This is a genomic window from Delftia sp. CH05, assembly GCF_009827015.1.
In the GTDB taxonomy this organism is placed as follows: Bacteria; Pseudomonadota; Gammaproteobacteria; order Burkholderiales; family Burkholderiaceae_C; genus Comamonas; species Comamonas tsuruhatensis.
Map to the genome: position 1 here is coordinate 55,519 of NZ_WUMG01000002.1, position 227,449 is coordinate 282,967.

205 protein-coding genes and 5 tRNA genes (2 of these 210 running past the window's edge) are annotated in these 227,449 nt (G+C 66.1%); 90 read left to right on the forward strand and 120 right to left on the reverse strand.

Features of this window, described 5'->3' with window-relative positions; translation table 11 throughout:
* Positions 1–1,014, reverse strand: partial view of an aminotransferase-like domain-containing protein gene (locus GRX31_RS02105; protein ID WP_016451100.1) — the 5' portion only. It extends 471 nt beyond the left edge of the window; only the first 1,014 of its 1,485 coding nucleotides appear in the window; its start codon is at positions 1,012–1,014; its stop codon lies beyond the left edge, outside the window.
* A gap of 211 nt (positions 1,015–1,225) precedes the next feature.
* Here GRX31_RS02105 and GRX31_RS02110 point away from each other — a divergent pair, with 211 nt between their 5' ends.
* Complete coding sequence (locus GRX31_RS02110; RefSeq protein ID WP_016445761.1) at positions 1,226–1,594, forward strand: hypothetical protein; 369 nt, start codon at positions 1,226–1,228, stop codon at positions 1,592–1,594.
* Here GRX31_RS02110 and GRX31_RS02115 read toward each other — a convergent pair.
* Both GRX31_RS02115 and GRX31_RS02120 read right to left on the reverse strand, forming a co-directional pair.
* The gene (locus GRX31_RS02115; protein ID WP_016451099.1) at positions 1,569–2,792 is read right to left on the reverse strand and encodes a DesA family fatty acid desaturase; all 1,224 of its coding nucleotides are present in this window, start codon (positions 2,790–2,792) and stop codon (positions 1,569–1,571) included. The two genes, GRX31_RS02110 and GRX31_RS02115, sit on opposite strands and share 26 nt — an antisense overlap.
* Positions 2,793–2,908: 116 nt before the next feature.
* Positions 2,909–4,237 (reverse strand): RsmB/NOP family class I SAM-dependent RNA methyltransferase, encoded by a 1,329-nt coding sequence (locus tag GRX31_RS02120; RefSeq protein ID WP_047472756.1) that lies wholly within the window; start codon positions 4,235–4,237, stop codon positions 2,909–2,911.
* A 92-nt stretch (positions 4,238–4,329) separates the two neighbouring features.
* On the opposite strand from GRX31_RS02120, the gene GRX31_RS02125 reads away from it, so the two are divergent.
* Positions 4,330–4,602 (forward strand): DUF1653 domain-containing protein, encoded by a 273-nt coding sequence (locus tag GRX31_RS02125; RefSeq protein ID WP_016445758.1) that lies wholly within the window; start codon positions 4,330–4,332, stop codon positions 4,600–4,602.
* Between the two features lie 7 nt (positions 4,603–4,609).
* On the opposite strand, the gene purN is transcribed toward GRX31_RS02125, so the two are convergent.
* The gene (purN, locus tag GRX31_RS02130; protein ID WP_016445757.1) at positions 4,610–5,188 is read right to left on the reverse strand and encodes a phosphoribosylglycinamide formyltransferase; all 579 of its coding nucleotides are present in this window, start codon (positions 5,186–5,188) and stop codon (positions 4,610–4,612) included.
* A 96-nt stretch (positions 5,189–5,284) separates the two neighbouring features.
* Here purN and GRX31_RS02135 point away from each other — a divergent pair, with 96 nt between their 5' ends.
* From GRX31_RS02135 to GRX31_RS02145, 3 genes are all read left to right on the forward strand, one after another.
* Entirely contained in the window at positions 5,285–5,965 is a 681-nt protein-coding gene (locus GRX31_RS02135) for a YceH family protein (RefSeq protein ID WP_016445756.1), read from the forward strand.
* Positions 5,966–6,074: 109 nt separating this feature from the next.
* Positions 6,075–7,256: an acyl-CoA dehydrogenase family protein gene (locus tag GRX31_RS02140; RefSeq protein ID WP_017405188.1), complete on the forward strand. Its 1,182-nt coding sequence runs from the start codon at positions 6,075–6,077 to the stop codon at positions 7,254–7,256.
* Between the two features lie 69 nt (positions 7,257–7,325).
* Positions 7,326–8,441, forward strand: coding sequence for an acyl-CoA dehydrogenase family protein (locus GRX31_RS02145; protein ID WP_160851298.1), 1,116 nt, complete (start codon positions 7,326–7,328; stop codon positions 8,439–8,441).
* 102 nt (positions 8,442–8,543) lie between these two features.
* Here the strand turns inward: GRX31_RS02145 and GRX31_RS02150 are convergent, their stop codons facing one another.
* The 3 genes from GRX31_RS02150 to GRX31_RS02160 form a co-directional block, all read right to left on the reverse strand.
* Entirely contained in the window at positions 8,544–9,491 is a 948-nt protein-coding gene (locus GRX31_RS02150) for a bestrophin family protein (protein ID WP_016445753.1), read from the reverse strand.
* 123 nt (positions 9,492–9,614) lie between these two features.
* On the reverse strand, positions 9,615–11,870 hold the full coding sequence (locus tag GRX31_RS02155) for an IPTL-CTERM sorting domain-containing protein (protein ID WP_237426601.1): 2,256 nt from the start codon (positions 11,868–11,870) through the stop codon (positions 9,615–9,617).
* Between the two features lie 407 nt (positions 11,871–12,277).
* Positions 12,278–12,979 carry a response regulator transcription factor gene (locus tag GRX31_RS02160; RefSeq protein WP_016445751.1) on the reverse strand — a complete coding sequence of 234 codons (702 nt, stop codon included), beginning with the start codon at positions 12,977–12,979 and terminating at the stop codon, positions 12,278–12,280.
* A 168-nt stretch (positions 12,980–13,147) separates the two neighbouring features.
* Between GRX31_RS02160 and GRX31_RS02165 the strand changes: the two genes are divergently transcribed.
* The 3 genes from GRX31_RS02165 (at position 13,148) to GRX31_RS02175 (ending at position 18,603) form a co-directional block, all read left to right on the forward strand.
* Complete coding sequence (locus GRX31_RS02165) at positions 13,148–15,127, forward strand: sensor histidine kinase (RefSeq protein ID WP_160851302.1); 1,980 nt, start codon at positions 13,148–13,150, stop codon at positions 15,125–15,127.
* Positions 15,115–17,166 (forward strand): sensor histidine kinase, encoded by a 2,052-nt coding sequence (locus GRX31_RS02170; RefSeq protein ID WP_160851304.1) that lies wholly within the window; start codon positions 15,115–15,117, stop codon positions 17,164–17,166. The genes GRX31_RS02165 and GRX31_RS02170 overlap by 13 nt, the downstream gene beginning before the upstream one ends.
* Before the next feature lie 123 nt (positions 17,167–17,289).
* Positions 17,290–18,603 carry a methyltransferase gene (locus tag GRX31_RS02175; protein WP_160851306.1) on the forward strand — a complete coding sequence of 438 codons (1,314 nt, stop codon included), beginning with the start codon at positions 17,290–17,292 and terminating at the stop codon, positions 18,601–18,603.
* A gap of 114 nt (positions 18,604–18,717) precedes the next feature.
* Here the strand turns inward: GRX31_RS02175 and GRX31_RS02180 are convergent, their stop codons facing one another.
* Positions 18,718–19,275 (reverse strand): HNH endonuclease, encoded by a 558-nt coding sequence (locus GRX31_RS02180; RefSeq protein WP_160851308.1) that lies wholly within the window; start codon positions 19,273–19,275, stop codon positions 18,718–18,720.
* Between the two features lie 157 nt (positions 19,276–19,432).
* On the opposite strand from GRX31_RS02180, the gene GRX31_RS02185 reads away from it, so the two are divergent.
* The 4 genes from GRX31_RS02185 to GRX31_RS02200 all read left to right on the forward strand — a co-directional run bounded on the left by GRX31_RS02185 (position 19,433) and on the right by GRX31_RS02200 (position 25,898).
* Positions 19,433–20,482: a bifunctional riboflavin kinase/FAD synthetase gene (locus GRX31_RS02185; RefSeq protein WP_160851311.1), complete on the forward strand. Its 1,050-nt coding sequence runs from the start codon at positions 19,433–19,435 to the stop codon at positions 20,480–20,482.
* Positions 20,483–20,587: 105 nt separating this feature from the next.
* The gene (gene ileS / locus GRX31_RS02190) at positions 20,588–23,443 is read left to right on the forward strand and encodes an isoleucine--tRNA ligase (RefSeq protein WP_160851313.1); all 2,856 of its coding nucleotides are present in this window, start codon (positions 20,588–20,590) and stop codon (positions 23,441–23,443) included.
* 18 nt (positions 23,444–23,461) lie between these two features.
* Positions 23,462–23,977 (forward strand): signal peptidase II, encoded by a 516-nt coding sequence (lspA, locus tag GRX31_RS02195; protein ID WP_016445744.1) that lies wholly within the window; start codon positions 23,462–23,464, stop codon positions 23,975–23,977.
* A gap of 256 nt (positions 23,978–24,233) precedes the next feature.
* The gene (locus GRX31_RS02200; protein ID WP_016445743.1) at positions 24,234–25,898 is read left to right on the forward strand and encodes a Na/Pi cotransporter family protein; all 1,665 of its coding nucleotides are present in this window, start codon (positions 24,234–24,236) and stop codon (positions 25,896–25,898) included.
* A gap of 21 nt (positions 25,899–25,919) precedes the next feature.
* Here the strand turns inward: GRX31_RS02200 and GRX31_RS02205 are convergent, their stop codons facing one another.
* Positions 25,920–26,744: an NUDIX hydrolase gene (locus GRX31_RS02205; RefSeq protein ID WP_016445742.1), complete on the reverse strand. Its 825-nt coding sequence runs from the start codon at positions 26,742–26,744 to the stop codon at positions 25,920–25,922.
* On the reverse strand, positions 26,741–27,721 hold the full coding sequence (locus tag GRX31_RS02210) for a quinone oxidoreductase family protein (protein ID WP_016445741.1): 981 nt from the start codon (positions 27,719–27,721) through the stop codon (positions 26,741–26,743). The genes GRX31_RS02205 and GRX31_RS02210 overlap by 4 nt, the downstream gene beginning before the upstream one ends.
* A 141-nt stretch (positions 27,722–27,862) precedes the next feature.
* On the opposite strand from GRX31_RS02210, the gene GRX31_RS02215 reads away from it, so the two are divergent.
* The gene (locus GRX31_RS02215) at positions 27,863–28,774 is read left to right on the forward strand and encodes a DMT family transporter (RefSeq protein ID WP_016445740.1); all 912 of its coding nucleotides are present in this window, start codon (positions 27,863–27,865) and stop codon (positions 28,772–28,774) included.
* On the opposite strand, the gene GRX31_RS02220 is transcribed toward GRX31_RS02215, so the two are convergent.
* From GRX31_RS02220 to GRX31_RS02260, 9 genes are all read right to left on the reverse strand, one after another.
* On the reverse strand, positions 28,749–31,499 hold the full coding sequence (locus GRX31_RS02220) for a bifunctional diguanylate cyclase/phosphodiesterase (protein WP_046984437.1): 2,751 nt from the start codon (positions 31,497–31,499) through the stop codon (positions 28,749–28,751). The genes GRX31_RS02215 and GRX31_RS02220 overlap by 26 nt on opposite strands.
* A gap of 183 nt (positions 31,500–31,682) precedes the next feature.
* Positions 31,683–32,480 carry an SDR family oxidoreductase gene (locus GRX31_RS02225; RefSeq protein WP_016445738.1) on the reverse strand — a complete coding sequence of 266 codons (798 nt, stop codon included), beginning with the start codon at positions 32,478–32,480 and terminating at the stop codon, positions 31,683–31,685.
* 140 nt (positions 32,481–32,620) lie between these two features.
* Positions 32,621–33,937: a DUF3422 family protein gene (locus GRX31_RS02230; RefSeq protein WP_016445737.1), complete on the reverse strand. Its 1,317-nt coding sequence runs from the start codon at positions 33,935–33,937 to the stop codon at positions 32,621–32,623.
* Between the two features lie 153 nt (positions 33,938–34,090).
* Positions 34,091–35,602, reverse strand: coding sequence for a tripartite tricarboxylate transporter permease (locus GRX31_RS02235; protein WP_160851315.1), 1,512 nt, complete (start codon positions 35,600–35,602; stop codon positions 34,091–34,093).
* Between the two features lie 15 nt (positions 35,603–35,617).
* Positions 35,618–36,106 carry a tripartite tricarboxylate transporter TctB family protein gene (locus GRX31_RS02240; protein ID WP_160851317.1) on the reverse strand — a complete coding sequence of 163 codons (489 nt, stop codon included), beginning with the start codon at positions 36,104–36,106 and terminating at the stop codon, positions 35,618–35,620.
* 196 nt (positions 36,107–36,302) lie between these two features.
* Positions 36,303–38,105 (reverse strand): GspE/PulE family protein, encoded by a 1,803-nt coding sequence (locus GRX31_RS02245; RefSeq protein ID WP_016445734.1) that lies wholly within the window; start codon positions 38,103–38,105, stop codon positions 36,303–36,305.
* A 69-nt stretch (positions 38,106–38,174) separates the two neighbouring features.
* Positions 38,175–38,975 carry a hypothetical protein gene (locus GRX31_RS02250; protein WP_016445733.1) on the reverse strand — a complete coding sequence of 267 codons (801 nt, stop codon included), beginning with the start codon at positions 38,973–38,975 and terminating at the stop codon, positions 38,175–38,177.
* A gap of 20 nt (positions 38,976–38,995) precedes the next feature.
* A complete protein-coding gene (locus GRX31_RS02255; RefSeq protein ID WP_160851517.1) occupies positions 38,996–39,541 on the reverse strand; it encodes a DNA-deoxyinosine glycosylase in 546 nt (181 codons plus the stop codon).
* Positions 39,542–39,611: 70 nt separating this feature from the next.
* Positions 39,612–40,433 carry a TatD family hydrolase gene (locus GRX31_RS02260; RefSeq protein WP_160851319.1) on the reverse strand — a complete coding sequence of 274 codons (822 nt, stop codon included), beginning with the start codon at positions 40,431–40,433 and terminating at the stop codon, positions 39,612–39,614.
* A gap of 214 nt (positions 40,434–40,647) precedes the next feature.
* On the opposite strand from GRX31_RS02260, the gene GRX31_RS02265 reads away from it, so the two are divergent.
* Positions 40,648–42,114, forward strand: coding sequence for a methyl-accepting chemotaxis protein (locus tag GRX31_RS02265; protein ID WP_133072223.1), 1,467 nt, complete (start codon positions 40,648–40,650; stop codon positions 42,112–42,114).
* 43 nt (positions 42,115–42,157) lie between these two features.
* On the opposite strand, the gene lolD is transcribed toward GRX31_RS02265, so the two are convergent.
* From lolD to GRX31_RS02280, 3 genes are all read right to left on the reverse strand, one after another.
* Positions 42,158–42,874, reverse strand: coding sequence for a lipoprotein-releasing ABC transporter ATP-binding protein LolD (lolD, locus tag GRX31_RS02270; RefSeq protein WP_013800885.1), 717 nt, complete (start codon positions 42,872–42,874; stop codon positions 42,158–42,160).
* On the reverse strand, positions 42,867–44,120 hold the full coding sequence (locus GRX31_RS02275; RefSeq protein WP_026062761.1) for a lipoprotein-releasing ABC transporter permease subunit: 1,254 nt from the start codon (positions 44,118–44,120) through the stop codon (positions 42,867–42,869). Before GRX31_RS02275 ends, lolD begins: the two co-directional genes overlap by 8 nt.
* Positions 44,121–44,181: 61 nt before the next feature.
* Positions 44,182–44,652, reverse strand: coding sequence for a MarR family winged helix-turn-helix transcriptional regulator (locus tag GRX31_RS02280; RefSeq protein WP_016445728.1), 471 nt, complete (start codon positions 44,650–44,652; stop codon positions 44,182–44,184).
* A gap of 179 nt (positions 44,653–44,831) precedes the next feature.
* Here GRX31_RS02280 and GRX31_RS02285 point away from each other — a divergent pair, with 179 nt between their 5' ends.
* From GRX31_RS02285 to GRX31_RS02315, 7 genes are all read left to right on the forward strand, one after another.
* A complete protein-coding gene (locus tag GRX31_RS02285) occupies positions 44,832–45,854 on the forward strand; it encodes a tripartite tricarboxylate transporter substrate binding protein (RefSeq protein ID WP_016451085.1) in 1,023 nt (340 codons plus the stop codon).
* A 44-nt stretch (positions 45,855–45,898) separates the two neighbouring features.
* Positions 45,899–47,224 (forward strand): sulfatase family protein, encoded by a 1,326-nt coding sequence (locus GRX31_RS02290; RefSeq protein WP_133072225.1) that lies wholly within the window; start codon positions 45,899–45,901, stop codon positions 47,222–47,224.
* A 66-nt stretch (positions 47,225–47,290) separates the two neighbouring features.
* Positions 47,291–48,289 (forward strand): hypothetical protein, encoded by a 999-nt coding sequence (locus tag GRX31_RS02295; protein WP_017406863.1) that lies wholly within the window; start codon positions 47,291–47,293, stop codon positions 48,287–48,289.
* A gap of 10 nt (positions 48,290–48,299) precedes the next feature.
* Positions 48,300–50,018: a single-stranded-DNA-specific exonuclease RecJ gene (gene recJ / locus GRX31_RS02300; protein WP_160851321.1), complete on the forward strand. Its 1,719-nt coding sequence runs from the start codon at positions 48,300–48,302 to the stop codon at positions 50,016–50,018.
* A gap of 98 nt (positions 50,019–50,116) precedes the next feature.
* Positions 50,117–50,797 carry a CsgG/HfaB family protein gene (locus GRX31_RS02305; RefSeq protein WP_016445723.1) on the forward strand — a complete coding sequence of 227 codons (681 nt, stop codon included), beginning with the start codon at positions 50,117–50,119 and terminating at the stop codon, positions 50,795–50,797.
* Complete coding sequence (locus tag GRX31_RS02310; protein WP_016445722.1) at positions 50,794–51,168, forward strand: DUF4810 domain-containing protein; 375 nt, start codon at positions 50,794–50,796, stop codon at positions 51,166–51,168. The genes GRX31_RS02305 and GRX31_RS02310 overlap by 4 nt, the downstream gene beginning before the upstream one ends.
* A 1-nt stretch (position 51,169) precedes the next feature.
* Positions 51,170–51,832 (forward strand): DUF799 domain-containing protein, encoded by a 663-nt coding sequence (locus tag GRX31_RS02315; RefSeq protein WP_017407772.1) that lies wholly within the window; start codon positions 51,170–51,172, stop codon positions 51,830–51,832.
* A 57-nt stretch (positions 51,833–51,889) separates the two neighbouring features.
* On the opposite strand, the gene GRX31_RS02320 is transcribed toward GRX31_RS02315, so the two are convergent.
* Positions 51,890–53,662, reverse strand: coding sequence for a methyl-accepting chemotaxis protein (locus GRX31_RS02320; RefSeq protein ID WP_046984442.1), 1,773 nt, complete (start codon positions 53,660–53,662; stop codon positions 51,890–51,892).
* 211 nt (positions 53,663–53,873) lie between these two features.
* Between GRX31_RS02320 and GRX31_RS02325 the strand changes: the two genes are divergently transcribed.
* Complete coding sequence (locus GRX31_RS02325; RefSeq protein WP_034364087.1) at positions 53,874–54,737, forward strand: 3',5'-nucleoside bisphosphate phosphatase; 864 nt, start codon at positions 53,874–53,876, stop codon at positions 54,735–54,737.
* A gap of 25 nt (positions 54,738–54,762) precedes the next feature.
* Positions 54,763–55,407, forward strand: coding sequence for an L-threonylcarbamoyladenylate synthase (locus tag GRX31_RS02330; protein ID WP_016445718.1), 645 nt, complete (start codon positions 54,763–54,765; stop codon positions 55,405–55,407).
* A 77-nt stretch (positions 55,408–55,484) separates the two neighbouring features.
* Here GRX31_RS02330 and GRX31_RS02335 read toward each other — a convergent pair whose 3' ends face one another.
* Entirely contained in the window at positions 55,485–56,810 is a 1,326-nt protein-coding gene (locus GRX31_RS02335; RefSeq protein WP_047217067.1) for a methyl-accepting chemotaxis protein, read from the reverse strand.
* Positions 56,811–56,986: 176 nt separating this feature from the next.
* Here GRX31_RS02335 and GRX31_RS02340 point away from each other — a divergent pair, with 176 nt between their 5' ends.
* From GRX31_RS02340 to GRX31_RS02360, 5 genes are all read left to right on the forward strand, one after another.
* Positions 56,987–57,664, forward strand: coding sequence for a site-2 protease family protein (locus GRX31_RS02340; protein WP_016445716.1), 678 nt, complete (start codon positions 56,987–56,989; stop codon positions 57,662–57,664).
* Between the two features lie 75 nt (positions 57,665–57,739).
* Complete coding sequence (locus tag GRX31_RS02345; protein WP_017404606.1) at positions 57,740–59,032, forward strand: tryptophan--tRNA ligase; 1,293 nt, start codon at positions 57,740–57,742, stop codon at positions 59,030–59,032.
* Between the two features lie 95 nt (positions 59,033–59,127).
* Entirely contained in the window at positions 59,128–59,841 is a 714-nt protein-coding gene (locus GRX31_RS02350) for a response regulator transcription factor (protein ID WP_016445714.1), read from the forward strand.
* Positions 59,838–61,628: a FecR family protein gene (locus tag GRX31_RS02355; RefSeq protein WP_160851323.1), complete on the forward strand. Its 1,791-nt coding sequence runs from the start codon at positions 59,838–59,840 to the stop codon at positions 61,626–61,628. The genes GRX31_RS02350 and GRX31_RS02355 overlap by 4 nt, the downstream gene beginning before the upstream one ends.
* 27 nt (positions 61,629–61,655) lie before the next feature.
* The gene (locus GRX31_RS02360) at positions 61,656–64,034 is read left to right on the forward strand and encodes a CHASE2 domain-containing protein (RefSeq protein ID WP_160851326.1); all 2,379 of its coding nucleotides are present in this window, start codon (positions 61,656–61,658) and stop codon (positions 64,032–64,034) included.
* 89 nt (positions 64,035–64,123) lie between these two features.
* On the opposite strand, the gene GRX31_RS02365 is transcribed toward GRX31_RS02360, so the two are convergent.
* The 3 genes from GRX31_RS02365 to hrcA form a co-directional block, all read right to left on the reverse strand.
* Positions 64,124–64,200 (reverse strand) — tRNA-Arg (locus tag GRX31_RS02365).
* 178 nt (positions 64,201–64,378) lie between these two features.
* Positions 64,379–64,457, reverse strand: a tRNA-Ile gene (locus tag GRX31_RS02370).
* 67 nt (positions 64,458–64,524) lie between these two features.
* Positions 64,525–65,529 (reverse strand): heat-inducible transcriptional repressor HrcA, encoded by a 1,005-nt coding sequence (gene hrcA / locus GRX31_RS02375; RefSeq protein WP_016445711.1) that lies wholly within the window; start codon positions 65,527–65,529, stop codon positions 64,525–64,527.
* A gap of 30 nt (positions 65,530–65,559) precedes the next feature.
* Here hrcA and GRX31_RS02380 point away from each other — a divergent pair, with 30 nt between their 5' ends.
* The 7 genes from GRX31_RS02380 to GRX31_RS02410 all read left to right on the forward strand — a co-directional run bounded on the left by GRX31_RS02380 (position 65,560) and on the right by GRX31_RS02410 (position 73,186).
* Positions 65,560–66,456, forward strand: a complete 897-nt coding sequence (locus GRX31_RS02380; protein WP_160851328.1) for an NAD kinase — start codon at positions 65,560–65,562, stop codon at positions 66,454–66,456.
* A 2-nt stretch (positions 66,457–66,458) separates the two neighbouring features.
* Complete coding sequence (recN, locus tag GRX31_RS02385) at positions 66,459–68,234, forward strand: DNA repair protein RecN (protein WP_046986090.1); 1,776 nt, start codon at positions 66,459–66,461, stop codon at positions 68,232–68,234.
* Between the two features lie 4 nt (positions 68,235–68,238).
* Positions 68,239–69,141: an RNase adapter RapZ gene (gene rapZ / locus GRX31_RS02390; RefSeq protein ID WP_016445709.1), complete on the forward strand. Its 903-nt coding sequence runs from the start codon at positions 68,239–68,241 to the stop codon at positions 69,139–69,141.
* Positions 69,142–69,171: 30 nt separating this feature from the next.
* Positions 69,172–69,894 carry a two-component system response regulator CreB gene (gene creB, locus GRX31_RS02395; RefSeq protein ID WP_016451047.1) on the forward strand — a complete coding sequence of 241 codons (723 nt, stop codon included), beginning with the start codon at positions 69,172–69,174 and terminating at the stop codon, positions 69,892–69,894.
* Positions 69,895–69,910: 16 nt separating this feature from the next.
* A complete protein-coding gene (creC, locus tag GRX31_RS02400; protein WP_160851330.1) occupies positions 69,911–71,371 on the forward strand; it encodes a two-component system sensor histidine kinase CreC in 1,461 nt (486 codons plus the stop codon).
* A gap of 124 nt (positions 71,372–71,495) precedes the next feature.
* Positions 71,496–72,929 (forward strand): cell envelope integrity protein CreD, encoded by a 1,434-nt coding sequence (creD, locus tag GRX31_RS02405; RefSeq protein ID WP_016445706.1) that lies wholly within the window; start codon positions 71,496–71,498, stop codon positions 72,927–72,929.
* Entirely contained in the window at positions 72,926–73,186 is a 261-nt protein-coding gene (locus tag GRX31_RS02410; RefSeq protein ID WP_160851333.1) for a hypothetical protein, read from the forward strand. The genes creD and GRX31_RS02410 overlap by 4 nt, the downstream gene beginning before the upstream one ends.
* A gap of 22 nt (positions 73,187–73,208) precedes the next feature.
* Here GRX31_RS02410 and mutY read toward each other — a convergent pair whose 3' ends face one another.
* The 3 genes from mutY to mutM form a co-directional block, all read right to left on the reverse strand.
* A complete protein-coding gene (gene mutY, locus GRX31_RS02415) occupies positions 73,209–74,279 on the reverse strand; it encodes an A/G-specific adenine glycosylase (protein ID WP_017405123.1) in 1,071 nt (356 codons plus the stop codon).
* Positions 74,280–74,283: 4 nt separating this feature from the next.
* Complete coding sequence (locus tag GRX31_RS02420; protein WP_017405122.1) at positions 74,284–76,281, reverse strand: dynamin family protein; 1,998 nt, start codon at positions 76,279–76,281, stop codon at positions 74,284–74,286.
* 338 nt (positions 76,282–76,619) lie between these two features.
* The gene (gene mutM, locus GRX31_RS02425; protein WP_016445702.1) at positions 76,620–77,447 is read right to left on the reverse strand and encodes a bifunctional DNA-formamidopyrimidine glycosylase/DNA-(apurinic or apyrimidinic site) lyase; all 828 of its coding nucleotides are present in this window, start codon (positions 77,445–77,447) and stop codon (positions 76,620–76,622) included.
* 62 nt (positions 77,448–77,509) lie between these two features.
* On the opposite strand from mutM, the gene GRX31_RS02430 reads away from it, so the two are divergent.
* The 7 genes from GRX31_RS02430 to pth all read left to right on the forward strand — a co-directional run bounded on the left by GRX31_RS02430 (position 77,510) and on the right by pth (position 83,450).
* Positions 77,510–79,297: a tetratricopeptide repeat protein gene (locus GRX31_RS02430; RefSeq protein WP_026062311.1), complete on the forward strand. Its 1,788-nt coding sequence runs from the start codon at positions 77,510–77,512 to the stop codon at positions 79,295–79,297.
* A gap of 44 nt (positions 79,298–79,341) precedes the next feature.
* Entirely contained in the window at positions 79,342–79,854 is a 513-nt protein-coding gene (locus GRX31_RS02435; RefSeq protein WP_047326560.1) for an outer membrane lipoprotein LolB, read from the forward strand.
* 72 nt (positions 79,855–79,926) lie between these two features.
* On the forward strand, positions 79,927–80,790 hold the full coding sequence (gene ispE / locus GRX31_RS02440) for a 4-(cytidine 5'-diphospho)-2-C-methyl-D-erythritol kinase (RefSeq protein ID WP_160851335.1): 864 nt from the start codon (positions 79,927–79,929) through the stop codon (positions 80,788–80,790).
* A 29-nt stretch (positions 80,791–80,819) separates the two neighbouring features.
* A tRNA-Gln gene (locus tag GRX31_RS02445) sits at positions 80,820–80,896 on the forward strand.
* A 44-nt stretch (positions 80,897–80,940) separates the two neighbouring features.
* Positions 80,941–81,900, forward strand: coding sequence for a ribose-phosphate pyrophosphokinase (locus tag GRX31_RS02450; protein ID WP_026063011.1), 960 nt, complete (start codon positions 80,941–80,943; stop codon positions 81,898–81,900).
* 172 nt (positions 81,901–82,072) lie between these two features.
* Positions 82,073–82,702, forward strand: a complete 630-nt coding sequence (locus GRX31_RS02455; protein WP_016445697.1) for a 50S ribosomal protein L25/general stress protein Ctc — start codon at positions 82,073–82,075, stop codon at positions 82,700–82,702.
* 124 nt (positions 82,703–82,826) lie between these two features.
* Entirely contained in the window at positions 82,827–83,450 is a 624-nt protein-coding gene (gene pth / locus GRX31_RS02460) for an aminoacyl-tRNA hydrolase (RefSeq protein WP_016445696.1), read from the forward strand.
* A 4-nt stretch (positions 83,451–83,454) separates the two neighbouring features.
* On the opposite strand, the gene GRX31_RS02465 is transcribed toward pth, so the two are convergent.
* Entirely contained in the window at positions 83,455–83,718 is a 264-nt protein-coding gene (locus GRX31_RS02465) for a YfhL family 4Fe-4S dicluster ferredoxin (protein ID WP_016445695.1), read from the reverse strand.
* Positions 83,719–84,008: 290 nt separating this feature from the next.
* On the opposite strand from GRX31_RS02465, the gene GRX31_RS02470 reads away from it, so the two are divergent.
* The 6 genes from GRX31_RS02470 (at position 84,009) to GRX31_RS02495 (ending at position 90,976) form a co-directional block, all read left to right on the forward strand.
* On the forward strand, positions 84,009–84,971 hold the full coding sequence (locus GRX31_RS02470; protein WP_160851337.1) for an ABC transporter permease: 963 nt from the start codon (positions 84,009–84,011) through the stop codon (positions 84,969–84,971).
* On the forward strand, positions 84,968–85,885 hold the full coding sequence (locus tag GRX31_RS02475) for an ABC transporter permease (RefSeq protein ID WP_016445693.1): 918 nt from the start codon (positions 84,968–84,970) through the stop codon (positions 85,883–85,885). The genes GRX31_RS02470 and GRX31_RS02475 overlap by 4 nt, the downstream gene beginning before the upstream one ends.
* Positions 85,886–85,899: 14 nt before the next feature.
* Positions 85,900–86,955: an ABC transporter ATP-binding protein gene (locus GRX31_RS02480; RefSeq protein ID WP_160851340.1), complete on the forward strand. Its 1,056-nt coding sequence runs from the start codon at positions 85,900–85,902 to the stop codon at positions 86,953–86,955.
* Positions 86,952–87,794 carry an ATP-binding cassette domain-containing protein gene (locus GRX31_RS02485; RefSeq protein ID WP_160851342.1) on the forward strand — a complete coding sequence of 281 codons (843 nt, stop codon included), beginning with the start codon at positions 86,952–86,954 and terminating at the stop codon, positions 87,792–87,794. The genes GRX31_RS02480 and GRX31_RS02485 overlap by 4 nt, the downstream gene beginning before the upstream one ends.
* 136 nt (positions 87,795–87,930) lie before the next feature.
* Positions 87,931–89,424 carry an ABC transporter substrate-binding protein gene (locus GRX31_RS02490; RefSeq protein WP_034364072.1) on the forward strand — a complete coding sequence of 498 codons (1,494 nt, stop codon included), beginning with the start codon at positions 87,931–87,933 and terminating at the stop codon, positions 89,422–89,424.
* Between the two features lie 100 nt (positions 89,425–89,524).
* The gene (locus GRX31_RS02495; protein WP_074921106.1) at positions 89,525–90,976 is read left to right on the forward strand and encodes an amidase; all 1,452 of its coding nucleotides are present in this window, start codon (positions 89,525–89,527) and stop codon (positions 90,974–90,976) included.
* On the opposite strand, the gene GRX31_RS02500 is transcribed toward GRX31_RS02495, so the two are convergent.
* The 21 genes from GRX31_RS02500 to GRX31_RS02600 form a co-directional block, all read right to left on the reverse strand.
* Complete coding sequence (locus tag GRX31_RS02500; RefSeq protein ID WP_160851344.1) at positions 90,963–91,976, reverse strand: Bug family tripartite tricarboxylate transporter substrate binding protein; 1,014 nt, start codon at positions 91,974–91,976, stop codon at positions 90,963–90,965. The two genes, GRX31_RS02495 and GRX31_RS02500, sit on opposite strands and share 14 nt — an antisense overlap.
* Positions 91,977–92,118: 142 nt before the next feature.
* Positions 92,119–93,171, reverse strand: coding sequence for an AraC family transcriptional regulator (locus tag GRX31_RS02505; protein ID WP_160851519.1), 1,053 nt, complete (start codon positions 93,169–93,171; stop codon positions 92,119–92,121).
* Positions 93,172–93,241: 70 nt separating this feature from the next.
* Positions 93,242–93,886, reverse strand: a complete 645-nt coding sequence (locus tag GRX31_RS02510; protein WP_016445686.1) for a LysE family translocator — start codon at positions 93,884–93,886, stop codon at positions 93,242–93,244.
* A 42-nt stretch (positions 93,887–93,928) separates the two neighbouring features.
* Positions 93,929–94,783, reverse strand: coding sequence for a DUF429 domain-containing protein (locus tag GRX31_RS02515; RefSeq protein ID WP_034347629.1), 855 nt, complete (start codon positions 94,781–94,783; stop codon positions 93,929–93,931).
* 14 nt (positions 94,784–94,797) lie between these two features.
* Positions 94,798–95,679 (reverse strand): EamA family transporter, encoded by an 882-nt coding sequence (locus GRX31_RS02520; RefSeq protein WP_016451038.1) that lies wholly within the window; start codon positions 95,677–95,679, stop codon positions 94,798–94,800.
* A gap of 105 nt (positions 95,680–95,784) precedes the next feature.
* Entirely contained in the window at positions 95,785–96,507 is a 723-nt protein-coding gene (gene folE, locus GRX31_RS02525; RefSeq protein ID WP_016445683.1) for a GTP cyclohydrolase I, read from the reverse strand.
* Positions 96,508–96,636: 129 nt separating this feature from the next.
* Complete coding sequence (locus tag GRX31_RS02530) at positions 96,637–97,407, reverse strand: endonuclease/exonuclease/phosphatase family protein (protein WP_016445682.1); 771 nt, start codon at positions 97,405–97,407, stop codon at positions 96,637–96,639.
* Positions 97,408–97,434: 27 nt separating this feature from the next.
* On the reverse strand, positions 97,435–97,911 hold the full coding sequence (gene nudB / locus GRX31_RS02535; protein WP_160851347.1) for a dihydroneopterin triphosphate diphosphatase: 477 nt from the start codon (positions 97,909–97,911) through the stop codon (positions 97,435–97,437).
* Between the two features lie 8 nt (positions 97,912–97,919).
* Positions 97,920–98,735, reverse strand: a complete 816-nt coding sequence (locus GRX31_RS02540) for a CsgG/HfaB family protein (protein ID WP_160851349.1) — start codon at positions 98,733–98,735, stop codon at positions 97,920–97,922.
* Positions 98,736–98,813: 78 nt separating this feature from the next.
* On the reverse strand, positions 98,814–100,616 hold the full coding sequence (aspS, locus tag GRX31_RS02545; protein WP_016445679.1) for an aspartate--tRNA ligase: 1,803 nt from the start codon (positions 100,614–100,616) through the stop codon (positions 98,814–98,816).
* Between the two features lie 41 nt (positions 100,617–100,657).
* The gene (locus GRX31_RS02550) at positions 100,658–101,281 is read right to left on the reverse strand and encodes a DUF502 domain-containing protein (RefSeq protein WP_016445678.1); all 624 of its coding nucleotides are present in this window, start codon (positions 101,279–101,281) and stop codon (positions 100,658–100,660) included.
* A gap of 16 nt (positions 101,282–101,297) precedes the next feature.
* Positions 101,298–101,615, reverse strand: coding sequence for an FmdB family zinc ribbon protein (locus tag GRX31_RS02555; RefSeq protein WP_046983864.1), 318 nt, complete (start codon positions 101,613–101,615; stop codon positions 101,298–101,300).
* A 219-nt stretch (positions 101,616–101,834) separates the two neighbouring features.
* Entirely contained in the window at positions 101,835–104,186 is a 2,352-nt protein-coding gene (locus tag GRX31_RS02560; protein ID WP_237426602.1) for a DUF7933 domain-containing protein, read from the reverse strand.
* 176 nt (positions 104,187–104,362) lie between these two features.
* Positions 104,363–105,811: a sodium:solute symporter family protein gene (locus tag GRX31_RS02565; protein WP_016445675.1), complete on the reverse strand. Its 1,449-nt coding sequence runs from the start codon at positions 105,809–105,811 to the stop codon at positions 104,363–104,365.
* A gap of 58 nt (positions 105,812–105,869) precedes the next feature.
* Positions 105,870–107,435: a ubiquinone biosynthesis regulatory protein kinase UbiB gene (gene ubiB / locus GRX31_RS02570; RefSeq protein ID WP_016445674.1), complete on the reverse strand. Its 1,566-nt coding sequence runs from the start codon at positions 107,433–107,435 to the stop codon at positions 105,870–105,872.
* A complete protein-coding gene (locus GRX31_RS02575) occupies positions 107,432–108,070 on the reverse strand; it encodes a ubiquinone biosynthesis accessory factor UbiJ (protein ID WP_043789765.1) in 639 nt (212 codons plus the stop codon). Before GRX31_RS02575 ends, ubiB begins: the two co-directional genes overlap by 4 nt.
* Before the next feature lie 30 nt (positions 108,071–108,100).
* Positions 108,101–109,123: a Tim44 domain-containing protein gene (locus GRX31_RS02580; RefSeq protein ID WP_016445672.1), complete on the reverse strand. Its 1,023-nt coding sequence runs from the start codon at positions 109,121–109,123 to the stop codon at positions 108,101–108,103.
* A gap of 53 nt (positions 109,124–109,176) precedes the next feature.
* On the reverse strand, positions 109,177–109,908 hold the full coding sequence (gene ubiE, locus GRX31_RS02585) for a bifunctional demethylmenaquinone methyltransferase/2-methoxy-6-polyprenyl-1,4-benzoquinol methylase UbiE (protein ID WP_012207259.1): 732 nt from the start codon (positions 109,906–109,908) through the stop codon (positions 109,177–109,179).
* A 239-nt stretch (positions 109,909–110,147) separates the two neighbouring features.
* Positions 110,148–110,570 (reverse strand): gamma-butyrobetaine hydroxylase-like domain-containing protein, encoded by a 423-nt coding sequence (locus GRX31_RS02590; RefSeq protein ID WP_047217082.1) that lies wholly within the window; start codon positions 110,568–110,570, stop codon positions 110,148–110,150.
* 10 nt (positions 110,571–110,580) lie between these two features.
* Entirely contained in the window at positions 110,581–111,036 is a 456-nt protein-coding gene (locus GRX31_RS02595; RefSeq protein WP_016445669.1) for an HIT family protein, read from the reverse strand.
* Positions 111,036–114,950, reverse strand: coding sequence for a DUF3683 domain-containing protein (locus GRX31_RS02600; RefSeq protein ID WP_016445668.1), 3,915 nt, complete (start codon positions 114,948–114,950; stop codon positions 111,036–111,038). Before GRX31_RS02600 ends, GRX31_RS02595 begins: the two co-directional genes overlap by 1 nt.
* A gap of 421 nt (positions 114,951–115,371) precedes the next feature.
* On the opposite strand from GRX31_RS02600, the gene ugpB reads away from it, so the two are divergent.
* The 6 genes from ugpB (at position 115,372) to GRX31_RS02630 (ending at position 123,061) form a co-directional block, all read left to right on the forward strand.
* Positions 115,372–116,676: a sn-glycerol-3-phosphate ABC transporter substrate-binding protein UgpB gene (gene ugpB / locus GRX31_RS02605; protein WP_012207263.1), complete on the forward strand. Its 1,305-nt coding sequence runs from the start codon at positions 115,372–115,374 to the stop codon at positions 116,674–116,676.
* A gap of 123 nt (positions 116,677–116,799) precedes the next feature.
* A complete protein-coding gene (ugpA, locus tag GRX31_RS02610) occupies positions 116,800–117,681 on the forward strand; it encodes a sn-glycerol-3-phosphate ABC transporter permease UgpA (RefSeq protein ID WP_016445667.1) in 882 nt (293 codons plus the stop codon).
* 2 nt (positions 117,682–117,683) lie between these two features.
* Positions 117,684–118,532, forward strand: coding sequence for a sn-glycerol-3-phosphate ABC transporter permease UgpE (gene ugpE / locus GRX31_RS02615; RefSeq protein ID WP_016445666.1), 849 nt, complete (start codon positions 117,684–117,686; stop codon positions 118,530–118,532).
* Between the two features lie 86 nt (positions 118,533–118,618).
* On the forward strand, positions 118,619–119,629 hold the full coding sequence (gene ugpC, locus GRX31_RS02620) for a sn-glycerol-3-phosphate ABC transporter ATP-binding protein UgpC (RefSeq protein WP_034364052.1): 1,011 nt from the start codon (positions 118,619–118,621) through the stop codon (positions 119,627–119,629).
* Between the two features lie 90 nt (positions 119,630–119,719).
* Positions 119,720–120,484 carry a glycerophosphodiester phosphodiesterase gene (ugpQ, locus tag GRX31_RS02625; RefSeq protein ID WP_034364049.1) on the forward strand — a complete coding sequence of 255 codons (765 nt, stop codon included), beginning with the start codon at positions 119,720–119,722 and terminating at the stop codon, positions 120,482–120,484.
* Between the two features lie 150 nt (positions 120,485–120,634).
* A complete protein-coding gene (locus tag GRX31_RS02630) occupies positions 120,635–123,061 on the forward strand; it encodes a DUF3772 domain-containing protein (protein ID WP_160851351.1) in 2,427 nt (808 codons plus the stop codon).
* Here the strand turns inward: GRX31_RS02630 and GRX31_RS02635 are convergent.
* Positions 123,058–123,963, reverse strand: a complete 906-nt coding sequence (locus GRX31_RS02635) for an N-formylglutamate amidohydrolase (protein WP_160851353.1) — start codon at positions 123,961–123,963, stop codon at positions 123,058–123,060. The two genes, GRX31_RS02630 and GRX31_RS02635, sit on opposite strands and share 4 nt — an antisense overlap.
* A complete protein-coding gene (locus GRX31_RS02640) occupies positions 123,963–124,955 on the reverse strand; it encodes a tripartite tricarboxylate transporter substrate binding protein BugE (RefSeq protein WP_016445661.1) in 993 nt (330 codons plus the stop codon). The genes GRX31_RS02635 and GRX31_RS02640 overlap by 1 nt, the downstream gene beginning before the upstream one ends.
* Before the next feature lie 140 nt (positions 124,956–125,095).
* Between GRX31_RS02640 and GRX31_RS02645 the strand changes: the two genes are divergently transcribed.
* Complete coding sequence (locus GRX31_RS02645) at positions 125,096–126,019, forward strand: LysR substrate-binding domain-containing protein (RefSeq protein WP_133072239.1); 924 nt, start codon at positions 125,096–125,098, stop codon at positions 126,017–126,019.
* Positions 126,020–126,074: 55 nt separating this feature from the next.
* Here the strand turns inward: GRX31_RS02645 and GRX31_RS02650 are convergent, their stop codons facing one another.
* Positions 126,075–126,350 (reverse strand): hypothetical protein, encoded by a 276-nt coding sequence (locus tag GRX31_RS02650; protein ID WP_016445659.1) that lies wholly within the window; start codon positions 126,348–126,350, stop codon positions 126,075–126,077.
* A 72-nt stretch (positions 126,351–126,422) separates the two neighbouring features.
* On the opposite strand from GRX31_RS02650, the gene hemA reads away from it, so the two are divergent.
* From hemA to GRX31_RS02675, 5 genes are all read left to right on the forward strand, one after another.
* Positions 126,423–127,748 carry a glutamyl-tRNA reductase gene (hemA, locus tag GRX31_RS02655; protein ID WP_017405531.1) on the forward strand — a complete coding sequence of 442 codons (1,326 nt, stop codon included), beginning with the start codon at positions 126,423–126,425 and terminating at the stop codon, positions 127,746–127,748.
* A gap of 125 nt (positions 127,749–127,873) precedes the next feature.
* Positions 127,874–128,956 carry a peptide chain release factor 1 gene (gene prfA, locus GRX31_RS02660; protein WP_016445657.1) on the forward strand — a complete coding sequence of 361 codons (1,083 nt, stop codon included), beginning with the start codon at positions 127,874–127,876 and terminating at the stop codon, positions 128,954–128,956.
* Between the two features lie 10 nt (positions 128,957–128,966).
* Positions 128,967–129,824 (forward strand): peptide chain release factor N(5)-glutamine methyltransferase, encoded by an 858-nt coding sequence (prmC, locus tag GRX31_RS02665; protein ID WP_154833623.1) that lies wholly within the window; start codon positions 128,967–128,969, stop codon positions 129,822–129,824.
* A gap of 116 nt (positions 129,825–129,940) precedes the next feature.
* The gene (gene grxD / locus GRX31_RS02670) at positions 129,941–130,264 is read left to right on the forward strand and encodes a Grx4 family monothiol glutaredoxin (RefSeq protein ID WP_012207276.1); all 324 of its coding nucleotides are present in this window, start codon (positions 129,941–129,943) and stop codon (positions 130,262–130,264) included.
* 212 nt (positions 130,265–130,476) lie between these two features.
* Entirely contained in the window at positions 130,477–131,850 is a 1,374-nt protein-coding gene (locus GRX31_RS02675; protein WP_016445655.1) for a hemolysin family protein, read from the forward strand.
* Between the two features lie 52 nt (positions 131,851–131,902).
* Here GRX31_RS02675 and GRX31_RS02680 read toward each other — a convergent pair whose 3' ends face one another.
* Both GRX31_RS02680 and GRX31_RS02685 read right to left on the reverse strand, forming a co-directional pair.
* Complete coding sequence (locus tag GRX31_RS02680) at positions 131,903–132,556, reverse strand: lytic transglycosylase domain-containing protein (RefSeq protein ID WP_016445654.1); 654 nt, start codon at positions 132,554–132,556, stop codon at positions 131,903–131,905.
* Positions 132,553–134,298, reverse strand: a complete 1,746-nt coding sequence (locus tag GRX31_RS02685; protein WP_017405530.1) for a proline--tRNA ligase — start codon at positions 134,296–134,298, stop codon at positions 132,553–132,555. The genes GRX31_RS02680 and GRX31_RS02685 overlap by 4 nt, the downstream gene beginning before the upstream one ends.
* A 93-nt stretch (positions 134,299–134,391) precedes the next feature.
* On the opposite strand from GRX31_RS02685, the gene GRX31_RS02690 reads away from it, so the two are divergent.
* Positions 134,392–135,078, forward strand: a complete 687-nt coding sequence (locus tag GRX31_RS02690; RefSeq protein WP_017405529.1) for an RNA pyrophosphohydrolase — start codon at positions 134,392–134,394, stop codon at positions 135,076–135,078.
* Positions 135,079–135,149: 71 nt separating this feature from the next.
* On the opposite strand, the gene proB is transcribed toward GRX31_RS02690, so the two are convergent.
* The 4 genes from proB to rplU all read right to left on the reverse strand — a co-directional run bounded on the left by proB (position 135,150) and on the right by rplU (position 138,231).
* Positions 135,150–136,298: a glutamate 5-kinase gene (gene proB, locus GRX31_RS02695; RefSeq protein ID WP_016445651.1), complete on the reverse strand. Its 1,149-nt coding sequence runs from the start codon at positions 136,296–136,298 to the stop codon at positions 135,150–135,152.
* 83 nt (positions 136,299–136,381) lie between these two features.
* Complete coding sequence (gene cgtA / locus GRX31_RS02700) at positions 136,382–137,497, reverse strand: Obg family GTPase CgtA (RefSeq protein WP_016451026.1); 1,116 nt, start codon at positions 137,495–137,497, stop codon at positions 136,382–136,384.
* 149 nt (positions 137,498–137,646) lie between these two features.
* Positions 137,647–137,904, reverse strand: a complete 258-nt coding sequence (gene rpmA / locus GRX31_RS02705) for a 50S ribosomal protein L27 (RefSeq protein ID WP_012207283.1) — start codon at positions 137,902–137,904, stop codon at positions 137,647–137,649.
* A gap of 15 nt (positions 137,905–137,919) precedes the next feature.
* On the reverse strand, positions 137,920–138,231 hold the full coding sequence (gene rplU, locus GRX31_RS02710; RefSeq protein ID WP_012207284.1) for a 50S ribosomal protein L21: 312 nt from the start codon (positions 138,229–138,231) through the stop codon (positions 137,920–137,922).
* Positions 138,232–138,461: 230 nt separating this feature from the next.
* Between rplU and GRX31_RS02715 the strand changes: the two genes are divergently transcribed.
* From GRX31_RS02715 to GRX31_RS02750, 8 genes are all read left to right on the forward strand, one after another.
* Entirely contained in the window at positions 138,462–139,391 is a 930-nt protein-coding gene (locus GRX31_RS02715) for a polyprenyl synthetase family protein (protein WP_034364039.1), read from the forward strand.
* A gap of 31 nt (positions 139,392–139,422) precedes the next feature.
* A tRNA-Pro gene (locus GRX31_RS02720) sits at positions 139,423–139,499 on the forward strand.
* 128 nt (positions 139,500–139,627) lie between these two features.
* Positions 139,628–141,370 carry a type IV-A pilus assembly ATPase PilB gene (gene pilB / locus GRX31_RS02725; protein ID WP_034364744.1) on the forward strand — a complete coding sequence of 581 codons (1,743 nt, stop codon included), beginning with the start codon at positions 139,628–139,630 and terminating at the stop codon, positions 141,368–141,370.
* A 38-nt stretch (positions 141,371–141,408) separates the two neighbouring features.
* Complete coding sequence (locus tag GRX31_RS02730; RefSeq protein WP_017405526.1) at positions 141,409–142,626, forward strand: type II secretion system F family protein; 1,218 nt, start codon at positions 141,409–141,411, stop codon at positions 142,624–142,626.
* Positions 142,626–143,519, forward strand: coding sequence for a prepilin peptidase (locus GRX31_RS02735; protein WP_160851355.1), 894 nt, complete (start codon positions 142,626–142,628; stop codon positions 143,517–143,519). Before GRX31_RS02730 ends, GRX31_RS02735 begins: the two co-directional genes overlap by 1 nt.
* A 14-nt stretch (positions 143,520–143,533) precedes the next feature.
* Positions 143,534–144,172 carry a dephospho-CoA kinase gene (gene coaE / locus GRX31_RS02740; protein WP_160851358.1) on the forward strand — a complete coding sequence of 213 codons (639 nt, stop codon included), beginning with the start codon at positions 143,534–143,536 and terminating at the stop codon, positions 144,170–144,172.
* A gap of 89 nt (positions 144,173–144,261) precedes the next feature.
* Positions 144,262–145,017 carry a cell division protein ZapD gene (gene zapD, locus GRX31_RS02745; protein WP_016445607.1) on the forward strand — a complete coding sequence of 252 codons (756 nt, stop codon included), beginning with the start codon at positions 144,262–144,264 and terminating at the stop codon, positions 145,015–145,017.
* The gene (locus GRX31_RS02750) at positions 145,017–145,271 is read left to right on the forward strand and encodes a DNA gyrase inhibitor YacG (RefSeq protein ID WP_016451023.1); all 255 of its coding nucleotides are present in this window, start codon (positions 145,017–145,019) and stop codon (positions 145,269–145,271) included. Before zapD ends, GRX31_RS02750 begins: the two co-directional genes overlap by 1 nt.
* A gap of 10 nt (positions 145,272–145,281) precedes the next feature.
* Here GRX31_RS02750 and GRX31_RS02755 read toward each other — a convergent pair whose 3' ends face one another.
* The 4 genes from GRX31_RS02755 to secA form a co-directional block, all read right to left on the reverse strand.
* Positions 145,282–145,788, reverse strand: a complete 507-nt coding sequence (locus GRX31_RS02755) for an NUDIX domain-containing protein (RefSeq protein ID WP_160851360.1) — start codon at positions 145,786–145,788, stop codon at positions 145,282–145,284.
* Between the two features lie 50 nt (positions 145,789–145,838).
* A complete protein-coding gene (locus tag GRX31_RS02760) occupies positions 145,839–146,795 on the reverse strand; it encodes an ATP-binding protein (protein ID WP_160851362.1) in 957 nt (318 codons plus the stop codon).
* Between the two features lie 164 nt (positions 146,796–146,959).
* Complete coding sequence (gene argJ, locus GRX31_RS02765) at positions 146,960–148,192, reverse strand: bifunctional glutamate N-acetyltransferase/amino-acid acetyltransferase ArgJ (RefSeq protein ID WP_160851364.1); 1,233 nt, start codon at positions 148,190–148,192, stop codon at positions 146,960–146,962.
* 150 nt (positions 148,193–148,342) lie between these two features.
* Positions 148,343–151,090 carry a preprotein translocase subunit SecA gene (gene secA, locus GRX31_RS02770; RefSeq protein ID WP_016451020.1) on the reverse strand — a complete coding sequence of 916 codons (2,748 nt, stop codon included), beginning with the start codon at positions 151,088–151,090 and terminating at the stop codon, positions 148,343–148,345.
* Between the two features lie 310 nt (positions 151,091–151,400).
* Here secA and GRX31_RS02775 point away from each other — a divergent pair, with 310 nt between their 5' ends.
* Entirely contained in the window at positions 151,401–151,706 is a 306-nt protein-coding gene (locus GRX31_RS02775) for a hypothetical protein (protein WP_016445601.1), read from the forward strand.
* A 429-nt stretch (positions 151,707–152,135) separates the two neighbouring features.
* Here GRX31_RS02775 and GRX31_RS02780 read toward each other — a convergent pair whose 3' ends face one another.
* From GRX31_RS02780 to GRX31_RS02825, 10 genes are all read right to left on the reverse strand, one after another.
* The gene (locus GRX31_RS02780; protein WP_237426603.1) at positions 152,136–154,022 is read right to left on the reverse strand and encodes a DUF927 domain-containing protein; all 1,887 of its coding nucleotides are present in this window, start codon (positions 154,020–154,022) and stop codon (positions 152,136–152,138) included.
* On the reverse strand, positions 154,016–154,306 hold the full coding sequence (locus tag GRX31_RS02785; RefSeq protein ID WP_046986118.1) for a hypothetical protein: 291 nt from the start codon (positions 154,304–154,306) through the stop codon (positions 154,016–154,018). Before GRX31_RS02785 ends, GRX31_RS02780 begins: the two co-directional genes overlap by 7 nt.
* On the reverse strand, positions 154,293–155,210 hold the full coding sequence (locus GRX31_RS02790; protein WP_046986117.1) for a toprim domain-containing protein: 918 nt from the start codon (positions 155,208–155,210) through the stop codon (positions 154,293–154,295). Before GRX31_RS02790 ends, GRX31_RS02785 begins: the two co-directional genes overlap by 14 nt.
* Positions 155,207–155,455: a hypothetical protein gene (locus GRX31_RS02795; RefSeq protein ID WP_046986116.1), complete on the reverse strand. Its 249-nt coding sequence runs from the start codon at positions 155,453–155,455 to the stop codon at positions 155,207–155,209. Before GRX31_RS02795 ends, GRX31_RS02790 begins: the two co-directional genes overlap by 4 nt.
* Positions 155,452–155,856 carry a hypothetical protein gene (locus GRX31_RS02800; protein WP_160851366.1) on the reverse strand — a complete coding sequence of 135 codons (405 nt, stop codon included), beginning with the start codon at positions 155,854–155,856 and terminating at the stop codon, positions 155,452–155,454. Before GRX31_RS02800 ends, GRX31_RS02795 begins: the two co-directional genes overlap by 4 nt.
* Positions 155,857–155,859: 3 nt before the next feature.
* Positions 155,860–156,066 carry a hypothetical protein gene (locus GRX31_RS02805; protein WP_154833617.1) on the reverse strand — a complete coding sequence of 69 codons (207 nt, stop codon included), beginning with the start codon at positions 156,064–156,066 and terminating at the stop codon, positions 155,860–155,862.
* A gap of 290 nt (positions 156,067–156,356) precedes the next feature.
* Complete coding sequence (locus tag GRX31_RS02810; RefSeq protein WP_154833616.1) at positions 156,357–156,614, reverse strand: hypothetical protein; 258 nt, start codon at positions 156,612–156,614, stop codon at positions 156,357–156,359.
* Between the two features lie 142 nt (positions 156,615–156,756).
* Positions 156,757–156,999, reverse strand: coding sequence for a hypothetical protein (locus GRX31_RS02815; protein WP_154833615.1), 243 nt, complete (start codon positions 156,997–156,999; stop codon positions 156,757–156,759).
* The gene (locus tag GRX31_RS02820; RefSeq protein ID WP_046986111.1) at positions 156,996–157,208 is read right to left on the reverse strand and encodes a helix-turn-helix transcriptional regulator; all 213 of its coding nucleotides are present in this window, start codon (positions 157,206–157,208) and stop codon (positions 156,996–156,998) included. Before GRX31_RS02820 ends, GRX31_RS02815 begins: the two co-directional genes overlap by 4 nt.
* 86 nt (positions 157,209–157,294) lie before the next feature.
* Positions 157,295–158,080, reverse strand: coding sequence for a hypothetical protein (locus GRX31_RS02825; protein ID WP_160851368.1), 786 nt, complete (start codon positions 158,078–158,080; stop codon positions 157,295–157,297).
* 546 nt (positions 158,081–158,626) lie between these two features.
* Between GRX31_RS02825 and GRX31_RS02830 the strand changes: the two genes are divergently transcribed.
* Entirely contained in the window at positions 158,627–160,702 is a 2,076-nt protein-coding gene (locus tag GRX31_RS02830; protein ID WP_160851370.1) for a DEAD/DEAH box helicase, read from the forward strand.
* Positions 160,699–162,048 carry a DNA-processing protein DprA gene (locus GRX31_RS02835; protein ID WP_160851373.1) on the forward strand — a complete coding sequence of 450 codons (1,350 nt, stop codon included), beginning with the start codon at positions 160,699–160,701 and terminating at the stop codon, positions 162,046–162,048. Before GRX31_RS02830 ends, GRX31_RS02835 begins: the two co-directional genes overlap by 4 nt.
* 636 nt (positions 162,049–162,684) lie before the next feature.
* On the opposite strand, the gene GRX31_RS02840 is transcribed toward GRX31_RS02835, so the two are convergent.
* The 7 genes from GRX31_RS02840 to petA all read right to left on the reverse strand — a co-directional run bounded on the left by GRX31_RS02840 (position 162,685) and on the right by petA (position 168,429).
* Positions 162,685–163,923 carry a tyrosine-type recombinase/integrase gene (locus tag GRX31_RS02840; RefSeq protein WP_160851375.1) on the reverse strand — a complete coding sequence of 413 codons (1,239 nt, stop codon included), beginning with the start codon at positions 163,921–163,923 and terminating at the stop codon, positions 162,685–162,687.
* Between the two features lie 174 nt (positions 163,924–164,097).
* A tRNA-Thr gene (locus GRX31_RS02845) sits at positions 164,098–164,173 on the reverse strand.
* A gap of 99 nt (positions 164,174–164,272) precedes the next feature.
* Positions 164,273–164,803, reverse strand: coding sequence for a ClpXP protease specificity-enhancing factor (locus GRX31_RS02850; RefSeq protein WP_017405520.1), 531 nt, complete (start codon positions 164,801–164,803; stop codon positions 164,273–164,275).
* Positions 164,804–164,913: 110 nt separating this feature from the next.
* Positions 164,914–165,525, reverse strand: a complete 612-nt coding sequence (locus tag GRX31_RS02855) for a glutathione S-transferase N-terminal domain-containing protein (protein ID WP_012207298.1) — start codon at positions 165,523–165,525, stop codon at positions 164,914–164,916.
* A 104-nt stretch (positions 165,526–165,629) separates the two neighbouring features.
* Positions 165,630–166,385, reverse strand: a complete 756-nt coding sequence (locus tag GRX31_RS02860; protein ID WP_016445599.1) for a cytochrome c1 — start codon at positions 166,383–166,385, stop codon at positions 165,630–165,632.
* A 17-nt stretch (positions 166,386–166,402) separates the two neighbouring features.
* Positions 166,403–167,818: a cytochrome b gene (locus tag GRX31_RS02865; RefSeq protein WP_016451018.1), complete on the reverse strand. Its 1,416-nt coding sequence runs from the start codon at positions 167,816–167,818 to the stop codon at positions 166,403–166,405.
* 14 nt (positions 167,819–167,832) lie between these two features.
* A complete protein-coding gene (gene petA, locus GRX31_RS02870) occupies positions 167,833–168,429 on the reverse strand; it encodes a ubiquinol-cytochrome c reductase iron-sulfur subunit (protein WP_016445597.1) in 597 nt (198 codons plus the stop codon).
* 149 nt (positions 168,430–168,578) lie between these two features.
* Here petA and mscL point away from each other — a divergent pair, with 149 nt between their 5' ends.
* Positions 168,579–169,007 carry a large conductance mechanosensitive channel protein MscL gene (mscL, locus tag GRX31_RS02875; RefSeq protein WP_160851523.1) on the forward strand — a complete coding sequence of 143 codons (429 nt, stop codon included), beginning with the start codon at positions 168,579–168,581 and terminating at the stop codon, positions 169,005–169,007.
* Positions 169,008–169,099: 92 nt separating this feature from the next.
* Here the strand turns inward: mscL and pdxA are convergent, their stop codons facing one another.
* The 3 genes from pdxA to GRX31_RS02890 all read right to left on the reverse strand — a co-directional run bounded on the left by pdxA (position 169,100) and on the right by GRX31_RS02890 (position 172,413).
* A complete protein-coding gene (gene pdxA / locus GRX31_RS02880) occupies positions 169,100–170,161 on the reverse strand; it encodes a 4-hydroxythreonine-4-phosphate dehydrogenase PdxA (RefSeq protein ID WP_160851377.1) in 1,062 nt (353 codons plus the stop codon).
* 90 nt (positions 170,162–170,251) lie between these two features.
* Positions 170,252–171,013, reverse strand: a complete 762-nt coding sequence (locus GRX31_RS02885) for a Nif3-like dinuclear metal center hexameric protein (protein WP_016445595.1) — start codon at positions 171,011–171,013, stop codon at positions 170,252–170,254.
* Between the two features lie 74 nt (positions 171,014–171,087).
* Positions 171,088–172,413 carry an MFS transporter gene (locus GRX31_RS02890; protein WP_160851380.1) on the reverse strand — a complete coding sequence of 442 codons (1,326 nt, stop codon included), beginning with the start codon at positions 172,411–172,413 and terminating at the stop codon, positions 171,088–171,090.
* 299 nt (positions 172,414–172,712) lie between these two features.
* Here GRX31_RS02890 and GRX31_RS02895 point away from each other — a divergent pair, with 299 nt between their 5' ends.
* Positions 172,713–173,864 (forward strand): S1C family serine protease, encoded by a 1,152-nt coding sequence (locus GRX31_RS02895; RefSeq protein ID WP_012207313.1) that lies wholly within the window; start codon positions 172,713–172,715, stop codon positions 173,862–173,864.
* Between the two features lie 70 nt (positions 173,865–173,934).
* Here the strand turns inward: GRX31_RS02895 and GRX31_RS02900 are convergent, their stop codons facing one another.
* Positions 173,935–174,837: a D-hexose-6-phosphate mutarotase gene (locus GRX31_RS02900; protein ID WP_237426604.1), complete on the reverse strand. Its 903-nt coding sequence runs from the start codon at positions 174,835–174,837 to the stop codon at positions 173,935–173,937.
* 85 nt (positions 174,838–174,922) lie between these two features.
* Between GRX31_RS02900 and GRX31_RS02905 the strand changes: the two genes are divergently transcribed.
* Entirely contained in the window at positions 174,923–176,107 is a 1,185-nt protein-coding gene (locus GRX31_RS02905; RefSeq protein ID WP_160851384.1) for a spherulation-specific family 4 protein, read from the forward strand.
* Positions 176,108–176,192: 85 nt separating this feature from the next.
* On the opposite strand, the gene hisA is transcribed toward GRX31_RS02905, so the two are convergent.
* From hisA to GRX31_RS03045, 28 genes are all read right to left on the reverse strand, one after another.
* A complete protein-coding gene (gene hisA / locus GRX31_RS02910) occupies positions 176,193–176,933 on the reverse strand; it encodes a 1-(5-phosphoribosyl)-5-[(5-phosphoribosylamino)methylideneamino]imidazole-4-carboxamide isomerase (RefSeq protein ID WP_016445590.1) in 741 nt (246 codons plus the stop codon).
* Between the two features lie 61 nt (positions 176,934–176,994).
* Complete coding sequence (hisH, locus tag GRX31_RS02915) at positions 176,995–177,663, reverse strand: imidazole glycerol phosphate synthase subunit HisH (RefSeq protein WP_017405475.1); 669 nt, start codon at positions 177,661–177,663, stop codon at positions 176,995–176,997.
* 81 nt (positions 177,664–177,744) lie between these two features.
* Positions 177,745–178,350, reverse strand: a complete 606-nt coding sequence (hisB, locus tag GRX31_RS02920; protein ID WP_016445588.1) for an imidazoleglycerol-phosphate dehydratase HisB — start codon at positions 178,348–178,350, stop codon at positions 177,745–177,747.
* On the reverse strand, positions 178,347–179,471 hold the full coding sequence (gene hisC, locus GRX31_RS02925; protein WP_160851386.1) for a histidinol-phosphate transaminase: 1,125 nt from the start codon (positions 179,469–179,471) through the stop codon (positions 178,347–178,349). The genes hisB and hisC overlap by 4 nt, the downstream gene beginning before the upstream one ends.
* Positions 179,472–179,524: 53 nt before the next feature.
* Positions 179,525–179,962 (reverse strand): PIN domain-containing protein, encoded by a 438-nt coding sequence (locus GRX31_RS02930; protein WP_016445586.1) that lies wholly within the window; start codon positions 179,960–179,962, stop codon positions 179,525–179,527.
* On the reverse strand, positions 179,959–180,264 hold the full coding sequence (locus GRX31_RS02935; protein ID WP_174538854.1) for a hypothetical protein: 306 nt from the start codon (positions 180,262–180,264) through the stop codon (positions 179,959–179,961). The genes GRX31_RS02930 and GRX31_RS02935 overlap by 4 nt, the downstream gene beginning before the upstream one ends.
* 77 nt (positions 180,265–180,341) lie before the next feature.
* On the reverse strand, positions 180,342–181,658 hold the full coding sequence (gene hisD, locus GRX31_RS02940) for a histidinol dehydrogenase (RefSeq protein WP_160851389.1): 1,317 nt from the start codon (positions 181,656–181,658) through the stop codon (positions 180,342–180,344).
* 13 nt (positions 181,659–181,671) lie between these two features.
* Positions 181,672–182,316, reverse strand: coding sequence for an ATP phosphoribosyltransferase (gene hisG / locus GRX31_RS02945; protein ID WP_016445583.1), 645 nt, complete (start codon positions 182,314–182,316; stop codon positions 181,672–181,674).
* Positions 182,313–183,581, reverse strand: coding sequence for a UDP-N-acetylglucosamine 1-carboxyvinyltransferase (murA, locus tag GRX31_RS02950; RefSeq protein ID WP_046239371.1), 1,269 nt, complete (start codon positions 183,579–183,581; stop codon positions 182,313–182,315). Before murA ends, hisG begins: the two co-directional genes overlap by 4 nt.
* 104 nt (positions 183,582–183,685) lie before the next feature.
* Entirely contained in the window at positions 183,686–183,934 is a 249-nt protein-coding gene (locus GRX31_RS02955; protein ID WP_012207326.1) for a BolA family protein, read from the reverse strand.
* A 126-nt stretch (positions 183,935–184,060) separates the two neighbouring features.
* The gene (locus tag GRX31_RS02960; protein ID WP_160851391.1) at positions 184,061–184,816 is read right to left on the reverse strand and encodes an ABC transporter permease; all 756 of its coding nucleotides are present in this window, start codon (positions 184,814–184,816) and stop codon (positions 184,061–184,063) included.
* Positions 184,813–185,742, reverse strand: a complete 930-nt coding sequence (locus GRX31_RS02965; RefSeq protein ID WP_013800798.1) for an ABC transporter ATP-binding protein — start codon at positions 185,740–185,742, stop codon at positions 184,813–184,815. Before GRX31_RS02965 ends, GRX31_RS02960 begins: the two co-directional genes overlap by 4 nt.
* Before the next feature lie 73 nt (positions 185,743–185,815).
* The gene (locus GRX31_RS02970; protein ID WP_016445580.1) at positions 185,816–186,103 is read right to left on the reverse strand and encodes an STAS domain-containing protein; all 288 of its coding nucleotides are present in this window, start codon (positions 186,101–186,103) and stop codon (positions 185,816–185,818) included.
* Positions 186,104–186,123: 20 nt separating this feature from the next.
* Positions 186,124–186,765, reverse strand: coding sequence for an MlaC/ttg2D family ABC transporter substrate-binding protein (locus tag GRX31_RS02975; protein ID WP_016445579.1), 642 nt, complete (start codon positions 186,763–186,765; stop codon positions 186,124–186,126).
* A 115-nt stretch (positions 186,766–186,880) separates the two neighbouring features.
* Positions 186,881–187,681 (reverse strand): MlaA family lipoprotein, encoded by an 801-nt coding sequence (locus GRX31_RS02980; protein ID WP_026062402.1) that lies wholly within the window; start codon positions 187,679–187,681, stop codon positions 186,881–186,883.
* Positions 187,678–188,163, reverse strand: a complete 486-nt coding sequence (mlaD, locus tag GRX31_RS02985) for an outer membrane lipid asymmetry maintenance protein MlaD (RefSeq protein WP_016445577.1) — start codon at positions 188,161–188,163, stop codon at positions 187,678–187,680. The genes GRX31_RS02980 and mlaD overlap by 4 nt, the downstream gene beginning before the upstream one ends.
* Positions 188,164–188,206: 43 nt before the next feature.
* Entirely contained in the window at positions 188,207–188,989 is a 783-nt protein-coding gene (gene mlaE, locus GRX31_RS02990) for a lipid asymmetry maintenance ABC transporter permease subunit MlaE (protein WP_016445576.1), read from the reverse strand.
* Positions 188,986–189,825, reverse strand: coding sequence for an ABC transporter ATP-binding protein (locus GRX31_RS02995; RefSeq protein WP_016445575.1), 840 nt, complete (start codon positions 189,823–189,825; stop codon positions 188,986–188,988). Before GRX31_RS02995 ends, mlaE begins: the two co-directional genes overlap by 4 nt.
* Positions 189,826–190,043: 218 nt before the next feature.
* Positions 190,044–190,811 carry an amino acid ABC transporter ATP-binding protein gene (locus tag GRX31_RS03000; protein ID WP_160851394.1) on the reverse strand — a complete coding sequence of 256 codons (768 nt, stop codon included), beginning with the start codon at positions 190,809–190,811 and terminating at the stop codon, positions 190,044–190,046.
* A 147-nt stretch (positions 190,812–190,958) separates the two neighbouring features.
* Positions 190,959–191,612, reverse strand: a complete 654-nt coding sequence (locus GRX31_RS03005; RefSeq protein WP_012207336.1) for an amino acid ABC transporter permease — start codon at positions 191,610–191,612, stop codon at positions 190,959–190,961.
* Between the two features lie 131 nt (positions 191,613–191,743).
* Complete coding sequence (locus tag GRX31_RS03010; RefSeq protein WP_016445573.1) at positions 191,744–192,550, reverse strand: amino acid ABC transporter substrate-binding protein; 807 nt, start codon at positions 192,548–192,550, stop codon at positions 191,744–191,746.
* Between the two features lie 208 nt (positions 192,551–192,758).
* Positions 192,759–194,132, reverse strand: a complete 1,374-nt coding sequence (gene pelG, locus GRX31_RS03015) for an exopolysaccharide Pel transporter PelG (protein WP_016445572.1) — start codon at positions 194,130–194,132, stop codon at positions 192,759–192,761.
* Complete coding sequence (pelF, locus tag GRX31_RS03020; RefSeq protein ID WP_016445571.1) at positions 194,132–195,688, reverse strand: GT4 family glycosyltransferase PelF; 1,557 nt, start codon at positions 195,686–195,688, stop codon at positions 194,132–194,134. The genes pelG and pelF overlap by 1 nt, the downstream gene beginning before the upstream one ends.
* Positions 195,685–196,707 carry a hypothetical protein gene (locus GRX31_RS03025; protein ID WP_160851396.1) on the reverse strand — a complete coding sequence of 341 codons (1,023 nt, stop codon included), beginning with the start codon at positions 196,705–196,707 and terminating at the stop codon, positions 195,685–195,687. The genes pelF and GRX31_RS03025 overlap by 4 nt, the downstream gene beginning before the upstream one ends.
* Complete coding sequence (locus GRX31_RS03030; protein WP_016445569.1) at positions 196,700–198,079, reverse strand: PelD GGDEF domain-containing protein; 1,380 nt, start codon at positions 198,077–198,079, stop codon at positions 196,700–196,702. Before GRX31_RS03030 ends, GRX31_RS03025 begins: the two co-directional genes overlap by 8 nt.
* A 22-nt stretch (positions 198,080–198,101) precedes the next feature.
* Positions 198,102–198,653 carry a hypothetical protein gene (locus tag GRX31_RS03035; RefSeq protein ID WP_016445568.1) on the reverse strand — a complete coding sequence of 184 codons (552 nt, stop codon included), beginning with the start codon at positions 198,651–198,653 and terminating at the stop codon, positions 198,102–198,104.
* A 25-nt stretch (positions 198,654–198,678) separates the two neighbouring features.
* A complete protein-coding gene (locus tag GRX31_RS03040; RefSeq protein ID WP_160851398.1) occupies positions 198,679–202,527 on the reverse strand; it encodes a tetratricopeptide repeat protein in 3,849 nt (1,282 codons plus the stop codon).
* Complete coding sequence (locus tag GRX31_RS03045) at positions 202,493–205,312, reverse strand: bifunctional glycoside hydrolase 114/ polysaccharide deacetylase family protein (protein ID WP_160851401.1); 2,820 nt, start codon at positions 205,310–205,312, stop codon at positions 202,493–202,495. Before GRX31_RS03045 ends, GRX31_RS03040 begins: the two co-directional genes overlap by 35 nt.
* Before the next feature lie 234 nt (positions 205,313–205,546).
* On the opposite strand from GRX31_RS03045, the gene galE reads away from it, so the two are divergent.
* The 10 genes from galE (at position 205,547) to tatC (ending at position 212,221) form a co-directional block, all read left to right on the forward strand.
* The gene (galE, locus tag GRX31_RS03050; protein WP_160851403.1) at positions 205,547–206,557 is read left to right on the forward strand and encodes a UDP-glucose 4-epimerase GalE; all 1,011 of its coding nucleotides are present in this window, start codon (positions 205,547–205,549) and stop codon (positions 206,555–206,557) included.
* 76 nt (positions 206,558–206,633) lie between these two features.
* Positions 206,634–207,434 (forward strand): imidazole glycerol phosphate synthase subunit HisF, encoded by an 801-nt coding sequence (gene hisF / locus GRX31_RS03055; RefSeq protein WP_017406260.1) that lies wholly within the window; start codon positions 206,634–206,636, stop codon positions 207,432–207,434.
* 244 nt (positions 207,435–207,678) lie between these two features.
* Positions 207,679–208,077 (forward strand): phosphoribosyl-AMP cyclohydrolase, encoded by a 399-nt coding sequence (gene hisI / locus GRX31_RS03060; RefSeq protein WP_174538852.1) that lies wholly within the window; start codon positions 207,679–207,681, stop codon positions 208,075–208,077.
* A complete protein-coding gene (locus GRX31_RS03065; RefSeq protein WP_047473622.1) occupies positions 208,074–208,487 on the forward strand; it encodes a phosphoribosyl-ATP diphosphatase in 414 nt (137 codons plus the stop codon). The genes hisI and GRX31_RS03065 overlap by 4 nt, the downstream gene beginning before the upstream one ends.
* Complete coding sequence (locus tag GRX31_RS03070) at positions 208,484–208,876, forward strand: DUF4870 family protein (protein WP_013800783.1); 393 nt, start codon at positions 208,484–208,486, stop codon at positions 208,874–208,876. Before GRX31_RS03065 ends, GRX31_RS03070 begins: the two co-directional genes overlap by 4 nt.
* A 19-nt stretch (positions 208,877–208,895) precedes the next feature.
* Positions 208,896–209,927, forward strand: coding sequence for a patatin-like phospholipase family protein (locus GRX31_RS03075; protein ID WP_046239365.1), 1,032 nt, complete (start codon positions 208,896–208,898; stop codon positions 209,925–209,927).
* A gap of 42 nt (positions 209,928–209,969) precedes the next feature.
* Positions 209,970–210,332, forward strand: a complete 363-nt coding sequence (locus GRX31_RS03080; protein WP_016445561.1) for a histidine triad nucleotide-binding protein — start codon at positions 209,970–209,972, stop codon at positions 210,330–210,332.
* A gap of 155 nt (positions 210,333–210,487) precedes the next feature.
* Complete coding sequence (gene tatA / locus GRX31_RS03085; RefSeq protein ID WP_016445560.1) at positions 210,488–210,727, forward strand: Sec-independent protein translocase subunit TatA; 240 nt, start codon at positions 210,488–210,490, stop codon at positions 210,725–210,727.
* A gap of 21 nt (positions 210,728–210,748) precedes the next feature.
* Entirely contained in the window at positions 210,749–211,246 is a 498-nt protein-coding gene (tatB, locus tag GRX31_RS03090; RefSeq protein ID WP_016445559.1) for a Sec-independent protein translocase protein TatB, read from the forward strand.
* 150 nt (positions 211,247–211,396) lie between these two features.
* Complete coding sequence (gene tatC / locus GRX31_RS03095) at positions 211,397–212,221, forward strand: twin-arginine translocase subunit TatC (RefSeq protein ID WP_017406166.1); 825 nt, start codon at positions 211,397–211,399, stop codon at positions 212,219–212,221.
* A 210-nt stretch (positions 212,222–212,431) separates the two neighbouring features.
* Here the strand turns inward: tatC and GRX31_RS03100 are convergent, their stop codons facing one another.
* The 4 genes from GRX31_RS03100 to GRX31_RS03115 form a co-directional block, all read right to left on the reverse strand.
* The gene (locus tag GRX31_RS03100; RefSeq protein WP_016445557.1) at positions 212,432–213,907 is read right to left on the reverse strand and encodes a glutamate synthase subunit beta; all 1,476 of its coding nucleotides are present in this window, start codon (positions 213,905–213,907) and stop codon (positions 212,432–212,434) included.
* Positions 213,908–213,976: 69 nt separating this feature from the next.
* A complete protein-coding gene (locus GRX31_RS03105) occupies positions 213,977–218,707 on the reverse strand; it encodes a glutamate synthase-related protein (protein ID WP_016445556.1) in 4,731 nt (1,576 codons plus the stop codon).
* A 188-nt stretch (positions 218,708–218,895) separates the two neighbouring features.
* Positions 218,896–219,606, reverse strand: coding sequence for a transposase (locus GRX31_RS03110; RefSeq protein WP_016445555.1), 711 nt, complete (start codon positions 219,604–219,606; stop codon positions 218,896–218,898).
* Between the two features lie 95 nt (positions 219,607–219,701).
* Positions 219,702–220,541, reverse strand: a complete 840-nt coding sequence (locus GRX31_RS03115; protein WP_016445554.1) for an IclR family transcriptional regulator domain-containing protein — start codon at positions 220,539–220,541, stop codon at positions 219,702–219,704.
* Positions 220,542–220,627: 86 nt separating this feature from the next.
* Between GRX31_RS03115 and GRX31_RS03120 the strand changes: the two genes are divergently transcribed.
* The 5 genes from GRX31_RS03120 (at position 220,628) to GRX31_RS03140 (ending at position 225,232) form a co-directional block, all read left to right on the forward strand.
* Positions 220,628–221,329, forward strand: coding sequence for a 3-oxoacid CoA-transferase subunit A (locus GRX31_RS03120; protein ID WP_012207359.1), 702 nt, complete (start codon positions 220,628–220,630; stop codon positions 221,327–221,329).
* A 26-nt stretch (positions 221,330–221,355) separates the two neighbouring features.
* On the forward strand, positions 221,356–222,015 hold the full coding sequence (locus GRX31_RS03125; RefSeq protein WP_026062883.1) for a 3-oxoacid CoA-transferase subunit B: 660 nt from the start codon (positions 221,356–221,358) through the stop codon (positions 222,013–222,015).
* Positions 222,016–222,089: 74 nt separating this feature from the next.
* The gene (gene pcaF, locus GRX31_RS03130) at positions 222,090–223,301 is read left to right on the forward strand and encodes a 3-oxoadipyl-CoA thiolase (RefSeq protein WP_160851405.1); all 1,212 of its coding nucleotides are present in this window, start codon (positions 222,090–222,092) and stop codon (positions 223,299–223,301) included.
* A 7-nt stretch (positions 223,302–223,308) separates the two neighbouring features.
* Entirely contained in the window at positions 223,309–224,049 is a 741-nt protein-coding gene (locus GRX31_RS03135; RefSeq protein WP_016450985.1) for an SDR family NAD(P)-dependent oxidoreductase, read from the forward strand.
* 175 nt (positions 224,050–224,224) lie between these two features.
* A complete protein-coding gene (locus tag GRX31_RS03140) occupies positions 224,225–225,232 on the forward strand; it encodes a Bug family tripartite tricarboxylate transporter substrate binding protein (RefSeq protein WP_016445552.1) in 1,008 nt (335 codons plus the stop codon).
* 231 nt (positions 225,233–225,463) lie between these two features.
* Here GRX31_RS03140 and GRX31_RS03145 read toward each other — a convergent pair whose 3' ends face one another.
* On the reverse strand, positions 225,464–226,258 hold the full coding sequence (locus GRX31_RS03145) for a hypothetical protein (protein WP_160851407.1): 795 nt from the start codon (positions 226,256–226,258) through the stop codon (positions 225,464–225,466).
* A gap of 95 nt (positions 226,259–226,353) precedes the next feature.
* A protein-coding gene (locus GRX31_RS03150; protein WP_047326519.1) for an alkaline phosphatase crosses the window boundary here: on the reverse strand, positions 226,354–227,449 show its 3' portion. Its footprint extends 422 nt past the window's final position; the window shows 1,096 of its 1,518 coding nt (coding positions 423–1,518); its start codon lies off the right edge, out of view — the gene reads right to left on this strand; its stop codon occupies positions 226,354–226,356.

Below are 227,449 nucleotides of genomic sequence, written 5' to 3' on the forward strand. Positions count from 1 at the left end.
GCGCAGGCCTGGCGCCATGCTCTTGTTGAAGGCCTCGCAATAGATCACATGTCCCGGCAGGCGGTCCCAGGCCTTGATGGGGCGCACGGGCTGGCTGCTTTCCACGAACAGGCCGTAGGAGTCGTCCTCGATCAGCGCCACGCCGTGGGCGGCGCACAGCTCGACCAGTCTGGCCTTGTGTTCATCGGGAATGCGCGTGCCCAGCGGCATCTGCAGCTCGGGCACGACCACCACGGCCTTCAGCCGGGGCTGGGTCTGCAGGGCCAGCTCCAGTGCCTCGAGGGACAGGCCGGTGCGCGGGCTGCAGGGAATCTCCAGCGCCTGCATCTGCAGCGACTCCACCACCTGCAGCAGGCCGTAATAGGTCGGCGACTCCACGGCAACCACGTCGCCGGGCGAGGCCACAGCGGCCAGCGCCAGGCTCACGGCCTCGGAATTGCCCGTGGTCGCCAGCACATCGGCCGGTGCGACATGGATGCCCGCCGCCAGCGCGCGCCGCGCCATGGCCCGCTGGAAATCAGGGTGGCTGCCCATCATGGAACGCCCCAGCACCAACAGGTCGGGCTGCTCGCGCAGCAGCCGGGCAGCCGCCTGGTTCAGGTAGCCGCGATCGAACAGTTCCGGCGGCGGCGTGGCACCGCCCAGGTCCACCTGCACATCGGCCTGGCGGCCGCGCTCCAGCATGAGCGAGATGTGCTCATTGATGCCCGCAAAGTGCTGTTGTGGCAACGGCTGCACGGGCTGGCTCAGATCCGGCTCGCTGGCAGGCGCCAGCCCTGCAGGCCGGGCATCGCGCACGAAGTAGCCCACGCGCGGGCGGGCCTCGAGCTGACCCAGATCCTCCAGATGCCGCAGCGTCTGCAGCGCCGTGGACAGGCTGACCTCGTGGCGGCGCATCAGCTCGCGCACGGAAGGCATGCGCTCGCCCGCCTTGAGCGTGCCCATCTCCATGGCCAGGCTGTAGTCGGCCGCCAGGCGGCGGTACAGGGTGGGGGCGGCGCTTGCAGCGGTCATGGGCAGGATGGAAAACGGCTGGGGATGGAAGTGCTTGACCGAGATCTTGTCTCAAAGCGCTGTTACGCAACAGATACAGATCATCAGGTCATGCAGCAGAACAGAACATGGACTGCCTGCACTGCTGCGGCGCAACAAACCACAACCTGTGCCTGTGCCAAAGAGGGCCGAATGCCTACGCTTGGGGCCTGGAACTACAGGACACCGACCCATGCACAACGCCCACACCCGCTCTTTCGAACTGCGCCATCTCGCCCCCGGAAACGACCTGTATCTGTCCATGCAGGAGGGCTGCGAGCTGTTCTGCCGCCAGGGCAGCCTGGAAATCAGCGTCCCGCAGCAGGCCTGGGCCGATGCAGCGCCGGGGCTGACCCTCAGGCTGCAGCCGGGCCAGGGCTGGCGCGCAGGCGCGGACCTGCGGATAAGAGTCCGCTCCGTGTCCCAGGCCACGGCAGGTCTGGAACTGCAGCCGAACCCCGCAGCAAAAAGCCGCATCGCCTCCGAAGAGAAGATGCGGCCCCGGGAATGGACGCTTGCCGGCTGGCTTCGCAGCTTCAGGCGTGGGCAGCGCGCAGCTTGACCGAGAACTCCTTGAGCGCAGCAATGCCGCTGGCCTCGGCGCGATGGCACCAGGCCTGCAGATGGGCCGTCAGCTGCTCGCGCGACAGCGAGGTGTTGAGCCACAGCTGGCGCAGCTCCTCGCGCATGACCAGCATCTGGTCCAGCACGGGATGGGCGGCGCGCGCCTGGGCCAGCTGGTCCTGCGCCTGGGCGGGCACCTTGTCGGCATCGCGGTGCAGCCAGCGGCGCGCCGTCCTGAGCAAGGACAGGTCGGCCTGCTGCGCCTTGCGCTGCTTGAGCGCATCGAGTTCGAACTGCACGGCGGCACGCACGCCGCGCGCATAGCGGGCCATGACCTCGTAGCGGTTAGCGATCACGGCCTCCAGCGTCTTTTCGTCGGCCACAGGCTTGATGGCGCCCATGACCAGCCTGGGCGGCGTTTTCTTGACCTTGGCCCAGCCGACCGCCTGCATCGCCCGGATGTAGGCCCAGCCCACATCGAACTCATAGCGCTTGACCGAGAACTTGGCCGAGGTCGGATAGGTGTGGTGGTTGTTATGCAGTTCCTCACCGCCGATGACCAGGCCCCAGGGCACGAGGTTGGTGCTGGCGTCCTGGGCCTCGAAGTTGCGGTAGCCCCAGAAATGGCCCAGGCCGTTGACCACGCCGGCAGCCCAGAACGGAATCCAGGCCATCTGCACGGCCCAGATGGTCAGTCCGATGGCGCCGAACAGCAGCACGTTGATGACCAGCATCAGAGAAGGACCCCAGATCGAATGCCGGCTGTAGAGATGGCGCTCGATCCAGTCGTCGGGCGTGCCGTGGCCGAACTTCCTGAGCGTCTCGGCGTTCTTGGCCTCTTCGCGGTACAGCTCCGCGCCCTGGCGCATCACGGTATCCAGCCCGCGCGTTTGCGGGCTGTGGGGATCGTCCTCGGTTTCGCACTTGGCGTGGTGCTTGCGGTGGATGGCCACCCACTCCTTGGTGACCATGCCCGTGCCCAACCACAACCAGAACCGGAAGAAATGCGAGGGCACTGGCCCCAGGTCCAGCGAACGATGGGCCTGGCAGCGGTGAAGGAAGATGGTGACGCCCGCAATCGTGACGTGGGTGGTGACCAGGGCATACAGCAGCAGCTGCCACCACGACAGCTGCCACAGGCCATGGGCCATCCAGTCCAGGGCAATATTCCAAACCGACGCGAAATCCACAGACATGACCCAAGCCTTTGCCAAAGCCGGCGCCCAGTGGCACCGATGCCTCAATTTTAGGCGAGCCCCCCGTGAAGGCGTTCGGCAATCTCCCGCGATTTACAGCTTATTGCGTCTGCAAGTTACGGCTTCCGGGTCCAAACGGCGGCGAAAAACCCGTCCGTCTCATGGCGCTGGGGCCACAGGCGCAGGTACTGCGTGCCGGTCTCGCCGCCGCTGCACAGCACATCGCCCCGCTCCACCTTGAGCTGGGCCAGAAGTTCTCCGGCATCCATGGCCACGAAGTCAGAGTGCTCCGATGCAAAGGCGTCGGCGATGGCTTCGTTTTCCTGGGGCAGGACCGAACAGGTGGCATAGACCAGGCGCCCGCCCGGCTTGACCAGCCGCGCAGCACTGGCCAGGATGGCCGCCTGCTTTTGCGTGAGCTCCTCAATGGCCTTGGCCGACTGGCGCCACTTGAGGTCGGGGTTGCGGCGCAGCGTGCCCAGGCCCGAGCAGGGCGCATCGACCAGCACGCGGTCGATCTTTCCGGCCAGGCGCTTGACGCGGTCGTCGCGCTCGTGGGCGATGGCCGCGGGGTGCACGTTCGACAGGCCCGAGCGCGCCAGGCGCGGCTTCAGGGCCTCGAGCCGGTGGCCCGAGACATCGAAGGCGTACAGACGCCCCGTGCTGCGCATCGAAGCACCAATGGCCAGGGTCTTGCCGCCTGCGCCTGCACAGAAATCGACCACCATTTCGCCGCGCTTGGCATCGAGCATCAGCGCCAGCAGTTGCGAGCCTTCGTCCTGCACCTCGATGGCACCGCGCGTGAAAGCGTCCATCCGGGCCAGCGCCGGCTTGCCCTGCACACGCAGGCCCCAGGGCGAGTAAGGCGTGGCCTCGGCGGCGATGCCGGCATCGGCCAGTTCCTTTTGCACATCGGCACGCTTGGCGTTCAGCGCATTGACGCGCAGATCCAGCGGCGCGGCCTGCTCCATGCTCTGGGCAAAGGCCCAGAAGTCATCGCCCAGTTGCTGCTGTAGCGGCGCGACCAGCCATTCGGGAAGGTTGTGGCGGTGCGGCTCCATCAGTTCGTCGGGACGCACGGCCTCGCAGGCGTCCAGCCATTGCAGCTCCTGCGGCGACAGCGCGGCGCGCACGAAGCTGCGTGCGTCCTTGACACCTTGCTCGGTCTTGCCAGCCACGCGGGCCAGTGCCTCCTGGCTGTGGGCAAAGCCCAAAATGGCCAGCCTGCGCTCACGCGAGCCGCTGCCAGAACGCGCCAGGCTCTCAAAAAGCAGCTTCTTGCGCAGCACGGTGTAGGCGGTCTCGGCCAGCGCAGCGCGCTCGCGCGGGCCCAGGTTGCGGTTTTCACGGAAAAAGCGTGACACCACGGCGTCGGCCGGATGTTCGAAAGTCAGGGTGCGCTTGACCAGTTCGGCGCAGGCGTCGAGAAGCTGTTTGGGATGCATGGCCGCGATTGTCCCACTGCCTTGCAAATCCGAGAGGGGCGCAGGTCGGAACCCGGAGCAACGCCGGGCTGGCACGGCTACCATGGCACCCCATGACCGATGACGACCTGCCCCCTCTGATTGCCACGCCCCCGGGCCTGTACCGCCACTACAAGGGCGCTCCCTACGAGGTGCTTGCCACCGTGCGCCACAGCGAAACGCGCGAGTCCATGACCCTGTACCGCGCGCTCTACGGCGAGCGCGGCCTGTGGGTGCGGCCGGCCGCCATGTTCAACGAAACCGTGGTCATCAACGGCGTGGAGCAGCCCCGCTTTGCACGCTGCCCCGAAGTGGAGCAGCAGGCCTTTCAGAGCGAAGGCCTGTGAGCAGACCCTAGCCCCGCATCAACTGCGCCACGGCGCGCGGGTAGATGATGTGCTCCTGCACCAGCACGCGCGCGGCCAGTGCCTGGGCCGTGTCGCCGGGCAGCACGGGCACCACGGCCTGCTCCAGGATGGGGCCCACATCCAGCTCGGCCGTCACGCGGTGCACGGTGCAGCCGGCGAAGCGGCAGCCTGCATCGATGGCCCGCTGGTGCGTGTGCAGGCCCGTGAAGGCGGGCAGCAGCGAGGGGTGGATGTTGATCATGCGACCTTCGTAATGCGCAACGAAGCCCGGCGTGAGGATGCGCATGAAGCCGGCAAGCACGACCAGCGCGGGCGCGTGCCGGTCGATCACCTGGGCCAGCTCGGCGTCGAAGGCCTCGCGGCTGGGGAACGGGCGGTGGTCCAGCACTTCGGTGGCAATGCCCTGCTCGCGCGCGAAAACCAGGCCCGAAGCCTCGGCCTTGTTGCTGACCACGGCGGCCACGCGGGCGCCATAACGCCGCGCCCAGTCCTGTTGCTGCGAAGCACGCACAATGGCAGCCATGTTCGAGCCGCCGCCCGAGATCAGGATCACGATATTTTTCATGGGCGGCGATTGTCGCACCGCGGGCCGCGCGGCCTGCGCCAGCCCCGGCAAGGCCCATGGCCCTGCCGGGCCTTGTCACCTCTTGCCCTCAGACCCATGCCATTCGATCCCCGCTCCACCCCCTTGACCGCCGTCGAAGCCCGCGTGCTGGCCACCCTGATGGAGAAGGCGCGTACCGTGCCCGACAGCTACCCGCTCACGCTCAACGCACTGGTGACGGGCTGCAACCAGAAAAGCAGCCGCGATCCGGTGATGGAAGTCAGCGAGGGCGAAGCCCAGGAAGCGCTGGACAGCCTGCGCCTGCGCACCATGTCCGTGCAGATCAGCAGCGCACGCGCCACGCGCTGGGAACACAACTTCCCGCGCGGCGTGGGTGTGCCCGACCAGAGCGCCGTGCTGCTGTCCCTGCTGATGCTGCGCGGCCCGCAGACGGCTGGCGAGCTGCGCATCAACTCCGAGCGCTGGCACCGCTTTGCCGACATCTCCTCGGTCGAAGCCTTCCTGGAAGAGCTGCGCGAGCGCAGCGAGGAAAAAGGCGGCCCGCTGGTCGTCCTGCTGCCCCGCGCGCCCGGCGCGCGCGAACAACGCTGGGCCCACCTGCTGTGCGGCCCCGTGGACGTGAACGCGATCGCCTCGGCCCCTGCGGCAGCAGGCGCACGCGGCGATGCCCTGGCCCAGCGCGTGGTCGATCTGGAAGCCCAGGTACGCCAGCTGCAGGCACGTCTGGCACATGTCTACGCCCAGCTGGGTCTGGAAGAACCCGATCAGCCTGCCTGATATCCGGCGGCGGTGAAGCCATCAGGGATTGCCATAGGTTGTCACGCCCTGGACAGTTCAAAAAAGAACGCGCGTGCTACAAAAGCCGGGATTGAAGGAGACACAGTCCATGGACCTGGCATTTACCCCTGAAGAACAGTCCTTTCGCGAGGAAGTCCGCGCCTGGGTGCGGGCCAACCTGCCCCAGGACATCGCGCACAAGGTGCGCCATTCGCTGCGCCTGACGCGCGACGACCTGCAGAACTGGGCCAAGATTCTTGGCAAGAAAGGCTGGCTGGGCTACGGCTGGCCCAAGCAGTTCGGCGGACCCGGCTGGAACGCCGTGCAAAAGCACCTGTTCGAGGAGGAATGTGCCCTGGCCTGCGCGCCGCGCATCATTCCCTTCGGCCCCGTGATGGTGGCGCCCGTGATCATGGCCTACGGCACGCCCGAGCAGCAGCAGCGCTTTCTGCCCGGCATTGCCAGCGGCGAAGTGTGGTGGAGCCAGGGCTACTCGGAGCCGGGCTCGGGCTCGGACCTGGCCAGCGTCAAGACCCGCGCCGAGCGCGTGGGCGACAAGTACATCGTCAACGGCCAGAAGACCTGGACCACGCTGGGCCAGTACGGCGAATGGATCTTCTGCCTGGTGCGCACCAGCAACGAGGGCAAGCCCCAGACCGGCATCAGCTTCCTGCTGGTGGACATGAAGAGCCCTGGCGTGACCGTGCGCCCGATCAAGCTGCTGGACGGCGAGTGTGAGGTCAACGAGGTCTTCTTCGACAATGTGGAAGTGCCGGCCGAGAACCTGATCGGCGAGGAGAACAAGGGCTGGACCTACGCCAAGCACCTGCTCAGCCACGAGCGTACCAACATCGCCGACGTGAACCGCGCCAAGCGCGAGCTGGAACGCCTCAAGCGCATCGCCAAGGCCGAAGGCGTCTATGAGGACCAGCGTTTCCGCGACGAGATCGCCAAGCTCGAAGTCGACGTCGTGGCGCTGGAGATGCTGGTGCTGCGCGTGCTGTCGGCCGAGAAATCGGGCAAGAACCCGCTGGACATCGCCGGCCTGCTCAAGATCAAGGGCAGTGAAATCCAGCAGCGCTACTCCGAGCTGATGATGCTGGCCGCAGGCCCCTTCAGCCTGCCCTTCATCGAAGAAGCCATGGAAGCCGGCTGGCAGGGCGACTTCCCCGGCGGCGTGGCGGACAACGCGCCGCTGGCATCGACCTATTTCAACATGCGCAAGACGACGATCTACGGCGGCTCCAACGAGGTCCAGAGAAACATCGTCGCTCAGACGGTGCTGGGCTGATTTTGGCTGGAGTTTCGCTGACCCCAGAAGTGCGCCGGACGCGCTTCGATCAGCTTCGGGAGACAGAAAATGGACTTTGATTTTTCGGATGACCAGCAGCAACTGCGCGACGCGGTGCGCCGCTGGGTGGACAAGGGCTACACCTTCGAGCGCCGCCGCTCCATCGTCGAGGCGGGCGGCTTCTCGCGCGAGGCCTGGGGCGAGCTGGCCGAACTGGGCCTGACGGCACTGACCGTGCCCGAGGAGCACGGCGGCCTGGGCCAGGGCGCCACCGACGTGATGGTGGTGATGGAAGAGCTGGGCCGCGGCCTGGTGATGGAGCCGCTGGCACAGGCCTTCGTGGCATCCAGCGTGCTCGGCCAGCATGCCGACGCCACCGTGGCCGGCCAGTGGCTGCCGCGCGTGGCCAGCGGCGAGGCCCTGGTCGTGCTGGCACACCAGGAGCGCCAGGCCCGTTACCGGCTCGACGTCTGCGCGGCCACGGCCGGCAAGAGCGGCAGCGGCTACACGGTGGATGCCACCAAGAGCGTGGTGCCCGCAGGCGACGCGGCCGATGCCTTCCTGATGCCGGCCCAGCTGGACGGCAAGATCGCCCTCTTCCTGGTGGAACGCAGCGCCAGCGGCGTCAGCACCCAGGGCTACCGGACCCAGGATGGCAGCCGCGCCGCCGAGCTGCGCTGCCAGGCGGCCCCCGCCACGCTGGTGACGACCGATGGCCTGGCCGCCCTGACGCTGGCCCAGGACGTGGCCAACGCCGCCCTGTGCGCCGAAGGCGTGGGCGCCATGGAGCAGACACTGAAGCTCACCACCGAGTACATGAACCAGCGCAAGCAGTTCAACACGGTGATCGCCAGCTTCCAGGCCCTGCGCCACCGCGTGGCGGACATGAAGATGCAGCTGGAGCTGGCCCGCTCCATGAGCTACTACGCCAGCCTCAAGATGAACACGCCCGAGGCGGAGCGCCACGTGGCCATCGCGCGCGCCAAGGTCCAGCTGGGCCAGTCGCTGCGCTATGTGGGCCAGCAGTCGGTGCAGCTGCACGGCGGCATCGGCGTGACCGACGAGTACGCAGGCAGCCACTACTTCAAGCGCCTGACGCAGATGGAGATGACGGGTGGGGACACGCTGCACCATCTGGGCATCGTGTCCGGGAAGATGCAGGACACGGCCGGCGTGTTTGCCTGAGCCTCGGGTCCCGCTTCAGACCACCAGGCCCCGCAGGAAACTGCGGGGCTTTTTCATGGGCTTTTCATGGGCCTTTGCTTTTTCCCATGCTTGCCCGCCGCCTCAGGTCAGCCTGTAGCCCTCGGGCCTGAGCGGCGCGGGCAGATCCGTCTCGCCCAGCGTGCGGCCCAGGCTGATCTCGATGGAGCGGCAGATGGTGTCCAGCGGCAGGTCGTTGCTCTCCAGGCCAAAGGGCTCTTCGAGTTCATCGCCAAGGGCGTCGAGCCCATAGAAGGTGTAGGCCACGATGGCCACGACAAAGGGCGTCATGAACCCGGTCGTGTCCACCAGGCCGAACGGCAGCAGAAAGCAGTACATATAGGCCGTACGGTGCAGCAGCAGCGCATAGGAGAACGGCATGGGCGTGTTGCGTATGCGCTCGCACGAGGCGGCAGCGGCCGTCATGCGTGTGAAGGTCTTGTCCATGGACGCGGCCAGGCAGGGCTCCATCTCGCCACGGCGCACACACTGCGCCAAGTCATGCCCCATGGACATCATCAGTGCGTCGCAGCGCTGCTCCAGCGGCAGGGCCTGGATTTGGCGCCATTCCCTGTCCACGAGCCAGCGGCCGGCTTCGGCATCGTCGTGCAGGCCCCGCAGCTGGGACCGCAGCGAATGCGCGAAGGCAACAGCCCGGTGCACCATGCGCACGCGCACGTCGCTGTCGCGGCGCCGGGGATCGGGCACCGTGTCCAGCGCAATCAGGCTCTGGCACTGGCGCGCCAGCGTGCGCGCGCAGATCACCATCTCGCCCCAGAGCTTGCGGCCTTCCCAGTAGCGGTCATAGGCGGTGTTGTTGCGAAAGCCCAGGAAGATGGCCAGCGGCAGGCCGATCAGCGTGAAAGGGATGGGCGTCACCGTGATCTTCACGTCGAAGAGATTGCCATGCACCAGGGTGATGATGGCGGCAAACACGATGTTCACGAGCAGCGTGACCTGGATGCGCTGGAGCACCGAGCCCCGCAAAATCAGAAACAGCCTGAGGCCGGCGGGGCGATCACGGACGATCATGGGGCGAATGCTAGGTATAAACCCTTATTCGATCACATATTGAGCATGTCAATGGGCTGCGGCCATGCTCCGAACCAAAAAAAAGCGCCCCGAAGGGCGCCCTGCGTCACGACCGGTTGCCGGTCACAGCGCGTTGAAGCGGCGGCGGCGCACCATGCCCCAGCCCATGATGCCCATCAAGACGGACATCAGGATCAGGCCCCATTCGGAGAGGGTGGGGATGGAGGCGGGCGATACGGCCACGGCCACCGCGCGGGAAGCCGTGTTGTTGGCCGGGTTGGCATCTCCGGTCGCACCGGTGCTGCCCGTCAGTGCCACCGCCCCCACGGAGCTGGGCGTTCCGCTGACCGTGCAGGTCACGCTGGCGCCCGCAGGCACGGCATCCCCTGCGGACCAGGCTGCATTGGAGGGGCTGATGCGGCAAGCGCCCTGGCTGACGCCAGGCGGCAGTCCCGTGACTGCGCACGAGGTCCCTGCCGATGCATCGGCCGAGCCCTGGTTCTTGCAGACAAAACTGCCGCTGTAGGGCGTGCCGGCAGTGAACGCGGTCGGCAGACCGCTCAGATCGACGCCCATGTCGGGCACTGCAACGGTGGACACATTCATGGTCGCGGTGTTGTTTGCCGCATTCGAATCATCCGTTGCGCCCGTGGTGCCCGTGACCGTGGACGAACCTGCGGCCGTGGGCGTACCGCTCACCTGGCAGGTGACCGTGGCTCCCACCGGCACCGCATTGCCCGCCACCCACGCGGCATTGCCGGGGCTGATGGAGCATGCGCCTTGCGTCACGCCAGCCGGCAGGCCGGTGACGGCGCAGGAGGTGCCGCTCACGGCGTTGGCCAGGCCCTGGTTGCTGCAGGTGAAGCTGCCGCTATAGGGAATGTTCAGCGGCGAGGTGGAGGGCAGTCCGCTCAGATTGACCTGCATGTCCGGCACTGTGGTGACCGTGATGTTCGATGTGGCCGTGTTGTTGCCCGGGGTCAGGTCGTTGTCGCCGCCCGTGGTCACCGTGACCGTCGAGCTGCCGCCTGGACCCGTCGGTGTGCCGGAGACCTGGCAGACCACCGTCTTGCCCGCAGGCACCACGGCGGGCTGCATCCAGGCCGTGCCGTCTATCGTGCATTGGCCTGCCGTCACGCCAGGGGGCAGACCGGAGGCATCGCAGATGGCCTGGCCTGCGCTGGCTGCACCATCGTTCTTGCAGGAGAAGCTGCCGGTGTAGGGCACGCCGACCACGGCGGTGGGCGGGAGTCCGGAGACCTCAGGCACCATGTCGCTGCTCGCCGCGGGAGCCAGCAATTGGGTCTGCACCATGGCACCGAGCAGGGTCGAGGTCAGGTCGCCTCCGATGGTGTAGTTACCGTTGTTGATCTGGTCTGACGGCGTGCCCGCAGGAACCTTCACGGTCATCGTGAACGTGCCCGACTGCCCGGGAGCCAGGGTCCCAAAGTCGCACTGGGCAGGGTCTGAACTGCCCACGGCCGGGGCCGTGCAAGCGCCGCCGTCGCCGGCCAGCGACACGAACGTGGTCGGACTGATGCCCGCATCCGTGCCCACGGGCATGGCGGGCGTGACCTTCACGTTGTTCACCGGGGTGCTGCCGTTGTTCGTATAGGTGTAGGTGTAGGTGATCTCCGTGCCGTCCGCCTTGGGCGCGCTGACAGGCCCGGACGCGCTGATCCACAGGGTCTTGGGCAGGGTCGTGCCGAAGTTGTCAACGTACAGATGGCCTGCGTGGCCACCGGCACTGCAGGCCGAGGCCACGGCCTGCAGCCTGACCTTGTCGCCTACCCGCAGGTAGGCATTGCCAGGAGCGACATCGTAGGCCTGGGGGTCGGTGTAGTTCTGGATGGCACCGCCCTTGTCGGTAAAGGTCTTCCAGGGTGCTCCCGGCTCGCCGCCGTAGTGGTATTTGAAGAACAACTCCTGGGGTGAGCCCGTCAGATCCGTGGAGGTCTGGGCGTCATAGGTCTTGACCAGCGAGATGGCAAAGTAGGGGCGATCCTCGCCTCCGTGATTGCTGGCGTACTCAAGCACGGGCGCCGCGACAAATCGGATGTGGATCTTGCCGTCCTGGTCGATGTCATCTGCAGTCAGCGTCACTTCCTGGGTGATGGAACTTGCCGTATTGACCTGCTGGGTCCAGCCGGCGAGTCCCCCCGTGACCTTGCTGGACCGAGGTATCACGTTGCTGGCTGGGGTGGCGCTGTTCGCCTTGAGGTTGATGCGGGCAGAGTGGGAGCCTGCCAAAGTCAGTTTGAGGGCGGACTGGCCGGCGTCACCCCGGAACAGGACTTCGTCTGCAGCGCCTTCCGAGCCGCTGGCGATTTCGACCAGATGGGACTTGGTGCCAGGTGGCTGCAGGCGCAACTCGCTCAAGCGCTTCGGATTGGCCTGGGTGCCATTGTTGGTCCAGGCCTGGGGGGTCCAGCCAGTCAGGTCCCCTGCCTCGAAGTCCCCATTCAGAAATGCCGCCTGCGCAACTGCACCCACCATTGCCAGGGTGCCGGCTGCAACCAGACTTCTGGCCTGCCTCCAGGCCTTCATGCGCGGCCCTGTGGGCCGGATATGCAAACTCTGTCTCGCCATACCATTCCTCTCTTCATGTGTGTTTGATCACGGTTGAAAACTCCGACGGCCCACGCCGCCCGCCTGCGCACGCCGCCAGCACCAAGCCGCCCAATCACGCGCACGCGCTTTTGCAGCAAAAAAATGGGCGAACGAATCCCTTCCGCATGCCCGGACGGCAGCGGTTCAAAAAGCTGAAATGGAGAAGAAAAAGGCGCCTAAGGCACGAACACCAGCCCTCGACCGAACACGGCCCTCACCGGCAGGGCCAGCCCGGAGATATCCAGGGTCTTGCGGCGAAGCCGCGTCAACTGCGATTCAATGCGATGAAAACCGTCATCCACATCGGCATAGCCCATGGCCTCGATCAGGGTCTGCTTGGACACCATGGTCCCAGGGGTTGCCATCAGGCAGCCGAGCAATTCCAGCTCGCGGCTGGTCAGGGCAATGATCTGGTGGTTGGGTGCGACCATGCAGGCCGACAGGGGGTCAAGGCGCCAGGTCAGGAATGGGGCGGACGCCCTGCCCGGCTGACCGGTGTTGCGGCGAAGCTGGGAGCGGATGCCGGCCACCAGCTCGTTCATGTCGGTGGGCTTGACGAAGTACTGCAGCGCGCCGGCATTGAGGCCGGCAATGCGGCTGTCCAGATCGCCGCGTGCCGTGAGCACCACCACGGGGATCTCCTGCTCGGCCAGGCGCTTGACCAGGCTCAGCCCGTCCTCGCCGGGCAGACCCAGGTCGACGACGACCAGATCTGCCTTTTCGCGCAGTAGCTTTATGTAGAAGTCTTCTGCAGAATCCGTGCCCCAGGCATGCAGGCCAGACTTTGTTAAAAATCGACACACATTGATACGAATATCCTCGTCGTCCTCTACGACGGCGACGGTGAACTCGATCGATGGCTCTAGTGTCTGCTGCATGATGTTTGCCTATTGGTGCGCGGATTTTCATTGGGGTGAACGTCCGCCGCCATGCACGAACACTCTCGAATGCTCACAGTTCAGAGAAACACACAAAAATTTACTTTTATTGCATGGATCACGGTATCGCTCGGGCTGCTCGCATTTTTCGTGCTGAGCCCGGCAACCATGTCTCCCCCTGACAAGGGACTGCGTCTGGGCAAGGACCTGCCGATGCAGGTGCTTGCCGATGCGGGCCGCAGCATGACCATTGAACAGGTCGCGGCCCTGCCCGATGATGCCTTCGAAACCCGGCGCACGCCTCTGAACGAGGGCTATACCCGCCAGGCTTACTGGGTGAGGGTTGCCATGCCTGCCCTCGCACCCGCCAGTGCGCTGGCCGGCAATGATCCGCTGTGGCTGGAGATCACGCCCACCTATCTGGACAGGGTCACGCTCTACCAGCAGGCGAATGGCCTGTGGCAGGCACGCGAAAGCGGTGACACGGTGCCCATGGCCCAGCGCATCCATGTGCGCCAGCTGGTGTTTCCACTGCGCGCCGGCCAGCCCTTTGTGCTGCGCATCGAGACCAGCAGCGCCATGCAGCTGTACGCCACGGTCTGGCGCAGCACGGGGCTGATGGCCTGGCTGTCCAGCGTGGAGTGGGCCTCGGGGGTGCACCAGGGCGTGAACCTGGTGCTGACCTTGCTGATCGCCGGCGCAGCCCTGGCCCTTCGCATGCGCAGCCTGATGGCCATGACGCTGCTGGCGTTCGTGGTTCTGACCCACAACGCCAATGTGCGCGGCTATGCCCAGCTGTGGCTGCCCGAGCCCTGGGCGCCGCATGCGGATATCTGGGTGAGCGTGGGCGTCTTCCTGCTGCCTGCCGCCTTTGCCTGGCAGGCACGCGAGACCTTGACGCGCGGCACGATCTGGCGCCGCATCGACCGCATGCTGGTGCTGCTGACCTTGGCGCCCCTGCTGGCCTTGCTCAGCATTCCCATGGGGCACTACACGCAATGGGCCTGGCTAGGAGTCAGCGTCCCCTGGATGGCCAGCATGCTGAGCGCTCTGGTGGCCTGGAAGAACCTGCTCCGCCAGGGCCCCAGCATCGTCAACCTGCTGGTGCTGATTCCCTACACGCTGCATGCGGTCATGGGCATCCACGTGGCTGCAGCGTTCACGGGGCTGGTGTCCTCCGACATCGAAGCCGGCATGTACTGGCAACTGGAATCGCTGCTGCTGTACATCCTCATCATCATTGCCGTGGGCGCCAGCCTGGTCGAGAAATTCCAGAACTCCATGGACAGGCAGGCGCAACTGGTGGATTCACTGGCCCGTTCCGAGCACGCGCTCGAAGGCCGGGTACGCACACGCACGGCCGAGCTGCTGCATGCACAGAACGCGCTGCAGGCCGCGCTGCACGGCGAACGCACCCTGCGGCTGGAGCAGCGCCAGTTCTTCAACATGGTCAACCATGAATTCCGCACGCCGCTGGCCGTGGTGGACAGCGCGGCCACGGAGCAGTTGACCTTTCCGTCCACCGACATCGACTCCCAGCTGGAGCGGGCCGCCCAGATCCGGCGTGCCTGCAGGCGCCTCACGGCCCTGGTGGACAACTGCCTGGTCAGCGACCGCCTGGACGCGCCTGCGTTCCGGCTGCAGCTCGACCGGGTTCCGGTGACGGACCTGATCGACGATGCCGTACAGCTCGTGCACTGGTCGCGCCGCCATCATCTGAGACTGGAGACTGCCGGCATCCCCGCCTCCTGGCAGTGCGATCCCACGCTGGTGCGCATCGCCCTGTCCAACCTCGTGGACAACGCCGTGAAATACGCCCAGGCCGGCGAAATCGCCGTGTGTGCCCGCCTGGACGGGCAGGGCCGGCTGGAGCTCACCGTCAGCGACGAGGGCCCTGGCCTGGCGCCCGAGCTGGCGCAGCGCATCTTCGAGCTGCACGAGCGCGGAGAGCGCTCGGACCAGACCCGAGGCTTCGGCCTGGGCCTGTGGGTGGCCCGGCGCGTGGCCCAGATGCATGGCGGCGATGTGCAGGTCACGCCAGCTGCGGGCGGAGGCACCTGCTTCACGCTGACGCTGCCCTGCAGCATTCCCGAAGACAGCGGCCTTGCCACAGCTGCAACACAGCCCGCCTCGCCATGCGTATCCTGAACCTGCTGCGTGTCCTGAACCGTCTGGCGCTGCCGGGCTGGCTGGTGTTTTCGCTGGTGCTGGTGGTCTGCTTCATCCTCAGTCCGGCCTGGCAGTCCCTTCCAGCCAAGCGCCTGCAGCTGGGCACGGACCTGCCCATGCTGGCGCTTGTCGATGCGCAGGGCAGCCTCACCATCGACCAGGTGGCAGCACTGCCCGATACGGACTTCACCGCGCTGGACACACCGCTGAACAAGGGCTACACGCGCGATGTGTATTGGCTCAAGGTGCAGGCTCCCTATATCGCGGCCGGGAAGATCGACCCCGAGCAGGACCCTCTGTGGCTGGAGATCCTGCCCAGCTACCTGGACCAGGTCGCGCTGTACCAGTACATGGACGGTGCCTGGCGCATGCGCAGCAGCGGCGATACGGCAACCGGCGAACCACGGGTCCATGTGCGCCAGCTCGTGTTTCCGCTGTACACGGACCAGCCCTTCATCCTGCGCGTGCAGACCTCAAGCCCCATGCAGCTGGACGCCACGATCTGGCGCAGCAGCGGTCTGATGACGCAGTTCTCGGCCGTGGAATGGGCATCGGGCATCCACCAGGGCATCAACCTCATGCTGGCCCTGCTGATCATCGGGGCAGCCCTGGCCTTGCGGTTGCGCAAACTGGCCGCCATGGCCGTGGCAGCCATCGCCGTACTGATCCATGGCGCCAGCGACCGGGGCTACCTGCAGATCTGGCTGCCCGACCATCTGGCGCACTGGGGCCATCTGTGCGTCAGCCTTGGCACCCTGATGCTTCCCGCCGCCCTGGCCTGGCAGATGCGCGAGCTGCTGACCCGCGACACACGCTGGCGGCGCATGGACCGGGCCCTGCTCGCCCTGGGAATCATCCCGTTGCTGTGCCTGCCAAGCATCCCGCTCGGCCGCTACCAGGACTGGGCCTGGATAGGGGTCGGCGCGCCCTGGGCCATCAGCGCGCTGTTTGCGGTGGTCGCATGGAGCAATCTGCTGCGCGATCGTGCCAGCCTGGTGCATGTGCTGATGGTCGTTCCCAGCACCATGTACGGGCTCATGGGGCTGTATGTGACGGCAGCCTATGTGGGCCTTGCCAGCCTGCCCACCATAGAGACCAGCGTTTTCTGGCAGCTCAACACCTTGCTGGTCAACATCGTGATCACCGTGGCCGTCGGCGCCGGCCTGATCCAGAAATTCCGGGACTCCATGGCGCGCCAGGCACAACTGCTCGAATCCCTGGCCAAATCCGAGCATGCGCTGGAAGAGCGCGTGCGGCTGCGCACGGCCGAGCTGCTGCGAGCGCAGAACGCGCTGCAGGCGGCGCTGCACAGCGAACGCACGCTGCGACTGGAGCAGCGGCAGTTCTTCAACATGGTCAACCATGAGTTCCGCACGCCGCTGGCCGTGGTGGACAGTGCCGCCACCGAGCAACTTTCCTTTCCCTCCCCCGACATCGACTCCCAGCTCGAACGCGCCGCCCAGATCCGGCGCGCCTGCAGACGCCTCACGGCCCTGGTGGACAACTGCCTGATCAGCGACCGCCTGGACGCTCCCGCCTTCAGGCTGCAGTTGCACCGCGCTCCTGTCATGGAGCTGGTCGATGATGCCGCGCAGCTCGTGCACTGGTCTCGCCGCCACCGTCTGCGCCTGGACAGCGCGCAGGCGCCCGCCATCTGGGAGTGCGACTCCACGCTCATCCGCATCGCACTGTCCAACCTCGTGGACAACGCCGTGAAGTACGCCAAGGCCGGAGAAATCACCGTGCGCGCGCGCACCGACGACCGTGGTCAGCTGGAACTCACCGTCAGCGACCAGGGCCCAGGCCTGGCGCCCGAGCTGGCGCTGCGCATCTTCGAGCGCTTCGAGCGCGGCCACCGCTCCGACCAAGCCCGCGGCTTCGGCCTGGGCCTGTGGGTCGCCCGACGCATTGCGCGACTGCATGGCGGCGACATACAGGCGGCACCTTCACCGGAGGGCGGCACGAGCTTCACGCTCACGCTATCGAGCACCTCATACAGGACAGCACCCCTTGTGTAACCCAACCTGGCATAGGGGCGGATGAAGAATCCGCGATAATCGAGAGTTATCTGCTGGCACAGCAACTACGCATGTTGCAGCGCCTGTCCTGCCCCTCTCCGGTCATACACACACCCTTTCGTCATGAGTGCTATCTCCATCCCCGCAGACATAAACCGCAAGCTCTTGGAAATGGCCCGCCAACAGATCATGCAGGGCAACCTGAAGAAGGCTGCACAGACCCTGAACAAAGCTCATCGGCAAGCGCCTCATGACGCCCGTGTTTTCATGCTGGGAGGACTGTTGGCCGACAAGGCAAACAATCCCGCCAAAGCCGAAGAGTCGTTTCAGCGCTGCCTGGAAATGGCCCCGATGTGGGGACCCGGCATGCTGGAGTATGCGATGTACAGCGCACGCAGCGGTGAGACGGACCGAGCCATTGAATTGGCGGAAAAAGTCGCGCGCATCGAGCCCAGAAACCCGCAGGTCCTGGCCGCTGTCGTGGATCTTGCACATGCTGTGGGCAACTTGGATATGGCCATCCACCACCTGCGGCGAGGTCTGGAGTTGTATCCTGGAGATCCTGTCCTGCGCCGCTATCTCGCAGTGGACCTCAGCCTCACGCAACAGCACGCAGAAGCAACAATACTATGGGACGCACTGGTGATAGAGAGGCCCGACGAGGCAGAACTTCGATATGGCCGCATCAAGGCATGCGCGGCCCGCGGCGAGCCTGCGGCAGCCATGCCCGACATTCTTGTGCTGCGGGAAAAATTTCCCGAGGATCCCACCCTGGACTACTACGCCACTCTGGCCAGAGGAGAAGTGCCTTCCAGCCAACCGGTGGAAGTTCACCAATCCATGTTCAACAAGATGGCTGGGCAGTTCGACCAGCATCTGGTCCGCCGCCTCCAATATCAGTTGCCGAAGCTGGTGGCAGATCAATTGATAGAACAGCGCCCGGACAAAGACTTCAATCTGCTGGATCTGGGCTGCGGTACAGGCCTGCTTGGTGCCTGTCTCGGTCCAATGAAAGGCTATCTGATCGGTGTGGACAGCTCTCTTGCAATGCTAGAGCAGGCTGCCCAGCACAATGTCTACGATCGGTTCCATCATGTCGACTTGCTAAAAGCACTGCGCGACACCCCGGCAGAGCAATATGAGGTTCTCACTAGTCTCGACGTATTGATTTATGTGGGCGACCTCCAGCCCGTGATACCCAATGCAGCCCGCATCCTCAAGGCAGGCGGCTCATTTATCTTCTCCTGCGAGGCTGCGCCAGAAGACGGGCCAGATCTGCTGCTTCAAGACTCGCACCGCTATGCCCACAAGCTCAGCCACGTAGAAGAGCTGTGCAGGCAGGCGGGCCTCGACCCCAGTAAACAGGAACTGGTGCTGCGCATGGAAGCAGGAACACCTGTACAGGGCTTTCTGATCACCGCGAACAAGCCGGCATGAACGCAAGGCAGACCAGTGATACGACTTGCAGACCTCACCGCGAGGAAATCGCTTTGTCCGACATAACTTCATCACTGTATGCCAAGGCCACTTGGAGCCATCGGAAATACGGAGCTACACCAGCAGCCGTGACGACTTGGGCACATGGGCGATCAGAAACTCCATCTGGTCCGCCAGAATCCGCCGGTTGCGCAGGATGAAGTCTTCCCAGAGGCTGGGTACATAGGGCGTGTAGAGCAGGGGCATGCGCGCCTGTTCAGGCGTGCGGGCGCCCTTGCGGTGGTTGCAGGAACGGCAGGCAGTCACCAGATTCATCCAGTGATGGCCGCCGCCTGCGGAGATGGGCACGATGTGTTCGCGCGTGAGGTCGTTTTCGTGGAAGACCCGGCCGCAGTAGGCACAGATGCAGCGGTCGCGTGCGAACAGCTTGCCGTTGGTCAGGCCCGGCTGCAGGCTGTGCGGGTTGATGGAGGGCGCACCGCGCGTGCCGATGATGCTGTTGATGTGGATGACCGACTGGCAGCCCGTGACGGCATTGTGGCCACCGCGGAAACAGGCGACTTCCCCGCCGGACTCCCAGCGCACATCGTCCGCCGCGTAATGCAGCGCCGCCTGCTCCAGCGTAATCCAGGATTGGGGCAGCCCTTGGGCCGACAGCTTCAAGACCTTCACGACACGCCTCCTCTGACACCAAGGTGAACGGGAATGCAGCCAGTGCACAGGGCCTGCAAGGCAGGCCTTATCGAGGCAATATACTCTGTTTCCGTGTCGGATTGACAGCCTGCGCTGGCTGCGCGCGTGCCAGCCGCTATTGAAAACAAAGCGTCCCATGAAGATTTTTCGAGGCTTCAACCATCCAGGGCGAGAACCGGCCTGCGCCGTCACCATCGGCAATTTCGATGGTGTTCACCGGGGTCACCAGGCCATGCTGGCCCTGCTGTCGGCTGAAGCTGCCCAGCGTGGCGTGCCCACCTGCGTGCTGACCTTCGAGCCCCATCCGCGCGACTACTTCGCCCAGGCCCTGGGCCGGCCAGAGATCGCGCCGGCGCGCATAGGCACGCTGCGCGACAAGCTGTCGGAGCTGCAGCGCTGCGGCGTGGTCCAGACCGTGGTGCTGCCCTTCAACCGGGCGCTGGCCAGCCAGGCGCCCCAGGCCTTCATCGATGAGGTGCTGGTGGCCGGCCTGGGCGCGAAATACGTGCTGGTCGGCGACGATTTCCGCTTCGGCGCCCAGCGCGCGGGCGACTACGCCATGCTGGACGCGGCAGGCCAGCGCCAGGGCTTTGACGTAGCCCGCATGAACAGCTACGAAGTGCATGGCCTGCGCGTGTCCAGCACCCATGTGCGCTGCGCCCTGGCCGAGGGGCGCATGCAGGATGCGGCGCGGCTGCTGGGTCATCCCTACACCATCTCCGGCCATGTGGTCCACGGGCGCAAGCTGGGCCGCAGCCTGGCCGAAAGCCGCCAGGGCGCGGGCGACGGCTTTCGAACGCTGAACCTGCGCTTCAACCATTGGAAGCCCGCGGCCAGCGGCATCTTCGCGGTACTGGTCCACGGACTGCATGAGCGTCCTCTGCGCGGCGTGGCCAACCTCGGTGTGCGCCCTTCCCTGGACCCGACGGATGTCAACGGCGGGCGCGTCCTGCTGGAAACCCACTGCCTCGATTGGCCCGGCGCGCCGGGTGGCGAAGAGGCCTACGGTAAAATCATCCGCGTGGAACTTCTGCACAAACTGCACGACGAGCTGAAGTACGACAGTCTCGACGCCCTCACCGCCGGCATCGCCAAGGACTGCGATGACGCGCGCGCGTTCTTCGCCACCATCCACACACCCATCTACACCGAGACCCGTCGCCAGACCACGCGCGACCGAATTTGACGATCTCCGTCACCTGCCCGGGCGCGGGTGCGCACCAGGCTTCCTCCCCTTTTCCCCGTGCCTGGACCAGACGGTCCGGGCTCTGGCCTGCTTTCAAGGTTCTCCATGTCTGATTCGAAAGTCTCTCCCAACGCCAATGCGGGCTATCGCGCCACGCTGAACATGCCCGACACGCCCTTCCCCATGCGCGGCGATCTGCCCAAGCGCGAGCCGGGCTGGGTCCAGGAATGGGAGGACAAGGGCATCTACAAGAAGCTGCGCGATGCGCGCCACGGTGCGCCCAAGTTCATCCTGCACGACGGCCCGCCCTACGCCAACGGCAAGATCCACATCGGCCATGCGGTGAACAAGGCGCTCAAGGACATGATCGTCAAGAGCCGCCAGCTCGAGGGCTTCGACGCCATGTACGTGCCGGGCTGGGACTGCCACGGCCTGCCCATCGAGAACGCCATCGAAAAGCTGCATGGCCGCAATCTGCCGCGCGACGAGATGCAGGCCAAGAGCCGTGCATTCGCCACCGAGCAGATCGCCCAGCAGATGGTGGACTTCAAGCGCCTGGGCGTGCTCGGCGACTGGGACCATCCCTACAAGACCATGAACTACGCCAACGAGGCCGCCGAGCTGCGCGCCTTGAAGCGCGTCATGGAGCGCGGCTTCGTCTACCGCGGCCTCAAGCCGGTGTACTGGTGCTTTGACTGCGGCTCCTCGCTGGCCGAGTTCGAGATCGAGTACGCCGACAAGCAAAGCCAGACGCTGGACGTGATGTTCCCCACGGCCGAGCCCGACAGGCTGGCGGCCGCCTTCGGGCTGACCTCGCTGGCCAAGCCCGCCTTCATCGTCATCTGGACGACGACGGCCTGGACCATCCCCGCCAACCAGGCGCTCAACGTCAACCCCGAGCTGGAATACAGCCTGGTGGATACCGAGCGCGGCCTGCTGATCGTGGCCTCCGCCCTGGTCGACAAATGCCTGGCACGCTGGAAGCTCGAAGGCCAGGTCCTTGCCACCGCCGTGGGAAGGAAGCTGGACCACCTGCAGTTCAAGCACCCGCTGGCCCACGTGGACAAGGGCTTTGACCGCGTCTCGCCCGTGTTCCTGGCCGACTACGCCACGGCCGATGACGGCACCGGCATCGTGCACTCGGCCCCCGCCTACGGCGTGGACGACTTCAACAGCTGCATGAACAACGGCATGACGCGCGATGACATCCTGAGCCCCGTGCAGGGCAACGGCGTCTACGCACCCGAGCTGCCGCTGTTCGGCGGCCAGCACATCTGGAAGGCCGTCCCCGTCATCATCGATGCGCTCAAGCTGGGCGACCGCCTGCTGGATACCACGACCATCACCCACAGCTACCCGCACTGCTGGCGCCACAAGACGCCGGTGATCTACCGCGCCGCCGCCCAGTGGTTCATCCGCATGGATGAGGGCGAGGGCGTGTTCACCAAGCCCGGTGACAAGCCCGCGCAGACGCTGCGCCAGATCGCGCTGGAAGCCATCGAGCACACCCAGTTCTACCCGGAGAACGGCAAGACCCGCCTGCGGGACATGATCGCCGGCCGGCCCGACTGGTGCATCTCGCGCCAGCGCAGCTGGGGCGTGCCCCTGCCCTTCTTCCTGCACAAGGACAGCGGCGAACTGCATTCGCGCACCATGGAGATCATCGACCAGGCCGCCGCCATGGTCGAGCAAGGCGGCATCGAGGCCTGGAGCCGCGTGACGGCCGAGGACATCCTGGGCGCCGAGGAAGCCGTGCACTACACCAAGAGCACCGACATCCTCGAAGTCTGGTTCGACTCCGGCTCCACCTTCTGGCATGTGATGCGCGGCACGCACGCCGACATGCACCACGACCAGGGCCCCGAGGCCGACCTTTACCTGGAAGGCCATGACCAGCACCGCGGCTGGTTCCATTCGTCGCTGCTGCTGGCCTCGGCCATCTTCGGGCGCGCGCCCTACCGCGGCCTGCTGACCCACGGCTTCACCGTGGACGGCCAGGGCAAGAAGATGTCCAAGTCGCTGGGCAACACCGTCGCCCCGCAGGACGTGAGCAACAAGATGGGCGCCGAGATCATCCGCCTGTGGGTGGCCTCGACCGACTACTCGGGCGACCTGGGCATCGACGACAAGATCCTGGCCCGCGTGGTGGACGCCTACCGCCGCATCCGCAACACGCTGCGCTTCCTGCTGGCCAACGTCAGCGACTTCGACGCGGCGAAAGACTCGGTTGCCACCGAAGAGCTGCTGGAAATCGACCGCTGGGCCCTGGCCCGCGCGGCCCAGTTCCAGGCCGAGGTGCTGGCCCACTACAAGGTCTATGAATTCCACCCCGTGGTGGCCAAGCTGCAGCTGTTCTGCTCGGAAGACCTGGGCGGCTTCTACCTGGACGTGCTCAAGGACCGCCTGTACACCAGCGCGCCCAAGAGCCTGGCCCGCCGCAGCGCCCAGACCGCGCTGCACCAGATCACGCACGCCATGCTGCGCTGGATGGCGCCCTTCCTGTCCTTCACGGCCGAAGAGGCCTGGAAGGTCTTCGGCGACAGCGAGTCCATCTTCCTGGAGACCTACACCGACCTGCCGGCCGGCGACGAGGCCCTGCTGGCCAAGTGGGCCCGCCTGCGCGAGATCCGCGACGTGGTGAACAAGGACATCGAGGCCGTGCGCGCCGAAGGCCGGGTCGGCTCCTCGCTGCAGGCCGAAGTCCGTGTCTCGGCGCAGCCCGAAGACCTGGCCCTGCTGCAAAGCCTGGGCGACGACCTGAAGTTCGTCTTCATCACCTCGGCCGCCGAGGCCCTGGCGGGCGAGACGCTGCAGGCCGCCGTCGCACCCAGCAGCCATGCCAAGTGCGACCGCTGCTGGCACTACCGTGCCGACGTGGGCATCAATCCCGAGCACCCCAGCCTGTGCGGCCGTTGCGACAGCAACCTGCACGGTGCCGGCGAAGAGCGCCGCAAGGCGTAATCCCACCGAGGCGCTGCCATGACCCCTAGCTTTGCCGCAGTCCCCGAATCCCGCAGCCGCCGCATCTGGCCCTGGCTGGCCTGGTCGCTGGCGATCATCGCCATCGACCAGCTCACCAAGCAGTGGATCCTTGATGCCTACCAGCTGGGCGACTGGACGCCGATCACGGGCTTTTTCAACATCGTGCGGGCCCACAACACGGGGGCTGCCTTCTCGTTTCTGGCTGGAGCCGGTGGCTGGCAGCGCTGGCTGTTCGTGGGCATCGGCGCGGCGGCCACGCTGCTCATCGTCTGGCAGTTGCGCAAGCATCCGGGGCAGAAGCTGTTTTGCTTCTCGCTGGCCAGCATCCTGGGCGGTGCCATCGGCAACGTGGTGGACCGCCTGCAGCACGGCTACGTGGTGGACTTCCTGGACTTCTACTGGGGCCGTTCGCACTTTCCGGCCTTCAATGCGGCCGACATCGCCATCAGCGTGGGCGCGGCCCTGCTGATCCTGGACGAGGTGCTGCGCGCACGGCGGGCCAAGGGCGCCTGATCCCTGCCGCAACCGGAGCCGCCGCCGCCAGCCCCTCTTGCGAGGGGCTTTTTCATTGAGGGGACCACCGGCTGCATGCCGGCGGGTTTTCCTCGGGTTTTCCTGAGTGCGTTTTGGGTCAACCGAAATTCTTTTCGATTCGTTTTATTTCTACAATTTTCCTTATTTCGCACCAAACTGTGCGCTCATGCGGCCGACTCTCCTGCGCGCAAGCCGGGACCGGGGTTATATTGGTCCGCTTCTCCGCTCACAGCACATGAAGCACTTACTCAATCTACTGGCCGCCATCGCCCTGCTGGTCTGGGGCACGCACATGGTCCGCACCGGCGTGCTGCGGGTGTTCGGCGCCAACCTGCGCAACCTGCTCGCCCACAGCATGAGCAACCGCTTCTCGGCCGCGCTGTCCGGCCTGGGCGTGACTGCGCTGGTGCAGTCGAGCACGGCGACCTCGCTGATGACCTCGGCCTTCGTGGGCCAGGGCCTGATCTCGCTGCCGGCCGCGCTGGCCGTGATGCGCGGCGCCGACGTGGGCACGGCGCTGATGGCCGTGCTGTTCTCCACCGACCTGTCCTGGCTGTCGCCGCTGTTCATCTTTGTCGGCGTGGTGCTGTTCATCACGCGCCAGGACACCACGGCCGGGCGCATAGGCCGCGTGCTCATCGGGCTGGGCGTGATGCTGCTGGCCCTGCGCCTGGTGGTCGATGCCACCGAGCCGCTGCTGGAAGCCCCCGCCGTGCGCACCCTGCTGGCCTCTGTCACCAGCGACATCTTCATGGAGCTGCTGCTGGGTGCGCTGCTGGCCGTGATGGCCTATTCCAGCCTGGCCATCGTGCTGCTGATCGCGGCCATGGCCAGCTCGGGCGCGATTCCCATGGAAGTGGCGCTGGGCCTGACGCTGGGCGCCAACATCGGCAGCGGCCTGGTGGCCGTGCTGACCACGGCCAAGTCCAGCGTGGAAGTGCGCCAGGTCACCATCGGCAACATGCTGTTCAAGATCATGGGCGTGGCCATCGTGGCGCCCTTCCTGGGGCTGTGGGCCACCTATGTGATGCCGCTGATCGACGGCAAGGGCCAGAACATCGTGCTGTTCCACCTGGCCTTCAACATCTTCAACAGCCTGTGCTTCATCGGCCTGACGCAGACCGTGGCGCGCTGGGTGACGGCCCTGCTGCCCAAGCCCGAGGCCAGTTCCACCAGCCTGCTGCGGCCCCGCCACCTGGACCCCTCGGCGCTGAGCACGCCGTCGCTGGCCATTTCCTGCGCCGCGCGCGAGGCCCTGCACCAGGCCGACATGGTCGAGTCCATGCTGATCGGCATGCAGCGCGTGCTGGAGACCGACGACCTCAAGCTGTCCCAGGAGCTGCGCGAACTCGAAGGCACGGTGGACGACCTGTACTCGGCCATCAAGTACTACATGACCAAGATCTCGCGCGCCGAACTCGACGAACGCGAGGGCCAGCGCTGGACCGAAATCATCAGCTTCACCATCAACATGGAGCAGATCGGGGACATCATCGAGCGCGTGCTGCTGGACATCGAGGACAAGAAGATCAAGAAGGGCCGCCAGTTTTCCGAGGCCGGCACGCAGGAGATCCGCGAGCTGCTGCACCACCTGCTGGACAATCTGCGCCTGGCCATGAGCGTCTTTCTCAACGGCAATGTGCGCGAAGCCCAGAAGCTGCTGGAGGAAAAGGCGCGCTTTCGCGATCTGGAACTGGCCTACTCGGCCACCCACCTGGCCCGCCTGTCCGACAACACCGTCTCCAGCATAGAGACCAGCTCGCTGCACATCGACCTCATCAGCGACCTCAAGCGCATCAACTCGCTGCTGTGCTCTGTGGCCTATCCCATCCTGGAATCGGCCGGCGCCCTGGCGCCCAGCCGGCTCAAGGAATCGGCGCTGGACAAGGCGGCGCGCTGAGGCGCAGCAAGCCTTGCCCGTTCACCAGCCCAGCCAGGCCGCCAGCACCTGGGCGGCCTCGGGCGTGAAGCGGTCCTGCAGCAGCCATTGCACGAGCTGGTCGCGCTCTATCAGTGCAAAGGCCTGCACCTCGCCATCCTGGTTGCTGGGCTCCAGCGCAGCCGGCACGGTGGCGCTGAACCAGTCGATGCGTTCGCGCATGAAGCCACGGCCCTCGGCCTCGTCGCTGGGGCGCTCGAACAGTACGTGGCCGCCATGGCGCAGGCCCTGCAGCTCGCCCACGCGCAGGCCGGCCTCTTCCCAGGTTTCACGCTGCACGGCTTGTTCCAGGGTATCGTGCGCGGCCACCATGCCGCCCATCAGCGTGTCCCACATGCCGGGGTTGGTGGGCTTGCTGTCGGCGCGCTGCTGCACCCAGATGCGGCCGTCGGCCGTCTCGCCCACCAGGTGCACGGCCAGGGTGGCAATGCCCAGCGGACGCACGGCGCCACGCTCCACGGTGCCAATGCGCTGACCCTGCACGTTGCACACGGCCAGTTGCTCATTGCGCCAGGGGCCGCTGTGGCCGCAGGCTCGCAGCACGCGTGCCAGGGCGTTGAGCAGGGCCGTGGCATCACCTTCGCCCTGCAGGTGCCAGTGGCCGGCCTGCTGCCGCAGCGCCACGCCATGGGCCTGCATCACCCCGTCCGGCAACTGCGCAGCCAGCCCATCTTCCAGCGAACCGATTTCCTCTGCCGCCACCTGAAGCGGCCGGCGCGGCTGCAGCGCAGGCTGGCGGGTTGCGGCGCGCACCCGGTTCAGCCATGCCTGCACGCCTGGGTCGGCTGGGCTCTTTTCCCCGTTCATGGCAGCAAGATGGTGGAGCCCGTGGTCCTGCGTGCCTCCAGGTCCAGATGGGCCTGGCGCACCTCGGCCAGCGGATAGCGCTGGTCGATGTGGATCTTCACGGCACCGCTTTCCACCACGGCGAACAAATCATCGGCCATGGCCTGGGTGGCCTCGCGGCTGGTGATGTGGGAGAACAGGGTCTGGCGCGTCACATACAACGACTTGGCGGCCAGCACGGCGGGTGCGAAAGGCGCCACGGGACCGGATGCGTTGCCGAAGCTGACCATCAGCCCAAAGCGCCGCAGGCAGGCCAGCGAGCCTTCCCAGGTGTCCTTGCCCACGCTGTCGTAGACCACCTTCACGCCCTGGCCGCCCGTGATTTCCTGCACGCGTTCGGCGAAGTTCTCGCTGCGGTAGTTGATGGCATGGGCCGCGCCGTTGGCCAGGGCCAGCGCGCACTTCTCGTCCGAGCCTGCCGTGGCGATGAGCTGCAGGCCCATGGCCCTGGCCCATTGGCAGGCAATCAGGCCCACGCCACCGGCCGCCGCATGGAACAGCACGGCATCACCCGGTGCCAGGCCCTCCACCGGAATGCATTTCTTGAGCAGGTACTGGGCCGTCAGGCCCTTGAGCATCATGGCGGCAGCCGTCTCGAACGCGATGGCGTCGGGCAGGCGGCACACGCACATGGCGGGCATGACACGCACTTCGCTGTAGCTGCCCGGCGGATTGCTGGCATAGGCCACGCGGTCGCCCACGCCCAGATGCTGCACGCCCTCTCCCACGGCCTCGACCACGCCTGCGCCCTCCATGCCCAGGCTCAAGGGCATGGGCAGCGAGTACAGGCCCGAACGCTGGTAGACATCGATGAAGTTCAGGCCCACCGCATGGTGGCGTATGCGCACCTGGCCCGGCCCGGGCTCGCCCACGGCGACCTGCACCAGCTCCAGGACTTCGGGGCCGCCGTTGTGGCGGATCTGCACTGCAATACCCATGGGATGCACTCCTGCAAAAAACCAACAAGAGCGGCATCGTGCCATGTTTCGGGAGGCCACGCGCAAGACGCTGCACCGGGCCCGCACAGGACTGGCGCAAGGCCGGCAAAGAGCGTTCGCAGCACCTATAGTGGCGGGCCTATGAGCCACACGAGCCCGCCGCTGAAGCTGTCCACCGCCGCCATCCTGACGCTGCCGCCCCTGCTGTGGGCCGGCAACGCCATCGTGGGCCGCCTGGTCCATGACCTGATCTCGCCGTTTGCGCTGAACTTCCTGCGCTGGGCCATTGCCTTTGTCCTGCTTGTGCCGCTGGCAGGATGGGCACTGGGCCGCAGCAGCGGCACCTGGAGCCACTGGCGGCAGTTCGCCGTGCTGGGCCTGCTGGGCATCGGCTGCTACAACGCGCTGCTGTATCTGGCGCTCAAGACCTCGACGCCGCTGAACGTCACCCTGGTCAGCTCCAGCATGCCGGTGTGGATGCTGGCCCTGGGCCGCATCGTCTGGGGCATTCCCGTCAGCCGGCGCCAACTGCTGGGCGCACTGCTGTCGATGCTGGGCGTGGCCGTGGTGTTGTCGCGCGGAGATCCCGAGCTGCTGCTGCATCTGCAGCTCGTGCCCGGCGATCTGTTCATGGTGCTGGCCACCATGGTCTGGGCCCTCTACACCTGGCTGCTGTCCAAGGCGCAGGTCCCGCAGCGGCTGCGCTCGGACTGGGCAGGCTTTTTGCTGGCCCAGATGGTCTTCGGCCTGGTCTGGTCCGGCCTGTTCACGGGCGGCGAGATGGCCATGGGCCAGTTCCACATTCAGTGGGGCTGGCCTCTGGGCGGGGCACTGCTGTTCATCGCCCTGGGCCCGGCCATCCTGGCCTACCGTTTCTGGGGGCTGGGCGTGCAGCGCAGCAGCCCGGCCGTGGCGGGCTTTTTCGGCAATCTGATCCCGCTGTTCACCGCCCTGCTGTCGATCGCGCTGCTGGGCGAAGCGCCGCGCCTGTACCACGGCCTGGCGTTCGTACTCATCGTGGGCGGCATCATGGTGTCTTCGCGCCGGGGATAGCCTTGGGCAGGCCGTGTGCCGCGGTGCGCACGGGCACCTTGGCCAGCAGCTGTTCGAACGCGCGGATGGGAACGGGCGGGCTGAACAGATAGCCCTGGAAGTACTCGCAGCCGTAGTGCGCCAGCAGGGCGCGCTGCTCCAGCGTTTCCACGCCTTCGGCGATCACATCCAGGTTGAGGTTGCGAGCCATGCCGATGATGGTCTGCACGATCACATCGTCGGTATGGCGCATGCCCAGGTGGCGCACGAAGGACTGGTCGATCTTGAGCTGGTTCAGCGGCAGCTGGGTGAGGTAGGTCAGCGAGGAATGGCCTGTGCCGAAGTCGTCCATGGAAAAGCACACGCCATGGCTGCGCAGCTGCTTCATCTTGGCGATGGACTCCTGCACGTTCTCGATCACCAGCGACTCGGTCAGCTCCAGCTTGAGCAGATGGGGGGCGATGCCTGCGCTGCGCACCTGCTCGATGACCTGGGAGGCAAAGTCCTGGTGGCGGAACTGGCGGGCACTGACATTCACGGCCACCTGCAGATGGCGCAGCCGCGCATCCTTTTGCCAGGCAGCCAGCTGCTCGCAGGCCGTGCGCACCACCCACATGCCCAGCGGCACGATGATCTCGCTTTCCTCAGCCACGGCGATGAACATGCCGGGCGGCACCAGGCCGCGCTCGGGGTGGCGCCAGCGCAGCAGGGCTTCGGCACCGATGACCTCGCCTGCCAGCGTGAACTGGGGCTGGTAGTGCAGCTCGAACTGGGACTGCGCCAGGGCCTGGCGCAGGTCGCCCTCCATGCGCACGCGCTGGTGGATCTCCACCTGCATCTGCGGATCGAAGAAGCACAGGCCGCTGCCGTTGCGCGCCTTGATCTGGTACATGGCGATGTCCGCCTGCTTGAGCAGCTCGGCCGCCGACTGCGGCTGGCGGCCGAACAGCGTGGCGCCAATGCTGCAGGCGCTGCGGTGCAGGTGGGCACCCAGCACATAGGACTGGTTGAGCCGCGCCAGGATCTTCTCGCCAATGCGCTGGGCCAGCGTGGCCGCCTCGGCAGGCTCGTGCGACAGCTCGCAGAGCATGACCACGAATTCATCGCCCCCCAGGCGCGCCACCGTGTCCGAAGAGCGCACGGCGCTGCGCAGCCGGTGCGCCACCTGCTGCAACAGTTGGTCGCCCACTTCATGGCCGAGCGTGTCGTTGAGCATCTTGAACTGGTCCAGGTCCAGGAACAGCAGCGCCCCGGTCCAGCCTTCGCGCGCAGCCAGCACCGTGGCCTGGGCCAGGCGGTCCAGCAGCAGGCGGCGATTGGGCAGGCTGGTCAGCGGATCGTAGAAGGCCAGGCTTTCGATCTCGGCCGTGGCCAGCCGGATATCGGTGACATCGTTGTAGGTGATGACCACGCCGCCCTCGGCAGCCGGGCGCGCCGTCATCTGCACGAAACGGCCGCTGGCCAGTTGCTGCTCCATGGGGACGCCAGGACGCAGCACCAGTTGCCGGTGCAGGTCCTTCGCCTCATCGATCTGCTCCGGCGCCGCCACCAGACCCACGGCGCTGGGGCTGGCATCCAGCAGGGATTGCAGGGGCCGGCCGGGCTCCAGCTGATCCGCATGCCATGGAAACATCTCCTCGTAGCAGCGATTCCAGCGCAGCACGCGCTGCTGTGAATCCAGCAGCAAAAAGCCGCTGACCATGCTGTCCAGCGCCTGGTCCAGCCATTGCTCGGAGCGCTGTGCCTGACGGCGCGCGGCATGCAGGCGATCCATGTAGCGGTGGACCGTCCAGCCCAGTATGGCCAGCAGCACGCCGAAGATCATCACGGCCAGCACCATCAGCCAGGCCGCCACACGCCAGCCCGCCAGCACGGAGGACATGGGCAGGCTGGCCGTGACCCACAGATTGCCCTTGGGCAGCGGATGCGCGGCCACCAGGGCGGGCACGCGGCTCAGGCGTGCGGCCATGGGCATGACGCCGCTGGACGCCAGCTGCGATGTCGCCGGCAGCAACCGCGCAGCCGAGGCCTCGCCGTAGGGGGGCATGGACAGCAGCAGCTCGCCGCTGCCCTGCTCCAGCGTGACTTCCAGTCCGTCCAGCACGCCGCCCTGGGCCAGCACCGCGCCCAGCGCCGCCACCGGCACCTGCATCAGCACATAGCCACCCTGCTGTGCACGACTCAGCGGGCGCACCAGATAGAGCATGCGCTCGCCGCCCGGCGGCTGCGGCGCCACGGAGGGCGGGCTGGCCAGCAATTCTGAGCGGCTTTGGGCCGCAAGGCGCTCCCAGGCCTGGGCCGGCAGATCAATGGCCGGGCCATCGCCAGAAGCCGCCAGTTCGCGGCCCTTGGAGTCGTGCACGGAGGCGCGGCGCGCCAGCGTGTTCTGCCGCTCCATGGCGTGCAGCATCTCCTGCAGTTGCGGCTGCGAGGCCGATGCGGGATCGCGCGAACCCAGCCATTCATCCACCCCCATGGCCAGTGCGTCCAGGGATTCAAGGCTGCGGCTGATGGCCGCCTCGGTACCGAGCACAAAGCGCACCAGGCGCAGCGATGCCTCTTCCTGCGCGGTGGTGCGCATGCCGCTGAGCAGCCAGACGACGGCGGCCGCCAGGGCCACCGTCAGCAGCACGAGCATCAGGCCCAGGGTATGGCGCACGCCTGGGGGACTGAGCGCAGCCGCCGGGCGCGCGGAGGGGCCTGCAATCGCCTGCGACCAGTCCGTCTGGTGGGACAGTTCGCTCATCTCCCGGCTCCCTGCATGGCATGCGACATGGGCAGGCTGCGGCGAGGCCGCTGGCCGCGATGCAGGGCCGGGGTTTTCAAGACCGCCCCTGTCCGCCGCCCGTTTGCAACTGCGCGGCCATGCCTGGCACTGCCCGGGGCTTGCGGGCTCCGGAGGCGGTCATGGTCGCAGTGCCCTGGCGCATCAGAAGGTTCCTGCGTACAGGCCGCCGTCGGGCAGGATGTTCTGGCCCGTCATGTAGCCTGCGTGGGCGCTGCACAGGAAGGCGCAGATGGCGCCGAATTCATCGGGCGTGCCGAAGCGGCGCGCCGGCACCTGGGATTGCTGCACCAGGCGCACATCGTCCAGGCTCTTGCCGCTCTTGTTGGCGGCGGCCGTGAAGGTGGTGCGCAGGCGGTCGGTGTCGAACTTGCCGGGCAGCAGGTTGTTGATGGTCACGCCCTTGGCCGCGATGCCGCTGCGCGCCAGGCCCGCCACAAAGCCCGTGAGGCCGCTGCGCGCGCCGTTGGACAGGCCCAGGATGTCGATGGGCGCCTTCACGGCGCTGGACGTGATGTTGACGATGCGGCCGAAGCCGCGTGCCGCCATGCCGTCCACCGTGGCCTTGATCAGCTCGATGGGCGTGAGCATGTTGGCGTCCACGGCCTTGAGCCAGGCCGCGCGGTCCCAGTCACGGAAATCGCCGGGAGGCGGGCCGCCCGCATTGGTGATGACGATATCGAAATCCACGCCCGGGCCGCCGGCGGCCGACAGCACGGCGGCACGGCCTTCCTCGGTGGTGATGTCGGCGGCAACGGCCAGCACCTTCACCTGCGGCGCGAGGGCCGCAAGGCTGGCCGCGGCCTCCTGCAGGGCCTCGGGATTGCGCGCATTGATCACCAGGTTCACACCCTCTTGCGCCAGCGCCTTGGCACAGCCAAAGCCCAGGCCCTTGCTGGCGCCACATACCAGGGCCCACTTGCCCGCGATTCCCAGATCCATGTCTCACTCCTGAATAAACACAACCTTGCTCGATCCTTGCAGAACGGCAGCGCACATTGTGCGCGAGGCTTCGACGCTTTCACGCCAAACGTGAGAAAACGTGAACTCGTCGGCACACCGGCGAGCCCCTGGCGCTGCCTTCAATGCGCGCCGCCGCCGTGCTGGCCACGGAACAGCCTGTGGTGCAGCCTGCGCAAGGACCACCACACACCCAGCGCCACAACGGGAATGGCGACGGCGGCCGTGCTCTCCGGCGACCAGGGCCAGCCCAGGGCCTTGGCGCCCTTGGCCAGATAGCTGATCAGGCCCGTGAAGTAGTAGGTGATGGCGGCCACGGACAGGCCTTCCACCGTGGACTGCAGCTTGAGCTGCATGTCCTGGCGCTGGTTCATGGCGCCCAGCAGTTGCTGGCTGCTTTGCTGCTGCTCGATCTCCACGCGCGTGCGCAGCAGGCTGCTGACGCGCGAGACGCGCTCGGACAGCGCGTTCTGCCGCCGCGCCGCCCATTCGCAGGTGCTGCGCGCCGGCGTCAGGCGCCGGTCCATGAACTCGCGGATGGTCTGTATGCCGTCGATGCGTGATTCCTGGATGTCCTGAATGCGCTTGTCCACCAGCTCGAAATAAGCCGCACTGGCGGAAAAGCGCGAGTGCGTGGTGGCGTACTCGCTCTCCACCTGCCCAGCCAGGCGCGTGAGCCGGTCCAGCAGCGCCGGCTCGGCATCGCGGTCCGCCAGGCGGATGGAATGGGCCAGGGCCGCCAGGTCCCGCTCGGCCGTGGCCAGAACGGCAGCGGCCTGGCGGGCGGCAGGCAGGCCCAGCAAGGCCGCCATGCGGTAGGTCTCGATCTCCAGCAGGCGCTGCACCAGCCGCCCCAGGCGGCGCGGCGACAGCGATTCGCCGGCCAGCAGCAGCATGCGCGAGAAGCCATCGGCATGGATGGCGAAGTCCGTGTAGACCTTGCCCGCATCGCCGGCCACACGTGCGCCCACCAGCGTGTCTTCCTGCAGCAGGTGGCGCACCAGGTGCGGCTCGTTGATCGCCTGTTCCTGCAAGGCCCACAGGTGCAGGCCGCTCAGGCACTGGCCAGGCAATGCAGCCAGCCAGTCGCGCGGCACGTAGTCGATGGCGGCCTCGGGCTCGCGCACATCGTCCATGCCGGCCTGCGACATGGGCTTGCTGAAGGTCCAGCAGACGAATTCCGTGTGCAGCTCCCAGCGCAGGTGAAAGGCGCCCAGATCGATGAGCACATGCGTGGTCGCCGCATCGGGCGGGGGCAGGTGGTGGTTGCGCAGCAGGGTGGCCACATGGGCGCGGCTGGCCTCGCGCTGGGCCGCATCGGTGAGCATCACCACATGGGTGATGGCCAGCGGCGCCTGCATTTCCTCGGCGGGACGCGCATGGATCTCGTTGTGCAGCAGCACGCGCAGCGGGTGCTGGGATGACAGAAGTGGGGACATCGTGACCTCGAAAGACTGCGCGCTATTGTGCAGGCACGGGCGCTGCGTCCTCCCGCCATCCGGGATCAACAGCTTTCACGTGCATTTCTCGTCGACGCAAAAAAAAACGGCCCCGAAGGGCCGTCAAGCAACATGGTTGCAGCGCTGAGGCGATCAATCCTCGACGAATGCTTCTTCGCGCTTGTTCTTCACTGCGGGCATCAGCACCACCACCAGCAGCACCACGGCGGCGAGCAGCAGGCCGGCCGAGATCGGACGGGTCACGAACACGCTCCAGTCGCCACGCGACAGCAGCAGCGCACGGCGCAGGTTTTCTTCCATCATCGGGCCCAGGATGAAGCCCAGCAGCAAGGGAGCCGGTTCGGCACCCAGCTTGTGGAACACATAGCCCACGAAGCCGAAGATACCCACCATCCACACGTCCCAGGTGTTGTTGTTGGTACCGTACACGCCGATCGCGCAGAACAGCACGATGGACGGGAACAGCCAGCGGTAGGGCACGGTCAGCAGCTTGATCCAGACGCCGATCAGCGGCAGGTTCAGCACGATCAGCATCAGGTTGCCGATCCACATCGAGGCGATCAGGCCCCAGAACAGCTCGGGGTTGCTGGTCATCACCTGCGGGCCCGGCTGGATGTTGTGGATGGTCATCGCGCCCACCATCAGCGCCATCACGGCGTTGGGCGGAATGCCCAGCGTCAGCAGCGGGATGAAGGAGGTCTGCGAACCTGCGTTGTTGGCCGACTCGGGCGCGCACACGCCACGGATGTTGCCTTGGCCGAAGGGGACTTCGCCCGGCTTGAGCTTGGTCTTCTTCTCGATGGTGTAGGCAGCAAAGGCCGACAGCATGGCACCGCCACCGGGCAGGATACCCAGGGAAGAACCCAGGGCCGTGCCGCGCAGCATGGCAGGCAGCATGCGCTTGAAGTCCTCGGCGGTGGGCATCAGGCCCGTCACCTTGGCGGCGAACACTTCACGCTCGTCCTCGGGCTTGGACAGGTTGGCAATGATTTCGCCGTAGCCGAACACGCCCATGGCGATCACGACGAAGTCGATACCGTCGGTCAGTTCGGGAATGTCGAAGCTGTAGCGGGCCACACCGGAGTTCACGTCGGTACCGACCATGCCCAGCAGCAGGCCCAGCACGATCATCGCAATGGCCTTGAGCAGCGAGCCCGAAGCCAGCACCACGGCGCCGATCAGACCCAGGGTCATCAGCGAGAAGTACTCGGCAGGGCCGAACTTGAAGGCCACTTCCGTCAGCGGAGGCGCGAAGGCGGCCAGGATCACGGTGCCCACGCAGCCTGCGAAGAACGAGCCTATGCCTGCGGCAGCGAGAGCGGGTCCCGCTCGCCCCTTTCTGGCCATCTGGTAGCCGTCGATCACGGTCACCACGGACGAGGATTCACCCGGCAGGTTCACCAAAATGGCGGTGGTCGAGCCACCGTACTGCGCACCGTAGTAGATACCGGCCAGCATGATCAGCGCCGCCACCGGAGGCAGGGCGTAGGTCGCTGGCAGCAGCATGGCGATCGTTGCCACGGGGCCGATGCCTGGAAGCACGCCGATGAGCGTACCGAGCAGACAGCCGACGAAGCAGTAGATCAGGTTCTGGAAAGTGAAGGCGACGCCGAAGCCGGTCGCCAGGTTCTGAAAAAGTTCCACGGACGATGCTCCTGCTTAGCCGGTGATGAAGCTGGGCCAGACGGGGAACTGCAGATTCAGTGCCCACACGAAGGCCACATAGCTGCCTACGGCAAGGACGGTGGCCAGAATTGCCACTTCCTTGAAGTTGAAGCTATGGCCGCCCAGGCTGGCGATGAACACCAGCGCATAGATGGCGACGATCAGACCGAACTGGGGAATGCCCAGATTGGGAACGCCGACCAGCAGGATGCCGAAGGCAAAGTTCGCGGCCAGGACGAAGAACACCTGCTTCCACGCCCACTTGCCGATCTTGTCACCGCCGGAGGGGCCCTTGGTCAGGCCGGAGAAGCAGATGGCCGTGCCCAGAATGGACATCAGCACACCCAGGATCAGCGGGAAGTAGCCCGGGCCCATGCGGGCACCGGTGCCGATGGTGTAGTTGGTTGCGCCGATCGCAAAAGCGAGGCCGACAACCAAAAACATCACACCGGAAAAAAAGTCTTTCTGACTCTTGATTTTCACGAGAATGTCTCCTTACGGAATCACGACCCGGCGATTTTGCGTTCAGAAAAACTGTGTCCGAATGTGGATTCCACCTACAAAGGGCATACCCTCATGTCCTACCCGCATGAGGAAAAAAGGGTGCCCATGCCAGGCACCCCATCCATCAGTGGCAACGGCCTGCGCAAGAGCAGGCACTTACGTTTTTATCCGCCAGTCAGCCCAGCAGGGGCGTGCTGGCCATGACCTCTTGCAGCGTGGTCACGCCTTCGGCCACGCGCAGGGCTCCAGCCAGGCGCAGCGGACGCATGCCGTCCTGCACGGCCTGGCGGCGCAGCGCATCCATGGACGGCGAGGTGTGGATCTGCTGCTTGAGCGCCTCGCTCACGGTCAGCAACTCGTACAGACCCATGCGCCCGCGAAAGCCCGTCATGCGGCAATCCACGCAGCCCACGGGCTTGTAGGGCTGGTAGCTGCCTGACAGTTTCCAGGGCCGCACGGCCTCGGCCAGCGTGGCGGCCGAAGTCTCCTCGTCGCGCTGCTTGCATTGCGGGCACAGCGTGCGCACCAGGCGCTGGGCCAGCACGCCCAACAGCGTGGCGTTGATCAGGTAGGGCGGCACGCCCAGCTCCATCAGCCGGCTCACGGCGCTGGGCGCATCGTTGGTGTGCAGCGTGGAGAACACCAGGTGGCCGGTCAGCGCGGCCTGCACGGCCATCTCGGCCGTGGCCAGGTCACGGATTTCGCCCACCATGATGATGTCCGGGTCCTGGCGCATCAGCGAGCGCAGTCCCTCGGTGAAGCCGAAGTCCAGCTGCGTCTGCACCTGGGTCTGGTTGAAGCTGGGCTCGATCATTTCGATCGGGTCCTCCACGGTGCTGACGTTGACCTCCTCCGTGGCCACGCGCTTGAGCGTGGAGTACAGCGTGGTGGTCTTGCCCGAGCCCGTGGGACCGGTCACGAGGATGATGCCGTGCGGGCGGCGCACCAGCTCGTTCCAGCGCTGGGCGTCATGGCTGGTGAAGCCCAGGGCGTCCAGGTCCTTGACCGTGTTGTCGGGGTCGAAGATCCGCATCACCAGCTTTTCGCCAAAGGCCGTGGGCAGCGTGGACAGGCGCATTTCCACCTCGTCGCCGCGCGGGTTGCGGGTCTTGATGCGCCCATCCTGGGGGCGGCGCTTTTCCACCACGTCCATGCGCCCGAGCAGCTTCACGCGCGAGACCATGGCGTTGAGCACGCCCATGGGCACCTGGTAGACCGGATGCAGCACGCCGTCGATGCGAAAGCGGATCACGCCCTGGTCGCGCCGGGGCTCCATGTGGATGTCGCTGGCGCGCTGGTCGAAGGCGTATTGCCACAGCCAGTCCACCACGCGCACCACGCCCTGGTCGTTGGCATCGAGCTGCTTGCTGCTGTTGCCCAGCTCCACCAACTGCTCGAAGCTGGCCGCGCTGGCCGCACCGCCGGCCTTCTCGGCAGCGCGCACCGACTTGGCCAAGGCGAAGAACTCGCCCGTGTAGCGCTTGAGGTCCACCGGACTGGCCAGCACGCGGCGCACCTTGCGGCGCGCCTGGCGCTCGACCTCAGCCACCCAGTCGTCGATGAAGGGCTCGGCCGTGGCCACCACCACTTCCTGCGGCGACACCTGCACGGGCAGCACCTTGTGGCGCTCGGCATAGCTGGCGCTCATGATTTCGCCCACGCGGCCCGCATCCACGCGCAGCGGGTCGATGCGCAGGTAGGCCAGGCCGCTGCGGCTCGCCAGGTACTGGGTCAGCTCCTCGATGTCCAGCGCGCGCCCGTCCCCGGCCCGGGCCACGCCCACGTTGGCCAGCCGGACCAGCGGGTGCTGGGTGCTCTCGGCCTGCGAGCAGCGCGCCACGGTGCGCTGGGCCTCTTCGGCCGTGATCACGCCGTCGGCCTGCAGCCACTGCACCAGCCTGCGCCAGTCCAGGGGCCCTGAAGGATTGCGCGGAGCGACGGCGGTTGTGGGCTGTGCGGTGGAGGTCGGGTCGGACATGGCGTTGGGCCGGAAGCTGAACTGCGCCCTATGGTAAGCCTGCCGGCCTCCCTGCCCGGCCAGCCCGCTCTACCAGGGCCGCACGAAGATCTTGGGCCAGCGCGTGGTGGGCAGGTCCCAGCGGGCCTGCACCTGGGCGCTGGCGGCCTGCAGCGCTGCGGGGTCGAGCGCGCGCGGCGTGCGCTGGGCCAGCACCACGGTGTTGCCTTCGCGCGTGGGGCGGAAGGCCCACATGGCCTCTTCGCCAAAGGCTTCGGCCATGCGTGCCAGGCTGCGCTCGTAGCTGGAGGTGCGGCCGAACAGGTTGACGGTCATGATGCCGTCCTCGGTCAGCAGATTGCGGCAATCGGCATAGAACTCGGCGCTGTCCAGCACGGGCGCGGCCGCATCGTGGTCATAGAGATCAACGGCCAGCGCATCGACCGTGCCCAGCCACTGGCTCTTGCGGATTTCCTGGGCCGCATCGGCCAGCACCACGCGCAGCGTGTCGCTGTCGGGCGGCAGCTTGAACCAGCTGCGGCACACGGCCAGCACCTGCGGGTTCAGCTCGATGGCCGTGGTGCGCATGCGCAGCTTCTTGTGGCAGAACTTGGTGATGGCCGCGGCGCCCAAGCCCAGCTGCATGGCATGGCGGCCGGCCACGCTGGCGGGTTCCATGAACAGCAGCCAGCCCATCATGCGCTGCACGTACTCCAGCTCGATCTCGAAGGGCTCGCGTATGCGCATGGAGCCCTGTATCCAGGGCGTGCCCAGGTGCAGGTGGCGCACATCGCCATCGTCGGAGACGCTGACTTCGGGCAGCTCGGCATCTGCGGCGTTGGCGGGAGAGGAAGGGGCGGCCTTGGCGGCGCCACGGGTCTTGCGTATCACGTCGGGAAAAATGGAAAGATTCAGAGCAGTTGATGGAGAGCCAGCGCCTCGCGCCAGGCCTGGACCTTGCGTTCGAAACGCCAGCTCGCGTTGGCCGGGCTGGTCGATGGCAGCTTCACGGCAGCCAGGCCCAGGGCCTGCGTGCGGCCGGCGTGCTTGTAGCTTTCTCCACCGTTGTGCAGGGCCAGCTTCAACTGCGGGCAGTGCGTGCGCAACGCAGCGAAGTCGTTCACCTCGGCAGCGCGGATGGCGCTGTCCAGGCTGCCTTCGCGCTCGCAGCTGGCGTACACATCCCACAGCCCCAGGCCCCGGGCCAGCAGCCATTCGCAGCAGCCCGCATAGTCGTCGCGGCCGGGCTGCGGATACTCGGGCCACAAGGCCTGGAGCAGGGGCCAGAACTGGTTTTGCGGATGGGCATAGTACTGCTGCAATTGCAGCGATCGCAGGCCCGGAAAGCTACCCAGCACCAGGGCCCGGGTCCGCGCATCGGCCACCGGCGCCAGGCCCTGCCAGCGCGGGGCATCCGCGGGCCGCAGATCGGAAACGGTCAAGGACATGGCCGGCATTGTCGCCCAGCACTCGCCGGGCTGCTTGCTGCGGGCGGCAAGACCGCTGATGGGCATGCGCGGCCCAGGCTCAGGCCATGGCGGGCAGGCCGCGCAGCGTGGCCCGCGCGTTGCGGCCCGTGGCCTCGGCCAGGGCCTGGAGCGTGATGCCGCGCAACTGCGCAATCACGTCCGCAATGCGTGCCAGCTCGGCCGGCGTATTGCGGCCCTGGGCCTGGCCCTGGGCACGCTGCCCGGCCGTGGTGTAGAGCCAGTGCGGCGGAATGTCGGGGGCATCGGTTTCCAGCACCAACGCGTCCAGCGGCAAGCTGGCTGCCAGCTCGCGCAGCCTGAGCGCGCGGTCATAGGTCACGGCGCCGCCGAAGCCCAGCTTGAAACCCAGGTCGATGAAGGCCTGGGCCTGCTGCACGCTGCCGTTGAAGGCATGGGCAATGCCACCCGCCACGGGCCGCGCGCGCAGGGTCTTGAGCAGCCGGTCGCTGGACTTGCGCACATGCAGGATGACCGGGAGATCGAACTCGCGCGCCAGCGCGATCTGCTGCTCGTAGAACCAGACCTGCCGCTGTGCGTCCAGCCCCGGCACGAAGAAGTCCAGCCCGATCTCGCCCACGGCCACCAGTTGGGGATCGCCACGCAGCCGGTCCAGCGTCTCGCGCAATGCGGCAATGTCCTGCTCGCGGGCATTGGGCGTGTACAGCGGATGGATGCCCAGCGCATAGCTGTCGCCATGGCGCCGCGCCAGCGCCACCACGGTGTCCCAGTGCTCGCGCGCCACGGCCGGAATCACCAGATGCGCAACGCCTGTCTCGGCCGCCTGGGCGCGCACGGCGTCGCGGTCGGCGTCGAATTCGGGGGCATCGAGGTGGCAGTGGGTGTCTATCCAGGCGGGCATGGCCGCATCATGCCACCGGCCCGGGCGGCGCCCGTCCAAGGGGCAGACGAGGCCCGGAGCAAGGGCAAACCCTTGGCTTATTGCGAGTCAGCTCCGTTTGACAAAATCAATACACGAATGGCTTGCGCCTCCATAAAAATACATAAAGTAACACTTACACCCCGCATCGGGCTCCCGCATCACCGGCCGGCATGCTTTGGAGAGAGGAATTCCCATGAAGCGCTCAGCATGGAGTCGAATCCTGGACCTCGGTGGCGCACGCCGCAAGGCGGAGCTTGACGGGCAATTGGCCGCCATACACAAGTCCCAGGCGGTGATCGAGTTCGACCTGCAAGGCCATGTGCTGGCTGCCAACCAGAACTTCCTGGACACCATGGGCTACGAGGAGCACGAGGTCATCGGCCAGCACCACCGCATGTTCGTGGACAGCCAGGTCAGCGAATCCCCCGAATACGCCCGGTTCTGGCAGCGCCTGGGCAGCGGCATCCACGATGCGGGGCGCTACCGGCGCATCGCCAGGGATGGGCGCGATGTCTGGCTGCAGGCCAGCTACAACCCCATCTTCGACCGGCATGGCCGGCCCTTCAAGGTGGTGAAGTACGCCACCGACATCACCGAGCAGCAGCGCCGCAACGCCGATGCCGAAGGCCAGCTGGCGGCCATCTCCAAGGTGCAGGCCATCATCGAGTTCGACCTGGACGGCAACATCCTCCATGCCAACCGCCTGTTCCTGCAAGCCATGGGCTACACGCTGGACGAGGTTGTCGGGCGGCACCACAGCATGTTCGTCCAGCCCCATGAGCGCCAAAGCGCCGAATACGCGCAGTTCTGGCGCAAGCTGGGCAGCGGCCAGCACGATGCAGGCCAGTACCTGCGCATCGGCAAGCACGGCCGCCAGGTCTGGATCGAGGCCAGCTACAACCCCATCCTCGATGCCGACGGCCGGCCCTTCAAGGTAGTCAAGTACGCCCGCGATATCACGCGCCGCTTCACGGCCGCGCAGACCCTGGGCGAGGCCATGCAGGGCCTGAGCGAAAGCGCCGAGCACGCAGGCCAGGCCAATGAACTGGCCCGCCAGGCCTGCCGGGTGGCCGAGCAGGGCGGGCGCACGGTGCACGAGGTCATGGGCACCATGGAGTCCATCAGCGCCAGCTCGCGCAAGATCAACGACATCATCGGCGTGATGGACGGCATCGCCTTCCAGACCAATATCCTGGCGCTGAACGCCGCCGTGGAGGCGGCCCGCGCCGGCGAGCAGGGCCGGGGCTTTGCCGTGGTGGCCGGCGAGGTGCGGGCACTGGCGCAGAACAGTGCTGCCGCCGCCAAGGAGATCAAGCAGCTCATCCACACCTCGGTGGAGCAGGTGGCTCTGGGCGCCGAGCAGGTGCGACAGGCCGGCGGGACCATGCAGGAAATCGTGGATTCCTCCCACCAGGTCACGGCCATCATGGGCGACGTGGTGCAGGCCTCCATGGCGCAGTCTGCGCGGCTGCGCGAGGTCACGGCCGACCTGACGGCCCAGAGCGTAAACATCGGCGACACGCCCCGCGCGCAACCCGTGCGCAAGTCGCTGCCGGCGGCCATGGTTCCCGAGGCCCCGCAGATCAAGGCGGCGCCAGCGCCCACCGTGGTGCCTGTGCGCACGCCGCACATGGGCGGCAAGCTGCTGCGCATGGCCTGACGCCGGAGCGCGCAGGACGGCGCATGCAGGACCCAGTACAGGGTCAGGCCAGCTGTCCCTGCACCAGGCGCACCATGCGGTCGCAGCGCGCCGCGAGCTGCTCGTCGTGCGTGACCATCACAAAGGCCGTGCCATGGCTGCGCGCCAGCTCCAGCATCAGGCGGAACACGGTGTCGGCCGTGCTGCGGTCCAGGTTGCCGGTGGGCTCGTCGGCCAGCACGCAGGCAGGCTGCGTGACCAGGGCGCGGGCAATGGCCACGCGCTGGCGCTCGCCCCCCGACAGCTCGGCCGGCCGGTGCAGCATGCGTTCGCCCAGGCCCACGGCCGCCAGCATGCGTGCGGCGCGCTCCATGCACTCGGCCCGGTCGTCGCGGCGTATGCGCAGCGGCATGGCCACGTTGTCCTGGGCGCTGAATTCGGGCAGCAGATGGTGGAACTGGTAGATGAATCCCAGGTGCCTGTTGCGCAGCGCACCCTGCTTCTGGGCGCTGAGTTCATGCAGGGGCTCGCCCTTGAGGGTGACGCTGCCGCTGGTGGGGGCATCCAGCCCGCCCAGCAGGTGCAGCAGCGTGCTCTTGCCCGAGCCCGAGGCGCCGACAATGGCCAGCGTCTCGCCCGCACGCACCTGCAGGTCGACACCTGCCAGCACCTGCACGTTGAGCCGTCCTTCGGCGAAGCGCTTGGTCAGGCCGCGCGCATCGAGGACCACGGCGCCCTGCTGGGACACTTCGAAACCGGGCATCACATTCACTTCATTCATAGCGCAGCGCCTCGGCGGGGTTCACGCGGCTGGCGCGCCAGCTCGGGTAGATGGTGGCGACAAAGGCCAGGACCAGGGAGATCACGGCGATGGGCATGATGTCGCTGTACTGCGGATCGCTGGGCATCTTGCTGATCAGGTAGATGTCCTTGGGCAGGAAGTTGGCATGCAGCAGGCGCTCGATGGCCGGCACGATGACATCGATGTTGAAGGCGATGCCCAGGCCCAGCAGCAAGCCCGCGAAGGTGCCGATGACGCCGACCATGGCGCCCTGCACCATGAAGATTCCCATGATGCTGGACGGCGAGGCGCCCAGCGTGCGCAGGATGGCGATGTCGGCGCGCTTGTCGGTCACCGTCATCACCAGCGTGGACACGAGGTTGAACGCAGCCACGGCCACGATGAGCGTGAGGATGATGAACATCATGCGTTTTTCCAGCTGCACGGCCGCGAACCAGGTGCGGTTCTGCTGGGTCCAGTCGCGGATCAGCAGGCGGTCGGTGATGGTGTGGGCCAGCTCCATGGCCACGCGCGGCGCCTCGTGCAGGTCCTTGAGCTTCAGGCGGATGCCGGTCGGCCCTTCCAGGCGGAACAGGCGCTGCGCGTCCTCGTAATGCATCATCACCAGGGCCGAGTCGTATTCGTAGTGGCCGGAGTCGAAGGTGCCGGCCACATGCATCTGCTTGAGGCGGGGCACCACGCCGGCCGGCGTGACCTGGCCGCCCGGGGCGATCAGCGTGACCATGTCGCCCTGGCGTACGCCCAGCGAGCGCGCCAGCTCCACGCCCAGCACCACGTTGAACTCGCCAGGCACCAGGCGCTTGAGCACCTCGGCATTGGTGGCGGCCACGTCGGTGACCTCGCCCTCGCGCGCCGGATCGATGCCGCGCACCAGGGTGCCCTTCATGTCCTCGCCACGCGCCAGCAGCGCCTGGGCCGCGACGAAGGGGGCGGCGCCCAGCACGTCGGGGTTGGCGCGCGCCTCGCGCATGGTGCGCTCCAGATCGGGCAGCGCCGCGCCCTGGGGCGCGAAGATCTCGATGTGCGAGACCACGCTGAGCATGCGGTCGCGCACTTCCTTCTGGAAGCCGTTCATCACGCTGAGCACGATGATCAGCGCCGCGACACCGAGGGCGATGCCCAGCATGGAGACGCCGGAGATGAACGAGATGAAGCCGTTGCGGCGCGTGGCGCGCCCGGCCCGGGTGTAGCGCCAGCCGACGGCCAGTTCGTAGGGAAATTGCATGGGCATGCATTGTGTCATCGCCCGCAGGCCCTGCATGGCGGCAGGCTTTGCCGTCGGCGTGTCAGCGCCGGTGCCGTCCGCGGTCCACACGCGGCAGGGCGTCGTAGCGGCCCTCTGCCTCCAGCGTCAGCGCATGGCGCTGCAGCCTGGCCAGCAAGGTGTCGAATTGTTCAAGTTCCTCGTCGCTGAGCACGGACACCAGGTCCAGGTGGATCTGGGCCATGCGCGGCAGGATCAGGCCGTACATGCGCCGCCCCTCGGCCGTCAGCGACACGGCCACGCGGCGGCGGTCGCCGGGCAGGGGGCTGCGCTGCACCCAGCCCTTTTCCTCCAGCCCGCTGAGGGCGCGCGAGGTGCGTGCGCGGTCCAGCTGCGCGCGTTCGGCCAGCTCCGACGACAGCAGGCCCTCGTTGGCAGCCACCGTGGCCATCACGCCCCACTCGCGGCGCGTGATGCCGAAATGCGCCTCGCACATGCGCATGGCCACGCCGCCGGCCGCACCAAAGTAGCGGTTGATGCGAAACAGCAGCATCTGCTGGATGGACGTGGGGGCTGGACGGGTATTCACGGGGAACAGTTGATTAGATCAATTGCTGCAGGGACTTCTACAGTGGCCCCGTCCGGAAAGGAGACAACGGGAGCCACCGTCCGGAGCCGGCCTGGGGATTCTCGCAAAGCCCGGCGCCCCCGCAGCGCAGAAAGTTCGCCACCATGTTTTCCCTGTTCCAAGCCACCCATGCCACCCATGCCTTGCGCAGCCCGCTGCTGCGGGCCGGCCTGGCCCTTCTGCTGGGCCTGGGCTCCGGCGCTGGCGCCCGGGCCGATGCGGCCGCCGATGCCGCGGCCTGGCCCGCCAAACCCGTGCGCATCGTCGTCGCCTTCGCGCCCGCCGGCGCCGCCGACATCCTGGCGCGCAGCCTGGGCGAGGTACTGCAGCGTGAACTCAAACAGCCCTTCGTCGTGGACAACCGGCCCGGCGCGGGCGGCAACATCGGCACCGACAACGCGGCCAAGGCGCCCGGCGACGGCTACACGCTGCTGGTCGGCATCGACACGACCTTCACCGTCAATCCCTTCATCTACAAGAGCATGCCGTTCAAGGGCACGGACCTGCGTCCCGTGATGATGATCGCCTCGCAGGGAATGATGGTGGCCGTCAACCCACGCACAGGCCTCAGGACCCTGGACCAGTTCATCGCCCAGGGCAAGAGAAGCGGCCTGACGCTGGGCTCGGCCGGCTACGGCACGCCGGGCCATCTGGCCTCGGCCATCCTCACCCATGCCACGGGCGCCAAGGTCAGTCACGTGCCCTACAAGGGCAACGCCCCGGCCAGCACGGCCGTGCTGGCGGGCGAGGTGGACGGCGGCATCATCAGCTCCTCGGCCATGCTGGGCCAGGTGGCGGCCGGCAAGGTCGTGCCGCTGGCCGTGACCACGCGCCAGCGCAACCCGCTGGTGCCCGGCGTGCCCACCGTGGGCGAGCTGGGCCACAAGGACCTGGAGCAGGAAGTGCTGTTCGCCCTGTGGGTGCCTGCCGCCACGCCCGAGCCCCTGGTCGCAAGAATCCAGTCCGCGCTGGAAAAGGCCATAAAGGATCCGGCCCTGCGCGAGCGCATGCGCGCCAACGACCTGTTCTACGAAGGCCTGACCGGCCCGGCCGCCGCCGAACGCATACAGGCGCTGGCCGACCGCTACCGGACCGTGATCCAGTCCACCGGAATGAAGATGGAATGAGCGCCGCCGCTTCCCGTCCACAACCCTGCACAGAGCGCATGTCCATGTCCCGTCCCAATATCCTCTTCATCGTGGCCGACGACCTCGGCTATGCCGACCTCGGCTGCTACGGCGGCCGGGCGGCCGACTTCGGCCCGGTATCGCCCGTGCTCGACCGACTGGCCGCCGGTGGCCTCAGGCTCACCCAGGGCTATGCCAACTCGCCCGTGTGCTCTCCCACGCGCTTTGCCCTGGCCACGGCGCGCTACCAGTACCGCCTGCGCGGTGCGGCCGAGGAACCCATCAACAGCAAGACACGCGGCACGCCGCTGGGCGAGAAGCTGGGCCTGCCGCCGGACATGCCCACCGTGGCCTCCATGCTCAGGGATGCGGGCTACCGCACGGCGCTGATCGGCAAATGGCACCTGGGCTACCCGCCGCACTTCGGCCCGCTGCGCTCGGGCTACGAGGAATACTTCGGCCCCATGTCGGGCGGCGTGGACTACTTCACCCACCTGAGCAGCTCGGGCCAGCACGACTTGTGGGTGGGCGAGGAGGAACACCATGACGAGGGCTACCTGACCGACCTGCTGTCGCAGCGCAGCGTGGACTTCGTCCACCGCATGGCCCAAGGCGATGCGCCCTTCTTCCTGAGCCTGCACTACACGGCGCCGCACTGGCCCTGGGAAACGCGCGAGGACCGCAGCACGGCCGAGGCACTGGGCGCAGGCATTGCCCACCTGGACGGCGGCAACATCCACCAGTACCGCCGCATGATCCACCACATGGACGAAGGCATAGGCTGGATCGTCGAGGCGCTGCGCGCCAACGGGCAGCTGGACAACACCCTCATCGTCTTCACCAGCGACAACGGCGGCGAACGCTTCTCCGACAACTGGCCCCTGGTCGGCGGCAAGATGGACCTGACCGAGGGCGGCATACGCGTGCCCTGGATCGCGCACTGGCCGGCCGTGATCGCACCGGGCCGCAGCAGCCCCCAGCACTGCATGAGCATGGACTGGTCGGCCACGGTGCTGGATGCCGCCGGCGTGCAGGCGCCAGAGGGCCATGCGCTGGACGGCATCTCGCTGCTGCCCGTGCTGCGCGCCGAAGATGCCGAATTCCCACGCACCCTGCACTGGCGCATGAAGCACCGCGGCCAACGTGCCCTGCGCGATGGCGACTGGAAGTACCTGCGCGTGGACGGCATCGACTACCTGTTCGACCTTGCCGCCGACGAGCGCGAGCGCGCCAACCAGGCAGTGCGCGCGCCCGAGAGACTGGCCGCCATGCGCAGCGCCTGGGAAGACTGGAACCAGGGCATGCCACCCATCCCCGAGGACGCCACGGTCAGCCTGGTCTCTTCGGCCCGCGACATGCCCCAGCGCTGAACCGCGCTCCAAGGGGAAAAACGAAGGCGCCGGCATTGCGGCAACCCATGCCCGACAATAGCGGCCATGCTTTTGACTGCGCCCCTGGTGTCCTCCACCCAAGCCCCGCTGGAGGAAACGACCGAATGGATCATTCCCTATGCCGGCGGTCCGTCCTCGGATGCAGCGGATGACGCTGCCGTCGCGGCCGTCTGGGGCGGCCTGGAGCTGCCCCATCTCCAATCCCTGCTGGCGCTGATGCAGCCCGCGCCCGCACAGACCGGCACGGAGATGGATTTTTCTCCCCCCCACGAACGCGCCCTGGCGCACTCGCTGGGCCTGCCCGATACACCGGGCCTGATTGCCTGGGCCGCCTGGCAGGCCGGTGAGACGGCACAGGCCTGCGCCTATGTCACGCCCTGCCACTGGCACATAGGCGCAGACCAGGTGCACCAGAGCGATCCCGCCACCACACCCCTCAGCGATGAGGAATCCCGCCAGCTGCTGGCCCTGCTGGCGCCCTGGTTCGCCGACGACGGCATCGTGCTGGAGTACCAGCAGCCGCAGCGCTGGCTGGCGCGCGGTGCGCTGTTCGATGACCTGGCCACGGCCTCCATGGACCGCGTCATCGGCCGCGACGTGCGGCCCTGGCTGCCCGATGCGCAGCAGGCGCGCGCCCTGCACCGCCTGCAAAGCGAGGTGCAGATGCTGCTCTACACCCATGTCTTCAACGACGCCCGCGCCGCGCGCGGCCAGGTGCCCATCAACGCCTTCTGGGTCCACGGCGCCGGGCGCCTGCAGCCCGGCACGGCCACCGGCGCCAAGGCCGCCGTGCAATGCCTGGACGACCTTCACGCCGCAGCCCTGCAGGGCAACCCCGCTGCGTGGCGCGAGGCCTGGAAGGCGCTGGACGCCGGGCTCATCGCCCGCCTGCTGGAGCGCGTGCGCGCAGGCCACCCGCTCACGCTGACGCTGTGCGGCGAACGCCATGCCATCGCATGGAGCAGCCGCCCGCCGCGCTGGCTGGACAGGCTGACGGGCCTTTTCGGCCCCCGCGCCCTGCCCGACCTGGGCCGCATGCTCTGACACACTGCCCATGAAAATCATTCCCCGCGAGATCCCTGCGCAGCAGGCCTGGGCACTGCGCCAGGCCGGTGTCCACCCGCTGCTGGCCCAGCTCTACGCCGCACGCGGCGTGTGCTCCGCCGACGAACTGGACGACACGCCCGCGCGCCTGCTGGCCCCCTCGGGCCTGCTGGGCATGGACGCCGCCGTGCGGCTGCTGGCCGATGCCATAGAGCGCGGCCTGCGCCTGTGCATCGTGGCCGACTACGACTGCGACGGCGCCACCGCCTGCGCCGTGGGCTGGCGCGGCCTGCGCATGCTGGGCGCGACCGAGGTCAGCTACCTGGTGCCCGACCGCGTGGTGGACGGCTACGGCCTGACACCCCCCATCGCGCGCCGTGTTAAGGAAACCGGCGCCGACGTGATGGTCACCGTGGACAACGGCATTGCCAGCGTCGAAGGCGTGGCCGAGGCCAAGTCCCTGGGCCTGCAGGTGGTCGTCACCGACCACCACCTGCCCGGCAACCACCTGCCGCTGGCCGATGCCATCGTCAACCCCAACCAGCCCGGCTGCAGCTTCGAGAGCAAGTCCATGGCCGGTGTCGGCGTGATGTTCTACGTGCTGCTGGCCCTGCGAGCCGAACTGCGCGCGCGCGGCCGCTTCGACAAGGCCAGCCAACCCCGGCTGGAGGCCCTGCTGCCCCTGGTCGCCCTGGGCACGGTGGCCGACGTGGTCCGGCTGGACGCCAACAACCGCCGCCTGGTCGCCCTGGGCCTCAAGCAGATACGCCGGGGCCAGATGCAGCCGGGCCTGCAGGCCTTGTTCGACGCGGCCGGCCGCAAGGCCTTTGCGGCCACCACGTTCGACTTCGGCTTTGCCCTGGGCCCGCGCATCAATGCAGCAGGCCGGCTGTCCGACATGACCATCGGCATCGAGTGCCTGACCACAGACGATGCGGGCCGCGCCGCCAACCTGGCCCAGATGCTGGACGCCATCAACCGCGAGCGCCGCGAGCTGGAAGGCGGCATGCGCGAGCAGGCCCTGCTCATGGCCGAGGGCCTGTGCACGGACGGCATGACGCCGCCGGCGGCCATCAGCGTGTTCGACCCCGATTTCCACGAAGGCGTGGTCGGCATCGTGGCCTCGCGCATCAAGGACCGCATGCACCGGCCCAGCTTCGTCTTCGCAGCCAGCGGCGCGCCGGGGCACGAGCATGAACTCAAGGGCTCGGGCCGCTCCATTCCCGGCTTTCACCTGCGCGACGCGCTGGACCTGGTATCCAAGCGCCACCCTGGCCTGCTGCTGCGCTTCGGCGGCCACGCCATGGCGGCCGGCTGCACCATTGCCGAAGCCGGATTCGCCGTGTTCGAGAAGGCCCTGGCCCAGGTGGCCCAGGAATGGCTGGACGCGGCCACGCTGACGCGGCGCATAGAAACCGACGGGCCTCTGGACCCGGATTTCCGCAAGCCGGAAATGGTCGAGCAGCTCAATCTCGCGGTCTGGGGCCAGGGCTTTGCGCCTCCCACCTTCAGTGAACAGCTGGAAGTGCTGTCACAGCGCCTGGTCGGGGAAAAGCACCTGAAACTGCAATTGCGCCATCAGGGCGAAACCGTGGACGGCATCTGGTTCGGCCATACCGACCCGCTGCCGTCATCGGCCTGCATTGCATTTCGCATGGACATCAATGAATGGCGCGGAGAGCGCAAGGTGCAATTCTTGATCGAGGGCGTTCATTCGGACATTTCCTAGAGATCCCACCGGCCCTTCACGGCGCCGCTCGGTTAATATCCCCGGTTTTTTGCAACAATTTATTGCAAATTCATTCCAAGAAAACCGGGGAAAAACTCATGACTTCTCGCCTGTGGCCTTGCACGGCCATTGCCATCACCCTGGCCGCCGGCCTTTCCGGCTGCGCCACCACCGAGCAATCGCGCACGCTTGAAACGGCCAAACCCGCTTCTGCATACAGCGCCTATCAAGGCCCGCGCAGCCCCATTTCCGTGGGCAAGTTCGACAACCGCTCCAGCTTCCAGCGCGGCATTTTCTCGGACGGAGTCGACCGCCTCGGTGGCCAGGCCAGAACCATCTTGGTAACCCACCTGCAGCAAAGCGGCCGATTCAGCGTGCTGGACCGCGACAACATGTCCGAGACCCGCCAGGAAGCGGGCTTCAACCGGCAGGAGCAGGCGATCAAGGGCGCCACCTACGTCGTGACCGGCGACGTGAGCGAATTCGGCCGCAAGGTGGTCGGGGACCGCCAGTTCTTCGGCGTGCTCGGCCGTGGCAAGGAGCAGGTGGCCTATGCCAAGGTCAGCCTGAACATCGTCCGGGTGCAGACCTCCGAAGTCGTCTATTCGGTGCAGGGCGCAGGCGAATACAGCCTGTCGAACCGGGAAATCGTGGGATTCGGCAGCACGGCCGGCTATGACTCCACACTCAATGGCAAGGTGCTGGATCTGGCCATCCGCGAAGCCGTGGACAAGCTGGCGGCCGGCATGGACAGCGGAGCATGGAAGCCCGCGCAATGAAGCAGATTCCCCATTCGGCCGCAACCCTGGCTGCACTGGCCATTTGCGCCTCGTTGGCCGGCTGCGCCGCACCGCGCCAGCCGCTGTATGCCTGGAACGATTACCAGCCCCAGGTCTATCAATACCTCAAGGATGACGGAAGCACAGGCGCCGAGGACCAATTGCTCAAGCTGGAAGAAACCCGCCTGAAGGTGCAGGCCGAGGGAAAGGCTTTGCCCCCCGGCTATCGCGCCCATATGGCCATGCTGTATTCCCGGACCGGCAACAACGAAAAGACGGTGCAGCAATTGGCAGAGGAAAAGCAGCATTTCCCCGAATCCGCCAAGTTCATGGACACGCTGCTGCAAACCTTCACGGCCCGCAAGGATTGAGATGCGCCTGAGCACACACATCAAGACCCTGGCCCTGGCCATGACCGTCGCACTGACCGGGTGCGCCACCACTGCGCCCTATGACTATTCGGCACTGCGGGCATCCAAGCCTGCATCCATCCTGGTCATGCCCGCGCTGAACCAGTCGCCGGAAGTGAATGCGCCGGCCGGCGTGCTGTCGCAGATCACGCTGCCGCTGGCAGAGGCTGGCTACTACGTCCTGCCCGTGGCGGTCACCGAGGAAATGTTCCGCCAGAACGGCATCGTCAGCGCCGACGATGCGCAGGAACTGCCCGTGGCCAAGCTCCGTGAAATCTTTGGCGCCGATGCGGCCCTGTACCTGAACATCCGCAACTACGGCACCAGCTATGCGGTGATCAGCAGCGCCTCGGTGGTCACGCTGGACGCCAAACTGGTGGACCTGCGTACCGGCACACAGCTGTGGGACGGCAGCGCCACGGCCTCCAGTGCCGAAGGCCAAAGCTCGGGCGGCGGACTGGTCGGCATTCTGGTGACGGCACTGCTCAACCAGATCCTGGACACCATGAACGACCGCAGCGTGCAGATCGCCTCCATCGCCAACCAGCGCCTGCTGTCGCCCATGGCGCAGCGCGGACTGCTGCCGGGCCCGCGCTCGCCCGACTACGGCAAACCGCGCAACTGACGAAGGCCTGCAGGCCGGCGCACATGCACGCGCCGGCCTGCATCCCCGCTCCTCCCGCTAGAAGGTCTCCCAGTCGTCGTCCGCGCCGGCCTTGGCAGGTGCCCGGGCGGGCGCCTTGGCCACAGGCGGCTGGATCTGGGGCGCCGGTGCATTGCGCACGGCGGCAGCCGGGCGTGCCGCGGGCGCGGGACGTGCCGCCGCTGCAGGGGCTGCTGCCGGTCGGCGCGCCACGGCGGCTGAACTGGCGGGCGCCTGCGCCCGGGCCGGTGCCAGCGCACTGCCTTCCTGCCCCAGCTTGAACACCGCCACCACCTCGGACAGGCGCCGCGCCTGGTCCTGCATGGCCAGCGCAGCCGCGCTGGATTCCTCGACCAGGGCCGCATTCTGCTGCGTCATCTGGTCGAGCTGGCTCACGGCCTGGTTGACCTGGCCAATGCCGTCGCGCTGCTCGGTGGACGAGGCGGTGATCTCGCCGATGAGGTCGCTGACGCGGCGCACGCTGGAGACGATTTCCTCCATGGAGCGCCCCGCCTGCTCCACCTGCTGCGAGCCCGACTGCACGTTGTCCACGCTGGTGGTGATCAGCAGCTTGATCTCCTTGGCGGCCTCGGCACTGCGCTGCGCCAGCGAACGCACCTCGCCGGCCACCACGGCAAAGCCCCGGCCCTGCTCGCCTGCGCGGGCCGCTTCCACGGCGGCGTTGAGCGCGAGGATGTTGGTCTGGAAGGCAATGCCGTCGATCACGCCGATGATGTCGGCGATCTTGCGGCTGCTGTCCGTGATCTGCTGCATGCTGGTGACCACCTGGGCCACCACGGCGCCACCCTGCTCGGCCGCCTGCGCGGCCGTGGCGGCCAGCTGGTTGGCCTGGCGCGCCGTATCGGCCGACTGGGTGACGGTGGCCGTCAGCTCCTCCATGCTGGCCGCCGTCTCCTCCAGATTCGCCGCCGTCTGCTCGGTACGCGAGGACAGGTCCTGGTTGCCGCTGGCGATCTGGTTGGAGGCCGTGGACACGGACTCCACGCCCGAACGCACCTCGCCCACCACGCCGCGCAGCCGCTGGGCCATGCCGTTGAGCGCCTGCAGCAGATGGCCCAGCTCATCGCCCCGGTTGCTTTGCACCGACCCCGTGAGATCGCCTGCGGCAATGCCGTCGGCCAGCGCCACGGCCTGGTCCAGCGGCCGTGTGATGGAACGCATGATGGCCATGCCCATGAACAGGCCCAGGGCCACGATGAGCGCGCTGGCCAGGGCGCCGATCCAGTAGGCCCGGGTGCGGTGGGCGACGCCCTCCTCGCGCGCCAGCTCGCTTTGGCGCTCCTGCTGCTGCACAAAGGCTTCCTGCGCCGTGTTGTACCGCTCGGCCGCCGGGCGCAGCTGCTTTTCCACGATGTCGAAGGTAGAGGCGAAGTCGCTGGCCTTGCGCGCATCCTGGGCCGCCGAGTTGGCCTTGAGCGTTTCCCGGCGCTCGGCCGCCACGGCCTCCAGCGCCTGCTTGCCCTTGGCATCGAGCTGCAGCTCGCCCACCTGCTTTTGCAGCACGTTGATGCGTTCTATGCCCTTGCTCATCAGCGCGCGCTGCTGCGCGGCCAGCGTCTCGTCGGGTGACATGGCCGCGACGATGGAGCGCTCCACGCTCATCTGGGTCAGATGCCGCCACTCGCGCGCCAGCGTGGCGCCGCGCTGCGCGGTCATCACGTCGGTGTTGATCTTCTCGTTGACTCCGTGCAGATAGAACAGGATGCCGCCGTTGACCGCCAGCATGCTCACCAGCAGTCCCAGCACCAGGGCCCAGAGTTTCTGGGCGACGGTGATTTGATTCAGATTCATGGAAAAACCGATCTTTTTTCTAACAATGCCGGAGCCTGGCCATGGCGCCCCGCCGACCTTCGCTCCGGGCAATCATTCTTGTCCACCCTTGACGGCGCCTGGCTGATCATCGTCATGCCGCTGTCACTATTGAGGGCGGTAAACCCGCACTCAGGGAAGTCCCCAGCCGCAGCGCCAGGCTCGGAAAAGGACCGACACCTACAATGGGCCGGTGCCCAAGTCCTATCTGAATGCCGATCTGCACAGCCACTCCGTGGTCTCGGATGGAACGCTGACGCCTGAACAACTGGCCGAACGTGCCGCGGCCCGCGGCGTGCAGCTGTGGGCGCTGACCGACCACGACGAGGTCGGCGGCCAGCACCGCGCAGCCGCCGCAGCGCGCGCCTGCGGCCTGGACTACCTGACGGGCGCAGAGATCTCGGTGAGCTTTGCAGGCACCACGGTGCACATCGTGGGCCTGGGCTTTGACGCAGACGACCCGGCCCTGGTCGAAGGCCTGCATGCCACGCGCGACGGACGCGGTCCCCGCGCCCGCGAGATGGCCCACCAGCTGGAGCTGGCCGGCATTGAAGGCAGCTACGAAGGCGCGCTGCGCTTTGCCGGCAATCCCGCGCTGATCTCGCGCACGCATTTCGCGCGCTTTCTCGTGGAATCCGGCCGCTGCCGCGACACCGGCGAGGTGTTCCGCCACTACCTGACCGAAGGCCATCCCGGCTACGTGCCCCATACCTGGGCGCGCCTGGCCGACGCCGTGCGCTGGATCACGCAGGCCGGCGGCGTGGCGGTGATCGCCCACCCGGCCCGCTATGCGCTGACGGCCAACGAGGAGTACGCGCTGTTTTCCGAATTCAAGGCCCATGGGGGCCAGGGCGTGGAGGTCGTCACCGGCAGCCACCGCCCCAGCGAGTACGCTGTCTATGCCGACATGGCCCGCGAGTTCGGCCTAGCCGCCTCGCGCGGCAGCGACTTCCACAGCCCCGAGGAGTCGCATACCGACCTGGGCGACCTGCCCTACCTGCCGGGCCAGCTGACGCCGGTATGGGAACTGCTGGGCGAGCGCATTCAGCCGGCCTGAGCCCTTCCCGCAAACAACGCACACCATGGTCCTACGCTTCGAAGCCCACCCCGACAATCCCCAGCCCCGTCTCATCAAGCAGGCCGCCGACATGCTGCGCCAGGGCGCCATCCTGGCCATTCCCACGGACTCCAGCTATGCACTGGTCTGCCATCTGGACGACCGCCCTGCGGTGGAGCGGCTTCGCCGCATCCGCCAGATCAACGACAAGCACCACCTCACGCTGCTGTGCCGCGACCTGTCGGAGCTGTCCAGCCATGCGCGCGTGGACAACCGCCAGTACCGGCTGTTGAAGCTGGCCACGCCGGGCCCCTACACCTTCATCCTGGAAGCCTCCAAGGAAGTGCCCAAGCGCCTGAGCCACCCCTCGCGCAAGACCATCGGCCTGCGCGTGCCGGACCGCAAGGGCACGCAGCTGCTGCTGGAGCAGCTGGGCGAGCCGCTGATCGCCACCACGCTGATCCCGCCCGGAGAGACCGAGGCCCTGCATGACGCGGATGCCATCCTGGAGCGCTTTCCCCACGAGCTCGATGCCATCGTCGATGCAGGTGCCTGCCCCTCGGAGCCGACCACGGTGATCGACCTGGTGCCCATGGCCCTGGGCAATCCGCCCACCGTGGTGCGGCAAGGCCGGGGCAGCCTGGAGGCCCTGGGCCTGGAAATGACCTGAATCACCCCACCCCCCGCACAAACATCAACGCCGGGCATGCCCGGCGTCTGTTTTTGCAGCTTGATCCTGAAAGGCGTTCAGTGCTGCGCCCACTCCAGGGGCCGGGGTGCAGCAGCCGGCGCGCGCTGCAACGGCCTCGTCACAGCGGCGGACAAGACTGCGGCGGGAGCCATCGACGGCTTCTGCGGCTGCACCCGCACGCCAGCGCCAGCATCCTGCGGCTCGTCATCGAGCTTGAAGGCGCCCACGGCCTGCTCCAGCTCCTGGGCGCGCTCGCTCAACGCTGAGGCCGCACGCGAGGCCTGATGCACCAGGGCCGCGTTCTCCTGGGTGGCGCTGTCCATGTGGCCCACGGCGGCGTTGACCTGGGCAATGCCTTCGCTTTGCTCGCGCAGGGCCTGCGACATTTCGCCGAGCAGGCCCGAGACCTGGCCCACGGCGCCGACAATCTCCTGCATGGTGGCCCCCGCCTGGTTGACCAGGCCCGCGCCGCTTTCCACCTGGCGCACGCTGGTGGTGATCAGTTCCTTGATCTGCTTGGCAGCCTCGGCCGAACGGCCGGCCAGGCTGCGCACCTCGCTGGCCACCACGGCGAAGCCCCGGCCCTGTTCGCCCGCGCGTGCCGCCTCCACGGCCGCGTTCAGCGCAAGGATATTGGTCTGGAAGGCAATGCCTTCGATGACCTGGATGATGTCCACGATCTTGCGCGAGCTGCCGCTGATGGCCTCCATGGTCTGCACCACCTCGCCCACCACGGCCCCCCCGCGCCTGGCCGTGGACGATGCATCGACGGCCAGGCCGCTGGCCGAATGCGCGCGCTCCGCGTTCTGGCGCACGGTGGCCGTGAGTTGCTCCATGCTGGCCGCCGTCTGGGCCAGCGCCGAGACCTGGGCCTCGGTGCGGCGCGACAGGTCGGTGTTGCCGGCGTCGATCTCACCGGCCGACAGGCCGATGGAATCCGTGGACTGCTTGATGCGGCCGACCAGCTCGGTCAGCGTGTCTTCCATGGTGCCCAGCGCGCCCAGCAGGCGGCCGAAGTCGCCCTGCAGCTCGGTCGAAAACTCCTGGCTCAGGTCGCCGGCGGCCACCGTTTCGGCAATCAGGATGGCCTGGCCCAGCGGCTGCACGATGCCGCGCCGCAGGCTGAACCAGGCCACCAGGGCCAGTGTGCAGACGGCCGCCCCCAGGCCCAGCACCCACCAGCGCGTGTGCACCAGCGCCTGCTCGGCCACCGTGGTCGCCCCGCCGGCCGCCAGCGCCTGCTCGGCCTGCCCCAGCGAGAGCACCGTGACCGCCATCATCGTGAACACCAGCAGATTGATACCGCCGAACGCAATCACCAGCCGCCAGCCTATCGGCAGCCTGCCCAAGCCCAGTACGCCCACGTGCCACCTCTTGTCCATATGGCCCGAGGGCCTTGGTGAAAAACCTGTTGATTCGCCCATCGCATTGCTGTTTCATTTTGCAACACAGAGGCGGCTGTTGCCAATCCGCGGGAAACCACCATATCCGGTCGGCCGCAGCGCTGCGCACGGGCTCTGGCGGTGCCCAGCGGCAAGGGTGGCCGCCGTCTGAGACAATGCCCGCCGTGGACATCTCCAACCTCATCCAGACCGTACTCATCTATGCCCTGCCCGTGCTCTTCGCGATCACGGTGCACGAGGCTGCCCACGGCTATGCCGCACGCCACTTCGGCGACAACACGGCCGCCATGATGGGACGCATCACGCTCAACCCCATCAAGCACATCGACCCCATCGGCACCATCCTGATGCCGCTGCTGCTGTATTTCGCCACCTCGGGCGCCTTCCTGTTCGGCTACGCCAAGCCCGTGCCCGTGCGCTTCGACCAGTTGCGCAACCCCAAGCGCGACATGATCTGGGTGGCCCTGGCGGGCCCGGCCTCCAATTTCGTGCAGGCGCTGATGTGGGGCGTGCTGCTCGTGGTTCTGGTCGGATCGGGAGTGGGCGAGCGCTTCTTCATTGAAATGTGCCGCGCCGGCATCCTGGTCAATCTGGTGATGTGGGCCTTCAACCTCTTCCCGCTGCCGCCGCTGGACGGCGGGCGCATCCTCGTCGGCCTGCTGCCCTGGCGCCAGGCGCAATGGGTGGCGCGAATCGAACCCTGGGGATTCTTCATCGTCATGGGACTGGTCATCGCCGGCGTGGTCGGCAGCCTGTGGCTGCGGCCGCTGATGGATCTCGGCTATGCCGTGATCGATCTCGCGTTGACGCCGCTGATCGCGCTGCTGCGCTGAACGCGCGGCAGACCCGCCCAGCCTGCCCGTCAGATTCCCTTCTTTTCTCTCTATTGCCTGTCGCAGTCTCCCGTCATGAGCACCATCCGTTTCCTCACCGGCATCACTCCCAGCGGAACCCCGCACCTCGGCAACTATGCCGGCATGCTGCGCCCGGCCATCGCGGCCAGCCGCTCGCGCGAGGTGGAGAACTTCTACTTCCTGGCCGACTACCACGCACTGATCAAGTGCCAGGACCCGGCGCGCGTGCAGCGCTCCACCATCGAGATCGCGGCCAGCTGGCTGGCGGCGGGGCTGGACCCCGAGCATGTGACCTTCTACCGCCAGTCCGACATCCCCGAGATCCCCGAGCTGTGCTGGCTGCTGACCTGCGTGACCGGCAAGGGCCTGCTCAACCGCGCCCACGCCTACAAGGCGGCCGTGGACAAGAACCACGCGGACGGCGCCGAGACCGATGACGGCGTGACTGCCGGCCTGTTCATGTACCCCGTGCTGATGGCTGCCGACATCCTGGCCTTCAACGCCCACAAGGTGCCCGTGGGCCGCGACCAGGTCCAGCACATCGAGATGGCGCGCGACATGGCCTCCAGCTTCAACCACATCTATGGCGGCGAGTTCTTCACGCTGCCCGAGGCACAGGTCGAGGACAACGTGGCCACGCTGCCCGGCCTGGACGGCCGCAAGATGAGCAAGAGCTACAACAACACCATCCCGCTGTTCTCCACGCGCGAGCAGCTGCGCAAGCTCATCGGCAGCATCACCACCGATTCGCGCACGCCCGGCGAGCCCAAGGAAGTCGAGGGCTCGGCCCTGTTCCAGATCTACCAGGGCTTTGCCAGCGAGGAAGAAACCGAGGCGCTGCGCCGCCAGTACGCCGAAGGCATTGCCTGGGGCGACGCCAAGCAGCAGCTGTTCGAGCGCATCGACCGCGAGCTGGCCCCCATGCGCGAACGCTACGAGCACCTGGTGGCCCATCCGGGCGAACTGGAGGACATCCTGCAGGCCGGCGCCACCAAGGCCCGCCGCGAGACCCTGCCCCTGATCCGCGAACTGCGCTCGGCCGTCGGCCTGCGCAGCCTGGCCCAGGCCCCCGTGGCCGCCAAGGCCAAGGCCGCGAAGCAGGCCCTGCCCCAGTTCAAGCAATACCGCGAAGCCGACGGCAAGTTCTACTTCAAGCTCGTGGCTGCCGACGGCCAGCTGCTGCTGCAAAGCCTGGGCTTCGACGCCCCCAAGGAAGCCGGCCAGGCCATCGGCCAACTGCAAAGGGAAGGCGAGGCGGCCCTGTCCGCACTGCAGTCCCGGCTGCAGCCCGCCGACGCGCAGTTGGTGCTGGCCGCCCTGCAGCAACTGCGCGATGCTTCGGAGTAAGGGTAAGCTTCGCTTGAGAAACCGCATATTTGCGGGCAGTCTTGCCCGCAAGCCCTGCGCCCGGGATTCTGGCGCTTGCGTGAAAGGACATTGGGATGCGTATCGCTGCTCTGGACGATGATCCGCTGCAACTGGAGATGCTGCGTCAGGTTGCGCTGGAGACGGGCCACAGCTGCCACACCTACCAGACGGGCTCGGCCCTGCAGTTGGAACTGCGCCGCGAGAGCTTCGACCTTCTGATCGTGGACTGGCACCTTCCGGACATGGAAGGAACGGACCTGGTGCGGTGGACGCGCGGCCATGTGAGCCGCGAGCTGCCCATCCTCATCATCACCCACCGCAGCGAAGAGGCCGACATCGTCGAAGGCCTGTCCTGCGGCGCAGACGATTTCATGGTCAAGCCCGTGCGCCACGGCGAGCTGCGCGCGCGCATGGCCGCCCTGCTGCGCCGCGCCTATCCGGTGAACACGCAAAGCGTGCTGGAGTTCGGCCCCTTCCGGTTCCTCACCACCACCAACAGCCTGGAAATGAATGGTCAGCCCATCGAGGTGACGCACCGCGAATACACGCTGGCCCTGACGCTGTTCCAGAACCAGGGCCGCCTGCTGTCGCGCGAACACCTGCGCGAAGCCGTGTGGGGCCACAACGCCGAAGTGCAGTCACGCTCGCTGGACACACATATCTCGCGCCTGCGCGCGCTGCTGAACCTGCGCGCCGGTCAGCCCTACGCCATCAGCGCCGTGTACGGCTACGGCTACCGCCTGGACGTGCCTGACGAGGCATTGCAGGCGGCACCTCAAACACCATGAACAGACTCTTGCTCGCCGCCAGCCTGCGCGGGCCCGTCGCGCGGGCCTGCCTGCTGGCAAGCCTGGCCCTGCTGGGCGCTGCCGCCACACAGGCCCAGATCAAACCCGCCGCCAGCGGCGGCGACATGCTCGCCCACCGCGTGGCCACAGGCGACACCCTGGAACAGCTGGCCAGCCGCTACCTGGGCGATGCACGCCAGTGGACCCAGCTGCAGCAGCACAACGGCGTGGCCAACCCGTACCGTCTGCGGCCCGGCTCCGTGCTGGAGATTCCCGTGCGCCTGCTGCGCGCCGCCGTGGCCTCCGTGGAATTCGTGCAGGGCGATGCGCGCAGCACACGCGCGCTCGACCATCTGGCCGACACGCAAAGCGGCTCGGCCGAAGACGCAGGCCAGGTCCTGCGCAAGGGACAGACGCTGCAGGAAGGCGATCGACTGCAGCTTGCGCCGGACGCCTTTGTGGCCGTGCGCCTGGCCGATGGCTCTTTGGTGCGCGTGCAGTCGCAGTCCGATGTCCTGCTGCGCCAGATGCGCCGCAAGGGCCGGGCCGGCAGCCTGCAGTCCGTGATCGACCTGCGAGAAGGCAGCGTGGAGGCCTCGGTCCCCCCCGAGCAGGGCAATGCCCAGCGCCGCTTCGAAGTGCGCACGCCTGTGGCATCGACCAGCGTGCGGGGCACGCGTTTCCTGGTGCAGACCGATGCGGCAGGCAGGACAGCGGCCGCCGTCGATGAAGGCACGGTCGCCGTGGGCTCGGACGCCTCTGGCGCACCTTCCGGCGATGCGCTGCTGCACCCCGGCCAGGGCGTGGCCGTGGCGGCAGACGGCCGCGTCGGCCAACCCCGCCCCATGCTGGGCGCGCCTGACATCACCGCCTGGCCCGCCTTGGCGGAAGACGCCAACTGGATCAGCCTGCCCCTGCCGGCCTTGCCCGGCGCCGTGCGTTACCAGCTGCAGCTGTCGCGCGACGCGGACATGACCCAGGTGCTGCGCAGCGCCAGCTTCCAGGCCACGGCCTCACCGCTGCGCCTGGCAGGCGTGGACGATGGCGACTATGTACTGTCCCTGCGCGGCATCGACGCCCAGGGCATTCCGGGTGCAGCCAGCCGGCGCGCCCTGCGCGTCAAGGCCCATCCCGTGCCGCCGCTGTACGAATCACCGCAGGCCGACGCCACCGTGGGCCTGGGCCGCGCCGGCCTGCAGTGCACCAAGGTGGTGGGCGCCGTGCGCTACCGCATCCAGGTCGCTTCTGCCGATGCCCAGGCCGGCTTTGCCGAACCCGTCATCGACGCGCGCGACCTGAACGACTGCACATTGCCCGCAGCCGCGCTGGCCCGGCTGCCGGCCGGCCGCTATCTCTGGCGCGCCGCCAGCATCCGCACGCTGGCCGATGGCAAGCCCGACCAGGGCCCGTTCGCCGCAGCCCAGGCCATGCAGCTGGCGGCCGTGCCGCCCCAGCCCTCGGCCAGCGCGCTGCAGATGGGCGACGGCCCCGCCGAGGGCAGCCGCCAGATCCGCTGGAGTGGCGAGCCCGGCCAGCGCTACCACGTGATGGTGGCGCGCGACCAGGAGTTCACCGCGCCGCTGGTTGACCTCTGGACCGACCAGCCGCAATGGAGCACCGAGGACCTGCCCGCAGGCAGCTACTACCTGCGGCTGCAGATCGAGGACGCCAACGGCCTGCGCAGCGATTTCTCGGCCGCACGCCAGTTCCGCACCGGCAACTGGATCGTCGATGCCAGCGGCGAGATGATGCAATCGGGCAGCGGAGAGCGCCTGCAGCGCCAGTAACCGCACCCGTTCAATCCTTGACCACGCTTGTCCACCCTGCCGCCTTCGCCTGACAGTCCCGCCACGCCGGCGCAGCAGGTGCAGCCGGCGCCCGCGCGTGGCCGGGGGCTGCGGCGGGACTGGCTGCTGCTGGCGGCGGGACTGCTGTCCCTGGTGTTCTGGCTCAGCGGTGACGGGCAGCTGGAGCGCATCAACGGACTGGTGCAGGACACGGCCAGCTGGCTGCACCGCCCCAAGGCATCTCAGGACATCGTCATCGTGGCCATCGACGATGCCAGCATCGACGCCATAGGCCGCTGGCCCTGGCGGCGTGCCCTGCACGCGGGCCTGCTGGAGCGCATCAGCCAGGCCCCGCCGCGCGCCATCGGCCTGGACGTGATGCTCAGCGAAGAAGATCTGGACTATCCCGGCGATGACCTGCTGCTGGCGCGCGTCCTGCAGCGCAGCGGCCGCACCGCCTTGCCCGTGGCGCCGGGTACGGATCCGCTGCCGGCCTTTGCACAGGCTGCGGCAGCGCTGGGCCACACCCAGCTGCCCGTGGATTCCGACGGCGCCGTGCGCAGCTTCCATGCCATTGAAGGCAGCGCGCAGCAGCCCTGGTGGCACATGGCGCTGGCCCTGCACTGCGTGGGCCAGCACGGCCGCCCATGCGCCCGCCCCGAACCCGTGCCGCCGCTGGACCCCGGCACACCCGCATGGCAGCGCCGCCAGCGGGAGATCATTGCCTTCGCACAGGCCAGGCCCGAGCAGGGCGCGCGTGACCGCTCGCCCTTCACCACCTATTCGTACATCGACGTGCTGCGCGGCCGCATTCCTGCTGCGGCATTTCGCGGCAAATACGTGCTCATAGGAACGACGGCTGCCGGACTGGGAGCGCAGTTCACCGCACCGCTGGGTGCCAGCGCGCGCCCCATCTCCAGCGTGGAAATGCTGGCCCATGTGCTCAACGGCAGCCTGCAGGGCTCGCACGTACACCGCGCTTCGGCGGGGCTGGACCGTGCGCTCAACACCGCAGCCGTGCTGCTGGCCCTGCTGGCCCTGGCCTGGCTGGGCCCTTCGGGCGGCATGCTGGCCTGCGCGCTGCTGGCCCTGGCCTGCCTGTCGCTGGCCGGGCTGGCACCACGCATCTGGCAGGTGCAGACGGCCCCTGCCGCAGCCCTGCTGGGCCTGGCCCTGGCCTATCCGCTGTGGAGCTGGCTGCGCCTGCGCGCCGCCGCCCGCTTTCTGGCGCTGGAACTGCGAGACCTGCAGGGCCAGGGCCTGCCCACCGCGCTGCGCCTGGGCGGCGACCTGCTGGACCAGCGCATTGCCGCCGTCGAGCAGGCTTCGCGGCAACTGCGCGCCCTGCACCATTTCGTCAGCGAAAGCCTGCGCCAGCTGCCCTCGCCCACCTTTGTCTGCGACCGCCAGGGCCATGTGCTGCTGGCCAATGCCGCGGCCCATGCCTATGCGCGCAGCCTGGATCACGACCTGCGCGCTGGCGACTCCCTTCCCAGGCTGCTCGATGGCCTGCGGGCGCTGGACACGGCGCCCGGCCCGCAAGCCGGCAGCCCGCTGCTCACGGCCAGGGCGCTTGCCGCCGGCGGCCTGCCGCTCAGCAGCGAGGGGCGCGACGGCCGCGGCCGCAGCCTGATGCTGCTGGTCCAGGCCTTCGAGGCTCCGCCCACCACGGGCTGGCTGATCACCCTGGTCGATATCAGCGATCTGCGCAGCGCCCAGGCCCAGCGCGACCAGGCCATGCAGTTCATCTCGCACGACATACGGGCGCCCGTGGCATCCATCATCACCTTGCTGGAGATGCAGCGTGGTTCCGTACAAGCGCCCGACCTGGGCATGCTGCTCCCGCGCATCGAAGGCTATGCCCAGGCCTCCCTGCAGCTGGCCGACGATTTCGTGCACCTGGCTCGTGCCCAGCAGCAGGCGCTGCGCCGGCAGCAGCTGGACCTGGGCCTGGTGCTGGACCAGGCCGTGGAAAGCTGCTGGGCCCAGGCCAGCGCCGCCCATGTGCAGCTGGAATTCAGCCTGCCCGAGCAGGAATGCCCCGTGCTGGGCGACCCGGGCATGCTCCACCGCGCAGCCGTCAACCTGATCGGCAACGCCATCAAGTACGGAGCGCACGGGCAACCGGCAAGCGGCGCCACGGTGCAATGCCTGCTGCTGCAGGACGCCGGCCATTGCCGCATCGCCATCCGGGACCACGGACCCGGCATGGATGCACAGGCCGTCGCCCGCCTGAGCCAGCCCTTCGAGCGCCTGGACCACCATCAGCACCTGGACGGCGCAGGTCTCGGGCTGGCCTTTGTCCGCACCGTGGCTGCCCGCCATGGCGGGCAGCTGCAGATAGAAAGCGCGCCAGGCCAGGGAAGCACCTTCACCATCGTGCTGCCGAAGGCGCAGCAAGCCTGACCGGGGGTGTCATCCCAGCGGATCCCAGCGGATGGCCCGTGAAAACGAAAAAGCCCTGAAGTCTTTCAACTTCAGGGCTTTGCGTTTTTTGGTGCGGCTGGCAGGAATCGAACCCACGACCCCTTGGTTCGTAGCCAAGTACTCTATCCAGCTGAGCTACAGCCGCAACGCTTCGCATTGTAGCAGCGGGTTTTGGAGCTTCCAGGCAAAAGCGCCATATTTCTGCAAAAAACCTGGAAGTCGCATTCAACGGCAGCCGGGCGCAGCCATGCCAGCCGGCAGCGTCGCGCCCAGCAAAAAAGCCTGCCGCCCGGAAAGGCGGCAGGCTTTTTCATACCAATGGATGGTAGGGCCTCCCAGAGTCGAACTGGGCACCAACGGATTATGAGTCCGCTGCTCTAACCAAGCATGAGCTAAGGCCCCTGATTCACCAAGGCAGCGCGGATCCACGCCATGGCAAACGGCTATTGTAGATCCTAACCTGCCCAGCTCAGCGCTTGTGGCTCAGCGCGTTGCTGACCAGCTTGGAGGTGATGTCCACGATCTGGATCATGCGGTCGTAGTGCATGCGGGTGGGGCCGATCACGCCCAGCGTGCCCACCACCTTGCCATCGAGCTCGTAGGGCGCGCTGACCACGGACAGCTCCTCGAAGGGCACGACCTGGCTTTCGCCCCCGATGTAGATGCGCACGCCTTCGGCCTGGCTGGAGAAATCCAGCAGCCTGAGGATCTGGGTCTTTTGCTCGAACAGGTCGAAGGCGCGGCGCAGATTGCCCATGTCGCTGGAGAAATCGCTGACCGACAGCAGGTTGCGCTCGCCCGCGATGACCACGTCCTCCTGGGCGCTGGTCATGGCCTCCGTGCCCACGTTGACGGCTGCCTGCATGAGGGTGGCCACCTCGCCGCGCAAAAGCTCGACCTCGCCCTTGAGGCGCTCGCGCACCTCTTCCATGGCCAGGCCTGCGTAGTGGCTGTTGAGAAAGTTCGATGCCTCGATCAGCTGAGAGGCCGAGTAATCCACGTCGGTGAAGATGACGCGGTTTTGCACGTCACCGTCGGGCGAGACGATGATGACCAGAAAGCGCCGCTCCGACAGTCGCACGAATTCGATGTGCTTGAACACCGAGGTGCGGCGAGGCACCAGCACCACGCCCACGAACTGGGAAAGGCTGGACAGCAGATTGGCGGCGTTGGCGATGACTTTCTGCGGCTGCTCGGGCACGAGCTCGGGCGTCACGATATCTGCACGGTCCGCCGTGAGCATGGTGTCCACGAACAGCCGGTAGCCCCGGGCGGTCGGAATGCGGCCGGCCGAGGTGTGCGGACTGATGATCAACCCCAGGTCTTCGAGGTCAGCCATCACATTGCGTATCGTGGCAGGCGACAATTCAAGCCCCGACGCACGCGACAGGGTTCGCGAGCCCACAGGCTGGCCGTCAGCGATGTAACGCTCGATCAGCGCTTTGAGCAACAACTTGGCACGTTCGTCGAGCATGTGATGATTTTAATGATGTAATTTCCAGAAATGACGTCCACGTTTCGCCACGTTGCCTTGATCGGGAAATACCACGCTCCCAGCGCAAGCGCCCTGTCCGAGAATGCCAGCAACGCGCTCGAGCGCATTGCGGACTTCCTCAGGCGCCAGGGCTGCGAAGTCGTGCTCGATACCCAATCGGCCCTGCACGCAGGGCTCACAGACTACCCCACCCTCGATGTCGATGGCCTGGGCAGGCATTGCGACCTGGGCCTGGTCGTCGGCGGCGACGGCACCATGCTCGGCGTGAGCCGGCACCTGGCGCAATACGGAACGCCCCTGATCGGGGTGAACCAGGGCCGCCTGGGCTTTGTCACCGACATCGCGCTGGAGGACTTCGAGGCCACGCTCACGCCCATGCTGCAGGGCGAGTACGAAGAGGACCTGCGTCCCCTGATGTGCGCCCGCGTGATCCGCGACGGCGAATGCGTGTTCGAGGCCCTGGCCATGAACGACGTGGTGGTCAACCGCGGCGGCACCTCCGGCATGGTGGAGTTGCGCATCGAGGTCGGCGGCCGCTTTGTCTCCAACCAGCGCGCCGACGGCCTGATCGTGGCCACGCCCACGGGCTCCACGGCCTATGCGCTGTCCGCCGGCGGGCCGATGATGCATCCGTCCATCCCCGCCTGGGTGATGGCACCCATTGCGCCGCACAACCTGTCCAATCGCCCCATCGTGCTGTCCGATGCCAACGAGGTCACGATCGAAGTCGTGGCCGGGCGCGATGTCAGCGCCAATTTCGACATGCAGTCGCTGGCCTCGCTGCAGCACGGCGACCGCATCCTCGTGAGCCGCGCCCACCACAGCGTGCGCTTTCTGCACCCCAAGGGCTGGAACTACTTCGCCACGCTGCGCAAGAAACTGGGCTGGAACGAGGGAGGCGCCTGACCATGGCGCTCAAGCGCATCGTGCTGCGCGACTTCGTGATCGTGCAGGCCCTGGATCTGGACTGGCATGCGGGCTTCACCGTGCTGACCGGCGAGACCGGCGCCGGCAAATCCATCCTGATCGATGCATTGCAGCTGGCCCTGGGCGCCCGCGCCGACGCCGACGTGGTGCGCGAAGGCTGCCCCCAAGCCGATATCTGCGTGGAGTTCGACGGCTGCGCGCGGCTGCGCCCCTGGCTGGAGGCGGCAGGCCTGGCCTGCGAGGACAACAGCCTGCTGCTGCGGCGCACGGTGGACACCCAGGGCCGCAGCCGCGCCTGGATCAACGGCACGCCGGCCACGGCCACGCAGCTGCGCGCCCTGGGCGAGCAGCTGATCGACATCCACGGCCAGCATGCCTGGCAAAGCCTCACGCGACCCGACGCAGCACGCGCGCTGCTGGACGCCTATGCGGGCATAGACAGCCGCGAGGTCCAGGCCTGCTGGAGCCGCTGGAGCCAGGCACGACAAGCCCTGCAGCATGCGCAATCCGCCCAGGACAGCCTGCAGCGCGAACGCGAACGGCTGCAGTGGCAGATCACCGAACTCGACAAGCTGGCCCCGCAGGCCGACGAGTGGGACGAGCTCAATGCCCAGCACACGCGCCTGTCGCATGCCCAGACCCTGATAGACACCGCCCAGACCACGCTACAGATGCTGGAGGACGACGAGGCCGGCGTGATCACTCCGCTGGGCCGTGCCAGCCATCTGATACAGAACCAGGAACACCTGGAGCCCGAGTTCCAGAACATCGCCGATGTGCTGGCCTCGTGCACGGCCCAGGTGCAGGATGCGCGCCATTCGCTGCAGGCCTATCTGCGCCGCGCCGACCTGGACCCCGAACGCCTGGCCGAGCTGGATGCACGCCTGTCGCTGTGGATGCAGCTGGCGCGCCGCTACCGCCGCACGCCCGATGAGCTGCCGGCACTGCTGGCCGGCTGGCGCCAGGAGCTGCAGCAGCTGGACGCCGCCGTGGACATCGAGGCCCTGCACGCTGCAGAGCAATCCGCGCAGCAGCACTACCAGGCCAGCGCCCGGGTGCTGTCGCAGCAACGCGCCCTGGCTGCGCCGCGCCTGTCGCGCGCCATCACCCAGGCCATGCAGGGCCTGGGCATGGAAGGCGGCCTGTTCGAGGCCGCCCTGTCCACGGCCGACTCCCCTGGTGCCTTTGGCGTGGACAGCGTGGCCTTCCTGGTCGCCGGCCATCCTGGAGCCAGCCCCAAGCCGATTGCCAAGGTGGCGTCGGGCGGCGAGCTGTCGCGCATTTCGCTGGCCATTGCCGTGACCACCAGCGAGCTGGGCGAGGCCGGCACGCTGATCTTCGACGAGGTGGACTCGGGCGTGGGCGGCGCCGTCGCCGAGACCGTGGGCCGCCTCATGCATGCGCTGGGCCGATCGCGCCAGGTGCTGTCCGTCACCCATCTGCCGCAGGTCGCGGCCTGTGCCGACCACCACTATCTGGTGGCCAAGCAGCGCGCAAGGCAGGGCACGCTCAGCACCGTGCAGCCGCTGGACAGCACCGCGCGCGAGGCAGAGCTGGCCCGCATGCTGGGCGGCGAGCGCCAGTCCGAAACCACGATGGCCCATGCCCGCGAAATGCTGGCCATGGCGCGCCAGGCACCCCCGCCCCGTCCGGCGCCGCGCAGGCCCGGCCGGCAGCGGCCGCAGGCCGACGCGCAGCGTACCCGGCCCAAGCCGGGCCGTGCGGCCAACGGCGCGCGCAACACCAATGGAGGCTGATGCCATGTCGCTTGAGATCGTGCTGATCACCGGGATGTCCGGATCGGGCAAATCCGTCGCCCTGCATGCGCTGGAGGATGCCGGCTACTACTGCGTGGACAACCTGCCTCCCGAGCTGCTGTCCGCCTTCGTCGAACTGGAGCACGGCCGACACAGCAACAAGGTGGCCATCGCCATGGATGCGCGCAGCGCCGGGGGATTGCCCCACCTGCCCGGGCAACTCGAACGGCTGCAGCGCCAGGGTGTCGTGCCCCACCTGGTCTTTCTGGACGCCACCACGGGCACCCTGGTGCGGCGCTTCTCCGAAACGCGGCGCCGCCATCCTCTGTCGCAAGGGCCTGTCGCCGAGGGCCGCCGCGCCCTGGTGCAGGACATAGAAACCGAGCGCGAACTGCTGGGCGAATTGCGCGAGAAATCGCATGTCATCGACACCAGCCACCTGCGCTCGTCCCAGCTGCAAAGCTATATCAAGGAGCTGATTGCGGCCCCGGTGGGCCAGATGACCCTGGTCTTCCAGTCCTTCGGCTTCAAGCACGGCCTGCCCTCGGATTCCGACTATGTGTTCGATGTGCGCATGCTGCCCAATCCGCACTACGAACCCCAGCTGCGCCCGCTGACCGGCATGGATGCGCCCGTGGCCGAGTTCCTGCGCCAGCAGCCCGGCGTGGACCAGATGCGCCGCGACATCCAGCAGTTCCTGGAATCCTGGCTGGACATGATGGCCAGCAACCACCGCAGCTATGTCACCGTGGCCATCGGCTGCACGGGGGGCCAGCACCGCTCGGTCTTCCTGGTCGAGGAACTGGCGCGGCACTTCGCCCCGCGCTGGCCCACGCTGTGCCGGCACCGCTCGCTGGACAGCCGGCCCACCCCCAAGCCTGCCGACCTGCTTGCGCACGACATCTGAAGCGCCAGGGTCCGCTCCCGGAGTACTGCGATGCAAGGCATGCCGATGACGAACGCCCCGCGCGTGTTGCTGGTGGAGGACGATCCCGCCATCGCGCGCACCGTCTGCTATGCGCTGGAGCGCGACGGCATTGCCGTGCGCCACTGCCTGCAGCTGGCCGATGCACGCGCGCAATGGCAGGCGCAGCCGCCCGATGCCCTGCTGCTGGACGTGGGCCTGCCCGATGGCAACGGCCTGGACTGGTGCCGCGAGCTGCGCCAGGCAGGCGCCGCCGTGCCGCTGCTGGTGCTCAGCGCACGCGGCGAGGAAATGGACCGCGTGCTGGGCCTGGAGCTGGGCGCCGACGACTACCTGACCAAGCCCTTCAGCCCGCGCGAGCTGGTGGCCCGCACCCGCGCCCTGCTGCGCCGTGCGCAGCGCCTGCAGCCCGCGCCCACAGCCAGCACAGCGCCGCCGGCAGATGCCCTGTTCAGCATCGATACGCAAGGCCAGCGCGTGCGCATGCAGGGCGTGCCCCTGGAGCTGACGCGGCGCGAGTACCAGCTGCTGCGCTGCCTGCTGGAGCGCCCCGGACGCATCCTGAGCCGCGAGTTCCTGCTCGACAGCATCTGGGGCCAGGACAGCGACAGCACGGACCGCACCGTGGACACCCACGTCAAGACCCTGCGCGCCAAGCTGCGTGCCCAGGTGCCGCAGCAGGACTTCATCATCACCCACCGCGGCATGGGCTACAGCCTGACGCTGCCGGACTGACACGCCGCCGCACGCCATGCGCCTCGGACTGCGGCTGTTCTTCGCCTTTTTCGTCATCAACGGCCTGGCCGCATTCTTCGTGCTGCGCGTCTTCATGGTCGAGGTCAAGCCCAGCGTGCGCAAGGTGACCGAGGACACGCTGGTCGAAACCGCCTACGCCCTGGCCGCGCTGGCCAGCGACGACATGGCCAGCGGCGTGCTGCAGCAAAGCCCCGCGGACAGCCGCTTCGCGCACCACATGCAGGCCTATGCCAACCAGACCGTCAAGGTCTGGATCTGGGACACGCGCAAGACCAGCCTGGACATGCGCGTCACCATCACCGACCAGCAAGGCCTGGTGCTGTTCGACTCGGCCGGCCTGGACCAGGGCGCCGACTACTCGCGCTGGCGCGACGTGTACCGCACGCTGCGCGGCGAATACGGCGCACGCACCACGCGCGAGGTGCAGAACGACGAGGCCAGCAGCGTCATGTATGTGTCGGCACCCATCATGGTGGAAGGCCGCATTGCGGGCGTGCTCACGGCCTCCAAGCCCGCGCACTCGGTGCAGAAGATCGTGGACAGCGCGGAAAGCAAGATGCTGCGCGGCGGCCTGCTGTTCCTCGTGCTGTCGGCCGGCGTGGGCTTTGCCGTGACCTGGTGGCTGGTCATCCATGTGCGGCGCCTGCGCAGCTATGCCCAGCAGGTACAGGCGCCCACGCTCAACGAGGCCGCCTCCCCCACCACCGCCCCGCCCATGCCCGAGGCGCCACGCATGCCCGGCGAGCTGGGCGAACTGGCCCGTGCCATGGAGAACATGCGCAGCCGCCTGGAGGGGCGCGACTACATCGAGGGCTATGTGCGCGCCCTCACGCACGAACTCAAGAGCCCCGTGGCCGCCATCCGTGGCGCAGGCGAGCTGCTGCAGGAAGACCTGCCCGCCGCCGACCGCGAGCTGTTCGCGCGCCAGGTGGTGGACCAGTGCCAGCGCCTGCAAAACCTCGTGGACCAGTTGCTGCGCCTGAGCCAGCTGGAGCAGCGCCGCGCCCTGCACGCGCACACGGCCTGCAGCCTGCAGGCCTGTGCCGAACAGGCCATGGCGCAAGTGTACAGCGCTGCGCACCAGCGCCGCATCCAGCTGGTGCTGCAAGGCCAAGACAGCAGCGGCCCCTGGGAGCAGGACCTGGTGGTGCTGGCCCTCAGCAACCTGCTGAGCAACGCCATCGACTTCGCCCCCGAAGGCAGCAGCATCCACGTGGACCTGGAGCCCGGCCGCGTCAGCGTGCGCGACCACGGCCCCGGTGTGCCCGAGGCGCTACTCGGCCGGCTGGGCGAACGCTTTTTCACCACCCCCCGCCCCAACGGGGAGCGCAGCGGCACGGGACTGGGCCTGTCCATCGTGCTGCGCATCATGCTGCTACACGGCGGCAGCATGCAGGCCACCAACGCCCAGCCCGGGCTGCGTGTCACGCTGAACTGGCCACTGCGGGCACCCTGACCGCCAGGGCCTGCTCACTCGGATTTGGAGGCGCGAATCCGACTTCACCTTCACTTCACAGACTTCATTCCGGCCACACAGCCCCCGCCCAGACTGCGTCCACGATCAACGAACGGGATGTGGAATGAAGAACCGACTTCTTGCCAAAGGCGTGGCCCTGCTGGTCATGCTGGGCCTTTTGATGCTGGGCCTGGGCCTGGTACATGACGTGGTGCGCGACCGCATACGCAACCGCGACAACGCCGTGCAGGGCGTGGTCGCCAGCCTGGCCGGACGCCAGACGCTGATGGGACCGGTGCTGGTGCAAAACTGCACCGAGACCACCGGCATAGAAAAGGGCAGCAAGACGGAATGGACCACGCGCCAGTTCCAGCGCATGCTGCTGCCCGACCAACTGCGCCATGAGGCAACGGCACGCATGGAAGAGCGCTCGCGCGGCCTGCACCAGGTCAGCACCTACGCCATGCAGGACAGCATCAGCGCCAGCTTCACCCATGCCGCACAGTACCTGGAAAAGCCGTCCATCGAAGCGACAGCCAACCAGGCCGTGCGCTGCGGCGCACTGCGCGTGGCGCTGTCGCTGACCGATCCGCGCGGCATACGCTCGGCCACCATCGAGGCCGGCGGCAAGAGCCTGGACGTGGGACCCGGCACCTCGCTGGAACGCTACTCGCAAGGCCTGCAGGCGGAGCTGGCGCCTGCCCTGCTCAAGAAGGACGAGCCCCTTGAGCTGAAGATTGCCCTGGAACTGGTGGGCACCGAAAAGCTGGCCTTCGTGCCGCTGGGCAGCCACAGCCAGGTCCAGCTGTCGGCCGATTGGCCCCACCCCTCATTCGGCGGCAGCTTCCTGCCCAACCGGCGTGAAGTCAGCGACAAGGGATTCAACGCCAGCTGGAATCTCTCGGCACTGGCCTCTTCGGCGCGCCAGGCCTTCACCGACCAGCAGCCGCTGTGCCAGCCAGGCCGCCGCGACATGGAGGAATACGCCGCCACGGCGCACGCGCCCAGCAGCGGCCCCTGCCTGGAGTCGCTGGACACCGACTTCGTGGACCCCATCAACGCCTACTCGCTGAGCGACCGGGCCACCAAGTACGGCCTGCTCTTCGTGGTGCTGACCTTTGTGGCCGTCGGCCTGTTCGAGGTGCTCAAGCAATTGCGCGTGCACCCCATCCAGTACCTGCTGGTGGGATCGGCGCTGTGCAGCTTCTTCCTGCTGCTGATCAGCCTGTCGGAGCACATGGGATTTGCCAGCGCCTACGGCATTGCTGCCTCGGCCTGCGTGCTGCTGCTGGCCTACTACGCGAGCCACATCCTGGGCAGCCTGCAGCGCGGCCTGCCGTTTGCTGCGGGAATCGCCTCGCTCTACGGCCTGCTGTATGTGCTGCTGCAGCTGGAGCAAAGCGCGCTCATCGTGGGCTCCATCGCGCTGTTCGCCGTGCTGGCCCTGATCATGGTCTGCACACGGCATGTGGACTGGTATGCCTTTGGCCGGCAGGATGGCGACCGCGGCGATGCAGACGCAGGCACCCGCCCAACCGTGGGAGCGCTGCAGCCATGAACGTCCTCACCGACACCCCTGGCACGGCCGATGTGCCCGGCGTGCGCAGCCCGCTCGATCAGGCGCTGGAACGCCAGCGCTGCGAGCAGGCCTGGCACCAGGCGGTGCAAAGGGGCGACCGCCAGGCCCTGTTCAGCCTGCGTCTGCACATTGCCGAGGCCGCCGCACGCGCACGGCGCAAGCCGGGCGCACGTAAACAATGGCTGGCGTGGATGCTGCTGCGCTGCGCCCTGCTCCTGCCGCGCCGCACGTTCTAGGAAGACGCGGCGGCCTTGGGCTTCAGCCCGCAAACTGCGCATCCAGCAGCTTGCGCACCGGGGCCGGCAGGCCCATGTCGGCCCAGGCCCTGGCATCGGCCCAGCAGCCCTGGCCGTCTGCCATGGCAGCATCCGGGCCGCTGCCATGGACAGGCACGCGCACCGGATGCAGATGCAAATCACGGTGGGTGAGCACATGCAGGAAAGCCGGCAGCTCGGTCCAGTCGGCGGATCGTGCGGCGGGCCAGTGCCGTGCGGCGGCCTGCTCCAGCGCCTCGCGTTCATTGAACACGGGAGGCGCATAAAGGCCCGCCCAGATGCCCTGCTGTGGGCGGCGCTCCAGCCAGACGCGGCCTTGCCCGTCCACGGCGATCAGCAGCCACCAGGCCTCGGAACTGCGCTTGAGCTTGCGCGTGCGCACGGGGTAGTTTTCGGGATTGCCGAAGCGGGCCGCCCGGCACTGCGGCTGCAGCGGACAGACCAGGCAGCTGGGCTTGCGCGGCGTGCAGATGGTGGCACCCAGGTCCATCAGGCCCTGGGTATAGCGGGGCATGGCTTGCTGCAGGTCCTCGGTGGGGCACAGCTGCTGGGCCAGGTCCCACAGTTCGCGCTCGTTCCTGGCCACGGCCAGATCGGCATCGAAGGCCAGCACGCGCGTGAGCACGCGCCGCACATTGGCATCGAGGATGGGCACGCGCTCGGAAAAGCAAAAGGACGCGATGGCGCCGGCCGTGGACCGGCCTATGCCGGGCAGCGTGGCCAGATCCTCGGCCCTGCGTGGAAAGGCACCACCCCACTCCTGGACCACGGCCTGGGCGCAGCGGTGCAGGTTGCGCGCGCGGCTGTAGTAGCCCAGGCCGCTCCACAGCGCCAGCACGGCATCCTGCGGCGCGGCCGCGAGGCTGGCGACATCGGGAAAGGCATCAAGGAAGCGCTGGTAGTAGCCCAGCACGGTGCTCACCTGGGTCTGCTGCAGCATGATTTCAGAGAGCCAGACGCGGTAGGGATCGCGCGTCTGCTGCCAGGGCAGGTGATTGCGTCCATGCGACGCCTGCCACTGCACGACGGGCGTGGCAATCGAGGGAAAGGTCAAGATATCAAGCAGTCAGTGAAGTTTCCTGTGCAGCCTTTGCCAGGCCGGGGAAGGCGGGCGTGGGCGACAGGGGTTGCAGCAGTTCCATGGTGGCCTGTCCCAGCTGCAGCTGCAAGGCCGTGAGCTGTTCGTCGGCGGCCTCGATTTCGGCAATGCGCTCGACCAGGCCCGAAGCCGCATTCTGGATGCGGTCCACCGCTTCGATGCGGCGGGCAAAGCTGCGCTTGCGCTCTTTCAATTGGGCATCCAGCTGGGCCGTGGCGGACTTGCTCCACATGTCCACGTCGTTGGCCGCAGACTCGAAGACCGTGCGCAGACGCATGGCAAGGGCCTTGATCAGCCGCTGGGCAAACGCGGGATTGCTGCGCCTGAGCGCGTGGCCCAGGCCCAGGTACTGGGTGTAGCTGGCCTCGATGCGCTGCAGGTCGCCACCGAACTCGGTCAGCTCCAGCTGCGCAGGAGCCTGCAGCGAGAAGCCGAACTCGGCATTGAGTTCCTTGAAGGTCGCGCCCAGCATGGACTGGATCTCGCCGGCCTGCGCCTGGGCCCGGGTCGCCACGGTGCGCAGGCGTTCGAAGGTTTCCGCGTAGACCTTGCGCGCGCCCAGCTTCAGGCCGCGCTGCTCCAGCGCCTCCTTGAGATCGACCAGTTCCTGCTTGAGCGCGCTGGAACCGAGCTGCCGGAAGATGTCGCGCAGCATGCGCATGTGCACCAGGCGCACGGCCTGGATCCTGGCGGCGCTGGCATCGAAATCGCGCTGCTCGCTCTCGATGCGGTTGCGCATGGAGGCAATCACGCTGGCGTTCTTGCCGCGCAGGCTGCGCAGCTCGGCCATCTGGTCGTCCAGGTCGCGGCGGCGGATATTGAGCACGCGCTCCACCTCGACCTGCAACTGCTGCACATTGGCCCTGACAGCCGTCTGCAGCACCTTCTGGCGCTGGCCCATGATGCCCTCGGCCAGCATGTTCTCGAACATGGGCAGCCCGCTGGCCTGCAGCAGCGCCTCGTTGCCGGAGACCTTGGCCACCAGGCCCTTTTGTGCCGACACGGGCAACACCCGCTCCACAGGCAGGCCCAGCATCTGGGCCGATTCCTGGCGCTGGCGCTGCAGCTGGGCCTGCACCTGCGTCGCGGAGCTGAGGCTATCCCACAGCGTATCTATCTTGTTGAGCACCACCAGACGCGAATCGGCCAGTGCCTGCTGGCCCGACGCCGCATCGGGCGGCAGCACATGGTCGCGCCAGATGGCCAGGTCGGACTTGGTCACGCCGGTATCGGCCGCCAGCACGAAGACCACGGCATGGGCCTGGGGGATGAGGTTGACGGTCAGCTCGGGCTCGGCACCCACGGCATTCAGGCCGGGCGTATCCAGAATGACCAGCCCCTGCTTGAGCAGGGGATGGGGCATGTTGATCAGCGCGTGGCGCCACATGGGCACCTCCACCAGGCCCTGCTCATCCACGAAGGGATTGCCGCCCTGGTCATCGTCATGCCAGAAGCCCCAGGTTCGCGCCAGATCCACCGACACCTTGCGCACCTCGGCCACCTTGGCCAGCGTGTCGGCAATCTGCTGGGCATTGTTCACATCCAGCGGCAGCTGCAGCCAGGCCTCGGGCCGGGCGCGCCACTGGCCCAGGCTTTCCAGCGATTCGCGCGTATCGATGGGCAGCAGGCGCAGGCTGGGCTGCAGTTCGGCTTCCCAGCCCAGCTCGGCCGGGCACATGGTGGTGCGACCTGCGCTGGCCGGCATGAGGCGGCGGCCGTAGTGGGCGAAGAAGACTGCGTTGATCAGCTCGGACTTGCCGCGGGAGAACTCGGCCACGAAGGCCACCATGACCTTGTCGCCGCGCACCTGGGCTTCCAGCCGCTGCAGCCGCTCCTGCACAGCGACATCCAGCAGCTCCTGGGACTGCAACCATTCGCGCAGCGCATGCAATTGCTGCGCAAAGCCACGGCGCCATGCGCCGTGCTGGTCGAATTGCTCGTTGAATGATGGTCCCACGTGTTTCCCCCGCCATTGCATCGCCAATGCCTGCCGATGCTTAGTGATCGCCTCGACATTGCGCCGCAAGCGTGATGCCTTTTCTCATCAAAATATAGCACCGTCGCCCCGTTTTGCCCGCAGCTGCGCCCCAAGGCCGGCCCCTGGAACGGGGGGATTCAGGGCAAAACATCGTTTATTTACAAATGAAACAATATTTCACCATCAATCCAGCGCGGCTGAGGGGTGATTTTTCAGAAATGTGAGCCTCCCGCACAGACCCGATATGAATCTCGCGCAGATTGGCCTCCACAAGCGTTACGAGACGTTGAGAATCCGCTCCTCTTTTTGAGGCCATCTCACGCTTTCTGACACCGCGCGCAAAAGTAGGTGCTGCGCTGGCCCTGGCGCAGCAGCTGTATGGGCGAGCCGCAATGCGTGCAGGGCTGGCCCTCGCGGCCATACACCTTGGCCTGCAGCTGGAAGTGGCCTGCCATGCCGTCGGGCGCCGAGAAATCACGCAGCGTCGTGCCTCCTTGCTCCACCGCCAGTTCCAGCACGCGGCGAATCTCCTCGAACAGCCGGCGCACCTTGCGCGGCCCCACCTCGCAGGCCGGCTGCGTGGGCGCAATGCGTGCCATGAACAGCACTTCGGACGCATAGATATTGCCCACGCCCACCACCACGCTGCCGCTCAGCAGCAATTGCTTGATGGGCGTACGGCTGGCCTTCAGACCGGCCTTGAAGGTCTCGAACAGGAAGCTGTCATCCAGCGGCTCCATTCCCAGATGGTCCAGCAGCCTGCGCGCCCAGGGATCGTTCTCGGCCGGCACATACATCACCGCACCGAACCGGCGCGGATCGTGCAGGCGCAGCTGGCCCTTGCTGGTGTGCAGATCGAAATGGTCATGTGCGCCCGCCGGACCCAGCGGCAGCTCGTGCGGCGCCACGAAACGCAGGCTGCCCGACATGCCCAGATGCAGCATGAGCAGGCCTTCGCTCAGTTGCATCAGCAGGTACTTGCCGCGCCGGCGCACGCTGTGCACCTCGCGCCCGGTCAGAAGCTCGGGGGCAATGCCCAGAGGCCAGCGCAATGGCTTGCCCAGCGCCACGGATTCAATGCGCGCTCCGGCGATCTGCGAGGCGAACGCACGCCGCGTGACTTCTACTTCTGGCAATTCGGGCATGCGATCCGGGTTGTACTGAGGTTGTGCGAAATGCGGGCCGAGGCTTCGATTATTATGATTCGATGGATCATCGCCTTCGCCTTCAGGGACTCGCCGTGGCAGCAGCCCTGGCCATGGGTTCCGCCACTGCCTGGGCTCTGCCTGGCAAGACCGCAGCCACCATCGAGACGGAATCCCCGGAACCTCCATCGTCCGCCGCCGCGTCTGCCGAAGAGGAGCGCGCAGCGCTCAACGCCGAACTGTTCTACGAGATCCTGGTCGGCGAAATCGCTGCCAGCGAAGGCGCGCTGGGCGATGCCCAGGCCATGATGATGGAGGCTGCGCGCACCAGCGGCAGCGAGCAGCTGTACCGCCGTGGCACGGAACTGGCGCTGCAGTCGCGCTCCGGTGAGCGCGCACTGGCCAATGCCCGCGCCTGGCTGGACGCCTTTCCCCAGTCACGCGATGCCAACCGCTTCGTGCTCCAGATCCTGGTGGCGCTGAACCGCATCGCCGATACCGGCAGCTATCTCAAGCGCGAGATCGAGGCCACGCCCGCTCCGTCCAAGCCCGCCACCTATCTGGGCATCACCCAGCTCTACAACAACGCCAGCGACAAGGCCCTTGCTGCCGATGTGGTCGAGCAGGCTATGGCCGGCGAAACCGACAATCCGGCCAGCGGCCCGTTGGCCTGGGCCACCATCGGCCACATGCGCCTGGGCGCCGGGCAAAAGGCCGCAGCCATGCAGGCCGTGCAAAAGGCCCAGGCGCTGACGCCCGACACAGGACCCGTGGCCCTGCTGTCCATGGAGCTGCTGGAAGCCGGCATGCCGGAGGCGGAACCCATCGTCAAGCGCTACCTGGCCAAGAACCCGTCAGCCCAGATGCGCATGGCCTATGCCCGCGTGCTGCTGGGTCAGCAGCGCCTGGACGAGGCCCGGCAGCAACTGGTCTCCATCACCATGGATTCGCCCGACTACGCCGAAGCCTGGGCCACGCTGGCCGCCCTGCAGCTGCAAACGAACGATGTGGGTGCGGCGCAGGCGTCCACCGAGCGCTTCGGCAAGCTCGTGCCGCAGATTCCTGCCGGCGTGGCGCGCAGCGCCGGCCAGTCCCAGTACTACCTGCTGCAATCACAGATCGCTGAAAAGCAAGGCAGGTTCGACGAGGCCGACGCCCTGCTGCGCCGCATCGACGATGCCCCCAACCTGCTGAGCGTGCAGGCGCGCCGAGCGAGCCTGCTTGCACGCCAGGGCAAGCTCAAGGAAGCGCGCGCCCTGATCGAAGCCGTGCCTGCCAGCGGCCCCAGCCAGCAACGGCTCAAGCGCCTGGCCGAAGTGCAGTTGTTGCGCGACGCCAATCAGAATGCCCAGGCCTATGCGCTGCAGGCCGAGCTGCAAAAACAGGACCCCGAAGACGCCGAACTGGCCTACGACACGGCCCTGCTCGCGGAGCGCATCGGCAAGCATGACGAAATGGAGCGGCTGCTGCGCGGCATCATCGCGCGCCGGCCCGACTTCCAGCATGCCTACAACGCGCTGGGCTACTCCTTCGCCGAGCGCGGCATCCATCTGGACGAAGCAGAAAAGCTCGTGGGCAAGGCGCTGGAGATGTCGCCCGGCGACCCCTTCATCACCGACAGCCTGGCCTGGGTGAAATTCCGCCAAGGCAACCTGGACGAAGCGCTCAAGCTGCTTGAAAGCGCCTACGCCTCCCGCCCCGACGTGGAGATCGCGGCGCACCTGGGCGAGGTGCTCTGGGTCAAGGGCGATCGCGAACGCGCGCAGAAGATCTGGCGCCAGGGCCTGGCCTCCAGCCCCGACAACACCACGCTGCGCGACACCCTGCGCCGCCTGGGCGTCTCGCTTTGAGCCGCCGCGCCGTGCCCCACCCCGTGCCCCATCGTTTGCGCCCCATGCTCATCCGCCGGCAGCTGTGCGCCACGGCTGCTGCCACGGCGCTGCTGACTCTGGCCGGCTGCGCCCTGCCACCCCGCCAGCTCCAGGCCGATGCAGCAGCACCGGCCGCCGCCGGGCACTGGTCGGGCCGACTGGCGCTGCAGGTGGAAGATGCGCAGAACCAATCCTTCAGCGCAGGCTTCGAGCTGCTGGGCACACCCCAGCGCGGCGAGTTGCTGCTGTTCACCCCCCTGGGATCGACGCTGGCACGCCTGCTCTGGGCGCCAGGACAGGCCAGCCTGCAGCAAGGCGAGGACCGCAAGACCTCGGACTCGCTGCCCACGCTGGTGCAAGAGCTGACGGGCAGCGACCTGCCCATCGCCGCCCTGTTCGACTGGCTGCAGGGCCGGGCCACCGCAGCCGCAGGCTGGCAGGTCGATCTCTCCCGCATGGAGCAGGGCCGGCTGTCCGCCCGGCGCCATGACCCGCAGCCGCCGGCAGCGCTGCGCATCGTGCTCGACACACCCTGATTTGCGCCGGGCGCGCCCTCTGCACCCCCATCCCGCCGCACCCGCCTCCATCCCTCTCATCCTCTCCAGCCCATGCGCTCGCTCCACGACGTGCCGGCTCCGGCCAAGCTCAACCTGTTCCTCCATATCACCGGCCGCCGAGACGATGGCTACCACCTGCTGCAATCGGTCTTCATGCTGCTGGACTGGCACGACACGCTGCACTTCGACAAGCGCGGCGACGGCAACGTCAGCCGCGAGGACCTCTCGGGCATGCCCCTTCCTGCCGACGACCTCATCATGCGGGCCGCACGCGCGCTGCAACAGGCCACCGGCTGCAGCCAGGGCGTGCACATAGGCGTGGAAAAGCGCCTGCCGGCACAGGCCGGGATGGGCGGAGGATCGTCGGATGCGGCATCCACCCTCATGGCGCTGAACCGCCTGTGGCAACTGAACCTGACCCGGCGCGAACTGCAGCGCATTGGACTGGGCCTGGGCGCAGATGTGCCCTTCTTTCTGTGCGGCAGCTCCGCCTGGGTGGAGGGCATAGGCGAGCACATCACGCCGCTGGAGCACAGCCATGCCCTGCCGCCCCAGCGGTTCGTGGTGGTCAAGCCCGAGGCGGGACTGGAAACCCTGTCCATCTTCCGCGCCCCCGACCTCAAGCGCAATCATGCCCATGCTACAATCGCCGACTTTGCTGCAGATCACTATGGCTTTGGCCAGAACGACTTGCAGCCCGTCGCCGAAAGGCTGCAGCCTGAAGTGAAAAAAGCCATTGATTGGCTCAAGTCCTTCAAACTGCGTGCTAGAATGACGGGCTCGGGAAGTGCAGTATTTGCACCACTGACGCAAACAATCGACTTCGAGAAAGCCCCAGGCATCTGGAATGTCAGAGTTTGCAGGAATCTGCAGGCCCATCCCCTCAAGGATTGGCTCAAAGATGAGAGTTTATAGGCTGTCTGCCTGCGGCAGAGGGCCTGTGTAGGGGAGTCGCCAAGTTGGTAAAGGCACCGGATTTTGATTCCGGCATGCGAGGGTTCGAGTCCTTCCTCCCCTGCCAAACGTCTTTCGCGTCAAGGCAAACCCATCGTACTGGGGCGCTCAATGCATTCACATCATCCTGACATCATGGTCTTCACCGGCAATGCCAATCCTGGCATGGCCGCTGAAATCGTTCAGCACCTCGGCACCACGCTGGGTGCAGCCGACGTGGGTCGCTTCTCCGATGGAGAAGTCGCCGTCGAGATCAAGCAGAACGTGCGTACGCGCGACGTCTTCGTCGTGCAATCGACCTGCGCACCGACCAACGACAACCTGATGGAACTGCTGGTCATGGTGGACGCCCTCAAGCGTGCATCGGCCGAGCGCATCTGCGCGGTGATTCCCTACTTCGGCTATGCCCGCCAGGACCGCCGCCCGCGCTCCACCCGCGTGCCGATCACGGCCAAGGTCGTGGCCAACATGCTGCAGGCCGTGGGTGTCGAGCGCGTGCTGACCATGGACTTGCACGCAGACCAGATCCAGGGTTTCTTCGACATCCCCGTGGACAACATCTATGCCACGCCGGTGCTGCTGGGTGATCTGCGCCAGAAGAACTACGAAGACCTGATCGTCGTCTCCCCTGACGTCGGCGGCGTGGTCCGCGCACGTGCGCTGGCCAAGCAGCTGGGCTGCGACCTGGCCATCATCGACAAGCGCCGCCCCAAGGCCAACGTCTCCGAAGTCATGCACGTGATCGGCGACATCGACGGCCGCAACTGCGTGATCATGGATGACATGATCGACACCGCCGGCACCCTGGTGAAGGCAGCCGAAGTGCTCAAGCAGCGTGGTGCCAAGAGCGTCTACGCCTATTGCACGCACCCGATCTTCTCGGGTCCAGCCATCGAGCGCATCGGCAACGGCAGTGCACTGGACGAGGTCGTGGTGACCAACACCATTCCTCTGAGCGCCGAAGCCCAGGCTTGCGGCAAGATCCGCCAACTGTCCGTGGCCCCCCTGATTGCCCAGACAATCCAGCGGATTTCCACCGGCGATTCGGTGCTGAGCCTGTTCTCCGAATAAAATATCGGCCCCTGTGGTCTGAACCAGCAAACCTCCTTCGGGAGGTTTGCGCGTTCCGGGATGGTTTCAGGACCATCCCGGGACACCGCAAGAGCAGCCTGTTCCGCACGGGGCAGGCGTTCTTTTATCAACGGATGAGGCTGGTCGCGGTCCATCCATCTAGGAGTTAGTTATGCAATTCGTCGCTTTTGAGCGCGCCAAGCAAGGTACGGGTGCGAGCCGCCGTCTGCGCAATTCGGGCAAGGCCCCTGGCATCGTCTACGGCGGTGCTGCCGAAGCCCAACTGATCGAGATCGATCACAACGCCCTGTGGCACGCCCTGAAGAAGGAAGTGTTCCATTCCAGCGTTCTGGACATGGAAGTCAACGGCCAGACCTCCAAGGTCGTGCTGCGCGACGTGCAATTCCACCCCTACAAGCAGCTGATCCTGCACGTGGACTTCCAGCGCGTTGACGACAAGACCAAGGTTCACCTGAAGGTGCCGCTGCACTTCGAAGGCATGGAACAGTCCCAGGCCGTCAAGGTCGAGAACTGCACCATCACTCCCCTGATCCATGAACTGGACGTGGTGTGCATGCCCGCTCAACTGCCCGAGTTCATCAAGGTGGACCTGAGCGGCCTGACCTCCAAGTCGACCCTGGGCCTGCAGAACGTCAAGCTGCCCAACGGCGTGAAGGCTGTGGTGCGCGGCTCCAACAAGAACCCGGCCCTGATCTCCATCAAGCTGCCCGAAGTGGCTCCTGATGCATCCGCAGCTCCCGCAGCGGCTCCGGCCGCTCCGGCAAAGAAGGGCAAGAAGTAATTCTTGGCTTTCCCTTGCGGCGGCTGCGGCTGCCGCAACCTGCAAAAGGCCCACCTCGCGTGGGCCTTTTGCATGGTGAACACCATCGCCTGCCTGCTGCGGCCGCCATGGAGATAATCGCCCGATGATCAAATTGTTTGTCGGCCTGGGCAATCCCGGGCCGGAGTATGAGGACACCCGCCACAACGCGGGTTTTTGGTGGATAGATGCGCTGGCGCGCGAACTCAAGGTCCACCTGGTGCCCGAGCGCAGCTACTTCGGCCTCATGGCCCGCGCCAGCGTGCGTGGCGAGAGTGTCTGGCTGCTCGAGCCGCAGACCTTCATGAACCTGTCCGGCAAATCGGTGGGCGCGCTGGCGCGCTTTTTCAAGATCCAGCCCGAGGAGGTCCTCGTGGTCCATGACGAACTGGACTTCGCCCCAGGCCAGGTCAAGCTCAAGCGCGGCGGCAGCCACGGCGGCCACAACGGCCTGCGCGATATCCATGCCCAGTTGGGCTCGGCCGACTACTGGCGGCTGCGCATCGGCATAGGCCACCCGGGGCACAAGGCCGAAGTCGCCAACTGGGTGCTCAAGAAGCCCGCGCCCGACCAGCGCCAGCTGATCGAGGACAGCATTGCCCATTCGCTCAAGGCCTGGCCCGAGCTGCAGGCGGGCGACATGGACAAGGCGACCTTGCTGATCCACACCACCAAGCCTCCACGCCCCAAGCCCGTGCGCCCGGCCACAGCCGAGAGCGACAAGGGCTGAGCGATCAGGAAGCGGCGGGAGCCTGGGATTGCAGACGCAGGTATTTCTGCATCAGCGTCTCGCGGTCTTCCACGTGGGCGGGATTCACGGGAATGCAGGCCACGGGGCAGATCTGCACGCACTGGGGTTCATCGAAATGCCCCACGCATTCCGTGCACTTGCTGTGCTCGATCTCGTAGTACTCCTCGCCCATGGAGATTGCATCGTTGGGGCACTCGGGTTCGCAGACATCGCAGTTGATGCATTCGTCGGTGATCATCAAAGCCATGGCAGGTCCCTCGCAAGCGCACGCCACGCTCCGGGCCGGGCAGGCCCTTGCACCCCGAACGGGCCTTGCAGCAAGGTGGCATCAGTCATTGCGCCATTATCCTGCCCCCTTCATACGCATGAAGGCTGCACGGGCAAGCATACGCGCCGGATCGGCACGTAGCGATGCACCTTCAAAGGCCGCTATGCTGCGCGCATGGGCCGTGCGCAGTACCATTCGGGCCCGCCAAGAACCACCCACCCACATTCCGCCGACGTGACAGCCCAACACCGTGCCAAGGCCGACTGCCCATGAGCGTCTTCCTGCTCAAGCGCCTGCTGATGCTGGCAGCCACGCTGCTGGGCGCCTCGGCCGTGGTGTTCGGCGTGCTGGAGGTGCTGCCCGGCAATGCGGCCCAGACGCTGATGGGGCCCGATGCCGCCCCCGAGGCCGTGCAGGCGCTGGCCGAGCAGCTGGGACTGGACCAGCCAGCCTGGCAGCGCTACCTGCAGTGGCTGCAGGGGCTGCTGCATGGCGACATGGGACTGAGCTACGCCTACAGCACACCGGTCAGCGATCTGGTGCTGGAGCGCCTGGCAGTGACCGCCCCGCTGGCCGTGATGGCCATGCTCATCACCACCCTGCTGGCCCTGGCAGCGGGCATCTATGCCGCCTCGCGCCACAACCGATGGGGCGACCTGGGCGTCATGGGCCTGGCGCAGATCGGCATTGCCATCCCGAATTTCTGGTTCGCCATCCTGCTGATCCTGGTGTTCTCGGTGAAGCTGCAATGGTTTTCCGCAGGCGGCTTCCCAGGCTGGAGCGAGGCCGATGGCGGCGGCGTCCTGCCCGCACTGCAGGCCCTGCTGCTGCCGGCGATCTCGCTGGCCGTGGTGCAGGCGGCCATCCTGGCGCGCATCACGCGCTCGGCCGTGCTGGAAGTGCTGCGCGAGGACTTCGTGCGCACGGCCCGCGCCAAGGGCCTGCCGCGCCGCGCCGTGCTCTGGGGCCACGTGCTGCGCAATGCCATGATTCCCGTGCTCACGGTCATGGGGCTGCAGTTTGCCCAGTTGCTGGCCGGCACCATCGTGGTGGAGAACGTGTTCTACCTGCCGGGCCTGGGCCGGCTGATCTTCCAGTCCATCGCCAACCGCGACCTCATCGTCGTGCGCAACTGCGTGCTGCTGCTGGCGGCCATGGTGGTGGTCATCAACTTCATCGTGGATGTGCTGTACGCAGCCATTGATCCACGCATCGAGGCCAGCGACATATGAGCCAGCCAGGCAACCCTGTTTCGCCGACCGCTGCGCCACCGGGCCATCGGCCCACGCGGGCGGTCACCCTCAGCAGGCCGGCCAGCCTGGGCCGGCGCATGCTGGGCCACCGCAGCTTCATGCTGGGTGCCATGCTGACCGCGCTGCTGCTGCTCACCGCGCTGCTGTCCTTGTGGTGGACGCCGGGCTCGGCCTACGACATGGACCTGGATGCCAAGCTGGCCGCACCCGGCAGCCTGCACTGGCTGGGCACCGATGCCTATGGGCGCGATGTGGCCTCGCTGCTGTTCCTGGGCGCGCGCAGTTCCATCCTGGTCGGCGTGATCGCCGTGGGCATCGGGCTGTCGATGGGCGTGGTGCTGGGACTGGTCGCCGCGGCCTGCCGGGGCTGGGTGGAAGAGGCCATCATGCGGCTGGCCGATTTCAGTTTCGCCTTTCCTGCGCTGCTATCGGCCATCATGCTCACGGCCGTGTTCGGCGCGGGCATCGTCAACGCCATCATTGCCATCGGCATCTTCAACATTCCCACCTTTGCGCGCATCACGCGGGCATCGGCCAAGGCGGTCTGGGCACGTGAATACGTGCTGGCTGCACGCGCCTGCGGCCATGGCCGCGCCAGCATCACCTGGCGCCATGTGCTGCCCAACATCCTGCCCGTGCTGGTGGTGCAGGCCACCATACAGTTCGCGCTGGCCATTCTGGCGGAGGCCGCCCTGTCCTATCTGGGCCTGGGCACGCAGCCGCCGCAGGCCTCCTGGGGCCGCATGCTCAGCGAGGCCCAGACCCTCATGTTCCAGGCCCCGCTGCTGGCCGTGTGGCCGGGCCTGGCCATTGCACTGTCCGTGCTCGGGCTCAACCTGCTGGGCGACGGGCTGCGCGATCTGCTCGACCCGCGCCTGTCGCGCCAGCGCTGAGGAAGACACGCGCCATGCCCCTGCTCGAAGTCTCCGGCCTCACCATCACCTTGCAGACCTCGCGCGGCCGCGCGCGTGCCGTGCAGAACCTGGAATTCATCCTGGAGCGCGGCGCCACGCTGGGCCTGATCGGCGAGTCGGGCTGCGGCAAGTCGCTGACCGCCCTGGCGCTGATGGGCCTGCTGCCGGAGCATGCGCAGGTGGACGGCAGCATCCGGCTCAACGGCCAGGAGCTGCTGGACATGGACGAGCGCGCGCTGTGCCGCCTGCGCGGCAACCGCATGGCCATGGTGTTTCAGGAGCCCATGACGGCCCTCAACCCCGTGCACAGCATCGGCCGTCAGGTGGCCGAGCCGCTGCGCCACCACCAGCGCCTGGGCCGCCAGGCCGCGCGCGAGCGCGCAGTGGCCCTGTTGGAGCGCGTGGGCATTGCCCGCGCAGCCCAGCGCTTTGACGACTATCCGCACCAGTTCTCGGGCGGCCAGCGCCAGCGCATCACCATCGCCATGGCCCTGGCTTGCGGGCCCGACCTGCTGATAGCCGACGAACCTACCACGGCGCTGGACGTGACCGTGCAGCAGCAAATCCTGGATCTGCTGCAGGAACTGGTGGCCGAGCACTCCATGGCCTTGCTGCTGATCTCGCACGATCTGGGAGTGATCGCGCAAAACGTGGAGCAGCTGCAGGTGATGTACGGCGGCACCGTGGTCGAAAGCGGCATGACCGAGGCCATCTTCGCGCGCCGCGCCCATCCCTACACGCGCGGCCTGTTCGCCGCCAGGCCGCAGCTGGAGCCTTCGGGACCAGGCCACCAGCCGCCGGCGCGGTTGCCCACCATTGCCGGCACCGTGCCCGAGCTGGTGGACCTGCCAGCCGGATGCGCCTTCGCGGGCCGCTGCAGCTATACCGAGCCCACCTGCCACAGCGAGCGCCCGCGCGCCCTGGTCCTGGAGCGCCCGCAGCGGCCCACGCCCACTGCCCTGCAGGCCTGGGCACAGCCGCATGTGGTGCGCTGCCTGCGCTCCGAGGCCATTGCGCCGGGCATGCATACGCAGGGCCGCAGCACATGACGGAGCACGACCGCCAGGCACCGGCCGCTGCCGATCCGCCCCTGCTGCAGGTGACGGACCTGGCCCGCAGCTACCGGCTGCCACGCCGCTCGTTGTGGCGCGCGCCGGAGCAGGTGCATGCGCTGCGCGGCGTGGATTTCACGCTGACGGCGGGGCGCAGCCTGGGCGTGGTGGGCGAGTCGGGTTCCGGCAAGTCCACGCTGGCACGCCTGATCATGGCGCTGGACACTCCCAGCGCCGGCAGCGTGCAGCTGCTGGGCCAGGATCTGCACCGGCTCGGCAACCAGGCACTGCGCATGGCGCGCCGCGATTTCCAGATGGTGTTCCAGGATCCTTACGGTTCGCTGGACCCGCGCATGACGGTGGAACACATCGTCTGCGAGCCCCTGACCGCCCAGCCTGCACCGCCCGAGCGCGCAGCCCGGCGCGACCTGGCCCGCGCCACGCTGGAGCAGGTCGGGCTGCGCGTGCAGGACCTGGACAAGTACCCGCATGAATTCTCGGGCGGCCAGCGCCAGCGCATCGCCATTGCACGCGCCCTGGTCACGCGACCCCGCCTCATCGTGGCCGATGAGCCCGTGAGCGCCCTCGACGTCTCGGTGCAGGCCCAGGTACTGAACCTGCTGCGCGATCTGCAGCAGCAGCTGGGCCTGTCCTACCTGTTCATCAGCCACGACCTGGCCGTGGTCCAGCACCTGTGCGACGACGCCATCGTGCTGAGCGAAGGCCGCATCGTCGAGCGCGGGGCTCCGCAGCAACTGTTCCACGCCCCGCAGCATCCCTACACCCAGGCCCTGGTACGGGCCGTGCCACGCATTGCCCTGCAGCACCGCGCCTGAAAGCCGAAAGCTGACAACCACCGGCGCGGACCGGGCCCTCATGGCCACGCGCACGCGCGCCCTGGTGTAAAAACACTGCTGCAGGCCGCAGCCAGCGGCCCATGACCCATCTGCAAGAATTTCCGGAGACCTGTTCATGTTCAATCGCCGTTCCCTGCTGGCCAGCTCCGCTGCTGCCGGCCTGCCCCTGCTGATGCCCTGGCCTGCGCTGGCCCAGGGCCGCAAGGACAGTGTCACGCTGGCGATGACGCTGGAGCCGCCGGGGCTGGACCCCACGGCCGGCGCCGCATCGTCCATTGGCGAGATCGTGCTCTACAACCTGTTCGAGACGCTGACCAAGATCAATCCGGACGGCAGCGTCTCCCCGCTGCTGGCCGAAAGCTGGGAGGTCTCGCCCGACCTCAAGACCTACACCTTCCGCCTGCGCAAGGGTGTGAGTTTCCAGAACGGCGAGCCCTGCAACGCCCACAGCGTGAAGTACTCCTTCGACCGTGCGGGCGACGACAAGAGCACCAACAAGGACAAGCGCACCTTCGCCGCCCTGTCCACGCGCGTGGTGGATGACCACACGGTGGTCGTCACCAACAAGGACATCGACCCCGACTTCCTCTTCGTGCTGGGGCAGGCGACCTCCATCATCGTGGAGCCCAAGAGCGCTGCCACCAACGCCACGCGCCCCGTGGGCACGGGCCCCTACCAGCTGGGCAACTGGAACAAGGGCGCCTCGGTCACGCTCACGGCCTGGCCCCGGTACCGCACGGCCCCCGGCCTGCGCATTCGCCGTGCCACCTTCCGCTTCATCTCCGACCCTGCAGCCCAGGTGGCCGCACTGCTGGCCGGCGATGTCGACGCCTTCCCGCGCGTCACGCCGCGCAGCGTGGCCCAGTTCAAGGCCAACGGGCGCTTCCAGGTCGTGGTCAGCGGCTCGCGGGCCAAGACCATCCTGGCCATGAACAACGCGCGCAAGCCCTTGAACGATGCGCGGGTGCGCCGCGCCATCGCCGCCGCCATCGACCGCAAGGCCGTCATCGACGGCGCGGGCGACGGCTACGGCCTGCCCATTGGCAGCTACTACGTGCCCACGGCCTTCGGCTACGTGGACACCACGGGCATCAACCCCTTCGACGTGGAAAAGGCCAAGGCGCTGCTGGCCGAGGCCGGCGTCAAGACGCCGCTGGAGCTGACCATGACCCTACCGCCCACGCCCTACGCGCGCCAGGGCGGCGAGGTGATTGCCGCGCAGCTGGCCAAGATCGGCATCCGAGCCAAGCTGCAGAACGTCGAATGGGCACAGTGGCTGTCGGGCACCTACACGCTCAAGAACTACGACCTGACGCTGATCTCCCATGTCGAGCCCTTCGACCTGGGCAACTTCGCCAAGCCTGACTACTACTGGGGCTACCAGTCGTCCCAGTTCAACGAGCTGTACGACAAGATCAAGAACGCCTCGCGCCCCGCCGACCGCTCGCGCCTGCTGGGCGATGCGCAGCGCCTGCTGGCCCAGGATTGCGTGCACGCCTTCCTCTACACGCCCCAATGGGTCACCGTGGCCAACAAGAACCTGCGCGGACTGTGGAAGGACATGCCCGTCTTCGTCAACGATCTCTCCGCACTGTCCTGGGCCACCTGAACCGCGCACAGGCTGAGCCACAGGCGACAGGCGCGCCGGTGGCACCGGGCCACACTGCGCCAGATCTGCCGCAAGAACCGCCATCTTCGAGGAAGCCGCGATGACTGGAACGACACAGGCCCTGCACGACCTGCCCGCCCATGCGCTGCTGCGCGCCTACCGGGACCGCAGCCTCTCGCCCGTCGAGGTCATGCACGACCTGCTGGCCCATGTGCAGCGCTGGGAGCCGGCCCTGCACGCCACCTACCTGCTGCGCCCCGAGGCCGCCCTGGCCCGGGCCCGCGAGAGCGAGGCCCGCTGGCTGCGTGGCGAGCCGGCCGGCCTGCTCGACGGCGTTCCCGCCACGGTCAAGGACAACATCGCCACGCGTGGCGATCCCACGCCCGTGGGCACGGCCGCCATGCCGCAGGTCGCGGCCCCGCTGGATGCCCCACCCGCTGCACGCCTGCGCGAGGCAGGCGCCATCCTTTTCGCCAAGACCACCATGCCCGACTACGGCATGCTGTCGTCCGGCCTGTCCTCGCTGCACGGCAACACCTTCAACCCCTGGGATCCGGACAAGACGCCGGGCGGCTCCAGCGCCGGTGCGGGCGCCGCTGCGGCGGCCGGCTACGGGCCGCTGCACGTGGGCACGGACATCGGCGGCTCCATCCGCCTGCCGGCGGGCTGGTGCGGCATCTTCGGCCTCAAGCCCAGCCTGGGCCGCGTGCCCATAGACCCGCCCTACACCGGCCGCTGCGCAGGTCCCATGACCCGCAGCGTGGCCGACGCCGCGCTGATGATGCAGGTGCTGTCCCTGCCCGATGCACGCGACAGCATGGGCCTGCCGCACCAGGAGATTGCATGGGACAGCTTCGACATGGACCCTGCCCAGGTGCGCGGCCTTCGCATAGGCCTGCTGCTGGATGCCGGCTGCGGCCTGCCCCTGCAGCCCCGCGTGCGCGCCGTGGTGGAGCAGGCTGCGGCCTGGCTGGAATCGGCCGGCGCGCACATCGAGCGCATCGAGCCCTGGCTCACCCGCGACATGCTCGACGGCCTCGACCATTTCTGGCGCATGCGATCGCATGTGGAAATCCAGTCGCTGACGGACGCGCAGCGCCGCGTGATCCTGCCCTTCATCCGCGAATGGGCCGACAGTGCCGCGCCACTGACAGCCACGCAGCTGTTCGTGGCCAGCCAGCAGTCGCACCTTCTGCGCACGGCCACGGTGCGGGCCACGGCGGCCTACGACTACGTGCTGTCCCCCGTGGCGCCGATCACGGCCTTCCCGGCCCACCTGCCCAGCCCCACCAACGACCCGCTGCGGCCGCTGGAGCACATTGCCTTTACCGTGCCCTACAACATGTCCGAACAGCCCGCCGCATCCGTGCCCTGCGGGCATGACGGGCAGCTGCCCATAGGCGTGCAGATCGCAGGCCGCCGGTTCGACGACCTGGGCGTGCTCCGGCTCAGCCGGGTGCTGGAGCAGTTGCGCCCACCCCTGCCCGCCTGGCCACAGCCCGTTCAGTCGGGCCAGGACCGGGCGCAGACTGCATCGGCTACTCCAGCCTGATTCCCGCCTCCTTCACGATGCGCGCCCAGCGCGGCATGTCGCGCGCCATGACGGAGGCCAATTCCTCGGGCGTGCTGCCCACCGGGCGCAGGCCCATGGAGGCCAGGCGGCCGCTGAGTTCGGGCGTGGCCACGATGCGCCGCACCTCCGCCGAGAGCCGGTCCACGATGGGCCGGGGCGTTCCCGCCGCCACGAAGGTGGCGAACCAGCCATTGGCCTCGAAGCCGGCCAGGCCCAGCTCGGCAAACGTGGGCACCTCGGGCAGCGCCGGGTGGCGCTGCATACCGGTGATGGCCAGGATGCGGATCTTGTCCGACTTCAGGTGCGCATTGGCCGAGGACACATCGATGAAGCCCGACGACAGCTGCCCGCCCAGCACGTCGTTGACCAGCGGCGCCGCGCCCTTGTAGGGAATCAGCGCCAGGTCCAGCCCGGCCCGGGCGCGCAGCAGCTCACCATGCATGTGCGAGGAGGTGCCGTTGCCGTAGTTGCCGTTGCTGTACTTGCCCGGATGGGCCTTGACCAGGGCGATGAACTCCTGCAGCGTCGTGGCCGGCACGTCGCGCGGCACCACGAACAGGTCCGAGGACAGGGCCACCTGCGATACGGGGGCAAAGTCCTTGAGCACGTCATAGGGCATCCTGGCGTACAGCGCAGGCGACTGGATCATGGCCGTGATCCCCAGCAGCAGCGTGTAGCCGTCTGGCGGCGACTTGGCCACCACGTCGCCGCCGATGATGCCGCTGGAGCCCGGCCGGTTCTCCACCACCACGGGCTGGCCCCAGGCCTGGCTCAGTTGCTGGGCAATGATGCGCCCGATGATGTCGGTGCCGCCGCCTGCCGGGTAGGGAATCACCATGCGCAGCGGCTTGGACGGGTAGGCACCGCCTGCCGGCTGTGCAAAGGCGATCGGCGATGCCGTTCCCAGGGCGGCACCCAGTGAGGCGCTGGCAGCGCATGTCAGCGCCGCCCGCAGGCAGCCGCGTCGGCTCGATTCCATGGCTTGTCTCCTTGTCCTTCGGTGCTCCGCCCTCGTTGGCGGGGCGGTGTGCCCTGCCGCAGTGGCAGGGTCCATGGACAGTGTGGCCACCAGGCCTTCAGCCACCAATCGCCGATCGTCTCAAAATGATTGGCAAAAAAGATCAGCGGCCGCGATGCTGGGCCTGCCGGTAGGCGCCCGGCGGCAGGCCGGTCCAGCCCTTGAAGGCGCGGTGGAAGGTGCTGGCCTCGGCAAACCCCACGCGCGCGGCGATATCGGCCAGCGTCAGCTCCGGCCGGTTCAGCAGCTCGATGGCCGCGTCGCGGCGCAGGTCGTCCTTGAGGGATTGGAAACCCAGGCCTTCGTCGCGCAGGCGGCGGCGCAGCGTCTGCGGCGTCATGGACAGCGCGGCGCCGACCTGCTCCAGCGAAGGCAGCTCGCCCGCCAGATCGCGGCGCAGCAGGCGGCGGATGCGCTCGCCCAGGCGCGTGCGGTCGCGGTAGCGGATGACCAGACCCATGGCCGCCTTGTCCAGGAATTCGGCCAGGCTCTCAGGGGTCTGCACCACGGGCAGCTCCAGCCAGCGCGCATCGAACTCCAGCCCCGTGAAGTCGCGGTCGCGCTGCAGCGGCGCCAGGAACAGGCGCTGCGCCTCCGTGCCATACGGCATGCTGGCGCCGGCCGGCGCGCACACGCCCGTCAGCTCTATCCTGCGCGACACCAGCCACGACATGACGCCATAGCCCAGAAAGCAGAAGGACCGCTCGGCATAGGCCAGCGGCGCATCGCGCTCGCGCAGCGACACCATGGCGATGCGGGCCACGCCGTCCACGACCTGCAGCCGGGGCGCGAAGTCGCGCAGCACCAGGCGGTAGAAACGCAGCCCGGCCTGCAATGCCTCGCCCAGCGTGCGGCAGGGCAGCATGGTGCGGCAGGCCTGGGCAAAACTGCCCACGGGCAGCGGATGGCGGCACAGGCCCCACAACTCGTCGCGGCAGACGCGGCGAAGCACGCGGATCAGCGCCGCGTACTGCGCCTGGGTCACGCGCGACAGCGGCGCATCCAGCAGAGCAGGCGCAATGCCGGCGCGGCGCAGGATGGCTGGCACATCCATGCCATTGCGCTGCACGCCCTGCACGATCTGCAGGACCTGGGCAACGGCAATGGTGTGGGCCGTGGTCTGTGGCATGGGTTGGATGAGGATGCCGCTGCTCATGGCGCCAAGGGGCGTGAGCGAAAAAGCATGGAGGGACTGTGCCACGGCCCCGCATTAGTGTGAACAGGCCCTAGCGCTGCACCAGCGCCAGCCGCACCGCCATGCCCAGGAACACCAGCCCGGCCACGCGGTTGAGCCAGTTCTGCGCACGCACGGATCGCTGCAGCAGCACGCCGAACCAGCCCGAGCAGCATGCGATGGCACCGAACACCAGCAGCGCCGCCAGCATGAACACGCAGCCCAGCACCATCACCTGCGTGGCCACGCCGCCGCGCGCGGGGTCCGCGAACTGCGGCAGAAAGGCCAGGAAGAAGATCAGCACCTTGGGGTTGGTGAGGTTCATCACCACGCCACGCCCCACCCAGCGCAGCGCCCGTGCGGGGGTCAGCGGGTCGGCTGCGCCGGCCTGCGGCATCTCGCCCGGCCGGGCCACGGCGCGCAGCGCACCCCAGGCCAGCCAGGCCAGGTAGGCGGCGCCGCACAGCTTGATGGCGGTGAACAGCAGGGGCGACGCAGCCACCAGTGCCGCCAAACCCAGCGCAACCGCCGCCGTATGCACCACCAGCCCCAGGCACAGGCCCAGTACCACGCACAGGCCCACGCGCCAGCCGCGCTGGGCCGATTGCATGAGCACGAACAGGTTGTCAGGCCCCGGGCTCAGGCCCAGCAGCACGGCCACGCCGAAAAAGGCCAGCAAGGTTTCAAAGGTGGGCATCGCTTGTCTCTTCCCGATTCGAGTATTTCAGTGCGGCGCAGATCAGGCCTGGGCCGTGACGATCCAGCCTTCCAGCGGGTCCAGGTCGTGCGGCAACCCGTAGAGCGCATCGCCCTGCGCATGGCGGGCCGCGGCCCAGGCGGCCTGCAGCATGCAGATTGCGGCGTCCAGCCGGTCTCCGCTGCCGTCCGCCAGCAACTGGTTGCGGGTTTCTTCGGCGTCGATACGCAGGCGCAACGCCAGCGGGTTGTCGCCGCGCTCCAGCGCCGCCAGCAATTGCACGCGCGCCTGATGGCGTTCGGGCGTTTGCCGTGCGGGTTCGTCGCTTTTGTAGCTGAGGCGGCCGATCACGGCGCGCGCCAGCATGCCCGGGTAGGCTTCCAGCGCCACGCGGCGCGCATCGCCTTTGCCGGGAGGCTGCAGGCCCGGCAGGTGCACGCCGGCCGCGCGCAGCAAGGGCAGCCCGGCATGCAGCATGTAGGCCACGGGCGGGTTCACCCATTTCATGGAAGGGCTGGCACCGGCAGGCCCGTCCGTGGCCCGGTGCGCGAACTTTCCGCCTGCGGGCCGCGCCGCGCAAAAGGCCTTGAACTGCTCGCGTATGGCCTGGCGCGTGAGGCCGGCGTAGTGGTCCATGCAGGCCGCCCATTCCGTGGGCCAGCACAGCTGCTCCACCAGTTCGCGCGGCAGGGCAAAAGGCAGGTCGAAACCGCCCACCCAGGCTGACTGCGCCGAATCGGCAGGCCGGGCCAGCCAGGCGGCCCAGGCGTCCAGCGAGGCGAACTCCAGCAAATCCTGCAGGACCACCGTGTCCCCAGCCAGCAGGCGGCCCAGGGCCATGGTGATGGGCTTGCGCGCCGTAGGTCGGCTGCTGAAATCGCAGCCCAGTACCCGCATTGCCGCCATGGTGCTCAGCCCAGGCCCAGCGCCGTCACACCGACGGCAATGCACACGGCGCCCGCAATGCGTGCCAGGCGATCGCCTTCGCGCAGCATGTGCCCGCCGATCAGCGCCGCGAACAGCATGGAGACTTCGCGCGCAGGCGCCACGTGCGACATGGGCGCATCCTGCATGGCGTAGAGCACCAGCACGTAGGCGATGGGGCTGATCAGCGCCACCAGGGCCGCGAAGCGCCACTGCGCGCGCCACAGATGCCGGGCCGTGGGCAGGTCGCGCAGCACCACGGGCGCCAGCAGGAACACGCGCACGAAGTTGCCCATGTAGTCGATGAGGATGGGCGACATCAGCAGCAGCTTCACGCCATAGCCGTCCACCACGGTGTAGCTGGCGATGAAGGCGCCCGTCAGCAGGCCGTACCACAGGCCCATCCTGAGCCGTTCGCGGGCTTCGGGATCATGGCGCGCGCGCAGCAGGCCGGGGCCTCCCGCGATCAGGAAGACGCCGACCACCACGCCGGCAATGCCCAGCACGCCCAACGAGGAAATCCGCTCACCCAGAAAGAGGATGGCCACCATGGACGACAGCAGCGGCCCCGAGCCGCGCGCCAGCGGATAGACCACGGTGAGGTCCGCGCTGCGGTAGCCGCGCAGCAAGGTCACGTAGTAGGCCACGTGCAGCAGGCCGCTGGCCAGCACCACCAGCCATTCGTTGCGGCCCCATGTGGGCACCACATCGCGCCCCACCCACCAGCCCAGCGGCGCCCAGATCACCATCATGATGACCGAGGTGAAGAAGGCAAAGCGCGAATCACCGCCCGCCTTCTTGGCCACGATGTTCCAGCCGGCATGGATGAGGCCGGCAATGATGATCAGGGCAAAGGCTTGCAGCGACATGGGCAGGTCCGGGGAAAGCGGGGCGTGGCGCGGGAAAGAAAAAAGGCCGCGCACTGCGCAGCCTGGGGTGTTGTGTGAGGCGTCCGGGGACGCCACCCCGGGGATTTACTTGCGGCTGGACACCAGCGAGAGGAACTCGCGGCGCAGTTCCGGGTTGGTGAGGAAGGCGCCGCGCATGACGGAGTTCAGCATCTTGCTGTCCATCTCGCGCACACCGCGCCAGGACATGCAAAAGTGCGAAGCCTCCATGACCACGGCCAGGCCGTCGGGGCGGGTCTTGTCGAGGATCAGGTCGGCCAGCTGGATGATGGCCTCTTCCTGGATCTGGGGACGGCCCATGATCCAGTCCACCAGCCGCGCGTACTTCGACAGGCCGATGACATTGGTGTTCTTGTTGGGCAGCACGCCGATCCAGATCTTGCCGATCACCGGGCACAGATGGTGGCTGCAGGCGCTGCGCACCGTGATCGGGCCGACGATCATCAGCTCGTTGAGGTGCTCGGCGTTGGGGAATTCGGTGATGGCGGGCTGCGCCACGTAGCGGCCCCGGAACACCTCGTTGACATACATCTTGGCCACGCGGCGCGCCGTGGCGCGCGTGTTGTGGTCGTGCGTGGTGTCGATGACCATGCTGTCGAGCACGCCCTGCATCTTTTCCTGGACTTCGTCGAGCAGTTGCTCGAGTTCACCGGGCTCGATGAATTCGGAGATGTTGTCGTTCGCATGAAAGCGCTTTTGCGCCTGCTTCAGTCGTTCGCGGATCTTGACCGAGACGGGGGTGCCCTCGGCCTGGCTGTCTTGTTTCATGTCGACGAGTTCTCTGAACATGGCTGGCATGGTAACAGCGAAACCCGCAGCATGGCACGCAAGGGATTTTCCACCCAAACGCAGGTTCTGCCCGCCCCGAAAGCTATCAATTCGATAGCAAAAGAATGGCGTGTGTCAGAGCGGCCAGGGCTAGAGGCGGAATTCCGCAATCAGCGGCAGATGGTCCGACATGCGCCACCAGATACGCCCCTTGGGCACATGCAGGCCCAGCGGCGTGAGGCCGCGCACATAGACGTGGTCCAGCTGGGCCAGCGGCAGGCGCGAGGGATAGGTGGGCACGCTGGGCAATTCGTCGTATTCGTACAGGCCGAAACCGCCCAGCATGCGCTTGATCTGGCCACCCCAGTCGTTGAAGTCGCCAGCCACCACCACGGGCGCGCCGGGCGGCACCTCTCGCTCGATGAAGCGCTTGAGCTGGGAGACCTGGCGCACGCGGCTGCCGGGGATCAGCCCCAGGTGCACCACGATGGTGTGCACGCGCCGGTTCTGCACTTCCACCTCCACATGCAGCAGGCCACGCTGCTCGAAGCGGTGGTCGGAGATGTCCTCGTGCTGGTGGCCCACCACGGGCCAGCGGGTCAGCAGCGCGTTGCCGTGCTCGCCGTGGCGGGTGTAGGCGTTGGTGCGGTAGACGGCCTCATAGCCCAGGGGAGCCAGATACTCCGCCTGCGAGACCTGGGGCCAGCGCTCGAAGTACGCGGCCTCCTTGTGGTTCATCTTGCGCACTTCCTGCAGGCAGACGATGTCGGCATCGAGCTGCTCCACGGCGTGGCCCAGGTTGTGGATTTCAAGGCGGCGCGCGGGACCCATGCCCTGCACGCCCTTGTGGATGTTGTAGGTCGCGACGCGCAGTATCGACGGGCCGGGGTCCACCTGATGGGAATTCGCGTTTTCAGTCATGGCGGTTCGGGAACGCAGGTGAGGGGTTCAGTCCGGCTTCGTTGGGGAAAAACGTGGAAGCAGCAAGATGGCCTCCGCATTGGACGGTGAATAGCAGCGCTGGGCAGCCTCACGCCAATGATGCCAAGCAGATGCGGTATGTTCCCTCGGATTCAAGAACACAGGGGTGTAGGACGGAATCCGCAGCCCGAAAACCCTCTCGCGGTTGTGCCATACACCGGGCGCATAGCGGTGCTGCCAGGCAGGGTAGATGGTGTAGATGTTCTCCAGCACCCAGTCCTGCAGCAGGCAGCCGGGCGCCTCGGCATCGATGCCGGTTTCTTCCCGCACCTCGCGCACCGCGGTCTCGCGCCAGGACTCGCCCTCATGGTCCTTGCTGCCCGTCACCGACTGCCAGAACTCCCCGCCCTCAGGCGCCGGTGCCGTGCGGCGCATCAGCAGCACCTGGCCGTCATCACGGTAGATGACGACCAGCACCGACTCGGGGATCTTGTGGCCGGCCATGGCTGGCCTCAGCTCCTGCCCTGCCCGGCCTTGGTGGCCACCGGCGGTGGCAGCTCCTTGGCCTGCAGCGCGCGCACCTGGAAGACCAGCTGGTTGTGCGCATCCAGAAAGGCAGCGGCGATGACCTTGCCCTCGTTGGTATTGCTCCAGCCCGCACCCGCAGCGCCCAGGCGGCCCAGCACCATGCCGCCCACGCCCAGATCGGTGGTGCGGGCTGCACCCGTGGCAGCGGCCACCTGCTCGGTGGTTTCGTTGTCCGACAGCAGCAGCGCGGTCTGCGCCTCCTTGAACTTGACCTGCTCGACCAGGCCGGCCAGCCCTGCAATGTCTCGCAGCACCGGGATCATGGCGACCACGCCGGCCAGCCCGCGGCCCGCGTCCTGCTCGCTGAAGGTCAGGCTGGGCGTCAGCGTGTACTGGGCCTCGTAGCCCCGGCCCTTGCGCACCGTGGAGTTCTCGCGCAGCACGCCGGAATTCTTCAGGTCCTGCTCCTGCACCGTGCCGCGCAGGCCCGCTCCCCGGTCCACCACGCGAAAGCACCCGCTTTGCTGGGCCAGCAGCTTGACCAGCGGAACGGGCGAGGCCGGCAGCTGATAGCCCGAGCCCATGACGTAGCCGTTGGGATTCTCGGCCAGGGCCAGCGTGGCCACGGGCGCATCGCAGCGCACGAGTTCGCGCGACCCGTTGTTCGCCCCCAGCGGCCCGGCAGAGCCCGTGATCTCCGAACCGCCCTGCCCCAGCTCGGTCTTCTTCTCGCCGCAACCGGACAGGCCCAGCCCTGCCGACACCGCCAGCGCCACCGATGCAATGCCTTGAAAACGCATGAAAGCTCTCCGCAAAAAGAAAAACGGCAGAAGCTGCGCCAGCTCCTGCCGTTCCTGTCAAGCCGTGAAGCCTGCTCCTCAGCCCTGCGTGGCCGCCAGCGGATTGCGCAGGCGGATGTGCAGCTCGCGCAGCTGCTTTTCGTCCACGGGCGAAGGTGCCTGCGTCAGCAGGTCCTGGGCGCGCTGGGTCTTGGGGAAGGCGATCACGTCGCGGATGGAGTCGGCGCCCGTCATCAGCGTGATCAGGCGGTCCAGGCCGAAGGCCAGGCCGCCGTGCGGGGGGGCGCCGTACTGCAGCGCGTCCAGCAGGTAGCCGAACTTGGCGCGTGCGTCTTCGGGCGAGATCTTGAGCGCGTCAAACACCTTGCTCTGCACGTCGGCGCGGTGGATACGCACCGAGCCGCCGCCCAGCTCCCAGCCGTTCAGGACCATGTCGTAGGCCTTGGCCAGGCAGTTGCCCGGATCGGTGACCATGAGTTCCTCGTGGCCATCCTTGGGCGAGGTGAACGGGTGGTGCACGGCCGCCCAGCGGTCGTTTTCCTCGTCGTGCTCGAACATGGGGAAGTCCACCACCCACAGCGGCGCCCAGCGGTCCTCGAACAGGCCGTTGGCCTTGCCGAAGTCGCTGTGGCCCACCTTCAGGCGCAGCGCGCCGATGGAGTCGTTGACGATCTTTTCCTTGTCGGCGCCGAAGAAGATGAGGTCGCCGTCCTGTGCACCCGTGCGCTTGAGGATTTCGGCAAGGGCTGCGTCATGCAGGTTCTTGACGATGGGCGACTGCAGGCCATCGCGGCCCTTGGCCACTTCGTTGACCTTGATCCAGGCCAGGCCCTTGGCGCCGTAGATCTTGACGAATTCGGTGTACTGGTCGATCTCGCCGCGCGAGATCTGCGAGCCGCCCGGCACGCGCAGTGCCACCACGCGGCCGCCCTTGGTCGTGGCGGGCGTGGAGAACACCTTGAAGTCCACGTCCTTCATGACCTCGGTCAGTTCGGTGAACTCGAGCTTGACGCGCAGGTCGGGCTTGTCCGAGCCGAAGCGGAAGGCCGCTTCCTGGTACGTCATCATCGGGAACTCGCCCAGATCCACGTTCAGCTGGGTCTTGAAGACCTCGGTGATCATGCGCTGGAAGATGGCGCGGATTTCCTCTTCGCCCAGGAACGAGGTCTCGCAGTCGATCTGCGTGAACTCGGGCTGGCGGTCGGCGCGCAGGTCTTCGTCGCGGAAGCACTTGGTGATCTGGTAGTAGCGGTCGTAGCCGGCCACCATCAGCATCTGCTTGTACAGCTGGGGCGACTGCGGAAGGGCGAAGAACTCGCCGTCGTGCACGCGGCTGGGCACCAGGTAGTCGCGCGCGCCTTCGGGCGTGCTCTTGCCCAGCATGGGCGTTTCGATATCGATGAAGCCTTCCTTGTCCAGGAAGTTGCGCACCTGGATGGCCGTGCGGTAGCGCAGCATCATGTTGCGCTGCATGTAGGGGCGGCGCAGGTCCAGCACGCGGTTGGTCAGGCGCACGGTCTCGGACAGGTTCTCGTCGTCCAGCTGGAACGGCGGGGTGACCGAGGCGTTGAGCACGTTCAGCTCATGGCACAGCACTTCGATCTGGCCGCTCTTGAGCTTGTCGTTGGTCGTGCCTTCGGGACGTGCGCGCACCAGGCCCTTGACCTGCACGCAGAACTCGTTGCGCAGGCCTTCGGCGGTCTTGAACATCTCGGCGCGATCGGGATCGCAGACCACCTGCACATAGCCTTCGCGGTCGCGCAGGTCGATGAAGATCACACCGCCATGGTCGCGGCGACGGTTCACCCAGCCGCACAGGGTAACGGTTTCGCCCATCAGGGCTTCGGTCACGAGACCGCAGTAGTGGGAGCGCATGGCCATGATGAAAAGCTTCCTGCGCCCGGCAAGGGCGCGACAGTTTGTTATTTGGGTTCCGCGGGCACTGCGAGATCCGGTGGAGTCACCACGCCCATGGAAACAATGTACTTGAGCGCGGCATCCACGCTCATTTCCAGTTCGATGCAATCGCTCTTGCGAACGATGACGAAATAGCCGCCCGTAGGGTTGGGCGTGGTCGGCACGAAGACGCTCAGGTATTCGTCGCGCAGGTAGGCGGCAACCTCCCCGCTGGGCGAGCCGGTGACGAAGGCCACGGTCCAGACGCCTTCACGCGGCCACTGCACCAGCACGGCGGTGCGAAACGCATTGCCGCTGTCCGAGAACACGGTATCGGACACCTGCTTGACGCTGGAATAGATGGAGCGCACCACAGGAATGCGGCTGACCACCGCATCGCCCCAGGACACGAGCTTGCGGCCGATGAAGTTGCTGGCAGCCGCACCGACCACGAGCAGGATCAGCAGCGTCAGCACGACACCGAAGCCGGGGATATGGAAGCCCAGCAACCGATCCGGATGCCAGGCCTCGGGCAGGATGGTCAGCGTCTGGTCGAGCGTGCCGATGATCCAGTTGAGCACGCCCAGCGTGATCACCAGCGGAACGATCACCAGCAGGCCGGCGAACAGCCATTTGCGCAGAGCGGACATGAAATGCAAGCCTTGATCAATAGGCCGTTGCGGGCGCGGAGGCAGATGCAGGGGCCGCAGCGGGCGCGGACGCAGTTGCCGCTGGTGCGGCAGAAGTATCCGAGGCAGGAGCATCGGCTGCGGGAGCCGGTGCGGCGGCGCTCTTGCCACCGCTGTTCTTGAAGTCGGTCGCATACCAGCCCGAGCCCTTGAGCTGGAAGCCGGCAGCTGTCAGCTGCTTGGAGAAGGTCTCGGCCCCGCAGGCCGGACAGGTCGTCAGCGGGGCATCCGAGATTTTCCGCAGCACGTCCTTGGCATGACCGCAGGAGCCACACTTGTATGCATAAATAGGCATGGCGCTAATGCTAATACGAGGGAAGATGCAAAACTTTCGATTATAGGCATCCGTCCGATACTGCGGCTGTCTCAAGCCCAATGGCCCAGGCGGGGCAGGCCACAAGGCGCGCGTACAGGGCCGGCAACTGGTGGCCTCCAATGAGAAATGCCAGTCGCGGAGACTGGCATTCCATCAGGCCCGACCGCCCCCGCTGCCGGGGGCTTGCCGCATCCGTGCTCAGCGCCGTACCCGGCCTCGCTGCGTTCCCAGGCCCGCCAGCATGACGGCCAGGCCCATCAGCACCAGGGCAGGCACCCCGGTGGCGGGGACCGGCTCCGGCGCCAACGCGGCAGCAACCACCAACTCCTGGTCACGCGAATTGTTGGCCGGCTCCGGGTCCGTGGTTCCACTGACTGCCGTCACGGTGGCTGTGAGGCTGCCCTGCGTGGTGGGCGTGAAGCTCACCGTGCAGGCAATGCTTGCACCCGAGGCCAGCGGCGTGCCTGTCGGCACCGCAGGCGTGCATGAGGTGCTGGCATCTGCCGGCAGCCCTGCGATGGAACAATTGGCAAAGGCCGCCGCATTGGGGCCGGCATTCGTGCAGACGAAAGAGCCCTTCACGGGAACACCCACGTTGGCGGTGGCCGGCAGCGTGACGCTGGTGGCCTGCATGTCGGCCCGCTCCACGGGGTTGAAGGGGTGGGCCTTGGTGTTGTTGGCCGGCACCGGATCCACCGTGCTGCTGCTCGCCGTCACCAAGGCCGCGATGGTGCCCGTTGTGGTGGGCGTGAACTGCACCGTGCAGGCAATGCTGCCGCCCGATGCCAATGGCGAGGCCGTGGGAACGCTGGGTGTGCAGGACGTGGTCGCCCCGGCGGGCAGGCCGGAGATCACGCACGAGGCCGCCAAGGCCTCACTGGGGCCGGCATTGGTGCAGCTGAAGCTGCCGGACACCGGCGCGCCCACCGTCATGGTCGCGGGAAGCGTGATGGAGGTGGCCTGCATGTCGGCCCGCTCCCCGACGCTGTAGGAGCGCGAGGTCGTATTGTTGGCAGGCATCGGATCCGGCGTGCCGCTGCCGGCAGTGACCAGGGCCGTGAATATTCCGCCCGCTGTGGGTGTGAAGGCCACCGTGCAGTCAATGACGGAGCCCGAAGCCAGCGGCGATCCTGTAGGAACGCTGGGTGTGCAGGACGTGGTCGCCCCGGCGGGCAGGCCGGAGATCACGCACGAGGCCGCCGTGGCCTCACTGGGGCCGGCATTGGTGCAGCTGAAGCTGCCGGATACTGGTGCGCCCACCGTCATGGTCGTGGGAAGCGTGATGGAGGTGGCCTGCATGTCGGCCGTTGGCTCAACCGCCAGCACAACCAGTGTGGCCGGCTGGTTCAGGCCGATCAGGGAGAGGTTGGAAGGACCGTTGGTGAAGCTGCCTGTCGCGGTCGGACGCACGTCGAGGCTCACCTCGCAAAAGGCGGCGCCCTGGGCCAGGTCTCCGTTGGACACAGTCACGGTACTGCCCCCTGCTGCTGCCTGCACGTTCGTGCCGGGGCAGGTGGTGCTGGCATTGCCCTCGACAACCAGTCCTGCAGGCAGGTTGTCGGTAAACGACCAGCCTTGCTTGCGCAGCAGATCGGTCGTATTGGTGATGGTCATGGTCAACCGGGAGACCTGCCCGAGTTGGATGCTGGCAGGCGAGAAGGCCTTGTCCAGCTGCGGCGTCACGTCGATGATCTGCGCGTTGTCGATCGACGAATCGTTGCCCATGGAGCTGGTCTGTTCATTGCGGAGAACAAACCCGACAGAGTTCCCGCTGAAGAGCAGGGCTCCGGGAGAGGTAACTGTCTGGGCCTTGGCCGTTTGGATGATCCCAATACCGATAGGTATCGTATTGAACGACACACCATCCACGCATGGGTCGACAGCGTTCATGGAGATGGGCAGTTCCGCATTAGCATCATTGACAAGAGAAAAACGCAGCAACGGAGCGACGAATCCTGACGAGCAGAAGTTCGCCACCACATCGGCACGGGCCGTGAGGAACCTGCTGTCGGAACTTTGCGGAATATTGGCCTTGGTGCGAAAGGCAATTGCGCCAGCAGGATAGGTCCCATTCGCTGTAAGCATCGCCATGACGTGATTTTTGACCGCATCCGCCGCACTCTGGCCCTGATAGCGCCCTGCGACCTCCGCCATCTGCTGCAGGCTGTTCCAATTGCCTTGTGAACCGCAGGCCGCACTCATCGTCGCCGAAGTTGGATCCTGGTTGAAGGACGTGACTATGCCATTGCACTGGTTGGCACTCATCTGGTACAGCGAGTCGGCGGTATACATCTGCCCCGCAGGGGCCGCGCCCTGGTAGGCCAGCAGATCCCGCCCCTCCGTGGCGATGGGGGGTGTCTGCGGGTTTTCGAAATCCTCGCTCCAGACGATGACCGGCGCGACCGGGATCCTCGGTGCAGCCATTGCCACCTGGCCGCACAGGGCTGGCACAAGCAAGGCGCCTCCAAGCCCTCCCCATCGCAATCGGACGCCGGCAGCAGTCCGCAGCCTCAGCCGGCAAGTCTTCGCAATCAGTTCCAGTGTTCTCATGACAGTGCTTCCTCCCAAGCGTTTGATTTCGGAGGTCCGCCGTACTGTCAGGATCTGTGCTTCATACCGCACATGTCAGCATCTTGGGACCTCCATGATCCCAAGCGCCAACTTTATAGAAAATAACTATCGATAATTGTGATCAATTGTTTTCCAGGTCACATTCAGGCATGCGTTTACCTTTCGGGCCTGAACTCAAGAATGTCTGCGCTGCGATTGGCCAGCCACTGGGGTGCCAGTGACCCGGCCAACATCCCCGTCACAGCCGCCAGCAGTCCCGCCAATTGCTGCGGAAATGCCTCGTGCAAAGCCGGCGTGGCCATGAAGACCACCCACACGCCAATGCCCAGTGCCACGGCGCAAATGGCGCCCTGCGTGGTGGCGCGCTTCCAGTACAGCCCGAAGACCAGCGGCACGAAGGCACCGACCAGCGGCACCTGGTAGGCGCTGGAGACCAACTCATAGATGGGCGTTCCTTCCATCTTGATCGAGTAGGCCAGCACGCAGATGCTGAAGACGAGCACGCTGATGCGCATGGCCAGCAGCATTTCCCGGTCGCTGGCCTGGGTGCGGAACTGGCGCCAGATGTTCTCGGTGAAAGTCACGCTGGGTGCCAGCAACGTGGCCGAGGCACAGGACTTGATGGCCGACAGCAGCGCGCCAAAGAACAGCACCTGCATGACGAAGGGCATCTTGTCCATGACCAGGGTGGGCAACACCTTCTGCGGGTCCTGCCCGAGCAGTTCCGCCGCCTCCTGCGGCATGATGATCAGCGCGCTGGTCACCAGGAACATGGGCACGAAGGCAAAGAAGATATAGGCCGTGCCGCCGATGACGGTACCGCGCGTGGCGGCCTTTTCGCTGTTGGCCGACATCACGCGCTGGAACACGTCCTGCTGGGGGATGGAGCCCAGCATCATGGTGATGGCTGCGCCAAAGAAGAAGAGGATGTCATGCCAGCTGGGTTCGGGCCAGAACTGGAACAGGTCGCGGCTCACGGCCAAGTCGATGACCTTGTCGGCACCACCGGCCATGTCGCCCGCAAACCAGGCCAGCACCACGAGTCCGACCACGAGGATGATCATCTGCAGGAAATCGGTCACGGCCACCGACCACATGCCGCCGAACAGCGTGTAGGCCAGGATGGACACCACGCCGATGGCCATGCCCACGGGAATGCTGACCGTGCCGCCCGACAGCAGGTTGAAAACCAGGCCCAGCGCCGTGACCTGGGCCGAGACCCAGCCCAGGTAGCTGAGCATGATGATCAGCGAGCAGACGATCTCGATAGAGCGCCCATAGCGGTGGCGGTAGTAGTCGCTGATGGTCAGCAGCGTCATGCGGTACAGCTTGCCCGCGAAGAACAAGCCCACCAGGATCAGGCACATGCCCGCGCCGAACGGGTCCTCGACCACGCCGCGCAGGCCGCCCTCGATGAACTTGGCGGGCACGCCCAGCACGATCTCCGAGCCGAACCACGTGGCAAACGTGGTGGTGATGATCATGTACATGGGCAGATGGCGCCCGGCAATTGCAAAGTCGGCCGTGTTCTTGACCCGTCTGGCCGCCCACAGGCCAATGGCTATGGTCACGAACAGGTAGGCGATCACCATTGAGAGCAGCACGCTGGCACTCCTGATTCAAAGTGGGAAAAGTCAGAGGGCTTGAAACCCGTCGGTGTTCTCAGTACCAGCGCAGGCGCACCACCAGTTGCAGCAGGATCAGCGCGATCACAAAGCCTATGCCCGCGCTGACGATGGCCTGAAGCAGGCGGTTGGTGAGCTTTTGCTGCTGCAGCAGTTCCTTGAGCAGTTCGTCGTGCTCGCCAGAGTTGCGCGTGAGCCGGCGATGGATCAGGCGCGGCAGCTCGGGAATGAGCTTGGCGTAGCGCGGCGCCTCGGCCTGCAGCTCGCGCCACAGCCGCTGCGGGCCCATCTGGTCCAGCATCCATTTTTCGAGGAAGGGCTTGGCGGTGCTCCACAGGTCCAGATTGGGGTCCAGCTGGCGGCCCAGGCCTTCGATGTTGAGCAGCGTCTTTTGCAGCAGCACCAGCTGCGGCTGGATCTCGACATGGAAGCGGCGCGAGGTCTGGAACAGGCGCATCAGCACCATGCCCAGCGAGATCTCTGCCAACGGACGGTCGAAATACGGCTCGCACACCGCGCGGATGGCGGCTTCCAGCTCGTCCACGCGCGTGCTCGGCGGCACCCAGCCGCTTTCGATGTGCAGCTCGGCAACGCGCTTGTAGTCGCGGCGGAAGAACGCCGTGAAGTTCTGCGCCAGGTATTCCTTGTCGTACTCGGTCAGCGTGCCGACGATGCCGAAGTCCAGCGAGATGTAGCGCCCGAAGGTCTCGGGCTCCAGGCTGACCATGATGTTGCCCGGGTGCATGTCGGCGTGAAAGAAACCGTCGCGGAACACCTGGGTGAAGAAGATGGTCACGCCGTCGCGTGCGAGCTTGGGGATGTCGACCCCGGCCTCGCGCAAGCGCTCGACCTGGCTGATGGGCACGCCCTTCATGCGCTGCATGACCATCACGTCGTTGCGGCAGAAATCCCAGTACACCTCGGGGATCAGCACCAGGTCCAGGCCTTCCATGTTGCGGCGCAGCTGCGCGGCGTTGGAGGCTTCGCGGATCAGGTCCAGCTCGTCGTGCAGGTAGTTGTCGAACTCGGCCACGACCTGGCGGGGCTTGAGGCGCTTGCCGTCGGCCGACAGGCGCTCGACCCAGCGCGCCATCATGTGCATGAGCGCCAGGTCCTTGTCGATCACGGCCTTCATGCCCGGGCGCAGCACCTTGACGGCCACATCGCGCTGCACGCCGTTGCGGTCGCTGATCACGGCAAAGTGCACCTGCGCGATGGAGGCACTGGCCACCGGCTCGCGCTCGAAGCTCACGAAGATCTGGTCCAGCTTCTTGCGGAAGGCACGCTCTATGGTGTCCACCGCAATCTGCGAATCGAAGGGCGGCACGCGGTCCTGCAACCGGGCCAGCTCCTCGGCCACGTCGGGCGGCATCAGGTCGCTGCGCGTGGACAGCACCTGACCGAACTTCACGAAGATGGGGCCCAGCTCCTCCAGCGCCTCGCGCAGGCGCTGGCCGCGCGGCTTGTCCAGCCGGCGGCCCAGGGTGAGCACCGCGCGTGCGCGGCGCATCCAGGGATGCTCGAAGCTCGACAGCACCAGCTCGTCGAGTCCGTAGCGGAACACCACCCAGAGGATGGTCAGCCCGCGAAGAAACCGGCTCATGGCTTGTCGTTCTCGAAACCGGGCAGGGACACCACGGGGGAACCAACGGGCGCGCTGGCGGGCGCTGCCGAACGTGCGGCTTCAGGGGCGGGGGCATCGGCATCGGGCTTGCCGGCCATGCGGGTGCCCACGAACTGGCGCAGTGCCTGGGCAGCGCTGCGGGCCACCTTGGCCACGGTGTGCGCGGGCGCATCGCCGATGATGCGGGCGAGGTCTTCCTCCACATCCCATTCGACGTGGTCCACCAGCCAGTTGATGTCGGCGGCCAGTTGCACGTCGCCTTCGATGCGGATGGAGGGCTTGTCGCCGCGCAGGGCCACCTGGGCCAGGGCCAGTGCGGAGGTCTCGGTCACTTCGAGCAGCAGATCGGGCTGCGCGTCTTCAGGCGCCACGTTGAACAGGCCGGCCGGCGTGATCTGCAGGGCCATGGAGTAGCCGCGCCACTGCACGCGCGCCACGCGGCCCTTTTGCCGCACCAGGCGCTCGGTGGCCTCCTTTTCCTGCATCAGCACATGGTTGAGGAACAGCACGATGCGCTGATGCACCTCGCTGACCAGCCATTGCGGCGGTTGCGGGCCGGCCATCACGCGTTCCATGAGGCCGTTCAGGAAAGAAAAAGGGGACTGTGTTGCCATAGTCCCCGATTATTCCCGAAGTGAGAGGAATTACTGCAATGCCTGGACTCCGGCGACCAGCCATCCGCTGCTGCCGCTCTTGGGCTTGGTCATGTTCCAGACTTCGCGGAAGGGCGTGGGACCTGCCGAGGCGTCTTCGCGGATCATGCCCGAGAATTCCACGCTGGCCATATAGTCATTGCCCAGGTCCTCGATGCCCAGCAGTTGGGCGTCGATCATGACCACGTCGGTCTGGTTGGGCTGGCCGGGACGCTGGGCCTCGCGTTCGCTGAGCTGGCCACGGATCTCGGTCAGCATCTCGTCGGTCATCATGGCGCGCAGCGACGCGATGTCGGAGCGGTCCCAGGCCGATTGCAGCGTGACGAAGTTGCGCTTGGCAGCGGTGAGGAAGCCCTCGGTATCGAAGCCTTCAGGCACACCCCAGTTCTGCGAGCCTGCCAGGGCCGAGCCGATCTGCACGCCGGAGCCCGAGCCTGCAGCCAGGGCGGCCGGCTGATGGTTCTGCTCCCAGGGGCGGGCCGATGCGTCGTTGCCGACCTTCTCGGGGTTGTACTGGCGTGCCAGCGGTGCACTGTCCACGTTGCCACCGATATTGCCGGCACCGGCAGGCGCTGCGTTCTGGAAGGCAAAGGGGCTGGACGATGCCTGCTGCGCGCCAGCCGCTGCACGGCGCGAACGCATGACCATGCCCACCACCACCATGATGACCAGGGCCAGCAGGCCGATCAGCAGGAACTGGCCGAAGGCGGCGCCCAGGCCCAGCGAGCTCGCCAGCCAGGCCAGGCCCAGGCCAGCGGCCAGGCCGCCAAGCATGGCGCCCCAGGGCTTCTTGGCGGGAGCGGCTGCCGGTGCAGTGGCCGGCTTGCCTGCAGCGTTCTGTGTGGCGGCGTTCTGCGGCGGCGTGTTCTGTGTCGGCGCGCGCGCGGCTTCACGCTGCGTCACGTTGCTCGACTGCTTGCCCACCGATCCGCCACCGCCCATGCGCTTGGCGTCGGCCGTGCCGTGGACCACCACCAGCATCGCGACCAAGACCATAGACCATAGCTTTTTCATGTCATCTCCTCGAATAATCGTGTTGCCGTCACCTCACCGAGCACCTCACGCGCTCAGCACTTGATTCCCACATGCAGCGCGGCAATGCCGCCCGTCATGTTGTGATAGTCCACATGGCCGAAGCCGCATTCCTGCATCAGGCGCTTGAGATCTTCCTGGCCGGGGTGCATGCGGATGGACTCGGCCAGATAGCGGTAGCTGGCGTCATCGCCCGCCACGAGCTTGCCCATGGCCGGAAGAATCTTGAAGGAGTACCAGTCGTAGGCTTTCTCCAGGGGCTTGGCCACCTTGGAGAATTCCAGCACCAGCAGCTTGCCGCCGGGGCGCAGGACGCGGTTCATTTCCTTGAGCGCCGCATCCTTGTGCGTCATGTTGCGCAGGCCGAAGGCCACGCTGACCAGATCGAAATGGTTGTCCGGAAACGGCAGGGCCTCGGCATCGCAGACCATGGTGGGCAGGATCACGCCCTTGTTGATCAGCCGGTCCCGGCCCACGCGCAGCATGGCTTCGTTGATGTCGGTGTGCACCACCTGGCCGGTGGAGCCGACCTTCTTGGCGAAGGCCAGGGCCAGGTCGCCCGTGCCGCCCGCGATGTCCAGCGCCTTGTCGCCTTCCTTGAGGTTGGCCACCATCACCGTATAGGCCTTCCAGGCACGGTGCAGACCACCCGACATCAGGTCGTTCATGACGTCGTAGCGCGAAGCGACCGAGTCGAACACGCCGCGCACGCGGCTGGCCTTCTCGCGCTCGTCCACCGACTGGAATCCGAAATGTGTGGTGCTCATAACAACGATGCTAAGCAAGCAGTAGTAATGCGTACAGCGACAACCCCGTGTGGCCACGGGCTTTGCCGGGCAAGGGTTATCAAGAACAAACAGCTTGAAACGCCTTCAAACAAAGACTTTCAAGCTATTTTTAATATAGCACCACCCCCAATAACCCTGTGCTGTGCAAAGGTCCTGAATGTGGCGCTGTGGGAACGGCGCGGCAGACGCCGCGCCCCGGCCCCTGCATGCGTACTGCGTCAGTGGCTGCCGCAGCCGTGCCCGCCGCCGCCGGCCTTGCCGGGCATGGGCGTGTCGCGGTCCATGCCGGACTCCTGTAGCCGGTCCAGGTACTGCGCCCAGAACTCGTCCTGGCGGCGGCCCAGTTCGTAGAGGTATTCCCAGGTGTACAGGCCGCTTTCATGCCCGTCGCTGAAGAAGGGCTTGATGGCGTAGTTGCCCACGGGCTCGATGGCCGTGATGGCCACGTCGCGCTTGCCGGTCTGCAGCACTTCCTGGCCCGGGCCATGGCCTTGCACCTCGGCCGAGGGGGAGTACACGCGCAGCAGCTCGAAGGGAATGCGAAAGCTTGCGCCATCGGAATAGGCCACTTCCAGCACGCGCGATGCGCCGTGCACGGTCAGGGCTTCGGGAGTTGGGGTGTCAGGGGTCAGGCCGGCCATGCGGTGCTCCTCATTCAGTGGCGGGGTGCTGCTGCCAGGCATCCAATGCCTGCGACAGCGCCGTTTCTATGGCTGGCAAGCGCGCTGCCACCTCGGCCTCGCGCTCGCCATTGCGCGGGCGCTGGGCAGCAGCCCAGACCGAGCCCGGGAAATGGCTGTCCCATTCGAAGCGCGCAACCACATGCCAGTGCAGGTGCGGCACCATGTTGCCCAGCGCCGCCAGGTTGATCTTGGCCGGCGCAAGGCGCTCACGCAAGACGCGCTCGACCACGACCACGGCATCCATGCAGTGCTGGCGGTCGGCGGCATCCAGGTCGGAGAACTCGGCCACATGCGCATTCCAGACCACGCGGTAGAAGGCCGGGAAGCCCTCTTCCTGGGCGCGGATCACTCGCAGGCGCCGGCCGCGCCAGACGGGCAGGCCGCCTTCTGTGGCGCACAGGGGGCAGGAAGCGGAAGCAGCCATCAGACCAGAACCCGTTCGATGCCGCCGGCGTTGGCGCGCTGAACATATTCGGCCATCCAGTTCTCGCCCAGGATCTGGCGCGCCATCTCGACCACGATGTAGTCGGCCTCCAGCAGGCCGTTGTTCATGTCGCCGCCGTAGCGCGACAGGCCCTGCAGGCAGCTGGGGCAGCTGGTGAGGATCTTCACGTTGTCCTTCTCGGCCAGGGCGCCGCTGGCGCGCAGCGCGGCCTCGCCCTTCTTGAGTTCCTCTTCCTTGCGGAAGCGGATCTGCGTGGAGATGTCGGGGCGCGTGACGCCCAGCGTGCCCGATTCGCCGCAGCAGCGCTCGCTCTTGATCACGCCGTCGCCGACCAGGGCCTTGACGGTCTTCATGGGGTCCTGCAGCTTCATGGGCGAGTGGCAGGGGTCGTGGTAGAGGTAGCCCTCCTTGCCCTGCAGCGTCACGCCCTTTTCCAGCAGGTACTCGTGGATGTCGATGATGCGGCTGCCCGGGAAAATCTTGCCGAACTCGTAGCCCTGCAATTGGTCGTAGCAGGTGCCGCAGCTGACCACCACGGTCTTGATGTCCAGGTAGTTGAGCGTGGTGGCGACGCGGTGGAAGAGCACGCGGTTGTCCGTGATCATCTTCTCGGCCTTGTCGAACTGGCCGCTGCCGCGCTGGGGATAGCCGCAGCACAGGTAGCCCGGTGGCAGCACGGTCTGCACGCCGGCATGCCAGAGCATGGCCTGCGTGGCCAGGCCCACCTGGCTGAACAGGCGCTCGGAGCCGCAGCCGGGGAAGTAGAACACCGCCTCTGTGTCCGCGTTCGTGGTCTGCGGGCTGCGGATGATGGGCACGTAGTCCTTGTCCTCGATGTCCAGCAGGGCACGCGCCGTCTTGTTGGGCAGGCCGCCCGGCAGCTTCTTGTTGACGAAGTGGATCACCTGCTCCTTGAGCGGCGCGCGCCCCACCGAGGCCGGCGGATGCTGGGTCTGCTTCCTGGCCAGGCTGTGGAGCACGTCGGAGGCCAGGCGCTGGGCCTTGAAGCCCACGCCGACCATGGCCGAGCGCATGAACTTGATGGTGTCCGGATTGGTGGCGTTGAGCATGGCCATGGCCAGCTTGTTGCCGGGCCGGAAGCTCTTCTTGTCCATCTTGCGCAGCAGATTGCGCATGTTCATGGTCACGTCGCCGAAGTCGATCTTCACCGGGCAGGGGTTGAAGCACTTGTGGCAGACCGTGCAGTGGTCCGACACGTCCTCGAACTCCTGCCAGTGGCGCAGCGACACGCCGCGGCGCGTCTGCTCCTCGTACAGAAAGGCTTCGACCAGCAGCGAGGTCGCCAGGATCTTGTTGCGCGGGCTGTACAGCAGGTTGGCGCGCGGCACATGGGTGGCGCACACGGGCTTGCACTTGCCGCAGCGCAGGCAGTCCTTGACCGAGTCGGCAATGGCGCCGATGTCGCTTTGCTGCATGATCAGCGACTCGTGCCCCATCAGGCCGAAGCTGGGCGTGTAGGCGTTGGTCAGGTCGGCGAACATCAGCGATTCGCGCGGCGAGCGGCCGTCATGGCTCTGGCCCACCACGGCCTGCAGCTTCTCGTTGCGGATCAGCTTGCCCTTGTTGAAGCGGCCTTCGGGGTCCACGCGCTGCTTGTAGGCGGCAAAGGGCGCCAGTTCGTCGTCGCTGAGGAATTCCAGCTTGGTGATGCCGATTCCGTGCTCGCCCGAGATCACCCCGTCCAGATGGCGGGCCAGCACCATGATGCGCGCCACGGCCTCATGGGCGGTCTGCAGCATCTCGTAGTCGTCGCTGTTGACCGGAATGTTGGTGTGCACGTTGCCGTCGCCGGCGTGCATGTGCAGCGCCACCCAGACACGGCCCTTGAGCACGCGCTGGTGAATGGCGTTGACTTCGGCCAGCAGCGGCTGGAAGGCCGCGCCCGCGAAGATCTGGGCCATGGGCGCCTTCAGCTGGGTCTTCCAGCTCGCGCGCAGCGTGTGATCCTGCAGTTGCTGGAAGAGGTTTTCCACGTTGTCCAGCCAGCCCTGCCACAGCGTGCGCACGTCGGCCACCAGGGCCAGGGCCTGCTGCACGCGGTCCTCCAGCAGTTCGGCCGAAGGGATGTCGCCCGCATCGTCCTGCTTGCCCAGGGGCAGGTCGCCGTGCTGGAAGAAGTCCGTCAACGCGTCGCACAGCTTGAGCTTGTTGCGCAGCGACAGCTCGATGTTGATGCGCTCGATGCCGTCCGTGTACTCCCACATGCGGGGCAGCGGGATCACCACGTCTTCGTTGATCTTGAAGGCGTTGGTGTGGCGCGAGATGGCGGCCGTGCGCTTGCGGTCCAGCCAGAATTTCTTGCGCGCCTCGGCGCTGACGGCGGTGAAGCCCTCACCGTTGCGCGAGTTGGCGATGCGCACCACCTCGGCGGCCACGCGGGCCACATCGTCGGCGTTGTCGCCGGCAATGTCGCCCAGCAGCACCATCTTGGGCAGATGGCCGTTGCCCTTCTTGCTCTTGGTGGCGTAGCCCACGGCCTTCAGGTAGCGGTCGTCCAGGTGCTCCAGGCCGGCCAGCAGCACGCCCGAGCGCTTTTGCTCGGCGAACATGAAGTCCTTGATCTCGACGATGCTGGGCACGGCGTCCTTGGCGTTGCCGAAGAACTCCATGCAGACCGTGCGCGTGTGCTCGGGCATGCGGTGCACCACCCAGCGCGCGCTGGTGATCAGGCCGTCGCAGCCTTCCTTCTGGATGCCGGGCAGGCCCGACAGGAACTTGTCGGTCACGTCCTTGCCCAGGCCTTCCTTGCGGAATTTCTGGCCGGGAATGTCCAGCCGCTCGCTGCGGATGGGGGTCTTGCCGTCGGCCTCGAAGTACTGCAGCTCGAAGCTGGCCATCTCGGCGTCATGGATCTTGCCGAGGTTGTGGCCCACGCGCGTGACTTCCAGCCACTGCGCATCGGGCGTGACCATGCGCCAGGACACCAGGTTGTCCAGCGCCGTGCCCCAGAGCACGGCCTTCTTGCCGCCCGCATTCATGGCGACGTTGCCGCCGATGCACGAGGCCTCGGCCGATGTGGGGTCCACGGCGAAGACGAAGCCCGCGCGCTCGGCCGCATCGGCCACGCGCTGCGTGACCACTCCGGCCTCGGTGAAGATGGTGGGCACCTCGTGGTCCACGCCGGGGATGCGGCGCATCTCCACCTCCGTCATGGCCTCGAGCTTTTCGGTGTTGATCACCACGCTGCGCCAGGTCAGCGGGATCGCGCCGCCCGTGTAGCCCGTGCCGCCGCCGCGCGGAATGATGGTCAGGCGCAGCTCGATGCAGGCACGCACCAGGGCGGCCATCTCGGCTTCGGTATCGGGGGTGAGCACGACGAAGGGGTACTCGACGCGCCAGTCGGTGGCGTCCGTCACATGGGCCACGCGCGACAGGCCGTCGAACTTGATGTTGTCCTTGGCCGTGTGGCGGCCCAGGCTCTTTTGCACCCGGCGGCGCAGTTGCTCGGCCTCGACGAAGGTGGCGTTGAACTCATGCACGGCGCGGCGCGCCGCATCCACCAGCTGGCCCACCAGCGCATCGCGCACGGGGTCCTGCTGCGGAGCACGGCGCTTGTCGATCTCGCCCAGGCGGTGCTCCAGTGCTTCCACCAGCGCCTTGCGGCGATCGGGGCTGTGCAGCAGGTCGTCCTGCAGGTAGGGATTGCGCTGGACGACCCAGATGTCCCCCAGCACCTCGTAGAGCATGCGGGCGGAGCGGCCCGTGCGCCGCTCCTGGCGCAGCTGGTTGAGCACATCCCACATGGAAGTACCCAGCAGGCGGATCACGATCTCGCGATCGGAAAACGAGGTGTAGTTGTAGGGAATCTCTCGCAGACGTGCAGGTTCGGCTGCCTGTGCCTGCAGGGCCGCCAACGCAATCGGTACATTCATGGGGGTAGACCGTGTCTGGCGCTCTAGGGGCGCCGCTAAGCCAAGTGGGAGCGCAATTTTAAGCGAGCCCCTCGAAGGCCCGCTTCCTACGGGGCTCTGGGCGGCTCGCCGTCTTGCCCTGAGACGCCAGCCCTCGCCAACACCACGGGGCAGACACGCCCCGGCGAACCGGCCTTATACAGAAAGAGCACAAACGAGCCAATACGAACAACCCGTGCTTTTGAAACGAAATGGTATTGACCTAAAATAGCGCCGCTTCGCGTGTCATTTTTTGTCACACGACTGACATACGGGACCAGCGGCTCACCGGGTTTGGCCTGTAGTGCGGTAAGAAGCATCCGAAAACAATGACACAGACATGTCATGCCCCTGCCTTACCGTGGCAGCGGTCTGAAACCGTCACCGAACTAGAGGAGTCCTCATGCAACTGAAGCAACTGGCCATGGCGGCCGCGATCGCGGCCACCACCATCTCGGCACAAGCCCAAACCGAAATCCAGTGGTGGCACTCGATGAGCGCGGCCCTGGGCGACTGGGTGAACGACCTGGCCAAGGAGTACAACGCCAGCCAGACCCAGTACAAGATCGTGCCGACCTACAAGGGCCAGTATGACGAGTCCATGACAGCTGCCATCGCCGCGTTCCGCGCCGGCAATGCACCTGACATCCTGCAGGTCTTCGAAGTGGGCACGGCCACCATGATGGCCTCCAAGGGTGCCGTGGTTCCGGTCACCAAGGTCATGAACGACGGCGGCTTCAAGTTCGACCAGGGCGAGTACATCTCCGCTGTGGCCGGCTACTACACCGCCCCCAACGGCCAGATGATGAGCTACCCGCTCAACAGCTCGACCACCATCTTCTACTACAACAAGGACGCCTTCAAGAAGGCTGGCCTGGACGAGAACAAGCCGCCCAAGACCTGGCCCGAAGTGTTCGCCGCCGCTGAAAAGCTCAAGGCCTCGGGCCACCGCTGCGCACTGACCACGAGCTGGATGAGCTGGACCCAGCTGGAGAGCTTCTCGCTGTGGCACAACACCCTGTACGCAACCAAGAACAACGGCTTTGACGGCACCGATGCCAAGCTGGTGTTCAACTCGCCGCTGCACGTCAAGCACTTCGAGAACCTGGCCAAGGCCGCCAAGGACGGCAGCTTCGTCTACAAGGGCCGCGGCAACGTGCCCGACGCCGCCTTCGCTTCCGGCGAGTGCGCGATGATCACGGGCTCCTCCGGCCTGTACGCCCGCGTGGTCAAGGAAGGCAAGTTCGCCTTCGGCCAGTCGCAGTTGCCCTACTACGCCGATGTGAAGGGCGCCCCCCAGAACACGGCCATCGGCGGTGCTTCCCTGTGGGTGATGGCTGGCAAGAGCGCCGAACGCTACAAGGGCGTGGCTGACTTCTTCAACTTCCTGAACAACACCAAGATCCAGGCCGCCAGCCACCAGCGCACCGGCTACCTGCCCGTGACCACCGCTGCGTACAAGCTGACCGAGGCTTCGGGCTTCTACGAAAAGCATCCCGGCACCGACACCGCCGTGACGCAGATGATTCGCAAGACCACCGACAAGTCGCGCGGCATCCGCCTGGGCAACTTCGTTCAGATCCGCACCATCATCGATGAGGAAACCGAACAGATCTGGACCGGCAAGAAGACTCCCCAGCAGGCACTGGACACCGCTGTCACCCGTGGCAACGAGCAACTGGGCCGCTTCGCCCGGGCCAACAAGTAATCCTCCCATGTGATCTGCGGCGTGGCCGCTGCGCAGGCAGCCCGCACCGTGCATCACAGGCCCGCAACCGGCGGCCCCACGGCCATCCGGTTTGCGGGCTGTTTTGTTCTACCGAGTTCCGTCATGGAAAAACGCGTTCTTTTTCGATCCGCCTGGCTGCCGTGGCTGCTGATAGCACCACAGATGGTCATCGTGCTGGTCTTCTTTTTCTGGCCCGCAGGCCAGGCCATCGTGCAGTCTTTCCAGGCGCAGGATACGTTTGGCTTTTCCACCGAATGGGTGGGCTTCGCCAACTTCCAGCATCTGCTGGATGACCCTGCCTACCTGGCCTCGTTCAAGACCACGGCCATCTTTTCCCTGCTGGTGGCGGTGTTCGGCATCGCGCTGTCGCTGATGCTGGCCATTTTTGCGGACCGCGTGATCAAGGGTGCGCTCGCCTACAAGACCGCCTTGCTGCTGCCCTATGCGGTGGCGCCCGCCGTGGCAGGCGTGCTGTGGGTGTTCATGTTCTCGCCGTCCATCGGCGTCGTGGCCTATGCGCTGCGCATGATCGGCTATGACTGGAACCACCTGCTGAACTCCGGCAACGCCATGACGCTCATCGTCATCGCCGCGATCTGGAAGCAGATCTCCTACAACTTCCTGTTCTTCCTTGCGGGCCTGCAGTCCATCCCCAAGTCGCTGATCGAGGCCGCCGCCATCGACGGCGCGGGCCCCATGCGCCGCTTCTGGGACATCCAGTTCCCGCTGCTGTCGCCCACCACGTTCTTCCTGCTGGTGATGAACGTGGTCTATGCCTTCTTCGACACCTTCGGCATCGTGGACGCCACGACCCAGGGCGGTCCGGGCCAGGACACCTCCATCCTGGTCTACAAGGTCTATCACGATGGCTTCAAGGCCATGGACATGAGCGGCTCGGCCGCCCAATCCGTCGTGCTGATGGTGATCGTGGTTGCACTCACCGTGATCCAGTTCCGCTATGTTGAGAAGAAAGTGCAGTACTGATCATGGTTGAACGCAGTCCTCTTCTGACCTTTTTCTCGCACCTGATCATGGTGCTGGGCGTGTTGATTGTCGGCTTTCCGCTGTACCTGGCCTTCGTGGCCTCCACGCACACGCCGCAGGACATCATCCAGGTGCCCATGCCCCTGGTGCCCGGCAGCAACTTCTGGGAAACCTACAAGGCCGCGCTGTTCGGCGGCTCGGGCCCTGGCTCCAGCGCGCCCGTGGCACGCATGATGTGGATAAGCTTCGTCTCGGCCATGGTGATCACCGTGGGCAAGATCGCGATCTCGCTGCTGTCGGCCTTCGCACTGGTGTACTTCCGCTTCCCGTTCAAGAAGATCTGCTTCTGGCTGATCTTCGTGACCCTGATGCTGCCCGTGGAAGTGCGCATCGGCCCCACCTACGAAGTCGTCTCCACGCTGGGCATGCTCAACAGCTACGCCGGCCTGACGATTCCGCTGATCGCCTCGGCCACGGCCACCTTCCTGTTCCGCCAGTTCTTCCTGACGGTGCCGGACGAGCTGGTGGAGGCCGCCCGCATCGATGGCGCCGGCCCCATGCGCTTCTTCAAGGATGTGCTGGTGCCGCTGTCCAAGACCTCGATCGCGGCGCTGTTCGTGATCCAGTTCATCTACGGCTGGAACCAGTACCTGTGGCCGCTGCTCGTGACCACCTCGGAAGACATGTACCCCGTGGTCATCGGCATCAAGCGCATGGTGGCCAGCGGCGATACCGGCAACGACTGGAACGTGGTGATGGCGACGGCCCTGCTGGCCATGCTGCCGCCCGCTGCCGTGGTGATCCTGATGCAGCGCTGGTTCGTCAAGGGCCTGGTGGACACCGAAAAGTAAGCCGTCCACCGCCCCCACCCACCGTATAGAACCCCGCAGAGCAAGCGCCAGCGCCCTTCGCTCTGCGACTCAACCAGAATCTTCGTATGGCATCCATTTCCTTTCGCAACCTGATCAAGCGCTACGGCCACGGCCCGTCGGCCAACCAGGTACTGCACGGCGTCAACGCCGAAATCCAGGACGGCGAGTTCGTCGTCATCGTCGGCCCTTCGGGCTGCGGCAAGTCCACCCTGCTGCGCATGGTGGCGGGCCTGGAAGAGATCTCCGACGGCCAACTGCTGATCGGCGACAAGGTCGTCAACGACGTGGAACCGGCCAAGCGCGACATCGCCATGGTGTTCCAGAACTATGCGCTGTACCCGCATATGTCGAACTACGAGAACATGGCCTACGGCCTGAAGATCGCCAAGGTGCCGCCCGAGGAGATCAAGCGCCGCGTGGACAAGGCCGCCAAGATCCTGGAGCTGTCGCACCTGCTGGACCGCAAGCCGCGCCAGCTGTCGGGTGGCCAGCGCCAGCGCGTGGCCATGGGCCGCGCCATCGTGCGCCAGCCCAAGGTCTTCCTGTTCGACGAACCGCTGTCCAACCTGGACGCCAAGCTGCGCGGCCAGACCCGCATCGAGATCCAGAAGCTGCACGCCGAGCTGGGCATCACCAGCCTGTTCGTGACCCACGACCAGGTCGAGGCCATGACCCTGGCCCAGCGCATGATCGTCATGAACGGCGGCGTGATGGAGCAGTTCGGCACGCCCGAAGAGGTCTACCACACGCCCGCCTCCACCTTCGTGGCCAGCTTCATCGGCTCGCCCCCGATGAACCTGCTCAAGAACGCGCCCGGCGGCACGACCGGCCGCATCCTGGGCATCCGCCCCGAGCACCTGGTCGTCGTCAACGAAGGCGGCTGGGAAATCAAGGTGGACACCGTGGAAATGCTGGGCGCCGAGCGCCTGGTCTATGGTTCGCTCAATGGCGAGACGATGACGGTACGCATCGACGAAGGCGCGCCCTTCCCCAAGTCCGGCGAGACCATGCGCGTGCGTCCTTCCGAAGAGCGTCGCCTGCACTGGTTCGACGCAGAAAGCGGCAAGCGGATCTGATCCCCTGAAGGCCGGCTCTCCGACCTTTTCCAAGAGAGCCCCAGAGGCTCTCTTTTTCCATCCAAGCTCCCTTCTTTTGACGGACTCGCCATGACCGAGAACCTGAAATCCTGGCCCTACCCCCTGTGGGTGGCCCACCGTGGCGCCGGCAAGCTGGCGCCCGAAAACACCATGGCCGCTTTCCGCCTGGGCGCCGCGCACGGCTATCGCATGTTCGAGTGCGATGCCAAGCTGTCTGCCGACGGCGTGCTGTTCCTGATGCACGACGCCACGCTGGAGCGCACCACCAACGGCCACGGCACGGGTGGCGACCTGTCCATGGGCGAGATCGCCCAGCTCGACGCCGGCAGCTGGCACTCGCGCGCCTACGCGGGCGAGGCCCTGCCCACGCTGGAAGCCCTGGCGCGCTGGTGCCTGGCCAACCACTTTTTCCTGAACGTGGAGATCAAGCCCACGCCGGGCCAGGAAGAGGCCACGGGCCGCGCCACGGGCGAGCTGATGAACCGCATCTGGTCCCAGGACCGGGTCCCGCCGCTGTTCACCTCGTTCAAGACCGATGCCCTCAAGGGCGCACGCGACACGGCGCCCCACATTCCGCGCGGCCTGCTGGTGGACAGGCTGGCAGACGCCACGGGCGACGCCGACCTGCGCACCGCGCTGGAATTGGGCTGCGCAGCCATGGTGCTCAACCACGCGCTGTGGGATGCAGCCCTGGTCGCCAAGGTGCATGGCGCGGGCCTGCGCTGCAGCAGCTACACGGTCAACGACGAATGGGCCGCACAGCGCCTGATCGACCTGGGCACGGACGGCGTCATCACCGACCGTGTCGATATGTTCAGTCCCGCATCGCGCTGAGACGGCTGCCGGCTGGCGGGGCCGGACCTTTGGAAACAACCGCTGCAGCGGCCCGCCGCACAATGTGCGTCCATGACACCGCCCTGCAGCCCTCTTCCGCAGCGCCCCACGTGGGCACAGGCCCTTCGCCCATGCCTGGCCATCTGGCTGATGGCTCTGGCGATGCTGCTCCTGTCTGCACCCGGCCCGGCCCAGGCCCAGGACGGCGCCACAGCCGCGGGCGCGACCGCAGAAGACGGCCGGCCCGCCCTTCCCAGCGTAGACGATCTGCGCAAGCAGCTGGACGCCATTCCCCGCAAGCTGGCCGAGGACGATGACGGCCGCAAGCTGCTGGACGAGGCTGCAGCCATTGGCACGGCAGCCGACCAGGTGGCGGCCCGCCGCACCGAGGAACTGGCCGATATCGATTCGCGCCTGGCCGGCCTGGGACCGGCACCCGAAAAAGGCGCCCCCGCCGATGCGCCCGATGTGGCCGAGCAGCGCGCCAGCCTGGCCAAGCAACGCAGTGCCGTGGATTCCGAACTCAAACTCGCGCGGCTGGTGTCGGTCGATGCCGACCAGCGCGGCAACGAGCTGATACGCCAGCGCCGCGAGCAATTCCAGGCCGCGCTGACGGCCCGCACCGATTCACCGCTGGGCCGCCCCTTCTGGCGCAATCTGAGCACCGCCGCGCCCCTGGACGCGGCGCGCCTGCAGGGGCTGGGGCGCGAGCTGCGCCAATCGGTGAGCTCTACCTTGGCCTCCGATCGCCGGGGCGGCTTTATCGCCAGCCTGGCCGCTGCCTTGCTGATCGCCCTGCTCGGCCCCTGGCTGGCCGAGCGCCTGCTGGTGCGCGCCGCGCCCGCACGCCTGCCCAGCGGCCGCCTGCGCCGCTCGCTGCGCGCGGCAGCCACGGTGGTGATCAACACGCTGCTGATCGGCCTGGCGGCGCAGCTGGCCTGGAGCGTGCTCAAGGCCGGCGATGGCTTCAGCGAATCGCTGGACGCGCTGGCCAAGGCCAGCGTGCAGGTCACGCTGTTCGGCGCCTTCGTGGTGTCGCTGGGCCAGACCCTGCTGTCGCGCAAGCGCAGCTCATGGCGCCTGCCCGGCGTGTCGGACGAGCTGGCCGAGCGGCTCAGCCCCTACCCCTGGTGGATTGCGGCAGGTGCCGCGATCAACGGCCTGGTGACCGAGGTCAACGCCATCATCGGCGCCAGCCTGGCCGCCGAGGTCACGGTGCACGCCCTGTCGGCCCTGCTGATTTCGGCCGTGGTCATGCTGGCCCTGCGGCATCTGCGCGCGCCGGCGCCAGTGGCGCAGGAAGACGGCGCCCAGGCGGAGCCCGCGCCGCCCCGGCCCTTGTGGGTGGGACTGCTCGTGGCCTGCGCGGCGATGGCCAGCATTGCCACCATTGCACTGGCCGTGACCGGCTATGTGGCGCTGGCCGGCACGCTGGCACGCCAGATGGTGTGGACCGGCGTGGTCTTTGCCACCACCTACCTGCTGTTCCAGCTCGGCGACGATCTGTGCGAGGCCCTTCTGTCGTCCAAGGGCAGCTTCGGCACCCGGCTGAACCAGGGCCTGGGCATCGAGGGGCGGCTGCTGGACCAGGCCTCGGTCCTGGTCTCGGGACTGTTGCGCGTGGCCCTGCTGTTCTACATGGTGATCGCCCTGCTGGCCCCGCTGGGCACGGGGCCGGACGAGGTGTTTCGCCGCGGCAGCACGGTGAACCACAGTCTCAAGGTGGGCGACTTCACCATGGCGCCGCAGGCCCTGTTCACCGCGTTTGCGGTGATCGTCACCGGCCTGATCGTGATCCGCGTGATCAAGCGCTGGCTGACGGACCGCTACTTCCCCAACACCTCGCTGGAGCCTGGCATGCGCAGCTCCATCACCACGCTGCTGGGCTATGTGGGCGGCATCTTCGTGGTGGCCGTGGCGCTGGCGGGGCTGGGCATCAGCGTGGAGCGCATCGCCTGGGTGGCCAGCGCGCTGTCGGTGGGCATTGGTTTCGGCCTGCAGGCCATCGTGCAGAACTTCATCTCTGGCCTGATCCTGCTGGCCGAGCGGCCCGTCAAGGTGGGCGACTGGGTGGTGCTGGGCGATACCGAGGGCGACGTGCGCCGCGTCAACGTGCGCGCGACCGAGATCCAGCTGGGCGACCGCTCCACCGTCATCGTGCCCAACTCGGAATTCATCACCAAGACCGTGCGCAACATGACGCTGGCCGGCGCGCCCGGGCGGGTGCTGCTGCGCCTTCCCGCACCGCTGGACACCGATGCCGAGCGCATGCGCACCCTGATCCTGGAAGCCTTTCGCGCGCATGAAGGCATCCTGGACACGCCCGAGCCTTTGGTGCAGCTCGAAGGCATCGCCAACGGCACGCTGACCTTCCTGGCCATCGGCTACGTCGGCAATCCGCGCAATGCGGGTGGCGTGCGCAGCGATGTGCTGTTCAGCATCCTGGCCTCGCTCAAGGGCGCAGGCCTGTACCTGTCGCCACCGGCCACCACCTCGGTGGCGGCACCCGTGGTGACAGGTACGCCGGGCACGCCGGGCACGCCGACCGTGCCCGGTGATCCGGCCAGCCCGGGCTAGCCGCGCCTTGCCATTTCCGATCGCACATGCGCCGCGACCACGGCCATCAGTTCACGCAGATGGCCGCGCAGCGGCTCGAATCCCGCATTGGGCTCGCGCGTGTCCTCGTCCATGTAGACCGGGCGGCGGATCTCGATCTGCAGGCTGTGCCGGCCCAGGTGCGGCTGGCCTATGCGCCCGATCAGCTCCACGCCCTTGTAGGGCTCGTTGTAGGCCACGCTGTAGCCAAAGCCCGCCAGCGTCTCGCCCACCAGCTGGATGAACTCGGGCGCGCAGGTCGTGCCGTCGCGGTCGCCCAGCACGAAGTCGGCCAGCGGCGGCGCGTCGGTACGGCCCAGGCGCTTGTAGACATCGTTGGGCATGGAGTGCAGGTTCAGGTGCCAGACGCCGCCAAAGCGCTGCACGCTGCCATCGATGGCCTGCGCCAGCGCCGCATGGTAGGGGCGCCAGTAGCGCGCGATGCGGTGCTCCACCTCGGCCACCGTGCGCGGACGGCCATACAGCGGCGTTGCCACGCCGTCGCGGCTGATGCGCTGCCATATCAGGCCCAGGCCCTGGCGCGTCTTGACGCTGGGCGCCAGGGGCACGGGCCACTGGCCGTCGATCTGGGCCGGGTCCAGGTCGGCCTCGCTGCGGTTGGGGTCGATGTAGGTGCGCGGAAAGGTGGCCTCGATCAGCGTCGCGCCATGCGCGGGCCACTGGTCCCAGAGCGCGGCCACATGCGTGTCCTCGCCACGGCGCAGCAGGGACATGGGCACGGCATGGCCGAAATCCTCGGGATAGGAGGTGCCGCTGTGCGGCGAGTCGCAGACGATGGGCAGCACCTCGCCGGTGGCGGGATGCACCACGACCGGGGTGTCCGGCCGGGGGCGCAGAAAATCCGACTGAGCCATGCGGTCCATCAGTCGAGCTTGATGTTGGCGCGCTTGGCCACGGCCGTGTAGCGCTCGATGGCGGCCTTGATCTGCTTGGCGAATTCCTCGGGCGTGTTGCCCATGGATTCGCCCGAGATGGATTTTTGCTTTTCCAGGTAGTCAGGCATGGCCATGGCCTTGTGCGCGGCGGCATTGAGCTTGTCGATGATGGGGCGCGGCGTGCCGGCCGGCGCAACCAGGCCGAACCAGCCGCCATCGCCCATCTGCGCAAAGCCCAGCTCGGTGTACGTGGGCACGTCGGGCAGCACGTCGGCGCGCTTGAAGGCCAGCACGGCCAGCGGGCGCAGCTTGCCGTCCTTGATGTGGGGCAGCGTGGAGGGCAGGTTGTCCGTCATGGCGTTGACCTGGCCGCCCAGCGCATCGGTGATGGCCTGGCCCGCGCCCTTGTAGGGGATGTGCAGCAGGTCGATGCCCGCCAGGTTCATGAAGTTCTCGATATTGGCGTGGCCAAGCGAACCCGTGCCCGGCGAGGCAAAGCTGTACTTGCCCGGGTTGGCCTTGGCCAGGGCGATGAACTCCTTCATGGTCTTGGCGGGCACGCTGGCGTTGACCACGAATACGCTGGGCACCGACATCACATTGGTGATGGGCGCGAAGTCCTTGATCGGGTCATAGGGCAGCTTGCGGAAGATCGCCGGGTTGGAGCCGTGCGTGCTCACCGTGGCCATGCCGATGGTGTAGCCGTCCGGCGCGGCACGCGCGATTTCGGAAGCGCCGATGGAGCCGCCGGCCCCGCCGCGGTTGTCCACCACCACCGACTTGCCGAGGATCACGCTCATCTTCTCGGCCAGCAGGCGCGCCACCATGTCGGTGGAGCCACCGGCTCCGAACGGCACGACCAGGCGGATCGGACGGCTGGGATAGTCGGCCGCCGGGCCCTGGGCCCAAGCGGCGGGAGCCAGAAGAGCGGTGGCGGCGCAGGCGGCCAGGCTGGACAACAGGGTGCGGCGCATTGCCATGGGATGTTTCCTATCTTGGTTGGGGGTGGCGGCAAAGCACGGGCTCTGCGGGACAGGCGCTGATTCTGGACAGCCGCCGCATCCGCGAAAAGAGACAAGACGGCAAGCAACCATGACCAACCGTCATAATTGCGCCCGTCATGCGCATGCACTCCCCCTCGCTTTCCGAGCTGCACGCCTTCGCGGCGGCCGCGCGCCTGGGCAGCTATTCGCTGGCGGCCCGGGAGCTGTATGTCACCCAGGGCGGCATCAGCCGCGCCATCGCCCGGCTGGAAGAGCACCTGGGCTTTGCGCTGTTCGAGCGCCAGGGCCGGCGCAGCGTGCTGACCGAAGCCGGCCGCGAATACCTGCAGGCCGTGGAGCCCGCCGTACACGCCATCGAATCGGCATCCGCGGCCGCACGCAGGCGCCACTTCGGCCCGCAACTGCGGCTGTCGGTGGTGCCCACGCTGTTCAGCCATTGGCTGATTCCGCGCCTGCCGCACTTCAACGCCCTGCATCCGGGCATCGCCCTGTCGTTCGCGCCCTATCGGCGCGACGATCCGCTGTCGGCCGCCGAGATAGACGGCTGGCTGCGCGTGGGCAGCGAGCCCTGGCCCGCCCATGTGGTGGCCGACTATGTGGTGGGCCGCGATCTGGTGCCCATCTGCCATCCGAGAGAACTGCAGGGCCCGCGGCCCATCCGCAGCCCCCGGGACGTGCTAGCACGCCCGCTGCTGTTCCACACCAACTATCCGGGCAACTGGGCCCGCTGGATGTCCCATCTGAACCTGCCCGGACCCTGCCCCGCACCGGCAGCCGATTTCGAGCTGGTGGCCCTGCTGGTACAGGCCGTGGCCGCCGGCATGGGCGTGGCCCTGGTGCAGCGCTGCCTGGTCGAGGAAGACCTGGCCGCCGGCCGCGTGGCCCTTGCCTTGCCTGCGCCCGTCCACATCGAACGCGGCTACTTTCTGTGCCGTCCCGCCACGCGGGCACCTTCCGAAGCCTTTGCGCAGTTCCGCGAATGGCTGCTGGAGCAGGCCGCGCCGGGCGCCGTGCCTCCAGCCGCAGTCTCAGTCCCTTGATCGCCAGGAGAAACGCCCTCTTCCGTTGATCTGCATCAATCTTTGCTGTCAGCCATCAGCGCCAGCCGCGTGAAAACACCCACTGGCAAAGCGCCATCACCACGACCAGCGCAGCATAGGTGGCCATCTTTGCATCGCGCCCGAACCACCACAGCCCCGCCAGCAGCACCAGTGCACCAACAATGAAATTGATAGCAACCTGTGACCACCAGGCCATGGATTGCTGCGATTTCCCATAGATCAAAAGCGCGCACAACATCAGGGCCGGCGACAGGAAAAGTGCAGGCGCCAGGAAGTTCAGCCAATGATTCGTACTCGCAATCCATCCCATGTGCGGGCTCCGATTCCAGGGTGTTGTGTTCAGGGATGCCTGAAACTGCGCGAAATTTTATAATCCCGGGTTATGGCAGTCTGGGCACTCGGCATCAACCACCACACGGCTCCGCTTGATATGCGGGGACGTTTCGCGTTCGCGCTCGACCAGATCGTGCCCACGCTGCAGGGTCTGCGCGAATCGCTGACCGGCCCGGGCCGCCAGCACAGCGCCGTCGAGACCGCCATTCTCTCCACCTGCAACCGTACCGAGATCTACTGCGCGGCCGAAATGCCGGCCATGGACCATACGCTGCACTGGCTGGCCAACAGCGGCGGCATCTCGTCCGAACTGCTGCGCTCGCACTCCTATCTGCTGGAAGACGGCCATGTGGCGCGCCATGCCTTCCGCGTGGCCAGCGGGCTCGATTCCATGGTGCTGGGCGAGGCCCAGATCCTGGGCCAGATGAAGAATGCCGTGCGCGCCGCAGAGAACGCAGGCGCCCTGGGCAGCACGCTGAACCAGCTGTTCCAGCGCAGCTTCGCGGTGGCCAAGGAAGTGCGCAGCTCCACCGAAATCGGTGCCCACAGCATCAGCATGGCCGCTGCCGCCGTGCGGCTGGCCGGCCAGCTGTTCGAAGACCTCTCCCAGATCCGCGTGCTGTTCGTGGGCGCGGGCGAGATGATCGAGCTGGTCTCCACCCATTTCGCGGCCCGCCACCCCAAGCAGATCATGATCGCCAACCGCACGCTGGAGCGCGGCGAAAAGCTGGCCGCCCAGTTTGGCGCCGGCACCATGCGGCTGGCCGACTTGCCCGAGCATCTGCATGAATACGATGCCGTGATCAGTTGCACGGCCTCCAGCCTGCCCATCATCGGCCTGGGCGCCGTCGAAAGCGCGCTCAAGAAGCGCAAGCACCGGCCCATGTTCATGGTCGATCTGGCCGTGCCCCGCGATATCGAATCCGAGGTCAAGGACCTGCGCGACGTCTACCTCTACACCGTGGACGATCTGGCCACGGTGGTGCGCACGGGCCAGGCCCAGCGCCAGGCAGCGGTCGAGCAGGCCGAAGTCATCATCGACCACGGCGTGCAGAGCTTCATGCACTGGCTGGACCAGCGCCGCCCGCAGGCCGGCGTCGTCCCGCTGATCCGGCAGCTCAACACCCAGACCGACGAATGGCGTGCGCTGGAGATTGCACGGGCCAAGAAGCTGCTGGCCAAGGGCGAGGACATAGACACCGTGCTGGAGGCCCTGTCGCGCGGCCTCACGCAGAAAATGCTGCACGGCACCCTGGCCGAGCTGCACAAGGGTGACGCCGACCAGCGCACCCAGACCATGGACACGGTCTCGCGCCTGTTCCTGCGCTCCGCGCCAGGCGGTCCGCGCGGCACGACTCCCGACAAGGCGCTCTAGCGGCGCTCGCCCCCTTCAGAGAGCCGCGCGCCCGCGGGTCTCTGGCGCCTCGGCCCACTTCCGGCCACCTCGTTCCCCCGCCGCAGCGCTGCCCCGCGCAGCCCTTCGCACCATCGCCTCACACCATGCAAGACTTTCTGCGCCAACAACTGGAGCGCTACGCCCAGCGCCTTGAAGAACTCGACTTCCTGCTCTCGCGCGAAGACATCATGGGCGACATGAAGCAGTACCGTGCCATCTCGCGCGAGCATGCCGATGTGACGGCCATTGCCGGCCGCTATGCACGCTACCGCCAGCGCGAGGCCGATCTGGCCTCTGCCAGGGACATGCTGGATGATCCCGACATGGAGGAAATGGCGCGCGAGGAAATCTCCGGCGCAGAGATCGAGCTGGTGCAGCTGGAAGATGAACTGCAGCGCCTGCTCCTGCCCAAGGACCCCGATGACGCGCGCAACGCCTACCTGGAAATCCGCGCGGGCACGGGTGGCGATGAATCTGCCCTGTTCGCAGGCGATCTGGCACGCATGTACACGCGCCACTGCGACGCCGTGGGCTGGAAGGTCGAGATCATGAGCGCCAACGAAAGCGAGCTGGGCGGCTACAAGGAAGTGGTGCTGCGCGTGGAAGGCACCGACGTCTATGGCCGCCTGCGCTTCGAATCCGGCGGCCACCGCGTGCAGCGCGTGCCGGCCACCGAGACCCAGGGCCGCATCCACACCAGTGCCTGCACCGTGGCCGTCATGCCCGAGCCCGACGAAACCCAGGCCATCACGCTCAACCCGGCCGACCTGCGCATCGACACCTTCCGTGCCAGCGGCGCCGGAGGCCAGCACATCAACAAGACCGACTCGGCCGTGCGCGTGGTCCACCTGCCCACGGGTATCGTCGCCGAGTGCCAGGACGGCCGCAGCCAGCACAGCAACAAGGCCAAGGCCCTGCAGGTCCTGCAGGCGCGCCTGCAGGAAAAGGAGCGCAGCGAGCGCGAGGCCAAGGAGGCCGCGCTGCGCAAGGGCCTGATCGGCAGCGGCGACCGCAGCGACCGCATCCGCACCTACAACTTCCCCCAGGGCCGGCTCACCGACCACCGCATCAACCTCACCATCTACAAGCTGCTGGCCGTGATGGAAGGCGACCTGGGCGACGTGCTCGACGCGCTGCAGGCCGCACGCGAGGCCGAACTGCTGGCCGAGCTGCAGGTCAACAGCTGAGGCGCGGGCCATGGCCAACCTACCCACCATCAAAGAGGCTCTGCAGCACTCCCAGGCCCAGGGGCTTGCGCGCATCGACGCGCAAATGCTGCTGCTGCATGTGCTCGGACGCCAGGCCGGCGGCCGCGCCTGGCTGCTCACCCACGACGGGGACGCGCTGACCGCGCCCCAGGCCGGCGTCTATGCCGCGCTGTGCACACGCCGACTGAGCGGGGAGCCCGTCGCCTACCTGGTGGGCCACAAGGAGTTCTACGGGCTGGATCTGGCCGTGGACGCACGCGTGCTCGACCCTCGCCCCGATACCGAAACCCTGGTGGACTGGGCGCTGGAGCTGATACCCGCCCAGGCCCCGAGCGGCCCCGCATGCCGTGTGGCGGATCTGGGCACCGGCAGCGGAGCGATTGCCCTGGCCCTGCAGAGCCAGCGTCCCGGCGCCACCGTGTGGGCCGTGGATGCCAGTGCCGACGCGCTGGCCGTGGCCAGCGCCAATGCCACGCGCCTGCAGCTGGGCGTGCGGTTTGCGCATGGCAGCTGGCTGGAGCCGCTGGCAGGCCAGGCGCCGTTCAACCTCATCGTCAGCAATCCGCCCTATATCCGCGACGACGATCCGCACTTGCTGGCGTTGGAGCATGAGCCGCTGTCGGCTCTGGCCAGCGGCGCCGATGGCCTGTCCGACATCCGCGCCATCGTCGCGCAGGCGCCTGCGCTGCTGGCCAGCGGCGGCTGGATGCTGCTCGAGCATGGCTGGGACCAGGCCGATGCCGTGGCCACCCTGCTGCGCAGCGCCGGCTTTGAGAGCGTGCAGCATCGCCACGACCTGGGTGGCATCGCCCGCTGCACGGGCGGGCAATGGACAGCGCAAGCCTGAGCTCGGGTCCGGGCGCAGCATTCCCGCATGCTTTCAAAGTCCGCGCCGAGAGTGAAATAATCCCATCCATGCCGCCGCGCCTGCGGCGCCCACCACGACCCCGGAGCACCACACAGATGAGCGACACCCAGCAACGCATCGACCAACTGGTCAAAAGCAACAACATCCTGCTGTTCATGAAGGGCAGCGCCAGCTTTCCCATGTGCGGTTTCTCGGGCCGCGCCATCCAGATTCTCAAGGCCTGCGGCGTGGAGACCAAGGACATCTCCACCGTCAACGTGCTCGAGGACCAGGAAATCCGCCAGGGCATCAAGGACTACAGCAACTGGCCCACGATCCCCCAGCTCTACGTGCAGGGCGAGTTCATCGGCGGCTCGGACATCATGATGGAGATGTACGAATCCGGCGAGTTGCAGCAGCTGCTGGCACCCAAGGCCTGAGTTCGCAGGCTTGCGACTCGCGCGCGGCAACCCGCCTGCGCCCGCTGCTGCGCAGAATCAAGCCACCTTCGGGTGGCTTTTTTTCGCCCGTGCCGGACTGCCAGCGCACTGCCCGGGCATGCCACAAGGCCAGGGGCATGTGATGTGTGGTCGAATGGACACATCTTTCACATCCGGAAAACCGCGCCTGCGCCCGCTTCTCCGCCTTGCCTATGAGTCTGTCCCAAAGTCTGCTGTTGATCGTCGCACTGATACTGACCAGTGCCTTCTTCTCCGTGGCCGAGATCTCGCTGGCCGCCTCGCGGCGCCTGCGGCTTCGGCAGATGGCGGAGGACGGGGAGCCACGCGCCGAACAGGTCATGAAGATGCAGGCCCAGCCGGGCGAGTACTTCACGGTCACGCAGATTGGGCTGAATGCCGTCGCCATCCTGGGCGGCGTGGTGGGCGAAGGGGCATTGACGCCCTATCTGGCCGAATTGCTCATGCTCTGGCTGCCCGAGAGCCGGGCACAGACCGTGGGCTTTCTGCTCTCGTTCGCCACCGTCACCTCGCTGTTCATCCTCTTTGCCGACCTGCTGCCCAAGCGCCTGAGCATGGCCGAGCCCGAAGCCCTGGCCATCCGCGTGCTGCGCCCCATGCTCTGGTGCATGGCCGTGCTCAAGCCCCTGGTCTGGTGCTTCAACCACCTGGCGGACGCCGTTGCCAAGCTCTTAGGCCTGCCCACGGTGCGCGACGACCGCATCACGCACGAAGACATCCTGGCCATGACCGAAGCTGGCGCGCGCGCCGGCGTGCTGGCCGCGAAGGAGCAGCAGGTGATCGCCAACCTGTTCGAGCTGGACTCGCGCACCATCGGCTCGGCCATGACGCAGCGCGACCGCATCGCCTACTTCCACCGTGACGACCCCGACGAACTGATCCGGGTCCGCATTGCCGAAGAACCTTTTTCCACCTACCCCGTCTGCGATGGCGACATCGACCACATCGTCGGCTATGTCGATGCCAAGGACCTGTTCCAGCGCGCGCTGAACAACCAGCCCCTGTCGCTTATGGACGACTCCCTGGTCCACAAGGTGCTGGTCGTGCCGGACCGCCTGACGCTGGCCGAGGTGCTGGAGCAGTTTCGCCAGGTGCATGAGGACTTTGCCGTCATCGTCAACGAATACAGCCTGGTGGTCGGCGTGGTCACGCTCAATGACGTGATGAGCACGGTGATGGGCGGCCTGGTCAGCCCGGGCGACGAGGAGCAGATCCTGCGCCGCGACGAGAACTCCTGGCTGATCGACGGCGTCACGCCGGTCGAGGATGTGATGCAGGCCCTGGAACTCGACGAGCTGCCCCACGCCGAGGACTACGAGACCCTGGGCGGCTTCCTCATGGTGATGCTGCGCCGCATTCCCAGGCGCACCGACACCGTGCAATGGGGCGGCTACCGTTTCGAGGTCATGGACGTGGACAGCTACCGCATCGACCAGGTGCTGGTCACGCGCATGTCCGCCAGCAGCCCGGCCGCGCCGCCCAACGCCGGCGACACGGCAGCGGCCGTGGCCAAGGTGTCCAGCATGTCGTCGGAGACGTCGTCCTGACGGGCAACGCAGAACAGCAGCCGCGCAGCCGCTCGGCGGCGCTGCGCGGCCCTCAAGCCGAGCGCGAGGGCTCTATCTCCCAGCGCCGCTGCGCAGCGAACACCGCATTCGGGTACTGGGGCTGTCCCCGGCTGCCGTTGTAGCGGCCCAGCGCCATGTAGGCATCGCCTTTTTCGCGGTCCAGATAGTGGCGCAGGATCACGCAGCCAAAGCGCAGATTGGTCTGCATGTGAAACAGCTTGCCGATGTCTCCATCGCCGATCAGCCGCATCCAGAACGGCATGATCTGCATGTAGCCGCGTGCACCCACGCTGGAGATGGCGAACTTGCGGAACGCGCTCTCCACCTGCACCAGCCCCATCACCAGAGAGACTTCCAGGCCGGCACGCTTGGACTCGTACCAGACGGTTTGCAGGAACTCCAGCCTCGTCGCCAGCTCCGGCTTGCGCGAACGCAGGCGCTCGCTGCTGGCCGTGAGCCAGCGAAGGTAGTCCAGCCGGGCCTCGGTGGAGGCAAAGCGCAGCTCGGGCGGCGCCGATCCCGTGACGGCGGAACTCAGCGCAGTGCGCACCGAATCGGCCAGCGGCTCCTCCAGCTGGCCACCGGCCCAGGCGGGCGCGGCCAGCCCGCCGAGCAGCGGTGCCGAGCCCAGCGAAGCCGCCAGGCGCAGGCAATCGCGTCGCGTCACCACGGGCGCCTGGCTCACAGGCCCAGCCTTTGCTTGAGATGGCCCAGCACATCGGCAGCGGCCATCTTGGTCGCTTCCGTGTCGCGGCGATGCTGGTACTCGACCTGGCCTTCCTTGAGGCCCCGGTCGGACAGCACCACGCGGTGCGGCACGCCAATCAGTTCCCAGTCGGCAAACATGGCGCCCGGGCGTTCGCCGCGGTCGTCCAGGATCACGTCCACGCCCAGCGCCAGCAACTCGGCATGCAGCTTCTCGGCGGCTTCCTTCACGGGCTCGCTGCGGTCCATGCCGATGGGACAAACCACCACGGTGAAGGGTGCAATCGCGTCGGGCCAGATGATGCCGCGCTCATCATGGTTCTGCTCAATGGCGGCAGCCGGCAGGCGTGTCACGCCAATGCCGTAGCAGCCCATTTCAAACAGCGAGGGCTTGCCGTTCTCGGCCAGGAAGGTGGCGTTCATGGCCTGGGAGTACTTGGTGCCCAGGTAGAACACATGGCCGACTTCAATGCCGCGCTCAATGGCCAGCTCGCCTGCGCCATCGGGCGACTTGTCGCCGGCCACCACGTTGCGCAGGTCGGCCACCACATCAGGCTCGGGCAGGTCGCGGCCGAAGTTCACGCCGGTGATGTGGAAGTCGGCCTCGTTCGCGCCGCAGACCCAGTCGGCCATCACGGCCACCTCGCGGTCCACGACCAGCTTCACGGGCTGCTTCAGGCCGATGGGCCCCAGATAGCCGGGCTGGCAGCCGAAGTGCTCCTCGATTTCGGCCACAGTGGCAAAGCGGAAGCCCACGTCCAGGCCCGGCACCTTGGCCACCTTGATCTCGTTCATTTCATGATCACCGCGCAGCAGCAGCAGCCAGATCTGGCTGCCTGCCACCTCGCCCTTGTCGTCGAGCTTGTCGGTGGCCAGCACCAGGGACTTCACCGTCTGCGACAGCGGCAGGCCCAGCTGGGCTGCGACAGATTCGCAGGTGCTGTTGCCGGGCGTCGCCACCTTGGTCATCGCCTGGGCCGCAGCGGGACGGGGGTCCGCAGGCGCCAGGGCCTCGGCCTTTTCGATATTGGCGGCATAGTCGCTGCTTGGGCAGTAGACGATGGCGTCCTCGCCCGTGGAAGCGATGACCTGGAATTCCTCGCTCAGATCGCCGCCGATGGCACCGCTGTCTGCACGCACGGCACGGTACTGCAGGCCGAAGCGGTCGAAGATGCGCTTGTAGGCCGCGCGCATGGTCTGGTAGCTGACCTGGGCCGCATCACGGTCCTTGTCGAAGGAATAGGCGTCCTTCATGATGAACTCGCGGCCACGCATCAGGCCAAAGCGCGGGCGGCGCTCGTCGCGGAACTTGGTCTGGATCTGGTAGAAATTCTTGGGCAGCTGCTTGTAGCTCTTGAGCTCCTGGCGCGCAATGTCCGTCACCACCTCTTCGCTGGTGGGCTGGATCACGAAGTCACGGCCATGGCGGTCCTTGATGCGCAGCAGCTCGGGGCCCATCTTCTCGAAGCGGCCGGTCTCCTCCCACATCTCTGCAGGCTGGACCACGGGCATGGTCACCTCCACGGCACCGGCACGGTTCATTTCCTCGCGCACGATGGCCTCGACCTTGCGGATCACCCGCAGCCCCATGGGCATGTAGTTGTAGATGCCTGCACCCAGCTTCTTGATCAGGCCGGCCCGCGTCATGAGCTTGTGGCTGACCACTTCGGCGTCGGCCGGAGCTTCCTTGAGGGTGGAGATGAAAAATTGGGAGGCTTTCATGGATCAGGGGCTTCGCGGGAATCGGGGCAGCGTGCTTGCCGCTGGCAAGGCACCGTGCATAATGGACACAATTCAGAAAATTGGGGTTCGATTATGCTTGACCGGGACGGATTTCGCCCGAACGTCGGCATCATCCTGCTCAACCAAAAGAACCAGGTGTTCTGGGGCAAACGCATCCGCACCCACAGCTGGCAGTTTCCACAGGGCGGCATTGACCGGGGGGAGACACCCGAACAGGCCATGTTCCGGGAACTGCATGAGGAAGTGGGGTTGATGCCCAACCACGTTCGCGTGGTCGCCCGCACCCGGGACTGGTTGCGCTACGAGGTGCCAGACCGGTACATCCGCCGCGATGCGCGCGGACACTACAAAGGCCAGAAGCAGATCTGGTATTTGCTGCAGCTCATGGGTCACGACTGGGATTTGAACCTGCGTGCCACCGACCACCCCGAATTCGACGCCTGGCGCTGGAATGACTACTGGGTGCCATTGGACGTGGTGGTGGAGTTCAAGCGCGGCGTCTATGAGATGGCCCTGACCGAGCTGGCCCGGTTCCTGCCGCGCGGCGAACAGCAACGCAACCGTTATCTGCGCAGCGGCATGCGCCCCAGGGAAGCCCATGAACAGGGTCCTGAGACATACACTGCGCCGGGTTTGCATCCAGCACGCTCAGGCAGCTTTCGCGTCAATCCCGGCATGGAGTTGCCGCCTGGCGCCTGTTTCGATCCTGATCCACAGTCGGGGCAGCAAGCCCTGCAACCCGATCCAGGCAAGGTCTGAAACCGGGCCAGAGCCATACGCAAAAGCGCACCCGAGGGTGCGCTTTTTCTTGGCCTTGAGGGTCTGGCGCCTCAGTGCCCCGCAATCACCATGTTGTCGCGGTGCACCATCTCCGGGCCTGCGGAATAGCCCAGCAGGCGCTCGATCTCCACCGAGCTTTTGCGACACAGCAGCCGCGCCTCGGCACTTGCATAGTTGGCCAGCCCACGCGCCACCTCGATACCCAGGGCATCGCGCACCGCGATCACATCGCCACGGGCGAACTCGCCATCCACATTCACCATGCCGATGGGCAGCAGGCTCTTGCCTTCGTCGCGCAGCTTGGCCACGGCGCCGGCATCCACGGACACGGAGCCGCGCAGTTGCAGATGGTCTGCAATCCACTGTTTGCGCGCCTGGTTCTTGTGCGTCTGCGCCAGGAGCAGCGTGCCGATGGACTCGCCTGCCGCCAGACGCACCAGCACGTCCTGCTCACGCCCCCAGGCGATGACGGTTGAAGCACCCGAGCCCGCCGCGCGCTTGGCCGCGAGGATCTTGGTGATCATCCCGCCCTTGCCAATGGACGAGCCCGCGCCTCCGGCCATCTCCTCCAGCGCCGGGTCGCCGGCATTGGCCACATCGATGAAACGCGCATCGGGATTGCTGCGCGGGTCGGCGCTGTAAAGGCCTCGCTGATCGGTCAGGATGACCAGGGCATCGGCCTCGATCAGATTGGCAACCAAAGCGCCCAAGGTATCGTTGTCACCGAACTTGATCTCGTCGTTGACCACGGTGTCGTTCTCGTTGATCACCGGCACGATGCCCAGCTCCAGCAGCGTCAGCAAGGTGTTGCGCGCGTTGAGATAGCGCTCGCGGTCCGCGAGGTCGGCATGCGTGAGCAGCACCTGCGCACTGCCCATGCCCTGTTCGCGCAACTTGGACTCGTACATCTGTATCAGGCCCATCTGCCCCACGGCCGCAGCGGCCTGCAGTTCATGAATCTCCTTGGGCCGTGCAATCCAGCCCAGACGCTTCATGCCTTCGGCCACCGCGCCGCTGGAGACCATGATTACCTCGCGCCGCCGGCCTCCATGGCTTTCATCCCCGCGCACCAGGGCCGCCAGCTGGCGGCTCCATTCCTGGATCGCGGCCTCATCAAGACCGCGACCTTCATTGGTCACCAGGCTGGAGCCGACCTTGACCACGATGCGATGGGCATCACGCAACAAGTTGGAAGACATGGATGGATAGTGATTCTTGCAGCGCAGGCCGAGGCAGACCCCGCCGCTGTTGTGATCAAGGCAATGGGTGGGACAGGCCGCTCTTACTCGGAATCGCGGGGAGCAAAACGCGGGTCGGTGAGATCCACGCCATCACCCTCGACTTCGACGAAGCGTGGGTCGATTTCCTTGGGACCGGCCTCGATCTGCTGCTGTTCATGCACATGCTTGTAGATGGTGCGGATCAGCACTTCGCAGCCTTCGCGCGTCAGGGCGGAAATCTCGAACACCGGACCCTTCCACTTGAAGCGCTTGACGAAGTCCTTGACGCGTGCGGCGCGCTCCTCGGCCGGCACCATGTCCAGCTTGTTGAGGACCAGCCAGCGCGGCTTGTTGTACAGCTCGGCATCGTACTTCTGCAACTCGCCCACGATGGCCTTGGCCTGGGCCACAGGATCCACGCTGTCATCGAACGGCGCCAGGTCCACCACATGCAGCAGCAATCGGGTGCGCTGCAGGTGACGCAGGAACTGGTGGCCCAGGCCGGCACCTTCCGACGCGCCTTCGATCAGCCCGGGAATATCGGCCACCACAAAGCTTTGCTCGGCGGCAACACGAACCACGCCCAGATTGGGATGCAGCGTGGTGAACGGATAGTCGGCAATCTTGGGACGCGCATTGGAGACTGCGGCGATGAAAGTGGATTTGCCCGCATTGGGCATGCCCAGCAGACCCACGTCGGCCAGAACCTTGAGTTCCAGCTTGAGGTTCTTGCGCTCACCGGGCCAGCCAGGCGTCTTTTGCCGTGGCGCGCGGTTGATGGCGCTCTTGAAGCGCAGGTTGCCGTAGCCGCCATCGCCGCCCTTGGCAATGGTCACCACCTCGCCGGGCGTCAACAGTTCGTAGAGCACCTCCCCGGTTTCGGCATCGCTGATGATGGTGCCAACCGGCATGCGCAGCGTGATGTCGTTGCCTGCGGCACCGAACATGTCCGAGCCCTTGCCGTGCTCGCCGCGCGTGGCATCGTGGCGACGCGAGAAGCGGTAGTCCACCAGGGTGTTGAGATTGACGTCGGCCACCGCGTAGACATGGCCTCCACGGCCGCCATCTCCTCCATCGGGACCACCGAATTCCTTGTATTTTTCGTGCCGGAATGACACGCAGCCATTGCCGCCATCACCGGCAGCAATGTCGATATAAGCTTCGTCGACGAACTTCATGAGGCATCCAGTTTACAAAAAGCAGTGTGCACCAGACAGCCCCAGGCCACACCTCAGAGACGGAAAAGGGGACGAGCGCACGATGCACCGCCCTCCTGAAACGACAAAGCCCCGACAGGTCGGGGCTTCGAGCGTCGAAGTGACAGAGCTTAGGCAGCCGTCACGTTGACCGTGTGCTTGGACAGTGCACCCTTGACAGCAAACGACACGTGGCCGTCCACCAGAGCGTACAGGGTGTGGTCCTTGCCCACGCCGACGTTGTCGCCGGGGTGGAACTTGGTGCCACGTTGGCGCACGATGATCGAGCCGGCGGTGATCAACTCACCACCAAAAGCCTTCACGCCGAGCATTTTGGGCTTGGAATCGCGCCCGTTTCGCGTAGAGCCGCCGCCTTTTTTCTGTGCCATGACTCAGCTCCTAGATTAAGCAGCGATCGCCACGATCTGCAGCTCGGTGAACTGCTGGCGATGGCCTTGGCGCTTCTGATAATGCTTACGACGGCGCATCTTGAAGATGTGCACTTTGTCGTGCTTGCCGTGAGCAACCACGGTTGCCTTGACAGACGCACCGGACACCAGAGGTGTGCCGACCTTGATTTCAGCGCCGTTGCCGACTGCCAGAACCTGATCGATCACAACTTCTTGGCCTACGTCCGCAGCAATCTGTTCTACCTTGATCTTTTCGCCAGCTGCAACGCGATACTGCTTGCCGCCGGTTTTTATGACTGCGTACATTTAAACCTCTTGAATTTGAGAGTTCCGCGAACGAATTTCCACGGAAGCCGGAGATTCTAGCACGCACTCACATTCCTTGCATGAAGCGCTCCCCTCCTTCGCCCAAACAACCGCCAGAGCGGGTCGCAGGCAGGGTCGCTCTTCCTATAATTGACGATCCACTTGGCGCCCGCAGTACCTTGACCACAGCTCTCCCCACCCCCAATCCGCTTGCCCTGATCACTGACGACATGCGCGAGGTGGATCATGTGATTGCCCAGCGCCTGACGACCACCGTCCCGCTGATTGCCCAGATCTCCCAGTACATCATCGCTGCAGGCGGCAAGCGCCTGCGGCCCGCCCTGCTGCTCATGGTCTGCAATGCATTGGGATACGAAGGCAAGGACAGGCATGTCCTGGCTGCCGTGGTCGAACTGATTCATACAGCCACCCTGCTGCACGACGACGTCGTGGATGAATCCACGCTGCGTCGCGGCCGCCCGACGGCCAACGAGACCTTCGGCAATCCGGCCAGCGTGCTGGTCGGCGACTTCCTGCACTCGCGCTCCTTCCAGATGATGGTGGAAGTCGGCAGCATGCGCGTGCTCAAGATTCTCTCGGATGCCACCAACGTGATCGCCGAGGGCGAGGTCCAGCAGCTGATCAACACGCACGATGCCTCGCTGGACGAAGCAGGCTATCTGCACGTCATCCGCTCCAAGACCGCCCAACTCTTCGAGGCCAGCGCCCAGCTGGGCGCCGTGCTGGCCGACGCGCCCCGCGAAATCGAGCAGGCCTGCGCCAGCTATGGCCAGGCGCTGGGCACGGCCTTCCAGATCATTGACGACGTACTCGACTATGCAGGCGATGCCCAGGAAATGGGCAAGAACCTGGGCGATGACCTGCGCGAAGGCAAATGCACCCTCCCCCTGATTGCCGCCATGCAACGCGGCACACCTGAGCAGGCCGCCATCGTGCGCGCCGCCATCGAACAGGGCTCCACCGAGCAACTGACCGCCGTAGTGGATATCGTGCGCAGCACAGGTGCGCTGGACGTGGCACGCGAGGCCGCACATGCCGAGGCACGCCGCGCCATCGACGCAATAAATGTGCTCCCAAGCAATTTGCATACGACAAGTTTGCTACAATTGGCGTCTCAGCTTTTGGAGCGACGCACCTGATTCAGGCTGCTTGCTTTTTCTACAAAAGCAACGGGGTGTAGCTTAGCCTGGTAGAGCGCTACGTTCGGGACGTAGAGGCCGGAGGTTCGAATCCTCTCACCCCGACCATCTGGTCATTCCATCTCCATCACACCCTTGCGCCAGGTTCAAGACCCAGGCGTGTAACAGTGTGTCTGGCATTCCAAGTGCTCAGTGATGATAGGATAAATGTCCTTTCCTCTCACACGTCTTGCTACATGGCTGTTGCTGACTCCTCGCTCAAGAATGCATCCGCTGTCGCATCGCTTCCCGGCATCGGGCGGGCTCTGATCTCAGCAGGCAAGGTATCGCAACAGGCAGCGGAAGCGGCTGCCGGCAAGGCCGCCACCAATCGCACCTCGTTCATTGCAGAACTGAGCGTCGCCGGCACCCTCTCTGCCCTGGAAGTGGCGGAGACGGTTTCCACCATGTTCAGCGCGCCGCTGCTCGATCTTGATGCGGTCGACGCCATGCGCCTGCCGCAGGATCTGCTGGACGCCAAGATCATCAGCACCTATCGCGTCCTGCCTCTGAGCAAGCGCGGCAACCGCCTCACGGTGGCCACCGCCGACCCGACGCAGCAGGAAGCCGCCGAGCAGATCAAGTTCACCACCCAGTTGGGCGTGGACTGGATCATCGTCGAGGCCGACAAGCTGGAGCGGCTGATCGCGCAGCAGAACAAAAGCGCCAGCGAGGCCATGGACAGCTATGGCGGCAGCGGCGACTTCGAGTTCGGCGACCTCAAGCCTGATGAGGTGGCAGAGGAAAAGGACAACTCGGCCGCAGCAGACGTCGAAGATGCGCCCATCGTCAAGTTCCTGCACAAAATGCTGCTCGACGCCTTCAACATGCGCGCGTCGGACTTGCATTTCGAACCCTACGAGCACCAGTACCGCGTGCGCTTTCGCATTGACGGCGAGCTGCGTGAAATTGCATCGCCGCCCATTGCCATCAAGGAGAAGCTGGCCTCGCGCATCAAGGTGATCTCGCGCATGGACATCTCGGAAAAGCGTGTCCCGCAGGACGGGCGCATGAAGCTCAAGGTCGGCCCGGACCGCGTCATCGACTTTCGCGTCAGCACGCTGCCCACGCTTTTCGGCGAGAAGATCGTGATCCGTATCCTGGACCCGAGCTCGGCCAGGATGGGCATCGACGCCCTGGGCTATGAACCCGAGGAGAAGGCACGCCTGCTTGAAGCCATCAGCCGCCCCTACGGAATGATTCTGGTCACAGGCCCCACCGGCTCTGGCAAGACAGTGTCGCTGTACACCTGCCTGAACCTGCTGAACAAGGCCGGCGTGAACATCGCCACGGCGGAAGATCCTTCGGAAATCAACCTGCCCGGCGTCAACCAGGTCAATGTGAACGAAAAGGCCGGCCTCACCTTTGCCACTGCGCTCAAGGCTTTTCTGCGCCAGGATCCCGACATCATCATGGTCGGTGAAATCCGCGATCTGGAAACGGCCGACATCTCGATCAAGGCAGCGCAAACCGGCCACTTGGTGCTGTCCACCCTGCACACCAATGACGCACCGACCACGTTGACGCGCATGCGCAACATGGGCATTGCGCCCTTCAACATCGCATCGAGCGTGATCCTGATCACCGCCCAGCGCCTGGCCAGGCGCCTGTGCCCTCAATGCAAGGAGCCGGCTGACATTCCGCGGGAGGCCCTGATCGATGCAGGCTACGACGATGCGGACATTGACGGCAGCTGGGTCACCTACAGGCCCGTCGGCTGTCCGGCATGCAACAACGGCTACAAGGGCCGCGTAGGCATCTATCAGGTGATGCCTATCAGCGAGGAAATCCAGCGCATCATCCTGCAGGACGGCAGTGCGCTGGAGATCGCCGCACAGGCCAAGCGCGAAGGCGTGCGGTCGCTGCGTGGATCGGGTTTGCACAAGGCCAGACAGGGACTGACCTCGCTCGAAGAAGTGCTGGCAGTCACCAATGAGTAAATAGCGCGGACAGCGCAGACAACAAACGAGGGAGCACGATGGCCACAGCCGCGTCCAAGGGAATCAAGGAATTTGTCTTCGAATGGGAAGGCAAGGATCGCAACGGCAAGATCATCCGAGGCGAGACCCGGGCCGGGGGCATCAACCAGGTCCAGGCCATGCTGCGCCGCCAGGGCGTGCTGCCCAGCAAGATCAAGAAGCGCCGCACACGCGGCGGCAAGAGGATCAAGCCCAAGGACATTGCGCTGTTCACCCGCCAGATGGCAACGATGATGAAGGCGGGCGTCCCGCTGCTTCAGGCCTTCGACATTGTCGGACGGGGCAACACCAACCCCAGCGTGACGCGCCTTCTGGCCGATATTCGCGCCGACGTGGAGACCGGCACCTCGCTGAACGCGGCCTATCGCAAGCACCCCATGTACTTCGATAGCCTCTACTGCAATCTGGTGGAGGCGGGCGAAGCGGCCGGTATCCTGGAAGCCCTGCTGGACCGCCTGGCCACGTACATGGAGAAGACCGAGGCCATCAAGTCCAAGATCAAATCGGCGCTGATGTACCCGATCTCGGTCATCGTCGTGGCCTTCATCGTCGTGACCATCATCATGATCTTCGTGATCCCGGCGTTCAAGGAAGTGTTCAGTTCGTTCGGCGCCGACCTGCCGGCGCCGACGCTGTTCGTGATGGGCATCAGCGATGTCTTTGTCCAATGGTGGTGGTTGATCTTCGGCGTGATTGGCGGCGGTCTCTACTTCTTCATGCAGGCCTGGAAGCGCAACGAGCGCATGCAGCAATTCATGGACCGTACGCTGCTGAAGGTGCCGGTCTTTGGCGTGCTGATCGAGAAATCCTGCGTCGCACGCTGGACGCGCACGCTATCGACCATGTTTGCCGCGGGTGTCCCATTGGTCGAGGCACTGGATTCTGTCGGCGGCGCATCCGGCAATGCCGTGTACGCCAATGCCACGGAAAAGATCCAGCAGGAAGTCTCCACCGGCACCAGTCTCACCGTGGCCATGACCAATGCCAATGTCTTTCCCTCCATGGTGCTGCAGATGTGCGCCATCGGCGAGGAATCCGGCTCCATCGACCATATGCTGGGCAAGGCGGCCGATTTCTATGAAGAAGAGGTCGATGACATGGTGGCTGGCCTGTCCAGCCTGATGGAGCCCATCATCATTGTTTTCCTGGGCACCCTCATCGGCGGCATCGTGGTTTCGATGTATCTACCCATCTTCAAGCTGGGCCAGGTGGTCTGATGGTTTTGGAACTCTGGATGCAGGCTGCATTGGGCGGCCTGCTGGGCCTGTTGGTTGGCAGCTTTCTCAACGTGGTGGTGCATAGGCTGCCCCGCATGATGGAGCAGCAATGGAATGCGGAATGCGCCCAATGGGCGCAAGAGCACTCTTCATCCTCCGCCACGCCACCGCCCGCCACAGCGCCGCCGCCTGCCGAGGCGCCCCTGAGCCTGAGCCGCCCCCGCTCGCGCTGCCCGCATTGCGGCCATGCCATCCACTGGTACGAGAATATTCCCGTGCTCAGTTATCTGGCGCTGCGGGGCCGGTGCTCCGAATGCAAGGCGTCGATCAGCATCCGCTATCCGCTGGTGGAATTGGCCTGCGCCGCGCTGTTTGCCTACTGTGCGGCGCAATGGGGCATCACGCCCACAGGCGCTGCCTGGTGCCTTTTCAGTGCGGCCTTGCTGAGCCTGGCATTGATCGACTGGGACACCACACTGCTTCCCGACGACATCACCCTGCCCTTGCTGTGGGCCGGACTGCTGTCGTCGGCGCTGCACTGGACCGCCGTGCCTCTGGCCGACGCGGTATGGGGCGCTGCAGCGGGCTATCTCTCGCTGTGGCTGGTTTACTGGGCCTTCAAGCTGGCCACCGGCAAGGAAGGCATGGGCTACGGCGACTTCAAGCTGTTTGCCGCGCTGGGCGCCTGGTTCGGCTGGCAGGCACTCGTGCCCATCATCCTGATCTCGTCGGTGATTGGCGCCATCGTGGGCATCGCGTTGAAGATCAACAGCCGCCTGCGTGAGGGCGGCTATGTTCCCTTCGGCCCCTTTCTGGCGGGCGCCGGCTTTGCAGCCATGGTGTTCGGACCGCAGCAGATGCTGCAATCCCTATTGGCGGCCTTGGGCCTTTGATTCAACACTGCGGCATGGCCCCCAGCATCGCCCCGCCCTTGCTTGCACGCCCGTTTCGGCTGGGCCTGACGGGCGGCATTGGCAGCGGCAAGAGCACCGTCGCAGCGCAACTGGGCTTGCGCGGAGCGGCCGTGATCGATGCCGACCAGATCTCTCGCAGCCTCACCGCCCCCGAAGGTGCTGCTCTGCCCGAGATAGCGCGCGTCTTCGGGCCCGAACTGATTGATGCCAGCGGCGCCCTGGACCGCACGCGCATGCGCGAACTGGTCTTTCAGCAGCCCTCGGCACGACAGCAGCTGGAGGCCATCGTCCATCCCCTCGTGGCGCAGCAGACGGCCCGGCACGTGGAGCAGGCCACAGTGGCTGGGTGCCGACTCATCGTGCATGACATTCCCTTGCTCGTGGAGTCCGGTCGCTGGCCTGCCATGCTTGATGCGGTGCTGGTCGTTGACTGCCGCACCGAAACGCAGATCGCTCGCGTGATCGCGCGCAACGGATTGCCACGCGAGGCGGTGCAGGCCATCATCTCGGCCCAGGCCACACGTGCGGCACGGCTGGCAGCCGCCGACTGGGTGCTCTACAACGACGAGGCCATGACGATAGAGGCTTTGCGCGCATGCACCGATCGAATCTCTGCATGGTTCGGGCTATGATGCACGCCATGGCTTGGCCTGTGCGTGTAATTCAGCATGTGCACGACGTAGACAGCTGATTCCTGTGCACCCCGAGGAGCCCAGCAAGCGTGATCCTGTACGAATATCCTTTCAATGAGCGCCTGAGGACCTACCTCCGGTTGGAACAGCTATATCGCCGCCTGAGCGAGTTGCTGTCGCGCGCTCATTCCATCGATCACCATTTTGCGCTGGTCACCATCTTCGAGATCATGGACGTAGCGGCACGTACCGACCTGAAGACGGACGTGCTCAAGGACCTTGAGCGCCACAAAAGCCTGCTCGACAGCCTGCGCGGCAATCCCGACATTGCCGAGCACATGCTTGACCAGGTCTCACGCCATGTGGAGCAGTGCTTTGCCCAGCTCAATGCCCAGAACGGCAAGGCCGGCCAGACCCTGACTGAAAACGAGTGGCTGATGGCCGTGCGCAGCCGCATCGGCATCCCCGGCGGCACCTGCGGCTTCGACCTTCCTGCCTATCACGCCTGGCAGTTCCATGATCCCCAGATACGCCTGCGCGATCTGGAGGACTGGGCCAGCACCCTGACCCCGCTGGGTCAGTCGCTGCAATTGCTGCTCAAGCTGCTGCGCGAAACCGGCGTGCCGCAATGGGTGGCTGCCGAAAAAGGCGTGTTCCAGCAGGCCATGCCGCCCGGCCGCAGCTTTCAGCTGCTGCGCCTGCGCATAGACCCGTCGTTGAATCTGGTTCCGGAGATCAGCGGCAACCGCCTGCTGGTTTCGGTGCGCCTGCTCCGCCCCGAGAACGGCGCCAAGCCTCAACCCTGCAGCGAAGATGCCTCGTTCGAGGTCACGCTTTGCAGCTGATGGACAAGACGGCCGACATGCCCTCGAGCGCCCCCGCCCCCCAGCCCGCCAGCCTCTCTTCTGCCGGCCCCACGGTGCGCTGCCCGACCTGTGCAGGCCCCAGCCTGTTCGCACCAGCCAACCGTTTCCGCCCCTTCTGCAGCGAACGCTGCCGCCAGATCGACCTGGGCGCATGGGCCAATGAGGAATTCCGCGTGCCTGCACCGATGCCGCCCGAGGATGCGCCCTTCGGTGATCCTCGCACCGAGCCTTGATCAGGCCCGATCAGGCTTTCGGCTGGCCTGCCTCGTAGAACCCGGCATCGAAAGGCAGCCCGCGTTCCTCGCTCAGCCACTGCAGCACCGGATAGGCTCCAGGCAGCACCGGATGCACCTGCAGCGGAAGTTGCTGCCAGGCCATCTGCTGGCCTTCACGCATCTCGAACTTCCCGCTCCAGCGCGTGACCTTGCACCAGTGCAGGCGCACCAGGGCATGTGGATAGTCATGCTCGGTCACCTTCCAGGCTTCAGCGGCCGCGATCTCTACGCCCAGCTCCTCTTGCAGCTCACGGCGCAAGGCCTGCTCCACGGTCTCGCCGGCTTCGATCTTGCCGCCCGGAAACTCCCAGTAGCCTGCATACGGCTTGCCCGGCGGACGGCTGGTGATCAGCAACGCGCCATCGGACTCGCGAAGCAGCACTCCGACGGCGACTTCGGTGTGCTTGCGCCGCACTGGCGCCTGCGACTCGGCCGCCTCAGCGCGGGCCTTGGGGGAGATTTCTTTTTCAGTCACTTGATCTTTCGCAAAAAAGTCTGCCCAGCCCAGGGCCAGGCAGCAGGTGCTCAGAGTTCAGCCTCTTCAGCCAACCCCTGGACATCGGCGATGCCGGTCTGGTGCTGACTCGGGCGCTCGGCACGGCCCGCATAGTCGCGCGCAAACTGGTGGGCCACACGACCGCTGCGTGAACCGCGCTCCAGCGCCCAGACCAGGGCCTCCGGGCGTGCCGCCTCGATCGTGGCCTGGTCCAGGCCCAGGGCCTCCAGCCACTGTGCCACCACGCGCAGGTACTCATCCTGGCTGAACGGGTAGAAGCTCACCCACAGGCCGAAACGCTCGGACAGCGAGATTTTTTCCTCGATCACCTCTCCGGGATGCAGCTCCCCATCCTCGCCTCGCTGGTAGGTCAGATTCTCGGACTGGTACTCCGGCAGCAGATGGCGGCGGTTGCTGGTCGCATAGACGAGCACGTTCGGGCTGGCGGCGCTGACCGAGCCATCCAGAATGGACTTCAGGGCCTTGTAACCAGGCTCGCCTTCCTCAAAGCTCAGATCGTCGCAATAGATGATGAACTTCTCGGGCCGGCCGGCCACCACATCGACGATGTCGGGCAGGTCGGTCAGGTCGGCCTTGTCCACCTCGATCAGGCGCAGGCCCTGCGACGCAAAGGCATGCAGGCAGGCACGAATCAGCGAGGATTTGCCCGTGCCGCGCGCGCCGGTGAGCAGCACATTGTTGGCCGTGCGGCCGGTCACGAACTGCTCGGTGTTGCGCGCGATCTTGTCCTTTTGCACATCGATGTTCTGCAGGTCGGACAGCTGCATGGCGCCGACATGGCGCACGGGCTCCAGCAGACCGCAGCCATTGGCGCGCTTGCGGTAGCGCCAGGCGATGGCGGCACTCCAGTCGGCGGGGGATTGCAGCGGCTGGGGCAGGATGGCCTCGATGCGCTGCATCAGCTGCTCGGCGCGCTGCACGAGTTGCAGCAAGGGGGCGGCGACGGCTTCTGTGGGCAATGTCATGGATGTCTCTCGAATACGGATCTCACGGCCACCGACGCTGGATATGCCCGGGAATCGAGATGGATCTCATGCCAACGCCAGAGCTTTGCGCGCCGGCCGCCATTGAAAGCTGGCAGCAGCCAAGCACAAGGCCTGCGGCTGCCGGCGGCACGGTGGGTGGAGAGTCAGGAGCGGTAGTCGGCGTTGATGCTCACGTAGTCGTGGCTCAGATCGCAGGTCCACACGGTCTGCTCGGCCTGCCCTCGGCCCAGTAGCACGCGCACGATGATCTCCTGCTGCTTCATCACGCGCTGGCCGTCTTCCTCCTGATAGGCAGGGTTGCGGCCGCCATTGACTGCGACATGCACATCGTTCAGGTACAGGTCGATCTTGGTCTGGTCCAGATCGTCGATGCTAGCATAGCCCACCGCCGCAAGGATGCGGCCCAGGTTCGGATCGCTGGCAAAGAACGCCGTCTTGACCAGGGGTGAATGCGCGATGGAATAGGCCACGAGGCGGCACTCAGCCTCGGTCTTGCCGCCCTCCACCTTGACGGTGATGAACTTGGTGGCGCCTTCGCCGTCGCGCACAATGGCCTGGGCCAGCAGGCGCGACACATCCAGCAATGCAGCCTTCAGGGCCTGGCCTTCGGCGCTGGTCAGCGAAGTGATCTGCGCATTGCCGGCCTTGTGCGTGGCGACCAGCACGAAGGAGTCGTTGGTCGACGTGTCGCCGTCGATGGTCACGCGGTTGAAAGATCCGTCGGCCAGCTCCTTGACCAGAGGCTGCAGCAGCTCAGGTGCGATGGCGGCGTCGGTGGCCAGAAAGCCCAGCATGGTCGCCATGTTGGGGCGAATCATGCCCGCACCCTTGCTGATACCGGTGATGCTCACACGCTTGCCGCCAATGTCCACGGCGCGGCTGAAGGCCTTGGGCAGGGTGTCGGTGGTCATGATGCCTTCGGCGGCCGTGCCCCAGTTGTCGGCCTTGGCTGCTGCGATGGCAGTTGGCAGGCCGGCGGCGATGCGATCCACGGGCAGCTCTTCCATGATCACGCCAGTGGAGAACGGCAGGATCTGCTCGGGCTTGAGCTGCAGCAGAGCTGCCAGATCTGCGCAGGTACGGCGCGCACGTGCCAGGCCGTCGGCGCCGGTGCCTGCATTGGCATTGCCTGTGTTGATGACCATGGCACGGATGGCGCCCGCTGTCTGAACCAGATGCTCGCGGCTGACCTGCACAGGCGCTGCGCAGAAACGGTTCTGTGTGAACACGCCAGCCACCGAAGCGCCCTCGTCGAGCAGGAACACGGACAGGTCCTTGCGGTTGGCCTTGCGCACACCGGCTTCGGTGACGCCGATGCGAACGCCGTCGATCGCCAACAGGTCGGCGTGCACGGGAGCGGAGAGATTCACAGGCATTGAGGGGCTTCCTACAGTGAAAGAAAAACGCGCTCCATTATCGGAACAAACCGGAGCGGCACGTATTTCATCGACCTTAAAAAAGAAAACGGCACGGAGTGCATCCGTGCCGTTTTCCGTGTCTTGCGGCGTCTTACGACGCCGGCCGCATCACGACAGCTTGCCGTGGCACTGCTTGTACTTCTTGCCGCTGCCGCAGGGGCAGGGATCATTGCGGCCCACGCGAGCGCCTTCGGGCAACTCCAGCGGCTCGTCTTCGACGGAGCCACCGATGTCGCCATCCGAGGGAGCGCCATAGGTCATGTGCTCCAGGCTGTGGGCGCTGCGCTGCTCCATGGCCTCGGTGGCCTGCTCCACCTGTTCGCGCGACTGCACCTGCACGGTCATCAGCACGCGCGTGACTTCGGTCTTGACCTGGTCGATGAGCTGGCGGAACAGCTCGAAAGCCTCGCGCTTGTATTCCTGCTTGGGCTGCTTCTGGGCATAGCCACGCAGGTGGATGCCCTGGCGCAGATAGTCCAGCGCGGACAGGTGGTCACGCCAGTTGGTATCAAAGCTTTGCAGCAGCACGGCGCGCTGGAATTGAGTGAAGTTCTCGCGTCCGATCAGCTCAACCTTGGCCTCGAACACTTCACGGGCAGCCTGCAGCACCTTCTCGAGGATCTCCTCGTCGGTGATGGCGTGCGCGGACTGCACTTGCGATTGCAGCGGCAGCTGGATGCGCCATTCGCTTTCCAGCGCCTTTTCCAGGCCGGCCAGGTCCCATTGCTCTTCCATGGACTCGGCGGGCACGTACTGGCGCACCAGGTCGGACACCACGTCATCGCGCATCACCGTGATCATCTCGTGCAGGTCCGAGGCATCGAGGATCTCGTTGCGCTGCTGGTAGATCACCTTGCGCTGGTCGTTGGACACGTCGTCGTATTCGAGCAGCTGCTTGCGGATGTCGAAGTTGCGGGCCTCGACCTTGCGCTGAGCGCCTTCGATGGAGCGGGTCACGATGCCGGCTTCGATGGCTTCGCCATCGGGCATCTTCAGGCGGTCCATGATGGCGCGCACACGGTCGCCCGCGAAGATGCGCATCAGCGCATCGTCCAGGCTCAGGTAAAAGCGCGAGGAGCCGGGGTCGCCCTGGCGGCCCGAACGGCCACGCAGCTGGTTGTCGATACGGCGAGATTCGTGGCGCTCCGTGGCGATGATGCGCAGGCCACCCAGGGCCGAAACCTTGTCATGCTCGATCTTCCAGTCGGCGCGCATCTGTTCGATGCGCTGCTGGCGTTCGGCTTCGGACAGGGATTCATCGGCCTCGACAGCCGCAACCTGCTTTTCGATGTTGCCGCCCAGCACGATGTCGGTACCACGACCGGCCATGTTGGTGGCGATGGTGATCATGCCGGGACGGCCAGCCTGGGCCACGATGTCGGCCTCGCGCTCGTGCTGCTTGGCGTTGAGCACCTGGTGGGGCAGGTTTTCCTTGTTGAGCAGCTCGTCGATGATTTCCGAGTTCTCGATCGAGGTCGTACCCACCAGCACGGGCTGGCCGCGCTCATGGCATTCGCGAATGTCGCGGATCGCCGCCTCGTACTTCTCGCGCGTGGTCTTGTAGACGCGGTCGAGCTGGTCGTCGCGCTTGCTGGGACGGTTGGGCGGAATCACCACGGTTTCGAGGCCGTAGATTTCCTGGAATTCGTAGGCTTCGGTATCGGCCGTACCCGTCATGCCCGCCAGCTTGCCGTAGAGACGGAAATAGTTCTGGAAGGTGATCGAGGCCATGGTCTGGTTCTCGGCCTGGATGGTCACGCCTTCCTTGGCCTCGACAGCCTGGTGCAGGCCATCGCTCCAGCGCCGGCCCGCCATCAGGCGGCCCGTGAACTCGTCGACGATGACGATCTCGCCGTTCTGCACCACGTAGTGCTGGTCACGGTGGTAGAGGTTGTTGGCGCGCAGCGCCGCATACAGATGGTGGACCAGGGTGATGTTGGCCGGGTCGTAGAGCGAGGCGCCCTCGGCAATCATGCCGGCATGGCCCAGCAGGCGCTCGGCGGCTTCGTAGCCCTGGTCGGTCAGGAATACCTGGTGGCTCTTTTCGTCCACCGTGAAGTCGCCGGGCTTGGTCACGCCTTCGCCCGTGCGGGGATCAGCCTCGCCTTCCTGGCGCACCAGGTTGGGCACGATCTTGTTCATGGCCACGTACATGGCCGTGTGGTCCTCGGCCTGACCGCTGATGATCAGCGGCGTGCGGGCCTCATCGATCAGGATGGAGTCCACCTCGTCGACGATGGCGTAGTTGAGCACGCGCTGAACGCGGTCGCCCGACTCGTAGACCATGTTGTCGCGCAGGTAGTCGAAGCCGTATTCGTTGTTCGTGCCGTAGGTGATGTCGCTGTTGTAGGCGGCCTGCTTTTCCTCGCGCGGCATGTTGGGCAGGTTGATGCCCACCGACAGTCCGAGGAAGTTGTACAGCTTGGCCATCCAGGTGGCATCGCGGTTGGCCAGATAGTCGTTCACCGTCACCACGTGCACGCCATTGCCCGACAGTGCGTTCAGGTAGACCGGCAGCGTGGCGGTCAGCGTCTTGCCTTCGCCGGTGCGCATTTCGGCGATCTTGCCGTAGTGCAGCGCCATGCCACCCAGCAGCTGAACGTCGAAGTGGCGCATCTTCATGACGCGCTTGGACCCTTCGCGCACCACGGCGAAGGCTTCGGGCAGCAGGTCGTCCAGCGACTCTCCCTTGGCCACACGCTCCTTGAATTCCTGCGTCTTTGCGCGCAGATCCTCGTCGCTGAGCTTCTCGTAGTCGGGCTCCATCGCATTGATGCGAACGACCGTCTTGCGGTATTGCTTGAGAAGCCGATCGTTTCGGCTGCCGAATAGTTTGGTGAGGAAGTTGGTGGCCATGCGAAAAAGACACACCGCCACCCGCTGAAGCGGACTGCGGTGTGCCTGGAATCCCTAGATTGTTGGATTTCAGATGGGGCCGCTCCACCTGCCTGCAAGTACCCTGCTGGAGAACACATGCGGCCGGGCTGAAGCGAGAACCGAACAATTGATTCTAACTGTCTCTGTCCAACCCTCTTCCAGGCAGGCCGACGCATGCGGCCGCAGAGCCCTGAACCCGAATTCCCGGACCCGCGCCGCCCTGCAGATGCTGCTATAACGAGGGTCCCGGCTGGCGCATGCCTACGCTGCCTGACCAGCCTTCGAGCCCATGACCTTCACACGCCGCAATCACGCCGTCACCGCCCTGCACGCTGTCGAGAACTCGCCGACACTGGCCCGGCTCGCCCAGCTCACACGCGACTCCAGCAATCGCCTGACGGCCATCCTGCCCCTGGTGCCGCCGCTGCTGCGCGACAGCCTGCAGGCAGGCCCCATCGAGGGCAGCACCTGGTGCCTGCTGGTGCGCAACAACGCGGCAGCGGCCAAGATACGCCAGCTGCTGCCGGCCATGGCCGCCCACTTGCGCACCAAGGGCTGGGATGTGGCCGAGATCCGCCTCAAGGTCCAGGCCTGACCGGCCACTGAAGAGCGGCTGCCGGAATCGGGGCACGGAAATGAAAAAAGGCCTCCTGAGGAGACCTTCTGGTGCGGTTGTCGGATTCTAAAAATCATGCAAGTCATTGATTGTTAAAAACAAATAACACATCCAAAAATCAGGGATACACCAGGGGATACAAATTCCCCAACGACTTTGCAACGGCCAACCTGCTGGCCCCGCGCTGGCCACCTCCGCCAACGCAAGAGCCCGCCACAGTGGGCGGGCCAACTCCAAGTTCCTCCCCTGCCTGCCCGTCCATCGCCGGACGGCGCATTACCTGGACTTGGTTAGTTCACGGTGTTCAAGGTGTTCCCGGTGTTCCACCCTTAAAAATCAATAGGTTATGACGGAACACGCGGAACACCCAGCGTGTTCCGGTGTTCCACAAACCCAGCGATCAGAATATCAATCCAGCTTTTCATACTGTATTTGATAAATGCGCTCTTTACGGGCGTGAATTCTCTTGCTCTTAGATGACTTGCCATCCTTTCCAGGTAATGGCATTGCTCCTGCACCTTGCAATACACGAATGGCCGAGCCGAAATCAAAGCCTTTGAGCGCCTCGCGCAGACCATCGGCAGTAAACCAATACTCCATTCCCTGCCCGTCATGCGCCCACCAACCTGCGCGGTTCTGCACGCGCTGCTCCTTCTCGTCGTAGGCGCCGTTGGCATCCGAGAAACGACTATCCCCGTGACGTTCGATGAAACTTCGCACCGCCTGCAGCACCTGCCCCTGCTCGGCGTTGCCTGAAATTTCACCGCGCTGCGCAAGCCAAGCGGCAAAGCCGACTTGCGCCGCGCTGGTGGCCTCGCCTTCTTTCCATCCGGTGATGCCGTAGGCGGTGGCCAGCTCCCCGGCCAACGCCAGCACAGCCAGGCGGGCAGCAGCTCGTGCAGGCTGGCCGTCGCCTGCACTGGCGCTGTTGCTGGTCATCAGCTCGGCCTTGATGGCCTCCAAACTGGCGGCCATGTCCTGCGTGTCGCGCGTGAGCTTCTCCAGGAAGGCCCGGCCCGCTGTACCGTGGTGCTGGCGGCTGGCGCGCTTGATGGCATCGGAGAACGCCGGGCCGCTGGCGTGGCCGTGCAGCAAGTCCCATGCGCCATGCCGGCGTTGCACTGGTATATCCAGCAGGCGCACGGCTTGGCCAGCCTTGATGCGCTGGCCCGCGTCCTGCATGCTGGTGGCGATACTGCGCTCGCCTGTGGACAGAACTGAGCTGCGCCAGCGGGTGACGGTGCGGGCGGCTCCGCTGCGGCTGGCACGGGCTTTCCCTCGGCCATTGCCCAGCATGTAGACCACCTCGCCTACATCACGCGGGTCACATTCGCTGATTTCATCCAGTGCCAGCAGGCCATCGCCAAACAGTGCGGCGGTTCCCTCCAGGCCGTTGGCCGTGGCCCGCCAACTGCGGCGGTAGCTCTCGCCACCCCAGACGCTGCACGCGGCCTGCAGAGCCGTGGTCTTGCCAGTCGAGCTGTCGCCCACCAGGTGCAACCCTCCAGACTCCATGCCCACCAGCGCCAGCAAAGGGCCAGCGAAGGCACTGCACAGCGGCAGCACCAACATGGGATTGCCCACGGCAGAGGCTGCGATAGACGCCTGCCAGCCGGGCAGTGTGCCGCGCTGGGTGTACTCATCAATGTGCAGCCCCTGGGCCTGAAAGGTCACGCGCGCGGCCCTGGGACCAATGACGCCATCGGGCAGGGCAAACGCCTTGAAGTCGCCACCTGCCCAGCCCGTTTGCGTAGCAGCCTCCATCTGCCGCACTGGTGTCTGGTTTTGCAGGTACACGGCCAGCGATTGGCGGCCGGCCTGGCTGGGGTCGATGTATACGCCCATGGACAGCAGCACGCCGCGCAGGTCTGCGCCGTCGCCCTTGAGCATCTCCATGGGCATGGCCCACTGTCGCCAGTGGCCGCGCGTGTCTCGAAAGCGCAGCAGGCGCCCGAAGTTGTTGCCCGCGCTGTCGAAGGTGACGGCTTCGATGTGCAAAGGGCCGCTGATGCGCTGTTGCGTCAGCGTAGGCGGCGCATTGCCTCGACCCGGCTTGGCACCGAAGTGCCACACGCCCGGACGGTAGCGCGTGCCGTCTGCGGTCTGGTACTCATCGTCCAGCACAACGAAGCGCGGGCGCTCGGTCTCGCCGGGGATGGGGTTGTTGACGCTGGCCCTGGTGCCTGGCGCTGCTGATGGGAGCGGCCGCACCTTCACATGACACCCGACACGCTCCCACAAATCGGCCAGGCTCTGCACAGCCGCGGCCTGCGGCTTCCTGCTGTTCATCAGCATGTAGTCACCTCCGTGGCACGCACGTCCAGCACCAGCGCACCAGCCTTGCCAGGCAGTGGGCCAGCGTCGATGGTCATGGGGGCAGGGTGTGTCCTGGCGCACGCCTTGCGCAGCGCGGCCAGCGCCTGGGCATCGGGCTTCCGGGCCTGCTTGAGCGCGGGCTCTGCCTGAAAGTGGAGCGGGTGCGGCCAGCACGGAGTGCGCCTGGTCAGTGCAATACGCACCAGCCGCGCACGGTTACAAGCCAGCGCTACGGCTGCGGTGCTGTGGTCAGCGGTTTTCATGGGGCAAGCCCTCCAGAACCTCGGCAAAGCACGCGCGCACCGCGCCAGTGCCAGCCAGGGAAAACAGGTCGTTGAAGTCGGTCGCCTTGCGCGGGCGGTGAGCAGGGAACTGCGGAGCAACCACCAGGCCGCCCACAGCCAGCGCGGCGGCGCGCGCTGCTGCCATGCCAGGGTTGCCCTCGGTGGTGTGGTCATCGTCAGCCGCCAGGATGATGGGCATAGTCGGGAACTTGCGGCGCAGGGCCTGGGCGACGGGGGCCAGGTTGCCGGCGCTGAATGCGGCGGCCACGGCCAGGCCAGTCGCGGCGCGAATGCTGTGCATCGTTGCCATGCCCTCGCCCAGCACCAGTGCCATGCCGGGTCGGCCTACCGCGTGATAACAGCCGTGCACACGGCCACCGGACATGAACCGCTTGCGGCCATCAGGCGCAATGGTCTGCAGGCTGTGCAGGATGCCCGATGTGTCCCGCATGGGCACCAGCAGCGCGGCACCCTCGGCACGCAGGCCAAACGGTTGGATGCCCTTGGCGGTCAGGTAGGGGTGCTGCATCACCGGCAAAGCTGTTTCCCACCTTGCGCATGCCTCTGAGTGGGCCTGCTGCTGGCGCTGCAGGGTCGCGGCATCACGCTGAGCCTTCGCGTCACGCACGCGCTGGCGCATGGTGTCGCGCTCGGCCTGGGACATGGCGCTGTCTGCTTTGCTGCACCAGACCTGGGTCAGCCCGCTGCGCCAGCAACCGAACACGCCAGCCGGCAGGCCGTCTGCATGCAGCACATACCAGCCCGCACTGTCGCTGCGCTTGCCGGTAGTGCTAAACCTATGTAGCTGGCCATCGGCGTGGATGGTGTCAGGCGGCAGGATGCCAGCGGCCTCCATGGCTTGGGAAAACTGCCCGGCAATCATTGCCCCATCTCCAGCACGCGGCGCAGTTCTTCCGTAGTGCGGTCATCCTCACCACTCAGCACAGACATTGCCACGCTGTTCAGTTCAATGACGCGCAACACCATGGAGCGGAGGAAAAGGTATTCAGGTTCGTTGGGCAGGTTGCTTCTCAGATGAACACTGATGGACTCAATTTCCTCGACGCAGGACAGCGCCAGTTCATCGCGCTCCGCCCTCTGCCACGGGGCAATGGCCACAACGCTCATAAAGCACCGCCCTTCTTGATAGCAGCCAGCATGTCCTCATAGCTGCTCTCCGTCAGGTTCGCCACGTCCATTGCCACAAATGCCGCCATGCTTGCCAGGCGTCGGATACGTGAATTACTCGCGGTCTCGGCTTCGATAGTTTTGGCAATCTCGACAACCCATTCAAGGGCTTCTGCCGCAGTGCGAAGGGGGTCAATTACGTCCTCGGGATGCAGTCCGCCAAACATACGCCTGCAGGCCGAAAGGTCCTGCTGGCAGGCATCAGACAACGGCGGCGGCAGTGCTGATAGCGGCAGTCCGAGCGCAATGCAGTCGATGGCATCGCGCGGCTGCACGTCAGGCTGTTTTTGGCAAGGCTGCGCCCCCACTGCCTCGCTGGCAGCGTTTTTCTTGGTCTTCATGGTTCAGCCCTCCAGGATGGCGGACAGGTTGCGCAGCGCGGAAAGGGCTTGAATGGCCTTGCGGCGGGCGCCGGGCAGATTGGCCTGAGGTTGGCGCAGATAGAACACGGCCATGTTCAGCGCGTTGTGCGCATCGGCGTGCAATTGGATGGGGTCAGGCGTGCCCGTGGTGGGCGAGGTGGGCGCAGCAGTGCGCAAAGAGATAGCCATGATTGGCTCCAAGCAGGTTCGGTTTGCATAAACCACCGCTCCACTTCCACGTGGGGGCGGTGACTCGATGGGTGTGGAAGACCGGGAACCCGCTTGCGCGAACCGGCCAGGCTTGCGCCTGCCCATCGAGCCACCATAAAAAGGGGCACGAACGACAAAGCCGCACTCCATTGCGGGAACTGCGGCTTTCGTCGCAGCGGATTCAGCGGACTTCCACATCCGATTGCGCGTAACAGGCGCAATACATGAACTGTAGCACGGCATCTTGTAGCGAGGGAAGGGACGGCGCATTACTGCAACCCCTTCTCTGTCAGGCACTGGCGCCCTGCGTCGGTCAGGCGGTAGCGTCCCGGCTGCGTCAGCAGGCCATCGCTGTCCACCACGGTGATGCGCTCCATCTCGATGGCGTCATGGCCAAAGCGCTGGCGCAGTTGGCGGATGACCTCCGGGCCATTGGACACACCGGCAATGCGGTCAATGGCCTCGCGGGCAATCCAGTTTCTCGAATCAACCAGGGCACGAACCACACGGGTCTGACGTGGCGTCATGCTGCGGGTGCTGATACGATGGGCGCCGTTACTAGGGGCGCTCAGTTCTGCATTGCGGGGCTGGGCGTTTTCTTTTGGGCTCATGCCTGAACCCTCCATGCATGGCGGATGCGCGCGGCGACGGAGAAGATGGCGAGCAGCATCATTCATGCCCCCCAGCAAAAGCCCGTAGCTTGGCGTCGGCCAGGTGCTCGGCAGCCTGGGCGGCGCGCGCAGCCTGTGCATCGAGCGCGGCGCGCATGACCCGGGAGGCCTGGGCGGCGCGCACTGCCTGGGCGTCGAGGGCGGCGCGTGCGTAATCGTTGCCAGGCTCACGGCCTGCCATCGGTGTGGTACCGCGGGAGACTCCTGGCTCTGCGGAGTCAATGATGGCGAAGGCGCTCATGCGGCCACCTGCAGGCGAGGCATGCGCTTGGCCTTCTGGGCTTCAATCCAAGTGTTCAGCTCACCATCGTCGAAGAACACGGCGCTTTGGCGATGGTCACCCATCTTGATGGGGCGGGGAAAGCTGGGGTCGAGCTTCACCAGGCGCTCGATGCTGGAACGGCTTTGACCGATAAGAGTGGCGGCAGTGGATTTCTTGATAAGAGGCATGTTCTTGCGTCCTTGCGCTTTGTGAGACATGCCGCGAATGTCTGCGGAGGGGGCCGCGTCTACCACCTCGCGCGCGTTTGCGCCTGCTATCGCGCGTTGGAGCCTGCCCGCGCCCTCCTTACCCGGTCGCGCCGGCTATCCCTTGAAAGCTCCTGGGGCTTGTCGTTCGCATCTCGCCACTGGATACGGCCATCCTCCGTCACGCCCACAAGCGGCGGGCGCGGCGTCGGCCCTACAGCCCACGCCCGCATCAACACGAAAACCTGCGCGGCATCGCCGCCACAGTCCCGCATGGCCTTCTCCACCAGCGGGGCCAGCAAGTCCCGCCGCTGGCGCTTCATTGGCATCACGGCCACCCCAGCAGTGGGCGAGCCCTCCATGGCGTCAGCATCTTCTGGCCCCTGCCCTCCCATCTCCCCTGGTAGCGGCTCCCACTCCATCACATACCGCGCCAGCTCGGCGGCGTTGTGTCTCGCCTTGGCCTCGTCCTTTTGCCCTGTCGCCTGCGCCAGCTCGGCCACCCATTCCTCCGTGAAGGCGCCGCGCTCGCAGCGTTCGTACACCACACCCCCAGCGGTCTCATCAAACTCCAGAAGCTGCCGGACTGTGAACGGGAAAGGCAGCAACGGGCGCTGCCCCGGAAGGCCATACATGCCAGGCTCACCCTGCTTCGGCTCAGGATCGCTCAGTCCGGTGCAGGCCGCCAACTCCTGCGGTAACGTCACTTGCACCGCTTCTTCATCCAGCGCCAGCCAAAGCCCATCACGCCGGAACACGTAGAGCACTGCACCGCCATCACCAAAGCTCTCCCCGCTCAGCATGCTCATGCCCAGCAGGGCCCGCAGGTCTTCCCGCTGATAAGTCTTTATCACCACCACACTGCCTTAGTACAACACCTGTAGAGAATGCCCCGGCAGGCGAGCAGGCTCCCCGCTTTTCATTTGGCAGGACTATCCGGGGCAAAACATCGCGGGCCTGCACCTCGGCTTTCGAGGACTGGCTGGCCGCGCTGCTGTTGAAAGATGCCAAGGTACGCAAGTGGTACGCACGGAATGTAGGCTTCGCCCGCGTACCAAACGAAGGGCGCGTGCTGCGAACCGACAACGCTGCCGTGCAGCCCCCTCATCCAGGCACAGCCTGAATGCACGGCATTTGAGCGGCCTGCGGAAGGAACTCAAGCATTCGGCGCATTGCAGGGCGCGGTAGACCTCGATCTCGACGCGTTGGTTGCAGATAGGCAGCACGGTCTGAGGTCGGTATGCACCGGATGACGCCGCGCAGGTTTCCATATATATCCGAGGTCTAGGACAAGTTCCGAAAAGGTGCCGATGCGATCACTTATTCTTGGGTGTCAGGCGCGCGCCCAGCTCGCCGTGACCCGCAAAATCAGCAGCACCACAAATGTTCCAGGAAGTCCCATGAAATACGACCAAGCTCGCGCCTTACAACTCCTCCGAGAAGGCAGTGGCAATCCTAACGCCATCTTCCGCGACTCGCAGGAAGATGCGATTCGTCACCTCGTTATGGGTGCAGAGGGGCGCCTCCTCGTAATTCAAAAGACGGGTTGGGGCAAAAGCTTCGTTTACTTCATCGCGGCAAAACTGATTCGCGAACAAGGGGGGGGGCCAACCCTCCTGGTATCCCCCTTGCTCTCTCTCATGCGAGATCAGGAGATGGCGGCGGAGCGCATGAATGTGACGGCCAGAACCGTCAACTCGACCAATCGGCTGGATTGGGACGAGATCGCCAAGCAGATCGAGGAAGGGAAGATCGACGTCCTCATGTTCCACCCGAAGCAGCTGGCGAACACGAATTTCCAGGCCAGCCTGCTGGCCAAGATTCCCAACGTGTCGATGCTCGTCGTCGACGAAGCCCACTGCATTTCGGACTGGGGGCATGACTTCGTGCCCGAGTACAAGCTGGTCACGCGGCTCATTACGTCGCTGCCTTCCAACTTGCCGGTGCTCGCGACCACGGCCACGGCAAACGAACGCGTGTCAGGCGATCTCGAGCAGATCCTTGGCCCCAAACTGCAAGTGAAACGCGGCTCGCTGAATCGGCCATCCATCACGCTCCAGACAATAACATTTGCAAACGATGCAGAGAGGCTCGCCTGGCTCGCACAGACAGTGCGCAGCCTTCCCGGTAGCGGCATCATCTATGCCCTGACGAAGGCCCATGTGCAATACATCGTCAGTTGGCTCACGCACTGCGGACTTACGGTCATGGGCTATACAAGCGGGTCAGAGGACCGCGCTTTTCTCGAGCGTGCGCTCAAGGAGAACAAGGTCAAGGCGCTTGTTGCGACCTCGGCGCTTGGCATGGGCTATGACAAGCCTGACTTGACCTTCGTCATCAATTACCAGCCACCGTCCTCTGTCGTCCACTACTACCAGCAAGTGGGGCGCGCCGGGCGTGCGATCGATGATGCTCGCGGAGTCGTACTGGCGGTCAAGAACCAACAGGACATCAACACCCACTTCATCGACAGCGCGTTTCCAACGCGTGATGAGGTAACCGCTGTCATGGAAGCGCTCGATACGGCTGGGGACGATGGCCTTTCAGTGCCGGCTCTTCAGGAGGTCATCAACTTGAGCAAGGGACGAATCGTTAAAACGCTGGATGCTCTTGCCATCGAGAACCCCTCGCCGATCCTGAAGGAAGGCTCAAGCTGGAAGTTCACAGGCAGGATGTTGGCGGACAGCTTCTGGGAGACGGCCCGAAGGGTGACTGATCTGCGGCGAGCCGAGCTCGCTCAGATGAAGGAGTACATGGCCCTCACCGAAGGGCACATGAAGTTTTTGGTCGCGGCTCTCGATGGTGACCCGACTACCGTTGAGGAGCCGCGCAGTCCACCGTTGCCCACCGCGGTTGCCCCGGCGCTCGTTGCGGAGGCGGATCGGTACATGAAGGACACCAGCTTGCCGATCCAGGCGCGCAAGAAGTGGCCTGACGGAGGACTAGACGGATACGAGCTGCGGGGAAATATTGCAGAGAATCTGCGTGCGGGAGACGGTTTGGCGCTCTCGATGTACGGTACGGCAGGGTGGGGCGATATCGTCCGTGATGCTCGCTACGTACAGAAGCACTTCGGCGACGACCTCGTGAAGGCATGCGCCGGGCTGGTGCGCCGGGCTGCTTTTAAACCAGCTCCGGAATGGGTCACCTGCATCCCGTCACTCAACAATCCGAATCTCGTGCCGAGCTTTGCGAAGCGGCTTGCCGCTGAGCTTGGCCTTCCATTCCACGCAGCGCTGACCAAGGTGAAGCACACCTCCGCTCAGAAGTACATGCACAATAGCTCTCAACAGGCGAGGAACCTGGATCAGTCGCTTGAATTTAGCGACTTTGACGGCAAGGTCGGCCCGGTGTTGTTGGTCGACGATATCGTGAACTCGGGTTGGACGTTCACGGTTGGCGCTTGGCTGCTGCGCTCCAACGGTTGCGGCGAAGTGTGGCCCCTCGCGCTTGCCAAAACTGGGAATGAAGAATGAGTCCGCAGATTTCCGAAAACTGCCAAGCGATCTTGCTCTTAACGGCGCCGCTGATGGTCGGCAAGGTTAGTACCCGTGCGGAACTGTTGAAGCAACGTGAGTACAGCGACCTCACAAGGTTCCTCATGCAACAAGGCTTTCAGCCGTCCGACCTTCTCAGCCCACAGTCCCCTGCGCTGCGCGAAGCCGAGCACCTGTTTGGGCCAGGACGACTGACCCGCTTGATGGGCAGAGGGTTTCAGCTTGCCCAGGCGCTTGAGTATTGGAGTGCGCGTTCGATCTGGGTGGTGAGTCGCGCCGATTCCCGTTATCCCAAGCGGATCAAGTCACGTCTTAAGCACGAAGCGCCGCCCGTCATGTACGGTTGTGGCGATTTGGATCTTGTCGACAACGGCGGCCTAGCTGTCGTAGGTTCCCGTGACGCGGACGACGAGATACTGAGCTATGCCCAGCGTGCGGGAGAGAGGGCGGCCAGTGTTGGCAGAGGCTTGATCTCCGGTGGCGCTAAGGGTGTCGACAGTGCTGCTATGAATGGGGCTGAGGCTCTTGGCGGCATAGTCTGCAACGTCATGGCAGAAGGACTAGCGCAGGCGGCAATCAGTCGGAGATTCAGAGATGGCCTTCAAGAGAGACGCACATTGCTGATCTCTCCCTATGACCCAAGCGCTGGCTTCAACGTCGGGCACGCCATCGCGCGCAACAAGTTTATCTTCGCGTTGGCTGACATTGGCTTGGTCGTGAATTCAGACTTAGAGCGGGGTGGGACGTGGGCAGGCGCGATAGAGCAGCTTCGTAAGCTTCACTTTGTTCCGCTCTACATTCGATCGAGTGGCAAGCGTTCAGCTGGCCTAGACGCTTTGCTCCGAGAGGGAGCCTTGCTCTGGCCAGAGCCGGAGGATGGACAAGCGCTAGAGGCGCTGTTTGCGGATCGATCAAACGATAGCCAGGCTGCTGCTTATCAGGAAAATCTTGACTTCAAGATTTCTGCTGTTGCGCCGAGCGCGGTTTCGGATGCAGTTCCAGATGCAGCGCGCCAGTTGTCGATTCTTGAAGAGCCGCCTGGTGACCGAGGGGCCTTCAAAGAAGATACGTCAGATCCGTCGGCTGCACAAAAGCTCACTCTCGTTGAGGCTCCCTCTGGTCCGCCAGTTGGCTTAAAGCATGAGATGTTCGCGACCTTTGAACGGTTGATTCGGCAGGTACTTCACGCACCCAAGAAGGCCGCTCAGATCGCCGAGGAGTTGGATCTCAATCAGATGCAGACGAGAGACTGGTTGAACCGACTAGTTGCCAACGGTGTAATCGAAAAGAAGAAGAGCGACGCGACCTACCGGCTTGCCGCTTGAAGCCCCTCTGAGGAGAGCGCCTCGCCGAGCTCGCATCCAAGTCCGAAATGCGAGTCTCGGGGGTATCTGCCAAAGCGAAAGCCTTTCGCCAGGGCGCGCCACAGCCTTGCTGTCGCCTAGTCTTTGCAATTAAGCAAGACGCGCGCTGAGCCAGTCGTTCAACTGCGGATCCCGGCCACGCTCATAGAGTTGCGGGCCACGGAGGATAAGCGGTCCCATGTGGGGCCTGCTGCGGGCGCTCGGGCGTCCAGCCGGGAGTGACTCAAGTCAACCTGAAACGGCCGGCAACTGGCCGGCAGAGATCATCGCGCATTGACAACTCATTCGGCTCGCCAGCCTACGGCTGACAGTTCACGCCTTGTTACAAAGCTGGCGCCAACACGCCACTTGGCGGCAGCAGCCTCGCAGGCGACGAATAGCTACATATTCAATAGCAACAAACACAAACTGCACTTGGCGGAACACCTGGAACACCAGGATTTCTTGCGGTGTTCCACCAAAAAAGAGAGAAAACAATTCTCAAATCAACAACTTACCTTACATGGAACACCGGAACACCTGGAACACCACATAAATACAAGTCGCGTGCGATAGCAGCAGCAGGATGTCTCGGCCTTGGTGCTTCTGCTACCCACTTCAGGCAGCACGCACACCAGCAAGGTCTGCCGCCATGGCGTCCAGCCTGTCTGCCCACCACTGCATCAGTTCACGGCGCTGGGCCAGGTACTGCGCTTTGTTGTAGACGCCCTCAGTGCCTCTGACCTTGTGTGCCAGAGCGCTATCCACGATGCGCCATTCCTTCCCGGCCTCGTTGGCCGCTGTGCTGAACAGGTGGCGCATGCCGTGGGGTGTCTGCCGCCCCTTGTAGCCCATGCGCGCAAGAGCCTGATTGAACGTCATGTTGCTGATGGGCGTGTCCATACTGCCGCGGCCCGGGAACAGGAGAGGGCTCTTTCCTGCGTACTGCTTTAGTTCGCGCAACAGCTTCACGGCCTGGTCTGGCAGTGGAAACACGAACTCGCGGCGCTCCTTCTTCCGGCTGGCGGCCACCGTCCATAGCCCCGCCTCAAGGTCGAACTCATCCCATGGCGCTTCTCTCAGCTCAGACGGGCGCACCGCCAACAGCGCCAGCAACTGCAGCCCGATGGACAGAGAGCGCGACGGATGGGCGCGCATCGCACGAATCAGGCCGGGAATCTCTGCCTGGGACACATGAGCAAAGTTCTCATTGCGGCTGGGCGCAATGAACTTGTGCAGGTTGTCGATGGGGTTGAACTTTGCGCGGTCGGTCACCTGGGCCAGAGCGTAGATGTCTCGGCAGTAGGCCCGTGCCTTGGCGATGGTTTCGAGAATGCCCTTTTCCTCCATGCGCTTGAACAGGGCAAACCACTCGCTGGCGGGGATGGCTGTGTAGTCCCGTGCTCCCATGCTGGGTAGAACGTGGTTCTCAATCATGGCCTTGGCGCGGTCATAGGTGTCACCTGTCCAGCTCTTGGCGTCCTTCTTGACCTTGAGCCACTCAGTTGCCAGTTGGGCGAATGTCTCGCGTGGTTCCGCATCCTCCAGCGCAGGCGGGCTTTTCGCCTGGGGCAGCGGGATTCCTTCATCCTTGGACTGCTTGAGCCACTGGCGGGCCTTCTCACGCGCCTGCTGGCCGGTGAGCTGATGCGTGCCCTTGCCGTATCCACCAATCCCCAGCCACCCCCATTTCCCCTCTGGCGTCTTGTACCTGAGCTGCCAATCCTTCGTGCCGCTCGGCTTCACGCGCAGGTACACGCCATCGCCGTGCCGCTCACGGTACATGGTGGCTCCCGGCTCAAGGCTCTCTATCACCGTATCCGGCATGGGCCTTCGCTTGATTTCTTCTCGCTTCATGCCTTGTATCCCTGAGTTAGAAAAACCAGGTAATTTTGCAGGGATACACGAGGGGATACAAGAAAAGTCGCGCTGTGTAGCCGCATGCATGAGCATGTACAGGCATGCTTGCAAGGCTAAGCCCTTGTCAGAAAACAAAAAACCCGCATGTTTGAGCATGCGGGTTTATGTTTTTGGTGCCGGTTGTCGGATTCGAACTGACGACCTACCGCTTACAAGGCGGGTGCTCTACCAACTGAGCTAAACCGGCGAAGCACGCATTCTAGCGCAGAAAAATGCTGCCTCGGACTTTCCCGATGGGGCCAAGCACGCTTGCGGGAGCAACGGTATGCGCGCCGATGCGAAAAACCTACTTGACCAGCTTCAGCGAAGGCCGCGTACCCGAAGGCGGCGGCGTGCGCGGTGGCTCTTCGTCATCACCTTCGCTGTGGATGCTCACCAGCTGCACCACGCGCTCGTCGGATGCAGGCTCGGCCGGCACCTCAGCGGCGGCGTCCTGTGGCACAGGCTCATCGGATGCCTGCCCGGGCGAAACATCGTTGTCGGCTTCGGCCTCGGGCTCCGGCGCCGGGAAAGCCATGCCTTGCCCGGTCTCGCGTGCGTAGATGGCCATCACCTGCTCCACGGGCACCATGATTTCGCGGGGCTTGCCGCCAAAGCGGGCCGTGAAGCTGATGAAATCATTGCCCATCTGCAGGCCGCTGGTGGCGTCGTAGCTGACGTTGAGCACGATCTCGCCGTCGCGCACGAACTCGCGCGGCACCTGCACATTGCGGTCCACACGCACGGCGATGTGGGGCGTGAAGCCGTTGTCGGTGCACCACTCGTACAGTGCCCGGATCAGGTAGGGGCGGGTGGAAGTTGCTTCGGGGGCAGTCATGACGATCCCAGGAAATGAGTGGTCTGAGTGGTCGGAACACGAAAACGGGCAGGATGGCGACCGGTTGACCGCCTTCCCTGCCCGCGCAATCAGTCGTCAACCGATGCGAATTACTTGCGCATCACCTTCTCGGAAGGCGTCAGCGCTTCGATGTAGGCAGGGCGCGAGAAGATGCGCTCGGCGTACTTGAGCAGCGGGGCGGCGTTCTTGGACACCTCGATGCCGTAGTAGTCCAGGCGCCACAGCAGCGGGGCGATGGCCACGTCCAGCATGGAGAAGTTCTCGCCCAGCATGTACTTGTTCTTGAGGAACACGGGAGCCAGCTGCGTCAGGCGGTCGCGGATGTGGGCGCGGGCCTTCTCGATGGCCTTTTCGTTGCCCTTGACGTTGCGCTCCTCGAGCGTGCTCACGTGGACGAACAGTTCCTTTTCGAAATTCAGCAGGAACAGGCGCACGCGGGCGCGGTCCACCGGGTCGCCGGGCATCAGTTGGGGATGCGGGAAGCGCTCGTCGATGTACTCGTTGATGATGTTCGATTCGTACAGGATCAGGTCGCGCTCGACCAGGATGGGCACCTGGCCGTACGGATTCATCACGCTGATGTCTTCAGGCTTGCTGAACAGGTCCACATCGCGGATCTCGAAGTCCATGCCTTTTTCGAACAGGACGAAGCGGCAACGGTGTGAAAAGGGGCAGGTCGTTCCCGAATAAAGCACCATCATGGTGGAGGCTCCTAAAAATCAAAAAGAGTGGGTCGCTCGCGGCGCCCACTCTGCACACAGTTCAGCCGCAGCAATTGCTTGCACGGCCTTCTGCAGTCACGGTTTTATTTGACGTCTTTCCAGAACGCGGCGTTGAGGCGCCATGCGATGAAGATGAAGACCGCCAGGAAAAGCAGCACACCCACGCCAATGCGGGTGCGGCTGTTCTGTGCCGGCTCACCCATCCATTGCAGGTAGTTCACCAGATCGCCAACTGCCTGATCGTACTGCACTGCGCTCATGCTGCCAGGAGAGACCTGCTCCCACCCCTTGAAAACCTGGGTCTTCACACCGTGCTCCTCGGCTTCTTCGAAGATGGCGCGGCGCTCGCCCTGCAGTTGCCACAGCGCATGGGGCATGCCCACGCTGGGGAAGGCCAGATTGTTCCAGCCCGTGGCCTTGGTGTCGTCGCGGTAGAAGGTGCGCAGGAAGGTGTAGAGGTAGTCGGCGCCCGTGCCGTTGTGGCCGGCACGCGAACGTGCGATCACCGTCAGGTCCGGAGGATTGGCGCCGAACCACTCCTTGGCTTCCTTGGGGTTGATGGCCGCCTTCATGGTCTCGCCGACCTTGTCGGTGGTGAAAAGCAGGTTGTCCTTGATTTCCTGCTCGGTCAGCCCGATGTCCTGCAGCCGGTTGAAGCGCATGAATGCGGCCGAGTGGCAGCTCAGGCAGTAGTTGACGAACAGCTTGGCGCCGTTTTGCAGCGATGCCGTGTCATTCGTCTTGCCCGGGGCCTTGTCCCAGGCGATGCCGCCTTCGGCAGCCTGTGCACCGGTCACGATGCCCAGGGCCGCGATCAACGTGAGAATCAGTTTCTTCATTGTTGTTCTCTCCAGCTTCAGTGCGGCTTGAACGTCACACGATCGGGAACGGGTTTGGTCTTGCCCAGACGGCTCCACCAGGGCATCAGCAGGAAGAAGCCGAAGTAGAACAGCGTTCCGACCTGGGACACGCGCTCGCCGATGGGCGAAGGCGGCTGCACGCCGAGATAGGCCAGGATCACGAAGTTGATCACGAAGATGCCGTAGAGATACTTGTGCCAGCTCGGGCGGTAGCGGATGGACTTGACCGGGCTGCAATCGAGCCAGGGCAGCGCGAACAGGATGATCACGGCACCGCCCATCACCACCACACCCCAGAACTTGGCATCGATGGACAGCATCATGGCGATGACGCCCAGGGCCACGATGGCGACCACGCCCTTGACGGCGGCCGGCAGGCGCGACTTGAGCACGCCAAAGCCCGCACCCAGCACCACGCAGGCGATGAGCACGTACATCATCTCGCTGGTGATGGCACGCAGCATCGAGTAGAACGGCGTGAAGTACCAGACCGGCGCAATGTGCGAAGGCGTCTTCAGCGGATCGGCCGGGATGAAGTTGTTGTACTCCAGGAAGTAGCCGCCGAACTCGGGCGCGAAGAACACCACGGCCGAGAACAGGAACAGGAACACCGTCACGCCGAAGATGTCGTGCACCGTGTAGTAGGGATGGAAGGGAATGCCGTCCAGCGGATGGCCCTTGGCGTCCTTGGGCGCGTTGGGGCCCTTGATCTCGATGCCATCCGGGTTGTTGGAGCCCACATCGTGCAGCGCCAGCAAGTGGGCCACGACCAGGCCCAGCAGCACCAGGGGCACGGCGATCACGTGGAAGCTGAAGAAGCGGTTGAGCGTGGCATCGCCCACCACGTAGTCGCCACGGATCAGCAGCGCCAGGTCAGGGCCGATGAAGGGGATCGCCGAGAACAGGTTCACGATCACCTGGGCGCCCCAGTACGACATCTGGCCCCAGGGCAGCAGGTAGCCCATGAAGGCCTCGGCCATCAGCACCAGGAAGATGGCGCAGCCGAAGATCCAGACCAGTTCACGCGGCTTGCGGTACGAACCGTACAGAAGACCGCGGAACATGTGCAGATAGACGACGACGAAGAAGGCCGACGCACCCGTGGAGTGCATGTAGCGGATCAGCCAGCCCCAGGGCACATCGCGCATGATGTACTCCACCGAGGCGAACGCCTTTTCGGCGTCGGGCTTGTAGTGCATCACCAGGAAGATGCCGGTGACGATCTGGATCACCAGCACCAGCAGCGCCAGCGAGCCGAAGATGTACCAGAAGTTGAAATTCTTCGGAGCGTAGTACTCCGACATGTGCACGCGATAGGCGTCGAAAGCCGTGGGAAAACGGTTCTCGAACCAGTTCGTGAGCTTGGCGCCGGCGGGCGCATTCGGATCGATGTCCTTGAATTCGTGGGCCATTGTTCTTGTCTCCCTCAAGCCTTGTCTTCACCAATGAGGAGCTTGGTCTCCGACAGGTACATGTGCGGCGGCACCTGCAGGTTGTCGGGAGCCGGCTTGTTCTTGAAGACACGGCCAGCCATGTCAAAGGTCGAGCCATGGCAGGGGCACAGGAAGCCGCCCTTCCAGTCGCTGGGCAGCGAGGGCTGGGCGCCCGGCTGGAACTTGTCGGAAGGCGAGCAGCCCAGATGCGTGCAGATGCCGACGACGACCAGCACTTCGGGCTTGATCGAGCGGGCCTCGTTCATCGCATAGGGCGGCGTGAACTCTTCAGGGTGGCGCTTGGATTGGGGATCGGCCAACTGGCTGTCCAGTTCGGGCAGCTCCTTGATCTGGTCAGGCGTGCGCTTGATGATCCAGACGGGCTTGCCGCGCCACTCGACCGTGAGCTTCTCGCCGTCCTTGAGGGCGGAGATATCGACCTCCACTGCAGCCCCGGCGGCTTTGGCCTTCTCGGATGGCTGGAAGGTGCTCACGAACGGGACGGCTGTCGCCACGCCGCCCACCGCACCAGCGCACGCCGACGTGATGATCCACGTCCGCTTGCTGGAGTCGATTGGAGTGTCACTCATGGGGTTCCTCGAACTACGTCGCTTGAGTTGGGGTCAACAATAAATTGTAGCGGGGCGAGTATGGTTATTCCATGCTGCTTGTGCCGTTGACAGGCTCCAAAGCCGCGCAATACTGCGCTATCTCAAACTCTTTCCAGATGGAGCCAGCCATGGGCATGATGCAGGAATTTCGTGAGTTCGCAGTTAAGGGAAACGTGGTAGATCTCGCCGTGGGCGTCATCATTGGTGGAGCGTTTGGCAAAATCGTTGATTCCGTGGTAAACGACCTGATCATGCCGGTCGTGGGCCTGGTTTTCGGCAAGCTGGACTTCTCCAATCTGTTCGTCGTGCTGGGCAGCGTACCCCCCGGAACGGCGATGACGCTCGATGCGCTCAAGAAGGCCGGCGTCCCCGTATTTGCCTATGGAAACTTCATCACGGTGGCAGTGAACTTCATCATCCTGGCCTTCATCATTTTCATGATGGTCAAGCAGATCAACCGCCTGCGCCGCGAGGCACCGGCAGCCCCCGCTCCCGCGCCCGTCCCCCCCGAAGACATCGTGCTGCTGCGCGAGATTCGCGACAGCCTCAAGCGCTGAAATCCGTGTTTTGACGCAAATCAAAACGCCCGTGGCATGGTTGCCACGGGCGTTTTCCATTACTGCAGATTCCCGGTGCTTGGGCTAGCCATTCAAGCCGCCAATTTGCGCGCCATTCGCACGGCCTCAATCAGGCTTCCGGCCTCTGCAACACCCTGCCCCGCAATATCGAAAGCCGTGCCGTGGTCCGGACTGGTGCGTACCAGCGGCAGCCCCAATGTGACATTCACGCCTTTTTCCACGCCCAGGTACTTCACGGGAATCAGTCCCTGGTCGTGGTACATGGCCAGCACCGCGTCGAACTCGCCGGGATGGGCGGGAGCATTGCGGGCGCGCATGAACACCGTATCGGGCGCAAAAGGTCCGTGGGCGTCCAGGCCCTCGGCGCGCGCCTGGGCGATGGCCGGGGCAATGATCTCCACCTCCTCGCTGCCGAACAGGCCGCCCTCGCCCGCATGCGGGTTCAGCCCTGCCACACCGATCCGCGGCGGGCGGCCCAGGCTGCGAGACAAGGCCTCATGCGTGATGCGCAAGGTCTGCAGCAGGTTGTCCTTCGTTACCGCATCGATCGCCTTGCGCAGCGAGGTATGGATGCTGACCAGCACCGTGCGCAGCTCATCGTTGGCCAGCATCATGCGCACCGGCATGTGCGACAGCTCCACGCCCGCGTGTCGGGCCGCCTCGAATTGCAGCAATTCCGTGTGGCCGGGGAAGTCCACGCCTGCGGCATGCAGCGCCTCCTTGTGCAGCGGCGCCGTCACCAGAGCCGCGATCTCGCCGCGCAAGGCAGCCCGCGCAGCCCAGACCACGCAGCGCGCGGCCGCGTCACCGGCGCTGGCGCTCACCTGCCCCCAGGGCGCAGGACCGGGCAGCCCGGGCAGTTCCAGCAAAGGGACGCAATGGGGCGGCACCTGCCACAGTTGCTCGACCGACTCGATGACGGCCACGGGCATGGGAATGGCGTTGTCGCCATCGCGCGCACGCGCCGCCACGGCGGCTGCCCGGCGCAGCGTCTGCAACTCGCCGACGACGAAGCAGCCGCGCATCTGCTCGGGCGCGTCCATGAACGCCTTGGCAATGGTCTCGGGCCCCACCCCGGCAGAGTCGCCCTGGGTGATGGCCATCAAGGCCGTGGACTGTGTGGAATCAGGCATTTTCAGTATCCGGATCAGGCAAGCCGGTCATTCGCACCACGCTTGCGGCAAAAGGCTCCGCCAAAGGGATGCGCCAAGGATGGAACTGCATCAGGCCGGATTGTCGATCTCGATGAAACGGTGCTCCAGCCCCAGCTCCAATGCCACCTGACCCGCCAGGGCCGGCGCGCCGTAGCGCTCCGTGGCATGGTGGCCTGCTGCCAGGAAGGCCACGCCCGTCTCGCGCGCCAGATGCGCCTGCGGCTCGGAAATCTCGCCCGTGATGAAGGCATCGGCCCCAGCGGCAATCGCGGCCTCAAAGAAACCTTGCGCGCCGCCCGTGCACCAGGCAATGCGGCGAATGGGGTGATTGGGGCGCAGGCGCTCTCCCCCCACGCAGACAGGCGTGCGCCCCAACGCCTGCTCCACATGCCTGCCCAACGCAGCCGCATCGGCAAAATCCGCTGCCGCCATCCAGCCCAGGTTCTGCTCGCCAAACGTTGCCTGGCCCTCAAGCCCCAGCTGCACGCCCAACTGCGCGTTGTTGCCCCATTGCGGATGGGCATCCAGCGGCAGATGGTAGGCAAAGAGATTGATGTCGTGGGCCAGCAGCAGGCGGATGCGCTCCTTGAGCCAGCCAGTGATGCGGCCATCCATGCCGCGCCAGAACAGGCCGTGGTGCACGAAGATGGCATCGGCCTGCGCCTCGATGGCCGCCTCGATCAGCGCGCGGCTGGCCGTCACCCCGCTGACGATGCGGCGGATCTCGCCGCGCCCCTCCACCTGCAGGCCGTTGGGACCATAGTCCTTGAAGCGCTCGGGCTGCAGCAAACCGTCGAAGTGGGCCAGGAGTTCTTGTCGCGTGGTGCTCATGAAAGGATTGTCAGCGATCCATGCGGCGCCCAGGAAAAAGGGCAGCCATGCTGCCCTTCATTCCACTGCCAAGCTCAGCCGCGCCTGGGTTGCCAACCACGGCAGGCAAGGGGCCAGAAGCCGATGGCCGCGCCCAGGATGCCCATGGCCGCCACATAGTGGGCCGGCGCCATCACATCCACCTGCTGCCACACGGACACCAGCATGGGCGTCATGCCGCCGAACACCGCATAGGCCATGTTGTAGGCAAAGGACAGGCCCGTGAAACGCACCTCGGCCGGGAAAGCGCGCACGCCCACCACCGGCAGCAGCGCAATGCTGCCCACGAAAAAGCCCACCAGCGCGTAGCTCCACACCAGCGAGGACGCCGTGCCCGGCAGGTTCAGATAGAACGCATAGGCCGTCACTGTCATGCCCAGCCAGCCCGTGACCATGGCCACACGCGTGCCCATCCGGTCGGACAGCCAGCCCCAGAACACACAGCCCAGCGTCAGCGTCACCGTGGCCACGGCGTTGGCCTTCATGGCCAGGGCCGCGTCGATGTGGAAGACCTTCTGCAGATAGGCCGGCGTGAACAGCACCACCACCACGATGGCCGTGGACAGCACCCAGGTCATCAGCGCCACCAGCACGCAGGCCTGGCGGTGGTCGCGCACGATGGTCTTGAGCGGCAGTTCGCGGTCGGCCTGCTTGCGCGCCATCAGCTCCTGGAAGATGGGTGTCTCATGCAGGAACTTGCGCAGATAGACCGACACCAGGCCGAACACGCCGCCCAGGATGAAGGGCAAGCGCCAGGCCCAGTCGTGGATCTCCTCGGCGCTGTAGGTGCTGTTGAGCCAGACACCGATGATGGAGCCCAGGAAAATGCCGCCCGTGATGCCCGAAGTCAGCGAGCCGATGGCAAAGCCATAGTGGCGCGCCGGCGCATGCTCGGCCACGAAGACCCAGGCGCCCGGCATCTCGCCACCAATGGCCGCGCCCTGCAGCACGCGCATGGCCAGCAGCAAAATCGGCGCGGCAATGCCGATGGAGGCATAGGTGGGCAGCAGGCCGATCACCAGCGTGGGCACGGCCATCAGGAAGATGGACAGCGTGAACATCTTCTTGCGGCCCAGGATGTCGCCAAAGTGCGCAATCAGAATGCCGCCGATGGGCCGGGCCAGGTAGCCCGCCGCAAAAATGCCCAGCGTCTGCAGCTGGCGCAGCCAGTCCGGCATCTCGGCCGGGAAGAACAGCTTGCCGATGACATTGGCGAAGAAAACGAAAACGACGAAGTCGTAGAACTCCAGGGTGCCACCCAGGGCCGACAGGCCCAGGGTCTTGTAGTCCTGTCGGTTGAGAGGACGTGCGGTCGCAACAGCAGGGGCCATGCCCGGCTGCGCTTGGTCAAGCGTAGTCATGGTTTTTTTCCAGGGATCGAACAGCAGGACGGCGCGGTGGATGCCACGGCAACGGATGGGCGTGCGGCGGCAGATCGTTCTGCAAGACTTCGGGATCGGAGGACTTGGCTCTCTCTTGGGGCCGGCTTGTGGGCCAGCGCAACAGCGAACGCGGCGTGGCGCAGTCGTCCGGGGATTCTAGGGTTTGTACTGTAGCTGTGTGGGGAGCGCGGCTTTGGTGCTCGCCCGCCGGCCCACCGCCCCGCTCACGACATGCCTCACAATGGGGCCTTGTACTCCCGCACAGAACACCACACTTCATGAAACGCACCTGGCTGCTGTTTTCGCAGGCGGTCACCATCCTGGTGGCTGCCTACTTCGTCGTTGCCACCCTGCAGCCGGACTGGCTGCGCCGCGGCGCCGTGCGCAGCAACGCGGGCATTGCGTTGCTGGAGGCGCCGGCCACGCCCGTCGGAGAAGTCAGCCCGGGCAGCTTTGCACCTGCGGCCAAGAAGGCGGCGCCGGCCGTGGTGAGCATCAACACCAGCAAGGCGGTACGGCATCCGCGCAGCAACGATCCGTGGTTCCAGTTCTTCTTCGGCGACCAGGGCACGCAGGAGCAGGCAGGCCTGGGCAGCGGCGTGATCATCAGCACCGACGGCTACATCCTGACCAACAACCACGTGGTCGAGGGCGCCGATGACATCGAGGTCACGCTGACCGACAGCCGCCAGGCCAAGGCCCAGGTGATCGGTACCGATCCCGAGACCGACCTGGCCGTGCTCAAGATCGCCCTGGACAAGCTGCCCGTCATCGTTCTGGGCAATTCCGACCAGATCGACGTGGGCGACCGCGTGCTGGCCATCGGCAACCCCTTCGGCGTGGGCCAGACGGTGACCAGCGGCATCGTCAGTGCCCTGGGCCGCAGCCAGCTGGGCATCAATACCTTCGAGAACTTCATCCAGACCGATGCGGCCATCAACCCCGGCAATTCGGGCGGCGCGCTGGTGGATGCCAGCGGCAATCTGCTGGGCATCAATACCGCCATCTATTCGCGCTCGGGCGGCAGCATGGGCATCGGCTTTGCGATTCCCGTGTCCACGGCCAAGCTGGTGCTGGACGGCATCGTCAAGGACGGCCGCGTGGTGCGCGGCTGGATCGGCGTGGAGCCCAATGAGCTGTCGCCGGAGCTGGCAGAGACCTTTGGCGTGAAGGCCGACTCCGGCGTGATCATCACCGGCGTGCTGCAGGCAGGCCCCGCTGCCCAGGCCGGCATGCGCCCGGGCGATGTGATCGTGCAGGTGGGCGACAAGCCCATCCGCAATGTGTCCGAGCTGCTGACCGCCGTGGCCGCGCTCAAGCCCGGCGAGGCCGCGAAATTCGATGTGCGCCGGGGCGAAGGCCCCGTGGAGCTGCAGATCACCCCGGGCCTGCGCCCTGCGCAGTCGGCACAGCGCATGCAGCGCCGCTGACCCGCCCCCCGCCCCAACGAAAAAAGCGCCTGTGAACAGGCGCTTTTTTCGTTGCAGGGCCGGTGCTGAGCTACAGCTTGTGCAGGCGCTGGGCCGCGCGCCATTGCGCGCCGGGCGCCACATGCACGGGCGCATCGATGGCGGCGGCCTCCACGCACAGCATCTGCCGCCACCCCTGCGGCGGCATGTCGGGCAGACGTTCACACAGCGCGGGGCCGGGGTTCCAGACCACGGTCTCGCTCCAGGCGGCATCCTGCGAGATCCGCAAGCCGCCGCCAGGTGCGGCCAGCTCCATGGCGTTCCCGGGCCGGGGGTAGACGCGATCGAGCTCTTCGCCAAAGCGCACGTCACCGTGCTGCGTGGGATGGGTGTCGGCCACGGCATCCCAGTAAGGCAGGCCGTCAAGGCCTTGCAGCCGGCATTGCTCCACGTCCGCCACGCGCAGGTAGCTGTGCAAGGCGGCAGTGAAAGCCAAAGGCGTGTCGCCCCGGTTGTGCACTACCAGCTCCACGTCAAGCCGGCCGGGCAACAGCGTGACCTCCAGCCAGGTCTCGAAGGAAGGCGGCCAGACGGCGCGCGTCTGCGGCGTGTCGGCGAGCCTGAGCCGCAGGAACAAGCCATCGCCGGCAAGAACCTCGGCCTGTGCTGCATCAGCCTGCCACGGCAGGGTGCGCGCAAAGCCGTGCTTGACCAGCGGGCCGCGTTGGTTGAATTGGGGAAAGCAGACCGGAATACCGCCGCGTATGGGTGTGTGGCCGTCATGGGCCGCCAGGGGACTCAGGAACAGTTGCTCCTCGCCACCTGCCTGCCAGGAAAGCAGTTGCGCCCCTTGCAAGGCCATCAGGGCAGCATCGCCGCAGGCCAGGCGCAGGCGGATGGCGGGCAGGCCCTGCCATGCATCAGCGCAGGCGCCGGGAGCTTGCGCGGCCGCAGGTAAAGCTGTTACTGCGGGAAAGGAAGATGTAACTTTCATGCTTGAATATAGCCTTTCCCCCGCCCAGCCTTCCTCTGTCATGCAACGCTCCCACGCTCCCTCTCCTCTTGTCCTGCGACTCGGCATGCTCGCCCTGGCCGCCTCCTTGGCTTCCTGCGGCGGAGGCGGTGGTGGTGACAGCAGCGCTGGCGGCGGCACCGGGGGCGATGGCGGCGGCACCGGCCAGCCCGGAGTGACCTCGGTCACCGTGCAATGGACGGCCCCTGCCGCCAGGGATGTGGTGACTGCAGGCTCGGCACTGACCCTGCGCGCAGGTGTTCTCGCAGATGGCGTGAATGCCGCCGATGGAACCGTGGTGAGCTTCAGCGCAGCCACAGGCGTCAGCACCTCGGCGCTGACCAGCTCCGGCGTGGCAACTGCCTCCCTGACCGGCGCCACGCCGGGCCGCCAGCAGGTGCAGGCCAGCGCCACCGTGGGAAGCCGCACGGGCAGCGCTTCGCAGACCTTCTATCTGCGCCCGGCTCCTGCGCCGCTGCGGGTGCTGGTGCCTGCGTATTTCTATCCCACGGGCGCGGGGGCCACGGCCTGGAATGCGCTGACGGCCAGCGCACAGGCGAATCCGACCGTGCAGATGACGGCCATCCTGAACCCGGCCAACGGCATTTTCAGTGGCCCGGATGCGAACATCACGCGCGCCGCAACCGCTTTTGCCAACGCCGGCGGGCAGTTGGTGGGCTATGTGAGCTCCAGCTATGGCACGGGCACGCGATCGCTGGCCAGCATCCAGGCCAATATCGACAACTATTTCACGCATTACGGCGCAGGCCTGGTCAAGGGCTTCTTCATTGACGAGATGGCGGCCACCGCCAACCGGCTGGACTTCTACCGCAGCATCTACCAGTACATCAAGGCCAAGAATCCCGACCTGATCGTGATCGGCAATCCGGGCCTCGTGCCCGTGGCCGGTTATGCCGATGTGGCCGATGTGCTGACCACGTTCGAGGGCAAGGGCTCCACGTACGCCACCTACGATCCGCGCACGACGAGTTTCGATTGGCTGTACGGGCTGGCCAATAGCCACCAGGCCTCGCTGGTGCACAACGTGTCGGGCTGCGCGGCCATGCAGACGGCCGTGCAGTCGGCCGCCTCGGCACGCTACCAGGCGGGATGGATCTATGTGACCCAGCTGGAGTTCGAGCCCAGCACCGGCGTGGGCAACCCCTGGGCCGGGCTGCCGAATTACTGGGATGCCTTTGTGCAGACCGTGCGCGCCACCAATGCCGGGCAAGCCCTTCCCGCCTGCTCGTAGAGGCCGCTTGAAACCCCGGCGCTGAATGCAGCGCGGGCGCCTGTCAGGGACAGGCGCCCGCGAATATCGAGAAGGCGCAGGCCGCTCAGGCCGTGAGTTCGTCGGCGCGAGCCTGCGCTGCGGCGAAGTCGAGATCGCCCGAGTAGATGGCGCGACCGCAGATCACGCCCTCGATGCCTTCGTCCTCGACCTTGCACAGCGCCTCGATGTCGGCCATGCCCGCCAGGCCACCCGAGGCGATGACGGGGATCTTCAGCGATTGGGCAAGATTGACGGTGGCATCGATGTTGATGCCCGTGAGCATGCCGTCGCGGCCGATGTCGGTGTAGATGATGGACTCCACGCCCCAGTCCTCGAAGCGCTTGGCCACCGAGTGCACGTCCTGGCCCGTGAGCTTGCTCCAGCCGTCGATGGCGACCTTGCCGTCCTTGGCGTCGAGTCCGACGATCACATGGCCGCCGAAGGCGCTGCAGGCGTCCTGCAGAAAGCCGGGGTTCTTCACGGCAGCGGTGCCGATGATCACGTAGCTGATGCCGGCATCTATGTATTTCTCGATGGTGTCCAGGTCACGGATGCCTCCGCCGAGCTGCACCGGAATCCGGCCGTCCACCTCTTTGAGGATGGCCTTGATGGCCGCAAGGTTCTTGGGCTGGCCCGCAAACGCGCCATTGAGGTCCACCAGGTGCAGGCGGCGCGCGCCGGCGTCGAGCCAGCGGCGGGCGATGATGGCCGGGTCTTCGCCGAACGTGGTCGACTGGTCCATATCACCCTGGATGAGGCGTACGCAGTGGCCGTCCTTGAGGTCGATGGCAGGAATGAGCAGCATGATGGTTTGCGAGCAATGAAGGCCTGGGATTCAGCGGCCGGTGCGGGGAAGAAAAGGGGATTCAGGGCTTCCAGCCCAGAAAGTTGCGGAACAGGGCCAGGCCCTGGTCAGCGCTTTTTTCGGGGTGAAACTGCGTGGCGAAAATATTATCGCGCGCGATGGCGCAGGCAAAGCGCCCGCCGTAGTCGGCCTGAGCAGCGCAATGCTGCGGCTGCTGCACCACGGCATAGAAACTGTGCACGAAGTAGTAGAAGCTGTCTTCGGGAATTCCACGCCACAGCGGGTGGGCATGGCCGGCGTTGTGCGTCTGGTGCACGCGGTTCCAGCCCATCTGCGGAACCTTGAAGCGGCTGCCATCGGCCTGGGTGCGGCCCGCCAGATCGAACTTTCGCACGTTGCCGGGGATGAGGCCCAGGCCGGGCACGTCACCTTCGTCGCTGTGGTCCAGCAGCATCTGCATGCCCACGCAGACGCCGAACAGGGGCTTGTTGGCAGCGGCATGCAGCACGGCTTCCTGCAGGCCGGATTCGCGCAGCTCGCGCATGCAGTCGGGCATGGCGCCCTGGCCCGGCAGCACGACGCGGTCGGCGGCCAGGACCACCTCGGGATCGGAGGTCACCACGACCTGCCAGCCGGAATCGGCGGCGGCCGTGCGCACGGCCTGTGAAACCGAGCGCAGATTGCCCATGCCGTAATCGACGACGGCGACGGTGTTGTCAGTCAAACTCATAGCGTGTGGCGCGTGTTCTGTCGGATTTTCGGCGGGATTGCCCGGTCAGATCAAGTTCTGGCCGATGCCAATCGCTTCTCTTTACAGAGCGCCCTTGGTCGAGGGGATGACGCCGGCCATGCGCTCGTCATGCTCCAGCGCAAAGCGCAGGGCGCGTGCGAAGGCCTTGAAGATGGTCTCGCACTGGTGGTGGGCATTGAAGCCCTTGAGGTTGTCGATGTGCAGGGTCACGCCCGCATGGTTGACGAAGCCCTGGAAGAATTCGTAGACCAGCTGGGTGTCGAGCTGACCGATGCTGCCGGCCGTGAATTTCACGTCCATGTGCAGCCCGGGACGGCCCGAGAAATCGATGACCACGCGGCTCAGGGCCTCGTCCAGCGGCACATAGGCGTGGCCGTAGCGGCGGATGCCCTTCTTGTCGCCCACGGCCTTGGCAAAGGCCTGGCCCAGGGTGATGCCGATGTCCTCCACCGTGTGGTGGCCGTCGATGTGCAGGTCGCCCTCGCACTCGATGTCCAGGTCGATCAGGCCGTGGCGCGCGATCTGGTCGAGCATGTGGTCCAGAAAGCCGATGCCCGAGTGCAGGCTGGCCTTGCCCGTGCCGTCCAGGTTGATGGCGACCTTGATCCGGGTCTCGGCGGTGTTGCGCTGCACTTCGGCGGTGCGTGCGGGGACTGCATTGCTCATAGGGATTCCTTCAGGGCCGCCAGCATCTGGGCGTTTTCTTCGTGGGTGCCCACGGTCAGGCGCAGGCAATTGGCCAGCAGCGGGTGCATGGCACTGACGTTCTTCACCAGCACGCCCCGGGCCTTCATCTCGGCCTGGGCACGCGCGGCATCGCGCACGCGCAGCAAGACCATGTTGGCCTCGGATGGCCAGGTCTTTTCCACACCCGGCAGCACGGTCAGCGCGTCGATCAGCGGCTGGCGCTCGGCGCGGATGGCCACGGCCTGCTGCGCATACAGCGCCTCGTGCTCCAGCGCGAAGATGGCCGTCTCGCAGTTGAGCACGCTGATGTTGTAGGGCGGGCGCACCTTGTCGATCTCGCCGACGATGGCGGCCGGGCCGATCAGATAGCCCAGGCGCGCGCCGGCCAGGCCGAACTTGCTGAGCGTGCGCATCAGCAGCACATGGGCGTTGCGGGCCGGGTCGGCGCGCATGTTCTCTGCCCAGCTGCGGCGGGCGAAGGGCTGGTAGGCCTCGTCCATGACGACCAGGCCGCCGATGGCGCCGACCGCGTCGATCACGGCCTGCACATCGGCCTCGGCCCAGAGCGTGGCCGTGGGATTGTTGGGATAGGCGATATAGGTGATGGCGGGGCGGTGCTCGGCAATGGCGGCGCGCATGGCGGGCACGTCCAGCTCGAAGTCGGCCGTCAGGTCGACCCCCACAAAGTCCAGGCCCTGCAGCCTGGCGCTCATGGGATACATGACGAAGCCCGGCATGGGCGCCAGCATGGTGGCGCGGCCCTCGGCGTGGGGCTGGGCACAGGCCAGGGCCAGCAGCGTGATGATCTCGTCCGAGCCATTGCCCAGCAGGACGGCGCTGCCGGCCGGCGCCTGCGCGTAGCGGGCCAGCATGTCCTTAAGCACTTCCTGGCGCTCGCCAGGGTAGCGGTTGATCTCCAGCCGGCCCAGGCGCTCGCCCAGCGCGGCCTGCAGCTCGGGTGGCAGTCGGAAGGGGTTCTCCATCGTGTCCATCTTGAGCAGGCCTTGCGAGGGCTGCACATGGTAGGCATGCATGGAGCGGACATCGGCGCGGATGCGCTCCAGGGCCAGGGCCTGAACCTGCGGAATGGAAGCTGTCATGGCATGCACACTTTCACGAGTCAGTGGGGGAAGAAATCCATCAGCGAAGCCGCTCAGGCCTGCTGCTGCGGCGGCGCCTGGTGCAGCGGGTGCACCATGGCGACGCCGCCAAACTGGGCGCCGTGCGGCAGGTGCAGGGTCAGCATCTGCTCGCAGCCGCTGTGCTGGGCGCAGGCCACGGCCAGGCAGTCGCCAAAGGCCAGCTGGTGGCGCGATTGCACGGCCCAGGCGGTCTCCAGCGTGGCGGCATCGGTCTTCCATGGCGTCCAGGTCTGGTAGCGGCGGATGGCGGCGCGCGCATCGCCCTGCGGCAAAGGCTGGGCGGCCGTGGTGACCTGTTCATAGAACTCGCACAGCGACTGGCTGCCGGTGCGCCCGCTGCGCGTGCGCCACAGCAGGTCCAGCCACTGCAGCACGGCGGCATGCAAGGCGCCCTGCCCCGTGTCTTCGGCAGCGACCAGCACGGAGGTATCGACGAAGACGGTGTTCATGCCTGGCCCTCGCGGCGCAGCGCGGCACTGCGCTGGGCGGGCTGCGTGGATGACGGCTGGCCGCCGTCCCAGCCGCGCTCGTCGGTGCGCCAGGCCAGGTAGGCGCGCTCGTAGGCGTCCTCGCGGCGCTGCATCTCGGCCATGAAGTCGCCCACCATGCGCGAGACGCTGGTGCCGCGGCGCGCGGCCTCGATGCGGGCCCATTCGAGCACGCTGTCTTCGACGGTGATGGTGAGGTTCTTCACAGGGTGCAAGTCTACACGAAATTCGTGCTCCACTGATTTCGTGTCGATTCTTGACATACTTGCTCTAGCGTTCAGGCAGCAAAAAGCGCCGCCCCTTTCGGTGACGGCGCCTTCGTCCAATAGGAAGCGAGTGTCTACTTCAGGCGCATTTCGGCCGCGCGCGCATGGCCTTGCAGGCCTTCGCCATGCGCCAGCACCGAGGCGATGCGGCCCAGGGTCTGGGCGCCCTGCTCGCTGACCTCGATGAGGCTGGATCGTTTCTGGAAGTCATAGACCCCCAGCGGCGAGGAAAAGCGCGCCGTGCCGCTGGTGGGCAGCACATGGTTGGGGCCGGCACAGTAGTCGCCCAGGCTTTCGCTGGTGTAGGCCCCCAGGAAGATGGCGCCTGCATGGCGCAGCAGCGGCTCCCACTGGTGGGGATCGTTGCTGGAGACTTCCAGGTGCTCTGGCGCGATGCGGTTGCTGATGGCGCAGGCCTCCTGCATGTCGCGCGTGAGGATGAGGGCACCCCGGTCGCTCAGGCTCTTGGCGATGATGGCGCGCCGCGGCATCTCGGGCAGCAGGCGGTCGATCTCGCGCTGGACGGCGGCGATGTAGTCGGCATCGGGGCACAGCAGGATGCTTTGCGCCAGCTCGTCATGCTCTGCCTGGCTGAACAGGTCCATGGCCACCCAGTCGGGCGGCGTGCTGCCGTCGGCCAGCACCAGGATTTCACTGGGGCCGGCAATCATGTCGATGCCCACGGTGCCGAACACCCGCTTCTTGGCGCTGGCCACATAGGCATTGCCGGGGCCGGTGATCTTGTCCACCTTCGGGATGGTGGCCGTGCCGTAGGCCAGGGCCGCCACGGCCTGGGCACCGCCGATGGTGAAGCCGCGCGTGACGCCAGCCACATAGGCGGCGGCCAGCACCAGGGCATTCTTCTCGCCGCGTGGCGTGGGCACGACCATGATGATTTCCTGCACGCCAGCCACGTGGGCGGGAATGGCATTCATCAGCACGCTGGACGGATAGGCCGCCTTGCCGCCGGGCACATAGATGCCCACGCGGTCCAGCGGCGTGACCTTCTGGCCCAGCAGGGTGCCATCGGCGTCACGGTAGCTCCAGCTCTCGCCGCTGGCGCGCTTTTGGGCCTCGTGGTAGGTGCGCACGCGCTGGGCGGCGGCCGTCAGCGCATCGCGCTGCTCGTCGCCCAGGCTGTCGAAGGCGGCCTTGAGCTCGGCCTGCGTCAGCTCCAGCACTGCCATGCCGTCCACCTGCAATCCGTCGAAGCGCGCCGTGTACTCCAGCACGGCCGCATCGCCACGCTTTTGCACATCGGCCAGGATGTCGGCCACGCGCTGCTCGATGGCCGCGTCCGTGTCTGCCGACCAATGCAGGCGCTGCGCAAAATCGTGTTCGAAGTTGGCGTCAAGCGTGGACAGGCGGGCGGGAGCGGCTTGGTATTCCATGGTGCAGAGGGCTTCAGTCTTGGGGAATGGCCGATGCGAAGGCATCGATGATCTTGCGCAGAGGGGCCTGCTTGAGCTTGAGCGAGGCCTGGTTGACCACCAGGCGCGAGCTGATCTCCATGATGGGCTCGACCTCGACCAGGTCATTGGCCTTGAGCGTGTTGCCAGTGGACACCAAGTCGACGATGGCGTCGGCCATGCCGGTCAGCGGGGCCAGTTCCATGGAGCCGTAGAGCTTGACCATGTCCACGTGCACGCCCTTGGTGGCGAAGAAGTTGCGCGCGATCTCGGGATACTTGGTGGCGATGCGCAGACGGGCGCCCTGCTTGACGGCCAGCGCGTAGTCGAAGCCGTTGCGCACGGCGACGCTGACGCGGCAGCGCGCGATCTTCAGGTCCAGGGGCTGGTACAGGCCCTGGGCACCATGCTCGATCAGGGAGTCCAGGCCGGCCACGCCGAGGTCGGCGCCGCCGTACTGCACGTAGACCGGCACGTCGGAGGCGCGCACCAGCACCACGCGCACGTGGCTCTGGTTGGTCTCGAAGATCAGCTTGCGCGACTTTTCAATGTCTTCGGTGACCGAGATGCCGGCAGCGGCCAGCAGCGGCACGGTTTCGTCGTAGATGCGGCCCTTGGACAGGGCAATCGTGATGGTCATTGGGAAACTCTTTCGATGTCGGCACCCAGGCCGCGCAGCTTGTCTTCCATGCGATCGTAGCCGCGGTCCAGATGATAGATGCGATCGACCAGGGTCTCGCCCTTGGCCACGAGGCCGGCGATGACCAGGCTGGCCGAAGCGCGCAGGTCGGTGGCCATGACGGCCGCGCCCGACAGCGACTGGCTGCCGGTGATGGTGGCCACGCGTCCGTCGGTGGTGATCTGCGCGCCCAGGCGCAGCATCTCGTCGACGTGCATGAAGCGGTTCTCGAAGATGGTCTCGGTGACCATGCTGCAGCCTTCGGCCACCAGGTTCAGCGCCATGAACTGCGCCTGCATGTCGGTGGGAAAGCCCGGGTACTCGGTGGTGCGGAAACTCTGGGCCTTGAGCTTGCCGGCAGCGCGCACGCGGATGCCGCCCTCCTCGGCGGACACTTCGGCCCCAGCGTCCTTGAGCTTGTCGATGACCGCGCCCAGGTGGTCGGCACGGCCATTGCGCAGCAGCGCCTCGCCGCCCGTGGCCGCCACGGCGCACAGGAAGGTGCCGGCCTCGATGCGGTCGGCCACCACCTGGTGCTCGCAGCCGCTCAGCCGCCCCACACCCTGGATGACGATGCGGCTGGTGCCGTGCCCTTCGATCCTTGCGCCCATCTTGATGAGCATTTCGGCCAGGTCGCCGATCTCGGGCTCCATGGCGGCGTTTTCCAGCACCGTCTCGCCTTCGGCCAGCACGGCGGCCATCAGGAAGTTCTCGGTGCCCGTGACCGTCACCATGTCGGTGGTGATGCGGGCGCCCTGCAGGCGCTTGAGATGCCCGGGCAGGCACGCGTGCATGTAGCCGTTCTCGACAACGATCTCGGCACCCATGGCCTGCAGGCCCTTGATGTGCTGGTCCACGGGGCGCGAGCCGATGGCGCAGCCGCCGGGCAGCGACACGCGGGCCTGGCCGAATCGGGCCAGCAGCGGGCCCAGGGCCAGGACCGAGGCGCGCATGGTCTTGACCAGTTCGTAGGGTGCCTCGGGGTTGGACAGCGAGCCGGCGTGGATGCGCACGGTGCCGCTGTCATCGTGCTCGGCGCCGACACCCATGTTGCGGATGAGCTTGAGCATGGTGGCCACGTCCTGCAGGCGCGGCACATTGCGCAGGGTGACGGGCTCGGACGACAGCAGCGCAGCGCACAGCTCGGGCAGGGCGGCATTCTTGGCGCCGGAGACCGTCACCTCGCCATGCAGCGCTCGGCCACCGCGAATCAGGAGTTTGTCCATGGCTGACAGACTTGAATCTGGAAATCGGGAAAAAGGAGATGCCGCACGGGCCGTATCGACCAGTTGCGGCAGAAAGTCTGAGGCGTCGTGACCGGGCTGTGCGCTCAGGCCTGGCCGGCCTGGGCAGCCCACTCGGCGGGCGTGTAGGTCTTCATGGACAGCGCATGGACCTCGTCGGTATGCATGCGCTGGCCCAGCGTGGCGTAGACCAGGCGCTGGCGCTGCAGCAGTCGCTGGCCCTCGAATTGGGCCGAGACGATGGTGGCAAACCAGTGCCGTCCGTCGCCTTCCAGCGCAATGTGTTCGCAAGGCAGGCCGGTGGCGATCAGTTCCTTGAGTTGGTCTGCAGTCATGGGGAAGCTTTCCTGCCATGCATCGCGGCATGGCCTTGGTTGGCGGCGGCGCCGGGCGCCGGCCGCCTGTTCATGGGTGGGTTCGAAAATGCCGGCACAGCGCCCGCCGCAGCCTGAGGAAAAACCTCAGCCGCGGATCTTGTAGCCGATGCGCAGCAGATGCACGGCCAGGGCACTCACCGCCAGCCAGGCCGAGCCAACGATGGCCAGGCTGACCCAGGGCGATACGTCGCTCTGGCCGAAGAAGCCGTAGCGGAAACCGTCGATCATGTAGAAAAACGGGTTCAGATGGCTGACTTTTTGCCAAAAAGGCGGCAGGGACTGGATCGAATAGAACACGCCCGACAGGAACGTCATGGGCATGATCAGGAAGTTCTGAAAGGCCGCCATCTGGTCGAACTTGTCGGCCCACAGGCCGGCGATCACACCCAGCGTGCCCAGCAGCGCCGCGCCCAGCAGGCCGAAGACCAGAATCCACAGCGGTGCCATGAATTCGGGAATGGCGAAGTACAGCGTGACGACGAACACGCCCGCGCCCACCAGCAGCCCGCGCAGCACCGACGCTCCCACATAGGCCCCGAACCAGGCCCAGTGCGACAGCGGCGTGAGCAGCACGAAGACCATGGAGCCCATGATCTTGCTCTGCACCAGGCTGGAGGAGCTGTTGGCGAAGGCGTTCTGCAGCACGCTCATCATCACCAGGCCAGGGATCAGGAAGGCCGTGTAGCTGATGCGGTCGTACACCAGCACCCGGCCTTCGAGCACATGGCCGAAGATCAGCAGATAGAGCACGGCCGTGAGCACGGGTGCGGCCACGGTCTGGAAGCTGACCTTCCAAAAACGCAGCACTTCCTTCTTGAGCAGAGTCTGCCAGCCGTTCATGCCGAAGCTCCCTGCGAAGTCTGTCCCTGCTCATTCATCACATGGATGAAGACGTCCTCCAGATCGGCGCGGCGGATTTCCACGTCCTCGGGCACGACGGAGCCCTCGCGCAGCGCGGCGAGCAGGCGTTCCACATCGCTGGCGTCGTTGGCGGGTATCTGCACGATGCGGCCGGTCACCCGCGCACGCGCGGCCAGGGCCGGCGGCAAGGCGGTATCGGTCTTGAACTGCAGCACGTTGGAGGAGGCGGACTTGAGCAGATCCGACATGGTCGAGAGCTTGACGATGTTGCCCTGCTTGAGCATGGCCACGCGGCTGCACAGCGCCTCGGCCTCTTCCAGGTAGTGGGTGGTGAGCAGCACGGTATGGCCTTCGCGGTTCAGGCGCGCGATGAAGTGCCACAGCGTCTGGCGCAGCTCCACGTCCACGCCGGCCGTGGGCTCGTCGAGCACGATGATGGGCGGCTTGTGCACCAGCGCCTGGGCCACCAGCACGCGGCGCTTCATGCCGCCGGACAGCTGGCGCATGTTGGAATTGGCCTTGTCGGTCAGCCCCAGGCTGTGCAGCAGCTCGTCGATCCAGTCGTCATTGTTCCTGACGCCGAAATAGCCGGACTGAAAGCGCAGCGCCTCGCGCACATTGAAGAAGGGATCGAAGACCAGCTCCTGCGGCACGATGCCCAGCTTGCGCCGGGCAGCCGAGTAGTCGGCATGCACGTCGCTGCCCTGGACCAGCACGCGGCCGCTGGTGGCGCGCGACAGGCCGGCCAGGATGCTGATCATCGTGGTCTTGCCAGCGCCATTGGGACCGAGCAGGCCGAAGAACTCGCCCTCCTCGATGTCCAGACTCACGTGGTTGAGCGCCTGGAAGGCCCCCTTGGGGGTCTGGTAGGTCTTGGAGATGGATTGGAATGAGACGGCAGACATGCGAGGCGCGATTCTAGGCCCTTGCAGCCAAACCTGCCTTGCAGGGCTCTTTGCAGCGGCGCGCTGCGCCGGCTCAGGAGGGGGAGGATGCGGCCGTGTCGGCCAGCAGCCCGTCGACGCCATACAGCGCTGCCATGGACTGCAGGCCCTGCGGCAGGCCCACGACCACCAATTGCTTGTCTGCCGCCTTCGCGGTGCGGCGGCAGGCCAGCAGCACGGCCAGTGCGGACGAGTCGAAGACCTCGACACCGCTGGCATCGACACGCACCTGGGCGCCATCGAAGGCCTGCACCTGGGGCCGCAGCTGCACGAGACAGCTGCGCGCCTGGCGGTAGGTCAGTTCACGGGGGAGCTGCAGCATGGCGCGTGCGTCCGCGGCTGTCAGCCCTTGGAGGGCGGCGTGGCCGGCATCTTGCTGCGCGTGGCCAGGGTCTCGATCAGGCCGTCGATGCCGCGGGCATTGATTTCCTGGCTGAACTGGTTGCGGTAGGTTTCCACCAGCCACACGCCCAGCACGTTCAGGTTGTAGATCTTCCAGCCGTCGCCGGACTTCTCGAGCCGGTAGTCCAGCTGCACGGGCTCGCCGCGGCCCAGCACTTCGGTGCGCACCAGCACATCGGTGTCGCCGGCTGCCGCGCGCAGGGGCTTGACGTTGATGGTCTGGTTACTGACCTGCGTCAGCGCGCCCGAATAGGTGCGGATCAGCAGGGCCTTGAACTCGGTCTCCAGCTTCTCGCGCTGCGCAGGCGTGGCCTGGCGCCAGGCCGGCCCCACCGAGGCGGAGGTCATGCGGCGGAAATTCACATACGGCATGACCTTGTCATTGACCAGCGCATTGACCTTGGAGACATCGCCCTCGCGCAGCGAGGGGTCCTTCTTGATGGTTTCCAGCACGTCGGTGGAGACACGCTTGATCAGCGCATCGGGGGTCTCGCCGGCTGCGCGGGCCGGCAGTGCCGCGCCAAGGGTTCCCATGGCCAGCATGGCTGCAGCGGCAGCGCTCCAGGCACGTCGATTGATCATCACTCTTCCTTTCCCAGCAGGGCCTCATGCCCCGGACCGGGTTGATATTGCACATTTTTCCGGCCGCGCCATGTCAGGCAGCGGCCGTTTTTCATCTCGGGATGTTACGAACTGCTTACTTCGCGCCGTCTTCGGGCGGCAGCTTGCCGGCATCGTCGTCGTAATCCTCGATGCGACCGTCATCACCCGACTTGCCACGCCGCAGGTTCAGGTAGACATCGCGCGTCAGGCTGTAGCGGTCGAGCGCGACGGAGTCCAGCGTGTCGGAGGCATTGAGCAGGCGGGCACGTGTATCCACCAGTCGCAGCACATACAGGCTGTTGCGAACCGGGATGTCGTTGATCGCCGACATGGGGTTGCCCCAGGCATCCACCGGAAGAGCCGCAGTGTCACGCACCGTGGACGGGCCCAGCAGCGGCAGCACCAGGTACGGCCCGGTGGGCACGCCCCAGCGACCCAGGGTCTGGCCGAAGTCCTGCTTTTGGCGCTCGATGCCGGCCTCGCTGGCGATGTCGAGCAAGCCGCCCAGGCCGAAGACCGTATTCACCGAGAACCGCACGACGGAGTTGTAGGCGCCTTCGGCCTGGCCCTGCAGCGCGTTGTTCACGAAGGACCAGACATCGCTGAGGTTGGAGAAGAAATTGCTCACGCCATCGCGGGCCAGACGCGGAGTGACGTCGCGGTAGGCCGTGGCCACCGGCTTCAGGACGGCACGGTCCAGGCCGTCGTTGAACGAGTAGACGCTGCGGTTGAACGGCTCGAACGGGTCCTGGGGATTGCGGGCCTCGCCCGGCGCGGTGGCGCAGCCGGCGAGCAGCGAAGCGGCGGCCAATGTGCCCAGCATGGCTGTGCGCTGCCAGGATGCTGCCTGGACTGCAGGGCGACCCGCGGTCGCCTGTTCATGGTTGGTTGTCATTCTTTGCCTCCTGCACCGGAGCTGCCACCCTGCTCGGCCTTGCCGTAGAGGAACTGTCCGATCAGATTTTCCAGCACAACGGCCGACTGGGTTGCGACGACGCGGTCGCCATCCTTGAGGTTGTGGTCATCTGCGCCGGCTTCGATGCCGATGTACTGGTCGCCGAGCAGGCCGCTGGTCAGGATCTTCAGGGAACTGTCCTTGGGAAACGCGTAGCGGTTTTCCATGGCCATGGTCACGCTGGCCTGAAAGACCTGATCGTCGAAGGTGATGGATTCCACGCGGCCCACGACGACGCCCGCGCTGCGCACGGCCGCCTTGGGCTTGAGTCCGCCGATGTTGTCGAAGCGCGCGGTCAGCGTGTAGGTTTTCTGGAAGCTCAGGCTCAGCAGGTTAGCCGACTGCAGCGCCAGGAACACCAGCGCCGCAGCGCCGATCAGCACGAACAGTCCGACCCAGACATCACTCTTGGATTGCTGCATGGTTTGTTTTTCCTTGTTTTGCGGGGGTGGCTTCGGCGCCGGGTCAAAGGCTGAACATCGTGGCCGTGAGCAGGAAGTCCAGCCCCAGCACGGCCAGCGAGGCCATCACCACCGTGCGCGTGGTCGCGCGGGACACGCCTTCGGGCGTGGGCTTGGCTGCATAGCCCTGCAGCAGCGCGATGAAGGTCACCGCCACGCCGAACACCAGGCTCTTGAGAACGCCGTTGCCCAGGTCATACCACCAGTCCACGCCGTTTTGCATCTGGCCCCAGAAGGCACCGCCATCGACGCCGATCATGACCACGCCCACCAGCCAGCCGCCGATCACGCCGACGGCGCTGAAGACAGCGGCCAGCAGCGGCATGGCGATCAGGCCGGCCACGAAGCGCGGCGCCAGGATGCGGCGCACGGGGTCCACGGCCATCATTTCCATGGCCGACAACTGCTCGCCGGCCTTCATGAGGCCGATCTCGGCCGTCAGCGCCGTGCCGGCACGGCCGGCAAACAGCAGCGCCGTGACGACGGGGCCGAGCTCGCGCACCAGGGACAGCGCCACCAGCAGGCCCAGCGCCTCGGCCGAGCCGTAGCGCTGCAGGGTGTAGTAGCCCTGCAGGCCCAGCACGAAACCGACGAACAGGCCGGACACGCCGATGATGGCCAGCGAATAGTTGCCCAGGAAATGGATCTGGTCGCCAATCAGCCGCGGCCTGCCCAGCGCCGGCCCCATCAGCGCGAGCAGGCGGCCGAACAGGCGGGTGCCCATGCCCAGCTGGGTCAACTGGTGGCGCACTGCCGCGCCGATGCGAGCGGGATGCAGCCGGTTCATGCGCGCCTCCGGCCGTTGGCCTTGACCGGGCTTTCAGGCGTGCCGAAATCCTCTTCGGCACTCACGCCGGGGTAATGGAAGGGTACGGGGCCGGTGGCGCGTGCGTGGATGAACTGCTGCACCAGCGGATCGGGATTGGCCTTGACTTCCTCGGGCGAGCCCTGGGCGGCGACACCGCCGTTGCCCAGGATGACCACATGGTCGGCCACATGGAAGGTTTCCTCCACGTCATGGGACACCAGGATGGAGGTCAGGCCCATGGCGTCGTTGAGTTCTCGGATCAGTTGGGCAGCGGTGCCCAGGGAAATGGGGTCCAGCCCGGCGAAGGGCTCGTCGTACATGACCAGTTCGGGGTCCAGTGCAATGGCCCGCGCCAGCGCCACGCGGCGGGCCATGCCGCCCGATATCTCGCTGGGCATGAGGTCGCGCGCACCGCGCAGACCCACGGCATGCAGCTTCATGAGCACGATGTCGCGCACCAGTTCGTCGGGAAGGTCGGTGTGCTCGCGCAGCGGGAAGGCCACGTTGTCGAACACGCTCATGTCGGTGAACAGGGCGCCGAACTGGAACAGCATGCCCATGCGCCGGCGCGCAGCGTACAGGCCCGCGGCGTCCATGGTGGTGACGTCCTTGCCATCGAACAGCACCTGCCCCTGCTGGGCATGCTGCTGGCCGCCGATCAGGCGCAGCACGGTGGTCTTGCCCCCGCCCGATGCGCCCATCAGGGCCGTGACTTTGCCGCGCGGCACCTGCAGCGACAGGTCGCGCAGGATCACACGCTCGCCATAGCCGAAGGTGACGTTGCGCAACTCCACGAAAGAGGCGGTTGGGATCATGCTGTGGTGCGGTCGATAAATGTTCGCAGGCAAGCCCGCTATTGTGCAGACAGGTGCCGCTGCTTGCTCACCACCGACCGAGATAAACATACATCCGTGTATGTTTCTCAAAAAGTCATGGCAGAAACCGCCATAAAAAAAAGAGCATGCTTTGCTTGCTACACAAGCGTTGCACGCTCTCTGGACCTGGGGAAAATCCGGACTGGACAGATGTTTTTTTACAACATGTTCTGCAGGAATGCCTGGGTCCGTGTGTGCTGCGGCGCCGCAAAGAATGCTTCCGCAAGGCCTTGCTCGACGATCTCCCCCTTGTCCATGAAGATCACGCGATTGGCCACTTCACGGGCAAAGCCCATCTCGTGGGTCACGACCAGCATGGTCATGTGCTCCTGCGCCAGCTCGCGCATGGTGCGCAGCACCTCGCCGGTCAGCTCGGGGTCCAGCGCGGAGGTGGGCTCGTCGAACAGCAGGATGTCGGGCTCCATGGCCAGGGCCCGGGCAATGGCCACGCGCTGCTTTTGCCCGCCCGACAGACGGTTGGGATAGGCATCGCGCTTTTCCAGCAGGCCCACCTTGTGCAGCAGCGCCTCGGCCTTGGGCACGATCTGCTCGCGCCTGAGGCCCTTGACGACGATCGGCGCCTCGATGACGTTCTCCAGCACCGTGAGGTGCGGGAACAGGTTGAAGGACTGGAACACCATGCCCATCTTGCGGCCGATCTGGCGGATCTGCGCATCGGGCACGTAGTGGGCGCGGCCGTCGGCGCCACTGTCCACCAGCACTTCGCCTTCAACGGCGACACGGCCGCTGTCAATGGTCTCCAGGTGGTTGAGGCAGCGCAAAAAGGTGCTCTTGCCCGATCCCGAGGGACCGATGATGGCCACCACCTCGCCACGCGCCAGCTCCAGCGAAACGCCGCGCAGCACCGGCACGCCGCCAAAGCCCTTGCAGATGTTCTGCGCACTGATCATTGTTTCGGTATTCATGTCAGTTGCCCATGTTCAATGCCGACGAAAGGGGCGCAACCCAGGCATGGGACACCGAGGAAGGGCCGCCCCGCACCGAGGGTGTCGTCCCCCTCCCGCGTAGCGAGAGAGGGGGAAGGCGCGAAGCGACTCAGGGGGTGTCGCGTTTCACGCGTCATACTTTGCATGGCGTTTTTCTAGGTATTGAAAGATCCAGGTCAGCACCAGCGTCATCACGAGGTAAAAGCCTGCGGCCACCACGAAGGGCGTGATGGTGAAATCGCGCTGCACGATGCCGCGCGCGGCGCGCAGCAGATCGTTCAGGGCCAGCACGTAGATCAGCGAGGTGTCCTTGACCAGGGTGATGGTCTCGTTGCTCACAGGCGGGATGATGCGCGCCCACATCTGCGGCAGGATGATGCGGCGCATGGTCTGGCCGTAGCTCATGCCCAGCACCTTGGCGCCCTCGTACTGGCCGCGGTCCACGGACTGGATGCCCGCGCGGAAGATTTCGGCGAAGTAGGCGGCGTAGTTCAGCGCGAAGGCGACGACGGCGGCCGGGAAATCGGGCAGGCGCACGCCGATCACGGGCACGAAGGGCAGCGCGAAGTAGATGAACAGCATCTGCAGCATCAGCGGCGTGCCGCGCATCAGCCAGATGTAGCCGCCGACCAGCCGGCTCAGGGCGGGAAAGCGGGAGATGCGCATCAGCGCCAGCGACAGTCCCAGGGGAATGGACAGCGCCAGGGTGATGACGAAGAGCTTGAGGGTGACCAGGGCGCCGGCGGACAGCGGCCCCATGAGCGAGATTACATATTCCATCGAATGGCCTCAGTGCGGTGCGCGGCCCCGCCGGCATCGGCAGGATCCGGGCAGCCACGGGCGCGTGCGTCCCAGAACGCAAAAGACCGGCAATGCCAGGCTGGCCTTGCCGGTCGCATGGTGTGCCGGATTTACTTGATGATGTCCTTGCCGAACCACTTGGAGGCGATTTCGGCGGCCTTGCCGTCCTTCTTCATCTCGGCCAGCGCGGCTTCGAGCTTGCCCAGAACTTCGGTGTCTTCCTTGCGCAGGCCCACGCCGTAGTCCTCGGTGCCGAAGTTGTCCTCGAGCACCAGGTACTCGCCAGCCTTCTTGGCCACGTGGAAGCGCCCCACGACCTCGTCGACCACGACGGCGTCCAGGCGGCCGGCCGACAGGTCCATCAGCGCGGTGATGTTGTCGCCGAAGGTCTTCAGGTCCTTGAAGCTGGCGGCCACGGCGGCGTCCTTCTTGATGGCGTCCACGGCCGAGCTGCCATCCTGCGCACCCACGACCTTGCCGGCCAGGCCGGCCTTGTCCTTGATGTCGGAGTCGGCGCGCACGATGATGATCTGGTGGTTCTCCATGTAGGGCGCGGTAAAGGCGATGTTCTTCTTGCGCTCTTCGGTGATGGTCAGGCCGTTCCACAGCGCGTCGACGCGCTTGCCGACCAGCTCGGCCTCCTTGGCGCTCCAGTCGATGGGCTTGAAGTCCACCTCCACGTTCATGCGCTTGGCGGCTTCACGCGCCATGTCGATGTCGAAGCCGACGATCTCGTTCTTGTCGTCACGAAAGCCCATGGGCGGGAAGTTGTCGTCCAGGCCGATCACCAACTTGGTCATGGCTGCCGGCACGGGGGCGGCAACCGGCGCGGCGGCGGTCGATGCGGACTCGTTCTTGCCGCAGGCTGCCAGCAGTGCAGACAGGGCCACCATGGCCAAGAGGGTGCGTTTTTTCATGGCTTAAAGCTTTGGAGTGGAAAAAGCGAAAGGCGGCGGCCGCTGCACGCAAGGTGCGCAATCGTTGTAATGAATGGTTCCTTGGCGGAACCTTTGTCTCGGTTGGGTGCCGGCGCCGAATCCCGTATTGTCGCGCAGACCGGCGCCCCCCGCCAACACGCTGGATCAAGACCGTGCAAATCGGCAAAGGGCGAGAGATGCCTGCCGGTCACTGGAGCATGAAGGTCTTGTACTCGAGCCGGTTGAGTTCGCGCGAGAGCATGAACAGGCCCACGCACAGCGTCACCAGCATGGCCAGGCAAAAGCCGTAGCCATAGAACGCGGCGCCCAGCGCCAGCGAAATGCCCGTGAAGGCGATGTTCAGCACCACCAGCAGCAGGCACAGCATGAAGACGATGCGCCGCTCGTCCAGATAGAAGAACACGTTGAGCACGGCCATCACGCCCACCTGCAGCCCGGCGCCGACCACCTGCACATGCAGCAGCGGCAGGTACAGCTGGGAGATGCCCAGCAACTGCAGGATGGCCGGCCCGGCCACCAGGGTGACGAGGACGGCCAGCGTCTGCACCTTGGCGATCTCGCCCAGGCCCGCCTGGATGGCGTAGACCATTTCGTTGCGCATGGACTCGATGTACTCGAGCGATCCGCCGCCGCGCACGGCATCGAAGAACTTGTCGTAGTACTCGACGAAGTCGGTCTCGATGCGCACCAGAAAGACCGCCATGCCCGGAATGATGGACAGGTAGGACAGGAACACCGGCAGGTCGTAGATCAGCGAGGCCCTGAGCCCGCCGATGATCTGCTGCGAGGTCGGCGGGTAGTACCAGAACATGAACTTGTCGATCCAGATGCCCAGGTTGTAGAGCACGCCGATGGCGATCAGCGCCGGAAAGATCAGCGAGCGTTGCGTGAAGTCGAAGGCGATCCAGCGCTTTTGCAGCGGAAAGCTGCGCAGCACGATCAGCCACATGCCGGCCAGCAGCAGCACGTGGCCGATCACGAAGCTGGCCAGCAGCCCTTCCAGCCCCCAGTACCGCAGCGGCAGCGCCAGCAGCACGATGAGCAGGTAGGTGGCGCCGAACAGCCCGGCAATGGCCCGGTAGTGCTTGAGGCCCGACAGCAGCACGGTCATGACCCAGACCACGCACATCAGCGTGAAGCCGGCCAGCATCAGCACGCGGTACAGCAGGCCCTGGCCCGGCAGCACCACGAAAAGCGCCAGCGTGCCCAGCGCGCTGGCAGTGGCCACCACGACCAGCAGCAGGCCATGCAGGTTGGGCAGGATGCTCTCGTCCTTCTTGAGGAACAGCTGGTCCGAGACAAAGCGCGTGAATGCCAGCTGCGCCGCCCCGGTCAGGATCAGGCTGCTGGCCACCAGGTAGGTAACCGAGGTCTGGAACTGCGTGACCAGCAGCGGCGGCGCCACCACGCTGACGCTGAACACCCCCACCAGCAGGATGCCGATGATGGAGAACACCCACGGCCCCGAGCCGATCACGCCCGCATAGGCGTAGGCCTGGAGCACGCTGGTCAGCGTGTTCTTGCGCAGCAGGTGGCGCAGTTCGAATCCAATGCCGGCCATCAGTGTTTTTCCTCGGACTGTTGCAGCGCCCTGTCATAGACCTGCCTGTAGCGCTCGAACAGCAGCCGGTCGGAGTAGTAGCGCTCCACGCGCGCAATCCCGGCCGCGCTGGCGGCCTGCCATTGCCCGGGCGATGCCAGCAGCTCCAGGCAGGCATCGGCCAGTGCCTCGGGGTTGGCAATGCCGACCACGCGCCCGCACGAGCCCAGGGCCTGGTCCTCGGGCCCCAGCCCGTCGATGAGCTGGCGGCACGAGCCCACGTCGGTGCTGACCACGGGCACGCCGGCGGCCTGTGCTTCGAGAATCACCAGGGGCAGCGCCTCGCTGATGGACGACAGCACGACCACGCCCACCTTGGGCAGCAACTCCTCCACCTTCTGCATGCCCAGAAAGCGGACGTTGGCCTGCAGGCCCAGGCTGTCCACAAGGTTCTGGCATTCATCGGCATAGGCCGGGTCTTCGGCCGTGGGGCCGGCCACCCAGGCCTGGGCCTGGGGCATCCGGTTGACCACGCGGCGCATGGCGCGGATGAAGGTCTTGATGTCCTTGATGGGCACCACGCGGCCGATCAGGCACAGCACGGGCGGCGTCTCGGCCGGCCGCTGGGCGCGCAGCGGCGCAAAGCGCTCTATGCGGATGCCGTTGGGAATGCTGACCGTGCGCTCTGCCGCCGCGCCATCGGCCACCTGGCGCAGGCGGTTGTTCTCGTACAGCGCAATGATGGGGTCGGCCGCGCCATAGCAAAAGCGCCCCATCCAGTCGAAAAAGCGGATCCACATCTGCCGGAAGAACGACACCTCCATGGGGTCGCGCTGGAAGATGTTGCGGTTATCGCGTATCCAGGTGCTCTGCAGCAGGTCGATCTGCCGTTCCTTGGTGTAGATGCCATGCTCGGACAGCACCAGCGGCAGGCCGCGCGAATGGTGCAGCAGCCCCCCCAGAAACCCCGCATAGCCCGTGGAGACCGTATGCAGCACGCGCACCGGAATCAGCCCGTGGGCGATGCGCGCCATCAGCCACAGCGGCTGCAGCATGATGCGCACGGTCCAGAAGAAGTCCACGAACGATGGATCGGTGCAGTGGCGCCGGTAGCTGTCGCGGATCAGGTCCCAGGCGAATTCGCTGTGAAGGAAATCCTCCAGCGGCAGGCTGCCGCCGGGCTGCAGTTCCAGCGCAATCGAGCGCATGGCCGCCAGCACCTTGGCCCGGCTTTCGGCACTGCCGTCATGCGCCTCCAGCGCTTGCAGGAACTCCCGGGCCTTGGCCAGGGCTTCGGGATGGCCGCGCGAGGGCGCTGGCTGGATGTTGGAGTGCAGGGCGTCAAAGAGGAAATGCTGCTCGAAGTGCACCACGTTGGGCGGCAACGCGTAGCGGAAATCGCCATAGTCCTCGCGCCGGCTTCCCAGGAAGACGATGGCGAAGCGGTGCTCGGGATAGGCCTGCAGGATCTGGTTGACCCAGCTGGACACGCCGCCGCTGACATAGGGAAACGTGCCCTCCAGCAGCAGCGCGATGTCCGCACTGGCCGCCGTGGGGAACTGGCTCGCACGGCTCATGAGGCACTCCAGTAGCGGATGCTGGGCTTCAGGCGCGGCAGGGCATGCTCGATGTCCAGCGATCGCATCAGCGCCTGCGCCTTGGCGAACTCGCGCCGCTCGAACAGCAGCTCGGCCTGGTAGGGCACGACGCGCGCGGGCTCCATGCCCAGCGCCAGCGAGCGCTCGTAGCAGGCCAACGACTCCACCTGCCTGCCCTGCAGATGCAACAGCCGGCCACGGCGCAACAGCAGCAGCGCGTTGTCGGGCCGCTGGGTCAGCACCAGGTCGCAGTAGTGCAGGGATTGCTGGATGGCGTGGTCACGCACATCGCCCTGCGCCACGCCCTGGTAGACCAGCTCCGCATACAGGTCGGTGAGCGCCCGAGCCGCCTGCAGTCCGCGCGGCCCGCAGGGCGCATCGCCCTCGGACTGGCGGGCATGCTCGAACAGCTGAAGCTCCTGGTGGATGGTCTTGCTGATCTCGCGCTCCTTGGCGTCCAGCATGCTGTAGGCCAGCAGGCGCAGGTCCTCGCTGGAATCGCCCAGCGCCGTGCGCAGCATGGGCGAGGCAATGCGCCCCGGCACGCTGCCCAGCGCCACCATGGCCCGCATGCGCGAGGCGACGGGCACATTGGGATTGGCCAGGAAGGACTGCAGGCCCGCCTGGCGGCGGCCGGTTCCGGACTGCTGGTGCGGGTCGAAATCGGGCAGGGGCATCACCGGAAAGCGCTGGCCACCGCGCGGGCCGCGCTGCGTGTGCAGCGCAATGGTGGCCACGACGGCGCCCAGGATGCCGGCCACCGGCACGGCATAGGCAAACAGCCCCATCAGCGCCACCAGGGCCAGGCGCTGGCGCACCGACCTGGCCGAGGTGGCCAGGAACGGCGCCAGGCACAGCGCCAGCAGGCCGCTGGCCAATCCATGGGCCATGAGATAGCCCAGCAGGGCGGCGTCCGACTGGCTGCGCAGCAGCCACAGGCTGCTCCAGGAGGCGATTTCCGCGGCCAGCGCGCCCAGGGCCAGCTTGAGGTTAAGCATGGCCCTGCCCCATCTGGTGCAGCCGCTCCAGCACGCTGATGGCCGAACAGCGGTCCAGCAAGATGGTGCGCGGGAAGATGCCCGCATCGGCCAGCGAGGCCACGCCGCGCTGGGCCAGCCAGGCCTCGATGCGGTTCAGGTAGCCCTCGGCCGTGGCGTTGGTGCCCAGCGGCATGAAGATGGCCAGCAGTTGCCGGCCATCGCGCTCCTGCAGCCAGGAGCGGTCCAGCATGCGCTCCAGCCGCATGATCTGCTGGGCCATCTGCGCCTGGACGGCCGACGGCGACAGCTCCAGCGCCACCACCACGCTGCTCAGGCGCGCGCTGCGGTTCACATGCTCCATGCGCTGCACCTCGAAGGCGAAGTGCGGCGGGCAGTCGGGATAGGCCTGCAGCAGCGGTGCGGCCAGGCTGTTGGCGGCCACGCTGTCGGTGTAGTAGCCCAGCAGCAGGTTGATGGTCTGCAGCGCTTCTTCCTGCAGTGCGAAGAAAGGCATTTCCTCGACCAGCAGCAGGCCGTAGATCTCGCCTTCCAGGTCCAGCATGGGCGCCACGACGATGTACTGCGTCTGCTGGCCTTGCGCCATGCTTTGCGAGATATGGCACAGCACATGGCTGTCCAGCGCCTGGCGCACCAGCGGGTCATGGACATGGATGGGCCGCTCGCCGCCCAGCTGGGCAATGGGCGTGGGGTCCAGCACATCGTTGCGCACGGGCACCAGGCTGGCCACGCTGATCTGGCTGAAGCGCGCCAGCAGGTTGAGCAGGCTTTGCGCATCGCCCTCGGCGCCGCTGAGGCCGCTGAGCACGTTGATGGCGTCGCGCATGGACACGGGACGGCCTATGAGCTCCTGCTCGAGGCGGTCATGCGACAGGCGCAGCAGGTAATGCTGGCGGATCAGCTGCTCGGTGCGCTGGTCCATGTAGTTCTGCGCCGTGCGCGCACGGCGTATGCGCGCGCGCCACAGGCTGGAGATCTCGCCCACGACCATGACCAGGATCAGGCCGCCCAGGAAATACTGTTCGGGAAACAGCGACAGATCCCGCTGGTTGACGCCCAGCCATGCCAGCAGCAGCACACCGGACGCCGACAGGCCGGCAACGGGCCCGTAGCGCAGGGCCACGACCACGGGCGCCAGCCAGGCCCAGGGAAACTCCGCCTCCACCCACAGGGGATTGGCGGGGTTGGCCCACATGCCGACCAACAGGGCCAGCAACGGCAAAAGCAGCGTCTCTCCCACCACCACCCAGGGCTTGGCGCTTGTCTGCACAAGCAGGCCCAGGGGCGAACCCCTGAATTCCGCGGCAATGCCGGCTCGGCGCGGTGCATCGGGATGCGGTGCCGCCTTGGGCGTGGTGGCTTGGTCTGGCATGGAAAATCGTTCCTCGATGCGCTTATCGGGCGTTGGCCAGGCCCGTGCCCAGCAGATTGCGGATCAGCTTCTGGCCCACGGCGGCCAGGGCCTCGCGGCTCCAGCCGCTTTGCGCGCCCGCGCCGCTCCACACGGTGGCGCCGGTGCCCACGTCCACGATCTCCAGCGTCACGCCCACGGCCGGTTCGCCATCCACTCCGACCTTGTAGCGCCATTCGTCCACCGCGCCCGTCAGCGCATAGCGCACGCCTTCGCCGCGCGCCCAGGCCAGGGCGTCCTCGCGGCGCTTGGCGTCGCGGCCGTCGAACAGCGTCTCCTGCAGCGCATCGCCCGTGTAGCGCTTGACCTGGCCCACGCCGCGCGCATTGATCAGCGCCGTGGCGATGGCGGCGGCGCGGTTGCCGGCCATGGGTGTCTCGGTGTGGTTCTCGAAGGGCAGCACGGCCCAGCTGGCGTTCGTCTCCAGCGCGGGCGCCGTGCCCCGGTCGATGGTCGAGCAGGCAGACAGCAGGCCGACAAGGGCCATACCCGTGAGCACGCGAAGGCGGGAGGCAAAAGAAGTGCGGTGTGTCATGGAAAGGCTCCTTGAAGTCTTCGGATCAGTAGTGGAGGCGGTAGGTGAGCAACAGCTCGCGGGTATTGCCCACGGTGTTGATGCCCGACTTGGACAGGTTCAGGCCCAGCGCGAGGTGGTCCGCGCCGAACAGGCTGGTGGCCAGGCCCATGCCCAGCTCGTAGCCCGCGCCGTTGATGCTGTGGTGCGTCAGGGCCAGGCTGGCATAGGGCCGCAGCGCGCGCGTGTATTGCTGCTCGTAGCCCGTGTTGAACATCATCTGCAGGCCCGAGAAGCGGAAGCTGCGCGGCAACAGATAGTCGATGGTGGGATCGTTGAACGCAGGCAGGTAGCCCAGGATGGCCGCATCCCTGCCCTGCAGCAGCGCCGGGTCGGTGCGGCTGTAGCGGTGCCAGGAGGTGAAGGCGCCGAACTGCAGGGTGGGTGCCTCGCTGCGATAGGTGTGCAGGTATTGCAGCATCGCATGGTTGCCGGAGCCCACGCGGGCGCCGCTTTGCACGCGGTAGCGCTCCGATGCCAGCTCCAGCGTGATCTGGTCCAGGCGCGAGAGCTGGTAGCTGCTGCCCAGCGACACGCGGTCCTTCATGCCGCCCATGCGCATGGCCAGCGTTTCCTGCGTGGCCAGGTGCCGGCCCAGCGATGCCTGCAGGCTCCAGCGGCTGTCCACGTTGTAGGTCTGCGTGAACTGCATCGGCGTGTAGCTCTCCAGGCTTTCGCGCCGGCCCAGCATGAACTCGCTGGAGGCCGACTGCGTCTTGCGCGTCAGGCGCAGGCCGATGCCCCGCTCCTGGGAGGGTCCGCGCACCAGGGTGCTTTTGCTGACCGTGCGGCGCACGTCCTCGGCATCCAGGTCCAGCGCCCAGCGGGGGTTGAGACCCACATGCCAGCGCAGCCGCGAGACCTGCTCGTCGATGGCGTCCATGCGGCGATTGCGCAACTGCAGGCCGCCGTAGTCGCTGAAGGCCAGCAACTGCTCGGTCAGCCCCAGGTGCAGGGGATCGTCGTCGGGCTGGTAGGCCATGCTCTCGAAGCCCGCGGTCTGCGCCAGCCGCACATCGCCCACCATGGCCGCCGCGTTGATGCGGTCGTAGCGCGGCAGTGCCTCGTCATGGCGCTGCAGCAGTTGCCCGGCCTGGGCCACATCCTTTTCCGCCAGGGCCACCGTGATCTCGGCCCACAGCGGTGCGCTGGCACTCTTGCTGCGGCTGCGCGCGTACTGCTGCCAAAGGTAGCCGCGCTCGGCCTGGTATTCGCCGCGCTCCTGCAGCCAGGCGATGGCCAGCTCGGCCGCAGCAGCGGAATGCTCGCGGCGCCCGCCTTCCAGGTCCATGCGCAGCAGCTCGCGCATCAGGGCGAATTCGGCATCGCCCTGGGTATGAAAGAGCATGAGCCGGCTGCGGGCCTGGCGCTGGACCTCGTCCAGGCCCTCGGCGGTCAGCCAGCGGCGGGCCGCATCGGCCGAAGGGCCCTGCTGCGCACGCGTGCGCGCCTTCTCGCGCTGCCACAGCTGCTGCCTCAGGTTCCAGGCCTGGTCCGCCTGCTGGTTCTGCTCCAGCGCGTCCGCGTACTGCATCATCCACAGGAAGTCGTCGGCATGCTCCGTGCGGTGCGGCTTCAGATACCGCTCCAGCGCAACGGCCGGGCGCGACAGCGTCATGTAGGCCGCCGCCAGGGCGCCGTGCATGTCGGCATCACGTGCCCACACGGGCTCGGCCGCCGCCAGCAGCAGCTTGAGGGCCGCCGCGTTCTGCGTGTCGATCAGCAGCCACATCAGGCCCTGGCGCAGCGGCGTGGAGCCGGGGTCCAGCGCCAGGCCCTTCTCGAAGGCTTCCATGGCCTTTTTCGGCTGCGCAGTGCGCTGGTAGTAGGCGCCCAGGATCTGGAAGAAGGTGGGCTGGCCCATCAGGCGCTTGAGCAAGGCCGGGTCGGCCATGATGCGCTCGACCTGGCGGCCGATCTGCGTCCAGTCCTCCTGGTCCTCCAGCAGGTAGAAGGCCTGTGTCAGATGGCGCACGTCCTGGAACTGCTCCCAGGCATGCAGGGACATCTGGGCCGCCTCGCGCCGGTCGGTGCGCTGCAGCAGGCGGATCACTTCGTCGTAGTCGCTGATGCCGGCGTGCGGCGTCTGCAGCAGGCGGCGGTAGGCCTTGAGCGTCAGCGCCTCCTGGCGCTGGTCCTGGGCCAGGTCGCCCAGCAGGCGCCAGTACTCGCCTTCGTCCTGCATGCCGGCCGGAACGCGCGTCTGTGCGTCTTCCAGCCAGCGCAGGCCCAGCGCCGGCTCGCCCTGCAGCAGCGCGAGCACGGCGGCGGGCATGACATGGGCCGGCGTGCGCTGCTCGGGATCGTTGAGCACGCGCTTCCATGCCTGCAGCGCCAGCGGCGAACGGCCTGCGCGCTCGGCCAGCTGGGCCAGCAGAATCTGCGACTGCGGCGTGCTGCCGTGCTTTTGCAGATAGTCGATGGCCGCGCCCGGCTCGGCCTGGCGCTCATAGGCCTGGACCAGCGCCTGCAGCAGCGCGGCATCCTGGGGACGGCGGCTCAACTGGTGGCGCAGGCCGGCAATCAGGGCGCGGTCGTCGAACAGGCCCGGCGCCAGGCGCATCACCGTCTTCCAGGCATCTTCACGGCCCGTGTTCTGCGCAATGACCAGCCAGTTGTCCAGGGCCTGCTGCTGCTGCCCCATCCATTCGGACACCTGGGCCAGGCGCTCGCGCCAGGCCATGTCCTGCGGCGCCTGGCGCACGGCGGCCGTGGCCACGCGCCAGGCATCTTCCAGGTTGCGGTTTTCGAGGAACACCTCGTAGCCCAGCTGGTAGGTCTTGTCGTCAAAGGGCAGGCCCGGCGGCGGCTTGCGTGCGGGGTCGGCCGTGCGCAGCATGCGCCAGCCCGGGGCGGTCCAGGCCACGGGCTGCAGTGCCCAGGCGCCGTCGTCGGCCACTGTGGACGCTAAGGCCGGGCCTGCTCCCGAAGCGCCTGCCACCTGCACCTGCCATTGCTGCAGCAGGGACAGCTGCAGCAGCCGCTTGGCATAGCGCTCGGCCTCGGCCCGGTTGCCGGCCGCACGCGCCAGGCCGATGAGCCTTCGCAGCGTTTCCGGGTCGCTGCCCAACAGTTCTTCCTGCTGGCGCGCCAGCGCCAGCGCTTCGCTGGCACGGTTGCCGGACTGCAGCACCTGCAGGGCCTGCCAGAGATAGGCGCGCGACTGCTGGACGTCCTCGGTCGTGGCGCTGGCCTGACGCAGCAGCCGGGCCGATTCCTCGTACAGGGACATGCCCAGCGCCTGCCGCGCAGCGGACTCATAGACCTGCGCCTTGCGCGCGGGATCGGCCTGGCGCTCTGCCACGTCGTCGTAGATGCCCAGGGCCAGCGGTGCGTCCTTGAGTACCAGCGCCGAAGAGGCCAGGTACAGCGCCTGCTCCTGGGTCAGACCCGCCAGCGGGACCTCCTTGAGCGCCTGCATCACCTGGAGCGCCAGGGCATCGGCCTGCCCTCCGGCGCGATGGTCCTGCTTTTGCGCCTCCAGATAGTTCTGGTAGGCGGCCTGCCAGCGCTCCCAGGCCTGGACGGCGGCGCTGGGCAGCGCCTGCTTGGCTGCCTCTTCGCGCGCCAGCTTGATGGCTTTCAGGCGCTCCTCCTTGGCCTTGAGCAGGGCGCGCAGGTTTTCATTGCCCGGGTCGCTCTTGAGCAGGTTGCTCAGGTAGTTGTAGGACAGCTCGGAATCATCTCCGGTGACGGAGAGCCGGCGCTCCAGATCCTGCTTGGGAAACAGCATCCACAGGGCGCCGCCGATCAGTACCGCCAGCAGCACGATCAGCCAGAAGGGAACCGTGACGGGGCGCTCAGAGCCCCAGGCATTGCGCTTGGAGTTCAACACTGTGATGGGTACTTCTGAAGGAACGGAGGTTGGAGCTGCCCGTATCGGCACCCGCCACGGCAATGAGGGGATTGGCGGCGTTCAGGGAACTCAGCGCACAGCCGGACGGCAGGTGCATGCGCAGCTCCAGCGGCACATGGCCCTGCAGGGTGAAGCGCACGCCGCCATCGGCCTGGGGCAGCCATTGCGTGAGCCGGGCATTGGCATCCACCAGATAGGGGCGCGCCGCGGAGGCGGCCGCGCCTGCGGCATCCTGCGGCACCAGGTATCCGGCGCCGCCGGCCAGGTGAAGGTAGTTTCCGTCCGTGCCCTTGGCATAGCCGGCGATGCCGCGGCTGGCAGCCATGGACGGCAGGGCCATGCCGGGCGGCATGCGCAGCGTGCGCAACTGGCCCGGGCCCCGCAGGCGCCAGCCCTGCGCGTCGCGGCCGATGGCGAATTCGTAGAAATCCTGCACCTTGCGGATGTACTCGGAGCTGTAGACCGGGTTCAGCCGCTGCGCCAGCGCCCACTGGTAGACCTTTTGCAGGGCCTTGATGCTGGCCTGCTTGCTGGCGGAGTAGGAGTGGTAGTAGATGTCCACGGCCTTCATGCGCCGGGGCGCGTCGGTCATCTCGAAGGTTTCGATGACGCGCTCGAAGCCGTAGAACGGCCCGTGCCAGAGGTTGGTGTAGATGTTCTCGTTGGTGACGGGCGCATAGATCTGCAGATGGCCGCCCTTGCGCAGGCCCCAGCTGCGCACCTCCGTCAGCGAGGGATTGCTGCGCGTGATGGCCGTGTCGCCGCCATTCATGTTGAGCAGTCCCGCCGCGTCGGAGATGGCCAGGGCCTCGGCGCTGGGCGCCGTGTTGCCGGTCCACAGGAACACGTCCACCGGCTTGCCGGGCGGCGCCAGGCGCTTGCGGATGTAGTCGACCGAGCCATTGATCTCCCGGTTCATGTCCATCTGGTAGCCGGGGATGTGGAGGTTGAGGTTCACTTCCTTGCTGTCATCCCCGTCGGGCGCTGCCCCGGGCTCCCAGAAGAAGGGATGGGAATAGGAATGGCTGGCGATCTCGACATGGGGCATGGCGAAGATGCGCTTGGCAATGCCCTCCAGCTGGTCGGCCCATTGCGGATACAGGCCCTGCGGCGAGACTTCGGCCTCGATGACCGAGATGGTGTGCGGAATCCTGTAGCGCTCCAGGATCTCGCGGCGCAGCACCTCGCCCGCGAAGGGCGTGCCCGGCAGCTCGGCCTTGGAAGGAAAGCCGTCCCCGTCCACATGGGCCAGCAGCAGGCGGCGGCCGTTCTCGGTGGTGACGTCGGGCACCGGAAAGTCCTGCAGGCGCAGCGCCTCGCGCAACAGCGCGAAGGGGTCGATCACCCAGCGCGACTGGTCGGTGCCCGGCATGCCCACCACCACATAGGGCATGAGTGCAAAGCCGCCCCAGGGCGTGATGGCGGCCGACACGAAGCGGCGCCCCCGCTTGTCGTCGAAGGACAGCAACTCGCGGCTGCCCCTGGCCATCTGCGGCGTGAACTCCCAGCCTTCGTAATCGTGCGCTGGCTCGGCCGGCTGTATCTCGAAACCCATGACCGGCGCTTTTTCGGCGCGCCGCAGCGGGAACACGGGTGCCGCTTCCGTGCTGCGCGTGCCCAGGGCGGCCGACGTGGTGCGGTCCTGTGACAGGCCCAGCGTATTGAGCACCAGCAGCGGCATGCCCTGCTGCACCTGGTTGGCCAGCCACTGCCGCACGCTTTTGGCCCGCATCTCGGGCACCGCGCCGCCGAACCAGCTCACCACGCCGGCATAGCGGTCGCGCGACACGCCTTCGGGCAGGGGCTCGCGCACATCGGCGTAGTCGGCGACGTAGCCCATGTAGTTCAGGGGCATTTCCAGGAAGCGGTGCGCCGATGCGCCGTTGATGGACGGATAGTCGGCACCGTTGTAGAGAATCAACACCCTGCGCGCCACCGCCTCCACCTGGCCTATGCCCAGGGTCTGCAGCCCGGCATCGGAAACCCAGGGGATGATGCCCAGCTGCGCAATGCGGCGGGCGGTCTCGCGCGTGGCGTCGCGGTCATGCGGGGCCACGTAGTCGATGGACAGCACCGGCAGGCGGTCGCGCTCGCGGATGGTCTGCAGTTGCTGCAGCAGCCATTCGCGGTCTTTCTCGGGCACGCTCACATAGCGCTTGAGGCTGGCATCCCAGCCCCGCAACAGCGACTCGGCCGCCACCATCTGTACCTTGTCCCTCACGCGCGGCACGATCTCGAAGCCCCGGTTCAGGATCAGGCGGATGCCGGGATAGCGCTGGTGCAGCGTCTCGATGACGCGCACCAGGCCGTCCTGCTGGGCCTTTTCGTCGAAATTCGCGGCCAGGCGGTAGGAGTCCAGCGTGTCCAGGAAGAAGCCGCGAAAGCCCTGCTTCCACAGCGGCGCGATCACCTCGTCGGCAAAGAAGGCGGGCCACTGCGCGGGTGTCTGGTCCAGGACGATGGACTGCCAGGCGCCGTTGCGCGCCATCTTCCAGGCCTCGGGAATCTTGCCGAAGTAGGCGCGCTCGGGCAGCACCTCGGCCACGGAAGCGTAGGCATACAGCTCGCTGCCCGGGGCCTGCTTGCGGAACCGGACCGGGTCATAGCCATGGCCCGGCTCCACGACGGCAATGTCGTAGAGGCTCAATTCACTGAGCGATGCCTTGTTCCCGTAATAGACAGCCACCGCGGGTTCGGCAGCCTGCACCACCCAGCCGCACAGCAACCCCCAGCAGACCAGGCAGCTTCGCAGGAAACCGTTCATGGCCTTCTCCTCAGGGCGTGGTGATGCCCCATCAATTCATAGTTTTTATGCATCAAATTTCTTAACAATTTGATGAAAGCTATCGTCAATCCGACGAAAAGCGGGCCGAGCATAACGTTGTTTGTCTACAAATGTGTTTTCTCCCTACTTTTGTGCTCAGCCCACTTGAACCCGGGGAGAAGCTGGGTTATTGCGATACTAGGCACGCCAAAAAATCACCAATGAGAGGTATTCATGATCCTGGTCACAGGCGGCGCCGGCTTCATCGGCTCCCACACCTGCGTGGAGCTGGCCGCCGCAGGCGAGCCCTACCTGATCTACGACAACTTCAGCAACAGCAGCCCCGATGTGCTCGACCGCATGGAACGCATCACGGGCCGGCGCCCGCTGTGCGTCGAGGGCGACGTGCGCGACCGCGCCGCGCTGGACCGGCTGTTTGCCGAGCACTCCATCCGCGAGGTGATCCACTTCGCCGCACTCAAGGCCGTGGGCGAATCCGTGGCCCAGCCACTGCGCTACTACGAACACAACGTGGGCGGCACGGTCGCCCTGCTGCAGGCCATGCAGGCGGCGGGCGTGCACAGCCTGGTGTTCTCCTCCTCGGCCACGGTCTACGGCGACCCGGCCAGCCTGCCGATCCGCGAGGATTTCCCGCTGTCTGCCACCAACCCCTACGGCCGCAGCAAGCTGTGGATCGAGGAAATGCTGGCCGACCTGGACCGCGCCGAGCCCGGCCAGTGGCGCCTGGCACGGCTGCGCTACTTCAATCCCGTGGGCGCCCATGAAAGCGGCCTGATCGGGGAGGACCCGCGCGACATCCCCAACAACCTCATGCCCTATGTGTCGCAGGTCGCCATCGGCCAGCGCCAGCAGCTCAGTGTCTATGGGGATGACTACGCCACGCCGGACGGCACGGGCGTGCGTGACTACATCCACGTCACCGACCTGGCGCGCGGCCACCTAGCGGCGCTGCGCCATCTGCGTGAACAGCAAGGCCTGCTGACGGTGAACCTGGGCACGGGGCGCCCGGTCTCGGTGCTGGAGATGGTCAAGGCCTTCGAGCGCGCCAGCGGCCGCCCCGTGCCCTACCAGATCGTGGCGCGCCGCCCCGGCGACGTGGCCCAGTGCTGGGCCGACCCCGCCGAGGCCGAGCGCCTGCTGGGCTGGAAGGCCATGCTGGACCTGGACCGCATGTGCGAGGACGCATGGCGCTGGCAAAGCCAGGCCGCAGGTCTCAAGCGCTGAACCCCGCAGCGCCTGCGGACGCCGAGGGCGTGGTATCTTTTCGCCCTTGTTTCACGCCCTAGCCACGAGTCTGCCCATGCTTGCCAAACGCATCATCCCCTGTCTTGACGTCACGGGAGGGCGCGTCGTCAAAGGCGTGAACTTCGTGGAGCTGCGCGATGCGGGCGACCCGGTGGAGATCGCCGCGCGCTACAACGCCCAGGGCGCGGACGAGCTGACCTTCCTGGACATCACGGCCACCAGCGATGGCCGAGACCTGATCCTGCCCATCATCGAATCGGTGGCCAGCCAGGTCTTCATTCCGCTGACCGTGGGCGGTGGCGTGCGCACCGTCGAGGACGTGCGCCGCCTGCTCAACGCGGGCGCCGACAAGACCAGCTTCAACTCGGCCGCCATCGCCAATCCCGATGTGATCAATGCCGCCTCCGACAAGTACGGCGCGCAGTGCATCGTCGTGGCCATCGACGCCAAGCGCCGCACCGCCGAAGACGAGCAGCGCATCGGCACCGACGGCCGCGCCGCCGGCCCCGGCTGGGATGTCTACAGCCACGGCGGACGCAAGAACACCGGCCTGGACGCCGTGCAGTGGGCCGCCGAGATGGCGCGCCGCGGCGCGGGCGAGATCCTGCTGACCAGCATGGACCGCGACGGCACCAAGTCCGGGTTCGACCTGAAGCTCACGCGCGCCGTCAGCGACGCCGTGCCCGTGCCCGTGATCGCCTCCGGCGGCGTGGGCTCGCTGGACGACCTGGCCGATGGCGTGACCCTGGGCGGCGCCGACGCCGTGCTGGCCGCCAGCATCTTCCACTATGGCGAATTCACCGTGGGCCAGGCCAAGCAGCGCATGGCCGAGCGCGGCGTGCCCGTGCGCCTCTGATACGGCGCGTCGGTGGACTCCTTCATTTCAGTTTTCCATGGCGCTCGCGCCGCCCACAACCCATGAAACCGGCGCGGCCCAAGGGACCAGGGACAGCGAGCAAGGGCCGCCCCGCAGCAAGGCTGTCGTCTCCCTCCCGCGCAGCGAGAGAGGGGGAAGGCGCGAAGCGACTCAGGGGGTGTATTTTCAATCCAGGCAATTCCTGACAATGCTGTCACAGGGATTCCAACCCAGGATATTCACAATGCAGGCAATGAACTGGCTAGATCAAGTCAAATGGGATGCGCAGGGCCTGGTGCCCGTGATCGCGCAGGAAAAGGACACGGGCGACGTGCTGATGTTCGCCTGGATGAACCGCGAGGCCCTGGCCAAGACGGCCGAGCTGGGCCGCGCCGTCTACTTCAGCCGCTCGCGCAACAAGCTGTGGTTCAAGGGCGAGGAATCGGGCCACGTGCAGACCGTGCACGAGGTGCGCATCGACTGCGACAACGACGTGGTCCTGCTCAAGATCACCCAGACCGGCCACGAGCCCGGCATTGCCTGCCACACGGGGCGCCACAGCTGCTTCTACAGCGTGCTGCGCGATGGCCAGTGGCAGGCCGTCGATCCGGTCTTGAAAGACCCCGAATCGATCTACAAATGAATTCCACGAACATGAACGACACCACAAGCACTTCCTCGCAGGACGCCCTGGCGCGCCTGGCCGCCGTCATCGAAAGCCGCAAGCCCGCCAACGGCGGCGACCCCGACAAGAGCTACGTCGCCCGCCTGCTGCACAAGGGCCCGGATGCCTTTTTGAAGAAGATCGGCGAAGAGGCCACCGAAGTGGTCATGGCCGCCAAGGACGCAGACCATGGCGGGGACGCCGGCAAAATCCTCTACGAAGTGGCCGATCTGTGGTTCCATAGCATGATCGCCCTGGCCCACTATGGCCTGACGCCCGCCCAGGTCGTTGCCGAGCTGGAGCGCCGCGAAGGCACCAGCGGCATCGAGGAAAAGGCGCTGCGCAAGGCCCAGGAACGTGATGTGAACGAGAAAGGACCGCTGCCATGAATGACGATTACATCGAAGTCCGTGCCCTGGACCAGTCCCGCATCGAAGGCCTCAAGGCCTGGGGCTGGGTCAGCTACCTGCTGCACCTGGTGGTGGCCGTGGCCGCCGTCGTGCCCGGCGCCCAGCCCAGCATCGCGCTGCTGGTGATCGCCCTGATCATCGACCTGGTCAAGCGCGGCGACGCCGAAGGCAGCTGGATGGCCAACCATTTCTCGTGGCGCATCCGCAGCGTGATCTGGGCCGGCATCCTGTACCTGGTCACGGCACCGCTGTGGCTGCTGTTCTTCGTGCCCGGCTGGATCGCCTGGACGGTGATCTCCATCTGGTTCCTGTACCGCATCGTGCGCGGCATGGTCGCCATGAACCGCAACCAGGCCGTGGACCGCTGAAGCCGCCGGCCCGCCCGCCATGTCCTTCACCCCGACCTGCAAGATCAACCTCGCCCTGCAGGGCGGGGGCTCGCACGGCGCCCTGACCTGGGGCGTGCTGGACGCACTGCTGGAAGACGGCAGCCTTGTCTTCGACGGCATCAGCGGCACCAGCGCCGGCGCCATGAATGCCGTGGCCCTGGCACAGGGCTTTGCCCAGGCCGCGCGCCAGGAAAGCGATCCTGTGGCCGCCCAGGCGCTGGGCGCCCAATTGGCCCGCGCCTCGCTGACCGAACTGTGGGAAGGCGTGGGCACCATGGGCAGCCTGATGTGGGGCGCGCCATTGCCGGGCAGCCCCTTCATGGGCGTGCTCAACCAGTTCTTCTCGCCCTACCAGACCAACCCGCTGGACATCAACCCGCTGCGCAAGCTGCTCGAACGGGTCGTGGATTTCGAGGCGCTGACGCGTCCGCCCGTGGAGGGCGTGGTGCCCAAGGTCTTTGTCTGCGCCACCAATGTGCGCACGGGCCGGGGAAGCATCTTCTCGGGCAGAAGGCTCAGTGCCGACGCGGTCATGGCCTCGGCCTGCCTGCCCCAGCTGTTCAAGGCCGTGGAAATCGATGGCGAGCCTTACTGGGACGGCGGTTTCTCGGGCAATCCCGCCCTGTATCCCCTGATCTACGGCACGGCGTCCAGCGACATCCTGCTGGTGCAGATCAATCCCATCGAGCACACCGACCTGCCCAACACGGCGGCCGACATCATGGACCGCATGAACGAGGTCACCTTCAACGCCGGCCTGCTGTCCGAGCTGCGCGCCATCGAATTCGTCAAGCGCCTGCTGGAGCAGGGCAAGCTGGACCCGGCACGCTACAAAAAGGTGCTGCTGCACCGCGTGGACGGCGGCGCGGTGCTCAAGGGCTACGGCGCCTCGACCAAGACGCGCTCGGACATGCGTTTCGTGCGCGAGCTGTTCGAACTGGGGCGCGAGCAGGGACAGCACTGGCTCCAGCAGCACCGCAGCGACATCGGCGTGCGCCAGACACTGCACATCAACGACAATTCACCCTGATTTTTCGATCCACCGCCAGCTTCCCAGGACTCCCGTAGCGCCATGCACGACCACGACCCGAACTGCCTGTTTTGCCGCATCATCAAAGGCGAGATCCCTTCCCGCAAGGTCTATGAGGACGATGAAGTCTTCGCCTTCCACGACATCCATCCCGGCGCGCCCATCCACTTTCTGATGGTGCCCAAGAAGCACATCCCCTCCATGGCCCAGGTCCAGGCCGACGACGCTGCGCTGCTGGGCCGCATGATGGTGCTGGCGCCCCGCCTGGCCGCCGAGCAAGGCTGCAATCCGTATCCCGATGGCGGTTTCCGTCTGGTGGTCAACACCGGCACCGAGGGCGGACAGGAAGTCCACCATCTGCACATCCATGTCATGGGCGGCCCCCGCCCCTGGCTGAAGGGCTGAAGCCTTTGCTGGACGCAGGCTTGCGCGCAAGATGGCCCGCCTCTTGCTTGCGACTTCTGCGTACATGCGCCGGCCGAACGGCTTTTGTGGGGCCTTGCGAACTGCCGCCATGGCCCGGCGTCTAAAATGATCTGCAATTCTTAGGAGAGATTCTCATGGGCTCGTTTTCCATCTGGCATTGGCTGATCGTCCTGGCCATCGTGGTTCTGGTGTTCGGAACCAAGAAGCTGAAGAACATCGGTTCCGACCTTGGCGGCGCCGTCAAGGGCTTCAAGGACGGTGTGAAGGACGGCTCGACCTCCACCGACACCCCCGCAGCTGCCCCTGGCCAGGTTGCAGGCCAGACAGCCACCGACAAGGCCACCATCGACGTCGAAGCCAAGCAAAAGAGCTGATGGTCCGCACGCCAAGCCTCCATGTTTGATATCGGTCTGTCCAAGATGGCGCTGATCGGCGCCGTGGCTCTCGTGGTCATCGGCCCCGAGAAGCTGCCGCGCGTGGCGCGCACCGTCGGTACCCTGCTGGGCAAGGCCCAGCGCTACGTCTCCGATGTGAAGGCCGAGGTCAACCGTTCGATGGAACTCGACGAGTTGCGCAAGATGAAGGACACGGTGGAAGGCGCGGCGCGTGACGTCGAGCAGTCCATCCACACTTCGGCCGCCAATTTCGAGAAGGACTGGAACGAGTCCACGGCATCGCTCAACGGCACGTCTTCCTCGTACGACTCCTCTTCCTACGATTCAGGCAGCGATACGTACAGCGCCGTGGCGCCGGCCTACCGCCACCCGGGCAAGAACTGGCGCCTCAAGCGTGCCGCCGTGCCCCAGTGGTACAAGGCCCGTGCCGGCGTGCGCACCAAGGCGCAGTCGGGCGCGGCGCGCGTGGCGCGCTTTCGTCCCCAGAAGTCCCGCTGAAGATGCTGGCGCGCAGCGGGCCACGAGGCAACCGGCCCAGCCTCTGCCACCCGGGCACCCGCCAACGCCCCACCCTGCCCGATCCGTCGGGCTTTCTGCTTTTCATACCAGGTCCGTGGACGCCCTTGCGGCCCGCCGCGGTTTCGCACCATGTCCGACATTCCACCTAAAGACGACGAGCTGGCAGGCACCGAGCAGCCTTTCGTCCAGCACCTGATGGAGCTGCGCGACCGCCTGCTCTACTGCATCTACGGCATCGGTCTGGCGATCGCCGTGCTGGCCATATGGCCCGGCCCCAACGGGCTCATCGACTTCATCGCCCACCCGATCAAGGCCCACATGCCGCCCGATGCCAAGCTCATCGCAGTCGGCGTGTTCACCCCCTTCTTCGTGCCGCTCAAGGTACTGATGATGGTGGGCATCTTGGCCGTGCTGCCCTGGATCATGTACCAGATGTGGGCCTTCGTGGCGCCCGGCCTGTACAGCCATGAAAAGCGCTTTGCGCTGCCGCTGATCATCTTCGGCAGCCTGCTGGCCTATATCGGCATCGCCTTCGTGCAGTTCTTCGTGCTCGACAAGATGTTCGCCTTCATCCAGGGCTTCACCCCGGACAGCGTGGCGGCCACGCCGGACATTGCATCGTATGTGGAGGCCATCCTGTCGCTGTACCTGGCCTTTGGCCTGGCCTTCCAGGTGCCCATCGTGGTCATGCTGCTGGTGCGCTTCGGCCTGGTGGACATCGCCAAGCTCAAGTCCTTCCGCGGCTATTTCATCGTGGTGGCCTTCATCATCGCCGCCGTGGTCACGCCGCCCGACGTGATCTCCCAGCTGGCCCTGGCCGTGCCCATGTGCATTCTTTACGAGATCGGCATCCTGGGTGCCGGCTGGTTCAGCCGCGTCTCCAAGGCGCCGGAAGAAGAAGCCGAACCCGGCACCGCAGTGGACAAGCCCGCAGAGGATAAACCCTCCCCCTGAGTCGCTTCGCGCCTTCCCCCAGAGGGGGACGACACCCTCGGTGCGGGGCGGCGCGGCCGGCCCAGGCCCTTCCTCGGTGTCCCTCGCTTTAGGGCGCGCCAGTTTCAAGGGCCTACGCTGAAACACGAGGAATTTGTAATAAAAAGCCCTTGGTTCATCACCAAGGGCTTTTTCTTTGTCTATGGCCAAGCCCCTTCCGGGGTTGGCATCTCACCGAGGCAGGTCGGACGTGCCCATGAGGAACTCGTCAATGGAGCGAGCGGCCTGGCGGCCTTCGCGGATGGCCCAGACCACCAGGGACTGGCCGCGGCGCACATCGCCGGCGGCGAAGAGCTTGGGCACGCTGGTGGCGTAGCCGCCCGTGAAGTCGGTGGTGGCCTTGGCGTTGCCGCGTGCGTCCTTGTCCACGCCAAAGGCATCGAGCACGGCCTGCACGGGGCTGACGAAGCCCATGGCCAGCAGCACCAGGTCGGCCTTGAGCACCTGCTCGCTGCCGGGCACCTCGACCATCTTGCCGTCCTTCATTTCGATGCGCACGGTCTTGACGGCCGTGACTTGGCCCTTCTCGCCGATGAACTCCTTGGTGGCGATGGCGAACTCGCGCTCGCAGCCTTCCTCGTGGCTGGAGCTGGTGCGCAGCTTGATCGGCCAGTAGGGCCAGACCAGGGGCTTGTTCTCCTGCTCGGGCGGCATGGGCATCAGCTCGAACTGGGTCACGCTGACGGCGCCGTGGCGGTTGCTGGTGCCCACGCAGTCGGAGCCCGTGTCTCCGCCACCGATGACGATGACATGCTTGCCATCGGCACGCAGCTGGCCCTTGAGCTTGTCGCCGGCGTTGACCTTGTTTTGCTGCGGCAGGAACTCCATGGCGAAATGGATGCCCTTGAGTTCGCGGCCGGGCACGGGCAGGTCGCGCGACTGCTCGGCACCGCCGGTCAGCAGCACGGCATCGAACTCGGCCATGAGCTGCTCGGGGCTGACGGTTTCCTTGGCCCAGTTGGTGACCTTGGAGTCTTCGCCCAGGCCGTCCTTGCCCGCCACCAGCACGCCGGTACGGATCTTGACGCCTTCGGCCACGAGCTGCTCGACGCGGCGGTCGATGTGCGACTTCTCCATCTTGAAGTCGGGAATGCCGTAGCGCAGCAGGCCGCCGACGCGGTCGTTCTTCTCGAACAGCGTCACATCGTGGCCGGCGCGGGCCAGCTGCTGCGAGGCCGCCAGGCCTGCGGGGCCGGCGCCGACCACGGCCACCTTCTTGCCGGTCTTGCGGCTGCTGGGCAGCGGCTTGACCCAGCCTTCGGCCCAGGCACGGTCGATGATGGCGTGCTCGATGGACTTGATGCCCACGGCGTCGTCGTTGATGTTCAGGGTGCAGGCGGCCTCGCAGGGGGCGGGGCAGATGCGGCCGGTGAACTCGGGGAAGTTGTTGGTGCTGTGCAGCACGGCGCTGGCGCTCTTCCAGCCGCCGTGGAAGACCAGGTCGTTGAAGTCCGGAATGATGTTGTTGACCGGGCAGCCGTTGTTGCAGAACGGCGTGCCGCAGTCCATGCAGCGCGCGCCCTGGATCTTGGCCTGGCTGTCATCGAGGCCGATGACGAATTCCTTGTAGTGCTTCACGCGCTCGGCGACGGGCGCATAGCCCTCCTCGAGGCGCTCATATTCCATGAAGCCGGTGGTCTTTCCCATGATTCGTTGTCCTGATGTGTGGGGTGCAGGGATGGATGCGGGCTGCTGCCCGCATCCTTCGCTTCCTTGTTATTTGGCGGCCACCGCCTCCTTGGCGTGTTCCTCGACCTCGGGCGTGGCGGGCTCTTCCATCACCTGGCGCTCGTACATCTCGGACAGGGCACGCTTGTACTCGCTGGGGAAGACCTTGACGAACTTGGAGCGGGCTGCCGCCCAGTTGTCCAGCAGATCGCGGGCGCGCTTGGAGCCCGTCCAGCGGCTGTGCGCCTCGATCAGCGCGCGCAGCTGGCGCTCGTCGGTTTCGCGGCGGTGCCAGACGGCGGGCGAGACCTGGGCCAGGTGCTCGTCGTGGGGCAGCACCTGGTCCAGCGAGACGGACGCCTTGTTGCAGCGCTCGGCGAAGCGGCCATCCTCGTCATACACATAGGCCACGCCGCCGCTCATGCCGGCCGCGAAGTTGCGGCCGGTCTTGCCCAGCACCACCACGGTGCCGCCGGTCATGTATTCGCAGCCGTGGTCGCCCACGCCTTCGACCACGGCGGTGGCGCCAGACAGGCGGACCGCGAAACGCTCGCCGGCCACGCCGCCGAAGAAGGCCTCGCCGCTGGTGGCGCCGAACATCACGGTGTTGCCCACGATGGTGTTGCTGGTGGTATCGCCACGGAACTCATGGCTGGCGTGCACCACCACGCGGCCGCCGGACAGGCCCTTGCCCGTGTAGTCGTTGGCGTCGCCGCGCAGGTTCAGCGTGATGCCGTTGCACAGGAAGGCGCCGAAGGACTGGCCGCCGGTTCCCTCGAAGTGGATGCGGATGGTGTCATCGGGCAGTCCTTCGGGATGCACGCGCGTCACGGCACCGGAGAGCATGGCGCCCACGGAGCGGTTGACGTTGCGCGCCACTTCCATGATGCGCACACGCTCGCCGTTCTCGATGGCGGGCTTGCAGCGCTCGATGAGCTTCACGTCCAGCGCCTTGTCCAGCAGGTGGTCCTGCTTTTCGACATGGAAGCGCGCCACGTCTGCGGGCACTTCGGGCTGGGCGAACAGGCGCGAGAAGTCCAGGCCCTGGGCCTTCCAGTGCTGCAGGCCCTTGCGGGTGTCCAGCAGGTCGGAGCGGCCGATCAGGTCGTCGAACTTCGCCACGCCGAGCTGGGCCATGATCTGGCGCACTTCCTCGGCGATGAAGAAGAAGTAGTTCACCACATGCTCGGGCTTGCCCGAGAACTTGGCGCGCAGCACCGGGTCCTGCGTGGCCACGCCCACGGGGCAGGTGTTCAGGTGGCACTTGCGCATCATGATGCAGCCCTCGACGACCAGGGGCGCCGTGGCGAAGCCGAACTCGTCGGCGCCCAGCAGCGCGCCGATGACGACGTCGCGGCCGGTCTTCATCTGGCCGTCGGCCTGCACGCGGATGCGGCCGCGCAGGCGGTTGAGCACCAGGGTCTGCTGGGTCTCGGCCAGGCCGATTTCCCAGGGCGAGCCCGCATGCTTGATGGACGACCAGGGCGATGCGCCCGTGCCGCCGTCATGGCCTGCGATGACCACGTGGTCGCTCTTGCACTTGGCCACGCCGGCCGCGATGGTGCCCACGCCCACTTCGGACACGAGCTTGACCGAGATGTCGGCGTGCGGCGCCACGTTCTTCAGGTCGTGGATCAGCTGGGCCAGATCCTCGATGGAGTAGATGTCGTGGTGGGGCGGGGGCGAGATCAGACCGACGCCGGGCACGGAGTGGCGCAGTTTGCCGATGTAGTCGGACACCTTGCCGCCGGGCAGCTGGCCGCCCTCGCCGGGCTTGGCGCCCTGGGCCATCTTGATCTGCACCTGGTCCGAGGACGACAGGTACTCGGCCGTGACGCCGAAGCGGCCCGATGCCACCTGCTTGATCCTGGAGCGCAGCGAGTCGCCGTCCTGCAGCTCGATGTCGGCCTCGACCTTGTCGGCGCCGATGATGGAGCCCAGGGTCTCGCCCTTCCTGATCGGGATGCCCTTGAGCTCGTTGCGGTAGCGCTGGGGATCTTCCCCGCCTTCGCCGGTGTTGCTCTTGCCGCCGATGCGGTTCATGGCCACTGCCAGCGTGGCATGGGCCTCGGTGCTGATGGAGCCCAGCGACATGGCGCCCGTGGCAAAGCGCTTGACGATCTCCTTGGCCGACTCGACCTGGTCCAGCGGGATGGCCTTGGCCGGGTCGAACTTGAACTCGAACAGGCCGCGCAGCGTCATGTGGCGCTTGCTCTGGTCGTTGATCAGCTGGGCGTATTCCTTGTACGTGCTCCAGTTGTTGGAGCGCGTGGAATGCTGCAGCTTGGCGATGGCGTCGGGCGACCACATGTGCTCTTCGCCACGGGCGCGCCAGGCGTATTCGCCACCGGCGTCCAGCATGGTCTCCAGCACGGGATCGTCACCGAAGGCCGCGCGGTGGTTGCGGATGGTTTCCTCGGCGATCTCGAAGACGCCGATGCCCTCGACGCGGCTGGCCGTGCCGGTGAAGTACTTGTCCACGGTGTCGCTGTTCAGGCCGATCACCTCGAACAGCTGGGCGCCGCAATAGGACATGTAGGTGGACACGCCCATCTTGGACATGATCTTGGACAGGCCCTTGCCGATGGCCTTGACGTAGTTGTAGATGGCCTTGTCGGCCGACAGGTCACCGCCCAGCTCCTTGTGCATGTCGGCCAGGGTTTCCATGGCCAGGTAGGGGTGCACGGCCTCGGCGCCGTAGCCTGCCAGCACGGCGAAGTGGTGCACTTCGCGCGCCGTGCCCGTCTCCACGACCAGGCCGGCCGTGGTGCGCAGGCCCTCGCGCACCAGGTGCTGGTGGATGGCCGACAGCGCCAGCAGCGCGGGGATGGCCACCTGGGTGGCGCTCACATGGCGGTCGCTGATGATCAGGATGTTGGCGCCGCCCTTGATGGCGTCCACGGCCTGCGCGCACAGCGATGCCAGCTTGGCTTCCACGCCCTGCTTGCCCCAGGACAGCGGGTAGGTGATGTCGATCGTTGCGCTCTTGAACTTGCCCTGCGTGTGGCGTTCGATGTCGCGCAGCTTGGCCATGTCGGCGAAGTCCAGCACGGGCTGGTGCACTTCCAGGCGCATGGGCGGGTTGACCTGGTTGATGTCCAGCAGGTTGGGCTTGGGTCCGATGAAGGACACCAGCGACATCACGATGGCTTCGCGGATGGGGTCGATCGGCGGGTTGGTCACCTGCGCGAACATCTGGCGGAAGTAGTTGTACAGCGGCTTGTTCTTGTCCGACAGCACGGCCAGCGGGCTGTCGTTGCCCATGGAGCCGATGCCTTCCTCGCCGTTCTTGGCCATGGGGGCCAGCAGGAACTTGATGTCTTCCTGCGTGAAGCCGAAGGCCTGCTGGCGCTCGAGCAGCGGCAGGCTGGCGGCCTCGGGGCCGGCATGGGTGTCACCGCCCACGCTGCCCAGCTTGATGCGCAGGTTCTCGATCCACTGCTTGTAGGGCTTGGTGTTGACGATGTTGGCCTTGAGCTCGTCGTCCTCGATCAGGCGGCCCTGCTCCAGGTCGATCAGCAGCATCTTGCCGGGCTGCAGGCGCCACTTGCGCACGATGGCGCTGTCGGGCACGGGCAGCACGCCGGCTTCGGACGCCAGGATGACCAGGTCGTCATCGGTGATCACGTAGCGCGAGGGGCGCAGGCCGTTGCGGTCCAGCGTGGCGCCGATCTGGCGGCCGTCGGTGAACACGATGGAGGCCGGGCCGTCCCAGGGCTCCATCATGGCGGCGTGGTATTCATAGAAGGCGCGGCGGCGCTCGTCCATGGACTCGTGCTGTTCCCAGGGCTCGGGAATCATCATCATCACGGCCTGGCTGATGGGGTAGCCGGCCATGGTCAGCAGTTCCAGGCAGTTGTCGAACGTTGCCGTGTCGGACTGGCCGGCGAAGCTGATGGGATAGAGCTTCTTGAGGTCCTCGGCCAGCACGGGCGAGGCCATCACGCCCTCGCGCGCCAGCATCCAGTTGTAGTTGCCGCGCACGGTGTTGATTTCACCGTTGTGGGCCACGTAGCGGTAGGGGTGGGCCAGCGGCCACTCGGGGAAGGTGTTGGTCGAAAAGCGCTGGTGCACCAGGCCGATGGCCGAGACGCAGCGCTCGTCGGACAGGTCGTTGTAGTACACGCCCACCTGGTCGGCCAGCAGCAGGCCCTTGTAGACCACGGTGCGGCTGCTCATGCTGGGAACGTAGTATTCCTTGCTGTGCTTGAGCTTGAGGTTCTGGATGGCGGCGCTGGCCGTCTTGCGGATCACGTACAGCTTGCGCTCCAGCGCGTCCTGCACGATCACGTCCGCGCCGCGGCCGATGAAGACCTGGCGCAGGATGGGTTCCTTTTCCTGGACCGTGGGCGACATGGGCATGTCGCGGTTCACGGGCACATCGCGCCAGCCCAGCAGGACCTGGCCTTCGGCCTTGATGGCGCGTTCCATCTCCTGCTCGCAGGCCAGGCGCGAGGCGTGTTCCTTGGGCAGGAAGATCATGCCCACGCCGTACTCGCCCGCGGGCGGCAGGGCCACGCCCTGCTTTGCCATCTCTTCGCGGTAGAGCTGGTCGGGAATCTGGATCAGAATGCCCGCGCCATCGCCCATGAGCTTGTCGGCACCCACGGCACCGCGATGGTCGATGTTTTCGAGGATCTTGAGCGCGCCGGTGACGATGTCATGGCGCTTGACGCCCTTGATATGTGCAACAAAGCCGAGGCCGCAGGCGTCGTGCTCGTTGCTCTTGGAGTACAGACCGTGGTCTTGGAGATGCTTGATCTCGGCAGCCGTCGTCATGGCGGAATCCTCAAATTTTTCGCAGGGAACGCAAGATTAAGGCAAGGCATCACCTCATGCAATAAATTTATATAAGGGTCAGATCCCAATTAATTCCAGAACAAAAAAATCGGAAATTAATAAGGGACATATTTATTTCACAGAGGCCTGCGATGAGGAATCAAGCACTTGCAGGCCATCAGTGGGTACTAACGCACTGTTGTGGTGCGCTCATTGGTCCGTCCTGGCGGACGGCCGGCGCGCTGGCGGGTCACGCGGCGCTCGGTGCGCTGTTGTAAATCGGCAATGAATTGCTCATCGCCCAGCGCCCAGCCCCGCAGCGCCGACTGGCTGATGCGTTCGCCGTCATCGCTGCTGACGCCCTCTTCCACGGCCGACACATACGCCGCGTCGCGCGCAAACGGGGTGTTGCCCAGTTCCCAGAACACGGCATGCGGCTGGATCAGCGCGTCGCTGCGCAAGCCGGCGTTGTGCGCGTAGCTGGACCAGGGCCAGTCGGCCGGCCGCTGGACCAGGCCGGCGCGCACGGGGCTGTCGTCCATGAAGACCATGGTGGGCAGCAGCCAGCTGGGCTGCAGCACCGTGCCGCGATAGCGGCCTTCCCACAGCGTGCCGCTGCGGCCGTGGCGGTCGTTGAAGTAGCGGACATAGCGCCGGCCCACGGCCTGCATGAACCTGGGCAGGCCATCGTCGGTGCGCGGCGTGGCCAGCAGGTGGAACTGGCTGGGCAGGAGCACGTAGGCATGCACGGCCAGCTCGCAGCTGCGTGCCATCTCGCGCAGCAGCCCCAGCATGGTCTCCCGGTCCTGGGCATCGATGAAGATGTCCGCGCCGTTGTTGCCGAGCTGGATGATGTGGTGCGGCAGATCCGCAATGGTGAGTCTGGGCAGGCGGGCCATGGTGCTGGGTGCAGGCAAGCGGGTGCAGGGCGTGGAGCGGCAATTATGGAGCGCCCCGCCCCGCCCCGCGCTGCCGCACTGCGCCACACTCCGTTTTACAGGGAAAGACGCGACGAGGCCCTCAGCAGCTGGCTCACCAGCTGTGTGGCGGCCAGCAGCCGGGGCAGCAGTTGCACGCGCATCATCTCGGCGCTGTTGCGGTTGGCCTGGCCGCTGATGTTGAGCGCGGCCACGGTGCGCCCTGCCGCGTTCTTCACGGGCGCCGCGATGGAGATCAGGCCTTCGGCCAGTTCCTGGTCCACCAGGGCCCAGCCCTGGGCGCGCACCTCCAGAATGCGCTGGCGCAGGCGCTCGTCGTTCTGCTCGGTCAGCGCCGTGAACTGGCGGCGCTCGCGTGCATCCAGCAGGGCCTGCAGGGATTCATCGCTCTCGCCGGCCAGCAGCACGCGCCCCATCGAGGTCCAGCAGGCCGGCAGGCGCGAGCCCACGCTGAGGTTGGTGCTCATGATCTTGTGGGTGTGCACGCGCAGCACATAGACGATGTCGCCCCCATCGAGCACGGCAGCCGAGCAGGACTCCTTGACCTCGTCGACCAGGTTTTCCATCACGGGCTCGGCCAGGTTCCAGACCGGGGTGGAGCTGAGGTAGGCAAAGCCCAGTTCCATGATGCGCGGCGTGAGCTGGAACAGCTTGCCGTCGCTCTTCACATAGCCCAGCGTCTGCAGCGTCAGCAGGATGCGCCGGGCCCCGGCGCGCGTGAGCCCCGTGCGCGCCGCCACCTCGCTGAGCGTCTGCGCAGGCGCCTCGGCGCTGAACGAGCGGATCACGCCCAGGCCGCGCGCAAAGGACTGCACATAGCTGTCGCCGGGGCGCGGCGTGCCGCCCTCTTCTTCAACCCCACCTGTGGAAATTACGGAAGCGGCTTTTTTTTCCATGGCTCTATAATTCTTTCTGCGAACTTTTGTTCTACATACGAACATTTTAGCGCAGCGCCAGCGGCCTGCATACCGGAGACAAGCAAGTGATCAACAAAATCACCGACACCATCGCCGAGGCGTTGTCGGGCGTCCAGGACGGCTCCACCGTGCTGATCGGGGGCTTCGGCACCTCGGGCAATCCCACCGAACTCATCGACGGCCTGATCGCCCAGGGCGCACGCGAGCTGACCGTGGTCAACAACAACGCGGGCAACGGCGACCAGGGCCTGGCCGCGCTGCTCAAGAGCGGCCAGGTGCGCAAGATCATCTGCAGCTTCCCCCGCCAGGTGGACAGCTGGGTGTTCGACGACCTGTACCGCAGCGGCAAGATCGAGCTGGAACTCGTGCCCCAGGGCAACCTGGCCGAGCGCCTGCGCGCCGCCGGCGCCGGCATCGGCGGCTTCTTCTGCCCCACGGCCTATGGCACGGAGCTGGCCAACGGCAAGGAAACGCGCGAGATCAACGGCAAGCACTATGTGCTGGAGCATCCCATCCACGGCGACGTGGCACTGGTCAAGGCCGAGAAGGGCGACCGCTGGGGCAATCTCACCTACCGCATGTCGGCCCGCAACTTCGGGCCCGTGATGGCCACGGCGGCCAAGCACACGATCGCCACCGTGCACGAGATCGTGGAGCTGGGCGCGCTGGACCCCGAGGCCGTGGTCACGCCCGGCATCTACGTGAGCCAGATCGTGAAGATCGACCGCGTGGCCACCCAGGCCGGCGGCTTCAAGAAAACCGCATGAGCGCCCCAACCGCCGAAAGCAAGAGCATGAGCAGCTACCAGAAACGCAGCAAGCAAGAGCTGGCCCGGCGCGTGGCCGAAGACATCTTCGACGGCGCCTATGTCAACCTGGGCATCGGCATGCCCACCCAGGTGGCCAACCACATCCCGGCCGGCCGCGAGGTCATCCTGCAAAGCGAGAACGGCATCCTGGGCATGGGCCCGGCGCCCGCCGAAGGCCAGGAGGACTATGACCTGACCAATGCCGGCAAGCAGCCCGTCACCCTGCTGCCGGGCGGCTGCTACTTCCACCATGCCGACAGCTTCGCCATGATGCGCGGCGGCCACCTGGACATCTGCGTGCTGGGCGCCTTCCAGGTCTCGGCCACGGGCGACCTGGCCAACTGGAGCACGGGCGAGGCCGGTGCCATTCCCGCCGTGGGCGGCGCCATGGACCTGGCCGTGGGTGCACGCCAGACCTGGGTGATGATGGACCTGCTGACCAAGACCGGCGAATGCAAGGTCGTCGAGGCCTGCAGCTATCCGCTCACGGGCCTGTCCTGCGTCAAGCGCATCTACACCGACCTGTGCACGCTGGAATGCACGCCCGAGGGCCTGCGCCTGATCGACACCGTGCCCGGCCTCTCGCACGCCGAGCTGCAGTCCATCGTGGGCCTGCCCATCAAGGACGCGACGGCCACGGCCTGATCCCTCAGCTCCCCACCCAGTGGGTGCGCTGCGGCGCACCCCGGCACCTCTTCATTCTTTTTCCAGGAGACACCATGAGCCAGTCCAACCAGGCCTTCATCTGCGACGCCATCCGCACCCCCTTCGGCCGCTACGGCGGCGCCCTGTCCCCGGTGCGTGCCGATGACCTCGGCGCCGTGCCGATCAAGGCGCTGATGGAGCGCAACCCCGGCGTGGACTGGACGGCCGTGGCCGACGTGCTCTACGGCTGCGCCAACCAGGCCGGCGAAGACAACCGCAACGTGGCACGCATGTCCGCCCTGCTGGCCGGCCTGCCCATCGATGTGCCAGGCGCCACCATCAACCGCCTGTGCGGTTCGGGCCTGGACGCCGTGGGCACGGCCGCGCGCGCCATCAAGGCGGGCGAGGCCCGCCTGATGATCGCAGGCGGCGTGGAAAGCATGAGCCGTGCGCCCTTCGTCATGCCCAAGGCAGAAAGCGCCTTCAGCCGCAGCAACGCCGTGTACGACACCACCATCGGCTGGCGCTTCGTCAACAAGCTGATGAAGCAGCAGTACGGCGTGGACTCCATGCCCGAGACGGCCGAGAACGTGGCCGACGACTTCAAGATCGAGCGCGAAGCCCAGGACCGCATGGCCCTGGCCAGCCAGCAAAAGGCGGCCGCCGCCATTGCAGCCGGCTACCTGGCCAAGGAAATCGTGTCCGTGTCCATTGCCCAGAAAAAGGGCGACGCCATCGTGATGAGCCAGGACGAACATCCGCGCGCCACCACCATCGAGGCGCTGGCCAAGCTCAAGGGCGTGGTGCGCCCGGATGGCACAGTGACGGCCGGCAATGCCAGCGGCGTGAACGATGGCGCCTGCGCCCTGCTGCTGGCCAACGAGGAAGCCGCCCAGCAATACAACCTGGTGCCCCGCGCCCGCGTGGTCGGCATGGCCGTGGCCGGCGTGGCGCCGCGCATCATGGGCTTCGGCCCCGCGCCCGCCGTGCGCAAGGTGCTGGCCCTGACCGGCCTGACGCTGGAGCAGATGGACGTGATCGAGCTGAACGAAGCCTTCGCCGCGCAGGGCCTGGCCGTGCTGCGCGATCTGGGCATTGCCGACGACGACCGCCGCGTCAACCAATGGGGCGGCGCCATTGCGCTGGGCCATCCGCTGGGTGCCTCCGGTGCCCGCCTGGCCACCACCGCCGTGAACCAGCTGCACACGCTGGGCGGCCGCTACGCGCTGTGCACCATGTGCATCGGCGTGGGCCAGGGCATTGCCGTGATCCTGGAAAAGGTCTGAGACTGCGATGAGCACCGTGGATAACAAGACACCCGTCACCGTGGTCAGCGGCGCCAGCAACGGCATCGGCCGCGCCATCGCCGAGGCCCTGCTGGCCCAGGGCCGCGCCGTGGTCAACCTCGACTACGTGCTGCCCGATTGGAGCCATCCGCTGCTGGTGAGCTACCAGGCCGACCTGACCAGCGAGCAGGCCACCGCCGAGGCGGCGGCCCGCATTGCCGCCGCGCACAACGTGGTGGCCCTGGTCAACAACGCGGGCGCCACGCGCCCCGGCACCATCGACAACGCCAGCACCCAGCATCTCGACGACGTGGTGGGACTGCACCTGCGCGCGCCCATGCTGCTGGTCCAGGCCTTCCTGCCCACGCTGCGTGCCTGCGGCGAGGGCCGCATCGTGAACATGTCCTCGCGCGCCGCGCTGGGCAAGCCCGACCGCATCGTCTACTCGGCGACCAAGGCGGGCCTGATCGGCCTGACGCGCACCCTGGCCATGGAACTGGGCCGCGATCGCATCACGGTCAATGCCCTGGGCCCCGGCCCCATCGCCACCGAGCTGTTCACCAAGAGCAACCCCGAAGGCGCGCCGCAGACCCAGCGCATCCTCAACAGCATTGCCGTGGGCCGCATGGGCACACCGGAAGACGTGGCGCGCGCCGCGCTGTTCTTCCTGTCGCCCGACAACGGCTTCGTCACCGGCCAGGTGCTCTACATCTGCGGCGGCACCACGCTGGGCGTGGCGCCCGTCTGACCGACCGTTTAACCGAACGCCTGACCGAACGCCTTCCCAGGCACAACCCCCTTCAAGAAGAACCACTGGAAGCGCCCGCCTGCACAGGCGGGCGCCACACAGGGCATTGCCCTGGCCCAGCCCGGCGTTGCCGGGCCCGGCCATCCACCTTATTGCCGAATCAGGAGACCTCTCGATGTTTGATCAAACCACCCGTTTCACCCGCCGCCGTGGCCTGCAGGCGCTGGCCGCCGCATCCCTGACCGCGCTCGGCGCCCTGTCCGGCCCCGCCGCCCTGGCCCAGGACGGCTTCCCCAGCAAGCCCATCACCATCCTCGTGCCCTTCGCCGCTGGCGGCACCACCGACATCCTGGCGCGCATCGTCGCCCAGGCGCTGCAGCAGGAGCTGGGCCAGACCGTGATCGTGGACAACAAGCCCGGCGCGGGCGGCAACATCGGCGCCGTGGCCGCCGCACGTGCGCCGGCCGACGGCTACACGCTGTTCATGGGCACCGTGGGCACGCATGCCATCAATGCCGCGCTCTACGCCAAGCCCGGCTTCGACCCCATCAAGGACTTCTCGCCCCTGACGCGCGTGGCCAACGTGCCCAACCTGCTGGTAGCCCACCCCAGCCAGCCGTTCAAGACCGTCAAGGAAATGATCGCCTATGCGCGTGCCAACCCCGGCAAGCTGAACTACGGCTCCTCGGGCAGCGGCAGCTCCATCCACCTGTCGGGCGAGCTGTTCCGCTCCATGACGGGCCTGGACATGGTGCACGTGCCCTACAAGGGTAGCGCCCCGGCCATCACCGACCTGCTGGGCAACCAGATCGCCATCATGTTCGACAACATGCCCTCGGCCATCCAGCATGTGCGCTCGGGCAAGCTGCGTCCCATCGCCGTGACCACGGCCAAGCGCTCGCCGGAACTGCCCGATGTGCCCACCGTGGCCGAAGCCGGTGTGCCAGGCTACGAGGCCACCTCCTGGTTCGGCCTGTGGACCCAGGCCAAGACGCCCGCCGCCGTGCAGCAGCGCCTGTACACGGCCATTGCCAAGGTGCTCAAGGACCCGGCCGTGGTCAAGAAGATCAACGACCAGGGAGGTGATGTCGTGATCGATACGCCGGCCGAATTCCTCGCCTACATCAAGGCCGAATCGACGAAGTGGAGCAAGGTCGTCAAGGATTCCGGGGCGCAAGTCTGACCCTCGTTTCCGTATAAAAGAGCTGCTGCGTGCAGCTCTTTTTCATTGGAGCACCGACCTATTGCGAAGCACCGCCCACATCGCACGAACGAGCGCGGCCCAACTCAGGGACACCGAGGAAGGGCCTGAGCCGGCCGCGCCGCACCGCACCGCACCGCACCGAGGGTGTCGTCCCCCTTCAGGGGCGCCGTGCAACGGGGAAGGCGCGAAGCGACTCAGGGGGTAATCATTTCAATCCAGCAGATCGGAGTAGTCACCCTTGTCGTAGCCTTCGATGGCCTTCCAGGGCTGGGCCAGCGGTGCGGGCAGCTTGCTGGCGGTGACGACGATGCGCTCGGTGCCGTGGGAGTCGCTGCGCTCCACGCGGCGGGCGAACTGGTTGGCCACGTCCCAGTCGATGACAGTGGTCTGCTCGCCTGCCTTGCCGCGGTAGCGCTGCACGCCGTTGTGCGGCTTGCCCACGCGCTCCATGCCCTGCAGCGCGGTGGGAGGCACGATCCAGTAGACGTTGTCGAAGGAGCCGCCGTAGCCCACGTTGCCGTGGTGGGCCAGGTCCACGCTGATGACGCGACGCAGCTTGGCCAGGATGACTTCCACGCCGACCTTGCCGTCATCGGCGCGGCGGATGGACATGGGCGCAGCGCGGGCTTCGTCATGGGCGTGGCCGGCGTGCGGGCCGTGGGCGTGGTCATGGCCGTGGTCCTGGCTCTGGCGCAGGGCGGCGGGCATTTCGCGCTCTATCCACAGCTGGGCCTTGCGGCGGTAGACACGGTTGGTATAGACGCTGCTGCGCTGCACGCCGTCGCTGCCCACGCTCATGGCTTCATAGGTGATGCGCAGGTCGGCTTCAGGCGTGGCCTGCACGGCGGCCGTGGTGCGCGCCACGGAATCCGCAGGGACTGCGGCCGTGGGTGCGGGTGCCGGCTTGGGCGGCTCGGCGGCCCATGCTGCGGAGACGGAGCAGGCCAGCAGCGCGGCCGCGTAGATGTGGCGCGCCGCGCGCGGCGCCGGAAGGGAGAGCGTCATGGAATCCAGCCAATGCGAAAAAACCGGGGCCGGGCACACGCATGCGCCACGGCTCCGGCCAGGGGTTGGCAAGCAGCCAACGAAGGAAGAAACAATTACAGGCCAGCGGCTTCGCGGACCTTGGAGAACACCTTGGTGTTGTCCATCGTGCCCTTGAAGATCTTGGCGCCCGCGCCGCCGGCGAACAGCATCACGTCGCCGCCGCCATGGGTCTCGGAGCCCGGCGTGCCCAGGTTCAGGCCCACTTCCTGCAGGTAGTTGTCGTCCGTGGTGTCCACGCCGCTGAGGTCCTGGCGCTCCGCGCCGCGTGTGGGCGCAATCCAGGGCTTGTTGCCATCTTCGGCATTGACCTGGCTGGAGGCCGTGGCGTTGGGACGTCCGCCATTGCCGAAGGCCAGCGTGGTGTAGGGCTTGCCGTCCTGGGCCTTGGCCATCTGGCCGCTCTGGTAGTCCTGCACCTTGCCCAGGATGGGGTTGCCGATCCTGGAGTAGCCGTTGAACACCATGTTGTGGTCGTGATCGGCGGTGACGACGATCAGCGTGTTCTTCAGGCCCGGATCCTTCTTTTCCATGTAGGCCATGGCGGTCTCGATGGCGCGGTCGAAGGCCAGCGTGTCTTCCAGCGCACGCTTGGCATTGGTGCCGTGCAGTGCGTGGTCGATGCGGCCGCCTTCCACCATCAGGAAGAAGCCCTTGTCATTGCGGCTGAGCACGTCCAGCGCCTTGCCGGTCATGTCGGACAGGCTGGGCTCGTCCAGCCTTTGCTTGACGCGGTCCAGCTCGTAGGCCATTTCGCTTTGCGTGAACAGGCCCAGCAGCTTGGGCGCCTTGGTCGCGTCCAGGGCCGCCAGCTCGCTGCCCTTGGCAACATAGGCGTAGCCCTTGGCCTTCATCATGTCCACGAGGTTGGCCGTGTCCGTGCGCTTGCTGCTGGGGTTGACCGACTTGGGCAGGTAGTTGCGCTGGCCGCCACCCATGAGCACGTCGATGCCGTCGCCCAGCCTGGCGTTGTAGTTGGCATGGCCGGGCACGGACTGCTCGGCAATGCTGTTGTAGCCATTGCGGTTGCAGATATGGGCATAGGTGGCCGCAGGCGTCGCATGGCCCACGCGCGTGGTGGAGATGGCGCCCACGGCGCGGCCCTTGGCCTTGGACAGCTCCAGCAGGGTCTGCGCGGGTTGGCCGTTGCCG

Coding starts and splice junctions, on each gene's coding strand:
- GRX31_RS02110 (WP_016445761.1), top strand. CDS start 1,226: ATGCACAACGCCCACACCCGCTCTTTCGAACTGCGCCATCTCGCCCCC.
- GRX31_RS02115 (WP_016451099.1), bottom strand. CDS start 2,792: ATGTCTGTGGATTTCGCGTCGGTTTGGAATATTGCCCTGGACTGGATG.
- GRX31_RS02120 (WP_047472756.1), bottom strand. CDS start 4,237: ATGCATCCCAAACAGCTTCTCGACGCCTGCGCCGAACTGGTCAAGCGC.
- GRX31_RS02125 (WP_016445758.1), top strand. CDS start 4,330: ATGACCGATGACGACCTGCCCCCTCTGATTGCCACGCCCCCGGGCCTG.
- purN (WP_016445757.1), bottom strand. CDS start 5,188: ATGAAAAATATCGTGATCCTGATCTCGGGCGGCGGCTCGAACATGGCT.
- GRX31_RS02135 (WP_016445756.1), top strand. CDS start 5,285: ATGCCATTCGATCCCCGCTCCACCCCCTTGACCGCCGTCGAAGCCCGC.
- GRX31_RS02140 (WP_017405188.1), top strand. CDS start 6,075: ATGGACCTGGCATTTACCCCTGAAGAACAGTCCTTTCGCGAGGAAGTC.
- GRX31_RS02145 (WP_160851298.1), top strand. CDS start 7,326: ATGGACTTTGATTTTTCGGATGACCAGCAGCAACTGCGCGACGCGGTG.
- GRX31_RS02150 (WP_016445753.1), bottom strand. CDS start 9,491: ATGATCGTCCGTGATCGCCCCGCCGGCCTCAGGCTGTTTCTGATTTTG.
- GRX31_RS02160 (WP_016445751.1), bottom strand. CDS start 12,979: ATGCAGCAGACACTAGAGCCATCGATCGAGTTCACCGTCGCCGTCGTA.
- GRX31_RS02165 (WP_160851302.1), top strand. CDS start 13,148: ATGTCTCCCCCTGACAAGGGACTGCGTCTGGGCAAGGACCTGCCGATG.
- GRX31_RS02170 (WP_160851304.1), top strand. CDS start 15,115: ATGCGTATCCTGAACCTGCTGCGTGTCCTGAACCGTCTGGCGCTGCCG.
- GRX31_RS02175 (WP_160851306.1), top strand. CDS start 17,290: ATGAGTGCTATCTCCATCCCCGCAGACATAAACCGCAAGCTCTTGGAA.
- GRX31_RS02185 (WP_160851311.1), top strand. CDS start 19,433: ATGAAGATTTTTCGAGGCTTCAACCATCCAGGGCGAGAACCGGCCTGC.
- ileS (WP_160851313.1), top strand. CDS start 20,588: ATGTCTGATTCGAAAGTCTCTCCCAACGCCAATGCGGGCTATCGCGCC.
- lspA (WP_016445744.1), top strand. CDS start 23,462: ATGACCCCTAGCTTTGCCGCAGTCCCCGAATCCCGCAGCCGCCGCATC.
- GRX31_RS02200 (WP_016445743.1), top strand. CDS start 24,234: ATGAAGCACTTACTCAATCTACTGGCCGCCATCGCCCTGCTGGTCTGG.
- GRX31_RS02205 (WP_016445742.1), bottom strand. CDS start 26,744: ATGAACGGGGAAAAGAGCCCAGCCGACCCAGGCGTGCAGGCATGGCTG.
- GRX31_RS02210 (WP_016445741.1), bottom strand. CDS start 27,721: ATGGGTATTGCAGTGCAGATCCGCCACAACGGCGGCCCCGAAGTCCTG.
- GRX31_RS02215 (WP_016445740.1), top strand. CDS start 27,863: ATGAGCCACACGAGCCCGCCGCTGAAGCTGTCCACCGCCGCCATCCTG.
- GRX31_RS02220 (WP_046984437.1), bottom strand. CDS start 31,499: ATGAGCGAACTGTCCCACCAGACGGACTGGTCGCAGGCGATTGCAGGC.
- GRX31_RS02225 (WP_016445738.1), bottom strand. CDS start 32,480: ATGGATCTGGGAATCGCGGGCAAGTGGGCCCTGGTATGTGGCGCCAGC.
- GRX31_RS02230 (WP_016445737.1), bottom strand. CDS start 33,937: ATGTCCCCACTTCTGTCATCCCAGCACCCGCTGCGCGTGCTGCTGCAC.
- GRX31_RS02245 (WP_016445734.1), bottom strand. CDS start 38,105: ATGTCCGACCCGACCTCCACCGCACAGCCCACAACCGCCGTCGCTCCG.
- GRX31_RS02255 (WP_160851517.1), bottom strand. CDS start 39,541: ATGCCGGCCATGTCCTTGACCGTTTCCGATCTGCGGCCCGCGGATGCC.
- GRX31_RS02260 (WP_160851319.1), bottom strand. CDS start 40,433: ATGCCCGCCTGGATAGACACCCACTGCCACCTCGATGCCCCCGAATTC.
- GRX31_RS02265 (WP_133072223.1), top strand. CDS start 40,648: ATGAAGCGCTCAGCATGGAGTCGAATCCTGGACCTCGGTGGCGCACGC.
- lolD (WP_013800885.1), bottom strand. CDS start 42,874: ATGAATGAAGTGAATGTGATGCCCGGTTTCGAAGTGTCCCAGCAGGGC.
- GRX31_RS02275 (WP_026062761.1), bottom strand. CDS start 44,120: ATGCAATTTCCCTACGAACTGGCCGTCGGCTGGCGCTACACCCGGGCC.
- GRX31_RS02280 (WP_016445728.1), bottom strand. CDS start 44,652: ATGCTGCTGTTTCGCATCAACCGCTACTTTGGTGCGGCCGGCGGCGTG.
- GRX31_RS02285 (WP_016451085.1), top strand. CDS start 44,832: ATGTTTTCCCTGTTCCAAGCCACCCATGCCACCCATGCCTTGCGCAGC.
- GRX31_RS02290 (WP_133072225.1), top strand. CDS start 45,899: ATGTCCCGTCCCAATATCCTCTTCATCGTGGCCGACGACCTCGGCTAT.
- GRX31_RS02295 (WP_017406863.1), top strand. CDS start 47,291: ATGCTTTTGACTGCGCCCCTGGTGTCCTCCACCCAAGCCCCGCTGGAG.
- recJ (WP_160851321.1), top strand. CDS start 48,300: ATGAAAATCATTCCCCGCGAGATCCCTGCGCAGCAGGCCTGGGCACTG.
- GRX31_RS02305 (WP_016445723.1), top strand. CDS start 50,117: ATGACTTCTCGCCTGTGGCCTTGCACGGCCATTGCCATCACCCTGGCC.
- GRX31_RS02310 (WP_016445722.1), top strand. CDS start 50,794: ATGAAGCAGATTCCCCATTCGGCCGCAACCCTGGCTGCACTGGCCATT.
- GRX31_RS02315 (WP_017407772.1), top strand. CDS start 51,170: ATGCGCCTGAGCACACACATCAAGACCCTGGCCCTGGCCATGACCGTC.
- GRX31_RS02320 (WP_046984442.1), bottom strand. CDS start 53,662: ATGAATCTGAATCAAATCACCGTCGCCCAGAAACTCTGGGCCCTGGTG.
- GRX31_RS02330 (WP_016445718.1), top strand. CDS start 54,763: ATGGTCCTACGCTTCGAAGCCCACCCCGACAATCCCCAGCCCCGTCTC.
- GRX31_RS02335 (WP_047217067.1), bottom strand. CDS start 56,810: ATGGACAAGAGGTGGCACGTGGGCGTACTGGGCTTGGGCAGGCTGCCG.
- GRX31_RS02340 (WP_016445716.1), top strand. CDS start 56,987: ATGCCCGCCGTGGACATCTCCAACCTCATCCAGACCGTACTCATCTAT.
- GRX31_RS02345 (WP_017404606.1), top strand. CDS start 57,740: ATGAGCACCATCCGTTTCCTCACCGGCATCACTCCCAGCGGAACCCCG.
- GRX31_RS02350 (WP_016445714.1), top strand. CDS start 59,128: ATGCGTATCGCTGCTCTGGACGATGATCCGCTGCAACTGGAGATGCTG.
- GRX31_RS02355 (WP_160851323.1), top strand. CDS start 59,838: ATGAACAGACTCTTGCTCGCCGCCAGCCTGCGCGGGCCCGTCGCGCGG.
- hrcA (WP_016445711.1), bottom strand. CDS start 65,529: ATGCTCGACGAACGTGCCAAGTTGTTGCTCAAAGCGCTGATCGAGCGT.
- GRX31_RS02380 (WP_160851328.1), top strand. CDS start 65,560: ATGACGTCCACGTTTCGCCACGTTGCCTTGATCGGGAAATACCACGCT.
- recN (WP_046986090.1), top strand. CDS start 66,459: ATGGCGCTCAAGCGCATCGTGCTGCGCGACTTCGTGATCGTGCAGGCC.
- rapZ (WP_016445709.1), top strand. CDS start 68,239: ATGTCGCTTGAGATCGTGCTGATCACCGGGATGTCCGGATCGGGCAAA.
- creB (WP_016451047.1), top strand. CDS start 69,172: ATGCAAGGCATGCCGATGACGAACGCCCCGCGCGTGTTGCTGGTGGAG.
- creC (WP_160851330.1), top strand. CDS start 69,911: ATGCGCCTCGGACTGCGGCTGTTCTTCGCCTTTTTCGTCATCAACGGC.
- creD (WP_016445706.1), top strand. CDS start 71,496: ATGAAGAACCGACTTCTTGCCAAAGGCGTGGCCCTGCTGGTCATGCTG.
- GRX31_RS02410 (WP_160851333.1), top strand. CDS start 72,926: ATGAACGTCCTCACCGACACCCCTGGCACGGCCGATGTGCCCGGCGTG.
- mutM (WP_016445702.1), bottom strand. CDS start 77,447: ATGCCCGAATTGCCAGAAGTAGAAGTCACGCGGCGTGCGTTCGCCTCG.
- GRX31_RS02430 (WP_026062311.1), top strand. CDS start 77,510: ATGGATCATCGCCTTCGCCTTCAGGGACTCGCCGTGGCAGCAGCCCTG.
- GRX31_RS02435 (WP_047326560.1), top strand. CDS start 79,342: ATGCTCATCCGCCGGCAGCTGTGCGCCACGGCTGCTGCCACGGCGCTG.
- ispE (WP_160851335.1), top strand. CDS start 79,927: ATGCGCTCGCTCCACGACGTGCCGGCTCCGGCCAAGCTCAACCTGTTC.
- GRX31_RS02450 (WP_026063011.1), top strand. CDS start 80,941: ATGCATTCACATCATCCTGACATCATGGTCTTCACCGGCAATGCCAAT.
- GRX31_RS02455 (WP_016445697.1), top strand. CDS start 82,073: ATGCAATTCGTCGCTTTTGAGCGCGCCAAGCAAGGTACGGGTGCGAGC.
- pth (WP_016445696.1), top strand. CDS start 82,827: ATGATCAAATTGTTTGTCGGCCTGGGCAATCCCGGGCCGGAGTATGAG.
- GRX31_RS02465 (WP_016445695.1), bottom strand. CDS start 83,718: ATGGCTTTGATGATCACCGACGAATGCATCAACTGCGATGTCTGCGAA.
- GRX31_RS02470 (WP_160851337.1), top strand. CDS start 84,009: ATGAGCGTCTTCCTGCTCAAGCGCCTGCTGATGCTGGCAGCCACGCTG.
- GRX31_RS02475 (WP_016445693.1), top strand. CDS start 84,968: ATGAGCCAGCCAGGCAACCCTGTTTCGCCGACCGCTGCGCCACCGGGC.
- GRX31_RS02480 (WP_160851340.1), top strand. CDS start 85,900: ATGCCCCTGCTCGAAGTCTCCGGCCTCACCATCACCTTGCAGACCTCG.
- GRX31_RS02485 (WP_160851342.1), top strand. CDS start 86,952: ATGACGGAGCACGACCGCCAGGCACCGGCCGCTGCCGATCCGCCCCTG.
- GRX31_RS02490 (WP_034364072.1), top strand. CDS start 87,931: ATGTTCAATCGCCGTTCCCTGCTGGCCAGCTCCGCTGCTGCCGGCCTG.
- GRX31_RS02495 (WP_074921106.1), top strand. CDS start 89,525: ATGACTGGAACGACACAGGCCCTGCACGACCTGCCCGCCCATGCGCTG.
- GRX31_RS02500 (WP_160851344.1), bottom strand. CDS start 91,976: ATGGAATCGAGCCGACGCGGCTGCCTGCGGGCGGCGCTGACATGCGCT.
- GRX31_RS02505 (WP_160851519.1), bottom strand. CDS start 93,171: ATGAGCAGCGGCATCCTCATCCAACCCATGCCACAGACCACGGCCCAC.
- GRX31_RS02510 (WP_016445686.1), bottom strand. CDS start 93,886: ATGCCCACCTTTGAAACCTTGCTGGCCTTTTTCGGCGTGGCCGTGCTG.
- GRX31_RS02515 (WP_034347629.1), bottom strand. CDS start 94,783: ATGCGGGTACTGGGCTGCGATTTCAGCAGCCGACCTACGGCGCGCAAG.
- GRX31_RS02520 (WP_016451038.1), bottom strand. CDS start 95,679: ATGTCGCTGCAAGCCTTTGCCCTGATCATCATTGCCGGCCTCATCCAT.
- folE (WP_016445683.1), bottom strand. CDS start 96,507: ATGTTCAGAGAACTCGTCGACATGAAACAAGACAGCCAGGCCGAGGGC.
- GRX31_RS02530 (WP_016445682.1), bottom strand. CDS start 97,407: ATGACTGAAAACGCGAATTCCCATCAGGTGGACCCCGGCCCGTCGATA.
- nudB (WP_160851347.1), bottom strand. CDS start 97,911: ATGGCCGGCCACAAGATCCCCGAGTCGGTGCTGGTCGTCATCTACCGT.
- GRX31_RS02540 (WP_160851349.1), bottom strand. CDS start 98,735: ATGCGTTTTCAAGGCATTGCATCGGTGGCGCTGGCGGTGTCGGCAGGG.
- aspS (WP_016445679.1), bottom strand. CDS start 100,616: ATGGCCATGCGCTCCCACTACTGCGGTCTCGTGACCGAAGCCCTGATG.
- GRX31_RS02550 (WP_016445678.1), bottom strand. CDS start 101,281: ATGTCCGCTCTGCGCAAATGGCTGTTCGCCGGCCTGCTGGTGATCGTT.
- GRX31_RS02555 (WP_046983864.1), bottom strand. CDS start 101,615: ATGCCTATTTATGCATACAAGTGTGGCTCCTGCGGTCATGCCAAGGAC.
- GRX31_RS02560 (WP_237426602.1), bottom strand. CDS start 104,186: ATGAGAACACTGGAACTGATTGCGAAGACTTGCCGGCTGAGGCTGCGG.
- ubiB (WP_016445674.1), bottom strand. CDS start 107,435: ATGAGCCGGTTTCTTCGCGGGCTGACCATCCTCTGGGTGGTGTTCCGC.
- GRX31_RS02575 (WP_043789765.1), bottom strand. CDS start 108,070: ATGGCAACACAGTCCCCTTTTTCTTTCCTGAACGGCCTCATGGAACGC.
- GRX31_RS02580 (WP_016445672.1), bottom strand. CDS start 109,123: ATGAAAAAGCTATGGTCTATGGTCTTGGTCGCGATGCTGGTGGTGGTC.
- ubiE (WP_012207259.1), bottom strand. CDS start 109,908: ATGAGCACCACACATTTCGGATTCCAGTCGGTGGACGAGCGCGAGAAG.
- GRX31_RS02590 (WP_047217082.1), bottom strand. CDS start 110,570: ATGGCCGGCCTGACCCCTGACACCCCAACTCCCGAAGCCCTGACCGTG.
- GRX31_RS02595 (WP_016445669.1), bottom strand. CDS start 111,036: ATGGCTGCTTCCGCTTCCTGCCCCCTGTGCGCCACAGAAGGCGGCCTG.
- GRX31_RS02600 (WP_016445668.1), bottom strand. CDS start 114,950: ATGAATGTACCGATTGCGTTGGCGGCCCTGCAGGCACAGGCAGCCGAA.
- ugpB (WP_012207263.1), top strand. CDS start 115,372: ATGCAACTGAAGCAACTGGCCATGGCGGCCGCGATCGCGGCCACCACC.
- ugpA (WP_016445667.1), top strand. CDS start 116,800: ATGGAAAAACGCGTTCTTTTTCGATCCGCCTGGCTGCCGTGGCTGCTG.
- ugpE (WP_016445666.1), top strand. CDS start 117,684: ATGGTTGAACGCAGTCCTCTTCTGACCTTTTTCTCGCACCTGATCATG.
- ugpC (WP_034364052.1), top strand. CDS start 118,619: ATGGCATCCATTTCCTTTCGCAACCTGATCAAGCGCTACGGCCACGGC.
- ugpQ (WP_034364049.1), top strand. CDS start 119,720: ATGACCGAGAACCTGAAATCCTGGCCCTACCCCCTGTGGGTGGCCCAC.
- GRX31_RS02630 (WP_160851351.1), top strand. CDS start 120,635: ATGGCTCTGGCGATGCTGCTCCTGTCTGCACCCGGCCCGGCCCAGGCC.
- GRX31_RS02635 (WP_160851353.1), bottom strand. CDS start 123,963: ATGGACCGCATGGCTCAGTCGGATTTTCTGCGCCCCCGGCCGGACACC.
- GRX31_RS02640 (WP_016445661.1), bottom strand. CDS start 124,955: ATGGCAATGCGCCGCACCCTGTTGTCCAGCCTGGCCGCCTGCGCCGCC.
- GRX31_RS02645 (WP_133072239.1), top strand. CDS start 125,096: ATGCGCATGCACTCCCCCTCGCTTTCCGAGCTGCACGCCTTCGCGGCG.
- GRX31_RS02650 (WP_016445659.1), bottom strand. CDS start 126,350: ATGGGATGGATTGCGAGTACGAATCATTGGCTGAACTTCCTGGCGCCT.
- hemA (WP_017405531.1), top strand. CDS start 126,423: ATGGCAGTCTGGGCACTCGGCATCAACCACCACACGGCTCCGCTTGAT.
- prfA (WP_016445657.1), top strand. CDS start 127,874: ATGCAAGACTTTCTGCGCCAACAACTGGAGCGCTACGCCCAGCGCCTT.
- prmC (WP_154833623.1), top strand. CDS start 128,967: ATGGCCAACCTACCCACCATCAAAGAGGCTCTGCAGCACTCCCAGGCC.
- grxD (WP_012207276.1), top strand. CDS start 129,941: ATGAGCGACACCCAGCAACGCATCGACCAACTGGTCAAAAGCAACAAC.
- GRX31_RS02675 (WP_016445655.1), top strand. CDS start 130,477: ATGAGTCTGTCCCAAAGTCTGCTGTTGATCGTCGCACTGATACTGACC.
- GRX31_RS02685 (WP_017405530.1), bottom strand. CDS start 134,298: ATGAAAGCCTCCCAATTTTTCATCTCCACCCTCAAGGAAGCTCCGGCC.
- GRX31_RS02690 (WP_017405529.1), top strand. CDS start 134,392: ATGCTTGACCGGGACGGATTTCGCCCGAACGTCGGCATCATCCTGCTC.
- proB (WP_016445651.1), bottom strand. CDS start 136,298: ATGTCTTCCAACTTGTTGCGTGATGCCCATCGCATCGTGGTCAAGGTC.
- cgtA (WP_016451026.1), bottom strand. CDS start 137,497: ATGAAGTTCGTCGACGAAGCTTATATCGACATTGCTGCCGGTGATGGC.
- rpmA (WP_012207283.1), bottom strand. CDS start 137,904: ATGGCACAGAAAAAAGGCGGCGGCTCTACGCGAAACGGGCGCGATTCC.
- rplU (WP_012207284.1), bottom strand. CDS start 138,231: ATGTACGCAGTCATAAAAACCGGCGGCAAGCAGTATCGCGTTGCAGCT.
- GRX31_RS02715 (WP_034364039.1), top strand. CDS start 138,462: ATGCGCGAGGTGGATCATGTGATTGCCCAGCGCCTGACGACCACCGTC.
- pilB (WP_034364744.1), top strand. CDS start 139,628: ATGGCTGTTGCTGACTCCTCGCTCAAGAATGCATCCGCTGTCGCATCG.
- GRX31_RS02730 (WP_017405526.1), top strand. CDS start 141,409: ATGGCCACAGCCGCGTCCAAGGGAATCAAGGAATTTGTCTTCGAATGG.
- GRX31_RS02735 (WP_160851355.1), top strand. CDS start 142,626: ATGGTTTTGGAACTCTGGATGCAGGCTGCATTGGGCGGCCTGCTGGGC.
- coaE (WP_160851358.1), top strand. CDS start 143,534: ATGGCCCCCAGCATCGCCCCGCCCTTGCTTGCACGCCCGTTTCGGCTG.
- GRX31_RS02750 (WP_016451023.1), top strand. CDS start 145,017: ATGGACAAGACGGCCGACATGCCCTCGAGCGCCCCCGCCCCCCAGCCC.
- GRX31_RS02760 (WP_160851362.1), bottom strand. CDS start 146,795: ATGACATTGCCCACAGAAGCCGTCGCCGCCCCCTTGCTGCAACTCGTG.
- argJ (WP_160851364.1), bottom strand. CDS start 148,192: ATGCCTGTGAATCTCTCCGCTCCCGTGCACGCCGACCTGTTGGCGATC.
- secA (WP_016451020.1), bottom strand. CDS start 151,090: ATGGCCACCAACTTCCTCACCAAACTATTCGGCAGCCGAAACGATCGG.
- GRX31_RS02775 (WP_016445601.1), top strand. CDS start 151,401: ATGACCTTCACACGCCGCAATCACGCCGTCACCGCCCTGCACGCTGTC.
- GRX31_RS02780 (WP_237426603.1), bottom strand. CDS start 154,022: ATGCTGATGAACAGCAGGAAGCCGCAGGCCGCGGCTGTGCAGAGCCTG.
- GRX31_RS02785 (WP_046986118.1), bottom strand. CDS start 154,306: ATGAAAACCGCTGACCACAGCACCGCAGCCGTAGCGCTGGCTTGTAAC.
- GRX31_RS02790 (WP_046986117.1), bottom strand. CDS start 155,210: ATGATTGCCGGGCAGTTTTCCCAAGCCATGGAGGCCGCTGGCATCCTG.
- GRX31_RS02795 (WP_046986116.1), bottom strand. CDS start 155,455: ATGAGCGTTGTGGCCATTGCCCCGTGGCAGAGGGCGGAGCGCGATGAA.
- GRX31_RS02800 (WP_160851366.1), bottom strand. CDS start 155,856: ATGAAGACCAAGAAAAACGCTGCCAGCGAGGCAGTGGGGGCGCAGCCT.
- GRX31_RS02805 (WP_154833617.1), bottom strand. CDS start 156,066: ATGGCTATCTCTTTGCGCACTGCTGCGCCCACCTCGCCCACCACGGGC.
- GRX31_RS02810 (WP_154833616.1), bottom strand. CDS start 156,614: ATGACGCCACGTCAGACCCGTGTGGTTCGTGCCCTGGTTGATTCGAGA.
- GRX31_RS02815 (WP_154833615.1), bottom strand. CDS start 156,999: ATGAGCGCCTTCGCCATCATTGACTCCGCAGAGCCAGGAGTCTCCCGC.
- GRX31_RS02820 (WP_046986111.1), bottom strand. CDS start 157,208: ATGCCTCTTATCAAGAAATCCACTGCCGCCACTCTTATCGGTCAAAGC.
- GRX31_RS02830 (WP_160851370.1), top strand. CDS start 158,627: ATGAAATACGACCAAGCTCGCGCCTTACAACTCCTCCGAGAAGGCAGT.
- GRX31_RS02835 (WP_160851373.1), top strand. CDS start 160,699: ATGAGTCCGCAGATTTCCGAAAACTGCCAAGCGATCTTGCTCTTAACG.
- GRX31_RS02840 (WP_160851375.1), bottom strand. CDS start 163,923: ATGAAGCGAGAAGAAATCAAGCGAAGGCCCATGCCGGATACGGTGATA.
- GRX31_RS02850 (WP_017405520.1), bottom strand. CDS start 164,803: ATGACTGCCCCCGAAGCAACTTCCACCCGCCCCTACCTGATCCGGGCA.
- GRX31_RS02855 (WP_012207298.1), bottom strand. CDS start 165,525: ATGATGGTGCTTTATTCGGGAACGACCTGCCCCTTTTCACACCGTTGC.
- GRX31_RS02860 (WP_016445599.1), bottom strand. CDS start 166,385: ATGAAGAAACTGATTCTCACGTTGATCGCGGCCCTGGGCATCGTGACC.
- GRX31_RS02865 (WP_016451018.1), bottom strand. CDS start 167,818: ATGGCCCACGAATTCAAGGACATCGATCCGAATGCGCCCGCCGGCGCC.
- petA (WP_016445597.1), bottom strand. CDS start 168,429: ATGAGTGACACTCCAATCGACTCCAGCAAGCGGACGTGGATCATCACG.
- mscL (WP_160851523.1), top strand. CDS start 168,579: ATGGGCATGATGCAGGAATTTCGTGAGTTCGCAGTTAAGGGAAACGTG.
- pdxA (WP_160851377.1), bottom strand. CDS start 170,161: ATGCCTGATTCCACACAGTCCACGGCCTTGATGGCCATCACCCAGGGC.
- GRX31_RS02885 (WP_016445595.1), bottom strand. CDS start 171,013: ATGAGCACCACGCGACAAGAACTCCTGGCCCACTTCGACGGTTTGCTG.
- GRX31_RS02890 (WP_160851380.1), bottom strand. CDS start 172,413: ATGACTACGCTTGACCAAGCGCAGCCGGGCATGGCCCCTGCTGTTGCG.
- GRX31_RS02895 (WP_012207313.1), top strand. CDS start 172,713: ATGAAACGCACCTGGCTGCTGTTTTCGCAGGCGGTCACCATCCTGGTG.
- GRX31_RS02900 (WP_237426604.1), bottom strand. CDS start 174,837: ATGAAAGTTACATCTTCCTTTCCCGCAGTAACAGCTTTACCTGCGGCC.
- GRX31_RS02905 (WP_160851384.1), top strand. CDS start 174,923: ATGCTCGCCCTGGCCGCCTCCTTGGCTTCCTGCGGCGGAGGCGGTGGT.
- hisA (WP_016445590.1), bottom strand. CDS start 176,933: ATGCTGCTCATTCCTGCCATCGACCTCAAGGACGGCCACTGCGTACGC.
- hisH (WP_017405475.1), bottom strand. CDS start 177,663: ATGAGTTTGACTGACAACACCGTCGCCGTCGTCGATTACGGCATGGGC.
- hisB (WP_016445588.1), bottom strand. CDS start 178,350: ATGAGCAATGCAGTCCCCGCACGCACCGCCGAAGTGCAGCGCAACACC.
- hisC (WP_160851386.1), bottom strand. CDS start 179,471: ATGACAGCTTCCATTCCGCAGGTTCAGGCCCTGGCCCTGGAGCGCATC.
- GRX31_RS02930 (WP_016445586.1), bottom strand. CDS start 179,962: ATGAACACCGTCTTCGTCGATACCTCCGTGCTGGTCGCTGCCGAAGAC.
- GRX31_RS02935 (WP_174538854.1), bottom strand. CDS start 180,264: ATGTCAAGAATCGACACGAAATCAGTGGAGCACGAATTTCGTGTAGAC.
- hisD (WP_160851389.1), bottom strand. CDS start 181,658: ATGGAATACCAAGCCGCTCCCGCCCGCCTGTCCACGCTTGACGCCAAC.
- hisG (WP_016445583.1), bottom strand. CDS start 182,316: ATGACCATCACGATTGCCCTGTCCAAGGGCCGCATCTACGACGAAACC.
- murA (WP_046239371.1), bottom strand. CDS start 183,581: ATGGACAAACTCCTGATTCGCGGTGGCCGAGCGCTGCATGGCGAGGTG.
- GRX31_RS02955 (WP_012207326.1), bottom strand. CDS start 183,934: ATGACTGCAGACCAACTCAAGGAACTGATCGCCACCGGCCTGCCTTGC.
- GRX31_RS02960 (WP_160851391.1), bottom strand. CDS start 184,816: ATGAACGGCTGGCAGACTCTGCTCAAGAAGGAAGTGCTGCGTTTTTGG.
- GRX31_RS02965 (WP_013800798.1), bottom strand. CDS start 185,742: ATGTCTGCCGTCTCATTCCAATCCATCTCCAAGACCTACCAGACCCCC.
- GRX31_RS02970 (WP_016445580.1), bottom strand. CDS start 186,103: ATGCTGCAGCTCCCCCGTGAACTGACCTACCGCCAGGCGCGCAGCTGT.
- GRX31_RS02975 (WP_016445579.1), bottom strand. CDS start 186,765: ATGATCAATCGACGTGCCTGGAGCGCTGCCGCTGCAGCCATGCTGGCC.
- GRX31_RS02980 (WP_026062402.1), bottom strand. CDS start 187,681: ATGACAACCAACCATGAACAGGCGACCGCGGGTCGCCCTGCAGTCCAG.
- mlaD (WP_016445577.1), bottom strand. CDS start 188,163: ATGCAGCAATCCAAGAGTGATGTCTGGGTCGGACTGTTCGTGCTGATC.
- mlaE (WP_016445576.1), bottom strand. CDS start 188,989: ATGAACCGGCTGCATCCCGCTCGCATCGGCGCGGCAGTGCGCCACCAG.
- GRX31_RS02995 (WP_016445575.1), bottom strand. CDS start 189,825: ATGATCCCAACCGCCTCTTTCGTGGAGTTGCGCAACGTCACCTTCGGC.
- GRX31_RS03000 (WP_160851394.1), bottom strand. CDS start 190,811: ATGAATACCGAAACAATGATCAGTGCGCAGAACATCTGCAAGGGCTTT.
- GRX31_RS03005 (WP_012207336.1), bottom strand. CDS start 191,612: ATGGAATATGTAATCTCGCTCATGGGGCCGCTGTCCGCCGGCGCCCTG.
- GRX31_RS03010 (WP_016445573.1), bottom strand. CDS start 192,550: ATGAAAAAACGCACCCTCTTGGCCATGGTGGCCCTGTCTGCACTGCTG.
- pelG (WP_016445572.1), bottom strand. CDS start 194,132: ATGGCCGGCATTGGATTCGAACTGCGCCACCTGCTGCGCAAGAACACG.
- pelF (WP_016445571.1), bottom strand. CDS start 195,688: ATGAGCCGTGCGAGCCAGTTCCCCACGGCGGCCAGTGCGGACATCGCG.
- GRX31_RS03025 (WP_160851396.1), bottom strand. CDS start 196,707: ATGCTTAACCTCAAGCTGGCCCTGGGCGCGCTGGCCGCGGAAATCGCC.
- GRX31_RS03030 (WP_016445569.1), bottom strand. CDS start 198,079: ATGCCAGACCAAGCCACCACGCCCAAGGCGGCACCGCATCCCGATGCA.
- GRX31_RS03035 (WP_016445568.1), bottom strand. CDS start 198,653: ATGACACACCGCACTTCTTTTGCCTCCCGCCTTCGCGTGCTCACGGGT.
- GRX31_RS03045 (WP_160851401.1), bottom strand. CDS start 205,312: ATGAACGGTTTCCTGCGAAGCTGCCTGGTCTGCTGGGGGTTGCTGTGC.
- galE (WP_160851403.1), top strand. CDS start 205,547: ATGATCCTGGTCACAGGCGGCGCCGGCTTCATCGGCTCCCACACCTGC.
- hisF (WP_017406260.1), top strand. CDS start 206,634: ATGCTTGCCAAACGCATCATCCCCTGTCTTGACGTCACGGGAGGGCGC.
- hisI (WP_174538852.1), top strand. CDS start 207,679: ATGCAGGCAATGAACTGGCTAGATCAAGTCAAATGGGATGCGCAGGGC.
- GRX31_RS03065 (WP_047473622.1), top strand. CDS start 208,074: ATGAATTCCACGAACATGAACGACACCACAAGCACTTCCTCGCAGGAC.
- GRX31_RS03070 (WP_013800783.1), top strand. CDS start 208,484: ATGAATGACGATTACATCGAAGTCCGTGCCCTGGACCAGTCCCGCATC.
- GRX31_RS03075 (WP_046239365.1), top strand. CDS start 208,896: ATGTCCTTCACCCCGACCTGCAAGATCAACCTCGCCCTGCAGGGCGGG.
- GRX31_RS03080 (WP_016445561.1), top strand. CDS start 209,970: ATGCACGACCACGACCCGAACTGCCTGTTTTGCCGCATCATCAAAGGC.
- tatA (WP_016445560.1), top strand. CDS start 210,488: ATGGGCTCGTTTTCCATCTGGCATTGGCTGATCGTCCTGGCCATCGTG.
- tatB (WP_016445559.1), top strand. CDS start 210,749: ATGTTTGATATCGGTCTGTCCAAGATGGCGCTGATCGGCGCCGTGGCT.
- tatC (WP_017406166.1), top strand. CDS start 211,397: ATGTCCGACATTCCACCTAAAGACGACGAGCTGGCAGGCACCGAGCAG.
- GRX31_RS03100 (WP_016445557.1), bottom strand. CDS start 213,907: ATGGGAAAGACCACCGGCTTCATGGAATATGAGCGCCTCGAGGAGGGC.
- GRX31_RS03105 (WP_016445556.1), bottom strand. CDS start 218,707: ATGACGACGGCTGCCGAGATCAAGCATCTCCAAGACCACGGTCTGTAC.
- GRX31_RS03110 (WP_016445555.1), bottom strand. CDS start 219,606: ATGGCCCGCCTGCCCAGACTCACCATTGCGGATCTGCCGCACCACATC.
- GRX31_RS03115 (WP_016445554.1), bottom strand. CDS start 220,541: ATGGAAAAAAAAGCCGCTTCCGTAATTTCCACAGGTGGGGTTGAAGAA.
- GRX31_RS03125 (WP_026062883.1), top strand. CDS start 221,356: ATGAGCAGCTACCAGAAACGCAGCAAGCAAGAGCTGGCCCGGCGCGTG.
- pcaF (WP_160851405.1), top strand. CDS start 222,090: ATGAGCCAGTCCAACCAGGCCTTCATCTGCGACGCCATCCGCACCCCC.
- GRX31_RS03135 (WP_016450985.1), top strand. CDS start 223,309: ATGAGCACCGTGGATAACAAGACACCCGTCACCGTGGTCAGCGGCGCC.
- GRX31_RS03140 (WP_016445552.1), top strand. CDS start 224,225: ATGTTTGATCAAACCACCCGTTTCACCCGCCGCCGTGGCCTGCAGGCG.
- GRX31_RS03145 (WP_160851407.1), bottom strand. CDS start 226,258: ATGACGCTCTCCCTTCCGGCGCCGCGCGCGGCGCGCCACATCTACGCG.